Source organism: Rhizohabitans arisaemae (assembly GCF_025996515.1).
Classification (GTDB): domain Bacteria; phylum Actinomycetota; class Actinomycetes; order Streptosporangiales; family Streptosporangiaceae; genus Rhizohabitans; species Rhizohabitans arisaemae.
Window position 1 is genome coordinate 617,404 of sequence record NZ_BLRH01000034.1, and the last position, 229,356, is coordinate 846,759.

The following is a 229,356-nucleotide window of genomic DNA, read 5'->3' on the forward strand; positions in this document are numbered from 1 at the left end:
AGCACCGGGCGCTCCAGCTTGCCGTTGAACACCCCGGCCGGACGGTATCGCGTCGGCTCCTTTCGACACGTCACGGCCGCGCCGATCACATCCCGGGCCCCGGTCAGGTCCAGTCCATTGTTGGAACGTGCCAAATTGAGCTCGTCGTCACCCGGGTACGGCTGCAGCGGCTCGGCCCGTACCAGCACACCGGCCGGACCGATCTCCGCGGTGAGGCGGTACCACCGGCGCTCCCCCAGCGGGCGAGGCGCGACGGCGAGGACGGTTCCGTCCGGTCCGGTCACCGCGGGCCGGCCCCGGTCGTCGAGGACGAGGGCGGCGACCCGCGAACCGGCGGCGTCGACCAGGCTGAGGACGCCCTGCTCGCGGCCGATCGCCGGGGTGGTAGGCCAGGCCAGCGTCTCGACGGAGACCTCGGCGACGCCGCCGGGGACGACGTTCTCGGCGCGCAGGCAGGAACCGGTGGGGGTCTGCTGGGCGTCCACGACGACCCGCTGCTCGGCGACCGCGGCGATCGGTTCGGTCAGCAGGCCCGGTGCCGGCGGGTTGGTGTCGCCGTGCACCAGACGCACGAGGTCGACCACGACTTCACCGCCGTCGCCCGAGGCCATCACCGGGAGTTCATCCCCGGGACGCGCCGACAACCGGTCCAGGTAACCGAACAGCTTCATGCAGCTTCCTTCACGCTGACCACATTTGCCCGAACCACCACAGACACCGCAGAGAGGACTTGCAGCTAGGTTCGCGCGTCCAGGTTACATATGACCATACTTCCACACAAGACCTCAGATTCTGTGAGGAAGTTTCCACATCCACCTGTAACCGGACATAGGTAGCGGAAGGCCCATGGCGCCTGGTAGAAGCGCAGCGGCGCGCCCAGGTAAAGCAATCGGGCGCCCCTCCGTCGCCGAGCCATGCCGCACATCGCACCGAGCCGAGTCGACCGACGCAGGGGCCCGGTCACCGCTTTCCCGCTCGTCATCGTTCAGGCGACTCTTTCGTTCGCCGCCGGTTCGACGCCGATCGCCCAGGTGCTGTACGCGGCGACGGACGCGCCCAGGCTTGCGACCGCGGTTCATCGTGGGCGCGGCGGTCGGCCCCGCCCTGGGCGGTCTCACCATCGCCGCCGGACTCGGCTACCCCTTACCGCTGTGGGTCGGCACCCTGCTGGTGGCGGCCCTCGCCACCGCGGGCCTTACCCGGGCCGCAGCCCGTTCGAGCGCCTTGTCGCGTGCGGAACCACGGGTTTCCCGCTGACGCACGCCACCCTGCGGCGGAAGCCGGGCCATCCGGCTTCCGCCGGTCAAAGGCGCCTACCTGATGCCTCGTTCCTTCTTTTCCATGCCCATGAGGACGGCGCCGAGGCCGAGCAGCAGGGCGACGATGCCGGTCGCCACGTTGTTCCAGATCATCGCCCCCGGGGCGACGTGGGGGTGGATGACCCAGGGCGCGACGATCGTCCACAGGCCGATCACCGGCGCGATCCAGGCGATGCCGTGCGTACGGCCGAAGGCCGAGGCGAACCCGAGGGCCAGCAGCGCGAGGGCGATGCCGACGATCAGGTTGTTCACGGTCATGGTCGTGAAGCCGTTGAACCCGACGACCCACGGAGAGATCGCGAGGTAGAGCCCGGTCAGGAAGGTGAGACCGGCGACCGCCTTGGCTTTCGGTGACTCGGCGGCGAGCTCGTACTTCGCTCGCAACTCCGCTATGTCGGGGTGTGTGCTCATGGTTGGACTTGCCATGTCTTCCGCCACCTTCCCAGCGCGCGGCTTGTGCGCGTGATGTCACACGGCGAGGCGGTCGGCGGCAGGGAACCTTATCGTTCCCCTACATGTCTCGCCGATATATCATAATGTGATATTATCACATCAGAGAGTGATGTGGTTCCCATGGTGTCGCCGCCCAAGCGTCTGAGCGACCACGAGTACGCCGAACTGCTCAAGTTCCGTGCCGGGTTACGCCGATTCCTGCGCTGGAGCGAGGAGCGGGCGGCCGAGGTGGGGCTCACAGCCGCCCAGCACCAATTGCTGCTGGCGATCCGGGGACACTCCGATTCGCGGGGGCCGACCATCGGGGAACTCGCCGCGTACCTGTGCACCCGGCACCACAGCACCGTGCAGCTGATCGATCGGGTGGAGCACCTGGGCCTGGTCATCCGCAACCGCGGTGAGGGCAGGGATCGCCGGATCGTCCGCCTCCTGCTCACGGAGAAGGGCAAGGGAAAGCTCGCACTGCTGAGCGCACCCCATCTCGAGGAGCTCCGGCGACTGGCCCCCCTGGTCACCACGCTGGCCGGGCCCGCCACCCCCGCGGCCGAGCCATCCTGAAGAGCGTCGGCCCGTATGTGACCTCCGCGTCCAGCGGGTAATCGATCATCAGTCTCGAAGTGCTGCTGCTGACTCAACCAGCCCGGCTCTTTCGAGCGCATCGAGGATCGCACCGAAGGTCTTCGGCGGTCTACTCCGACTGTTCGCGATCTGGTGCACGCAGTTGCGCACGATGCCCTCGTCGAGGTCGAACTGGTCCAGCACGAAATCATCGGGGTTCTTCGCCTCGATGCCGTGGACCGCGAGCATGTCGACGGGAAAGTCCCTCAAGTTCGAGGTGACGATGACCTCCGCGCCGCTCTTGATCGCGGCAGCGAGGACATGGCGGTCATCAGGATCCGGGAGCTTGAGTCCCTCGATCAGCTCTTGGTAGCCCTCCACCAGCACCCCGGGAACCGCGGCATTCATGCGCTCCCTGAGAATCGGCAACTTCTCCGGGGGAATATCCGGCCTGTTCACAGCGAGATTTCGAAGCACCTCACCGAGGATCTCGTTCGTCCAGCGCGCCTGTACCAGCCCGGATTGGGCGATTCGAATGAGCAGGTCGCGGACCTCGTTGCCGTACAACACATTTGCGTCATAGACCACAACGAATGCCATCAGTACAGGTCCAGTTCCTCACTGAGAGCCACAAGGTCGTCGGCGGCCTTGCGGCTGTCGACGTCACTCTGCCGCTTGTAGGCCATCAGGTCCTCGAACCGGATGCGCCTGTGTCGCCCGACGAGCCTGTGCGGGATCTTCTCCGCGTCGATCAGTCCGATCAGGTAGGGCCTGGAGACATTGAGGATGTCCGCCGCCTGCCGCGTGGTCAGCTCGGCGTGGTTGGGCATCGCCGTGACACCCCGCCCTTCGGCGAGCTGCGCGAGCACATACGCGAGCATGGTGACGACGTCGCGAGGTAGGACGAGGGCCTCGTCTCCCGCCAGTTCCCCCGTCACGCGGACTTCCTCCGCGCCCGGGTGAGTCGCCAGGTAGTCCTTGATCCGCCGCATGGCACGGGCCGCGTCCCGCGCATCGACACGGCCGGGCTCCAACGACTTAGGTGTTCGCACACTCACGATCAGCTACCTCCCTATATGCAGTATGTGCCATAAGTGCAGCAAACGCAACCACCTCTCCCCCGGCGACGCTTCGCGGACTACCGGGCGGCGTCGGCGGCTACGTCACCCCACACCACCCGTGGGCCCAGACGTTGCCTCGTTCGACGGATTCGTCTTTGTCGAGCGGGGTGCCGACCGTATGCGAGGCGGGCGCCCGCCGACCACGCACGCCCACCGTCGTCTCCTGACCTCAGCGGTCCATGGGGCGGTCTGCCCTCGAGGCGGCTAGCCCAGGTCCAAGGCGGTGAACGGCATCCCGTCCCAGAGCCTGCGCTCGCTTCCCCGCGGGTCGTCGACCACCTTGGGTGTGACGTCCCAGATCATCGTGGCCCGCCGGGGAGCACGATAGGCGGGCCACTTCGGGTCACCGGTGCGGGCGAAGGACGTCCAGGAGTCGATCATCCGGTTGGACAGGGCGGTGAGCCGCCGGCGGTCGGCCCGGTAGGCCTCGGCTCCGCCCGCGATCCCGGTGAAACCGAACGAGCCGAATACGAACGGCAGCTCGATCGTGTGGACGGCGCCGAAACCCTTGGGCGGCTGCCAGTCGAACTGGTACAGGTAGGTCGGCCGCCACCGGCTCTGTGCCTCGGCCATGCGGATCGCCGGCACCCGCATCCCCTGGTCGGTGAACATCGCCAGCGAGGCCTGCTGCGCCGTCCGCCCCTTGCGGTAGGCGGCGACCACGCGCGCTCGTCTGTCGTGGAGCTCTTTGGGGAAGAACACCGCCTCGTACTGTGCGGCGAGACCCTCCGGCGTGCCGAGCTGCGCGAAGAAGTTCATCTCGTCGCGCGTGGTGCCGAGCATGAGGTCGATCCCTCGGGCGTTCCCCTTGGCGAGCTGCTCGACGACCGGCCCGCGGACGAGGTTCCCGTCGATGTAAGGCCCGAAGTAGACCGCACCGAGGATGCCCGGTGCCTGCTCCGCGAGAACCTTCTCCTGAAGCTTGAGGATCTCGGCGACCGGCAGCTTCCGCAGGTCCGTGTCCGGGAAGCGGGTGTCAAGCCGGCGCTGGTAGGCGGCCGAGTGCACGAGCGCGCCGCTGCCGCTCTGCAGGATCACCCGGCGGAACAAGCGCTCGGGGTGCTCGGTGGCGAGCATCGCGCTGAGGTGGAAGGCCCCCTCCGACTGGCCGACCGCGGTGACCTTGCCCGGGTCTCCGCCGAACCGGCCGATGTGGTCGCGCACCCAGGTCAGCGCCGCGATCTGGTCACGCAGCCCGTTGTTGTCCCGGCCGAGGATCCCCAGCCGGTAGTTGATCGTCACCACCACCGCGTCACCCCGGCCGGCGAGCCTGTCGCCCGCGTAGCGGGGTTCGTTGGCCGTACCGAATCGGGCGGCGCCGCCGTGGATGAAGACGATCACCGGACGCTTGCGCCCGTCCGGCTTGGGCGCCCACACGTTGAGCGTGAGGCAGTTCTCGTCCAGATAGATCTCCTGCTTGTCCGGATACTCCACGGTCAGGTTGTCGCGGACCTGCGGGCACACCTTCCGGTCGCCGGTCGCCTCGGTGGAACCCGTCGGGCTCGGCCATCCGAAGCGCTTGGCCTTGGCGTAGTAGATGCCGCGATAAGCACATAAATCATTCTCGACCACGCAGGTCGGGTCACTCTTCGTCCCCGCGTCCGCGGGGCCGGGGGTCAAGGCGATCAGAGGTACGGCGAGCGCCGCCAGCATTCGTCGGGACATGCCGAGATGGTGTCCGCCGGATCACGGCGCACGGATCACCGGCAGGAGTGAACCCTCACTCACTCCCGGGGACCACCAGGCCGGACTCGTAGGCGAAGACCACGGCTTGGGCGCGATCGCGCAGGCCGAGCTTGGCCAGCACGTTGCTGACGTGCGTCTTCACCGTGTGCTCGGTGACGACCAGCGCCTCGGCGATCTCCGCGTTGGACCGGCCGCGCGCCACCTCGCGCAGCGCGTCGAGCTCGCGGTCGGTGAGCTCGCCGAGTTTGCGGCGCAGGTGCGGCCGTGACGTCCCTCTCCTGACCACGTCGGCGATCAGCCGCCGGGTGACGGAGGGCGCCAGAAGGGACTCGCCCCGGTGCACCAGCCGTACGGCACGCAGCAGGTCCTCGCGGTGGGCGTCCTTGAGCAGGAAGCCGCTCGCACCGGCGCGGAGGGCGTCGTAGACGTACTCGTCCACGTCGTACATGGTCAGGACCAGCACCCGGGCCGAGGTCCTGCGGCAGATCTCGGCGGTGGCCTCGACCCCGTCCATCACGGGCATGCGCACGTCCATGAGCACCACGTCCGGTTCCAGCTCCACCGCCTTGCGGACGGCTTCGGCCCCGTCGGCGGCCTCCCCGACCACGCCGATGTCGTCCTGGGCGTCGAGGATCATTCCGAAGCCGCCGCGGAAGAGGTCCTGGTCGTCGGCGATGAGCACGCGCAGCATGGGCTATCCGATCGGAAACGTGGCGGTGACGGTGAAGCCGCGGGGGTCGATCGCGAGCGTGCCGCCGCAGGCCGCCACGCGCTCCCGCATCCCCAGGATGCCGTGTCCTTCCCGGTAGGAGCCCGTGCGCCCGCCCGGACCGGCGATCTGGACGGTCAGCGTGGTGCCGGCCCAGTCCAGCCGGACCCGTACGGCGCCGGACGCGTGGCGCAGCGCGTTGGTGAGCGACTCCTGCACGATCCGGTAGGCGGCCACCGCCGTCGACGGCGGCAGGTCGCGGCGGACGCCGTACTCCTCCAGGGTCGCCGCGACGCCGGAGTGCCGCACCAGATCGCCGATGGCGGCCATACCGGGCTGCGCGGTGTCCCGCTGCCTCGGCAGGGGCTCGCGCAGGGCACCGAGGATGAGCCTCAGCTGGCCGACCGCGACACGGCCCGTGGCCGCGACGGTGTCGAACACCTCGGCCGCCCTGCCCGGGTCGCGATGCACGATCGTCGAACCGGCCTCGGCCTGGACGATGATCAGGCCGACCGAGTGGGTGACGATGTCGTGCATGTCGCGGGCGATCCTGGTGCGTTCCGCGGTGATCGCCGCGTTGCGTTCCTCCTCCAGACGCCGCGCCTTCTCCTGCTCGGCGGCCCGCTGCGCCCGCCGGGCCCGGGTGCTGAGTCCTAGGGCGTAGGAGGCGACGAAGGCCGTCACCACGTAACGGAAGGTATCCAGGGTCTCCCCCGGCACCGCGAGCGACACCACCACGAACACCGCCTGCACGGCGATCCCGAAAGTCCGCAGGACGCGTCCGACCGTTGCGGCGGCGAAGGTGTACGTCCAGACCAGCGCGCCGTACGGCAGGAAAAGCAGCACCATGTCCTGCTGCAGCGACCGGTAGCTCAGCGCCAGCAGCGTGGTCGCGGTGCCCACGACGCACCCCACCGGGATCAGTGCCGCCCGCCGCCACAGGATGGGGGCGGACGCGAGCAGGGTCAGCGCCACCACCCACCAGGGCTGCACGTTCGGCACCAGCGCCGCGCCGACCATCGCCACGGTCACCACGGCCGCGATCGCCCCGTCCACCCATGAAACCCGCGCCACGGACCGCGACCCTACCGGCCCCGCCCGCCCCGCACCTCACTCCCAAGACCGACCTCCTTCTCACTCTCCCGTGTGAGCAGAGAGGGGTACGGCCGGGACGGGTCAGGAGCGCGGGCCAGTGGCCTTGATTCGGGCCAGCAGGTCGGCGGTGACGCGGTGGAGGCGGTCGGCCGAGGCGGGGTTGAAGTCGTCGCCGGTGAGCGGGAGCGGCTTGCCGCTCTTAACAGCGCTGATCATGGATTTGGGCGGATCGTCGAGCAGATCGATCATCGGAACGATCGCCTTGCTCACCGGGGTGGCGAAGAAACGGGCGAGGACCTTGGTCAGGGTGCGCATCGGCTGGGGCAGCGGATCGGCCATGCCGGTCCGTACGAAGCCCGGGTTGATCAGGACGTAGCGGGTGCGCGCCTGCGGATATCGGGCGGGGAAGCCGGCGCCGAGGAGGTCGTTGCTGCGGGAGGCCTGCATCGACGCACGCATCCCGGTGTACTTGGAACGGAGCTGGAGGTCGTCCCAGGCGATCCGCCCGGGGACTCCACCGGGTCCGGCGATGTTCAGGATGACCGGGGCCTGCGCCTGTTCCAGCCGCTCCATCAGTCCGTGCCCGATGACGAAACGGCTGAGATAGGCGAGCGCGAAGGTGAACTCCAGCCCGTCCTCGGTCTCCTCACGGGTGGGGCGGAACCGTTGTGTCGCCAGGATCAGCCCGTCGACCGCCTGTGTCGTCGCCGTCACCTGGTCCACGACGTGCTCCATGCCCGCCAGCGTGCTCAGGTCGGCGCGCAGGAAGACCGCGCGGTCGGCGGCCCCGAGCCCGGCCGCCTCCGCCAGGAACGCCCGGCCTCCGGGTCCGCCGCTGGCCACCGAGATCACCCGGTCCCCTCGCCCAGAAGGTGCAGGCCGAGCCCTTTCCCCATCCCGCTGGTGCCGCCGGTGATCACATAGGTACGCATGCCGGAGCTCCTTAGTCATCGGTTGATGACTAAGGAGCATAAAGCCGTACCGCACAATAAGTCAACGAGTGGTGACTTAGGATGACTTCATGACACAGCCCAGACGCCGCGACAAGGCGGCCACCCGTTCCGCCCTGCTGGACGCCGCGCGCCGCAGGTTCGCCCAGCACGGCTACGACGGAACCGGGGTGCGCGACATCGCGGGTGACGTCGGAGTGGACTCCGCGCTGGTCTTCCGGTACTTCGGCTCCAAGGAGCAGCTGTACGCCCAGGCCGTCCACGCCGAGATCCCGGCAGTCGCCGGAGAGGCACCCCGCCCGCTCACCGAGCTCACCGGCGCGCTCCTGCACGACGTCGTCTTCGCCGACTGGGAGCAGTTCGGCGGTGAGCACCCGCTGCTGGTGATGCTCCGCTCCTCGGGCCGCGCAGCCGTACGGGATCACCTGCGGGAGCAGATCTGCGAAGGCTACCTTCGCTCCTTCGCCGACCGTTTCGACGGAGACGACGCCGAGCTCCGCGCCGAACTGGTGGGGGCGTTGCTGCTCGGCATCGGGGTGATGCGCTCGCTCGTCGGCTCCCCCGCCCTCGGCGCGGCCGGTTTCGAGGCGACACGGGAACAGGTCGCCCGCATGGTCACCGCGCTCTCCTGACCATGCGGCGGAAATCGTCGCCGACGGATGCCACCATGGCTGCATGATCGCCGGCGACTACATCTGGATCCAGCAGGAGGAGCACTTCAGCATCGGGGAGGGATACTGCCTGGCGCTTGTGCGCGGGCTCACCCCCACCGAATGCCTGGATCGGATCGGCGCAACGCCCGAGGGTGTCGCGCCGAACACGTGGAACCTGGCCCAACTCTGCAACGACGCCTGGGACCGGTACGGCGGTGACCGGATGGTGATCGGGGCCACCGCGGTGCCCGGGGGCTGGACCCTCACGTTGGAGGCCAACGGCTATCTCACGGTGACCGAGAAGATTCTGATACCGCTGTCGGCGGGCACCCGGGTGGTCTCCCACTTTCGCAACTGCAACGCGGTGGACCGGTTCCACTGGGCGGAGGACGGCGACATCCGGGTCTCCTTCGAGCCGCTGTTTCCCACCGCGCGAGCCGGCAGCACACCCGACGCCCTCGTCGAGCAGATGCGGGAAGCCGGTTTCGACCTACGCGAGAACGGCGGCTACGAGCTGCACACCGAGGCGGCCTTCGCGCTCGCCGAGCGGCTCACCGGGGTCCGTCTGACCCCCGAGTTGTTCGGCTCACGGAGCTTCACGTGGGGGACGGCGGCCGTACCGTAGGTGATCCGGGCCTCCATACACAGCGGATGGCCTCGGGGACCTGGTCCAGCGGAATCGTTGTGCCGACGATCGGCGTGACCTTCCCGCCCTCGGCGGATTCGCGGACGTCTTGAAGGTCCTGCGGACGGGGTGCCGAGGTCAGCCCGCGCAGGTCACCCTGCTGCACTCAACTTCGGCGACTGCCCGAGCTACGCCGTTAGCCGGGTCTCAGGCCGCCCCCTCCTCCGCAAGGGCGACGATTTCCCTGCGACAGATCTCGACTTGGTCCTGACGTAGTCCCGAGCTCCGGTGAACGCCACGCCAGGTCAGCGGAAGAGCTTGCCGAGGAAGGCGGTCAGGTTGGCGGTCGTGCGGTCGATCTGCTCCTCCAGGGATAGCGACTCGCGGAGGCGCCCGCCTGTTGCGGGGACCTTCTTCCCGCGCACGTACAGGGAGCACGCCAGGTCACTGCAGACGTACAGACCGACCGAGTTGCTGTCCCGCCCGGCTTGGCCTGCCTTCCGGGCGGCCATCAAGGAGACCCCGGTTCCCGGATGCGTGGTCAGGCACAGGGAGCAGAGGCCGCTGTGCAGCAGGCCGCGCCGATGGGAGGAGAGCCGGAGCGTCACCCCGACGAGTTGATCACCGTGTTCGGCGACGAGGTAACCGCGCTCGGGCGCCGCGGGGTCGCGCCAGCCGAGGAAATCCAGGTCCGCCCAGGGGCTCTCCTTCAGGGACCGCGGCATCGGCAGGCGCTTCGCCTCCCCCTTGGAACAGTTGACGAACGATGTACGGATCTCGTGCTCGCTTACCGACTTCATGGTGTGCACGCTAATGTGCCTACAGGGGATTAGGCAAACCATTTAGGCAATTACCTAGAGACTCTAGGTTTTAGAGGAGGGCGACACATGGCCCGTGCCGGTCTGACGGCCGATCGTGTGACGGAGGCCGCGGCCGAGCTCGCGGACGACGTCGGATTCGAGCAGGTCACGGTGTCCGCGCTGGCCCGGAGCCTGGGCGTGCGGGACGCGAGCCTGTACTCCCACGTCAAAAGCCTCCAGGATCTGCGGATCCGGGTGGCACTCCTCGCCGCGCGTGAGCTGGCCGATCGTGTCACCACGGCCGTGGCGGGCCGGGCCGGGAAGGACGCACTGGCCGCGTTCGCCCACGCCTACCGGGAGTACGCCCTGACACACCCCGGCCGCTACGCGGCGATGCTGGTCCGGCTCGACCCCGCCGTGGCCGAATCCTCCGGTCACGCCCGAGGCGTGGAGACCACCTATGCGGTGCTGCGTGCCTACGGGCTCGCCGAGCCGGACGCCACCGACGCCGCGCGGCTTCTGCGCAGCGCGTTCCACGGATTCATCAGCGTGGAGGCCGGCGGCGGGTTCAACCACCCCCGGGACCTGCAAGCTTCGTGGGAGCAGGCGATCGAAGCCCTCCACATCGCGCTGGAGCGCTGGCCGCGCCTTTCCGCCTGACTCTCTTGCGCGACCACGTCGTGCAGATCGGGGGCCATGCGCAGTCGTCACTCGGTCACCTTGGCGGCACTTCTGGGATGTGTCCTACGCTCGGCGACGGTACATCCCATGGTCCGGACCCCACCTCCGGTCACGGATTGGCGGACGAGACCGAATCGGCCCGGACGGCCGTCGCGGCGGGGGTCGACGTGCTCGGCCACCTGTTCGTCGACCGGCCGGCGCCGGAGTTCGCCTACGAGCTGGCGGCCCGGGGCACCGTCGTCGTCCCCACCCTGTCGGTGCTGGGCGAGCTGTTCGGCCGTCCCCAGGGATCGAGTCTGGCCGCAGACCCCCGCGTCGCGCCGTACCTGACCGACGGGGCCCGGCGCCTGCTCACCATGGAACCCTTCCCCCTCCCGGAGACCGCGCGGCACGACTTCGACGTGGCGGTCCGCACCCTGGCCGAGCTACGGGACGCGGGCGTCACGATCCTGGCCGGATCGGACGCCTCCAATCCGGGCACCGCCCACGGGGCCACCCTGCACGCGGAGCTGCGCCGGCTCGTCGGCGCCGGGTTCACCCCTCGCGAGGCGCTGGTCGCCGCCACCTCGGCCCCCGCCGGTCGTTTCGGTCTCACCGACCGGGGCGCGATCGCCCCCGGTCTCCGCGCGGACCTGGTCCTGGTCGACGGCGACCCGACCGCCGACATCGGCCGCACCCTCGACATCCTCGGTGTCTGGCGGGGCGGGCGGCGGATATCCCGGGAGCGCCGGGACGAAACCGAATCCGCCGAAGCGTGAACACCCGTGGTGGCACGCGAGCCTTCTTCGGGATCCCGATCCGGCGTGTCCCGATAGCGGGGGGAAGGTCCGCCTTCCAGCCGGAGGCATTGGGGAAAGCCCCGCCCACAAGGCCATTGTGACTCGCTGTTATTGTTGCTAACTTTGAGTAGTCAAGGTCTTGCGACGTAAAGAGCAGGCCTTCCGTAGGAAAGGAAGCCCCATGTCCCTGAAACGCATGACGGCTCTGGCCCTCACCGCTGCCACCGCCACCCTGGTCCTCGCCAGCCCGGCGGCGGCCGCCGCGCCCCCGCACGAGCCGCCCACGGCCCACAGCTCCGTGTCGACGCGCGGCATCAACGTTCCGGTTCACGTCCCGGTCCAGGCCTGCGGCACCGGCCTGGGCGCCCTCCTCGGTCTCGGCTCCGGCGCGGGACACTGCGTCTCCCGCTGAACACACCCACCCTCGCATCCGGCAGGGAGAGAATGAGCGGACGCGAACGGGCACGGCGGGCTTCATCCGAAGCGGCCGACCCGTGTCACGCGGTGGCGGTTTCCACGTGATCGGGCCGACCGTCGCTCCCTCGTCCACGACGGAAGACGCCCAGCCCTGTCTGCGCGTTTAGCCCCGCCGACCCTTCCGGCGCACAAAAGGAGCGAGTCCGCGGTCACGGCTCCCGACGCGGACTCACCCCAGTGGTCCCCCGACAGAACGATGGCGGCAGCGGGAGACCACGCCCCTGTCTCGGCGATGTAATCGCACCGCCGAGACAGGACAACGAACCGCGGTGTCACGTCCTGGGCCCGCCGCCCTGCCAGGTGTGGCTTATGGAGAAATCGGGAATTGCCCGGCCGGGGCACTCCCTGAAGCCGGTCAATCGCTCTGGCCCGCCGACTCCGCCATCGACCTGACGTCAGCGGGCGACGGTGACCAAGCCGTTCTCGTAGGCGGCGATGACGAGCTGGGCGCGGTCGCGGGCGTTGAGCTTGGTGAGCAGACGACCGATGTGGGTCTTGACCGTGGCGTGGCTCAGGTGCAGGTGGACGGCGATCTCGGGGTTCGACAGACCTCGGGCGATCAGCGTGAGCACCTCCGTCTCACGCTCGGTCACACCGTCCAGACCGCGGACGACCGGATGGGCGGGGATGCGGGCGAACTCCGCGATCAGCTTGCGCGTCACGGCCGGTGCCAGCAGCGCCTGGCCGGCGGCCACCACCCTGACCGCGGTGAGCAGGTCGGCCGGAGGGACGTCCTTCAGCAGGAAGCCGCTCGCCCCGGCCCGCAGGGCGGCGTACACGTAGGCGTCGAGATCGAACATGGTCAGGATCAGCACCCTGGCCTGCCCGCCGATGCGCCGGGTGGCCTCGATCCCATCCATTCCGGGCATGCGCACATCCATCAGGACCACGTCGGCGCCTTCGCGTTCGACGAGTTCGACCGCCTCGGCACCGTCCCCGGCCTCCCCGAGCACCGTGATGTCGGGTTCGGACTCCAGCAGCACCCGGAAACTGCCTCGGAGCAGGGCTTGGTCGTCCGCGACCACGACCCGGATCATGACACTCCCTCGTAGGGCAGGCACGCGAACACTCGGAATCCGCCGCCAGGTCGCGGTCCTGTTTCCAGCACGCCACCGTACATCGTGACCCTCTCCCGCATTCCGACCAGCCCGTGGCCTCCGGCGTTCGCAGGTGGCCTCCCGGACCCCGGGCCGTCGTCGGTCACCTCGACGCGCACCCGACCGGCATCGGCTTCAACCTCCACGCGGCAGCTCGTGGCAGACGCATGCTTGATCACATTCGTGATCGCCTCCTGCGCGATCCGGTACACCGCCAGGCTCACCCCCTGCGGCAGTCGCTCCGCGCCGCGCACGTCGAGGTCGACGCGCACACCCGCCAGGCTCGCCCGCTCGGCCAGCAGCGGCAGCCCGCGGACTCCGGGGAGCGGCGCGAGCTCGGCCGGGTCGGTGCGCAGCACCCCCAGCAGTCGGCGCATCTCCATGAGCGCGCCGCGGCTCTCCGCCTCGATCACCCGCAGGGCGTCGCCCGCCTCCTCCGGCCGGGTTCGCATGACGTGGTTGGCCACACCCGCCTTGACCGCGATCAGGCCCATGCTGTGCGCGACCACGTCGTGCATCTCGCGGGCGATGCGCAGCCGCTCCTCGGTCACCGACTCGCGGGCCAGCTGCTCGGCGGTCCGCCTGACGTACGCCCTGCGCTCGGCGACGGCCCGTCCCACCGTCCAGACCCCGCCCATGGCCGCCACGCCGAACACCGTCTCCCCCAGTCCGCCCGCCCATGACACCGGTATCACCAGGAGTCCGGCCAGCACGAACGCCGTCAGGGCCGCGACCCCCGGGGTCGGCAGCCAGCGGATCTCCCGGCCGGTCAGGGCCACCGTGTACAGCGCGAAGGCCGGCGCCAGGTACGGCATGCGCACCAGGGGGAAAGTCGTCGCGATCAGTGCGACCGCCAGGACGACGCAGTACACCGTCCTCGGCCACAGCCGCCGGACGGCCAGCGGCAGCCCCAGCCCGAACGCCACGGCCAGCCGCACGCCCGGGTCCGCCTCCACGTCGCCGGGCGAGGCGAGGAAGGTCAGCGCGACCCCCGAGGCCATCAGGCAGTCGAACACGACCAGCTGACCGCGGCTCAGCCTCTGAACCAACACCGAGCTCGTCGTCTTCATGCCTCCGACGCTATCCAGCCCCGAGGCCCCCGGCATCAGACCGCAGAAGGTCGGACGCAGGGCCGATGCGTGACGCGCAAAGCCTGCGCGAGGCTCCACTACATGATCGAAGTGAGAAAGGCGCCGCGATGACCGGCGTCCTGTCGTCGGAGTGGCTGAAGCTCCGGTCCCTCCGCTCCACCTACTACGCGATCGGCGCCGCGGCCCTGATGACGGTCCTCGGCGCCGGCTGGGTCCACTACGTCGGCACGATCTGGGATGGCCGCGCCCCGGAGACGCGGGCGGCCTTCCAGGCCGCCGCCCCGACGGAGGGCTTCCTCCCTCTCGTGCAGCTCAGCCTCGCCGTGCTCGGCGTGCTGGCGATCACCTCCGAGTACGCGACGAGCATGATCCGCGCCAGCCTCGCCGCCGTACCGGGACGCGAGCGGTTCCTGCTGGCCAAGGTGGCCGTCGTCACGGCCGTGACGCTTGTCGCCGCGTACGCGATCCTGCTGGCGACGTACGCCGCCGGCCGGATCATCGCGGGCGATCGCCCGATGGGCTTCAACACCGGCTCCCTGGCCGATGATCTGCCCATGTTGCTCGCGTCCGGGCTGTCGGCGACAGTCCTGGCGCTGATCGGGCTGGGTCTCGGCACGGCGACCCGCTCCACCGCCGGGGGAATCGGCTCCGTCGTCGCGGTGCTGTTCGTCCTGCCCGGTATCGCCAACTACCTGCCTTCCCCGTGGAACACCCGCGTCTCCTCGCTGCTCCCGTCCTCCCTCGTGTCGGAGATCGCCGACCGGCGTCTGTCCTCCCGGCTCGGCGACGGAGTACTCCCACCCACCGCCGCGCTGGCCGTGCTGCTCGGCTACGCGGTCGTCGCGGTGACCGTCGCCGTGATCGCGATCAGGCGCAGGGACGCATGAGGACAATCGGCGGTCTTCCTCCCTTACACCTGATCAAGCGGACTCGGAAAGCGGGTGACGACGGTGTCGAAGCGACGGCGTAGGAGAGGAATATGGCTGCTCTCCGCACTCGTGGCCCTCCCACTGGCCCTCGCCGCCGTCGTGACGGCGGCGTTTCCCTCGGTCGCGGCCACGACCTGCCCCGGATGCTACGGAATGGAGGAGCTGGCCCCGGACGTCTACGCGGAACCTGGCCTGGCGCCGTCCGGAAGGCGACAGGTGATCTCCGCGGTGCAGGAGGGAAGCCGGCGCGTGCGCGATTTCTACGGCGGCAAGAGGTCCGCCCCCCGGATCCTCGCCTGCCTCACCGACGGCTGCTACCGGCGGATCGGCGGAGGTGGGGAGCGGGGTATCGCGGTGCTGAACCGCGCCGTGATGCTCTCGCCCGCAGGCGTCGACCCGGTCATCGCCGCACACGAGATTTCGCACGTCGAACTGGACTCCCGGCTGAACTCGGGGCGTGGCGAGCTGCCTCAATGGTTCGACGAGGGCCTGGCCGTCCTGGTGTCCGGTGATCCGCGCTACCTCGCCCCGGAGACCGCAGGCGACCGCTGCCTGGCGAGTACGGACGCGGCTCTCCCGGTGACCCTGGACGCCTGGTTGCGGGCAGCCGGCGCGGACAAGACGACGTACGCCAAGGCTGCGTGCCGGGTGACCAGGTGGGTGACGGCGAACGGCGGGCCACGCGCCGTACTCGACCTCATCCGGCGCATGAACGCGGGTGAGAGGTTCGAGGCGGTCACGAAAACGTGACCGCCCTAGGGTCGGCCCGCTGGGCGACGGTGCGTCCCACCGTTCAGGCGGCGCCCATGTCGCGACACCGAGTATCAGACGGTACGGCTACCCGCCGCTTTCAAGAATCCGGAGTGCCTTTGGCGAGCTTGCGTCCATAGGTAGGAAATTTCCGACGTATAGTGGTGGCATGCAGATCACGCACGCCACCTTCGTCACGCTGCCCGTCGCCGATCAGGACCGGGCCAAGGATTTCTACGTCGGCACGCTCGGCTTCGAGGTGCTCGCCGATCAGCAGGCCGGGCCGGTCCGCTGGCTGCAGGTGGGCCCCAAGGGCGCGCAGACCGGTTTCACGCTGGCCACCGCCGATCAGATCGGACTCGCCCCCGGCGGCGTCCGAGGCATCCTGCTGGCCACGGCCGATCTGGACGCCGACTGTGCCGAGCTCGTCCGGGCGGGTGCCGCGGTCGAAGGGCCCGTCGACCTGCCGTGGGGCCGCCAGGCCGCACTGACCGATCCGGACGGCAACGGCTTCCTGCTCACCGAGGCGGGGCCGCGCACCCATGAAGGCTGAGACCCCGACCGACTCGGCGGCCGAGGACCGGATCTTCGCCGCGCTGGCCAGCCCGGTCCGCCGCCAGGTGCTGCAGCTGCTGCGCGAGCGGCAGCCGCAGCCGGTGACCGAACTGGCGGCCCACTTCGCCATCGCCAGGCCCAGCTTCTCCGAGCACCTGCGCGTGCTCCGGGAAGCGGGACTGGTAGGCGAGCACCGCGTCGGCCGCCAAAGGCTTTACCGGCTGCAGGCCGAGTCACTGGCCGAGGTGCAGCAGTGGCTGCATCCGTTCGAACGGTTCTGGCGCGATCGCCTGACCCGGCTGGGTGAGGTGCTGGAACGTCTGGACGACGAGTCATGACCGAGGACGATCCGACCACGATCTGCGTCGACCAGTTCCTCCCGCACCCACCCGCCAGGGTGTGGCGGGCGCTGACCGAACCGGACCTGCTGGCCCAATGGCTGATGCCGGGTGACTTCCGGTTGACGGTCGGCCACCGCTACACCATGCGCACCAAGCCCATCCCCGCCACCGGATTCTCCGGCGACGTGGAAGCCGAGGTGATGGCCTTCACGCCCGAGAAGATGCTCCGGGTCGCCTGGCGTGATCCGGCTCCCACCGGGGGCGGCAAGGCCGACTGGACCATCACCTGGACCCTGGAACCCGAAGGCCGCGGCACCCGGCTGTTCCTGCGGCACGAGGGCTTCGACCCCGACAATCCCCTGCACCAGCGCTCCCGCGTCATCATGGGCGGCGGCTGGCGCTCCCACGTCATGGGCGCCCTGCACCGGGTGCTCGCCCACCTCAACGAGGAAACAGGATCACCATGAGCGAGACCACGTCCGTGTCGGAGCCGGCCCGGCGCTTCCGCCGCGCCGCCGACGGCTTCCACGCCCGCCTGGCCGCCGTACGCCCCGGGCGGTGGGCCGCGCCCAGCCCGTGCCCCGGCTGGACGGCCCGGGACGTCGCCGCCCACGTCATCCACGAGGCCCGCCGCAACGTGGCCACCGTCCGCGGCGTCGACGCCGAACCGCTGTTCGGTGTCGGCCTGGCCGAGATGGGCGACCTGCCCCCGCTCAGCCCGGACGCCGACCTGGTCGCCGCCTGGCAGAGGGTCGGCGCGGAACTGACCGCGGCCATCGACGACCCCGTCTGCCGTACCGTCCCGATCCCGACCCCGGTCGGCAACATCCCGTTCGGCCAGATCGTCGAGGCGCTGCCCGAGGACGTGCTCATCCACACCTGGGACCTGGCCCGCGCTGTCGGGGGCGATGAGCGTCTCGACCCCGATCTGGTCGCCCACGTCTACGAACACCTCAAGCCGATGGACCAGGCGTTGCGCCTGCCCTGGGCGTTCGGCCCGAAGACTCCGGTGCCGCCCGGTGCGGACCTGCAGACGGAGTTCCTGTGCTTCGTCGGACGGGAGCCCTGACGACCGCCTGAGTCAGCGGGAGACGGTCACCAGACCGGTCTCGTAGGCGACGATGACCAGCTGGGCGCGGTCCCGGGCCCCCAGCTTGGCCAGCAGATGCCCCACATGGGTTTTGACGGTGGCGTCGCTGAGGTGCAGATGGGCGGCGATCTCGCCGTTGGACAGCCCGCGGGCGATGAGGGTCAGCACCTCCCGCTCCCGGGCCGTCACCCCGTCCAGGGACTTGGCCACCGTTCGGGAGGGCCTGGGCAGCGCGGCGAACTCGGCGATGAGCCGCCGGGTCACCGTCGGGGAGAGCAGCCCCTCCCCCGCGGCGATGACGGTGATCGCGCCGAGCAGGTCCGCGGGCGGGGTGTTCTTGAGCATGAAGCCACTCGCCCCGGCCTTCAACGCGGCGAAGACGTACTCGTCCAGGTCGAACGTGGTGAGGATCAGCACCCGTACCCCGGAGTTCCCCGGAGCCGCGCAGATCCTGCGGGTGGCCTCGATCCCGTCCATCTCCGGCATGCGCACATCCATGAGCACCACGTCCGGGCGCAGATCCCGGACGAGCCGGACCGCCTCGGTCCCGGTGCCCGCCTCGCCGATCGCCGCCATGCCGGGCGTGTTGTCGACCAGCAGGCGCAGACTGCCCCGCAGCAGGTCCTGGTCGTCGGCGAGCAGGACCCGGATCGGTTCGCTCACCCCGCCTCCACGAGGCGTTCGCGCGGCAGCCGGGCCGTGACCTCGAACCCACCGGCCGGCCGGGGCCCGGCGACCAGCGTTCCGCCGTACCTCGCCACCCGCTCCCGCATGCCGGCCAGACCGTGTCCCGGCTGGTCACGGCTTCCCGGTGTCCCGGGTCCCCGGCCGTCGTCCACCACCTCGACCAGGACCTCCTCGGCGTCCCCCTCGATCCGGACCCGGCACCGGGCCGGGGCCGCGTGCTTCACCACGTTGGTCACCCCCTCGCGGACGATCCGGCAGACCGACAGTTCAAGCCCTTCGGGGAGCCCCTCCACCCCGTGGATGCGCAAGTCCACCAGCACCCCCGCCACCCTCGCCCGGTCGGCCAGCTCCGGCAGGCCCGTGAACCCCGAGGGCGGCGCCAGATCCTCCGCCGGATCCCCGGCCCGCAGCACCCCGAGCATGTGCCGCATCTCGGTGAGCGCGTCCCTGCTGGTGGCCTCGATGACCGCGAGCGCGTTGCGCATCTCCTGCGGGTGGGTGTCGCCGAGGTGGTTGGCGACGGCGGCCTTGATGCCGATCATGCTGAGGGTGTGGGAGACGACGTCGTGCAGCTCCCTGGCGATGCGCAGCCGCTCCTCGGTCACCGCGCGTCCGGCGGCGTGCCGGGCCGACCGGACCGCGTAGGCGCGGCGCGCCCGTACGGCACGGCCCACCGTCCAGGCGCTGCCCAGCAGCGCGCCACCCATCACGAACCCGCCGAGAACGCTCCCCGCCGGTTCCGCGGGTCCGCCGTCGCGGACGCCCACGAGGGCGACGGTGACCCCGATCAGGCTCAGCACGCCGACCGCGACGGTCGGCTCCCAGCGGCGCCGGGGGACCGTCAGCGCCACCGGGTACAGGGCGTAGGCTGCGGCGACGAACGGGTCGACGCCGAAGTCCCACGCCAGGGCGGCACAGGACGCGACGAAGACGACCGTGAACACCGGGAGCGGCCAGATCCGCCGGAGGACCATGGGCGCGCCGATCACCACGACCGGCAGCAGCCGCCACCAGACCTCTTCCTTCCCCGCGGCGAGCGGGGTCGGCAGCATGACGACGATGTACGCGGCCGCGACCAGGCCGTCGAGCGCGATCAGCTCCCAGGTCCGGAGCCGCCGCGCGAACAACGGCCGCGAGCCCGGATCGTCCACCCGCACGACGCTACCGCAAGCCCAGGTCAGCCGCCTCCCCCGCAGGTCTCTCATCCCGTGGGCGGAGTTTGGCGGAAAGCAAGGGCTCCGGCAGATCCACGGCCGTGACTCCGGGCACCTCGCCGATCCCATCGCCGGAGTCCGTTGTGCGCGGCGGACAACATGGCGCGACGACATGGTGGACCGCATACGATGACCCGCAGGTCACAGGTGGCGCAGCATCGCTGAAACCCCTCTGTCCAGTTTCGAGGAGGTGGCATGTCGCCGCCAAGTAACCAGAGCAACTTGAAGAAGTCGCTCACGCTGCCGCAGACCTTCGGCATCGCTCTCCAGCAGATCATCGGTGGAGGCGTTATCGCCCTGACGGGTGTGGCCATCGGAAAGACCGGTGGCGGCGCCCCCGTGGCCTTCCTTCTCGCGGCCGGACTGGTGTTGCTGAGCGGCATCTCCTTCGCGGTCCTCGGTGCCGCCGCCCCGGTCGTCGGCGGCACGTACACGTATGTGACGCGCCTGGTTCACCCCATCGCCGGCTTCGCCAACATGTGGCTCTTCTCACTATCGGTTATCTCGCTCAGTGTCTACGCACTGACCGCCGGTGACTATCTGCACGCGTTGAACAATGCGATTCCCGCACATCTTGTCTCCATCGGCATCATCACCTTCTTCTTCATCTGCAACCTGTTCGGCGCTTCGCTGTCGGCCAGGATCGGTGTGGTCCTGTCCGTGGTCATGGTGGCGGCGTTCCTGAGCTACGCCGTGATCAGCATGCCCGAAGTGGACTGGGCCACCTTCCGGGAGCTGACCCCCAACGGGTTCAACAACCTGATGTCGGCGTCGGCCATCATGGTCTTCGCCATCGGTGGCGGCCACGTCATCGCCGAACTGGGCGGCGAGATGAAGAACCCCGGCCGCGCCATCCCCATCGCCTTCTTCGGCGCCACTTTCACCGCCACCCTGCTCTACGTGGTGATGGCCATCCCCTCAACCGGCGTCCTGCCCATCGACGAGGTGGCCTTCAAGCCGCTGTCCGTGGTCGCCGAGTACACCATGTCCAAGGGCATGTTCGTCTTCTTCATTCTCGGCGGTGCGGTCGCCGCCGTCATCGGAACGGTCAACGCCCAGTTGATCTGGGGAAGCAAGAGCCTCCTCGCCGCCATCGACGACGGCTGGTTCCCCAAGGCCCTCGGCAAGGTCAACCGCCGTTTCGGCACCCCGCACTGGCTGCTGACCATCCTGTTCGTGATCGGCATCACCCCCGCCGTCACCGGCCTGTCGGTGTCGGAGATCGCGCATGTCGCCTCATCGGTGTTCGGCCTCACCACCATGCTGGTGATCGTGGCCTCCTACCGGATGCGGAGCCTGTATCCCGAGTTGCTGGCCCGCTCCCCGTTCAAGTTGAGCAGGCAGCTCCACTTGGTCATCACGGTTGCCGCGATGCTGCTCAACGCGTATCAGAACGTCCTTCTGCTTGTTGAGATCACACAGAAGCCGGTCATGGGCGTCTCCTACGCCATCTGGGTGACCATCGGCATCGTGATCATCTTGCTCCGATGGGGCAAGGTCCGCGAGCTGATCGCCAGCGGCGCGGTCCCCAGCGGCCAGCCAATGGTCCGCAAGGACGGGCGGGACCTGATCGAGCAGCCTGCCGAATCGGCCTCCTGACCTGACGCCACGTCCCGGTGGTGGCCCGCGCGCGACGCCCCTGCGCGCAGCCACCACCGGGCCCTACGACTTCTTCCGAGTGAAATGTGAGGCAATCCGTGAGCATCACCCGTGCCGACGCCGAGCGGCTGGACCGGGAGGATCCCCTGGCCGGCCTACGCGACCGGTTCGCCGTTCCCGAGGGGATCATCTATCTGGACGGAAACTCCCTGGGCCCACCACCGATCGCCGTCGCCGAGGCGTTGTCGGGCTTTGCCGCGGACTGGCGGGCGGACATGATCCAAGGATGGGCGACCGGGGGCTGGGGCGCGCTGGTTTCCCGCATCGGCGGGCGCATCGCGCCGCTCATCGGTGCGGCCCCCGACGAGGTGATCGTCACGGATACCACATCCACGAACCTGTTCAAATTGATGGTGGCCGCCTGCCGGATGCGACCCGGGCGATCCACCGTGCTGATCGAGGCGGCCAACTTTCCCAGCGACCTCTACATCGCACAGGGTGTGTGTGAATTGCTCGGCCTCACCCTCGGATACCTGGACGAGGGGGCGGTCATCGGCGAGGACACCGCACTCGTCGTGCACAGTCATGTCGACTTCCGCAGCGGGCACATCGCCGACATGACGGGGCTGACCCGGCGGGCGCACGAGGCCGGCGCCCTGATGCTGTGGGATCTTTGCCATTCGGCCGGCGCCATACCGGTCGATCTGTCGGCCGCGGGAGCCGACTTCGCCGTCGGCTGCTCCTACAAGTATCTGAACGGCGGGCCAGGCGCCCCTGCCTACGCTTTCGTGGCTCGGGGCCTGCAGGAACAGGTACGTTCTCCGATCACCGGCTGGGGCGGCCAGGCGAACCGGTTCGCGATGTCCCGCGACTTCGACCCCGCCCCGGGCATGACCCGGCTTCAGGTGAGCCAGGCCCCGGTGATCGGCATGGTGTCGCTGGAGGCGGCGCTCACCGCGTTCGACGGGATCGACCTGGTGGAGCTGCGGCGCAAGGCCGTGGCGCTCGGCGTACTGTTCGCCAAGCTGACCGCGGAGCGTCTGCCCGAACTCACCTTGGTGTCTCCGGCCGATCCGCGGGCCAGGGGGAACCAACTCGGCTACGCCCACCCGAAGGCGGAACGAATCCTCGCCGACGTGGCCGGCCTTGGCGTCATCGGGGACTTCCGGCCGCCTGAGATGATGCGGTTCGGCTTCGCCCCGCTGTACATCCGCCACGTCGACGTCTATGACGCGGTGGAGCGGCTCGCCACGGTCATGGCCGACTAAGCACGAGCAGTACCCTGAAGACCATGCAGGTCATCACGGTGTCGGGCCTGGCTGAGGCATTGGGCCCGGCGCTGCTGCGCCTCCCCCGCCCCGGCGCTGACCGAGGGGTGCGCGACGTCGCGATCGCCGAACCCGGTCCGGCCGAGGCCGAGGGTGTGATGCTGCTGGCGGTGGGAGTCGAGGGAGAAGCGCGCCAGGAGCTGCTGGACCGTTCCGCGGCCGCCTCGTGCGTGGTGTTCCGCTCCCCCCTGGCACCCGATCTGGTCGCCCCCGACGGGGTGGCGGTGGCGGAGACGCCGACCGATGTGACGTGGACTCGGCTGCTGAGCCTGCTGTGGGATGTGGTGGGCCGTCTGAGGGAAGTCGGCGGCGGGACTCTGTTCTCCCTGGCCGACGACATCGCCGAGATTCTGCAGGGCGCGGTCACGGTTGAGGATGTCTCCGGCCAGGTGGTCGCCTACTCGGCGCGGCAGGAGCCGAGCGACGCCGGCCGGATCTCCAGCATCGTGGGGCGCAGGATCCCCGGAGATGCGCAGGCCCGGCTCCGATCCGCAGGTGTGTACCGGCGGCTGGCCCGGGAGACCGACCCGGTCTATGTGCCCAGCGGGCCGCACGGCAGGCTGCCGCGGCTCGTCATCCCGGTGCGCCACGGCGGCGAACTGATCGGCACGGTGTGGACCATCGTGGCCGGGCCGGTGGCGCCGTCCCGCCTCACCGCCGTGCGTCCGGCGGTCGCGGCGGTGACCGATCTGCTGCTGCGGCTGCGCTCCCACCACGAGGCGGCACGGCGCCTGCTGGCCGATCGGCTGCGCACCCTGATCATGGGTGGCGCGGCGGATCCGCCGCCGCCGTCGCCGGGTCGGGTGGCGGCGGTGCGCCCGGTGCGGGGGCTGGCGACGGTGCTGGAGCGGGCCGGATGGCGCACACCCTTGGCGACGTGGATCGACGACGTGGGATACGCGCTGGTCACCGAGCAGGGTGACGCGCAGACGCCGGGGTCGTGGGCGTGGCTGCGCCGCGTCGCGGGCGAGGCGGAACTGACGGTGGCCGGTGGTGGGGCCGCAGTCGAGCCGCCGGTCTCGCGGGACCAGGCGGCGGAGCTGCTTGGCCTGCTGGAGGCCGGCCAGGTGGAGGCCTATGAGAACGCCTGGCAGCGGCTGGTGTTGAAGCGGGTCTCCGCGGCACGGATGGATTTGCTGGTGGGAGGCCCGCTGCCGACTCTGGTGGCGCATGACGCCGCCCATGGCACGGATTATGTCGCGACGCTCCGGGCCTGGCTGTGGGAGCAGGGGAACCCATCGGCGGCGAGCGCCCGTCTGCATGTGCACCCCAACACATTCCGCTACCGCATGCGGCGACTACTGGAGGCGGCCCCCTGTGACCTGTCGTCAGCCGAGGTACGTCTGGCGCTCACGTTGCAGCTTGTCACGCTTTGACCGAAGTCCCAGGTGGCGGGGATTCGTTCCGCTCATATCCACACAACCAGGCGACCGGAGTCATCACCGTCGCCACCAACGTCATCCCTGCCATGGCCGCCGCCCAGCCGCCGGTCAGATCGTAGAGCGCACCGACCGCCAACGGCCCCGCCGCCGCCAGCAGATAGCCGATGCTCTGCACGAAACCGGATAACCGGTCGGCCTGCGCCGGACCGTCGGCTCGCATCGCCACCATCGCCAAGGAGAGCGGGAAGGCGGGCACGCCGCAGGCGAACAACACGATCCACAGGTGCGGCGGCAGGTCCGGAGCCAAGAGCATTCCGGCGAACCCCAGCGCGCTCGCGGCCGAGGCGGCGGCCGCCCAGCGGCCCTGTGCCTTCGGTGTGCGGGCCATCGCCGTCACCACAAAGCCCAGTGGCAGGCCGACGATCTGCACCGCGGCCAGCATCAGCCCTGCCTCGCCCGGGCTGGAACCCCGGCCGACCAGCACCTCCGGCAGCCAGGCCAGTTCCACATAGAACACCATGGAGTTCAGGCCGAAGAAGGCCGCGAGCGCGGCGGTGACCGGCCACCCCGGCGAGGTGGCCAGCGAGGTGGGCGGCTCGGCGGGGGCGCCGGGTGCGGCGCCGACACCCCGCGCCAACGGGATGAGGATCGCGGCCGCGACCAGCGCCGGTAGCGCCCAAAACGCCAAGGAGCCGCGCCAGCCGCCGAAGACCGCCATAAGCGGCTGGGCCGCGCCGGCGGCCACGGCCGCACCCGCGCCGATGACCCCCGCGTACACCGCGGTCAGCAACCCCACATTGTGCGGAAAGCGGCGCTTGACCATGCCGGGGAGCAGCACGTTCGCAACGGCGATGGCCACGCCGACGAGCACCGCGCCCACGACCAGCGCCGCCGTGCCACCGGCCGTACGGGCCAGCAGACCGCCGGCCAGCAAGATCAGTGTGCCGACCAGTACGCGTTCGGGGCCGAAGCGGGCCGCCAGCGGCGCCGCGGCGGGCCCGAACACCGCGAAACAGACGAGCGGCAGGGTGGTGACAAGGGCCAGCACCCCCGCGCCCAGGTCGAGCGAACCGCCCACGTCCCCCGTCAGCGGGGAAAAGCCCGCCAGCGCGGGGCGAAGGTTGAAGGCCACACCGATGACCGCGGCCCCCGCCAGGCAGGCCCCCGCCCCCGCCGCCACAGTCGCGCCGGTCGGCCGGGCACCACCTGCCCGCGCGGGGTCGCCGGCCGGATGACCTATCGTCGCGGTGGGCGCGCCGCCTTCTCCGGTGCCGCTCACCGTGGCGGGGTGGTGGTGCGGTAGAGCTCGGCCACCTCATCCTCGAGTACTCCGGTCACCCAGGGGAGCGGGGGAAACGGCGAACGGGCCATGAGCTCGTCCTCGGGGATGACCAGACCCGGCCAGCCCAGCTCAGCAAGGCGTACGGCGCCGCAGCCGACGACGACCCCCTGGACCCGCGACCAGATCACGGCCCCGGCGCACATGACACACGGTGCGGCGGTGGTCACCAGAATCGTCCGATCCAGCGCCACACCCAGCGGGCCCGCCGCCCGGATGACATTGATCTCGGCGTGCGCGGTCGGATCCCCCGAGGAGGCTGTGTTACGGGCGCGGGCCACCACATCCCCCCGCTCGGCGTCGACTAGCACCGCGCCGAAGGGACGGTCGGCCTGGCGGGCCTCTCCGATCGCCACCGCCATGGCGTCCGGCAGAGCCGCCTCTACGTGGGGATTGAAGTGCATTCGTGCTCCGAAGGTGATGCGCGGGCCGGGCATTTCAGCCGGTCTTGATTCTCATGTCGAGGCGTGGCGGCCGGTGAAAGGGAGCCCCCAGATAGCTGTCAAGCAGCCAATCATGGGCATCGGTGGGCAGATAGGTCTCCACTGCGGTCAGCCCGGGAAGCGGTTCGACCTCCGTCAGCACGTCGGCCAGGGTCCTCCCTTCGGGAACGACCTCCTCACCGCGGTTGTTCCGGATGGGGCCCCGCCAGAGGTCGAGCCGCCCCGCGCGGATGGCCTCGGCCGCCCGCCGGGCCTGCAGGGCGAGAGCCTCGGGCACGAAGTCGGCGGGCTCGGTGTTGAAGACCACCCCGTCACCGGCGTGATAGTAGCGCCAGGACGGCCGCCACGTGCCCGCGGCCACCGCTTCGACCGTGGCGACATAGTGCGGGGTCCAGTCCACCAGATTCCCGACGAGCACATGGTCGGGGGCGAGGTGGCGGCGGTCACTGTTGCGTACCGTGGTGTAGCAGCTTCGGGCCGCCGCGGTGAGCACCACGGTGTCGTTCTCCGTAAGGGCGCCACCGATCACATCACAGCCCAGATCGGCCAGCTCGTGCACGGCCGCCGCCTCGCGTTCGGGCGCCATCCAGCTTCCGACGGTGCGGGTGTGGATGCGGGCCTCGGGATTGGCGGCACGAATGCCGAGCGCGAAGGCGTTGAGATAGACGACCTCGTGGCCGGTGGCGACGGGCACGCCGATGAGGCCGCTGCGGGTCATGCCGCCGGCGAGAATGCCGGAGACGTAGGCGATCTCCTCCACCGCTTCCCGGAAGCTGCTGACGTTGGGGGCCAGGCGCATGCCTTGGCAGATGTCGAACCTCGTGTCGGGGAAGTCCGCCGCGATCTCCAGCACGAACGGCTGATACCCCTTGCTACCGAGAAACACGATGTCCGCCCCGTCGTCGGCGAGGCGGGCGAGCAGGTCCCGACCTGCCTCATCCTCTCCGACCCGTTCATGGGCGGTGGTCCGCACGACGTCGCCCAGCCGCTCCTGCAGGCGGATGCGACCCTCCTCAAACGTCTGCGCCCAGCAATGCGGATCGTCGATGTCGGTTCGGTAGACGAACGCGGCGCGCACGGTCATACGGTGACCTCCAAGTCGATGACGGCCTTGACCGCCTTGACGAGCTCATATCCGGCGTGGGTGCCCAGGCCGGGGATGATGAGCTGGTCAAGGTGGAGTTCGGCGGCGAGCGCGGCGATCTTCGGCGCGCATTCGACGGGACTCCCGACGAAGGAGAACCGGGTGACGAGATCTTCGCCGATCAGCTCCGCCGCCTGCTCCTTGCCGCTGCGGGCGACCGTGTCACGCAACTCGGCGATGAAGCCGGGGGCCACCCCGAGCCGCCGCAGCATGTCAGGCGGGGAATCCGGCAGTGCGTAGGTGAGTTCCACCTGCTGGCGCCGGTAGGAGGCCGGGTCCATGGCGAGCTGGGGGCGCAGGCAGAGTTTGATCCCCGGATTGATCTCACGCAGGCGGGCCACGACTCCGGCGAGTTCTCCCAGGGGGAACCCGGCGATCATCACTCCGTCGGATTCGCGCGCGGCGAGTTCCAGCATTCGGGGCCCTTTGGCCGCCATCCAGATCTCCGACCCCGGGCAGTGGCCGCGGGTGAGCGTGATCGCCTCGGCGAGCCTGGCCAGCGGCCGCTCGGCCCGCAACCCCAAGGGGCCCAAGGCCAGTCCGCCGCCCGCCACCAGGCACAGGCGGGTCCGCCCGGCGGTGTTCTCATCGGCGGTCCTCAACGCATGCGCGGTCACCAGCGGGTGGCGCGAGTAAGGGTTGGTGGGGCCGACGCCGAGGCCGATACGGTCCGTGCGGGCCGCGATGGCACCGAAGAGGAGCCAGGGATCGGGCGCGTTGAGCCCTTCGTCGGGGATCCACACGTGGTCGAGGCCGATCGCTTCAGCACGGACGGCGATCTCCACGACCTGGGCGAAGGTCGCCCCCGGGGTGAACAGCGAGGTGGCGAGTTCCACGTCGTACCTCCATCCATAGTTGCTTAATATTCAGCAACTATGGGGTCGGGCGTCAACCCGCGTTCCGCAGGAGGGAACCGGCACCGCCTTTTTGTGGCGCGGACCCGGTGCTCGTCTCACACCGCGCAGTCGGGAAGGTCCCGCAAATGCTCAACCGCCCTGTCGAGCCCCGGCCCCAGGACGGACACCCCCTCAGTGGGCAGATGAGCCAGGAAATCCACTCGAAGTGTGCCGACGACCACGGACCGCCCGACGGCGACCGCCCGCTCCCCCTTCTCCGTCAGCACGGCGTAGGTCGTCTTGCCACGCACCGGATCCTCCTCACGCACGACCAGCCCCAACCGGACCAGTCTGTCGATCAGATGGGCGAGCCTGCTACGGGAGAACCACACCTGGTGCGCCAACTCCGCCATTCTCAGCCGGCCCGCCGCGGCGATCTCCACCAGTACGCCGTAGTCGGCGTGGGTGATGCCCGCCTCCTGCTTCAGTCGGCGATCCAGCAGCACGGAGATCAACCTCCCGCCCTCCAGGAAGTTCCGCCAGGCTCGCAGTTCATCCGGGTCAAGCCTTGACACGTCATCGGACATGCGCCGAACCCTAAGTCCTGTTTCCTGGATCTCCCAACACGTTCATGAGGTGCGGCCCACCCGGTGTTCATGGTTGGTGTAGGAGACCTGACGCATGCCGAGCAGACCTTGGCCCTGCCGCACCGATTCCGCCGCCTCAACCCACGGAGAGATTCGCGCCGACACCCGCAGCGAGGCTTGATCCCCACGTGGTCAAGGACCGGTGAGACGGACACCGCCCCGAGAGCAGGACCGGGGAGGATCAGCGAGCGGAGCTCATCGGGATCGACGATGAACCGGAGAACCAGTGGGGTTCGGGGCCCGCCACCTCTCCATGCCACTCTGGAGCGCCTCCCGCTCCACCAAGATCCGGGTGGGGGCGCCGTCGCCCAGGCCAGGAGTCCGGCCGGGGGTCTCCCGTGGCATCTCCAGTGGCATCTCCAGTGCACCGTACGAAAACCGGGGTGTCCATGAATGGTACGATACAGTACCGTACTATTCATGGAGATCTTGATTGTCGGCGCGGGCCCGAGCGGGCTGACCCTCGCCAACGTCCTGGCCGCGCACGACGTCCCGTTCCGGATCGTGGACGGCAAACCCGGTCCGGTACGGGAGTCTCGGGCGGCCATCGTCCACGTGCGCACCCTGGAACTCCTCGACCGGCTCGGCCTGAAGGAGCAGGCGGTGTCACGCGGGGTGCCGGTCACGCGCGTCGAGGTGTACGAGCGTGGCCGCAAGGCGACCGGGTTCCCGCTCACCGCCGGTTCCGGCGCCTCACCTCTCGCCCTCCCTCAGGATCAGACCGAGCGGCTGCTCGTCGAAGGGCTCGCGGCGCGGGGCTGCGAGGTCGAGTGGAACACCCGCCTGCTGGATCTGAACGGCGGAACCGCCGTCATCCGCAGGCCCGGCGGCGGCGAAGAGGACGTCGAGGCCCGCTGGGTCGTGGGCGCGGACGGGGCGGGCAGCCGGGTACGGCATGCGCTGGCCCTCGGCTTCGCCGGCAAAACCTACGACCAGACCGGGCTGCTCGCGGATGTGACGACGGACGCCCGGCCGGCACCGGGAACGCTGCGGCTCAACCTGACCGGGGGCGGCTTCGTGGGCATGCTGGATCTCGGCGACGGCTCCCATCGGCTGTTCGGCGCGGTCCCGCCCGGCATCGCCGCCGCCTGCACCGGGGACGAGGTCTCCCACGACGCCTACGCGCAGGTGAGCCTGGAGGACATCCAGCGGTGGTTCGACGACCTGTTCGCCGTCGACGCCACGCTGACCTCCGCGGCGTGGACCGCGCTCTTCCGCATCCACAGCCGGATGACCGAGCGGTTCAGGGTCGGCGGCACCTTCCTGATCGGCGACGCCGCGCACATCCACAGCCCGGCGGGCGGACAGGGCATGAACCTGGGCATCGGGGACGCGGTCAACCTCGGCTGGAAGCTGGCCCTGGTCGCCTCGGGCCGGGCGGACGAGCGGCTGCTCGACTCCTACGAGACCGAACGCCTCCCCGTCGCCAGGAGCGTGCTGCGCGGCACGGATCGCGGGTTCGCCCTCGAAGCCGCCGAATCCCCGATCGCCACCTGGGCCAGAGCCCATCTGGCCCCCCGGCTCGTGGGCCCGGTCATGCGCCTCGGCCCCGTACGCGAGCGGGTCTCGCAGCTGTTCGCGCAGACCTGGATCCACTATCGCGACAGCCCCGTGGTCTCCGGCCCGGGAGCGGGCGAGCGGGCCGACCCGGGGATGACACCGGCCGATCTCCTCCATCACCTCGTCGTGCCCGGCGAAGACGCCCGGGTTCGCGCCGAGGCGATGTTCGCCAACCCTCCGTTCGGCATGGGGATCCACCTGGTTCCGGCCGCGGATCCGCTGGTCCGGCTGATCCGGCCCGACGGCCACGTCGGCTTCGCCGGCCCGCTGGAAGCCCTGCCCGCCTACCTCGCCAGGGTGTACGGCGGCGCCCGGTGATCCCCGTACGCTGGGGGTCATGTCCGTCGTGCCCCTGCGGGGAGGCCCTGCCAGAGAGACCGAGCTGCTTCAGGCGACGCTCGACGTGCTGCGCGAGACCGGCTACGACCGGCTCACCGTCGACGCGGTCGTGGCCAGGGCCCGTGCCAGCAAGCAGACCGTCTACCGCCGGTGGCCGTCCAAGGCCGATCTGGTGGTCGCCGCCTTCACCGACGCGGTGTCGGCCGTTCCCGAGCCTCCCGACACCGGCTCCCTCCGCGACGATCTCATCGCCCTGCTCGACGACCTGCTCCGGGAGCTGGCCCACCTCGGCGACGTCATCTCCGGTCTGGTGGGGGAGCTACGCCGTAACCCGGACCTCGCCGCCGCGATGGGCGAGGGCTACATCTCCACACGGAGAACCATGCTCACCACCGTGTTCGAGCGTGCGCTGGCCAGGGGTGAGCTGGCCGCCGACGCCGACGTGGACCTCCTGTGGCAGCTGGGCCCCGCCACGATCTTCTTCCGCGCGTTGATCAGCGGCGAACCGGTGGACCGTGAGGTGACCCGCCGGCTGGTCGACCACGTCATCGTGCCGCTCGCCCGCAAGCCCGGTTAGTCGGCGTCCGCCGGTGCGGCACCGGTGAGAAGGGACTGCACGATCGGGCCCAGCCAGGCCACCAGCACCTCGTGGTCGGCCTGGGCGACGGGCTGGAGCCGCACCGCGTACCGGGCTGTGGCCAGGCCGAACAGCTGCGCGCTGACCAGGGCCGCCCTCAGCTCCGCGTCGGGTCCGCCGAGCCGGTGCGCGATCTGGCCGGCGAACTCCTTGTCGATGAACTCGCGAAGCATGCCCGCCGACTCCTCGCGCGACACCGAGGACCTGGTCAAGGCCATCAGCGGTTCGAGATCGTCCGTGCCGTCCCACACCTGGAGGAATCTGCGCACGATGTGCGCACCAAGGCCGTCGAGCCCGTCGGCGAGCATGGTGGCGATGGGTTCGCGGGGACTGCCCGGCGCGTTGAGCACCGCGGCGAACAGCCGATCCTTGCTGCCGAAGAAGTAGTGGATCATCGACGGGTCGACCCCGGCGTCCGCGGCGATGGCGCGTACCGTGGTCTGCTCGTAGCCGTCGGCGGAGAAACGCGCCCGCGCCGCGTCGAGGATCTTCTGCTTACTCTCCAGGCCGGAGCGCCATCTGCCCCGCCGGCCAGGTTCGGTGGATTCTTCCGCGCCCATCGCACGCATCGTATCCCGCCTTTTTCTCCAACGGTGTTGAAGTAATGCATGAGCCTCGCTACATTTCTTCAACGTTGACCAAGAAATAGGGGGGAGCCGTGAACACGCTGACCGCCGGCTACCCACGACGACACCCTCGACCTCGGCAAACAGGCGTTCCCGGTCCGCCGGGACGGCGTCGTCGCCTGACGCTCACCCCTGTCACCCAGCCCGGAGGGGTGTCCCCTCCCCCACCATGAAAGGACCGTCCATGACTGATCTGTCCACCGTGCTCATCGCAGGCGCCGGGCTCGGCGGCCTCTGCCTCGCCCAAGGGCTTCGCAAGGCCGGGATCGACGCCGTCGTCCTCGAACGCGACACCTCGCCGAACACTCGAGGACAGGGGCACCGGGTGCACATCGACTCCCGCGGAGAGGCCGCCCTGCGCAGTTGCCTGCCCCCCGCCCTCTACGACCTGTACGAGGGGACCTGTGGCCAGCCCAGTGAACGTTTCATGCTGATCTCCGCAGAAGGTCCTCGCCTGGAGGAGGTCCCCGTCCCGCCCGTGCCCGGCGGCTCGACCACGATCAGAGCGGGGAGGGCGGTGAGCAGGCAGACCCTGCGCGAGATCCTGCTCGCCGACCTGGACGACACGGTTCTCTTCGGCAAGCGGCTGGTCGGCTACCGGCATGAGGAAGGCGGGGTCCGGGCCCGCTTCGCGGACGGCACCTCATACCTCGGCGACCTTCTCGTCGGCGCCGACGGCATCGGTTCCGCCGTACGCCGGCAACTCCTGCCGCACGCCGAGCTGGCCGATGTCGGCATCCGATGGATCGGCGGCAAGAGCCCCATCAGCAAGGAGATCACCTCCGCGCTCCCGGAGGGACTGTCCCGTGCGTTCGCCGCCGTGACGGGGATGCGGCCCGCCATGCTGGTCGGCTACATGCGCTTCGCGACCCACCCCAATGAGGCGGGGACCCGGTCCGGCGTCCGGCTCACCGAGAGCGACGACTACGTGATGTGGGCGATCACCATACAGACCGGCGACCTGCCCCATGCCGACGCGGAACTGGCGGCCATGTCCGGCCAGGACCTGTTCGGTGTGGCGCGACGGCTGGCGGGCACCGTTCATCCGGTGATGCGCGACATCGTGGGACACGGCCGGCCCGAGCAGACCTTCTTCCTCCAGCTGGGCTCGTCCGTCCCCGTCGAGGCGTGGCCGGCGAGCAATGTGACACTGCTGGGCGATGCCATCCACGCAATGCCGCCGTCTCTGGGATCGGGGGCCAACACCGCCCTCGCCGACGCGGCCTCGCTCACGGCCGGCTTGGCCGCGGTTCGCCAGGGGCACCTGTCCCTGCTGACCGCCGTGGCGGAGTACGAGACCGACATGCTCACCCGGGGTTTCACCGCGGTGAACGCCTCCGTGAACGCCATCGACACCGTCGCCCGCCGCATCGTGAGCTGAACCCGCCCGGTCGGGAACCTGTGAGGCGGCAACCACCGTGAGTAGTCCCCACATGCACTTGCCGGTAAGAACTCCCAGCCCGGAAGGCCATGAAACCATCGCATGGAGCAGGCGGGTCAGACTCGTGCCGGGGCAGGGAGCGTAGGACGGTATCCGAGAAACAGGCCGTCTTTCGGCACCTGCTGAACTCACCCGGTGTCGAGAAGATTTACTTTCGTTCCATTGAGTACACGCTTGGCGAGCTCAGAGACACCTTCACCGAGCTCACCCCCGACGATGTATTCGAGTCGTTCAGGGTCAAGACCCGCTCGGCAGCCGAAGCCGATCACCTGATCTCCCTAGCGACTCGGCTGCCCGGCGTCAGCGACGCTCACCGACTGTGAGCATTCACGACATCAGTGCACGGCCTACATCGCCGGCCCTTGGGAGCCGCTCCGGAATCGATCGGGACACGGGCCTCAGGTTCGGGTGGATTCGGCGGGGCCCAGCCATCGGTCGGCGGCGGCCCGGAGGGCGTCCAGCTCCGCTGAAGCAGGCTGGGGTGACGCCGTCGCCCAGGCCACGTAGGAGTCCGGACGAAGGAGAAGGGCGGTCGCTCCGGACACGGGGGTGAGCGGCCGACCGGTGACGATCTTCACCCGATCGCTCCAGGGGGATGCCGCAGCGGCGACGGAAGCGTCCTCGGTCAGGTCGAGGAGGAGCGGGCGGGCGTCGTGGGTCAGCTCGGCGAGCCGTACCGTCCCGATCTCGGTCCGCACCTCGATCTCCGGGGCGAACCCGCCGATCAAGTGATGTGCGTCCCCCACGCCCATGTCGTAGCGGACATCCGCGCCCGCGGTGAGGTCGGCGAGGTGCCGGACGGTCTCCCGGTGGCGGAGCAGCTCGGTGAAGATCTCGCGCAAAGCGGTGACGTCGTCGCCCGGGGCGATCAGCGCGGCCTGCGTCTGGGCGTAGACGATCATGCGCTGGGCCGCCCGGCGACGCTCGGTCTCGTAGGTGTCCAAGAGCCCGGGCGGGGCGGTGCCGTGAATCTCGGCGGCGAGCTTCCAGCCGAGGTTGACCGCGTCCTGCAGGCCCACGTTGAGGCCGGGCCCGCCCCCCGAGGCGTACACATGGGCGGCGTCACCCACCAGGAAGACCCTGCGGTCGGCGAATCCGTCGGCCATCCGGGTGTTGCCGCCGGACTGCCGCCGCAGGACGTGGGGGCCTTCGCCGGAAGGCGGGCCGAGCGGCACCTCGGCACCGAGGACCCGGTGGACGCTCGCCTGCATCTCCGCGAGGCTCATCGGATCCGCGGGTTCGGGTCGATCCCACTCGGTGGTGCTGACCAAAGCAGGCAGGCCGGGGAACGGCGCGTAGGTGAAACCCCCTCCCCCGGTGCGGATCGGCAGGAACGGCACAACGGTGCCGTGGCCGGGTACGTTCAGCGCCCCGGTCACCGGGTCGACCCACTCCGCCGGAACGGTCGCGTGCGCCGTACGGGTGGTGGTCCGGTCGTAGGTGACGCCGGGAAACCCGATCCCCGACAGTTTGCGGGTGACGCTGTGCGCGCCGTCCGCGCCGACGAGGTACCGGGCCCGCAGCCGGTACGGCGTGTCCGCCTCAACCTCGGCGGTGACCGCGTCCTCGTCCTGGGACACGCCGACGACCCGGTGGCCTTCCCGGATCTCCACCCCGAGTTCGAGGGCGCGCTCCCGCAGGACCCGCACGAGGTGGGGCTGGGGCGCGGCGAGGGCGTGGATCGGGCTGTCGTCGAGCAGGCTCAGGTCCATGGCCATCGCGGCGAACATGAAGTACGCCGAATTCGGCTGCGGCGGTCCCGGTTTCCCGGCGAGGCGCTCGTACAGGCCCCGGTGGTCGATCATTCTCACGACCTGTCCGAGCAGGCCGTTCGCCTTGGGTTCGGTACTCGGCTCGGGGAGTCGTTCCAGCACGATCGGCCGGACTCCGGCCAGGCTCAGCTCGCAGGCGAGCATCAACCCGTTCGGACCGCCTCCGACGATCACGACGTCGGTGAGCATCGGTGTTCTCCTTCTTCTGGGTGAGAGGGGGTGACAGCCGGGTCGTCACGGGGCGGGCAGGCCCGCGGCGATCCGCTCGAACACCTCGCGCAGGGCCACCTCGATCGAGCCGGCCGAGCCCGTGCGCAGCCACCGGGTGATGGCGACGGCGCTGCCCGCGCCGACCACGGCGGCGACCAGCTCCGGGTACACGTCGTGCACCGGGTCGGTGCCGGTGCGCTCGGCGATCGCTTGGACCAGCTCGTCCTGTGCGGCCGCGTTCGCCTTGGCGAGCTCGCCCTGGAGTGCGGGTTCGGCCAGCATGAGCCTGAGCCCGTCCCTCCAGCGATCGGCGCCGGGAGCCTCGTCGTCCGCCTCGGCTCCCAGCCCGAACTGCGCCCGCGCCGCGATGGCGATCGACTCCCAGAGGGGTTCGCCGGACGGCCGGGCACGGAGTTCGTCGGCGATCGCCCGCATCCGGTCCAGGTGCCGGGCGGCGACCGCCTCGGCCTTGTTCGAGAAGTAGTTGCGGAAGGTGCGCACGGACACGTTCGCCGCGGCGGCGATGTCCTCCACGGTCACGTTGTCCCACCCCCGCTCGACGCAGAGGCGGATCGTGGCGGAACTCAGCGCGAGCCGAGTCTCCCGCTTCTTGCGCTCGCGCAACCCGTCTGTCATGGCGATACCGTAGCAAATCTTGCCGAAAAGGCAAATATGCCTATCCGGCAATTTCTAGTCGAGCATGCCGATGAGCGCCGTCGACCCCGTCACCTGGGGCATCGTGTCGAAGGGCCTGGATGCGGTACGGGCCGTGCCTGGCACACCTTGGGCGATCAACGGGTACGGGCCGGACGGTCACCTCGGCCATAGGGGGATGCCGAAGGCCGTACCCGCTCCGGGTCTTCTATCCGGCGAATGCGATCAGGGACCGGTGAGACGGCGGTCGCCCCGGGTGGTCGCCACGTACACCTGCCAGTTGTAGTAGGCGTAGTAGTTCCGAATGTCCCGCTTGATCTGGCGCGCGTACAGCTGCACCGCGTTCACGTATCGGTAGGAGTGGTTGTAGGCCCAGAGCGCCCGTCGGTAGTCGCGTGGAGCGCCGGAGGCGCGCAGGTAGTTGGCCGCGCCGAAGAGGGCGTCCTGGGTGTCGTGGACGTTCCCGCCCATGCCGTACGCGGCCCAGGTGCCGGGCATGAACTGCATCGGCCCCTTGGCGCCGGTGTGGCTGGGCGAGCGCACCCGACCGAACTTGGTCTCCACGAACATGACCGCCGCCAGCACCTCCCAGTCGACCCCGAAGCGGCGTTCGGCCCGACGGAAGTAGCCGAGCAGGGCGTCGGCCGGTTCGGGCTCCTGAACCCGGAACTTGACCGCCCCGCTGATCGGGTGGACGAGGGTGAGCAGGTCCCGGCCGGCCGTCACGTTGTCCTTCGCCGGTCCGGCCAGGGCCTTGGGCAGCTTGGCGTAGGTGAGGGATGCCACCTGGGGGTTGCGTGCCAGGTATCGGTAGATGCGCTGCTGGTGGAGGGCCAGCAGCACCACGGGTTCCGGAGCCTTCCCTTTGAGCCCCCAGCTGTCGATGGCGCGCCGAAGCTCCGCGGTCGTGGTGGTCAGGGCCCGGGCCAGCTGCGCCGGGTCCTTGGGGATCGCCACGTCCGGGGCGGGCAAAGCTGGTGCCCGGCGGGTGGGAGCCGGCTTCGACACGGGCGCGGCCGACTGCTCGGGGACCGGCCGGGTCGCCGTCGGGCTGGGCGGGGCCGACGAGGCGATGCTCTGCGCGCTGCATCCGGAGAGCAGCAAGGCCAGGCAGACGAGTGGTACGGCCACCGGCCTGCCACCCGGAACCTTCCCCTGTGACGTCATTCTCCGCCCCCTTGTCCGGCCGTGTGCCCCGTGAGCCCTGAGAACCTCGGCATGGCGCACCCGGAGAACACTACTGAAGCGGCCGACCCGACACGCGGAGAAGCGGACCGGGCTCGGCGAACACTCATCCCATGGGGTGAGAAGAGGGGCCGGAACAGGGCCGCCTCCGCCTCAGCGGGGAGCCGGCGAATCCGGTCCGGCTCCGATGCGGGCTCCGGGCCCGACCCGGGAGTGTAGGCGGATGACCGATCTGCTCGCGGCGGAGTGGCTGAAGCTGCGCACCCTCCGCTCCACGTTCGTCGTCCTGGCGGTTGTCGCCGCGATCCTGGCCGCCGGGCTGCTGCTCGCCTGGTACATGACCGGCGTCTGGGACGGGCTCACCGCCGAGCAGCGGGCCCGCTCCGGGATGTCGCCACCCGCTTACCTGGTTTCGTGGGTCGGCTCCCTTGCGCTCGGTGTGCTCGGCGTGCTGACCATCACCTCCGAGTACGCCTCCGGCATGATCCGGGCCAGTGTGGCGGCCGTGCCTGCCCGTGGCCGGCTCATCGCCGCCAAGGCCGCGGTCGCAGCGGCGGTCGCGCTCGCCGCAGGGCTTGTCGCGCTTTTCGCGGCCCATCACCTCAGTGAGGTGATCGTCGGCGGACGGCCGATACCCGGGCTGGTCACGCAGGGAAGCCAGGTCCTCCCCCTGCTGGCGACCGGGCTGTCCATGGCGGTGTTCGCGTTGCTCGGCCTCGGCCTGGGGGTGCTCACCCGGTCGGCGGCCGGTTCGATCGCGATCGTCGTCGCCCTCTGGCATCCGCTGCCGATCATCGTCGCCAATCTGCCGGAACCATGGTCGGAATGGCTGGGTTCGCTGATGATCGCCGCTCTCCCCGGCCAGATCGCGGGCACCGGCAACGAAAACTCGATCTTCGGCGACCGGCTTCCGCCACCGATCGCGCTCGTCGCCCTCCTGGCCTACGCGGCCGTTCCCCTGGCGCTCGCCGCCTTCACGATCACCCGCAGAGACGCCTGACCACCCTGGATGCCGTACGGCGTGCGCCTGCTCACTCTCTAGGCCAGGCGGACGCCGTATGCGGGTGGCGGCACAGCCCACCCGCCCATCCGTGAGCCCCGGCGCAGGCCGGAGAACGCCTGCACAAGACCTGCACCGGTCCCCCGGACCTGCACCGATCACCAGGAGGTGTCCGGCTCCGTCTTCGCGGCCGAACGGCATGCGCACGGGCGTCGAGGCCCCCGGCGCAGCCCGTACCGAACTCCCCGCTGCCCTGGTACGACCGATTCAGGCTGGTCGACCGGGTGATGCGAAGTCGCCGGCGTGGTCGATCACCCATTGGCGGTAGGTCCGCGCGGGACGCCCGGTGACCTGCTCGACGAGGCCGGTGACCGGCTCGGGCTGGGACGTCGCCTCCGCCATCGCCTTGAGGGTGTCGTCGACCGTGTCGGGGGGCAGCCAGGCGAGGAAGTACTCCCGTGCCTGCTCCGGGGTGAGCTCCTCGAAGCGCAGGGGGCGTCCGATCACCTCACCGAGCGTCTGTACGCGCTGCGCCTGGGTCAACGCCTCCGGCCCGGTCAGGTGGTAGGCGACCCCGGCGTGCCCCTCCTCGATCAACGCCCGCACCCCCACCGCCGCCAGGTCGGCCTCGTGGACCAGTGACCGCGCCCACCCGCCGAAGGGCTCCCGGACCACGCCACCCTGCCGGATCTCCGGAGCCCAGCCGAGGTCGTTGGCGGCGAAACCGCCGGCGCGCAGGAAGGTCCAGGCCGCACCCGATTCCCGGATCAGCCGTTCGATCTCGGTGTGGGAGAGGTTGATCGGGTCGGTGGGCCGCCGGTCTCCGTCGGCGGCCCCGGCCGAGGAGAGATAGACGACCTGCGGCACGCGCCGCGTGATCTCCCCGATCACCGCGGTCGCCGCGTGGTCGGCCTGCAACGTGGGCCAGACCAGGAACACCGCGCCGACCCCGGTCAACGCGGCGTCCAGGGAGCCGGCGTCGGCCAGGTCCCCGCGAGCCACCTCGACGCCGGACGGGAACCGGGCCGCCTGCGGGTCGCGGCTCAACACCCGGACGTCGGCGCCGAGCTCCACCAGCTGGGCCACCGCCTGCCCTCCCACCTTGCCGGTGGCTCCGGTCACCAGGATCATCGGTTTCTCCCCACTATTCGAGTACAACGTACCCCAAACATAGAAGTTCAGGAACGCTGTACGCAAATCCGCCCGGCCCCCGAGCACCCCGTCGGCCGGCGCCTTCCGGAAAGACCGGGTACACGGATCCCCCGGCTGATCGTCGGTCCTGATCGCGTACGGCGGGCCTGGCGGACCCGGGATCTCCACGACCGCGCAGCTGGCGAAGGAGTGGGGAAACTGGTGGCGGCCGATCATGTTCGCAATTGGTAATACACTTCCTCAATCATGGGGATTAGCGGCATAACCAGCGCAAATATCCCATCGACCCCAGTCCGTACCGCAGTTCCGGCGTCAGACGCCGCCTCCCGGACCGTGTGCCAGAGAACTTTTCCCCTTTTGTCGATGTCGTAGGGGGCACCGAACAATGTCCGAACACAGGTGGCAGATGACATCGAGCATGCTGGAGGCGACCGATCCGCAGCGGATCGCCGGATACTGGCTGGCGGGACGGCTGGGCGCGGGCGGTCAAGGCGTCGTCTACGAGGCCTACGACGAGTACGGCCGCCGGGTGGCGCTCAAGCTGTTCAACGGGGCGACCGACCGGCTGGTCAAGGAGGTCGAGGCCGCCCGCCGCGTCGCCTCGTTCTGCACCGCGAGACTGCTCGCCGCCGACCCGACGGCCGAGCGGCCCTACATCGTCAGCGAGTTCGTCGAAGGGCCGAGCCTGCGCCGCGCGGTGTCCGAGACCGGCCCGTTCGCCCCCGACGCGCTGTACCGGCTGGCCACGGCGCTCTCCACCGCGCTCACCGCGATCCACGCGGCGGGAGTGATCCATCGGGACCTCAAACCCGACAACGTGCTGCTCGGCCCCGACGGCCCCCGGGTGATCGACTTCGGCATCGCCCGCGCCCAGGGCATGTCCCTGACCTCGACCGCGTCCGTACTCGGCACCCCCACGTACCTGGCGCCCGAGGTGCTCCGCGGGGAACGTGCCGGGGAGGCCTGCGACGTGTTCGCCTGGGGTGCGGTGATGCTGTACGCGGCCACCGGGGAGGACCCCTTCATGGCCGAGCACATCGGGGCCATCCTCCACCGCATCCTCTCCACCGAACCCGACACCTCCGCCCTCCCCCCGCGGATGCGCCCGCTGGTGACGGCCGCACTCGCCAAAGACCCCGCCGAGCGGCCGAGCGCGCGACGGCTTCTCCTGTCCCTGCTCGAAACCGAGGCCGCCGCGGGGGACCCGCTGGTGGCGGGCGACCAGGTCGCCGCCGCGATGCGTTCTCCGCTGGAGGAGAACCATCCGATGCTCGGTGCCCGGGCCGAACGCGCCTTCCTGCAGCTGGCACCCGAGGTCCGCGAGCGCGCGCCGAGTGTGCTGCTGCGGCTGATCGGCGTGGCGGAGGACACCGGCGAGGTGCTCCGCCGCGCCGACCGCACCGAGCTGATGGAGGACGAGCAGGCGAACGCCGTGGTCGCCGGATTCACCGCCGCCGGTCTCATCCTGGAACAGGACGGGATGATACGGCTGGCGCACCCGGCCCTGCCCAGAGCCTGGGCCCGCTTCCGCGGCTGGCTCGACGAGGAGCGGGACGGGCTCCCCGTCCATCGGGAGCTGACGCACGCGGCCCGGCGCTGGGAGGGCGCCGGGCGGCGGGCCGGCGACCTCTACCACGGCAGCACGCTGGAGCGTGCCATGCAGTGGGCGGCCACGGGTCGCCGGCATCTCACCCTGTCCTCGGAGGAGCGGGGGTTCCTCAACGCGAGCACCCTGGCCACCCGCCGCAGACTCCGCCGGCGCAGGTTCCTCAGCGGCGTGCTCGTGGTGCTGACGGTCCTCTCGGTCTCGGCGGTGGTCTTCGCCGACCGGCAGCGCCGTGCCGTGGCGGCCCAGCTCGACCTGGCCGTCTCCCGCTCCGTGGCGACCCGGACGGCCGTACTCCGCGACACCGACCCGCGGCTGGCGATGCTGTTGAGCGTGGCCTCCTGGCGGATCGCCCGGACCGCGGAGGCACGCGGCGCGCTGCACCGCTCGCTGTCCCAGCCGCTCACCGCCGTCTACACCGACCCGTACGTGACCGACGACACCGTGTACGGCATGGGGCACCACGGGAAGACCGTGGTCGCCGCCGGTCAGGGCCGGGCCCGGATCCACGACGTGGCGACGGGGAAGACGGTCCGCACCGTCGACGGCATCGGCGCCAAGGTGTACGCGGTGGCGCTCTCCCCCGACGGCCGGACCCTGGCCGTTCAGGGCGACAAGCACGTGCGGTTGTGGGACACGGCCTCGGGCAAGCCGGTCGGACAGCCGTTCGGGCCCCCGGGGAACGGCATCCTGTGGGGAGGCATGCGTTTCACCGACTCCGGCAGGCACCTTTACGTCTCCGGCGGACACGACGTCGGCCGGACCGGGTGGTATGACGTCGCCACCCGGCGGCTGCTCCACGCACCGGACGGCGGAAAGGCCACGGCGGTCAGTCCGGACGGCCGGTTCGTCGTCTCCTCGACCGGCGACGGCGCCCAGGTGTGGGACACCACGTCGGCCCGGCAGGTGGCCCCGCCCCCGGGGACGGGCTGGCGGGGCGACCACCTGTTCTACTTCTCGCCTGACTCCAAGACGCTCATGGCGGCCGGTGATCCCACGGAGCAGTCGGCCAAGACGACGTTCCATCAGCTCCCCACGGGCAGGCTGCTCGGCACGCTGGACCGGGGCCTGCGGCATCCGGTGTTCAGCGACGACGGGAAGCTGCTGGCGGGGGCCGACGGCACCGGCGGCCTGGTGGTGAAGGTCCCCGAGGCCGGGATCGTGCTCACCGGGGACTTCCTGGCCGAACGGTTCGGTCCCGGCAACACCGCGCTGTACGGCTTCACCTCGAACTCCACCTGGGTGGACGTCCTGGCGGAACCCGAGTTGCGGGGCCGTCGCGGCGGCGGGGTCTGGACGCGGGACATCTCCGCCGAGGCCGCCCGGGCACGGCCGGGAGGGGTCGGCGGCTCCAACCCGTATGCGGCGCTGAGCCAGGACGGCGCCCGCGCCGCCGTCGGGGTGAACGGCAGGGCCGTGCAGATCTGGGACACCCGGAGCCTTCGGAGGATCGGCGGGCCGATCATCGTCGGCTCGGCGACGGAGTCGATCAGCGGGCCGTTCGCCCTCAGCGCGGACGGGGCGTTGCTCGCCGTGCCGACCTTCGACGAGATCGGCGTGTGGGAGACCGCCACCGGACGGCGTCTCGGCGGCTTCCCCTCCCCGGAATCCCGCAACGTCAGTGTCGTCGGCATGGCCTTCAGCCAGGACGGGGCCCTTGTCGCCCTGAACGGGAACCTGCAAGGGGACAGCTCGCAGGACGGCCAGCCACCGGCCGAACTGTGGGATTGGCGCCGCGGCGAGAAGAAGGAGCTCAAAGGCACGTCCACATTCGCAGCAGATCTGGCGTTCCACCCCGACGGCCGCCTCCTGGGCCTCTCCGAGCACGGTGAAGTCCAGCTGGCGGACATCACCGCGGGCTCGAAGATCGACAGAGAGCCGGTGGGCGGGGTGCTGCCCTCCGGGGTCCTGGCGTTCCACCCCGACGGGCGGCGGGCCGCCCTCGGGGACGTCCAGGGCACGATCCGGATGTGGGACAGCAGATTGACCGCCACCAGCGGCCCCCCGTTCCTGACGATCACCACGCGGAGGCCCGTCCGGGAGCTGGTGTTCGCGCCCGACGGGCGGACCCTGGCGAGCCTGGCCGACGACGGGAGCGTCCGGCTTTGGGACGTGGCTTCCGGATCGGAGCTCGGACAGGTCCTGAACCGCTACCACTACGGCGAATTCGACCAGACCCTGTCCGGCCAGAGGTCACTGGCTTTCAGCGGTGACGGCACACGGCTGTACGGCATCACCTCCGACGGTGCTCTGCGGTCGGCCCTCGTCGATCCCGCAGGCGTCGTCGACGCGGTGTGCGAACGAGCGGGCCGGAACCTGACCGAAGCGGAGTGGAAGCAGCACATAGCCGAGCTGCCGTACCGATCCGTCTGCCCCTGACGGACGGAAGTCGCCACCGGGCGGTGAAGACCCGCCGGCCCTTTCCCGCCCGGTTCGGGCCGCTCCCCATCGCCACATGATTACCAATCGTTGACTTATGATTTACGCTGAGTGACAGCGAAGGGGACGTCGACCGGTTCTCGTTGCGGGGATGGGAATCATGAAGTGGCGCTTACTGATGTCGGTCTCAGTCGCAGGACCCGGCCGGTCACCCGGAGGTGCGCGGTGAGCGCCACACCCGACGAAGACGTCACGCCGGGGCGGGAGCCGGCCGGATACACCGTCGACGCCCGTGAGGCCAGTGGGGTCCAGATCGGGGAACGCAACACGCAGATCGTCTACACCTATCCCCCGCACACCGGTCGGCCGGCCGGGAGCGACCTGGCCCCGCCCCCGCTCGCCGCGGTGTCGGGCTGTTTCGACTCCCCCTATCGAGGGCTGAACGCGTTCGGAGAAGGCGACGCGGCCTTCTTCTTCGGGCGGGAGACCACGGCCGGCGACATCCTGCGCCGCCTGTCCCGGCGGCCGGCAAGCCCCGGGATCACCGTCGTGTCGGGGGTGTCGGGGGCGGGTAAGTCCTCGCTGGTCCGGGCCGGGGTGCTGCCGCGGATCCGCGGGGCGGGACTGCCCGGCGCGCCGGAGGCGGCGACGTGGCCATGTCTGCTGCTCACCCCCACCCGCGCCCCGCTGGACGAGCTGGCCCTCGGGACGGCGGCGCTGGCCGGGCTGGACGCCGCCACGGTCCGGCGGGCCCTCGCCGACGACCCGGCCGGGTTCGCCCTCACCGCGCGCCAAGCCGCGCTGGCCGCACCCGGCGCCGGGCCGGACGGGAACGGGCGGCGGCTGCTGATCGTGGTCGACCAGTTCGAGCAGCTGTTCACGCTCTGCCGCCGGGACCGGGAACGGCGGGGCTTCATCGCGGCCCTGCACGCCGCCGCCGTCCCCGAGGCCGACCCCGCCCCGGGCCCCGGACCCGCGGCCGTGGTGCTGCTGGTGGTGCGCGCCGACTTCGAGGCCCGCTGTGCCGACCACCCCGACCTGATCACCGCCGTCCAGGACCGCTACCTGGTCACCGCGATGACCGAACGCCAGCTGCGGATGGCCGTGACCGGACCGGCCCGCCGGGCCGGCGCGGTCGTCCAGGACGAACTGACCGAGACCCTGCTCCGCGAGATCTCCACCCGCAGGCCCGGGTGCTCCTCCCCCGCGCCCGAGGCCCTGTACGGCGCGGGGGTGCTGCCGCTGCTCTCCCACGCGCTGGACCAGGCCTGGCGTCACCGTCTCGACCCCGCCGCGGTCACCTTGGCCGACTACGAACGGACCGGCGGGATCGAGGGTGCCGTGGCCGCCAGCGCCCAGCACGCCTACGAACGGCTCACCCCGGCCCAGCAGAGGACCGCCCGGCAGGTGTTCACCCGGCTCGCCGCGGCGGGCGACGGCGGGGTCGACACCGCCGACCGGGTGGCCCGCGCCGACCTGACCCAGGGTGATGCGGCCGACGGGTCGGACGTCGCCGTGGTGCTGGAATCCTTCGCCGCCGAGCGGCTGCTGACCTTGGCCGCCGGCACCGTGGAGATCACCCACGAGGTGCTGCTGAGCGCCTGGCCACTGCTCCGGGACGTCTGGCTGGCCGAATCCCGGGCCGACCGGACGATCCGGACCCGGCTGCGTGACGCCGCGGCCGAGTGGGACCGCAACTCCCGCGATTCCTCCTACCTGTACGGCGGCAGCCTGCTGGAGACCACCGCCGAGGCGGCGGCGAGGATCGGCGCCGACCCGGACCGGCACACCCCCCTGGGGCGGACCGAGCGGGCCTTCCTGCGCGCGGGTGACCGCGCCCGGCGGCGAAGGGTACGCCGCCGCCGCGCCGTCACCGGCTTCCTGCTGGCCCTGACGGTCGCGTTGACCGCCGCGGCGGGGGTCGCCCTGCGGACGAGCCGGGACGCGGTCCGCCAGCGCGACGTCGCGGTCGCGGGGCAGCTGGTCAACCACAGCCAGACCGTGGCGGACACCGACCCCGCCCTGGCCGCATTGGAGAGCGTCGCGGCTTGGCGGCTCGATCCGTCCGCGGAGACCCGCTACGCGATGCGTTCCACGGCGGCACGGCCGGGTATCGCCGCCCTCGCCGGTCACGGCCGCTCGGTCACCTCCGTGGCGTTCAGCCCGGACGGGAAGACCCTGGCCACGGGGAGCCATGACGAGACGGTGGTCCTGTGGGACGTGGCCACCCGACGACAGACCGCCTCCCTCGCCGGTCACAGCGGATCGGTCACCTCGGTGGCGTTCAGCCCCGACGGAAGGACACTGGCCGTCGGCGGCTATCCCAGGACCGTGCGGCTGTGGAACGTCGCCACGCGGCGGCAGATCGGCGTCGATCTCCCCGGCCACACGGGCTCGGTCGCCTCGGTGGTGTTCAGCCCCGACGGAAGGACACTGGCCACGAGTGGCGCCGACAAGTCCGTGCGGCTGTGGGACGTCGCGACGCGCCGACTGATCGCCGCTCCTCTCCGAGGCCATTCCGAACGCGTCGTCTCCACCGCGTTCAGCCCCGACGGGAAGACCTTGGCCGTCGGGGGCGACAACACGGTGTGGCTGTGGGACGTACGCACCCGGCGGCGGATCGCCACCTTCGACGGCTACACCAGCGGGGGCGGCCCGCTGGCCTTCAGCCTGGACGGACGGCGACTGGTCACCGGTGCGGCGCAACTCTGGGACGCGGTCACCCGTCGCCGGATCGGCGGTCCCCTCGACGGCCACACCGGGCGCGTCAACTCGGTGGCGTTCAGTCCCGACGGCGTCACCCTCGCCACCGGCGGCGACGACGGGACGGTCCGGCTGTGGGACGTGGTCACCCGAAAGCAGATCGGCGCCTCCTACACCGGGCATACCAGGCCGGTCACCTCGGTGGCCTTCAACCACGACGGGAGCATCCTGGCCGGCGGCGGCCACGACCATTCCGTCCGCCTGTGGGAGGTGATCAGACATCGTCAGATCGGTTCCCCCCTCGTCGGCCACACCGACGGGATCATCTCCATGGCGTTCAGCCCGGACGGCGCCACGCTCGCCTCCGGCGGCTTCGACACAAGGGTGTGGCTGTGGGATGTGGCCGGTCGCCGCCGGATCGCCCCCCTCGCCGGCCACACCACCCCGGTGACCTCGGTGGCGTTCAGCCCCGACGGGAAGACCCTGGCCTCCTGCGGCGGCGACGGGACGGTCCGGCTGTGGGAGACGGCTTCCCGGCGGCAGATCGGCGCGCCGCTCACCGGGCACCCCATCGGGCTGACCTTGGCGGCGTTCAGCCCGGACGGCAGGACCCTGGCCACCGCCGGCGATCGCGCGTTGTATCTGTGGAATGCGGGCACCCACCGGCGAATCGCCCGCCTCGACGGTCACGCCAGTCTGATCACCTCGGTCGTGTTCAGCCCGGACCGGAGGGTCCTGGCCACCGGCGGCACCGACGGAACGGTGGTCCTCTGGGAGGTGGCGAGGCACCGCCGAATCGGCGTCCTCCGGACCGGTCACACCGACGGCATCACCTCGATGGCGTTCGGCCCCGACGGGAGCATGCTGGCCGTCGGCGGCGACCGGACGCTGTCGCTCTGGCTCGTGCCCGAACGCCGCCAGGTCGGTTCCCCCATCACCGGCCACACGGACAACGTCGTCTCGGTGTCGTTCGGTCCCGACGGCACCACCCTGGCCTCCGGCGGCCTGGACCGGACGGTGCGGCTGTGGGACGTGGCCACCCGCCGTCAGGTCGGCGCTCCCCTCACCGGCCACACCGGCCCGGTCACCTCGGTGGCCTTCAGCCCCGACCGGAGAACCCTCGCCTCGGGTGGCGGCGATCAGACGGTACGGCTCCGCGACGTGACCGCCGTCTCCGACGTCCCCCACCGGCTCTGCGCCCGCGCCGGGCGCCCCTTCACTCCCGCCGACTGGGCCCGCCACATCCCTCCCGGCCCCGAATACCGGCCGCTGTGCCCGTAGACCTAGATGACGCCGAGAGGGGTTACGGTCGACTCAAGAACTCAAGTCCATGATTCGAGTCAGCCTTCCTTTCCATTGTTCCGGAGCAACGATGGCTATCCAAGCTCCTTCGGGCCCCTGGTGTGCGGGCGCCGTACGGCGTCGGTCAGGTGAGGACGACGTCCCAGGAAGCAGGGTCGTCGGCGATGAAGGTGAGCAGATCGTGTGCTTCGGCGAGGACCGCGGTCCGGTCCTGCGCGCGCACGGGGCGGAACAGGCCGACGCGCAGGGTGTGATTCCGCACCGACCAGACGCCGGAGACGAATCCGTCGACCAGGACGGCGGGGTGTACCACCGAGTGTCCCGGCATCACCCGGGGCCGGTCGGAGTCGGCGATGATCCGGTTCCGGTTGGCGTGCCCGAGGACGACGTTGTCGAAGGCGGGCAGGAACCGCACCGGGGCCGGCAGGTCCGGGTCTGCCAGTGGCGCGTCCGGCAGGTCGAACAGCTCCTTCCCCCGCTCGTCGCGGTAGACCCGGAGCCGGGGCCGCATCAGGTCGAAGACCTGGCGCAGCCGGGTGAGGCCGGACCAGGTCTGGACGTCCTTGACGCTCGCCGGGCCGAAAGCCGCCAGGTACCGCGTGATCAGCGTCTCGGCGCACGGCTCCGCCATGGGCCGGCCGAGCCAGGTGTCGGCGAGGGTGAGGGTGACCTTCCGGTTGTTCCAGCCGCCCCAGGCGCCCGTGGCGGGCAGGTGGGTCAGGGGCAGCAGGTATTCGGCCGCCGCGGCGAGGGCCCGCCCGTCGCGGCCGGGGTGACGTTCGGCGAGCCGCTCGCCGAACTCCCGCCGGGTGAGGCTCCGGCCGGACAGGAACTCGCGGCCGAGTTCGTCGAACGCGGCCGGGTCGAGCCCGCCGGTCTCCGCGGAGCGGCCGCCCATCCCGGCGAGGCGGCTGAGGACGGGCTGAATCGTCGGGCGCAGCCAGGTGTAGTCGGCACCGCCGGCCAGGTGCTGGGTTCCGCGCAGCATCGTGGAGCGCACCACGCTCCGGTCCTGCAGCAGCCCGGCCAGGTCCTCGCGCCGGAACCCGGCCTTTCGCACCCACAGTCCGATGTACGGCCAGTTGGCCTCCTGCCCCTGCAGGGCGACGAGGTGCTCGACGACCTCGATCGCCGGGCGGGTGGTCCGGTCCAGCAGGTACTGCCGCTGGAGCAGGGTCCGGTTGAGGGTTCGCAGGGAGAGCACCGGCGCATCGGTCATGGGTACGACAGCTCCTTAACTTCACCGAGGTACGCTCAGGCTACGAGCCATAGCGGCCAGTTTCTGACCGCAATTCACCCCGGAGGTCGTACAATCCTCTGTGCCGTACGCCTGCGGCGAGGACCGCTCGCGCGAGGGATCCGGCCGGGCTGAGCCGGGGCTCCCGGACCGTCGTCCAGGCCGGGTAGGTGGGGGCGCACCCACGCCTGGACACCCTCCGCGGGGACGCCGGTCAGTGGATCTCGGGGCGGGGACGGGCGTTGCGCAGCCGGATGCCGCTCCAGCCGAGGGAGCTCGTGATCACGGCGTCCCAGAAGCCCCACAGGTTGTCGAGCACCCGCAGCTGGATGCCGGCGTCCTCGTGCAGGCGGAGCAGGTCGCCGACCGGCTCGGGCGGGCCGAGCGGCTCCACCGGCTCGGTGGCGACGAACGCGTTCGGCACCGGCTCCCCGTACGGCCGGAAGTGTTCCGCCGAGAACCGGTAGGCGAACAGCCGGACGTCGCGGAGCCGGTCCACCCAGCCGTACTCGATCGCGTGCACCCGGTCGGCGCCCCCGGGACCCAGGATGTGGTCCCGGTCGGCGTCCGTGGTCGTGGGGACGGTCCACGCCATGGCCCGGGGACACTGGCGGGGGAACCAGTAGTCCGGGGCGCGGGCGGCGTCGACCGCCCAGACGTAGGCTTCGGGCTGCCGCGCGGTGGCCGCGACATGCGGAACGAAGCTGCTGATCGTCGGGTCTTCGGAGAAGTGCAGCACTTCACCTGGCTGGGGACGCATGTCAGGTTTCCAGCGCATTCTCCGCCGCCCGGGCGTGGAACAGCGTGCGTTCCCGATCATTGCGGGTGAGCTCCGCCGCACGGGTGAACTCGACCCCGGCCTCGGCGTGCCGGCCGAGCCGGGAGAGCAGGTCGCCCCGGGCCGCGGGAAACTGCGGGTAGCCGGCGAGGGCGTCGGCGAGCGGGTCCAGCAGGGCGAGTCCCGCGGCGGGTCCGTCGGCCATCCCCACCGCCACCGCGCGGTTGAGCTCCACCACCGGGGACGGGGTGTGGCGGGCCAGCAGCGCGTAGAAGCCCGCGATGCGCGGCCAGTCGGTGTCGGCGGGGTCGTGCGCCTGGGCGTGACAGGCGGCGACGGCGGCCTGCAGGGTGTACGGGCCGGGCGGGCCCGCCGCGACGGAGCGCTCCAGCGCGGCGAGACCTCGGCGGATCAGGAGCCGGTCCCAGCGCCGCCGATCCTGGTCGAGCAGGAGAATGGGCGTGCCGTCCGGGCCGGTCCTGGCGGGTGCGCGGGAGGAGTGCAGCTCCATCAGCGCGGCCAGCCCGTGCACCTCGGGCTCGCCGGGCATCAGTTCGGCCAGGAGCCGGCCCAGGCGCAATGCCTCCCGACAGAGGTCGGGGCGGATCCAATCGTCGCCGGCGGTCGCCGAGTAGCCCTCATTGAAGATCAGATAGATGACGCCGAGGACGGAGCGGAGCCGGACCGGCAGGTCGGCGGCGGACGGCACCTCGTAGGGGATGTTCTTGTCGGCCAAGGTGCGCTTGGCCCGGACGATCCGCTGAGCGGCGGTCGGCTCGCCGATGAGGAAGGCCCGCCCGATCTCCTCGGTGGTGAGACCGCCGAGCAGCTTGAGGGTGAGCGCGGCCCGCCCTTCCGGCTTGAGAACCGGATGGCAGGAGATGAAGATGAGACGGAGCAGGTCGTCTCCGACCGGGTCGTCGAGGCCGGCGTCGAGGTCGGGTTCGGGCTGCCGCTCCAGGTCCCGGCCGACCTCGGCGAGCTTCCTCCGGTAGACGGTCTCGCGGCGGAACAGGTCGATCGCGCGGTTCTTGGCGGTGAGGGCGAGCCAGCCGCCGGGGTTCTCCGGGACGCCGTCCACCGGCCACCGCCGGAGCGCGGCGAGCAGGGCGTCCTGGGCGAGCTCCTCGGCGAGCCCGACGTCGTGGACGATCCGGGTGAGGCCCGCGATGATCCGTGCCGATTCCATCCGCCACACCGTCTCCACGACTCGGACGGGATCGGTGGTCGTCATGGCCACCGATCCTGCCATCTCTCACATACCGCCGAAAACCTGCAGGACGTCGCCTTCGCCTTCCCAGCCCGGCCACAGGTCGCGGTGGAGCTTGAGGAACCGGCTCGTCCACTCGACGGCCTCGGCCCTGTCGCGGACGTCGTAGATCGCGTAGCTGATCATTTCCTTGGTCTCGGCAAACGGGCCGTCGGTGACCGAGATCTCCCCGCCGGAGACGGTGATCCGGGCGCCGCCCACCGCGCTGGGGGCCAGCCCCGCGGTGTCGAGCAGGACCCCCGCCTTGACGGCCTCCGCACCCAGCTCCATGATCGCCTCCATCAGTCCCGGGGGCGGGGGCGTGGGGGGCTGAGAACTCCGCAACGTGGCCAGGTATCGCATCGAACTCTCCTTTTATCGGGTGTTCTCTTGAAACGGGGTTCAGCGGCGGTACTCGTGAACGGCGAAGGCCGTCAGCCAGCCCCAGACGACGATGATCGAAGCGGTGAACGCCAGGTTCGCCCAGACCGCACCTCCGCCCGCGGCGACGCAACCCCATCCGATGAGAAAGACGACGGCCACGATACGGGTGAGCGCGGGCGCGAATCGACGGGCGAGCAGGAAGGCCGCGACGATCAGGCAGAGGAAGCCGACTCCGCCCACGGCGAAGTGCAGCACGCCGTCCACGCTGATCGCGCCGGGCCCATCCGGGGTTCCGGCGGGGAATCCGAAGCCCGGGTCGGCCGGGAACACCCCGCCGCCCACCATGCCGACTCCGAACGCGCCGACCGGCCAGGACACCCGACCGGCTCCGGCTCGGCGCAGACCGGCCGCGAACGCCACGACCATCAGTCCGGTCAGGATCAGATTGGCGGTCTGGATCCAGCCGTAGGGCCCGTTCGCCATCATGCTCCAGGCGTGCCGCCCGAAGTCGAACCCGTCCTTGGTGAGGCCCTGAACCATCGACACCGCCACATAGAACGGCCCGGCGACGATCCCGTACCCGAGCAGCGAGCGGGTGACCCGGGCCTGCGGGGTGCAGCGGACAGCGGTGGCGGCGGCGTTCATGGGCTTCTCCCGTTGTTCGCGGGCCGGTCACTCCGGCCCGTTCACCAGTGCTACGAACACACCTCGACGGATTCGACGGTTCCGGCCGAAAATCTTCAGAAATCTTCGACGCACCTGAAACCCCAGCTCATCGGCTATATGTCTACGCCTCCCGCCGCAGCGCGAGCAAGAGCCGGGCCGAGAACCCTGCTTCCAGGCCGTCCCCCGAGGCCGGCCAAGCGCAGCCCGTACACGGCTGATCGTCGCGCTGTCCGCACCCCACAGGGTGCCCACACCGCAACGATCACCCCGACGGCGTACGAGCTCCGCCGGGCCAAGTCCGGCACAGCCCGTACACGAGCCCGGCGCAGCCCGTACACAAATGACCATCACGCTGTATGCACCCCGCAGGGTGCGCATACCGCAACGATCACACGGACTCCACGCGGGCCACCCCCGCACAGGGCCGGGAACACCAGCAAGATCGGGCCGGCTCACCCGTACCCCTGCCGAGAATGATCATTGCGCACTCCGCACCCCGCAGGGTGCACACACCGCAATGATCACCCCGACGGCGTACGAGCTCCGCCCAGGCCGATCCGCCACAACCCGTACACGAGCCCGGCACAGCCCGTACACAAATGATCATTGCGCTGTATGCACCTCAACGGGCGCGCACACCGCAATGATCATCCCGATGGCGTACGGGCTGCGCCGCCGGAAACGGGGCACAGCGGTCGGGGTCGACCCGGTACGGCCTGCCTGGTGTCTGTGCCCCGCGCGGTCGCGAGCCGGATGCGGTACGGACCTGGTCCCGGCGCCCGATCGCCTGCCGGGCGGGCCCGCGCGACCTTCCTCAGTAGCCGTGTCCGGCGGCACCGTTCTTCAGCAGCGCGTAGGCGGTGTCGGCGGCGTGGACGGCCTCCGGGTGGACCTCGTCGGCGCTCCGGCCCGCGGCGAGCTCGGACCAGGTGTCCCGGGCGAGCTCCTGCTGTACGGCGATCACCTGCGCGGCCGTCAGGCGGGCGGCGAGGCCGGTCCGTACGGCCTCGGCCAGGGCCTCGGCAAGTGCCTCGGTCTCGGCGGCGCCGTACTCGATCACGCGGGACGCGATGCTCGGCGTGGTGAAGACGAGCCGGTGGTAGGCGAGGACCTGGGGGTGGTCGCACAGGCCGCTGACCGGATCCCGGCGGTCGAGTTTCTCCACCAGGGAGCGGTGCAGGGCGTCCAGCGGGGTCTCGCCGGGACGGCGGTCCCGTACGGTCCGGGCCGCCTCGCCCCGGTGATCGGCGATCCGGTGCAGCAGCAGATCCTCTTTGCTGGCGAAGTAGCGGAACAGGGTGGGTTTGGAGACCTCGGCCGCGGCGGCGATGTCGCTCACCGACACCGCGTCAAACCCGTCGGCGAGGAACATCGCGATCGCGGTGTCGGAGAGGGTCTGCCGCGTGCGTGCTTTCTTCCGGGCCCGCAGGCCGCCGTCTTCGCTCATAGGCCAACCCTAGCGCCATCAGGTCATATATTTAACCCGGTAATATTTATGACCGGGTAAATATAGGGAGGGTTGAGTGACCGAGCTCGCCGAGGAAAGAAAGCACGCCGAACGCTGCGCCGCGGCGCTCAGGGGCATGCTCGACGGTGCCCATCGGAACGTCGTCATCGGGGAGGAGGTGGCCGGAGACCGCTACAGTGCCGAGCGGCTCGGACGCCACCTCAAGAGCCTCGCCAAACACCTGGAGGAGGACTCCGGCGGTCCCCCGTTCTTCGGCCGCCTGGACTTCGCGTCCGGAGACCATCAAGGCCGGCGCTACCACATCGGCCGGCGGCACATCTCCGGCGGCCTCGGCGGGCAGCCCCTCGTGCTCGACTGGCGGGCGCCGGTCTCCGAGGTCTTCTACCGGGCGAGCGCGACCGACCCGCGCGGAGTCGCCGTACGCCGCCGGTTCGGATGGAACGTCGGCTCGCTCACCGGCTTCGAGGACGAGCGGCTCACGGACGGCGCCGACACGGCCGGAGAGTCCCTCCTCCGGGCGGAGATCGAACGCCCCCGGGTCGGTCCGATGCGGGACATCGTCGCCACCATCCAGCCCGAGCAGGACGAGCTGGTCCGCGCCGCGCTGGAGGAGTCGATCTGCGTGCAGGGGGCGCCCGGCACCGGCAAGACCGCGGTGGGCCTGCACCGCGCCGCCTACCTGCTGTACGCGCATCGGCGCCGGCTGGAGCGCCGCGGCGTCCTGGTGCTCGGGCCGAGTCCGGCCTTTCTCGGCTACATCGCAACGGTCCTCCCCACTCTGGGGGAGTTCGACGTCGAGCAGACCACCGTGGAGCGGCTGGTTGCCCGCGGCCCCGTCCGCGGCCTGGACGACCCGGTGTGCGCGCGAATCAAGCACGACCCCCGGATGGCGGAGGTGCTCCGCCGGGCGTTGTACGGGCGAATCCGCGACCCGGCCGAGCCGATCGCGGTCCGCGAAGGCTCCGCCGTGCGCCGGGTGCCGCGGGAGCGGTTCGGCCGGATCGTGGATGAGACCCTGGGCGAGGCCGTCCCGTACGGAATCGGGCGGGAACGGATCCTCGCCCGGGTCCTCGGCCTACTGCGGCGCCAGGCCGAGGCCGCCGGGGAGAGCTGCGGCGCGGCCTGGGCCCGCGGGATGGGCCGGACCGTCGCCCCGGCCGTGGACGCGGTGTGGCCCGCGGTCCGGCCGGAGGAGGTGCTGGCGGAGCTGCTCGGCGACCCCGAGTCGCGGGCGAAGGCGGCGGACGGCATCCTGACCCGGGCGGAGCAGGAGGAGATCGGCTGGGGGAAACCGCCGCGCACCGTCAAGGCCGCCCGGTGGTCGACGGCCGACATGGTGCTGCTGGACGAGCTCGCCGGGCTGACGGAGCGGCCCCGCGGGTACGGCCATGTGATCGTCGACGAGGCGCAGGACCTCTCGCCGATGGAGTGCCGGGCGATCGCTCGCAGAAGCGAGTACGGCTCGCTCACCGTCCTGGGTGACCTGGCGCAGGGCACCACGCCGTGGGCCGCCCGCCACTGGCCGGAGCGGCTGGCGCACCTGGGCCGGCCCGACGCGAAGGTGATCGCGCTGACCACGGGTTTCCGGGTTCCGGCGGTCGTGGTCGAGCTCGCCAACTCCCTGCTGGGGGCGCTGGAGGTGGACGTTCCCGCCACCCGGTCGTTCCGGGCCGACGGCCGGCTGCGGGTCGAGCGGGTCACCGACCTGCGGCAGGCCGTGGTCACCGCGGTGCGGGCGGCGCTGGACCACGAGGGATCCATAGGCGTGATCGCGGAGGACGCCGCCGTGGCGGGTCTGACCGCGGCGTTACGGAAGGCGGGACTCGTCGACGACACGGCGGACCCGTTCGCCCGGGTCGGTGTGGTGCCGGTGAGCGTGGCCAAGGGGCTGGAGTTCGACCACGTGGTGCTGATCGAGCCCGCCGCGGTGGCCGAGACCGGGGAGCGGGGGCTCAACCGGCTCTACGTCGCCCTCACCCGGGCGGTCTCCCGGCTCGACGTGCTGCATTCCCGTCCGCTACCGGAGTTCCTCACGCCGTCTGCCCGATAAGCCGTCTGCCCGGCCAACGGGGGTGCCCCCGGCACCGGGCCGGGGGCACCCTGGTCTATCCGGCTTTCGATCAGCCGGGCGGGGCCACGCCGTTCTTGGCGACGGGTACGGCGAGCTGCTGGGCTTCGAGGAGGACGGTCGACTCGGCGGGCAGGTGGGAGAGCACCGGGTTGAGGTGGCTCAGGGTCAGCGGGACCGGGTTGATCGCCGGCGCGAGGATGTCGTACTTGAGCAGGTCGATCCACTGGACGATGTCCAGCACCCGCTGCGGAATCACGTCACCCCGCTTGTGTACGGGGAGGCACAGCTGCGGCGACCGGTTGATCTGCACCTGGGCGCGCGGAATCCGGTTGACCAGGACGGGGTTGAGCTGGTGCAGGACCACCGGACGGGCCAGGGAGTCCGGCGGGCTGACCGCGTAGCACTCCAGGTCGATGTGGGAGACCAGTTCCTTGATCTCGGGGGTGGGCGGGAAGGCGTGGTCCTTGGCGACCGGGACGCACAGCTGTTCCGGGGCCCCGATCACCGTCTGGAAGCGCGGGTGCCCGGCGAACACCGGGTTGAGCTGGCTGAGCACGATCCGGCGGTTCAGCGGGGTGCCCGTGACGCGGTAGCAGGAGAGGTCGACGTACCTGATGAAGTCGATCACCTCGGGGGGCGGGCTCCAGCCGTCCTTGATGACCGGGACGCACAGCTGCTCACGGTTGCCGAGGGTGACCTGGTGTGCGGGGAGCGAGACGAGCTGGGGGTTGATGTGGCTCAGCGTCAGCGTGGTGGTCGGCGGCTGGTACGGGTTGGTCTTGAAGCACTCCAGGTCGAGGTACGACACGAACGGGAACGGCCTGGGCAGGGCGGGGGCGGGGGCGGGGGTGACCGGGGATTCCGCGGAGACCGGCACCACGGAGAGGAACACCACGGCGATCAGCCCGGTGACGATCGCCAGCAGGCGTCGTCCCGGCATGTTCGTGAGGATGGGGCGCCGTCGCGCCCCGCGTCTGCCCGGCGTCTCGTCGTGAACGGTGGGGGAATTCGCCATCGCTCCTCCATGGGGGGTTGCTGGGCAGCCACGACGAGGGTCGCACTCCGTTGGGCGGACCCGGCCATGCCTGTGTAACCAGGACTTTCCTCTCAGTTGCCGCCGTTGACAAGGCTCATGACTGGCCACATCCGGACGTTCCGGGCTTGCGGCAAATTCACCGTATTTTCGTGATCTATATGTTGACTCGTTTGTTGACAGCAGGGTTCCACCGGTCTCACGAGTCACCATTTTTCACATCATGGTGATGTACGGCTGCCGCAGGCCGCTCCCCTACGCCGCCGCAGGGCGTACCCCGCGTTCAACGGTTTGGGCGGCGAGTCCGTCTGGGCGGTGACGGACCGACGAGAGGCGAAGGAATTGACTGACGATCCCCGCTTCGTGGAGTTCGTCGCCGCACGGGCCGATGCGCTGCTGCGCTACGGCTACGTGCTCAGCGGCAACCCCCACGACGCGGCCGACCTCACCCAGGAAGCGCTGATCCGGCTGCACCGCGCCTGGTCGCGGGTGCAGTCCAAGCAGAATCCGGAGAGCTACACCCGGATGATCATGGCGCGCCTGCACATCAGCTGGTGGCGGCTGCGCAGGCGAGAACGGCTCGCCTGGGACCTGCCCGACGAGACGCATCGGGACTTCCTGCCGTCCGAAGCCGAGCACGGGCTCTGGCAGGCGCTGACCGGACTCCCCCGGAAGCAGCGGGCCGTCCTGGTCCTGCGCTACTACGAGGACCTGGACGACGCCGAGATCGCCGAGGTGCTCGGCGTCTCCCGCGGGACCGTTCGCAGCCACGCGTCGCTCGGGCTGGGCAAGCTCCGCTCCTCCGTACCCCACCTCAAGACCGCCGACGGGAGCACGCGATGAACGACGACGTGGAAGACATCCTCCGCCGAGCCCTCAACCAGGCCGCAGGTCAGGCGCCGCGGGCGCCGGGAACCCTGGCCGCACACGTGGCGGGGCGCTCGCGCACGCGCAGGACCCGGGCGCGGATTCTGGTCGCCGCGGTCGCCGTCGTGGTGGTGGCCGGCGGCGGCACCGTCGCCCTGAACGCCTCCGGAGTCACGGCTCTCCCCGGCTTCGGCCCGGCCGGGGGGCAGCAGGCCGTGCCGGTGGACCCCTCAGCCGGTCCGGACCCTTCGACCTCGCCGGATACTGCGGTCTTCCCTCCGGTGTACACCGACCCGCCCACGGACCCGGTCGAACGGGAGAACACGGCGGTGGGCAATCCCGTACCGGCCGTAGCCGGCCGGCAACCCATCGAGAAGGTCTGGCCTCAGGCGGTCAGAAAGATCGGCGACAAACTACCCGACGGGCGCGAGTTCTTCCCCGTGGGCTTTCTGGACGACGGCACACTCATGGTGCGGACCGAGAAAAGCTATGCGAACACAAATGAGCTTCTCGCCTACGACCTGGATACCGACACTGTACGCAAGATAGCCGACGTGCCGGCCCCCGACGGGCCCCGTGGCTACGCGGTCGGCTTCAGTATCGGCGGGGGACATGTCGCCTGGTGGATGAATCCGGACCGGGGTACCGTCGACCTCTGGGTGGCCCCGCTCTCCGGTGGCCAGGCGAGGAAGGTCGCCTCGTACCAGGAGCAGCCTGCCGAGGATGGCTTGTACCATCGCCTCGAACATTTTTCGATCGCCGGTGACCGAATCGTCTTCTCCGTTGGAGGTGACGGTGCTTTCACGGTTCCTCTCGGGGGCGGAACGGTGGAGCCCGTGGCCGATACCAAGGGCCTGCATATTCTGCGCTGGCCATGGGTTGGTCGCTCGCCCTACCTATCCTTGCAGGTCGGACGCCCGGAACATCCGGTCTTCGTCGATATCCGCAACGTGGAAACCGGGGAGACGAGAACGGCCAAGGTCGGCCCGGGCGAAATGTTAAGCGAGTGCGGATTGTTGATATGCCAAGGCGGGAAGACCGTCGGATACAAACCTTTCCAGCGTTTCCGAGACGGATCTCAGCAAAAGACACTGCCCTTGTACGCACCGGAGTCGCTTTATCTCGTTCATGAGCGCCTCTACCTGTGGCCTTTCAAGAAAGGCAAGACGAAAGGCCTCACTCTGCACGACGCGGAGACAGGCCGGTTCGCCGACACCGGAATGCGATCCCCCAGCAACACGTCCCTCCCCCTTCATGCCTACAACAACCTGCTGTATCTCAAGAGGAACCAGGAGTTCCTTGTGATCAACTTGGACAAGATCAGCTGATTCCCCGCCCCGCTCACCAGGTGACGGGAAGCGCCTTGGGGCCGATGTCGAACGCGTCGTGGGTCCACTCGATCGCGTCGACCGGCACCTGGAGCCGGAGCCCCGGCAGATGACGGGCCAAGGCCCGGAGGGCGGCGACGACCTCCATCCGGGCCAGGTTCGCGCCGAGGCAGTAGTGCAGCCCGTGGCCGAAGACCAGGGACGGCCCGGGCCGCCCGGGTGCGAACCGGTCGGGGTCGGTGAAGCGCGCCGGATCGCGATGGGCGGCCTCCAGCCGGACCAGCACCAGGTCTCCCTTGGCGATGCTCACCCCGGCCACCTCCACCTCCTCGTGGGCGTAGCGCGGGAACGGCTCCCCGGTCATCCCCGCCTGCATGCGCAGGACCTCGGCCACGATCGCGTCGGCCTGCTCGGAGTCGGCTCCGGCCAGGTCGGCCGGCTTCCCTTCGGACAGCAGCCGGAGCACGCCGACCGCGACGGCGTTGCAGGCCGAGAGGTAGCCCCCGTTGACGATGGTCCCGACCAGGGCGATCAGCTCGGTGTCGGTGAGCCGCCCGTCCTCGGCGTCCCGCACCTCGATCAGGGTGCCGAGCAGGTCGTCGGCAGGCGCTTGCCGCTTGGCGGCGATCAGCTCGGCGGCGTACTCGCCGAGCCCCTGCCACGCCTGCGCGGCCACGGCGACGTCCTCCTCCGCGCCGAAGAAGAAGTCCACCGATCCCGCTGCTTCGGCCAGACGGCGGAACCGCGGGCGATCCTCGATCGACACGCCGAGAAGCTCGCCGATCACCATGATCGACAGAGGTGCCGCGAATCCGTCGACCAGGTCGGCGGGCGGACCCGTCTCGGTGAGCACCGTGATCTGCTCGTCGGCCAGCCGCTCGATCCGCGGACCCATCTCGGCGATCTTCCTGGCGCTGAACGCCTTCGACACCAGGCGGCGGAGCCGGGCGTGGGCCTCGCCGTCCTGAAACAACGAGTCGTTGCCCGGCACGCTCTCCCCCGGCGGCATGATCCCGAATCTCCGGTCGCCGAGCACCGCCGAGACGGCGTCGAAGGAGGTGACCAGCCAGGCCCGCCGCCCGTCCCGGGCGAACACCTCGGCGACGGGCGTCGCGTCCCGGAGCCGGGCGTAGGCCGGCGGCGGCGCCATCGAGTCGGGTCGCTCGAACGGCAGGGTCGGTGTGGTCGTGGTCATGGTGGGGCACCTCACTGTGGTGATCCATCCGGGTTGTCGGCCCGGAAGCGGTTGGGAGCCCCAACTCAACCGGCTGACGTCGCGTCACAGTCAAGGCGCGCGCCGCCCCCCGCCTTCTGCCGATCTTGTGCGGAAGTCCTCGGAGGAACGCCCCCGAGGACTTCCGCCGGCACCCCGCACGACGTCCCGGAAACCGCGATCGAATAGAGGCTCGACCAGCCCGCCGGTCCAGGTCTGCACCGACGCCGCAGACCTCCGCCGTTCGACGAGGTCCCGTACCGGACTTATCCGGCGAGGAGCGTGTCGAGCTTGGTGAAGGAGCTGAGCCAGCCCTGGCGGGCCATGTCCACCATGTCGCCGGAGTACGGGCTCTGCCGGAGCACCAGGCGGGTCTTGCCGCCCTCGTCGTGGAACTCGATGCGCATCCTGGTGTGGGAGACGCCCTCAAAGCCGGGGATCCCCTCGACCTTCTCGGTGCCCACGAGCAACTCGTTCTCGACGACCTCGGTGAAGGTGGCGTCGATAGGCGAACTCATCGTGGGGTCGAACTCGCTCACCATCGTGAACCGCTGGTGCCCCCCGGTCCTGGCGTCGATGTCGACGGTCTCCCGGGGCACCGAGAAGCCGACCGGGCCGAACCACCGGGCGAGCTGGTCGGGGTCGGTGAAGGCTCGGTAGACCATTTCGCGCGGGGCGTCGAAGATCCGGGTGATCACGAGTTCGTGGGTGGCTGTGGCTTCCGCCATGGGTCTTTCCCCTTACTGAGTCTTCTCCGGCGATTGCTCCGTCGCCGACTGCGCTTGCTGTATGGCCCGCAGATGAGCGTCCAACCTCGCGAAGTTGACGTCCCAGAACCGCCGATACCGCTCCATCCAGGCGGTGGCCTCCCGGAGCGGCTCGGGGTTGAGGCTGCTTGAGCGCCATTGCGCCGTACGGCTCCGGGAGATCAACCCGGCGTTCTCCAGCACCTTCAGGTGCCGGGAGATCGCCGGAAGGCTGATGGAGAACGGCTCCGCCAGCTCCGAGACGGTCGCGTCCCCCTCCGCCAGCCGGGCCAGGATCGCCCGGCGGGTCGGATCCGCCAACGCCGCGAAGATGGTGCTGAGCCGATCAGTCGTCACTTGATTAACCGCCTCGTTAATTAACCAATAGGTTATTTATAGCGAGAAGGACCGGGAGTCGTCAACCCGTACACGACCTCGTGTTCGAAACCTCCGCATCCGCCCCGCGACCGCGCTTGATCTCATCATGGGCGGTCACGCCGTCGCACCGCGCACTCCGCAGATGAGCTCCTCGTTAGCCCGGGGAGCGCGTTGCCTCCCACAGGGCGAGAACGTCCGGAGGCGCGTTCACGGTGATCACGACCGCCTTCGGCTGTGCCTTCGTCCGGCCGGAACCGGCACCGGTCCGTTTCTCCCGCCCCACCCGACCGCGCGCCGCGCACGGCACTCCGGTTCTCAGCCCATGCCGCGGCCGGCGGTCTCCTCGAAGACCAGGCTGGTGCGGGTGCCGCGGACCCCCGGAATCTCGTGGAAGCGCTCCAGCACGACGTGGCGCAGCGCCGCGTTGTCGGGTGTGCGGACCAGGACGAGCACGTCGAAGTCTCCGCCGACCAGGGCGATGTGGTCGACATAGGGGATCTTGCGCAGGTGCTGGGCGACGGTGCGCCAGGTGTTCTGCTCGATGGAGAGCATGACGTACGCGCTGGCGGTGAGTCCCACGCGCTGCGGGTCCAGCCGGGCGGTGAATCCGGTGATCGTGCCGTCGGACGTCATCCGGTTGATCCGCGCGTAGGCGTTGGCGCGGGACACGTGGACCCGCTCGGCGATGGCGCGGACCGACAGGCGACCGTCCCGGAGCAGCTCAGCGATGATCGCCTTATCCGTTTCGTCCAGGTGCGCGACCGATTGTCCAGCCGGGCCCCGCAGGGGGAGATCATCGGTTGACATGTTGCCCCGTTCCTCGGTCCCATCCGGCCATCTGTCGCCAATCGGCGACTGACATTGAACAAATAGTTCGCCATACCGAACAATTCTTGTCAAGCGTCTAAGCAAAGGTGGATTTGTCGTATGTCCGTGAAAACGCACCGGCAGGCCGTGCAGGGACTCCTGCCGGCGCTCACGCCGGTCCGGTTCGTCACCGAAGACGGCAGCCCGGTCAAGGAGTCGGCCGACTACGCCGAACCGTCGGCCGAACTGCTGCGCGAGGCGTACCGGCGGATGGTTCTAGGACGCCGCTTCGACACCCAGGCGACGATGTTGACCAAGCAGGGACGGCTGGCCGTCTACCCCTCCAGCCGAGGTCAGGAGGCGTGCCAGATCGCGGGCGTCCTCGCGCTGCGCGAGGACGACTGGCTCTTCCCGACCTACCGGGACTCCACCGCCCTGGTGACCCGGGGCGTGGACCCCGTCGAGGTGCTCACACTGCTCCGCGGCGACTGGCACTGCGGCTACGACCCGGCGGCCACCCGGACGGCACCGCAGTGCACCCCGCTCGCCACCCAGCTGCCGCACGCGTCCGGCCTGGCCCACGCCCTGCGCAGCCGCGGCGGCGACGCCGTGGTCATGGCGTTCGTCGGCGACGGCGGCACCAGCGAGGGTGACTTCCACGAAGCGCTGAACTTCGCCGCCGTGTTCAAGGCGCCGGTGGTGTTCTTCGTGCAGAACAACAAGTACGCGATCTCCGTCCCGCTGGCCCGCCAGACCGCCGCTCCGGCGCTGGCCTACAAGGGCGTCGGGTACGGCGTGCGGTCCGAGCAGGTCGACGGCAACGACCTGGTCGCCGTCCTCTCGGTGCTGACGGCCGCCGTCGAGCACGCCCGTACGGGCCACGGGCCGTTCCTGGTCGAGGCGCACACCTACCGGATGGACCCGCACACCAACGCCGACGACGCGGGGCGCTACCGGGACGACGCCGAGGTCGAACGGTGGCAGGGGGCCGATCCGCTGGCACGGCTGGAGACGTACCTGCGCGGCCGGGACCTGCTGACCGACGAGGACGTCGCGTCGGCCCGCGAGGCGGCGGAGGCGTTCGCCGCGGACCTGCGAACCCGGATGAACCTCGACCCGGAACTCGATCCGCTGGAGCTGTTCGACCACGTCTACGCCGAGCCGACCCCGCAACTCCGGGAGCAGCGCCAGATGCTCGCGGCGGAACTGCAAGCAGAGAAGGGCTGAACCGCCATGAGCACGGTCACGATGGCACAGGCGCTCAACACCGCGCTGCGCGACGCCCTGCGCGACGACGAGCGGGTCCTGGTCTTCGGGGAGGACGTCGGCCCCCTGGGCGGCGTGTTCCGGATCACCGACGGGCTGACCCGCGACTTCGGTGAGGAGCGGTGCTTCGACACGCCCCTCGCCGAATCGGGCATCGTCGGCTTCGCGGTCGGCATGGCGATGGGCGGCTACCGTCCGGTGATCGAGATGCAGTTCGACGCGTTCGCCTACCCCGCCTTCGAGCAGATCGTCTCGCATGTCGCCAAGTTCCGTAACCGCACCCGCGGCAAGCTCGGCCTCCCCATGGTCATCAGGGTCCCCTACGCGGGCGGCATCGGCGGCGTCGAGCACCACTGCGACTCCAGCGAGGCCTACTACGTCCACACCCCCGGCCTGAAGGTCGTCACCCCGGCGACCCCCGCCGACGCCTACTGGCTGCTGCGGGACGCGGTGGCCGATCCCGATCCGGTGGTCTTCCTGGAGCCCAAGAAGCTGTACTGGTCCAAAGAGGACACCGACCTGACGCGCCGGCAGGCCGAGCCGTTCGGCCGGGCCGTCGTCCGCCGCGCCGGGCGGGACGCCACCCTCGTCGCCTACGGCCCGTCGGTACCCGTCGCCCTCGAAGCCGCCAAGGTGGCGGCCGACGAGGGCATCGAGCTCGAGGTCGTCGACCTGCGCACGCTGGTGCCCTTCGACGACGAGACGGTCGTGGCGTCGGTACGCCGTACCGGGCGATGCGTCGTGGTGCAGGAGGCGCAGAGCTTCGCCGGGGTGGGGGCCGAGATCGTCGCCCGGATCCAGGAGCGGTGCTTCCACTCCCTGGCCGCCCCGGTTCTGCGCGTCGCCGGTTTCGACATCCCCTACCCGCCGCCGAAACTGGAGCACTCCCACCTCCCCGGCGTCGACCGCGTCCTGGACGCCGTCGACCGGCTGCAGTTCGACGACCGGCCCGACGTCCTCCACCTGGCCAGGGGTGCCGCATGAGCGTGGACACGCTGACCGACCGGACCTTCCGGCTGCCCGACCTCGGGGAAGGGCTGGTCGAGGCGGAGATCCTCGAATGGAAGGTCGCGGTCGGCGACACGGTCGAGATCGACCAGCTCGTGGTGGAGGTCGAGACCGCCAAGGCGGCGGTGGAGGTGCCCGTGCCGTTCGCGGGTGTCGTCACCGGCCTGCACGCGGGCGCCGGCGACGTCATCGGGGTGGGCTCGCCCCTGATCTCCGTCGGTTCGGCGGAGCCGGTGCCCGTCGCCGCCGAGCGGTACCGGGAGGAGGAGCGAGCCGGCTCGGGGAACGTCCTCATCGGGTACGGCACCGGTCACGCCCCCGCCGGACGCCGCAGGAAGGCCCGCGCCGAGCGGCGGACCACCGTCGTCGAGCTCCCCCCGCCGGACGCCCCGGCGACCCCGGCCCCCGCGGCGGAGACCGCCGACCCGCCCCGGCGGACGCCACTGGTGATCTCCCCGCTCGTCCGCAAACTGGCCCGGGAGAAGAACGTCGACCTGCTCCGGACGACGCCCAGCGGTCCGGGCGGGGTGATCCTGCGGCGCGACGTCGAGCAGGCCGCCGCCCTCGCCGGGCAGGCCGTCGCGGCCCCGGACTCCCCCGCGCCGGACGAGGACGCCGTCGAACGCATCCCGCTGCGCGGGCTGCGCCGGGCGGTCGCCGAGAAGCTCACCCGGAGCCGCACCGAGATACCGGACGCCACCACCTGGGTCGACGTGGACGCCACCGGGCTGCTGGCGGCCAAGGACATCCTGCGGGCCGCGGCACCGGACCGGCGGATCGGCCTGCTGGCGCTGCTCGCCCGGATCTGCGTCGCCGGGCTGCGGCGGTTCCCCGAGCTGAACTCCTCCGTGGACACCGCCCGGGGCGAGATCGTCCGCTACTCCGCGATCCACCTGGGTTTCGCCGCCCAGACCGACCGGGGGCTTGTGGTGCCCGTGGTGCACAATGCCCATCGGATGACCACAGCCCAGCTCGCCGCGGAGTTCGCCCGGCTCACCGAGCTCGCCCGGGCCGGAAGCCTGCCGCCCTCGGCGCTGACCGGGGGGACGTTCACCCTCAACAACTACGGGGTCTTCGGCGTCGACGGCTCCACCCCCATCATCAACCACCCCGAGGCCGCCCTGCTCGGCGTGGGCCGCATCGTGGACCGGCCGTGGGCCGTGGACGGGAAACTCGAGGTCCGCAAGGTCACCCAGCTCTCCTTCAGCTTCGACCACCGGGTCTGCGACGGCGGGGTCGCGGGCGGGTTCCTGCGCTACGTGGCCGACTGTGTGGAGCACCCCGAGACCCTGCTGCTCGACCTCTGAGGTCCCGCCGGGTTCCCCGCCGCCAAAGTCACGTCCACCCGGCGGCGGGGACGGTGCCACCGGTCACCCGTACGCCGTCGAGCCGGTGACCGGACATGCACCGCCGGCCTGCCGACGACCGGAAACGGCGGTCGGCACGACCACCGCCCGAACGGCCGACGAACCCTTACTGATCGTGTCAGGAGGATGGCAGGGCTTAGAAAGTCCCCGTGACTAACGTCGGTTCCGTCAACGCGAACCCATGGATCCCGGTGACGTCGAGTCGCCGGGACATTCGTTGGTCAAGGGGAGTCCACCATGAGCGAAGTGCAGGTGACCGCCGGGAAACCCACCCTCCGGAGCCGGGTCGCCAGGCCACTGGCCGTCCTCGGCGCCGCCGCGGTCCTCGCCGTCGGCGTCGTGTCGCCGGCGGCCGCGGACAGCGGGCGGAACGGATCCCTGTGGATCCGTGCGCACGGCGGCGTCGTCGACTCGCAGCACTACCCCGGCCCGCCGGTCGGGACCTACCACATCCACTACTGGCGGGCGGGAGGCGGCTGGGACCGGAACGGCGCCAACTACCACTTCCCCGGACGGACGGTGTACGGGAGGATCGCGGCTCCCGTCCCGGTGGGGGCCACGGTGTGCGCCGAACTCTGGTACCACAAGCCCGGTGGCGGCTACGGCTCGTACGGCCTTCCCTGCGTGCGCATGAGCTGACGCCGGGATGTGAGCGAAACGGGGCCCGGCCACGCAGGCGCGGTCAGGCCCCGCCCCTTCGCGGGAAAGGAACCTCATGCGTATGTGGAAGCCGATGCTCACCTGTACGGTCGCGGCGCTCGCGGTGACGGCCCTGCACGCGACGCCGGCCGCCGCCGCACGCGGGTCGCTGACCCTGGTCACGCCGACCGGGGCCGCGGTCGTCCTGCGCGATCCCGCCCCCGGATGCCACACGTCCGCCCAGCCGTTCACGGGTGTGGCCAACCGTACCGACACCTTTGTCACGGCGTACGCGGACACCGGCTGCTCGGGACCGTCGCAGGTCGTCGTCCCGCAGCCGGGAACGGTCGCCGTGGGCGTGCGGCGAAGCGTGGCGATCCCCCGCTGAGTCACCCCGGCTCCGGCGTCCGCGCCGACCACTCCCGCAGGCGCCGGACGGCCGCCGAGCGCTCCTGCCGGGTCTCCTCCTCGTCCAGGCGTTCGGCCGCGTACAGCCGGACCAGCTCCTGCATCGCATGCGCCGTAAGCCCGTGCCGGACGAGTTGATGTGCCCGGACGAGTTCGTCGAGCGACCGCCGCGCGTCCGGGATCGGGACGCCGAGCAGCGCCGCCACCGCCTCCTCCTCGACGGCGGCACCGCCCGGGTGCAGGCTCAGCAGCCGGAAGAGGTGCGCCGCCGGCGGGGTCAGGGCCCGGTAGGACCAGGAGAGCACGGATCGCAGGTCGCCCTGGGGATCGTCCCCCGTGGACAGGACGTTCAGCCGATCCCGCTGCGCTCGCAGGCGCCGGACCAGGTCGGCCGGCCCGTCGGCGGGTTGCCGTCCGGCCAGTTCGGCGGCGATGCACAAGGCGAGAGGCAGCCGGCCGCACAGCTCGGCCAGCTCGTACCCGAGTGCCGCCGGGGGCGCCGCCGGGCCCAGGATCTCGCCGAGCAGCGCCAGCGATTCCGGCGGCCGGAGCGGGTGCACGGTGACGCGGTGGGCACCCGCGAGGGCGCCCAGACCTCGGAGCTGGTTCCTGCTGGTCACGAGCACGAACACCTGCGACCCCGGCAAAAGCGGGCGCACCTGGGCACTGTCGCGGGCGTTGTCCAGGACGATGAGCATCCGCCGCCCGGTGAGGACGCTGCGCAGCAGCGCCGCACGCATGTCGACGCCGACCGGGAGCCGCGCCGCAGGCACGTCCAGCGCCTGGAGGAGCAGGCCCAGCGCCGCCGACGGCTCCACGGGTTCCGCGGTGCCGTAGCCGCGCAGGTCGAGGTAGAGCTGCCCGTCCGGAAAGCGGTCGCGTACGGCGTGTGCCCAGCGGACCGCCAGCGCGGTCTTGCCGACCCCCGCCGGACCGGACACCACCGCGATCTCGATCGGCCGTGAGGCGGGCTCCGTGCCCGGCCCGTGCTGCGCGCCGGAGCGGTGCAGGACGGCGTCGAGCTCGGCCAGCGTGTCCTCCCGCCCGGTGAAGCGGGAGACGTCCGACGGCAACTGCCGCAAGGGGACGGATGCCGACGCCGTCGGCACGGCCGGGCGTCGCCCGGGTGCGGTGAGGCCCTCGCGTGTGTCGTCCGGGGTCCCCTGGAGGAGCGCGCCGTGCAGCCGGCGCAGCCGCCGGCCGGGCTCCAGGCCCAGCTCCTCACGCAGCACCGAGCGGGCCTGCCGGTACACCTGGAGGGCGTCGGCGCGGCGCCCGGCTCCCTGGAGCGCCAGCATCAGCCGCTCCCAGACGGGTTCGCGGAGCGGATAGGCCGCGGCCAGATTCCACAGCTCGGGAAGCACCCCGTCGTGGTACCCGGCGGCCATCTCCAGGTCGAACCGCCGGGTCAGCGCCGCGAACCACTCCTCCTCGACCTGCGGCGCCAGCTCCCGCTCCAGCCAGGACGAGTCCACGCCGCCGAACGGCTCCCCCCTGCGCAACGCCAGGGCCTCGCGCAGGAGCCGCATCTCCTCCTCGGCGGTTCCGGCCGCCGCCGCCCGCCGTGCCCGGGCGGCCAGTTCACGGAAGCGCAGCAGGTCCACGTCCTGCCGGCGGATCCGGAGCGCGTAGCCGTGCGCCACGGTCTCGACGGTCTGCGGCCCGAGCAGGCGGCGCAGCCGCGTGATGTTGGTCTGGAGCGCGCCGCGTGGCCGCCCGGGAAGACGGTCCGCCCACATCCGCTCGGTGAGCGTGTCGGTCGAGACCATGCCGCCGCCCTCCAGCGCGAGGCAGACCAGCAGTGTCCGCAGCCGGCCGCCGGGCACCGCGACGGGTCTGCGGTCGGTGCTGACCGCAAGCGGCCCCCACAGACTCACCTGTATGTCCCCGTGCATCGAACCCCCGTATGTCCACACGATCACGTGACTGACCGTGGTCCTCGTCCCCGTCCGATCGGGTGCCCGTTTCGAATAGTCGGGCGATGTGCCGTTCGCCAGGCCGGTAAATGCGGCGGCGCAGGGACTGTTTCGATGCTAGGTGCGGTGTCCGATTGTCCGAAAGAGGTGCCGACCAGCGCCGGACAATCCTCTGACCTGGGCTTTTGTGCTCAGTAATTATCGGGTTCACGCTATTTCATGACATAGGGCACATGCACGGCGGCTGGGAACCCGTGTTCGGAAGTGGCGGTGCCGAGCCGGAGCGTAGGATGGATTCTCCGACGGCGGAGACTCGGCATGTTGACCAGGGGCCTTCACAACGATGGGTGCGGAACGGAGGGCGGGGCGGCCGGAGGGGTCGATCGATCCCGACGCCGGGCCCGCGGAACGCTTCGCCTGGGAGCTGCGGCTGCTCCGGGAGGAGGCCGGCGCTCCCGGCTATCGGGCCCTCGCCCGGAGGGCGCACTATTCGGCGAGCACCCTGGCCGAGGCCGCGCGGGGCAGGCGGCTGCCCACCCTGGAGGTGACCCTCGCCTACGCCGAGGCCTGCGGCGGAGACCGCCAGGAGTGGACGGCACGCTGGCAGGCGGCCGCAAGCCTGGTGAACGCCACCACGGCGCCCCATGCCGACGAGGGGTGCCCGTATCCGGGGCTGGCCGCCTTTCGGGCGCGCGACGCCGACTGGTTCTTCGGACGGTCGGACCTCGTCACCCGGCTCTCCCGGCGGCTGCGGGCCGACGGGCCCCAGGGCCTCACCGCGCTGTTCGGCGCCTCGGGCAGCGGAAAATCGTCGCTGATTCAGGCCGGCCTGCTCCCGGCCCTGCCGCGGGAGTGGTGTCCCGTGGTGTTCACCCCGGGCGCCCATCCCCTCGCCGAACTCGCCGACGCGCTCGCCGTACGGACCGGGGACGACCCCGGCGCGCTTGCCGCGAGAGTGGCCGAGGACCCCTCATCGGTCGGGCCGCTGATCGGCACCTGGCTGGCCGACCGGCCGGAGCGCACACACCTGCTGCTCGTCGTCGACCAGTTCGAGGAGACCTTCACGCTCTGCTCGGACACCGGCGAACGCGACGTCTTCCTGCGCGCCGTCCGCGAGGCCGCGCGTGCCCCCCTCGATCGTCTCCGGGTGGTCCTGGCGGTACGGGCGGACTTCTACGCGCACTGCTCCGGCGACCCCCACCTCGTCGCCGCGCTGACCGAGGGGACCCAGGTGCCGATCGGCCCGCTCAGCCAGGACGGGCTGCGCGAGATCATCACCGCGCCGGCGGCCAAGGCCGGCCTCGACGTCGAGGCCGATCTCGTCACCGTGCTCTGCGCGGAGGCCGGCGGCGAGCCCGGCGCGCTGCCCCTGCTTTCCCACGCGCTGCGCGAGACGTGGCGCCGCAGAACGGGGCCGGTCCTGCGGCTGGGGGACTACCGGGCGGGCGGCGGCCTGCGCGGCAGCATCGCCCAGACCGCCGAGACGATCTACCTGGCCGGCGACGCGGTACGGCGCCGGGCGATCCGCACCGTCTTCCTCCGGCTCACCGCCCTCGGCGAGGGCACCAAGGACACCCGGCGGCGCGTCGGCCACGCCGAGCTGACCGGCGTGACCGGGGCCGGGGATCTGCTGGAGACGCTGGCCCGCGCCCGCCTGGTCGTGCTCGACCGGGACACGGTCGAGGTCGCCCACGAGGCGCTCATCTCGGCGTGGCCGCGGCTGCGCCACTGGCTGGCCGACAGCCGGGACGATCTGCGCACCCACCGACGGCTGACCCAGGCCGCGCTCACCTGGGCGGAGCTCGGCCGCGACCGGGGGACTCTCCTGCGCGGCGGTTATCTCGCCGCCCTGCGCGACTGGGCCGCCCGGCGGCGGGAAGACCTCAACACCCTCGAAGAGGAGTTCCTCGCCGCCTGCTCCGGAGCGGAACGGCGCCGCAGCCGCCTGGCCCGGTATCTGGTCGCCGCGATGGCGGTGCTGCTGGCCCTCGCCGTCGCCGCGGCCGTCACCGCGGTGAACGCGCAGGATGTGGCGCACGACCAGCGGGACACGGCCCTCGCGGAGAAGGCCGCCGGGGAGGCCGCCGCGCTGCGCGAGGCCGATCCGGCGCTCGCCGCGCAGCTCGGCCTCGCGGCCTACGGCCTGGCCCCCACGGTCGCTACCAGGAGCAGTCTGCTGAGCGCGTTCGCCGCCCCGTTCGCCACGAAGATCGCCCATCACATCAACACCGTCGCGTTCGCGCCCGACGGGCGGGTCATGGCGGCCGGGGGCGACGACCGGACGATCCGGCTCTGGGACATGTCCGCGCCGCACCGCCCCGTGCTCCTCGCCGATCTTCCCGGGCAGCCGGACGCCGTCGAGTCGATCGGCCTCATCGACGGGGGGCGGACCATGATCAGTGCCGCCTACGACGGTTCGGTGCGGTTCTGGGACCTGTCCGAGCCGCGCCGCCCCGTGCTTCGCTCCGGGTTCGCCGCGCACGACGCCGCCGTCTACCACGCGCTGCCGGGGCCCGACGGCCGTACCCTGTTCACGGCGGGCGGGGACGGCACCGTGCGCGTCTGGGACCTGTCCCGCCCCTCGCGTCCGACCAGGATCGCCGAGCTGACCGGGCATAAGACGATGATCGGCGCGGCCGCCCTCAGCCGGGACGGCGACACGCTCGTCACCGGCGGCCCCGACGGGAGCACCAGGATCTGGGACGTCCGCACCCCGCGCCGCCCCCGCCTGCTCACCCGGCTCCCCGACCGCAAGGACCAGGTCACCTCCGTCGCCCTCGCTCCGGACGGGCGAACCCTGGCGGTCGCCGGGTACGACCACCGGACGACGCTGTGGGACCTCACCTCACCCGGTGAGCCGGTTGCCCTCGCGACGCCGGCCGGGCACACGGCGCCCGTCCAGAAGGTCGCGTTCAGCCCGGACGGGCGGCTGATGGCGACCGGCGGATGGGACTTCACCGTGCGCGTGTGGGACGTCTCCCGGCCGCGGCGGCCGACCGCGCACACCACGCTGTCCGGGCATACCAACACAATCTGGGGGTTGGCCTTCAGCCGCGACGGATCGCACCTGATCTCAGCCGCCGCGGACGGCACCGCCCTCGTCACCGACCTGCCGGGACCGGTCCTGGCTGGACACGGCGGCGCCCTGTCCACCCTGGACGTCCGGGCCGACGGCAGACTCGCCGTCGTCGGCGGCGAGGACTCCACCGCCCGGCTGTGGGACGTCGCCGACCCGCACCGGCCCGTCCCCCTGCCGGTCCTGACCGGGCACACGGCACAGGTCAAGGCCGTGGCCTTCAGCGGCTCGGGGCGGCTGGCCGCCAGCGGCGGCATCGACACGCGGGTGCACCTCTGGGACGTGTCCGATCCGCGGCGCCCGGTGCGGCGGGACACCCTGGAGACGGGCGCCGACGTCCGGACCGTCGTCTTCCTGCCCGGCGACGGGCTCCTGGCGAGCGCGGGGGGCAGCGTGGCGGAGGTCAAGCTCTGGGCGGTGTCCGGCCGCAGGCAGCGGCGGCCCATCGGAGTGATCAAGCAGAACATGGGCTCGCTGTCGCTCGCCGCCGACCCCCGCGGCGGGCTGCTCGCCGTCGTCCAGGACCGTGAGGTGCACCTGTGGGACGTCCGCGACCCGCGTCGCCCCAGCAGGACGGCCGTGTTCACCGCGCACCCGAACACCGTCCAGAAGATCGTCTTCGACCGCGGCGGGCACCGGCTGGCCACCGCCGGGCTCGACGGCACCGCCCGGGTGTGGGACGTCGCCGACCCGGCGCGGCCGCGGGCGCTGGCCACCCTCGCCAGCCACGTCGGCGGCGTGCAATCCGTCGCCTTCGCACCGGACGGCCGCATCCTGGCCACCGCCGGACTGGACGGCACCGCCCGGCTGTGGCGCCTGCGCGCCGACGCCCCGCCGGAGCCGTACGCCGTGCTCACCGGGCACGGTGACCGCGTGCACGCGCTCGTGTTCGGGCCGGGGTCGCACACCCTGCTCACCGCCGGTGAGGATCGCACCGCGCGGCTGTGGGACGTCGACCCCCACCGGGTGGCGGCGCGGATCTGCGCCCTCGCCCATCCGCGGATCGGGCCGCGGGAGTGGACCGGGCACTTCCCCGGCCTCCCCTACCGGCCACCGTGCGGGCCGCCGCCGTAGGCTCGGGCCGCCTTCAGGCCGTACCGGAACGGGGTGGAAAACACCCGCCGGATCGGGTACGGACACGTCCGGGCGTCCCGGTCAGGCGATGGACCGGAGGATCTCCTCGACGTCCTGCCGGGTCACCGGCTTGGGGTTGTTGCGCAGCATCGGGTCCCCCATCGCGGCACGGGCCACGTCCACCGGATCGAAGGGGCCGGCGTCGGTGTCCCGCAGCGACATCGGGAGTCCCAGGTGCCGGGCCATGGCACGGACCGCGTCCCCCAGCGAGCCGGACCGGTCGACCCGCACCGGAGTCCCCTCGGGGATCGCGCGCATGAGTTCCCGCTGCCGCTCCCGGGAGTGGCTCTCGTTGAAGTCGAGGACGTGGGGCAGCACGAGGGAGGCCGTGTATCCGTGCGGGATGCCGGTGCTCGGCCCCAGATGATGGCCGATCGCGTGCGACAGGCCGCCGATGACGTTCAGTGCGCCGTACGCTGCCATCCACGCCGCCTCCTGGCACCGCAGCCGCGACAGCGACGTCGGGGTGTCCTCGCAGGCCGGAGGCAGGTTCTCCCACAGAAGACGCCACGCGCCCAGGCACAGGGCGTCGGTGAAGGAGGAACGGCCGGTGGAGAGGTACCACTCCACGCAGTGGTCGAGGGTTTTCATGCCGCCCGCCGCCCACAGCCACGTGGGGGTCCGCGCCGCGAGAACGGGATCCAGAACGGCCTCCACCGGGGCGAGCCGCTCATCCCAGAACATGGCCTTGGTCCGCGTACGCGGATCCGTCACGGTGAACGAGTACGTGAACTCGGAGCTGCCGAGCGTGGTCGGCACCGCCACGTGCGGGAGCGGCGCCCGCTCCAGTGGAGCGGGCCGGGCACCGCCGTCGATGCGGTGGGCCGCGAACGCGTCCCAGTCGGTGAGCCCGTTCGGGACGCCCATGGCGACGGCTTTGGCGGTGTCGACGACGCTGCCGCCGCCGATGCTCACCACCCCGTCGGCCTCGATCGACGCACCGGTGCGAACCGCCTCGATCGCCGAGGCGGCCGGCACGTGCGGCCGGACCCCGGAGAACAGCCGCACCCCCTCGGGGACACCGCCCTCCGCGAGCAGGGCCTGAACGGACGGGCTGGTCACGAGCAGGACCCGGTGCAGGCCGAGCCGCTTCAGGTGTCCCGCCAGGTCGTCCAGGGTCCGCTCGCCGTAGTGCACCACGGCCAGCGGCGGCAGCGTGAACGATCGGGCGTCCGGGCCTCCGTATGCCACAGAAGATCTCCTAGTGTGCGAAGGGAATCGGCTTCCGGTCACGGGCGATGCCCGCCCGGCGTCCTACGCGGGTGTCAGCCGCCGCACGTCCGGCAGGCGGTCGCAGTCCAGCAGCGTGTCCCACAGCCGCTCCGCGTCACCCGTGGGCAGCGCCGCTCCGGCCAGCTGGAGGAACTTCCGGCGGATGTGGTGATCGCTTGCCGGGTTCTTGTCGTTGCCGTAGGGGTTGTCACACCACCCCGTCACGATCCTCCCGTCGCGGAACCGCACCTCGGCCCCGGCCCGGTGGATGTCGGGGAACAGCTCGTCGAGCGCGGGATCCGCGACGATCGCGACCCGGGACGCCAGCGCGCGGATCCGCGGATCCGCCAGCGCGTCCGGTTCGAACGCGTCCACGCCCGCGTGCCCGTGGGCGAGCAAGGCGGCCGTCGCGTAGCGGATCGAGAACCTCGCCGAGAGCGCGGAACCCGGCGGGGGCAGGTGGCCGAGTTCCGCGGCGCGGGCGCTCACGGTCACCGTCACCGCCTCGATGCTCTCCGGATCCGGCGCCGACGCCATCCGCCAGGGCGTGCCGTCGTTCCCGAACGCCTCGACCAGGGCGTCGAGCACCGGATGGACGTGCCCGCACGTGGAGTGGAACTTGACGTACCCCGCGTCGACCGCCCACTTCTCACCCAGGTCCCGCGTCAGCTCGTCGTCGTCGACCGACGAACCCAGTAACCGGCCGAAAACCTCCGGCACGGCTTCACCGTTGGACGTGAAGCCGGCGTCCGCGAGCCGCAGGGCGAGGAATCCGGCCGAGCCGCTCAACGTGGGCGTCGCGCTGTGCATGTCGGCACCTGAGTACGGGGAGCCGTACGACGTCGCCGAGGCGACCCCGGCGGCGCCGTTCATCGCGGTCAGCACTATGGGCGCCGGGCGGCCCAGCAGCCGGGCCAGTCCCGCCGCGACCGCCGCGTGGCCGAGGTTGCCGTGGCAGTGCACGCGGTCCCTGAGCCGTACAGCTCGCTGGAGGCGACCCTGGACCTCGTACCCCAGGATGAACGCCGTGAGGAAGTCGTAGCCGCTCATTCCCTCGGCCTGGGCCAGGGCCAGGAGCGGCGGGAGGACGTGCATGGCGGGGTGGCCGGTCGGCCGGGCGCCCTCGTCGAGTTCGGTGGAGCAGATGAAGATCGCATTGAGAAGCGCGGCCTCCTGGTAGGAGGCGGTGGGAAAGCCCGGTGCGAGCAGCCGGGCCGCACCCTCGGTGCCGTGCGCGGCGATCAGGCGACGGGCGGGGAGGGTCCGCGAGCCGCGGATCCCGACCCCGAACGTGTCGGCCACGACACGGGCGGCCCGGCGGCGGGTGGACGCCGGGATGTCCTCGCCCCGCACGCCGGCGACGAACTCGGCGAGCGACGCCATCGCCTCCGCAGTCCTGGACGGCTTCTCCTGCATCCGGTGACACCACCTTTGGTACGCCCGACGGAGGGGCTTGGACACTGACGATCGTTTGCTGAAAGGTCCGGCCGACCGGAAGACGGGCACTCAGACGAGCCTCGGCGCCCGGGCGGCGAGGTCGGGGAGGAACGTGCCGGTCGAGGCCGGTTACTTATCCGAGTAGCACCCGGCTGTGGTGGGTGGGGTCGAGCAGCCGAGGAAGACGGCGGATTGCCGGGTCGGGTTGGCGTAGGCGTGGGGCACGGAGGAGTCGAAGGAGATGGAGTCGCCGGTCCCCACCCGGTAGCCGTGTCCGTCCAGGTAAACGATCAGCTCTCCTTCGATGACGAGGAAGACCTCCTCACCGATGTGCGCCATGGGCGTTTCCTCGGTCGAGAACTGCGGCGGCACCGTCGTCCAGACGAGGCCCAGCTTCCGGTTCGTCACCGGCGTGAGCAACTCCTGCTGCAGACCGTGTCCGTCGTCGTCCCCGTTCGCGGCCATCACGAGGTTCCTGCGCTCGTGCCGCCGTACGATGATCCGCTCGGACTCATACTCGTTGGCGCCTTGGAAGAAGGCCACAATGGGAAGGCCGAGCGCCCGGGACAATCTCATCAATGTATTGAAGGACGGGTTGCCGATTCCCCGCTCCAGCTGACTGATGAGGCCCGCGCTCACCCCCGCCACATCGGCGAGCTCCTCAACGGTCATGCGGCCTTCCCGGCTGCTGCGGAGTATCCGGCCCAGATGAGCGACCCGCGCTTCGCTGTCGGGTAGAGCTCCCCGTGTTCCCATACGCTGACCGCTCCTTCGCGTCTATCCTTCTTCATTATATACATGCTACGTTCTCTCTTGTGAAGAACGGTGGTGCTGGAAGGGGCTTGTGTGAAGGCTGAATCGGGGAGCCGGGACCTGCGGGCGGGGATTCTCACGGCGGACCTATCGCCCGTCCTTATCCGCCTGCTGGCGCAATCCCGCGTCGACTTCGTCGTCCTGGACGCGGAACAGACCGGTATTCTCCCACGTGACTGCGCGGACGTGGTCCAGCGCCTCCTGTATTCGTCCGTCCACGTGGCCGTACGCGTCCCAGACCTCGACGAACGCACCCTCGTGGAGTTCGCCAACACGGGGGCGCACGAGCTGGTGCTCCCGCGCGTACGCAGCCCGCACGAGGTGGAGGACGCGCACCGGGCGACCCGGTACCCACCGTCCGGCAGACGATCGAAGCAGGTCTCATACGCCTCCTCCCTCGGGACGGACTACAGCCTGGTGCCCCGGCTGAGCGTGCTCTTCGAGACGGTTGAGGCTATCGACAACGTGGCGGAGTTCGCAGCGTCGAAATTCGTCGAGGGGATGTGGGTCGGCCCCAACGACCTCGCGATGGACCTGGAGGCCCACGGCCGGGGCGGCCGGGAGAACCTCGAGGCGGCCATCGACCGCACCGTCGCGGTGATGGCCGAGGCGGGGCACTCGATCGGTTTGCCGGCCTCGTCCGTCGACGGCCTCCAGGACGCCTTCGCCCGAGGCGCCGACCGCTGCGCCGTCTACTGGGAGCGCCAGCTCGGCGCGCTGGTCGGACAGGTGGGCGGAGCGGCCGCGTACTTTCAGAGTTCGAGAGAGGAAATCGCATCGTGAAGCAGGACATCGACCAGGGGACGGCCGCGCGGTCCGCGCTGCGCCTGGGAGCGGTGGGAGACATCCTCGTCGACCGGGACGAACCCCACACCGCCTTCGCCCGCAGCACCGCGGTGCTGGACGACGTCGACGTCCTCTTCGGCAACTGTGAAGCCGTCTACGCCGACGGCGTGCACCCCGCGCCCAGTGCGAGCATCCCGGTCCTCGGGAAGCCCGAACACGGCCGCGACCTCGGGAAAGCCGGCTTCGACGTCATGTCGCTGGCCAACAACCACACCGTGGACGGCGGGTACGAGGGCCTGCGCCAGACGCTGCGGCTCCTGCACGACCAGGACATCGTGACCTGCGGCGGCGGCGAGAACCGGGCCCAGGCCGTCGCCCCGGCCGTGATCGAGCGCAACGGGTGGCGCATCGCCTTCCTCGCCTACACCTGCGTCTACCCCGCCGGTTACGAGGCGGGCACGGACACGCCCGGCCTGGCCGTTCTGCGCACCCACGACATCTACGTCCGGTCCGAGATGGACGCCTTCCAGTCCGGCGGGGCGCCGGAGCGGCTCACCGTGCTGGACCCGCGGGACCTGCGTACCCTCCGATCCCACATCGCCGACGCCCGCCGGACGGCCGACGTCGTCGTGGTGAGCGTGCACGCGGGTGACGGCAGCCGGCCCGCGGTGGTCCTCGACTACGAGCGCGACATCGCGCGCGCCGCGATCGACGCGGGCGCCGACGCGTACCTGGGCCACCATCACCACATGCTCCGGGGCGCCGAGTACTACCGGGGCAAGCCGGTGTTCTACGGGCTGGGCCACTTCGTGTTCGACGTGCCGGACTTCGAGAGCCAGGTGCCCCCGAGCATCCTGGCCCGGATGGCCGAGCACGCCGGCGAGTACGGCTACGGGTATCGCGACGACGGCTATCCGCTGCTGCCCATGCACCCGGAGGCGAGGATGACCGTGTTCGCCGTGTGCGACTTCGATCCGGACGGGACCGTGCACGCCGGCGTGGTCGCGACGAGGCTCAACCCCGAGGGTCAGCCCGTGCCGCTCGACCCGGCCGGGGAGGACGGCGCGGTGGTCCTCGGCTATCTCCGCGACATCACCGGGCGTGCCGAGCTGTCCGCGGACTGGCGCGTGGGAGACCGCACAGTGGGCGGCTACCGCGTCATCGACCTCGTCGAATCCGTCTCATGAGCGGCAACGGCCCGGCCGGCGGCAGCGCCCTGGCCGACTCGGGCAGCCGGGCGTTCGACCTGCCCCAGCTCTCGCGAGTGCTGTACGGCCCCAAGGCGCTGTCACAGGTCTCCTTGGAAGTGGAACGTTCCAGCTGCCGTCGGGTGCTGCTGGTGACGAATCCCGCCACGTACCGGCGCACCGACGTGCCGGAGCGCCTGCGGGACATCCTCGGGAGCGCGCTCGTCGGCGTGTTCCCCGAGGCGGGCGCGCACGTGCCGCTCGCCACCGTGGAGGCGGCGACGGCGATGGCCAAGGAGCGGGGCGCCGACCTCGTCGTGAGCGTCGGCGGCGGCAGCGCCGTGGACTGCGCGAAGGCGGTCGCCCTGTGCGCGCCGCAGGAGACCTCGGCCTCGGCCGCCCTCGCCCGCCACGAGGTACACGGGGGAGACGCCGCCGGTCACCGGCCGCTGCCGCACATCGCCGTCCCCACCACGCTCTCCGCCGCCGAGTACACGCCCACGTTCACGGTGACCATGCCGGACGGCGCCAAGGTGATGTACCACCACCCGGACATCACCTCCCGGACGGTCGTCCTGGACTCGTCGGTGGCCCGGAACACCCCGGCCTGGCTCTGGAGCGCCACCGGGGCACGGGCCGTCGACCACTGCGTCGAGTGGTTCCTGTCCCGGGCGCACATGCCGTTCACCGACGCCCTGGTCGTCCGGGCGCTGGAGATGCTGTGGCGGAGCCTGCCCGCGGTGGCGGAGAACCCCGACGACCTCGACGCCCGGCAGGAAGGCCAGCTCGCGGCCTGGATGAGCGTGTTCGGCTCCACCAACGTCCTCGGCGGCCTCTCCCACGCGATCGGCCACCAGCTCGGCAGCCACACGGGGATGCTGCACGGTCATACGACCTGCGTGATCCTCCCCCACGTGCTCGAGTTCAACGCGCCCGCGGCGCAAGACCGGCTGGCGCGGCTCGCCGAGGTGGTCGGGGTGCGGGACGGCGACGGCGCGCACACCGCGCAGGCCTTCGTCGAAGGACTCCGGGGCCTGTTCCGGCGCCTCGGCCTGCCCTCGACCATCTCCGAGGCCACGGACTCGGCCGTCGACGTCGCCTCCATCGGCGACGCGGTGATGACCGAGATCGCGATCGCCAACAATCCGCGTGAGGTGACCCGTGACGACGTCCAAGCCATCCTCGAAAAGGCCCTCGGGGCCTGAGCGCCCGCCCGCCCCGCTGGTCCTCGCCGATGTGGGGGCCGCGTGGGTGGGGCCCGCCGGCGCCCGCGGTCTCGTCCACGGCGTCGACGTCGTCGTGGAGGACGGTCGCGTACGGGCCGTCGGGCCGGCGGCCCCGCGCCCCGGCGGGGCCCGTGTCCTGGACGCCTCACGGTGGATCGTCCTGCCGGGCATGGTGAACGCGCACCATCACCTCAACCAGCAGCTGACCAGGACACTCGTGCCCGCAGGGAGCATCGACGACTGGCTCGCCGCGGCCTACCCCCGGTGGTCGCTGGTGGACGCGAGGACGGCGTGGGCGGGTGCCCGCGCCGGTCTGGCCGAGCTGGTGCTCACCGGTGTGACGACGGTCGGAGACCTCAGTTACTACTTCCCCCGCGGGCACGCCGACGTGTTCGACGCCCAGGTGGAGGCGGCGGCCGAGATCGGGTGCCGCATGGTCGCGGCCCGGGGCGGGCTCCGGGACGCCGGACCGGCGGTACGGCGCCGGGTGGGCGACCTGGTGGACGCCACGATCGAGTCCCCCGACTTCCTCCTCGCCGAGCTGGATCGGGTTTTCCGGGGGTACCACGACCCCGCCGACGACGCCATGGTCAAGGTGGCCGTGGGTCTCACCGAGCCGCTCTGGGACGAACCGGATCTCATGCGCGAGCTCTCCGCCTTCGCGCGGTCCCGGGATCTCCGGATGCACACGCACCTGCACCCCCGGCCCTCGGACCACGAGGCCACCGGGGGTGACGTGGTGGCACGCCTGTCCGAACTCGGATGGTGGGGGCCCGACGTCTGGGTCGCGCACGGCACCCGGCTGGACGCCCGGGAGCGGGCGGCGATGGCGGCCGACGGCGTCGCCCTCGCGACGTGCCCCTCCTCGAACGCGCGTCTCGCCACGCCGATCGCGCCCGCCTGGGCGTTGCACCGTGAAGGGGGCGTCGTCGCACTGGGCGTCGACGGCGCGGCGTCCAACGACGGCGGCGACTTCCTGCTCGAATGCCGCCTCGCCTGGCAGGTGCAGCGCATCGCGGGCGGCCCGGCGGCTAGCGGCCTGCTGCCCGAGGTCGTTCTCGACTGGGCGACCGCCGGTGGTGCGCGGGCACTGGGCTGGCCGGGCCTGGGAGAGCTTCGCCCCGGGGGCCTGGCCGACCTCGCGTGCTTCGACGTGTCGGGCCTGGACTTCGCCGGTGTCACGGATCTGCTCGCCGGCCTCGTGCTGTGCGGAATCAGCCATCGCGCCGAGACCGTGATCGTGGGAGGCCGGGTCGTCGTCGAGGACCGGCACCTGGTGTCCGCCGACGAGGACGAGATCGCGCGCACCGCGCACCGCCACGCCAAGGCGCTGCGGGACGGTGCGCGCGAAGCCGGTCTGTGACCGCCGCCGCTACTCGCGGGGAAGGAGCTGCTTGATCTCGCGGAACGTGTCGCTCACCAGATCGCCGTTGACCGCGATGTCGATGAGGGTGGGGCCTTCCCCGGACAGGAACTCGGGAATCCGGGCCAGTCCGGCGACATCGACGACGTGCAGGGCGCGTACGCCCATGGCCCGTGCCATCTCGGCGAACGCCGGCGAGGGGTAGTTGGACTCGTCGACCGGGAGGCCCTCGGCCGCCAGGGTGTGCCGCTCGATGCCGAAGCCCGCGTCGTTCAGCACCACCACGGAGAGCGGCGCACGGGTCCGTACGGCGGTCTCCAGTTCGTGGATGCTCATCGCGGCCGCCCCGTCGCCCATCACCGCCACGACCCTGCGGCCGTTCAGCCCGACGGCGGCGCCGAGCGCCAGGGGCAGGCTCTGCGCGATCGAGCCGAAGGAGAACCCGTGGGTGAACGACCGGGGCACCCGCGGGCCGATCAGCTGCGCGGCCCAGATGCAGACGTGACCGCCGTCGACGACGACCGCGGCGTCGGCCGGGAGCGCCTCGTCGACCGCCGCGCAGGCCCGCCGGGGGTCCACCGTGCCCACGCCGTCGTCGAAGACGACGACGGGGGAGTCCGCCGACGGCTCGCCCGGCCAGTACTTCCTCGGCTCGGCGGGCGCACAGGCCGCTCTGAGCTGCCGGGCGGTCACCGCACCGTCGCCCAGTACGGCCAGCCGCGGCCGTACGAACCGTCCGAGGGCCTCCACGCGGGTGTCCACGTGGATCAGCACCGCGTCGTCGCGGAAGTCGGCCTTGGTCGTGGTCCAGTCGTTGAGCTGTGCACCGAACGCGACGACGCAGTCGGCGGCGGCCAGCGCGGCGGTCGCCCGCGTGTCGCCGAGGCCGCCCGTCACGCCCAGGTACCTGGGGTGGCCCGCGAAGTTCCCCTTGCCCAGCAGCGAGGTGACGATCGGCGCGTCCAGGTGCTCCGCGAGTGCGACGATCTCGGCGATCGCCTCGTCGCCCGAGGCCCCGCGACCGGCCAGCAGGACAGGCTGCGAGGCTTCGGCGAGGAACCCGGCCACGGTCTCGACGGCGGCCGGGTCGGCGGCCATCGGCCGCGGGTCCGGCCGTCCCGGCGTCCGGGCCCCGGCGCAGTCACCCAGTTGCACGTCGGTCGGGGCGTGCAGCACGACCGTCCGCTCGGTGGCGCAGAGGCGCAGCGCCTCCGCGACGTCCAGGCCGGCGCGCTCGCTGGTGGTGAGGGCGACGACCCGGGCCCCCAGCACCTGGCAGAAGGCCACCTGGTCGAGCCGTTGCAGGTTGTGGACGTCGCCTGCCGCCAGCCCGCCCGCGATGAGCAGGACCTTGGAACCGTGGGCGGCGGCCGTGGCGAGCGAGGTGGCGGTGTTCGTCAGCCCCGGGCCGTGCGTCACGGTGGCCACGCCGAGGCGCCCGGTGAGCCGGGAGTAGCCGTCGGCCATCGCGACCGCGCCCTGCTCATGGCGCGCGTGGACGATGCGGATCGCGTGCTTGCTCGACAGCTCGGCCAGGAGGTGCAGGTTGCCGTCTCCCATGACGGCGAACACGGTGTCCACCCCCTCCTCCGCGAGCGCGGCGGCGAGGAGTTCGAAGCCGCGCATCACCGGACCACCACCCGCGAGGTCGGCCTCGTCGCGGAGATCCCCGCGTCCGGCCGTACACCGTCCGGCGGCGTCACGCCGCTCCCGTGGGTCGGGGGCAGGTCAAGCATGCTTATCCCTTTCTGTGTTGACCGGGCCACGGCGGGCTCCGCCGCACCACGCCGGGTGCGGCCTTCACCGCGGTGTGTCCGGGGGTGGCCGGGAACGACGGGTCCGTCATGCGAGATCACCCGGCCTCGTCACTCCTCTTAGCGGAAACGCCCCCGAACGGTCGACCGATACCTCTTCATCAGAATGAACGCAACCCCACTATATGGATGTCTTCACTGTCAAGACCCCTCGCCAAGTTTCCCAATGTGGCCAACATCTGGACATATCATCCTAAAGACTACAAAATGGGATTATTTGGACATGTGCTGTCGGGCTCACAGGGGTGCCGCGACCCCGGCACAGAGAAGAGGACAGGCCGGCGAAGGCCCCGGGAGACGGACGCCGGCTCCGAAGTCTCACGGCCGGGCGAAGAGGGACGCCAACCGGCCGACTTCCCGGAGGACCGGGGAGCTGTGACGGCTTCGGCGGGAGACCGCCGGAGAATCCACCCGAAGGAGGTGCCGAAGGAGCCATGACCTCCGGCACGAGGAAATGAAGAGGACGAGCCGAGCCCCGGCCATCACTTCACCCTCTTACCCGGGGGCGATCCAGTGGTGCCGACCCCCGGCCGCCCATGACCCCCGATCCGTCCGGTGATACCGGCCACGGGGATCACGGCGTCGCCACCCCGTCACCGAAGGACCTGGTGATGTATGCCCAGATGGCACTTCCTGCCCGATGATCTCATTCTGGGGCTTTCGTGGCTAAGTGTTCATGTGTCCGCCGCATTGGGGGAACTTGGTGGAGGGTCTTGACAGTGACTGCATTCATATAGTGGGGTGGCGTTCATTCTGATGAAGAGGCAGCGGCCGACCGTGCGGGGTCGTCGTTTCCGCAGGGAGGAGTGACGATGCTGGGTGATCTTGCATGACAAACCCGTCGTTCCCAGCGACCTCCAGACACGCCGCCGTGAAGCTCGCACCCGGTGTGGTGCGGCGGAGCGCGGAGTTTCTGGGGAAGGCCGCGGGCACGGTCATCGGCTGCGCCATATTGGCGGGGCTGATTCTGGCGGGGTTGTTCGCCCCATTGCCGTTCGACCCGGTGGCACCCGACCCGATGTCCATCCTCCAGGCGCCCAGTGCCACGCACATCATGGGCACGGACGGCTCGGGGTTCGACGTCTTCTCCCGGGTGATCGATTCGGCGCAGCGGGACATCCCGCTGGCTTTGGGCGGGGTCCTGGTGTCGATCCTCATCGGTGTACCGCTCGGACTGCTGGCGGGAGGCCGGGCCCGATGGACCGAGGGCCTCATGCGGGCGGTCGAGGTGTTTCAGGCGTTTCCGCTCATCGTCCTGGCGATCGTCATCGTCAAGGTGAGCGGCAACCGGCCGGAGAACGTGATCCTCGCCCTGGCCATCGTTAACGTTCCCCGCTTCATCCGCCTGGTCCGCGGCGAGGTCCTGAGCATCCGGGAGAGCCGGTTCGTCGAGGCGGCCGCCGCAACCGGCTGTTCACCCGCGCGTGTCACCTTCCGGCACATTCTGCCGAACGTACCGGGGATCATCCTGGTGCAGAGCTCGCTGGCTGCGGCGAACGGCATGATCGTCGTGGCGACCCTGAACTTCATCGGGCTGGGCGCCGACCCGCCGACGGCCGCCTGGGGGGCGATGATCCAGGACGGAAGCCAGTACATCCCGCAGGGTGCGTGGTGGGTGGCCGTGTTCCCCGGTCTGGCGATCTTCGTCACCGTGATCGCCTTCAACCTCATCGCGGACAACATTGAGAAGATCTTGAGAGTGGGTCGCCGGTGAAGGCCTCGGGCGAACTCAAAGTGGAAGACCTCCGTGTGTCGTTCCAGACGGCACAGGGCACGGTGCGCGCCGTCAACGGCGTCGGCTTCGTCGTCAAGCCGGGGGACGTCCTCGGCGTCGTCGGGGAGTCGGGGTGCGGCAAGTCGGCGACCCTGCGCGCGATCGCGGGGCTGACGCAGCCGCCCGGGCACATCGACGGCGGCCGGGTGGAGTTCGACGGCCGGGAGCTCACCGGGCTCGGGCGCGGCGGGCTGCGGCGCATCCTCGGCAACGAGATCGGCTTCATCAGTCAGAGCCCCTTCGGCGCCCTCAACCCCATCCTGTCCATCGAGCGGCAGTTCCGGAACGTCATCAAAGCGCATCGGCGCGCGTCCGCACGCGAGTGCCGCGAGATCGCCCTGAAGGCGCTGCGCGACGTCGGGATCGCCGGACCCGAGCGGGTCCTCGACGGCTACGCCCACCAGCTGAGCGGCGGGATGGCCCAGCGTGTCGTGATCGCCATGGCCACGGTCCACAATCCGCAGCTGATCCTCGCGGACGAGCCCACCACGGCGCTGGACGTCACCGTTCAGCGGCAGATCCTCGATCTGATCACCGGGCTGATCGCCGAAAGCAACCGGTCGATGCTCATCGTCACCCACGACCTCGGCGTCGTGGCCCAGTACTGCACCCGCGTGCTGGTGATGTACGCCGGCCAGGCCGTCGAGGAGGGCACGGTCGACCAGGTGTTCCGCACGCCGCAGCACCCTTACACCCAGGCCCTGCTCGCCGCCGTGCCCAAGGTGGGCGGCGAGATCCGGGGATTGCAGGGAGGGTTGCCGGACCTGATCAACTACCCCAGCGGCTGCCCGTACGCCGACCGGTGTCCCAAGGCCACCGAGGTCTGCGTGGAGACCCGGCCCCCGATGGTCCGGGCCGGACAGGGAAGAAGAACCGCGTGTCATCACGCTGCCGGGGAGGTGGCCGGCTATGCCGCTGCTCGAAGTTGAAAACGTGGTGAAGACGTTCCGCCGCGGCGGCGGTCCGGCGGTCCGCGCCGTGGACGACGTCAGCTTCTCCATCGAAGCCGGCCAGACCATGACGCTGATCGGCGAGAGCGGATCGGGCAAGTCCACCGTGGCGCGCATCGTCCTGGGCCTGGAGCGGCCCGACTCCGGCCGCGTCGTCTTCGACGGCCAGGATCTCACCGCGATGTCGCCGCGGGATCTGCGTGCCAAGCGCTCCACCCTCACCGCGGTGTTCCAGGAGCCCTACGAGTCCCTCAACCCCCGGATGAAGGTCGAGTCGATCGTCGGCGAGCCGTTGAAGCTCTTCGACCGCACCCTGTCCAAGGCCGCCCGGCGCGACCGGGTGGTCGCGTCCCTGGAGGAGGTCGGCCTCGGGGCCGGGATCCTGCGCCGCTACCCCGGTGACCTCAGCGGCGGCCAGCAGCAGCGGCTCGGCATCGCGCGCGCGCTGATCCTCAGCCCGCGGCTGATCGTCCTGGACGAGCCGACGTCCTCGCTCGACCTGACGGTCCGGGCGACGATCCTGACCCTGCTCAAGGAGCTGCAGCTCCGCCACTCCCTCACCTACCTGTTCATCTCCCACGACATCGCCACGGTGCGCTACTTCAGCACCAACACGGGCGTGATGTATCTGGGCCGCTTCGTGGAGCGCGGGCCGACCGAGGAGATCATCGACGATCCCCGTCACCCCTACAGCGTCGCCCTGCTGTCCTCGACCCTGTCGACCGATCCCGGCGAGATGAAACCCGCCCGGCCGCTGACGGGCGACGCGCCCAGCCCCACCACGCGCTTCCCGGGCTGCCCGCTCGTCGGCCGCTGCCCGGTGCAGGTCGACGAGTGCGCCACCCGTCCGGTGCCGATGACATCCATCACGCCCACCCGCTCGGCCGCCTGCATCCGGGTCCGGCCGGGCACCGCCGGGCCCGAACGGAACGAGGCCCCCTCGTGAGGTCCACGCTCACCTACGCGCTCAAACGGCTCCTGCTGGTGCCGTTCATGCTGTTCCTGATCGCGACGCTGTCGTTCCTGCTGCTCGCGTTGATCCCCGGCGACCCCGCCGTACTGATCGTCGGCGAGTTCGCCGACCAGGAGACGCTGGCCCGGGTACGCGCCGACCTCGGGCTGGACCGGCCGTTCTGGGAGCAGTACCTCACCTACCTGGCCGCGGTCGCCCAAGCCGACCTCGGCCAGTCCTACCTCACCGGGACCCCGGTGATGGAGGAGATCGGGCAACGCCTCCCCAACAGCCTGGTGATCATCATCCCGTCGCTGCTGATGGCCGTCGTGGTCGGGACGGTCGTGGGGACCGCAGGCGGCTACTTCCGGCGCGGCCCGGTGGGCAAGGTCACCTCGGTCCTGATCTCGGCGGCCCAGGGTGTGCCGCCGTTCTTCCTGGCGATCGTGCTCATCTACCTGCTGGTTTTCACCATCCGGATGTTCCCCGTCCCCACCGGGATGCTGTACTCCTCGATGCGGCCTCCGCCCGAGGTGACCGGGGTGGTGCCGCTGGACGCGCTCCTGGCCGGGCAGTGGTCGGTGCTGGGGGCGATCACGGCGCACGCCATTCTCCCGGTGATCGCCACGGGGCTGTTCCTGGCGTCCTACTTCGCCAAGACGGTCCGCACGAGTGTGACCCAGGCGATGGCCACCCCGCAGGTCGAGTTCGCCCGCGCCTGCGGGCTTCCCGAGCGGCAGGTCGTCCGGTACGCCCTGCTCACCGCGCGGACCTCGGTCCTCACCTACACCGCGGTCCTGTTCGGGGTGATGCTGAGCGCCACCGCGGTCGTGGAGGTGGTGTTCTCCTGGCCGGGAATCGGCGCGTGGGCGCTGGACGGGGTCCTCAAGGGTGACCTGCCCATCATCCAGGGCTTCATCGTCGTCACCGGCGGCCTTGTCATCATCGCCTACGTGGTGCTGGACGTGTTGGTGGCCGCGCTGGACCCGCGGATCCGTCACTGACGGGCCCGCTCCGGGCACCTGTGGCCCGTTGACTGGCAACAATTTCATTATATAGTTTTAGTAATCATTAAGTTGAAGGGAGCCGGTCTATGGATGTCCGTGCTCGGTCCGGGCGTGCGCGTCGCGCGGGAGTTGCGGCGGTGGCGCTCGGGGTTCTCCTCGGCGGCTGCAGCCTGCAGGAACCTGCCGGCGACGGCTCCCCTCAGGGAGACGCCGAGAAAGTCTTCGTCTACGCGGCGCCCGGTGTGCCGGCCCACCTGGACCAGTTCCCCTGGGGTGGGCAGCCGAGCAAGCTCGTGTACGGGGTGATCGACTCGACCCTGGTCCGCTACGAGGGCAAGTGCGATGTCCTGGGGCAGAACGACGACCTCACGCCGTCGCTCGCCGCGTCCTGGGAGCGCGCGGAGGACGGCAAGAGCGTGGTCTTCAAGCTCGCCGACGCCGTCAGCCCGGCCGGCAACAAGCTCACCGCCGAAGACGTGAAGTGGAGCGTCGAGCGCCAGCTCGAACGCGAGCCCTTCATCGCCACCGCCCTCGGGTTCATCGGCCGGTTCGACGTCAAGAAGCTCGTCGAGGTCGTGGACGAGAAGACGGTGAAGATCAACGCCCTCGAGGCGTCCTCGTTCGACGTGATGCAGTTCGCCAGCACCCTCCTGACGATCCACGACAGCAAGACCGCCAAGACGCACGCCACCCCGGACGACCCGTGGGCGACCAAGTGGCTGGCGAAGAACACCGCCAACTTCGGCCCGTGGCAGGCCGAGCGCTTCGAGCCCTCCAGCGAGGTCGTCTTCACGGCGAACCCCAACTACAAGGGCAAGCGCGGCAACATCGACCGGGTCATCGTCCGGGCGGTTCCGGATTCGGCGACCCGCATGCAGCTCGTCCGCTCGGGCGACGCGAGCTGGGCCGACTCCCTGACCTTCGCCGAGTACGCGCAGCTGCAGAGCGCCCCGGGCGTCAAGGTCGAGGACTGCGTCGCCGCCGACCGCGACGACATCCTGCTCCAGCAGAAGAACAAGATCTTCTCGGACCCGCAGGTCAGGCAGGCACTGGCCATGGCCATCGACCGCGACCGCATCGTCAAGTCGATCTACCGCGGGTTCGGCGAGCCGGCGAAGTCCGGCGTCCCGCAGTACTACAAGTTCCCCGAGCCCCGCAAGGTGTACGAGTACGACCCCGAGGGCGCCCGCGCACTGCTCGCCAAGGCCGGTCACCCCAACGGTTTCTCCTTCACCGCGCTCTACAGCGAGTCCCGGCCCGGCCCGCACGTCAAGGACGTCGCGGTCCAGGTCCAGGCGGACCTCAAGCAGGTCGGCATCGACATGAAGCTCCAGCGCGTGCCGGGCGCGGCCGAGTTCTTCCAGCTCGTCCGGGAGCACCGCTACGACGCCGTGTTCTACAGCGACTCGACCTTCGTCGGCGACGCCTCGTACGGGGCCGCCGCCTTCACCCTCTCCACGTCCAACATCAACACCTTCGGGTACAAGAACCCCAAGTACGACGAGCTGGTGTTCGCGGCCAGGGCCGCGGAGGGTGAGAAGCGCGACAACTACATCCGGGACATCGCCGAGCTGGGGGTCACCGACACACCCATCGCCTACCTCGTCGACAGCGCCAACGTGCAGGCGCACCGGGACAACATCACCGGCTTCACCAACAGCCCCATGCGCACGGTGAACCCCTCGCAGATGACCATGGGGTGAGGGTGAGCCAGGCACAGGCTCCTCAGACGGAGCGAATCGATCCGAGGTCGTCCGCCCTCATCGTGGTGGACATGCAGAACGGGTTCTGTCATCCCGACGGAACGGTGGCCCAGGCCGGTCCGGTGGACGCGCATCGCGCGGTGATCGCGCCCGTGGCGCGGCTGGCGCAGGCCTGCCACGAGGCCGGGATCCCGGTCTTCTGGTCCCTGCAGGAGCACTTCGAGGGTGACGTCTCGATCGACAGGTCACGTCTGGACAACCCGCAGGCGCGGCTGCCTCAGCCGCCGTGCCTGCGGGGCACCTGGGACGCCGAGCTCGTCGACGAGCTACGTGACCTGGCACACGGCGACGTACACATCGTCAAACACCGGGCCAGCGCCTTCTACGGCACCGGGCTGGAGGTCGAGCTCCGGATGCGCGGTGTCCGCACCGTGGTGGTGACCGGAGTCAGCACCAGCTACTGCGTGGACGCGACGATCAGGGACGCGTACGCACGGGACCTCGGCGTGATCGTGGTGGAGGACGCGTGCGCCTCCCCGTGGCCCGACCTGCACGCAGCAACCATGAAGAACGCGGCGATCTTCCACGGGACGGTGACGAACACCGCCCACGTCCTGGGGATGATCGCTGCCGGGAAAGGACCGCAATGAACGTCAGCGTCGACGACGTGCCGGCGCAGCCGGCCGGAAAGCCCAACCAGCCGCGCTACCTGCTCCGGGACGGTGAGCTGGTGGAGTACGCGGACGCCAGGCTCCACGTGCTCAGCACGACCCTGAAGTACGGCGTCGGCGTCTTCGAGGGCTTCCGGGCGTACTGGAGCGAGGAGGAGGGCCAGCTGTACGGCTTCCGCCTCGACGCGCACATGAGGCGGCTCGTCGAATCCATGCGGGTGGTCGAGATCGACGGCCCCACCGACGTCCAGGTCCTGCACGACCAGATGGTCGAGCTGATCCGCGCCAACGAGCTGCGGCAGAACCTGCACATGCGCGCGCAGGTGTTCGTCGACTCCCCCGACGGCAAGCCGGAGGACCGGGGGCCGTCGACGACCTTCATGGCGGCGATCCCCATGGGCAACTACTTCGGCGCCAAGGGGCTCGACGTCCAGATCAGCTCCTGGACCCGGCTCAGCGACCGGTCGATGCCGCCCCGGGTGAAGTCGATCGCGAACTACCAGAACGCACGCCTGGCCCTGCTTGAGGCGAGGCGGAACGGCTACGACGCGGCACTGCTGATGACCACCGAGGGCCGGGTGTCCGAGGGTCCCGGCTACAACCTGTTCATCGTCCGCAACGGCAGGCTGACCACGCCGCCGGTCACCGAAAGCATCCTGGAGGGCGTCACCCGCGACAGCATCCTCCAGCTCGCCAAGGACGCGGGACTGGACGTGGACGTCCGCCCCATCGACCGTACGGAGCTGTACTCGGCGGAGGAGGCGTTCGTGTGCGGGAGCGCCGCGGAGGTCAACCACCTGCGCTCGGTGGACCGCATCCCGTTCGGCGACACCAACCCCGGCCCGATCACCCGGCAGCTGCAGGAGATGTTCCGGGACGCCGTCCTGGGCCGTACGAAGCACGCCTGGACGACCGAGATCTATTGATGGCCGGACCAGGCGTCGTCCAGGCCGATCCACCGGTGATCGGCCTGGACCACACACACGGGCATTTCTCCGCCGAGATCGAGCCCGGACTCGCCGTCACGCCGGGGCAGCGGTTCGTCGTACGGGCCGCGAGTCTGCTGACCAACCCGCTCTTCGGCAAGTCCGACGAGTACGAACGGATGGCCATTCCCATCACCGGGCCCATCCACGTGACGGGTGCCGTGGCCGGTGCCACCCTTCGGGTGGACATCCACCGCATCGGCCTCGCCGACCGCGGCGCCATGGTGACCATCCCCGGGAGGGGCGCCTTCGGCGGTGCCCCGCTTGGCCGGTACGGGCGCACGATGGAGATTTCCGGGGGCTTCGTCCACTTTGACGAGGACACCCGCATCCCCGTGGACCCGATGGTCGGCAAGATCGGTGTGGCCGTTCCCGGTCCCCCGCCCGTGTCGAGCACGGTGGGGACCTTCGGCGGGAACCTCGACTGCCGCGAGATCCGCGCCGGGTGTTCCGTCTTCCTCCCCGTCCAAGTCGACGGCGCGTACCTCTACGTCGGCGACCTCCATGCCGCGCAGGGCGACGGGGAGTGCTCCATGACCGCCGTCGAGGTCGAGGGAGAGGTCGAGCTCAGCTGCTCTCTGGTGCCGGAGGTGACGCTCGAACGGCCGATGCTGGTCACCCCCACGTCCCTCTTCACCATCGGCGACGGCGACGATCTCGACGCGGCCGCCCGTACCGCCCTCGACGACATGCTGGCCTTGGTGACCGGGGACCGCGGCTGGTCCCGGGAGAAGGCGGCCATGTTCCTGAGCGCCGCGGCGGACGTGGCCGTCTGCCAGATCGTGAATCCGCGTGCTTCGGCGCGCGCCGGGGTCCTCCTCGACTACCTGCGTTCCCGGCGACTCCGTGAGACCTTCCGGCCGCTGGTTCCGGTCGTGAATGAAAGGGAAGAAGATGCTTGACCTGCTGCTGACCAACGGAATCGTCGCGACGCCTTCCGGCGGCGCGCGGCTGGACGTGGGGATCAAGGACGGGACGATCGTGTCGCTGCGCGCGTCCGGTCACGGCGTCCCCGACGAGGCCACGCGCGTCATCGACTGCGCGGGCAAGCTGATCGTGCCCGGAGGCATCGACCCGCACGTCCACACCAACTCGGTGCTCCCCACGGCCGCCGAGAGCGGCATCAAGTGCTTCGGCCCGGACCGGGTGAGCGAAGGCGCCGTCTACGGCGGGACCACCACGCTCGTCGACTTCGCACACTGGAAGCCCGGCGACGAGCTGGAGCAGAGCTTCAAGCGCAAGGCCGCCGAGTGGGACGGATACTCCTACACCGACTACGCGCTGCACGGCACCTTCAACCAGCCGGAGATCCCCTTCGAGGTCCTGGACCAGATCCCGGACGCCGTCGCGAACGGGCACGGCAGCTACAAGGTGTGGATGACGGACACCACGCCCACCAGGCCGAAGCAGAAGACCGACATCGGGCACATCTGGGCCATCATGGAGCGCACGGCGGCCGCCGGCGCGATGCTCTGCGTGCACGGCGAGGACGACGACATCGTCATGTACTCGTACAAGAAGCTGCAGCGCGAGGGCAAAATCGGCCTGGAGTACATGTCCCACGCCCACAACAGCCTCTCCGAGAAGCTCTCGTTCCAGCGGGTGATCACCCTCGCCGAGCACGTCGGGGCGCCCATCTACCTCATGCACGTCAGCGCCCGCGAGGGCATCGAGGCCATCCGTGAGGCACGTGGCCGCGGGCAGGCGGTGTACGGGGAGATCCTCCCGCACTACGCGCACTTCACCGAGGAGGACTACCGGCACGAGCACGGGGCCATCTACCACACGTACCCCTCGCTGAAGTCCGCCGACGACCGTGACGCGATGTGGGAGGCGCTGGTCGCGGGCACGGTGAGCACCCTCGCCACGGACGGGGTGTGCACCGACTTCGAGGTGAAGACGCGCGGCAAGACCATCATCGACGCGACCGGCGGACACGCGGGGGTGGAGCTGCGGATGGCGGTGGCCTACACCGAGGGCGTCCACCGCCGGGGCCTGGACCTGTCCCGGTTCGTGGACCTCACGTCCACCAACGCCGCCAAGATCCTCGGGCTGTACCCGCGCAAGGGTGTCATCGCCGTGGGCAGCGACGCCGACCTGGCCGTACTCGACACGAACGTACGGCACAAAGTCACGGCCGCCGACCTGCACGAGGCCGACTACACCGCATGGGAGGGCTACGAGATCGCCGCACGGAACACGATGACCGTACTGCGCGGCAAGGTGATCGTGGAGGGCGGCCGGCTGACGACGGAGCCGGAAGGCCGCCTCCAGGAGCAGCGGCTGTCGAGCGACGTGGCGAGCCGCCCGGCTTGCTGACGGGGCTGAAGGCTCAGAAAGGCGAGCCGTCGGTAACCAGGGCGAGCACGAAGCCGTCGTAACCTTTGCCGCCCACGGTCTGCAGCGCGGTTGCGCTCAGGCGGGGGTGGGCGGCAACCAGCTCGGTGAAGCGCCGAACCCCCTGGACCCGGGGGTCGGCGCTGCCGGCGTCGACGACCTCCCCGTCGCGGACCACGTTGTCGGCGACGATGAGGGCGCCCGGCCGGGTGAGCTTCAGCGCCCAGTCGAGATAGCCGGGGTTGCCCGGCTTGTCCGCATCGATGAACACCAGGTCGAAGCTGTGCCCTTCCTCGGCCAGCCGCGGAAGCGACTCCAGGGCGAAGCCCGTACGGATCTCCGTCACTCCGTGGAGACCGGCACGCCGGATGTTGGCCCGCGCGACCTCGGCGTGGCCCGGGTCCGCCTCAAGCGAGATCAACCGCCCTTCGGGCGGGAGCGCACGAGCGAGCCAGATCGTGCTGTACCCGCCCAAAGTGCCGATCTCCAGGATCGTTCTCGCCCCCTGGATCCGCGCCAGCAGGTGCAGGAGCTTGCCCTGGTTGGGGGCGACTTGGTGGGGCGGCAGCCCGGCGGCCTCACTGTCGGCGACCGCCGCGTCCAACGCCGGGTCCGAGCCCACCAGCAGGCCGTTGAAATAGTCGTCGACCTCGGCCCACCGGCGTGACTCCACAGTGATTTCCTTTCGTCCCTCCACGGGAGGCCACCCCGCCGGGAGCACCCGTACGCGACCTTGACCCCGGGCGGAACCGAGTCTCAGCCGCTGCGGCGTCCTACTGTTTCAGGCGAACCTGCGTACGGCCTCCAGATAGGCCAGCAGGGCGTCGCGGTTGCGTGCCAGGCAGTCGATGCGTGCGGTGATGCGATCGGCCTCGGCCTGGAGCAGGCGTGCCAGCTCCGGCGTCAGGCACTGCGGATGCAGGTGGATGTGGTGAGGCTTGTCCAGGAACGGCAGGATCCGCCGGATGATCTCGGTGGTGAGCCCGGCGTCGAGCAGCCCGCGGATCTGCCGCACCCGCATCACATCCGTCGCCGCGTACACGCGGTAGCCGTTCGCGGCCCGCGCCACCTCCAGCAGCCCCTGCTCCTCGTAGTAGCGCAGCATGCGGGTCGGCACGCCGGTGCGCCGGGACAGCTCGCCGATCCGCATGGTCCCCCGATGATTTGCCTTCACACTGATGTGAAGGTTTCACGATATCGGCATGTCCTCCCCCCGGATGCCGGTCATGGCGCTGGCCTCCCTGTCGTGTGCCGCCTTCACCGCCGTCGTGACCGAGCTGCTGCCCGCCGGCCTCCTGCCCGAACTCAGCCGTGACCTGGGTGTTCCCGCCGGACGGGCCGGGTTCCTGGTCACGGGGTACGCGCTGGCCTCCTTCCTGTCCGCGATCCCGGTCACCGTCGCGGTGCGGGGACTGCCGCGGCGGCCGATCCTGCTGACGGTGCTGGTGTGCTTCGCGGCGCTGAACGCGGGGACGGCGCTGTCGGGATCCTACGCGCTGACGTTCGCCCTGCGGCTGCTGGCCGGGGTCGCGGGCGGCACTCTGTGGGCGATGCTGGTGGGGTACGCGGCCCGGCTGGTGCCCGACGAGCGGCGGGGCCGGGCGATCGCGATCGTCTCGGCCGGCGTCACCGTGGCGTTGTGCGCGGGGATTCCGGCCGGGAGCGCGCTCGCGGGCGTCGCCGGATGGCGGGCCGCCTTCGCCGTACTGGCCGCCGCGTCGGCGCTGCTCGCGGTGTGGGTGTGGCGGTCGGTTCCGCCCGTGGCCGGAGAGCGGGCCGGGCGGCGGCTGCCGCTCCGCGCGGTGCTGGGCCTGACCGGGGTGCGCGTCTCGCTGGCCGTCACGCTCGTGGTGCTGGTGGGGCATCAGATCGTCTACACCTTCCTGGCGCCGCTGGCAGCCCGTGCCGGGCTTGGTGAGGCGGGGGTTGCGCTGCTGGTGTTCGGGCTGGCCACGGTGGCGGGGGTGTGGCTGACGGGCGCGCTCATCGACGGGCGGGTACGGGCGCTGCTGCCGACCGCCCTGGCGGGGACGGTGGCCGCGATGACCGTCTTGGCCGTCTTCGGACAGCACGCGGGGCCGCTCCTGGGGGCGACGGCGGTATGGGGGCTGGGCTTCGGCGGGCTGCCGACCCTGCTGCAGAGCACGCTGATCGAGCGCACGGGAGCCCGTAACGCCGATGTCGCCACCTCGCTGCAGACGACCGTGTACAACGCGGGGATCGCCGCCGGGTCGTTCGCGGGTGGGCTGCTCCTGGACGGGCTCGGCGCCGTCGTTCTGCCGTGGGCGAGCCTCGCGCTGCTGTCGCTGGCCCTGGCCGCTGTGGCACTGCTGCCTTGAGTGTCTTTCCGAACTGCCCTGGTGCGGAGCCGGAGGTGCCCGTACACCCCGGCTCGTTCGCCGACGGACTACCGCCAGTTTTCGCGCTCTCGCCGCAGTCCGTCGAGGATCAGGTCGAGTCCGACGCGGAACTCCTCGGTGTAGACGTAACCAGGTTTCAGAGCGCGGTCGACGATCATCTCGGTGAGGTGCGGGAACTCGTCGCGGGGCAGCTGCTCCAGGATCGAGCCCGCCACGTCCTCCAGACCTGCTGACGATGTGAAGGGCAGGCTGAGCCCTTGGAGCGTGAACCCGTAGATGTAGCTGTCCAGTACCGAGACCGCGTGTGTCGCGCCGGCGATCGAGAAGCCGCCCGAACGCAGGCACCCGATGACCGCGTCGTGGTGGCGCAGCGTCGCGTGGCCGGGGTTCTTCCGTGAGTCCATCAGGCTGATCGCCCACGGGTGGCGGATGAGTGCGCCGCGCATCGAGTCCGCCCGCCGTCGCATCGCGGCCTGCCAGCCGATGTCGTCCGGCGGGAGTTCGATCTCGCCGAAGACGAGGTCGAGCATGCCGTCGAGGATCAGGTCCTTGTTGCGGAAGTGGTGGTACAGCGACATGGCCTCGATACCGAGCCGTTCGGCGAGCTTGCGCATGCTCGGCGCGCCGGTGCCGGTCTCGTCCGCCATCGCGACCGCCGTGCGGAGCACCTTCTCCTTGGTGAGCGAGTTGCGGCGGGGCGCGGGCGTGCCCGCTGTCTCCATGGCCACGAGGTCCTCCTGCCTGGTCTGCTTGGACGGCTTGACAACCTTACACCGCAAGGTTGTACCTTACAGCGTATGGGTAGCCGACAAGCAGAGGAGAGGGCCGTGGAACCAGACGGAGCCGGGAAGCCGGGCGCGGCTCGGAGGTATCCGATGACCACACCGAAGACGCTCGCGAGGATCGCGGGGGTTCTGTATCTGCTCGTCGCCGCGTTCAACATCTTCGCCGGGCTGGTGAACACGCGCATCGTCGAGTCAGGGGACGCGGCGGCCACGGCCGACAACATCGGCGCCTCGGCCACCCTGTTTCGCCTCGGCTTCGTTGGCGAGCTGGTGGGGGCCACGGTCTTTCTGCTGCTGGGCTTGGCCCTGTACCTACTGCTCAATCATGTGAACCGGTTTGCCGCCGCCGCGATGGCCGTCTTCGTCGCGGTGGGCGCCGCGATCCAAGGCTTGAACGCGCTCAACCGGAAGGCGGCGCTGACGATCGCCACCGGCCAGGACCACGCCGGCGCCTTCGGTCCGGCGGGTTCCGACCAGCTCACCATGCTGTTCGCCGACCTGCACCACGACGGGTACCTCATCGCCCAGATGTACTTCGGCCTGTGGCTGCTGCCGCTGGGCTACCTGATCGTCAAGTCGGGCTACTTCCCCAAGGCGCTGGGCGTCCTGATGGTGATCGGATGCTCCGGCCATCTCGTGGACATGTTCGCGCGCTTCCTCGCCCCCGGCATCGCCGCGAACATCTCACCGTTCGCCATGACCCCTCCGGCGGTCGCGGAGATTTCGCTCATCGTGTGGCTGCTGGTCAAGGCCGTGCGAGTGCCCGTACCCGACGTGCGGGCAGCCTCCGTCGCCCACTCCGGCTCCGGTTGAGCACCCGGCCGCCCGCCTAAATGGCCAGGCCGACCACCCGCCCGTCCCCGACGCCGTACACCTCCCCGCCCATCCGCCGGCGACAGGGAGGTGTACGGCCTCAGGCGTGACGCCCGGCCGGGTTCGCACGGCGGAGCCCGCGGAAGAACGCCCGGACGTCCGCGGTGAACAGCTCGGGCTCCTCCATCGCGGCGAAGTGGCCACCCCTGTCCGACTCCGACCAGTACACGAGGTTAAGCGTTTCGTTCCATTCGGCGATCCGCCGTACGGGACGGGCGTTGTCGCCGGCGAAGGCGGCCACACCCGTGGGTACCGGCGAGCGGGAGACGCTCGCGGGCCAGGGCGGGTGAAACGCCTCCGAATGGAGCCGGGCCGACGACAGTCCACCGCCTCTGCGGACGGGGCGAGCACCGGGATGGCGATCGGCCGAAAAAGGGGGGCGCCCTTGCCGCCAGGTACTGAACGCTGCGGCCACTTCATTGGGGCTGTGCTTGCCAATATTGTGTGGCACACACTATTGTATGAGGCATGCTAGATGATGAGCTGCTCTCGGTACACCTGCAGGAGATCCGGCGGGGAACCGTGGTGCTCGCCTGCCTGCTCATCCTGAAACAGCCGAACTACGGATACGCACTGCTGGACCAGCTCGGCCGGAGCGGGTTCGCCGTCGACGCCAACACCCTCTACCCGCTGCTGCGCCGGCTGGAGAAGCAAGGACTGCTGACCAGCGACTGGAACACCGAGGAGTCCAGGCCGCGCAAGTTCTACCGCACGAGCGATGAGGGCGTCACGCTCGCCGACACCCTGACCGGCGCCTGGGATGAGTTGCACACCGCATTCCGCACTCTGAAAGGCGAGTCATGACGAGCCCGAAAACCCTCACCGACCGCTATGTGGACGCGGTGCTGCATCGAGTCCCCACGCATCAGCGCCCCGACATAGAACGAGAGCTCCGCGCCTCGATCGGGGACGCCGTGGACGACAGGATCTCCGCCGGGGACGACCCCGCCGACGCGGAGGCGGCCGTCCTCACCGAACTCGGCGACCCGGTACGGCTTGCCGCGGGGTACGCGGATCGCCCGCTCCAGTTGATCGGCCCCGCGTTCTACCTCGACTACACGAGGCTGCTGATCGCCCTGCTCACCGTGATCGTGCCCGCCGTCGCCGCGGCCGTGGGGCTCACCCGGGGCCTGTCCGGCGACGACGCCCTCACCGTGGCCGGGGAGACCCTGGGGGCCGTGGTGACCACCGTCGTCCACATCGCCTTCTGGACCACCCTCGTCTTCGCGGTCATCGAGCGGATCCCGGCGCTGCGCCGGGCTCGGAGAAGGCCCTGGACCCCGGACTCCCTGCCCGAGCCGCCCAGCCGCCGCGCCCGATACGGCGAACTGATCACCTTGAGCGTGGTGCTGGTGCTGTGCACCACCTTCATCGTGCTCTCCCCCGTGGTCAGCCCGGAGACCGACGCGAACGGCAAGCCCATTCCGATCATCACTCCCTGGTGGTGGGAGAGCGGCGTCGTCTACCTCTTCATCGTCCTCGTCGTCGCCGGTCTCGGCTTCGTCTTCGCCAAGTACTACGTCCGCTGGAGCGTTCCCCTCGCCGTCGCCGGGTCGCTCGTCGACATGGCCGCCCCGATCCTGATGCTCTGGCTCGCCGCGAACGACCGGGTGCTCAACCCGGCCTTCGTCCAGGCGATCGGATGGTCACCCGAGGCCGCCGGGCGAGTCAATACGGTGCTCATCGTGCTCGCCGTCGTCTCGATCATCAACACCGTCCTTCAAGGGCTTATCCGAGCCCGCCGCGGCTGAGCGAGCACCGGGTGGCGTCGACACAGTGATGCCGCCCCGGTGCGACGACCGCCGCCCGACAACCGTCCCGAACCACGCCCCCAGGAGGAGCAGCCATGCACGCGATCGTCTACCGGAAGTACGGCGGGCCCGAGGTCCTGCGGTACACCGAGGTCGACAAGCCGTCCGTCGGCGACGACGGAGTACTCGTCCGGGTCCACGCGACCTCCATCAACTTCGGCGACCTGGCCGCCATCCACGGCGTACCGCGCATCGGGCGACTCGGATTCGGGATCGGGCGCCCCAAGAAGAACATCCCCGGACGTGCCATCGCGGGGACGGTTGAGGCGGTCGGGAGCACGGTGACCCGATTCCGCGTCGGCGACGAGGTCCTCGGTGAGATGAACCAGCGGGGCTTCGCCGAGTACGTGGTGGCGCCCGAGTCGCACCTGGTGACCAAACCCGCCGGGGTGACGTTCGAGCAGGCGGCCACCCTGCCGGTGGCGGCGACCACCGCACTGCTGCTGCTCCGGGGCGAGGCCGGGCCGGGCCGGACGGTGCTCGTCAACGGGGCCTCCGGCGGGGTCGGCACCTTCGCCGTACAGGTGGCGAAGGTCCTCGGCGCGGAGGTGACCGGCGTCTGCAGCACGCGGAACGTGGAACTGGTGCGCTCGATCGGCGCCGACCATGTGATCGACTACACCCGGGAGGACGTCACCCGGGGAACCGCCCGCTTCGACGTCGTCGTCGACCTGGTGGGCAATCACCGGCTCGCCGACATCCGCCGAATCCTCGTCCCCAAGGGGATCTTCCTCCCCTGCAGCGGTACCGGCGGCCCGGTCCTCGGACCGATGCCGCGCCTGCTCGCCGCCATCCTCACCTCGCCGTTCGTCTCGCAACGGCTCAGCGTGCGCGTGCAGACACAGAACGCCGAGGACCTGGCCTACCTCGCCGGGCTGGTGGAGTCGGGGCAGATCACCCCGGTCATCCAGGCGAGGTATCCCCTCAGTGAAACCGCGGAGGCCATCCGCTTTCTGGAAGCGGACCATGCCCGCGGCAAGGTCGTGCTCACGGTGTGACCCCGGAGGAGTGCGAATCCCGGTGGCCTCACCGCCGGGCCTCCGGGGATGGGTACGAGTACACCGACAGCAGTTGAGGCACCCGCCCGGCGAATCCGCTGATCACGCCCAGGGTGCGGTCAAGCCGATCGGCAGTTGACCTCTATCAAAGTAGAGGTTTCAGAATGGCCGGCATGACAAATCCACCCGCCGGAAAGAGGGAGTGGATCGCACTCGCGGTCCTCGCGCTTCCCGCCCTGCTGGCCTCTCTGGAACTGACCGTCACCCATCTGGCGTTGCCCGCCATCGGCGCGGACCTGGCCGCGAGCAGCACCCAGCTGCTCTGGATCGTGGACGTGTACGCCTTCCTGCTCGCCGGCTCGCTGATCACCATGGGGGTTGTGGGCGACCGGATCGGGCGGCGCCGGCTCCTGCTGATCGGCGCCGCCGGGTACGGTGCCGCCTCGCTGCTCGCCACGTACGCGCCCGACGCCGAGACGCTGATCGTCGCCCGGGCGCTGATGGGCGTGGCCGGATCGACGCTGATGCCGTCCGTCCTGGCCATCACCACGACGATGTTCACCGAGCCGCGGCAGCGGACGACCGCGATCGGCATCGTCGTCGCGAGCGTCTCGGCCGGCACCGCGATCGGGCCGCTCGTCGGCGGCTGGCTGCTGGAGCGGTTCTGGTGGGGGTCGGCGTTCCTGATCGGCGTACCGGTGATGGGCCTGCTGCTGGTGCTCGGGCCGATGCTCCTCCCCGAAAACCGCAAACCCGACGCGGGTCACCTCGACGTCCGCAGCGCGCTGCTGTCCATGGCCGCCGTGCTTCCCACGGTGTACGGCCTCAAGCAGCTCGCCGCGGACGGGGTACGGACGACATCGGCCCTGGCGGTTCTCGTCGGCGTCGTCATGGCGGCCGTGTTCGTGCATCGTCAGCGCAGGCTCGCCGATCCCTTCGTCGACCTCCGGCTCTTCGCGAACCGGGTGTTCGGCGTCTCGACGGCCACGCTGGCCCTCGGCATCTTCGTCCTCTGGGGGTCGAACTACACGATCGCCCAATACCTGCAGCTGGTGCACGGCCTGAATCCGCTGGAGGCCGGCCTGTGGACGGCTCCCCCGGCGCTCGGCGTCATCGCCGGGTCCATGCTCGCGCCCAGGCTCGCCCGCCGGTTCCGCTCCTCGTCGGTCGTCGCCGCGGGCCTGGTGCTCTCGGCCGCCGGGTACGCCGTGCTCGCCCAGGCCGGATCCGGTGACCTCGCGACGCTGGTGACCGGTGCCGTCGTCGTCTCGACCGGGCTCGGTCCGATGATGGCGCTCGCCACCGACATGGTGGTGGGATCGGCTCCGCCGGAGCGTGCCGGAGCGGCGGCCGCGATCTCCTCGACCGCTCCCCAGCTCGGCGGCGCGCTCGGCATCGCGCTGCTGGGCAGCGTCATCACCGCCGTCTACCGGGACCGGCTGGCCGGGGCCGTCCCCGCAGGCGTGGACGCGGGTGCCGTCTCCGCAGCGCAGGACGGCCTCGGCGCGGCCGTCACCGTGGCCGGCACACTCCCCGACGGGTCCGCCACGGCACTGCTCGCCACGGCCCGGGAGGCGTTCGTGCACGGATTCCGGCTGACGGCGTTGATCAGTGCGGTCCTGGTCGCGGGTATCGCCGTCCTTATCGTGGCCCTGCTTCGCCGTACCCACCCTGCTCCCGTCTCCGGTCAGGCCCGGGCGGTCCACCCCGGGTGACTCCCGGCGTCCCTTCGCCCGGGGGCACCCGCCAACCGTCTTGCCCGATCGCGGGCGATCGGGCACGGTCGCCACCGGAGAACCGCGAAACGGAGGGGCACGGCATGCGTCCGGCTCCCGGCCCAATCGGGCGGACCCGGGGTGACGGGAGTCTCGCGACGCCGACGAGGAGGCCGGAGCCGCGCCGGCCCCGCTCGACCGTGACCTCGCTTCGGCCGGGAAACCGAGGAGCCGGGACGAGGCCGCGGTCACCTTCGGCGGGGACGGCGCCCTTGGCGAGGCCTTGCGGAAGCACGGCCGACCGGGAGGTCCGAGGCTCCCCAATGTGCGGGCCGGGCCAGGAAGGCCGGAACCCTGGTGGCGGAGTCGCCTCTCGCCGCGTTGAGCTGGGTCTGGGTGAGAAAGAGGGCTCCGGTGAGATCGGTGCCGGACAGGTCGGCGCCTCGCAGGTCGGCTCCGGTGAGATCGGCGAGCCTCAGGTCGGCTCGCCGGAGGTCGGCCCCGATCAGGTGACTCCCCCGCAGATTGGCCCCACGCAGATCGGCGCCGCGCAACCGGGCTCCGATCAGGTCGGCGCCCCGGTGGTCCCGCCGCCCCGGCACGCCGGCCCGGGCGAGTTCGCTGGCGCGGACCAGCAGCTCGTTGACCTCCGCCCGGTACGCGGGGACGTCCAGCTCCAAGAGGGGATCGAGGTCGCCGTGCACCAGGTGCTCCGTCCGTGCCAGGGCGAGACGGATCTCGTCGTGGAGCGGAGCGGCTGCGAGCAGGGTGAGGGCCCGGGTGAGATACCAGAGAAGCTCGTGGAGCTGCCGGACGACCGGAAACACCTGAAACATCCGCCGCGCGGTCTCCCGCGACCCCCGCCAATCCCGGCCGCCGAAGACGACCTGGGAGACCTGCTGCCCCGCGCCGAAGCAGTCGTAGACCGTGCAGCCGGGAAATCCCCGTTCCCGCAACCGCGCGTGAATGCCGCAGCGGAAGTCCTCCCGCAGATTGACGCAGGGCTCCCCCGCCGCCTTGTCGAGGGCGAAATCCGCCGACGCGGCGAAAGGCAGCGCGACACAGCACAGCCCGAAGCAGTTCCCGCAGTCGGCCCGCAGATCGACGGGGCTTCGCTCATCGGACAAGGTCGCTGACTCCTCGGGCATCGGAAACACGGCCGGCCGGACCGCCGACCTCCAGGGTAGGTCGGGCCGGCCGGGGCTCGTACCACACCCGGGCGGCGCCGGGTCTACCGCGGGGCGCCGGACGGCATCGCCGCGCCGTGACCGGCGGTGACCGCGCCGTAGAACGGAATGGCGTAGCGTCCGAGTATCTCGGCGGTCCCGGGCCCACCGGGGGTCCTCCAGTCGTGCAGGAGTTCGGAGAGCACTCCCGCGGTGCTGTTGACGACGATGCCCGCGTCCTGCATCCGGATCAGCGAGGTCTCGCGTGCCAGCACATTGGTGGTGCCGGAGGCGTCGAGGACGGCGTGCACGCCGAACCCCTTGGCCTTGGCGGACAGGGCCGCGAAGGTGAGACAGACATCGGTGATCACACCTGCGATGACCAGGTTCGAGCGTCCGGTCTTGCGGACCGCCTTTTCGAAGGCGGGGTCGTCGAACGCGTCGACCTCACCGTCACGGTGAACGATCGGGGTCCCCGGGGGAAGCTCGGCGATCAATTCGGGAAGGAGCGGGCCATTCGGGCCGGTCGCCGCCGAGGTCGAGGCCACCACCGGCAGCTCGAACACCTTGCCGGCCCGGGCCAGCGCCATGGCGTTCCGCCGTACCTCGTTCTGGTCGTGGTCCTGAACACCGACGATGAGTCCGGTCTGATGGTCGACGAGCAGAATCGCGGTGTTCTCCGGGGAGAGCCGGTGAGCCGGATACTCATACGCCTTGGCCATGTCGGCTCCTCAAGCTGTGGCGGCGATTTCCCGCCGTCAAACGTTGTTCGCTTTCCGCCCATACCCATCCCGAACTCGATGAACTCACCGAAAGTAATCACTTGACTACGAATGGATCCCATAGCCTCCCAGGCCAAAGCCGTCCCGAGAACCGGCGACACCCGTCACCCGGTTTCGTGGCGGTGTTCCGGACGGCCGAAGTGGCAGGCGACGGCATGGAGACGTCCTTCGGCGCCGTGGGAGGGGTCGGTGGTCGCGCAGACGTCGCGGTCGGCCCGCACCAGAGGTCCGACCGGGCAGCGCGGGTGATAGCCGCAGCCGGGCGGCGGGCGGTGCGGATCGGCGGGCTCGGTGTCCGCGACCTCCGTCGTACCGCCGGACGTAAGCCGGCTGTGCCGGGTCGGCGCGGCGTCGAGGAGGTCGCGGGTGTAGGGGTGCTGCGGATCGGCGAGGACCTGCTCGACCGGGCCGACCTCGACGATCCGTCCCAGATACATGACGGCGACGATGTCGCTGACATAGCGAACCACGGCCAGGTTGTGCGAGATGAACAGCATGGACAGGTTCAGCCGCCGCTGCAGATCGCGGACGAGGTTGAGCACGGCACCCTGCACGGACACGTCGAGCGCCGAGGTGATCTCGTCGGCGATCACCACCTGCGGCCGTCCGGCCAGCGCCCGGGCGAGGGCGACCCGCTGACGCTGCCCGCCCGACAGCCGCCCGGGCAGCACATCGGCACAGTCGGGGCCCAGATTGACCAGTTCCAGCAGCCGGACGACCTCGGCGCGTCTGGCGGCCGCTCCGGCGCGGCCGTCGAGGTGCATGACTTCGGCGATCGAGCCGCCGATGCTCATCCGCGGATTCAGCGAGGAGTACGGATCCTGGAACACCATCTGCAGGGGGCGCGGGCGCCGGGGCAGCCGCCGGACGTCGGTGCCGTTCAGCAGCACCCGTCCCGCGCTGACCGGCGACAGGCCGACCGCCGCACGGGCCAGCGTGGATTTGCCGGAGCCGGACTCGCCGACCAGGCCGACCGTCTTCCCGGCCGGCACGGTCAGGCTGACCCGGTCGACCGCGGTGAGCCCTTTGCGCCGGTTGCCGTACCGCACGCTCACCCCGTCGAAGACCAACTCGCTCATGCTCCACCTCCAGCGGGATTGACGGTGGCCGCCCGGTCGTGTTCCGCCGACACCAGGGCGGTCACCCGGGGCGGCTCCGCGTCGGCCGGGTGCCAGCAGGCGACCCGGTGTGCGTTCGCGATACGGCCCAGCACCGGATCCTCTTCCCGGCAGCGGTCGTCGGCGACCGGGCAACGCGGGGCGAACGCGCAGCCGACCGGCATCCGATCCGGCTCGGGCGGGCGGCCGGGGATGACGGCCAGCTCCCGATCCCGGTCGGTCTCCATATCCGGCACCGCCGCGAGCAGGGCACGCGTGTAGGGATGGCGCGGCGCGGTGAACAGGTCCCCGGTGGGCAGGTCCTCCACGATCCGCCCCGCGTACATGACCAGGATCCGGTCACACGTCTGGGCGACGACCGTGATGTCATGGCTGATCAGCAGGATCGCGGCGCGCTTCGCGGCCCGCACCTCCGCCAGGAGCCGTAGCACCTGCCGCTGCACGGTGACGTCCAGCGCCGTGGTGGGCTCGTCGGCGATCACCAGCCGCGGATCGCCCATCAGCCCCATGCCGATCATCGCGCGCTGCCGCATACCCCCGGAGAACTCATGCGGATACTGCCGGGCCCGCCGCTCCGCGCCCGGCACCCGTACCGCACGCAGCCGGTCCACCGCACGGGCGAACGCGGCACGCCGCGGCAGTCCCTGGTGATGGCGGGATACCTCGGCCAACTGCCGTCCGACGCGCATGGTCGGGTTGAACGAGGTCATCGGGTCCTGAAACACCATCGCCATCGACGTTCCCAGCAAGGTGCGCAGCTCCCGCTCCGAGGTGGTCAGCAGTGGGGTCCCGGCGAACTCCAATCGGTCCGCGCTCACCACGCCGGGGGTCTCGATCAACCGGGACAGGGCCAGCGCGGTCAGACTCTTCCCCGATCCGGATTCACCGACCACGCCCACCGACTCGCCGGGATGCACGGTGAAGCCCACCCCGCGTACCGGTGTCGTCCACCCCGACCGGCCGGGGAACGCGACCCGCAGGTTCTCCACCGCCAGGATCGGCTCGCCGGGCCCGCTGTCCACGGCTGCGGCGTCACGGGTGACCGGTGCCGGGCGCGGACCGGTCTTCCTTGACGGGGTGCGTACCCCGACGACCGCGGCCACGGTCTCACCGAACAGGTTGAACGCCAGCCCGGCGATCACCACCGCGATGCCGGGGGCGAGTGCCGCGCCCGGGTTGATGTAGATGCGGTCGAGGCCCTCGCTGAGCAGCCGGCCCCAGTCGTAGTCCGGTGCCTGAACACCGATACCGAGAAACGAGAGGCCGGCGAAGGCCAGCAGCGCGTTGCCGGCGCCGATGGTCCCGCTCACCACCAGCGGCTCACCGATGTTGGGCAGGATGTGCCGCGTCAGCAGCCGCACCCTCCCCACCCCGGCCACCCGCGCCGCGGACACGAAGTCCCGGCCCGCCACCGACGCGGCCAGCGTCTGCGTCAAACGGGCGAACGACGGAGCCCCGGCGAGCGCGATGGCCAGCACCGCGCCGGACGTCCCCACTCCGAAGATCACCGCGAAGAACAGCGCCAGCAGCAATCCCGGGATGGCCACGGCGATGTTCACCGCCGCGGTCACCGTCCGTCCCAGCCGGCGCGGGAGGACCGTCGGGGCCGTGCCGAGGATCGTGCCGATCACCAGCCCGATCGCCGTGGAGAGCAGCGCCAGCTCAAGAGACAACCGGGTCGCGACCAGCACCCGGTGGAAGATGTCCCGGCCCAGCTGGTCCGTGCCGAGCAGGTGCTCGGCCGAAGGCCCCTGCTGAATGGCGCCTGTGTCGAACTCGGACGCCGCCTCGCCCCACAGGATCGGTCCGAAGACCGCCAATGCGAACATGAGGGCCAGCAGTACCGCGGAAGAGGCCCCGACCGGGGTGCGGAACACCGCCAGCCATTTCACCCGACGTCTGGACATTCAGCTCTCCCGGATAGTCGAACGCGGATCGAGCAATGCCAGCAGCACGTCGATCGTCAGGTTCACGAGAAGTACCGCGATGCCGTACACCAGCACGATGCCCTGCACCATCGGGTAGTCCTTCTGCAGGATCGACTGCACGATCGTCGACCCCAGCCCCGGCCAGGCGAACACGTTCTCCACCAGAACGGTCCCCGCGATCAGGCCCGTCAGCATCATTCCGCCCAGCGTCAACGTCGTCGTCAGCGCGTTCGGCAGCGCGTGCCGCGCGTACACCAGCCATGGCGGCAGCCGCCTGGCCCGCGCCGTACGGATGTAGTCGTCGCCGAGGACCGACAACATCTCCACCCGCACGATCCGCGCGAGCACCGCGGCCGGGCCGACCGCCAGTGCCAGCACCGGCAGTACATAGGACGAGGCGTCGACGCGCCGGGCGACCGGGAACCAGCCGAGTTTCACCGCGAACACGTACACCAGCCCGACCGCGAACAGGAACTCCGGGATCGCCGCCAGCAGCACGCTCGTCGACGTGAACGCCAGCTCGCCGCTCCGCCGGCGTCCGCCCCGGGTGAGCGCCGCCATCAGGACACCCACCGGGATCGCCACCACGACGATCGGGACGAACGCCAGCAGCGCAAGCTTAAGCGTCTCCGGCAGCCGGTCCCCGATCACCTGGGTCACCGGGGCGTCGTTCACGATCGAGCTTCCGAGGTCGCCGGTGAACAGCCCTTTCAGGTGGTTCCCGTACTGCTCCCAGAGCGGGTCGTTCAGCCCCAGCGCCTCCCGGCGCTCGTTCACCAGCTCCACCGGGGCCGTCATGCCCAGTGCTCCCCGCACCGGATCGCCCGGAACCAGGTGGATCATCAGGAACGACGCGGTGACGAGCAGCCCCAGCGACACGACGAACCGCCAGGATCTGCGCAGGGCGAACGACACCCATGGGGCGCCCCGAAGCCGGTTCAGCAACCCCGGGGGCACCGGCCTGTCCACACCATCGATCACCGGGGAGTCCCTCCGTCGAGCCGTATGTGAACCTCCGGGCACCGCGCCCCCGGTGACCCCGAGGTTCTCGGCACGGTGGTCACGCCGGGTCGCAGGCGGGCAGGCATGCGACGTCGCCGATCATTTGTGCCGGGCGCCCGGAACCCTGGCACGATGCTCGGCCCCGGCCGGCACAGTGTGAGCCGGGCGCACACCGCGCCGACCGTGGAACTGAACGTGAAGGGTTCACCCATCGCGTCAGGAGGACCGCAGGCGGATGCTGGTCGGAATGGGCATCTGCAGCCATCCGTCGGTCTGGGCCTCGGCCCCGCTCAGGAAGAACGGCACCTCCAGGTCGGCGAACGGCACCAGATCCACGTTGCCGAACAGTGCCTGCTCGGCCTCGTTCCACAGCGCGCAGCCCGCGTCACCGGAGGTGCGGACTGCCTCGGTGGACAGCCGCTGGTAGTCGGCGTTGTCGACGCCGGTGAAGTTCTGCCCCTTCGGAGGCACCTGTCCGCTGACGAACGGGACCACCTGGTAGGGCATGGTGAACCGCAAACCGACCAGGAAGGCGTCGAAGTCACCGGTCTCGAACATGGCGCGGCTGAGGGCCTTGGAATCGTCGGCGGTGAGCTTGACCTCCACGCCCACCGCTTTCCACTGCTTGGCGACGAGTTCCGCCGTGGCCGGACCCCCCTCACCGCCGGCAGAGTAGTGCAGGTCCATCCGGAGCGGCTTGCCGTTCTTGCCGCGTACGCCGTCCGCCCCGACGGTCCAGCCGGCTTCGTCGAGCAACGAGGCCGCCTTGGCCGGGTCATGCGCGGGAAGCCGGCCGGTGAGCGTGTCCGCGCCGCACGGCTTCGGGTCGCTTCCCACGATCGCGGTCGGCCTTTTCCCCTTACCCGAGGTGGAGACCCTCGCCAGCTCGTCGAGATTCAAAGCCGCCGTGAGTGCCTTTCTTACCGGTGCTTCGGAGCCGGGGCGCTTGTCGCGCTGGTTGAACCACAGTTCGCCGCTCCTGCTGGTGATGGCCATGTACTTCAGGTTCTGCGCGGTCATCCGATCCTGGTCCGCGCCGCTGATCCTGGCCAGGTTGACGTCGCCGGAAAGCAGCAGGTTGGCCGCGGTCGTCTCATTGGCGACCACCTGGATCACCACCTTGGACGGAGTGCCCGGCGCATCGGTACTCGCCCCGTTCGGACCCCAGGTGTATCCCTTGCGTACGGTGAACGTGTAGTGGTCACCGGGTACCACCTCACTCAGCGTGAAGGGCCCGGTGCCCGATGAGGCGTTCTTGAGCATCGCGGGATCGGCCATCCCCTTGGCGCACACGATCGGCACCCTGCCGATGGTCTCCAGTACGAATCCGAACGGTTTCTCCATGGTCACCGTCACCGTGCGCGCGGAGTCGTCCGCTTTTACGGTGAACGGAATGGTCGGCACCAGCAATCCGTAGAGCGTCGAACCGTTCTTCGGATCCTTGACGAATTCGAGCGCGGCGGCGACCTGGCTCGCGGTCAGCGAGGTACCGTCGGAGCAGGTGATCCCGGCCTTGAGGGTGAACGTCGTGCTGTCCGCCTCGGTCTGCCACGTCTCGGCGAGCCCGGAGACGACCTTGCGGTCCGGAGTCACATTGACCAGGCCGTCGTAGGCCAAGGCCGACACCTCGAGGCTGATCACGTTTCGGTACGGGTCCACGACACCGGGGTCGCCGGGCTGGGCCATGGTGAACGTGCCGCCGGTTGTGGTGGCGTTGTCGTTCGCCTCGCCGCCGCCACCGCAGGCCGTGACCAGCCCGGTGGTTGCGGTTATGGCGATGAGCGCGCGGAAAAGTCTGCGCATGATGCTCCAATCGAAGCTTGCCCGGCTGGGAGTGGCCGAGCGACGGAGACACCGTGTGCGGGTGGCCGGCCCCCGAGGCTGAAGACCCACGTCCCACACATAACACCCACATCGGTGCATTCACTACAAACAGCCTGCTACAGGGTTCTGTTGGACTCCAACGACATACGTCGCAAACATCCCTGTGATCACACAGCACCTTGTTGAACGATTGCGCCGCCACCGGGAACCGGCCCGGTGACGGCGCCGTCCCGCGCCGGATCATCCGGCCTCACCCCCGCCGGACCGGTGCCGCGTGGCCCGCACCGCCGAGACCGTCGACGCGGCGGAGCGGAGCCGGACCCGGGCCGGCGACGGCCTCGGCGGTCAGCCCAACGCCGCGAGGACGTTCGGGTTGAGGGGGACGTCGGCGATCCGATAGCCCGCAGGCGGCTCGACGCCCAGCAGATGCCGGACCAGGAAATCCCAGCGGCGCCTGATGACGTAGGCCTCGTAGCCGAAGAAGAGGTGCTCGGCGCCGGGGACGATGAGCAGGTCGAAGTCCTTGTTGGCCGCGATCAGCCGATCGACGAGTCGCAGGGTCTGGTGGGGATGCACGTTGTCGTCCATCTCCCCGTGGATCAGCAGCAGCTTGCCCTGGAGCCGATCGGCGATCTCCACGTTCGAGGAGCGGATGTAGGTCTCCTCGTCAAGCGGCCCGTCGTAGGTCTCACCCCACGCCAGGTGGTAGATCCGCTGGTCGTGGTTGCCGCACCCGGAGACGCCCACCTTGTAGAAATCGGGAAACGCGCACATCGCCCGCATGGTGGCGTACCCGCCGCCGGAATCACCGTAGACGCCGACCCGGTCGAGGTCCAGCCAGGGGCGGGTGGCGGCGAGCTGCCGGAGCGCCGCGAGATGGTCCTCCAGGAACCCCGCGGTGTCGTACCGGCCGTAGGCGTGGTCGTGGAACGCCTTGCTCCGCCCCGGCAGGCCCCGGCCGTCGACCTGGAAGACGACGAAACCGAGTGCGGCGAGCGCGTCGGCCTCGCAGTCCCGGCGCGGCTCACCGTCGAACGAGGGCTCCAACCGACCCTTCTGCGGGCCGGGATAGGGGCTGTCCAAGACCGGGTACCGTCGCTCCGGGTCGAAGTCGTGGGGCAGGTGCAGCACACCGTGGATGTCGGTCACGCCGTCGGCCGCTTTGACGGTGAACTGTTCACGGGGCGTCCACCCGGTCGCCAGCAGGGCCGTGACGTCGGCCCGCTCCAGCTCGACGAGTACCGCTCCGTCCCACCCGCGGACGCTCGTCACCGGGGGCGTGCCGACCGTCGACGCGGAGTCGAGGTAGTACTCCTCGTTCGCCGGTACGGTCACGGCGTGGTCGAGGTCGTCGTCGATCAGGCGGGCGAAGCCCGTACCGTCCAGGCCGACGCGGCAGACCTGGCGGCGGTACGGATCCTCGGCCACCAGTCCGGTGGCGGTGAAGTAGACCACCCGCTCGTCCTCGTCGACGCGCAGGATCTGCTGGACCGCCCATTCCCCCGCGGTGACCTGCCCGATCAGCTCACCGGACCGCAGGTCGTACAGGTAGAGGTGCCCCCAGCCGTCACGCTGGGAGTACCAGAGCACCTCGCGCCCGCTCGGCAGCACGCGCAGGATCGTCTGGCCCATGACCTGCCCCGGCTCGACGCGGGGTTCACCGCTCTCCTGCATCAGCGTGCGCACCTCTCCGGTGACCGCGTCGAGGCGATCGAGCCGCAGCGTCTTCAGGTCGCGCGGCTGGTCGAGGTAGTGGACGGCTGAGCCGTCCTGCGCCCACCACACCCGCTTGAACAGGATGGGCGAGATCATGGACATCAGCAGCGGCTCGCCCTGGGACGGCACGACGTCGCCGGTCTCGACGTCGAAGACGACGAACCGGCCCTGAGGCACCACCTCGTCCCCGGGCATGGCGTAGTGGTACGCGTGCACCACCGGCCTGCCGCCGTCCGGTGGGACGGACTCCACCAGATGGGACTGCCGCACCCCTCGCTGGTCGAGACGGTGGGTGATCACCCGGCGTGAGTCCGGCGACCACACCACGAGCGGAGGCAGGGTCGGCGCCCCGAGCTTCCGCAGCAGCTGCCCGTAGGTCAGGCTGTCGGGCTGGGTGCCGTAGGCGTGGTCGGCGGTGCCGTCGGAGGTGAGCGGCTTCGCCTCACCGGTGTCGAGGGAGCGAATCCACAGGTCGTACCCCTGCCGGAAGACGGCCCATCTCCCGTCCGGAGACGGAACCTCCAGCATGTTCGGCGGCTGGTGCCCCTCCACCTTCTCGCACGCGTAGGTGTCGAGCGAACACCGCCAGTGGGTGTCGAAGGCGTCGAATTCCACGGCTTCGGCGGTCACCTCGATCCCGCCGAACGGCAGCGCCTCGGCGTGGGCGGGGGAACCGGAGGCCTCTTCCAGCGCCTTCGCCAGCCGCTCGTGATCGAAGGCGGGCTCACGGGTGCCGACGGCCGGATCGACGTGGACGAACCGGTGACCCGCGGGACCCTCGACGCGATACCAGAAGCGGGAACCCTCGCCGATCCATCGAGGGGCGACCTTCCCCCCGGCCACCAGCGTGGACCGGTTGTGCACAAGGAGCCGTTCCGCACGTTGGTAGGTCGCCGCATCCATCTGCTGCGCCAATGACACCATTCCTCCTATTTACATGATTCTGTGAAGAAAGTCCGATGCTGCTCCCCCGAACCGACCGCGCAACAGGTGTGTCGCCCACCGCCGTCGGCCCCATCACTCCGGCCACCGGAGCTTTCAGCCGTTGACCTGCTCGAAGACACGGAGAAAGTTCTCGCCGAGAACGCCGTGGATCTGCTTGTCGCTGTAGTTGCGGGCGACGAGACCCCGGGTGACGTTGATCATGTCCCGGTAGTCGCGAAACCCGTCGAGGTTAAGGCTCACGTCGATGTTGTGCTCGGGGCGGAAGCCGAAATCGCCCTGCTTGTTGCCGAAGGACCGCTGCATGATGTGCGTGGGCAGCGCCAGCGGCCAGTCGGTGCCGACCGCCACATGCTCCCAGCCGACCAGGTCGGCGATGTAGTCGACGTGATCGAAGAACAGCTCGATCGTGGGGTTGACCGTATCGGGGGTGGCCAGGAAGAAGGGGACGACGTACACCCCGATGACACCGCCGGTGCCGGCGATCGCCCGGAGCTCGTCGTCGCTCTTGGCCCGGTCATGGTGGAAAACCGCGTCGGCGGAGGTATGGGTGGCGATGACCGGTTGCGACGAGGTGGCGCAGACGTCCAGGGTGGTCTGCCGGCCGGTGTGCGCGGTGTCCACGATGACGCCCACGTCGTTGCACCGGCGGACGAACTGCAGGCCGAAGTGGCTCAGGCCCGGGTCGTAGCGCTCGGTACAGCCCGCTCCCACGAAGTTCATGATGTTGTAGGCGCAGTCGAGGGTGTTCAGCACCCCGAGATCATGCGCGATGTCGATCAGATCGAGATCGCCGGGCCGCAGCTGGTTGCTCTGGACCAGGCCCCAGACCGCCGTCTCGCCGACCTCATGCGCGGCGCGGATGTCCCCGGCCGTACGGGCGCGGCGCATCCAGGGGAACGCGTCCAGCAACCGGGCGAACCGGTGAGCGGCGGTAAGGATCGAATCCTTGTCCTGGAGGATGTAGCCCCCGGTGATCCCGGTCGTCACGCCCGAAGCCTCGAACAGCTCCCGGTACTGGGGGAACTCCCCCGCGATGGCCTTCTCCCGCAGGAAGAACGCCACCGTGAAGAGGTCGTCCGAGCCGAGCGCCTCCAACTCCGCGACCAGCTCGTCGGTCCAGACATCCGGTGAACACGGCCCCTGAAACAGCAGGTCGATGACGATGCTGTCCTTGTGCAGGCGCGCCGCCCGGGCCTCCTGCCCCTCGGTCAGCCCGAAGTCGAACGTCCCGTAGCTATGCATGACATGCCTTTCGACAGTGCCGGATTCCCGTTGTTCCGCGATGGTAGGCAGCGGCGTCGCCGCCGTTCTCCGACACGATGTGGAGATTGAGCCGCCCGATCGCTGCATCCGATGAACGGGCCGTCCGGCGGCATCCGGCCTCAGACCCCACGACGATCGCTGCCCCAGGAGAGCACGTGCTCCGGCACGGCCGTGTCCGCCGGGAGGGCCGGATCGGGTATGGGGGTTCCGGGCACGATTCGCAGGGGCACCTCGCCTGCCCACACCGGCCAGTCGTAGTCGGACGCGTGGTCGGTGGGCGGCCCGGTGCGCACCTTGGCGGAGTACTCGCTCAGCTCGACGGCGATGACGCGTACGCCTCGGAGCTCCTTCTCGGTCATCGGGCGCAGCCGGTCGAGGCGGCCCGGGACGACCCGGTCGATGAGCTCCAGCATGACCTCCCGCTTGAGCACCGGGTCGAGCACCTCACTCCCGCTGCCGAACGCGACCACCGAGCGGTAGTTCACCGAGTTCTGGGCCACGGCGCGGCTGAGCGTCAGCGAGTCGAGGATGGTCGCCTCCACGCAGACGGGGACGCCTTCGCTCACCCGTTTGATCATCCGGTTGGCGGGCGAGCCGTGGATGTAGAGCACGTCGTCCCGGCGCACGTGCAGCGTGGGCAGCACCACGGGCCCGCCGTCGTCCACGAAGGCGACATGGCACATGAACGCCTCGTCGAGAATCGCATGGACCAGTTCGGGGTCGTACGATCCACGCATCGCGCGTCGCCGGACCTTGACCCGGTCGCTCGCCGGTCCCGGCTTTCCATCGTTGATCGCGTCAGCGGACACCACGATGTCTCCCTCTCGTTCGTTCTTCGGGTACGCGTTGATGTCAGTAGCCGGCGGCCCGGCCGAGGCGGCGGGGGTCGGCGACCCCGTGCAGGGTCCCGTCGGGACGGATGTGCACGGCCTGGCAGCTGCCCAGCTCCGGCTCCCACGGCGACACCCGGGTGATTCCGATGCCGCGGCGCTCCACCTCGGCGAGCACGTGCTCGCCCATGGTCGACTCCACCATCGGCCGCCGGCTGGGATAGCCGGAGGCCCCGAACATCGGCTGCCACACCGACTCGGCCGGATCCATGCCCCGCTCCAGGACGTTCACCGAGTTCTGCAGCACGTTCTGCAGCGCCGAGATGCTGGGCGAGGCCGCCGCGAACACCGGACGGCCGTCCCGTACCGCCAGCATCGACGTGGCCCATCCGACGGGCACAGGGATCACCGGGTCGGCGCAGAGGAACATCGGGCGTGGCACGATCACGCCGTCGACCATCAGCCCGACCCCGAAGGGTGTGGACGTCGCCGAGTGAGCGCCATGGGCGATCATGCCGGACTCGTCGACCGCCACAATCGCGTTGGTACCCAGGTTCATCGGGTCGAACGGCCTCGGCGGCCCCGACTCGACCTGCCGCCACATCTTCTCCGCGACCTCGGGCGTGACCGCCTCGACCATCTCCTCCCTGTGCGGCAGCCGGAAGGCGCCGTTGTTGAAGGTGAGGCCGTGGTGCCAGGCTTCCTCGACGATGCGCATCAGCAAGTACAGGCTCTCGGGATCCTCATCGGGCCGACCCCGCCGCCCCAGACCGCCGATTCCGGCCATGCTCAGCATCAACGCGTACAACGACCCGGTGGTGTGCAGCTCGTAACCCCCGGCCACCGGCAGCACCGGCAGCGCGGTGTCGTGGGCCGACCCCGCGGCCATGTCGTCCAGGGTGATCCGGCCCCCGGCCGCCCGGGCTGTCTCCACATAGCGGCGGGCGAACTCCCCCTCATAGAAATAGGACGGACCCTGCTCGGCCAGCTGCTCGATCGTGCGGGCCAGCGCAGGCTGGCGCAGCACCTCCCCCACCCTGAACATGTGCCCGTCCGGGAACCACACCTGCCGACCGGCCGCATACCGGCCCGCCACCGTCCGGCACTCAAAGGCCCAGCCCCACAGCAGCTGATCGACCGTGAAACCCTCCCGGGCCGCCGTCAGCGCATCGGTGAACAGCTCCGCCCAGCCCAGCCGCCCCCACTTCGACCAGGCCGTGTGCGCCGCCAGCACCCAGCCCGGGGTGACGACGGTACGGCCCGACCAGCGGCCCGCCTCGTCCAGATCGCCGTCCTCGGCGGCCGGCACGTGTCCCAGGTGGTGGATGAACCGGCTCTCACCGGTGGCCGGGTCGTACACCGTCATCGACATCGTGCCGGCCAGGGTCGTCATGGTGGGCTCGACCACGGTCTGCACCGCGGCCGCCGCCAGATAGGCGTCCACCGCACTGCCACCCGCACGCAACGCGGCCACCCCCGCCGCCGACGCCGCCGGATGCGACGTCGAGATCATCGCACCACGGCCCACCGCCGACACCTGCGCCGGATCCGGCCGCGACGGCCGCGCCGGGACCTCACTCATCCGATCTCCTCACCCTCGCCCAAAGACGAGACTGCATACGCCCAGAAACGGGCGAACGCGACTCAGTGGCACAATTCAGCCTGCTATATGGGATGGCGCGAGACCAACGACAACCGTCGCAATCCCCACCTGCGCGGCACAGCACTTTGTCGGATCGACCGCCGTCACAGGTACGCGACCGGGGTCATACGAGAGCGGGCGCCGAGCGCACGACGTCAGCACCGTTGATGACGTCGTGCGCTCGGCGCCCGCTCGGCAAAAGGACCGGGGGTTACCCGTGTGCCGGGTCAGTAGCCGGCGGCCCGGCCGAGGCGGCGGGGGTCGGCGACCCCGTGCAGGGTCCCGTCGGGACGGATGTGCACCGCCTGGAAGCTGCCCATTTCCGGTTCCCACGGCGACACCCGGGTGATTCCCAAACCGCGGCGTTCCACCTCGGTGATGGCCTGCTCGCCCATGGTCGACTCCACCATCGGCCGCCGGCTGGGATAGCGCGCAGCCCCGAACATCGGCTGCCGGACCGACTCCGCCGGATCCATGCCCCGCTCCAGGATGTTCACCGAGTTCTGCAGCACGTTCTGCAAGGCGGAGACACTGGGCGAGCCGGCGGCCAGCACCGGACGGCCGTCCCGTACCGCCAGCAGCGAGGTCCCCCAGCCCATCGGTATGGGCGCCCACCGCTCGGTGAACAGCGTGATGGGGCGGGTCACGACAACGCCGTCCACCATCAGGCCGACCCCGAACGGCGTGGACGTCGCCGAGTGCGTCCCGTACGCGATCATGCCGGACCCGTCGACCACCACGATCGCGTTGGTGCCCATGTTCATCGCGTCGAACGGCCTCGGCGGCCCCGACTCGACCTGCCGCCACAACCTCTCCGCGACCTCGGGCGAGACCGCGTCGGCCATCGCGTCAAGGGGGGATTTCCCGCTGAAGGGATCTCCGGAGATCGACAATCCGTAATGCCAGGCTTCCTCGACGATACGCATCAGCAGATACAGGCTCTCGGGATCCTCATCGGGCCGGCCCCGCCGCCCCAGACCGCCGATTCCGGCCATGCTCAGCATCAACGCGTACAACGACCCGGTGGTGTGCAGCTCGTAACCCCCGGCCACCGGCAATACCGGCAACGCCACGTCGGCCGCCGCCCCCGCGGCCATGTCGTCCAAGGTGATCCGGCCCCCGGCCGCCCGCGCGGTCTCCACATAACGACGGGCGAACTCCCCCTCATAGAAATAGGACGGACCCTGCTCGGCCAGCTTCCCGATGGTCTCGGCCAGCTCCGGCTGCCGCAACACCTCCCCCACGCCGAACATGTGCCCGTCCGGGAACCACACCCGGCGACCGGCCGCATACCGGCCCGCCACCGTCCGGCACTCAAAGGCCCAGCCCCACAGCAGCTGATCGACCGTGAAACCCTCCCGGGCCGCCGTCAGCGCACCGGAGAACAGCTCCGCCCAGCCCAGCCGCCCCCACTTCGACCACGCCGCATGCGCCCCCAGCACCCAGCCCGGGGTGACCACGGTACGGCCCGACCAGCGGCCCGCCTCGTCCAGATCGCCGTCCTCGGCGGCGGGAAGCCCGCCGGCAGCGGCCACCATGCGGCCGGCACCCGTGGCCGGGTCGTACACCGCGACCATCAGGCCGCCACCCAGGGTGGTCATGGTGGGTTCGACCACGGTCTGCACCGCGGCCGCCGCCAGATAGGCGTCCACCGCACTGCCACCCGCACGCAACGCGGCCACCCCCGCCGCCGACGCCGCCGGATGCGACGTTGAGATCATCGCACCACGGCCCACCGCCGACATCTGCGCCGGATCCGGCCGCGACGGCCGCGCCGGGACCTCACTCATCCGCACTCATCCGTTCTCATCCGTTCTCCTGATCCTCGCCCGGAAACGGGCGAACGCACCTTCACTCTTCGAGGGGATTCAGACTGTCACTCGACGACCCGCCCGCGACCCACCGAGAGGGAGCCGACGCGGCGGTACAGGCGGCCGATGAAATCGACACCCACCACGGCGCCCGTCTCATCACGACGGAAGCAGCCTCGGGTGCCGGTGAAGGCCCCGCTCATGAGGATGTACCGATCTCCCCTTCCGGGCAGCAGGCCGAGCGTGAACGGCGGGTAGTCGAACACCACCTCGCTCAACGCGACATTCGCCTCCGGCTTCACCCCGAACTCCAGGGTGAGTTCCCGGCCGGACGACGTGACCGTCACCCATGCGGCACTCGACTCGTAGGTTCCTTCGACCGCCGAGGCGCGTCCTTCGTCGAAGGCGAGCGGCTCAGGGTCGCGGGCCGCGAGCCCGAGTTCCGCGTCGAGGACCCACCGGACGACGTCCTTGGTGAACCGGTTGCCGTCCGGGGCGCCGTTGGCGGCGGCGACCACCGCGAAGTCACGCTCGGGGACCATGAGCAGCTGGGCGAACTGACTGTTCATCGATCCGCCGTGGCCGACGGTGCGCACACCGTCCACGTCGCGCAGGAACCAGCCGATCCCGACGGCGTCGCCCAGCGCGCTGCCGAACAGCTCGGCCGACGGTTGCCGCATCAGCGCCGCCAGTTCGCGGGGCAGAATCCGCTTCCCCGCCGAGTCGCATCCGTCCGCGAGGTGGAAGAGCGCCCACGTCAGCTGGTCGGCGACCGTGGAGGTGACACCCCCCATGGGATTGCCGTTCCGGGTGCCACGCCAGGGCCGGGTCACACTCACCGAACCGTCGGGGTTGCCGTGGTGCCCGACCGCGGCCCTCCGGGTGATGGCCTCGTTCGCCGAGAAGAAGGTCCGTGTCAGGCCGAGCGGTCCGAGCAGCAGCGACCCGACGGCCTTCTCATAGGTCTTCCCGGTCACCTTCTCAATGACCCGGCCGGCGAGGGTGAAGGCCGCATTGTTGTACGAGGCACTCGATCCCACGGGGAAGAGCTGCCCCAGGCCGGCCATTCTCGCCACGTACCCCGCGAGGGCGTCGTCCCCCTCGCCGGTGTCGACGATCAGGCCGTCCCAGCCCGAGGTGTGGTTGACCAGCTGCAGGACCGTCACCGTGTCGGCCACCCGCTCGTCCTTGACCCGGAACTCGGGGAGGTAGCGGCGGACGGGGGCGCCGAGATCGACATCGCAGGAGGCGACGAGGCACATCAGCGCGGTGGCGGTGAAGGTCTTGGTGATCGAGCCGAAATGAAACAGCGTGTTGTGATCGACCGCCAGCGGGTTCTCGACACTGGTCACGCCGTGCGAGGTGAAGGTCTTCCTGCCGTCCGTCGCAACGCCGACGGCGACGCCCGGCATGCCAAGCTCTTCAGCTCTGACCCTAACAAAGTCTGATAAGTCAGCTTGTGACACTAATCAGCTCCCTGTCTCATTAGCTGAGGCGGATGTAAGTGAAATGTGGAGATCGCCACCGAAGGTCACCGCCCGGGAACCCCCATGACCTGACGGAGAACGCGCATCACGTTCTCACCGAGCACCTTCTTGATGTCGGCCTCGCTGAAGCCACGCCGCGCCATCACCTCGGTGATCTTGGGAAGGTCGGCCGGGCGCTCGATCTCGGCGGGGGTGAACCCGCTTTCGTGCCCCGGTATCAGCTGCCATCCGCCGAAGTGATTCTGGAAGTAGTCCTCGATGAAGTCCGGTCCGATGCCGACGTGGTCGACGCCCGCGGTCACCACCATGTGCTCGATGTGGTCCACGACCCGTTCCGCCGACGGATTCACCGGGTCGATGAAGTGCGGAATCGCGGCGGCGACGCTGATCACGCCACCGAGTTCGGCGATGCGTTTCATCTGCTCGTCGCCGAGGTTGCGATGACTGTCGTGGATGGCCAGACAGGCCGAATGGGTCGCCAGGAACGGACGTGTCGCGAGCTGGAGCACGTCCTCGACCCCGCCGAGGCCGAGATGGCTGATGTCGAAGACGATCCCCAGCCGCTCCATCTCCTTGAGCACCTCGATGCCCTGCGGCGTCAACCGGCTGCGGGAGGAGTCGTCGAACCCGCTGCCGTCGGCCAGGAACGTACGGCCGTAGTGCGCCATCGAGACCACACGGACACCGACGCGTTCCATGGACCGGATCAAGGCCGGATCCTGCCCGATCGCATGGGCGCCCTCAAGCGCGATGACCAACGCGATCTTGTTTGCCGCGAGCGCGGCGTCGATGTCCGCCGCGGTCAGGCAGACGGCGACCTCGCCGGAGTTCTCCGCGGCGAGCTCGTGGATCCGCTCGACCTGCAGCAGGGTACGGCGCAGCGCGCCCTCCGACTGGAACTGCTCCTCGATCCAGATCGGCAGTACCTGGACGTCGACCCCTCCGGCACGCAGCTGGGGAAGCCAGTACTCGGCGAAGTGCCGCCGCTGATACCGCTGGTCGAAGTGGTCGACCAGCAGGATCAGGTCGTTGTGCGTGTCCACGACGACGGCGTCCCGATGCAACGTGTGTGCGTCCATCCGCGTTCTCCTCGTGAGAGCCGGTGTTCGAGCGTTCGGGGAGGCCTCACACCCCTGGATGGGTCGAACCTAGAATCGACGCACCGTCCATCACCATGTGCACCTGTCGTGGATTGCCGTCCGGATTTGCGACCGTGAGAGTACGGCGGCTGTGCTCCCGGCCGCAGACGCCTTCCGGAAAGGCGTCTAGCGGGACCGGCCGTAGCCCCTGTCGCGGAGGGAGACGTGGCCGGCACTCAGGTCCGCCATGCGGGCGACCCCGAGAAGCTGCAAGGTCCGGACGGCCTCCTGCTCCAGAATGCCCAGTGCCCGGCACACCCCGCGCTCGCCACCGGCCATCAGCCCGAAGAGATAGGCACGGCCCACCATCCCCGCCGAGGCGCCGAGCGCGCGGGCGGCCACGAGGTCGGCACCCGAGCGGATGCCGGTGTCGACGAGGACCTCGGCCTTCGCGCCCACGGCGTCGACGACACGCGGCAGAAGCTCCAGCGGGGTCGGGGCCCGGTCCAGCTGCCGGCCACCGTGGTTGGAGACGACGACCGCGTCGGCCCCGCGCTCGACCACCGCAACCGCGTCCTCGACGCTCTGGACGCCCTTGACGACGAGTTTTCCGGGCCATCGGCCGCGCAGCCAGGAAAGATCGCGCAGATCGGCCCGGGGATCGAACATCTGATTGACGAGCTCGGCGACCGTTCCGTGCCACGACGTCAGCGAGGCGAACTCCAGCGGCCGGGTGGTGAGCAGGTTGAACCACCACGACGGATGGCGCGCCATCGCGGCCAGCGTGCGCGGGGTCAGCGTGGGGGGAATCGTCAGACCGTTGCGCACGTCCCGCAGCCGCGCGCCGGCCACCGGTGTGTCCACGGTCAGGACCAGCGCCTCGTACTTGGCCGCGGCCGCCCGCTCGATGAGCCGCGCGCCGGCGTCACGGTCCCGCCATAGATACAGCTGGAACCAGTGACGCGCGCCGGGAACCGCGTGGACGAGGTCCTCGATCGAGGTCGTCCCCATGGCCGACAGTGTGTACGGGACACCGGCTCGTGCCGCGGCGCGAGCCACGGCGATCTCACCTTCGTGGTGCATCATCCGGGTGAAGCCGGTCGGTGCCAGGACGAGCGGCAGTGGGCTCGGTCCCCCGAGGATGTCCACGGACGTGTCGACGACGCTGACGTCCCGGAGCACACGGGGGTGGAATTCGAGGTCGCGATAGGCCGCGTACGCCCGCTCGATGCCGATCTCGTTCTCGGCCGCGCCGTCGACGTAGTCGAAGACCGGTCGCGGTGTGCGCCGGCGGGCGAGCGACCGGAGATCCGCGATGGTGTGCGCCCGGCTCAGCCGCCGGTCGACACCGTCGACGACGAGGGGGCGCCACCGGAGCAGCGGCCGAAGCTCCGACCATCGTGCCAGCCGTCGCGGGGTCTTCCGTTTCCCGGGCGGTGCGGCCATCCGGATGCTCCTCTCTTCGTGCGACGACCACCGGCTGACCGGTCCGCGCCGTCATGAGGTTAGGTGCGGGGCGGCGGTACGGCATCCGCCCGCCGTCGCAAGCCCGCCGCGGATTCTCCATCGCCTGTCGGTCGAAGTCGTCTGCGGCGTGAAGTGACGATGAACACCGTGATTCGTGATACCCATCTCTCCTTGGTGGCCGTCGGCTCGGCATCCGGTCAACCTGTGGCGTGTGTCGACGCCTCGTCCGTCGTGCACGGCGCGACGTCGATGGACGGCGTCCGCGAGGCTCTGGCCGAGACGTTGGAGCGCATCCGGACCGAGTTCTTCGACGAACGGAACGGCGACCCCGACTCGATCGTCGCGGTCGTGACCCGCCCGCCGGCGCCGGGGGCCGACCACGGGCTGCTCTTCGTCGCCGCGGACGGGCCCCTCGGGGGGTGCGGCGAAGCGACCATGCTCGCCGGCCGTATGCTCGCGTCCGGCCCGGGTTCCACCGTCGTCCTCGATACCACCGCCGGTCCGATTCTCGCCGCAGACCTCGGGAACGGCTCCATGGCCTTGCGGATGCAGACCCCGGCCGAACACTCCGCCGATCACGTCGTCGGCGTCGAGGGCCGCCGGCTGAGGGTGAGGACCCTGACCGTGGCCGGCAACACGTTCGCCGTCGTCGCCGCCGACGACGTCGGGCTCGACATCGGCGGAACGCTGCCGGTGCTGCTGGCCTCCCGGGGCGACGCCCTGCTGCGGGCGATTTCCACGGCCGTCGTCGGGCGGACCGCCGAGACGGCCCCCACCATGCTGCTCCTCACCGAGCCCGTCGTCGGCGGTTCGACGACGAGTGCGGTCGTATGGGGTAACGCCATCCTGAACCGTGGCCCCTGCGGCACGGGCACCTGCGCCCGGCTGGTCGTCGCCCTCGAAGACGGCGAGATAGGCGCCGGGAACACGTTGCAGCATATGAGCCCGTTCGGCTACGCGTTCACGGCTCGGCTGGACGGCGCTTCCCTCGGCGCCGGCGCCGGTGAAGGTCCCCACATCGTGCTCCAGGGCCAGGTCGGCACCCAGGCCGGTTGAACGCTTGCTTCCGGGCGTCCGCAAAAACCCCGGGGTCCGGCCGCGGAATCGGTGCTCCCGGTGGCTCGTCACATACCCAAGGAGGCAACCCATTCTGTAGTGAATGGCGACTCTATAGCCATAAACAGGGTGATTGCGTACTTTATGGCGCTATACGGGTTCCGTGTAACTCAGTCTGGATACGTACCCCCGTGTTAACGTAACGCACCCGCTAAGACGCCGGCGATCCCGTCGAACCGGGTAAGCCTGGTGGGAGGCTCGCTGTGACAGCTACAGAGCTGAAACGTCTCGTCGACGGCTTGGGCCAGCGCCTGCGACGCAATGTCACGGTCGACGACCCACGCCTGCGGCAACTGGCCTTCTCCTCACATGAGTACGGCGCGATCGATCGGCTCAGGGAGCAATCGATCTTCAAACGCGAGGTACCCCGGGAGGTCGCAGACTGGATCCGTTCCGCCGGGGGGAAGACCGCGACGGGGCCCTTTCGCCCGCCCGTCAACCCCGAGATCGGCGCGACGACCCAGCGGCTCGGCCTCCCGATCCGGCAGCGGGGTGTGCTGCTTGGCTTCGTGTGGATTCTCGAGGGTGACGACCCGCTCACCGAAGCCGAGATTCAGACCGTCCTCGACACGATCGACACGATCGCCGTCGTGATCCAGCGCGACCAGCTCGCCCACCAGCTGCATCGCAGCCGTGCTAGGGAGCTCCTCCGCGACCTGGTGGCCCACGACGATCAAGCCACCCGGGAGCAGGCCGCGGCCGACCTGGTGGACGCCGATCTGTTCGCCGCCGGTGAGCCGGTCGTCGCCTTGGTCGTCACCCTTCATCCAGACGATCGGGCACTGCTGGACGGCGAACGCGACACCCTCGCCGACTGCCTCGAGCGCGTGAGCGGCCGGCTGTCGGACCGGCGCCACGCCAGCCTGGTCCGCCGCAACCACGGCCTGCTCCTTCTCTCCACCAGAGATCCCCTGGTCAGTGGGGACGCCAAGCTGGGTCTGGCCGAGGAGTTGCTCGACGCTCTCGCGCGCGGATTCCCCGGCGCGCGGCCCATGGCCGGATTCGGTGACGTGGCGGAGACCCTTACCGGCTTCCACCGGTCCTACGGCCAGGCCGAACGCGCCGCGCGGGTCGCGCGGACGGTGGAGGGCCTTGGGCCTGTGGCCCGGTTCGACCGCCTCGGCGTGTACGGGCTTCTCGCCCGTATCCCGCGGGAGGAGCTCACCCTCGACGCGCTTCCCCCGGGGCTGCTCCGCCTGCTGGACGTCGGCGCCAAAGGCGAGCAGCTGGCCTCCACCTTGGAGGCGTATCTCGACCATGCCGGTGACGTCCAGGCCACGGCGGAGAAGCTCTTCGTCCACCGGACGACGCTCTACTACCGGCTCCAGCGGATCGAGGGGATAACCGGGGCGCAGCTGACGAACGGTGAAGACCGTCTGACCTTCCACATAGGACTGAAGATCGCGCGCTTGGTGGGGCTTCGACACGACTAGCCCTCGGCCGTACCGAAACTCCTCAGGCGGCTCCGCGGCGACCTGCCGGGTGGCGCCCCCGGCCGCTGAGGGGTGAGGGTGCCGGGGGCGCCTTGTCAGGGCGTCGGGCTACCCCGTCGACGCCCGCGGATGGTTCTCAGGCCGCTCCCCGGCCCGCCAGGCGGTGGGCCGGTTCGAGGCCGTACGTCCGCCCGATGGCGGTGCCCACGAGGATGAGGCGGAGCGCCCGTTCGGTGGCGTCGGTGATGAGGTGCGCCGCCTGGGCGATGGCCCCGTCCAGGTCGATGGGGCCGGCCAGGATGCCGGCGAAGGCGTCGATGCCGGTGTCGTAGGTGTCCCGGGCGCCGTGCCCGATCGTCCCGGCCAGGGCGATGACCGGCTTGCCGTACCGCTTGGCCCTCCGGGCGACCTCGGCCGGCACCTTGCCGTACCGGGTCTGGAAGTCGATCGCCCCCTCCGCGGTGATCACCAGGTCGGCCGTCGCCAGCCGCGCGTCGAGGTCCACGTGGTCCAGCACGACCTCGAACCGGGGGAGCAACCGGGCGCCGAGGACCGCCGCCAAGCCGGCCCCGAGCCCGCCCGAGGCGCCCCCGCCCGCGACCTCGCGCAGGTCGAGGCCGCTGTGGGCGGCCATGAGCTTGGCCCAGTGGTCCATCGCGGCCGACAGCGTCTCCACCTGCTCGGGTGTGGCGCCTTTCTGCGGGCCGAACACCCGGGCCACGCCGCGTTCACCGGTCAGCAGGTTGTGCGGGTTGCAGGCGACGAGGATCTCGGTCGTGGCGATCCTGGGGTCCAGGCCGGAGGCGTCGAGCGTGGTCACCGCCGACAGCACGGCGCCGCCGGGGCCCACCGGCTCGCCGTCGGCGTCCAGAAGCTTCACCCCGAGCGCCCGCAGTGCCCCGGCGCCGCCGTCGCAGGTGCCCGAATCGCCGCAGCCGACCAGGATCCGTTCGCAGCCGTGGTCGAGCGCGGCCCGGATGAGCAGGCCCACGCCGTACGTGCAGGTCCGACCGGGATCCCGGAGCCCCGCGGGAACCAGGCGCAGTCCGGCAGCCGCCGCCATCTCGACGACCGCGGTGCGCGGTCCCGCACCGCCGAGCACCGCGAAATGCGCGGCGACGGGTTCACCGACCGGACCGGTGACCGTCACGTCCACGATCCGCCCGCCGGTGGCCGCGGCGAGGGTCCTGGCCGACCCTTCACCGCCGTCCACCAGGGGGATCATGTCGACGAGGGCGCCGGGCACGACCCGGCGTACCCCCGCGGCGATGGCGTCGGCGACCGCCTCCGCGGTCAGGGACTCCTTGAAACCGCTCGGCGCGACGACGAAACGCAGGGGAACTATCGCGGTCATGTCTTCTCCAGGATCAATGAAGGGGAAGGCCGAGCAGCGGCCAGATGAAAAGCGCGAAGACCAGGACGAGTCCGGCGGTGAGCGGCGCCAGGAACAGCGACAGCCGGAGCAGGTCTGACTTGCGGTAGGTGGCCACGTCCAGGACCGCCGCGAACATCGCGACCGGCTTGGCGGAGGAGGGCAGGGTGTGGCAGAAGCCGGCGGCGGCGGTCGAGGCGAACGCGACCGCGGCGGGGTTGAGGGCGAACGCGGCCGAGATCGGGATCAGCAGCGGCACCAGCACCGAGGATCGGGCGGAGCGCGACTGGAGCACCAGGTGCGCCGCCGTGCTCACCGCCACCACGATGATCAGAAAGCGTTCACCGCTGATCGCCTCCGTGCCCCGGAACATCACCCCCGCCAGCCAGCCCGCCGCCCCCGAGTTGGCCAGTGTGCCGCCCAGGACGGTCGTCGTCGCCATGAACAGGAGCAGCGACCAGGGCACGGTGGACATCGCGCGGCTCATCTTGACCGTGCCGAGCCGGGGCGTGGTGATCGCCACCGCGCCGAGCAGGGCGACCATCGCCGGGCCGATGCCGTGGAGCGACTCGGTGCACCACAGCGCGACCACGACGAGGAGCAGCAGCCCGGATCGCCGCTGGGCGCCGGTGAGCGGCCCTTCGACCTGGGCGCCGGCCTGCTCGGCGAGGGCCGCCCGGTCGACGGACAGCCGGGTGCGACGGTCCTTGTGCCGGGTCATCAGGAACAGCACGAGCTCGGTGGCCAGGTGTGAGCTGAGCACCGCGAACGGCAGGCCCAGGATCAGCCACCGGCCGAACCCGATGCCGGTTCCCGTCGTCGCCGCGAGCACCTCACTGGTGATCAGGTGTGCTCCGGCCCCGATCAGCGTCGCGACCGCGGACAGCAGGATGACGGTCGGGAAGAGCAGCGCCAGCATCCGCACCACCCGGACCCGGGCCGCCAGGGCGGTGGCCAGCGAGGTGAACACCGGCACCGCGAGCGCCGCCCGCCCCGACGTGGAGGGTACGGCCAGCGCCGTGACGAGCAGCGAGGCGGTCACCAGGTGGGCGAGCTGCCGTACCGAGGTCGCCTTGGACACCAGGGCGACGGCGAGCCGGGCGGGGAGCCCCGAGGAGTTGAGCCCGGCGGCCAGCACGAACGCCGAGATGAGCAGCCAGATCGTCTCGCCGCCCATGGACCGGAACAGGTCGGCCGAGCTGAGCACGCCGACCACGACCAGTGTGGCCGCCGCGGCCAACCCCACGAAGGTGTCGTCCAGCCGTCCCGACATCCAGGCGAGTACGGCACAGGCGAACACCACCAGCGTGATCCGCCCTTCCTCCGACAGCCCCGCCTCCGCTCCCGGGACGACGTGGAGCATGACCGTGGGGAAGGCGGCCAGCACGGCGAGGACGACCCACAGCGGGAGCCGGCGTTTTCGGCGTGGTTCTTTCGAGCGTTCAGGGTTTTCATCCGGTTCGCTCGACACGACGACCGGCAACGGCAGGGTGTCCCCGCGCCGTGGTGTCGTCGCATAGGTGGTAACCGTCATGATGACCAGGATCGGCGGGCTGTCTGAGGCGAAGATGAGCCTTCGATGACAACGCTCTCATCCGGGCCGGGCCGTCACGGCAGCAGCCGGTAACCGACCCCGCGCACCGTTTCGATGCGGTCGTGCCCGATCTTTCGCCGCAGGTAGCGCACATAGACGTCCACGACGTTGGACCCCGGGTCGAAGTCGAACCCCCACACATGGCTCAGCAGCTGCTCACGGGTGAGAACCTGATCCGGATGCCGGCAGAACACCTCGCAGAGGGCGAACTCCCTCGTGGACAGCTCGACGGCCCGATCCCCCACATGGGCCCGCCTGGCCCGCAGATCCAGCGAGAGGTCGCCGACGCGCAGCACCGTCACCTCCGGCACCCGGTCGCCGCGCAGGCGCAGCCGTACCCGGGCCAGCAACTCCTCGAACGCGAACGGCTTGGCGATGTAGTCGTCCGCGCCGCCGGACAGCGCGGCGACCGTGTCCGCGACGCTGTCCCGGGCCGTCAGGACGATGACCGAGATCGGGGTCCTCGCCTCCCGGAGCCTGCGCAGCACCGTGAAACCGTCGCAGCGCGGCAGTCCGATGTCGAGGATCAACAGGTCGAACTCGCCGCTGGTCGCATAGTCGTACGCGGCGACGCCGTCTCCCACCACGGTGGTGGTGAAGCCGTTGCCGCGCAACCCCTTCTCCAGGAACGACGTGATGCGCACCTCGTCCTCCGCGATCAAAATGCGGTTCACCCATCCTCCTCTTCCAGGTTCACGAGGGGTCCGTCGTGCGGGATGCGGACGACGAACAGCGCCCCTCCCCCGTGGTTCTCCTCGACTCGTACGTCCCCGCCGTGGGCGTGGGCGATCGAGGACACGATGGCCAGCCCCAGCCCGGCGCCCTCACCGGTGCGGCTCCCGGCCCGGACGAACCTGCCGAAGATCCGCTCCCGGTCCTCAGCGGGCACCCCCGGCCCGCAGTCGCGCACCCACAGCTCGACGGCGCCGTCACGTACGGCGGAACCCACGGCGATCGGGTCGCCCGGAACCGTGTGCCGTACGGCGTTCGCCACCAGCTGGATCAGCGCCTGGGTCAGGCGGTGCCGGTCGGCCGGCATCTTGGTGTCGGCCACCTCCTCGACCCGCCAGGTACGCGGCCCGAGCGCCCGGACCTTCGCCAGGACGCTCACCGTCAGGTCGGCGATCTCGACCTCCTCGATCGTCAGGAAGCCCGGCTGCTGCGACTTGGCCAGGGTGAGCAGGTCGTCGACGATCCGGTTCATCCGATCGAGCTCGTCGAGGACCAGTGCGATCGTCTCCGCGTTGTCCGCCGGATCGTCGCCCATGAGCTCCAGATGACCGCGGACGACCGTGATGGGGGTACGCAGCTCGTGGCCGGCGTCGTCCACGAAATCACGCTGGACGGCGAAGGCGCGCTCCAGCCGGTCGAGCATGTGGTTGAACGTCGCGGACAGCGCGGCCACGTCGTCGTGGCCCCGGACCTCGAGTCGCCGACTCAGATCGGAGGAGTCGCCGATCCGGGCGGCCGTCTGTCGCACCAGGCGGATCGGCGCCAGCACCTGGCCCGCGACCAGCCACCCCGCCAGGCACGCCAAGGCCAGCGCCACCAGCGCCGTGATGCTGAGCGCGCTCACGGCGTCGACGACCTCCCCCCTCAGCCGGTCGTAGAACACCGCGACGACCAGCGCGCCGGACTGGGTGTCGCTCCGCACCGGGATGACCGCGTAGTGCACCCGGCCGGCGGCGCTCGCGGCCCAGCCGTGTATGGGCTTGGCGGCCGTTGCGGCTGCCGTGACCAGCGCCTTGTCGGTGTGCAGGTCCGCCGGCGGCCGGGCGAACGTTCGCCGATGGAGCCGGCCGTCGAGGACCGTGAAGAAGGTCTCGTACCCGTCGGGGACGTTGACCGTCAGATATCCGCTGAGAAGCAGGTCGATGTCGCGTTCGGTACTGGCCGTGACGTAGCTGCGGAGCTTGCTGGCCTCGTTGGTCAGTTCGGCGTTCACCCGATGGTCGAGACGGGAGAGCAGGATCTGCCAGGTCGCGAAGACCGCCACCCCGAAGGCCAGGGCCACCACCAGCGCCATCCAGCCCATGATGCGGGCTCGCGCGCTCACAGGATCAATCCGTCCCCGCCGCGTCAGTCGTCGTCATCGTCGTCGTCGCTCACCCGGGGCGGCGGTGGGGGGTTCACCGGCTGGCCTTGATCGCGCCGTGATACCCGGGGGGAAGACGGTTTGGCGCTCGGCTTCGCCTTGGGTTTCGGCTTGGGGGTGGCCTTGGGCGTGGGAGCCGGAGCGACCGAGGCCGCGGGGTTGGACACCACCAGGGCCGAACCCAGGTCGGGCGGATCGCTGCTGCCCGCCCAGACCAGCACCACCGTCGTGGCCGAGGCGAGCAGGGTCCCGGCCATGAGCGTGAAGAAGGATACGCGACGGTCCATGGCCCCTACGTTACGGGCGGTTGACCGAGACCAGGGTGAGAGCGAGATGAGAGGACTCTCATCATGCCGCTCCCCGCACCGGGCCGTATGGCGGCGCGCACGCCCCGAACATGATCGCCGGCCCTTGACGGCACACGTCTCCCGCAAGATCGTGAGGCCGGGGGTCGTCGGTGTCATCCAGTGAGGAAATCGTGACCGGTCTCGTTCGCAGGGACCTGCTTGCCTGGCCGGCCCGAGGCGCCTTCGGCGCGGTGGCGGCATCGGCGACCGGGAGCGAATCCTCGCCGAGGTCGAGGTGGCCGCGGGCGAGCGGATGACGGCGGCCAGGCCGGCGACACCGGCGTGCGCCTGCCACGGCCGTGGTCTCCCGCAGACCTGATCCGGGTAGGTCCGACCCAGGGCGCAAGCCGGGGCCGGACCCATCGGCCGACAGGGCCTCCGGCTTAGCCTGCCCACAGAATGTCGACGACCATTACCCGGTGTTCCGCCTCCGCCACTCTGACAGTGGCCATGCCGACCTCACCGAAGAACAAATGCCGGTACTCGGCGCGTGGTGAGGGGCATAGGCGGCGTCCCACGGACGTTCAGGAAAGTCCACGATCCGTTCGACCAACTGCGCCTGCACCGCAGCGGGCAACTCGTGAAACTACACCATCGCCCGCTTGCCAAGTGTGATGTTCATGGAGCGTGCCCGCTCTTACCGGCTTCGGCCGACGGATCGCCGGCCGGGCACCGGCTCATCCGGCGACGTGCCCTCTGTCTCGGCATCGGTCGCGGCGGCCTTGACGACCTCCCGGTAGCCGTCGCGCAGATAGGCCTGCGATCGGAGATCCCACTGATGAAGAACCTGCTCAAGCAGGTGAAAGCGCCAAGGGTCGACGGCCGGCTGCAGAGCCGAGCGATACTCGCTGAGGAAGCTCTCCCGTTGGGCGGGATCATGCAGCCTGCTCAGGATCAGCTGTGGCAGCGACTCCCGTTCATCGGACGGCGTGGCCGCCGCGCTGTGCATCACCAAAATCACCTCCATGTCCTCCTACCCGTGTCCGAGACTGCCGCTGAGGGCGATTTCACGGGCGGCTATCGTGCCACCTGTCTCCTCACTCCGCCGGCCGGTGGTGCCTGCGGCCGGATGGCCGCGGTCAGCCGGTTACGGCGCGGAGGGCGCCCGGGCGGCGGAGGTTGAGGCGGTCCAGGGCCTCGGAGGTGGTCGCGTCGGCGGGAAGGTAGACGATCAGGCTCTGGCCTTCGGTGTCGAGGGTCTCGTAGGCCAGGCGCAACTCCCCGGCCTCCGGATGGATCAGACGCTCGACGCCGGTGCGGCGCGGCGCGACCGGGGCCGCCCCGAGCCGTTCCTTGAACGGTGAACCGGCCGTGACGGTCAGTTCGTCCACGAGGTGCGAGAGATGCGGGTCGTCCAGATGGGACTCCGCCTTGAGGGCGGCGATCCGGTCGTCGGCGACGTGCTCCCAATCGGGATAGGCGGCTCGGGCCCGGTCGTCGGCGAACAGGAACCGGATGCGGTTCGGCGGCTCGCCGTCCAGCAGACCGACCGGCCGGGCGAGGCGGTCGTAGGCGCGGGTGTGGGCGACCGTCTCGCCGATCCGGTTGAGCAGCACCGCCGGGGTCGGCTCCAGCCGGTCCAGCAGCGCCCGCATCGAGGGACGCACCTCGTTCTCCGGCGGCAGCCCAGGGCACAGGGCGTCGGCGCCGGAGGCCGACTTGGCCAGATTGCGGAGCTGGATCCGTTCGTTCAACGTCAGGTGCAGCGCGTCGGCGAGCGCGGCGAGGACCTGGGGCGACGGGTTTCGATCCCTGCCCTGCTCCAGCCGGGTCAGATAGTCGACGCTGATCCCGGAGATGGTGGCCAGCTCGGCGCGCCGCAGACCGGGCGTCCGCCGGCGCGGCCCCGTGGGCAGCCCGACCACGCCCGGTGTGACGGCGTCCCTGCGGCCGCGGAGGAACTTCCCCAACTCGGTGTCGCTCACAGCCCGAGTTTACGGTCGGCGGCGCGTTCGGACGGTGGCCCTGTCAGGGCTAGCCTCATCCCGGTCTTCCTGCCGCCACACCCGGTCGACCAGGCTGTCTCCATGACGTTCACCCCCAACGAGATCACCTACCTGACCAGCCAGCCACTCGGGCGTCTGGCCACGGTCGGGCCCAACGGCCGCCCCCACGTCGTGCCCGTCGGCGTCTTCTACGACCCGGAGGCCCGCGACATCGTGATCGGCGGGGTCGAGGGCAGCGGCATGGCCACGAGCAAGAAGTTCCGCGACGCCCAACGCCATCCGGAGGTCGCGCTCATCGTGGACGACCTGGCTTCCGTCGACCCCTGGCTGCCGAGGTACATCGAGGTCCGGGGGTGGGCGAAGACCCACACCTCCGGGGGTGGAGACCTAGGCGAGCGCATCGGTGCCCACATGCCGTTCGACCCGGCGTACATCCGCATCCATCCGCGGCGCATCGTGACCATGGGGATCGACACCGACTTCTTCGAGGTGTCCGCGCGGGATGTGGCGTGATGCGCTACCGGCTGCTCGGCAGGACCGGCCTGCGGGTCTCGGAGCTGTTCCTCGGCGCGATGACCTTCCAGGGGCCGGAGGAGGCGGCCGAGATGATCGACCTGTACGCGGACGCGGGCGGCAACGTCATCGACACCGCATCGGCCTACGGGGACAGCGAGGAGGTGCTCGGCGGCCTGCTGCGGCACCGTCGCGACCGGTTCGTGCTCGCCACGAAGTTCACGCTGAGCAGGGACGCCGACGACCCGAACGCGGGCGGCGGCCACCGGAAGAACCTCACCCTCTCGCTGGAGGAGAGCCTGCGGCGGCTGCGTACCGACTACATCGACCTGTTCTGGGTGCACGCGTGGGACCGGCACACGCCCGTCGAGGAGACCATGCGGGCGCTGGACGACGCGGTCCGCGCAGGGAAGATCCTCTATACCGGGGCCTCCAACCTGCCGGCCTGGCTCGTCTCCCGGGCCAACGCACTGGCCGAATGGCGTGACTGGTCGTCGTTCGCGGGGATCCAGGTGCCCTACAGCCTGCTCACCCGGGACATCGAGCGGGAGCTGCTGCCCATGGCCGAGGCCCACGGGATGAGTGTGGCCGTCTACGGGGCGCTGCAGGCCGGGATCCTCTCGGGCAAGTTCACCGACACCCGGGCCGCCCCCACCGGGACCAGAGTGGACCCGGCCTCCCTCACGCCGCGCGACCGGCGGGCCGCAAACGCCGTCCAGGAGGTCGCCGCGGAGCTCGGAGTGACTCCTTCCCAGGTCGCCATCGCCTGGACCCGGGCCCGTTCGGCGGCGGTGCACCCGATCGTCGGCGCACGTGACGCCCGGCAACTCCGCGACAACCTGGGGGCCCTCGACGTGGATCTGCCGGCCGACACCGTGGACCGTCTGAACGCGGTGGCCCAGTTCGACCCGGGCTACCCGGCCGATCTCTTCACCCACCCGCTGTCCGAGATCGAGACCAGGCTCGACGGCCGCTGACCCGCTCACTGCCGCACCGCCCACGATGGCCACCCGCAGCAGGTCCGCCAAACCACGGTCGGCGATCGACCGGATGCTCCGGGTCCGCGCGTCGTACAACTCCTGGCGTCTGCCTATGGTGAACCGGGACGGCGGCCGCGGACCTGAGCCGTTGACGAGGATCCCGCTGCGGTTCAGCCGGTATCGACAGCATGCCGAACACAGCACGACCTTCGGAGGTTTCGATGTCGACACCGTGATCGATCACGTGCAGATCGATCTTCCCCTCTCGCAGGTCCGGGGTGAGGCGGGCGACATCGTGGGGCGGCGGAGGCCGGGGCAAGCCTGCCGATCAGCTGGACCGTCGCAGGGAGCCGACGTACCGATGGGCGTCGCGCGCCACCTTTCGCCACAGTATGAGGGTCGCCGTATCGTTTCCTTGGGCTGGAAACGCGACCCGTTCCCGCATTGTCCGCGTTCCCATGGTCACGTGTTCGGCGGTTCCCGCGTCGACGAGCCGACGAGCTCGATCCTGCGGGAGTTTCACGATGAGTTCACCGTTGTGACCGAGGAAGGCGAAGATCTTGCCGCCGGTGCGAAGCCCTGGGCTGCGAAACATCGTCCCCATGGCGACGTCCGGTGCGTTACCGAAGTCTTCGGCGATCCTATCGAGGAGACTCACGTTTGGCGTGTCTCGACCGTCAATCATGATTTTGTTCTCCTTTCGGGAGAATGCGGTCGAATGCCGCCGCTGAGCCGTCGACGACCAGCCCCTTGGTCCGGGCCGTCCGCAGGGGCATCAGTCCGGTGAAGAGCGCGACGAGCACCTGCGGTGGCGCCGTGACCGTGGCGTCGGGCTGACGCTCGGTCGAGCACGGACGCACATCGACCCGACCATGGTCGGCGATGACGTCGCAGCCGTCGTACAGGTCGCCGAGGCGCACGACCACGGCCGGCTCGTCCGGTGAGCCGTCCCGGCACAGGTGGCGCAGGGGCAGCGAGAACCAATGCACCCTGAACTCGTCATCGGCCGACGGGGCGGTCATCAGGGGTGCTCCCCAGCGAGTCAGCTCCCGCACCACGCTGCCAAGGTCCTGGCCGCGGCCGGTGAGACCGATCAGCGTCGCGGCGACCGGTGGCGGCTCCTCACGCCGAATGATCAGCCCGGCCGACTCCATCTCGCGGAGGCGCTCGGCCAGCAGGTTGCTGGCGATGCCGGGTAATCCGCGTCGCAGGTCGGAGAACCGGCAGGGTCCTTGGGTGAGCAGTTCGCGGACGATGAGCAGCGTCCAGCGGTCGCCAACCAGGTCAAGGGCACGGGCCATCGAACAGTACTGGTTGTACGAGCGCATGGCCTCAGCCTATCAGGCTGGTTGTGATTCTCAACTTCATAGTTTAGTTTCTCTACCAATCATCGGCGACCGAGGGAGATCGCATGACTGTCGTCAGCGACAGCGCACCTTCCGTACTCAGGGCCTACTACCAGGTCCTCACCGGCGGAATCGAGAACTACGGAGACGGCCGGGAGCTCGCGCCCCTGCTGGCCGACGACCTTGCATTCGAAGGCCCCCTCGCCGGGCACGTCACCGGGGCGGCCCCCTTCACCCAGGGCGTCAAAGGGTTCATCGCCAACGTGGGCAAGATCGAATTGATCCAGGAGGTCAACGGGCCCGGCGGCAGCGCCGTACTCTACGACGCCCACCTGCCCCGGGGTGTCGTCAGGCTCGCCGAGTTCTTCACCGTGGCCGACGGCAAGATCCAAGCGCTTCGCATCCAGTACGACCCCGCCGACTACATCGCCAAGGGAGGGGGCTGACCGGGATCGGCCCCGGCTGGGGCACCGGTCTTGGAGCTCGTACGGCGCCCGGTCCCGGCCGGGTGCCCGGTCGGGGGTGCGGCCAAGGTCTCGGCGCTTGCCCCACCCCGGTACGGCCTACGGCCGGGCACCCGTTGGGCCGGTGGATCCACTCCCGGGAGTGACGCCGACCACCCCTGGGAACAGCGTGCTTGCCGCTTCCAGCAGGATCAGGATTCCCGCGATGAAGACGATCCAGCTCAGGGCGGTGCGGGATCCGGTGGAGAGCTTGTCCCGCCACCGTTCAAACCGTTCACGCATCCGTTCCCCCAAGGCGGCCCATACCGCCAGGAGCAGGATGCCGGGAATCACCATGATGGTCACGTAAACACCGAGAAGCGGCATCCATTGAACGGCCGTCAGACCGGCCGCGGTCATGATGGCGATCGCGCCGAAGTACGGCACGGCGGTGGCGAACTCGAACAGCCAGGTTCCCAGCCCCAGCAGGAGCATCGCCGGCACGGTGAAGGCCCGAGCCCGGAGGGATCCGCGTTCGGGGTCCTTGGCGGGGATGAGGTAGCTCCCCACGATGAGCACCACACCGAAGACGCCTTGTCCCCAAGCCCACACGGTGTCGTCGACAAGGGGCACGACCGCGCTCAAGCCGAGCATGAGCAGGACACCCAGGGCGAAGTACGCGATCGCCACCGATCCGAGATACACCCCGAGCAGCGCACTCATGCGGCGCGGCCTGGCCAGCAGCAGATAGAGGGTCACCCCGATCACGGTGGGGCTCAGCGTATCGAGCAGGGCCAGTCCGAGCACCGCGCCAATGGTCTCGATCGACAAACCGGTCCCCCTCCAAGAACAGTTAATAACACGCCCGTGCTATTTAAAATAGCACATGCGTGTTAGCATGAGGAAGTGCCGCGACTTGTTGATCATGACCAGCGACGGGCCGAGCTCGGCGAGGCCGCCATCCGGGTGATCCTGCGCGAAGGCCTGGCCGGCGTGACCGTCCGCGGAGTCGCCGCCGAAGCCGGCTGGTCCACCGGGTCCCTGCGGCATTACTTCAAGAATCAGCACGAATTGCAGGCCTACGTCGTCCAGGCCACCACCGACACCCTTCGGCGGCGGGTCCTCCCCCGCGTCCAGCGGCCCCGCACCGCAGGTTCGGTGGTCGAAGGGATCGCCGCGATCGTGCAGGAGATGCTGCCGCTCGACGCCGAGCGGCGCGAGGAGTACGCGCTGTGGTCGGCAGTGGTGGAATGGGAACGTCAGCATCCTCCGGAAGGAGGCTCCACGGCGTGGAACGACCAGCGGGCGCTGTACCGTCAATGCATCACCTTCATGCGCGGATACGAGCCGGTCCGCGACCCGGACCAGGCCACGCTCCCGCACCCTGACGACCAGGTCGAGCTCTGGGCGGCGATCCTGCACACGTTCGTCGACGGACTCGCCTCCCAGCTCATGAACACACCCGGCGAAATGTCCGCCGACACCGTCGCACCACTGCTGCGTTCACTGCTGGAAGCCGTACCTCCCGCAGGGTTGGATCGGCGCGCGCACCAGCCGTGACCGGAAACCGCCACGGGCCGCACGGGTTCCAGGGGCCGATGGGTTGCACGCACTCGACCGGGCGGACACCGTGGCTACGACCTAGAACCGCACTCCCAGCAACTCACGGAACGCCTCGCCCCCCACCGGGGTCACCTTCACCGCGCGCCCCGAGCCGACCCGCCGCACCCACTGTCTCGCCAGCGCTGTCGCACACAGGGCTGCTCCCAGTGCTCCGGCCAGATGAGGTCGGCGCTCCGTCCAGTCCAGGCAACTCCGCACCAAGGGCCTTCGGGTGCCGGCGGGATGCCGGTAGCCCAGGGCGTCGGCCAGCCAGGTACGGCCCGCCGGGGTGACGGCCAGCCCGGAGTCGTCGGCGACCAGGCCTCGAGCGATCATTGCGTCGGCCAGAGCCACGCCCAGCTGCCCCGCCAGGTGGTCGTAGCAGGTGCGGGCCTTGGCCTCGGCGCTGAGCCGCACCGACTGGCGTAGGCTCCGCGGGCTGGAGGAGTAGGAGGCGTACGAGGCCAGGGCTTCGATCAGGGCGGCCGCCTCCGGCCCGGCCAGCCGGACATAGCGGTGCCGGCCCTGGCGTTCCTCGGTCAGCAGCCCGCCCTCGATGAGGCGGGTGAGCTGCTCGCTGGCCGTGGAAGGGCGGACCCCGGCGTGCCGGGCGAGCTCGCCCGCGGTCCAGGCTCGCCCGTCGAGCAGGGCTTGGCAGAAGGCGGCCCGGGTACGGTCGGCGAGCAGGCCGGCGGTCTCGGCGAGTGGGGGCATGTAGCCATCATGCCGCAGGGATGGTTCGGGCCGCGCCGAACTTTTCCGGCCCTAGCGTCAGGGTCATGACGCACAAAATTCATGAGTTCGACCGCTATGCGGACGTGCGGGCTGCGCTTGCCGACCCGGCGCTTGTCCCAGAGCCGGCGGCTGGGGACGGCGGCCCGGCCGGGGCGAGTGTCGCCTGGCTGCGTGCCACGGTGGCCCGGTTCAGCTCCGGGGAGCCGCACCGGCGCAGGCGGGCTCTGGTCGAGGCCGAACTCGCTCGGCTGGAGCCTGCCTCGCTACGGCAGGCGGCAGCCGCGGGGCCAGGAGGAAAGACCCGTTCGCGAGTGGTGCAGATCCTCGCCGAAGCCCTGGGAATACCGGAACCCGGGGCGGTGGCGGAGGCGGTGATCGTCGTGGCCGGAGCCTACTTCGGGGGTGGTGACGCGGCGGCGGACGAGGCGGTGGCCCGGCTGGTGGAGAGACTGGTGCCAGACCTGGCGGATGAAGCCGCTCTGGAGGCTGCCGCCAACCGTATCGGGCTGCTGGTCCAGGCATGTGAGGCGACGGCCGCGCTCGTCGAGGCCGCAGCCGACGGCGGCGACGTGCCGCTGGCCCGGGTGCTCCGGGAATCTCCCCCGGTACGGGTCATGCGTCGCATCGCCGCCAGGACCACTCGAGTCGCAGGCCGGGAGATCGCCGAGGGCGACGTGGTGCTGCTCAACCTTGCGACCGCCAATCACGCGCATCCGGTACCCCTCACCTTCGGCGCCCCGCCCCGCATCTGCCCCGGCCGCCCCCACGCCCTCGCTCTGGCCGACGGCCTCTCCCGACGCCCGCTCACTCCCTTCGCCCGTCTGCACCACCAGGCCACCCCCCTACTGCTGCCCAACGCCTGGGACTACGCCTCCGCCGCCGCTCTGGCAGCGCAGGGCTTCGCCGCCGTCGGCACCACCAGCCTGGGCGTCGCCGCTGCCGCGGGCCTGCCGGACGGAGCCGCCGCCACCGTCGACGCGACCGTTGCCCTGGCCCGCCGGCTCGGACGGGGATCCTTCCTGTTCACCGTCGATGCCGAAGGTGGCTTCAGCGATGACGTCCAGGACGTGGCCGAGCTGGCCGGAAAGCTGTACGAGGCGGGCGCGGCGGGGATCAACCTCGAAGACGGCCGTGCCGACGGCACGCTCGCCCCCGTGGGGTTGCACGCTGCGAAGATCGCCGCCGTCAAGACGGCCGTACCCGCGCTGTTCGTGAACGCACGCACCGACACTCACTGGCTGGGCCTTCAGGAGGAAGAGACCTCGACGCGCCTCGCGATGTACGAACAGGCCGGTGCGGACGGGGTGTTCGTGCCGGGGCTGTCGGACCCGGACGGGATCGCCGCGCTGACGTCAGCCCTCGTGGTACCGCTGAACATCCTGTATACGCCGACCGGTCCCCCCCTTTCCGAGCTGGCCGCGTTGGGCGTGCGCAGGGTCAGCCTCGGCTCGCTGCTCTACCGCAGGGCCCTGGCGGCAGCCGTGGCCACCGCGACGGCCATCCGGGACGGGGAGCCGACGGACCTGAGGGCCCCGACTTACGCCGAGGTACAGCGGCTGGGGGTGCCTGCCGGGCCGCCTCGGAGATCCATGTGACGTCACAGCCTCCAGGAACCAGCCGTCGGTGGCGATCACTCCTTGCCGTCGACGGGCTTCTCGTCGGCATCCGGGCCCGGGGTATCTCGGCCGGGAGCGCCAGGGCGCCCAGGTCGTCGTGGTGAACGACCTGCCGGCGCACATTTCCGGACCGCGGCCGGATCGTGGAGGAAGGCGATCACGAGGAGCCGCTGCGCCGTGGCGGCCGATATGCCGATTTCTGGAGCGTCTCCCCGGCACCGGCCGCAAGCGAATGACCGTCCCGGTCTGAGCCGCAACCGGGCGCCGCCGGTCGGGTCCCGCGGCGCCGCATGCGTCAGAAGCGCCAGCGGGTGCCGGTCAAGTGCTTGTCGATGCCGAATCCGTATGCCGTCTCGGGCTCCAGGGCGTAGACCTCGTAGGGCGGCGGACCGGCGGTCGGGGCGCCTTCGACGTCGTGGAAAGCGCCGTCGCGCACGGTGACGTGCCAGGCGTACCGGGTCGCGTAGGCATCGGCGACGCGCCGCAGCACGGCCTCGTCCCGGACGATCGTCGCGTGTCCCCGGAACACCAGATGCTCGAACCCGGTGGTCTGGCCTCCGAGGGCGCAGCGTGGATCGCGGGCCAGGTTGCGGGCCTTGCGGGTGCCGGGGCCGGCCACGAAGCAGATGGTGTCGTCCACGAAGACCGCGAGGACGGGCACCAGGTGGGGACTCGCGTCGGCGTCCGTCGTCGTCAGCCAGTAGCCGTCGCATTCGGCCAGCAGTGTGACGGCGTCCTCCCATGCGGTGGGCGCGCTGTCGGTCAACGGCTCGGTGGAGACCGGGACTGTCATAGCCGCTCCTTGATGCGGTCGGGGATCACTGCGCCGGGCCCGTCCTCGACGTCGATCCCGTCGGCGTGCAGAACGTCGCCGCAGCGGGCGCAGCGCAATTCGGCGTGGGTGAGTTCACCGCAGCCGCGGTGCCGGAGGAGTGCCGGTGGTCCGGCTTCGCCGGCCGCCCAACGGTCACCCCAGGCGACGGAGGCCAGCAGTACGGAGACGAGGTCGGACCCCTTCTCGGTCAGCGTGTACTCGTGCCGCGGCGGCCGGCTGCTGTAACCGCGCCGCGCAAGCACCCCCAGGTCGACCAGCCGGGCGAGTCGCTCGGCGAGAACCTTGCGGGAGACGCCGAGGTCCCGCTGGAGCTCGTCGAACCGTCTGATGCCGATGAACACGTCGCGCAGCACCAGGGCGGTCCACGGCTCACCCAGGATGTCGAAGGTCCTCGCGATCGAGCAGGCCATCTCGCCGAAGTCGGTACGTTGCATCAATCCTCCAGAGTTCCTTAAGGGAACGCACTCATGTTAGCGTACGTTCCCTTAAGGAACCAACTCGGGAGACGGGATCCACCGACGATGGAACACGCGCCGGCAGCGTTCGGCGTCCGACGCCGTGGTCGACCTGAGTCTGTTCGGTGACCGGCGATTCACCGTCGCGCTCGGCATCCTGACGGTGAGCACCTTGACGCTGTTCGGCATGACCTACTTCACCGCCCAGTATCTCCAGCTCGTCGCCGGATACTCACCCTTGGAAGCCGGTCTGTGGATGCTCGTCCCGCTGCTCACCGGGATCATGACGACACTGTTCGCCTCCGGTCTGGCGCAACGCGTCCCCACCGCCGCGCCGATGATCGGCGGACTCGCCGTGGCCACCGCGGGATTCTCGGCGTTGACGCAGGTCGACGTCGTGTCAGGGGTTCCGACGTTGATCGTCGGTCTCATGTTCGCCTTCGCCGGCCTGCTCCCCGTCTCCACCCTCGCCACCGACCTGGTCGTCGGCGCCGCCCCACCCGAACGAGCCGGGGCGGCCTCCGCGGTGTCGGAGACCGCCACCGAACTGGGCGGCGCCCTCGGCGTCGCCGTCCTCGGCAGCGTCGGCACCGCCGTCTACCGCCACCGACTCGCCGAATCCGGCCTCCTCCCCGCCGAGACCCCGGGCACCCTCGGCGACGCGGCCACCCACATCACCGCCGCGTACGAGGCCTTCGTCGCCGGGTTGCGCGCCGGTGCCGTCGGCGCCACCGCCCTCGTCGTCGTCGCCATGCTCGCCGTGGCGGTCCTCCTCCGCGGCACCCGCTGACCGGGTACCGACGCCATCCCCCGCAGGCGGCGCCGGGTCCGCGTCACCCCCGGACCGGCGCAGCCCGTACCCGGCCTGAGGAAGCGTGATCACCTGCTCCGATGGCCGACAGCGGGCTGCGAGTGGGGGTCACCGCTCCTGCCCGAGGGGCCGTACGTGGCGCATCGTCGTCATCACCATGACGGCGACGCCGAGCAGGACGGCGGCGCTGAGCGCGGTCACCATGTTCATCCCCGCCATGAAGGCGTCCCCTGCGGCTGAGAGCAGCGCCGCACCGGTCTCCTCGGGCAGCTCCTGCGCGGTCGCGAAGGCTCCGGCGAAGCTGTCGCGCGCGGTCTCCGCCGCGGCGGGCGGCAGGCCGGGGAGTTCCTCGCCGGCGAGCCGGCCGCTGTAGACGGCCGTTCCGAGGGTGCCGAACGTGGCGATGCCGAGTGAGGAGCCGAGTTCACCGCCGGTCTCCGACATGGCGGCGGCCGAGCCGGTGCGCTCGGGCGGTGCCGAGCCGACGACCAGGTCGGTGCTGAGCACCAGCAGCGGGTTGATGCCGACGCCTATGATCACACCGCCCGCGATCAGGAGGCCGACACCCGACCCGGCGTCCAGCGCGGTCAGCACGCCGAATCCGGCCGCCGCGATCACCAGTCCGACGGCGATCACCTTCGCGGGCGGGAACCTCCTGGCCAGGAGCGGTGCGATCATGGCGGCCGCGATCGTGGTGACCGCCAGGGGGATGAACCACAACCCCGCGCGGAACGGCGGCAACCCCTCGATCAGCTGGAGGTACTGGGTGAAAAAGAACGTGAACGAGTACAACGTGATCATCCCGAGCAGCATCCCGGCCAGCGAGCCGGTGAAGGAACGGTTGGCGAACAATCGCATGTCCAGGAGCGGTGCGGCGAGCGAGCGCTGGCGTCGGACGAAGACCGCGCCCACCGCGAGGCCGCCGGCCAGGGCGAGTACGGGCAGGGCGGCCACACCGTACCTGGCGATCTCCTTGACGCCGTAGACGATCGGCAGCATCGCGCCCAGCGAAAGCACCACGCTGAACAGGTCGAGCCGGCCCGCCTTCGGGTCCCGGTACTCCGGCAGGAAAAACGGCCCCACGCAGAGCAGCAGCACCATCACCGGAACACCCATCAGGAACACCGAGCCCCACCAGAAGTACTCCAGCAGCGCGCCGCCGACGGCCGGTCCGATCGCGCCTCCGACGGAGAACGAGGTCAGCCAGACGCCGATCGCCAGCGAGCGCTGCCGGGGATCGCGGAACATGTTCCCGATCAACGACAGCGTCGACGGGGTCAGCGTCGCGCCGGCGAGTCCCAGCAGGGCCCTGGTCGCGATCAGCATGGCCGGCGTGGTGGAGTAGGCGGCCAGGATCGAGGCGCCGATGAACGCCGCCGCGCCGATCAGCAGGAGCCGGCGCCGGCCGACCCGATCGCCGAGGGTCCCCATGGTGATGAGCACACCGGCGATCATGAACCCGTAGATGTCGGTGATCCACAACAGCTGGTTGTTGGACGCGCCCAGATCCGCGCCCAAGTGGGGCAGCGCCATATAGAGGACGGTCAAGTCGAGGGCGAGCAGGATCGTGGGCAGCGCCAGCACGGCCAGCCCGATCCACTCGCGGGCACCCGCCTTGACGGGGATGGTGTCGGTCATGTGCCCACCCTCCGACGCGGGGGTTGTGATCGAATTCCGGTCCGGTTTCGGACTACCGTGGGAACATGCGTTTTGGGGTGCTCGGCCCGCTGGAGGTGCGAACGGACGACGGCGTTCCGGTCAGGATCCCGGAGACGAAGGTCAGGCTCCTGCTGGCCGATCTGCTGAGCCACGACGGGCGCCCGGTTCCCGTGGACCGGCTCGCCGAGGACCTGTGGGGCGGACGTCCGCCGCGTGATCCCGGCGCGGTGCTCCGTACGAAGATCTCCCACCTGCGCCGGGCGTTCGACCTGGCCGAGCCGGGCGGGCGCGAACTGGTGACCTGGCAGCCCGCGGGATACGCGCTGGACGTCACCGACGATTCGGTGGACGCCCGCCGCTTCGACCGCCTGCTCGCGCGGGCCCGGATCGGCGGGGACACGACCGCCAGAGCCGCCCTGCTGGCCGAGGCCCTGCGGCTCTGGCGCGGCCAGGCGTTCGCCGGCCTCGGTGACCGGACGTTTCTGCAGGCCGCGATCGCGGGGCTGGAGGAGCGCCGGCTCGCCGCGCTGGAGGAGTACGCCGAAGCCGAGCTGGAGCTGGGCCGCCACCGGGGCCTCCTCGACGTCCTCACCGACCTCGTGCGCGAACATCCGCTGCGGGAACGGCTGCAAGCGGCGCACATGCGTGCGTTGTACCTGGCGGGACGGCAGAGCGAGGCCATCGACGCCTACCTCGGCCTGCGGGAGCGCCTGGCCGACGAGCTCGGCGTCGACCCGTCGCCGGAGCTGGCCGCCGTGCACCGGGCCGTCGTCGGGCAGGATCCCGCGCTGGGCGCACCCGGCGGGAGGCGACGGGGCAACCTCCCCGCCCCGCTCACCGAGCCGATCGGCCGGGACGAGGCGGTCACCCACCTGGCCGGGCTCCTGCGCGCACACAGGCTGGTCACGCTCACCGGGCCCGGCGGAGTGGGCAAGACCAGGCTGGCCCTGGCCGCCGCCGAGCGCCTCGGCGACGACTTCCCCGACGGCGTGTGGTTCGCGGAACTCGCCGTACTCAACCATCCGGCCCGAACCGGCTCGTCTCCGGGCCCGGCGGCGGTGGCCACGCGGGTCGCCGCCGCCCTGGGACTCGGCGAGAGCACCGTGCCCGGCCCCCAGGGCAGACCGGTCCCGCTCTCCGACCGGGTCGCCGCGGCCGTACGCGGGCGCCGGATGCTTCTGATCCTGGACAACTGCGAACACGTCGTGGACGCGGCGGCCGAGGTGGCCGTCCGGCTGCTGACCGGCGCGGCCGGGTTGCGCGTCCTGGCGACCAGCCGTGAGCCGCTCAGCGTCTCGGGCGAACGCCTGCACGTCGTCGGGCCGCTCGGTGTGCCCGAGACAGGCGCCGACGCCGAGACGGTCGCGCGGGCGGACGCGGTGCGCCTGTTCACCGCCCGCGCGGCCGCGGCGGGCGGCGGGTTCGCGCTCGACGCGGACAACGCCGAGACGGTCGCGACGATCTGCCGGCGTCTCGACGGGTTGCCGCTCGCCCTGGAACTGGCCGCGGCGCGGGTGCGGTCCCTCGGCGCGGGCGAGGTCGCCCGGCGGCTCGACGCCAGGTTCCGGCTCCTGACCGCCGGCCCGCGAGACGCGCCCGCCAGGCAGCGCACCCTCCGCGCAGTGATCGACTGGAGCTGGGAGCTGCTGTCCGAGCAGGAGCGGGCCGTCCTGTGCGCGCTGGCGCTGCACCCGGGCGGCTGTGCCCTCGACACCGCGGAAGCCCTGTCGCCCGCGGCCGACGTCGTCGACGTGCTGGACGCGCTGGTGGCCAAGTCCCTCGTGGCCAGGGCCGGCGACCGCTACCGCCTGGCCGAGTCCGTCGCGGCCTACTGCGTCGAGCGGCTTGCCGAGTCGGGACGGCTCGAGGACGCCAGGCGACTCCGGGACGAGCACTACGCCGCACTCGCCCGGCGCGCCGACGTCGGGCTGCGCGGCGCCGACCAGCCCCGCTGGCTCAGGGTCCTCGACGTCGAGAGCGCCAACCTCGACGCCGTCATCCGATCGGCGGACGCGGCGCCCGCCCGACGGCTGGCCCTGTCGCTCGCCTGGTACTGGCTCCTGCGCGGACGGACCCAGCAGGCGGTCCAGGCGTTCACCCACCTCGCGGACTCCGCCGACCCCGAGGTTTCGACCTGGCGCACCGCCTTCGCCTGGATGCTCGGTCAGAGGGGTGAGAGCGCCGACCGCACCGGCGAGATCCCCGGGCCGCTGGAGCGGGCGCGGGCCCGCTGGGTGCTCGGCGCCGGCCTGTTCGGGGTCGGCGAACCGGCCCGCTCGGAGCGTCTGGTCGAGCAGGCGCTGGCCGGATTCCAGGCCCACGGCGACCGCTGGGGCGCCGCGGCCGCGCTGAACACGCTGGCCTGGCACGCGCTGGACCGGGGCGACCACCACACCGGCGGCGCGCTGGCGGAGCGCAGTCACACCGCCTTCACGGAGCTCGGGGATCCCTGGGGCGTGATGGTGGCGACGGAGAGCCTCGCCTCGGCCGCCGAGGCGACCGGGGGGTACCGGCGCGCCGCCGCTCTCTACCGGCGCAGTCTGGAGGCCGCCGAGGAACTCGGCCTCAGCGCCGAGATCCCGTTCAAGTTGTGCGGGCTGGCGGGTGTTCACCTGGCCACCGGCGAAATCGCCGAGGCCGAATCCCACTACGCGCGGGCGGCGCGGATCGCCTCCGAGCAGTCGATCTGGCTCGCGGAGACGTACGCGTCACTCGGCCTGGCGCGCGTCGCACGCCTGTCCGGTCGCCTCGACCTGGCGCGGGAACGGCTCCGGCCGCTGATCGACTGGCATCACCGCCACGGATACGAGGATCGCGTGGCCGCGGACATCCTGGCCGAGTCCGGGTAGCGCGCGGAGCCCGTCGGAGCCGCCTCCCGGCGGGCCCGGCGCACTCTGCGGATCTTGCGGCCGAAGGTCACGGGGCGATGCCGGCGACCAGGGCGTTGACCACCCGGCGCATCCGTTCACGCAGGTCGGGCGCATGTGGGCCACCCGTGAGCAGCAGCTGGTGAGCCGACCCGGCCAAGGCCACGGCGAGAGACCCCGTGTCGGTGTCCGGTCTGATCCGGCCGAGGTCGCGTTCGGCGTCGAGGTAGGCCGTTAAGACGGCCTCGTTGAGGTCGAGCCTGAGAACGCCCTCCCCCACGGACTCGTGGAGGCGCGCGGTGAGCGAGGGGCGGACCAGGGCCAGGCCGGCGAGGGCGAGCAGGTTGGTGCCGAACAGGGCGTCGATCGCGTTCGCCAGGTTGTCCGCCACGGTGGCGGTGCCCGCCTTCCGGATCAACTCCCCCAGCTCGGCCGAGGCCTGCAGCGCGCGGTCGAGGAAGAGCTCGGTCAGGAAACGGTCCAGGTCGCCGAAGTGGTTGTAGAGCAATCCGGTCGCGCAGCCGGCTTCCCGGGTGATCGCCCGGCCGCTGAGCCCGGCGGGTCCTTCCCGCGCGAGGACGCGTTCGGCGGCGTCGAAGAGCTGCCGACGGACTTCGGGGATGGCGACGCCACGTGGTGACATGACGCCCCAATCTACCCGACGCCCAGGGAGGGGTTGCGCGGAATGAGCAGTCGCTCATACCGTATGAGCGACTGCTCATTCTTCAGGGGAGGGACATGACGACGACCCGGGAGGCTCCGGCCTTCACGTGGGACCGAGGGCACACGCTCGCGCTCATCGTGCTGTGCCTGGCGCAGGTGCTCGACAGCGTCGACGCCACGGTGGTCAACGTGGCGCTTCCGGCGATCCGGCACGACCTCGGGTTCGACCCCGCCGACCTGTCCTGGGTGGTCAACGCCTACATGGTGCCCTTCGGCGGGTTCCTCCTCCTCGGTGGCAGGCTTGGGGACCTCCTCGGGCACCGCCGGATCCTGTTCGCCGGCATCGCCCTGTTCACCGTGGCTTCGTCGGTCGCCGGATTCGCCCAGAACGCGGGCACCCTGATCGGGGGGCGCGCCCTGCAGGGCGTGGGCGCCGCGCTGATCGCGCCGATGACCCTGGCGTTGATCGCCCTGATCTTCCCGGAGGGCAAGCCCAGGAATCGGGCGCTCGCCGCCTGGGGAGCCTCCACCGGTGTGAGCACCACCGTCGGCCTGTTCGCGGGCGGGTTGCTCGCCGACGGACCGGGGTGGCGATGGATCTTCTTCGTCAACCTGCCGGTCGGACTCCTCCTGCTGGTGGCGCTCCGCCGGCTGCCTGTGCCCGAGACCGCACGGACACCGGGCGTCCGCCGGGACTTCGACGTCGTCGGTGCGATCACCTCAACGGCCGGGGTCGGCCTCCTCGCCTACGCGATCCTGCAGACCGAATCCGGCTCGTGGGGATCCGCCCGCACCCCGATCCTGCTGGCTGTGTCCCTCGCGCTGATCGCGTACTTCATCGTGCACGAGACGCGGATCGCCAGGGAGCCGCTGATCGCCTTCTCCCTGTTCCGGAACCGGTCGGTCTCGGGGGCCAACGCGATCCAGGCGGTCCGCGGCGGGGCTATGTTCGCCGTTTTCTACATGCTCACCCTCTATCTGCAGGAGGTGCTCGGCCACACCGCCCTGGAAACCGGCCTGGCGTATGTGCCGATGACCCTGGCGCTGATCGGCGCCGCGGCGCTCGCCCCCGTCCTGCTCCGCCGGGTGGGCCTGCGCCCGGTGGTCGCCGCCGGGGCGCTCGTCTCGGCGGGCGGGCTGCTGCTGTTCACACGGATCTCCCCCACCGGAACCTTCATCGGGGACGTCCTGCTTCCGCTGCTCGTCACCGGCGTGAGCTTCGGCATCGTCATCGTGCCGCTCACCACCGCGGCCCTGGACGGGGTCTCCCCCGAGTACAGCGGTGTCGCCTCCGCGCTGCTGAACGTCAGCGCCCAACTGGGCGGCGCACTCGGTTTGGCGATCCTTTCCGCGGTCGCGGTGAACCGGACCGGCGACCGGCTCCGGACAGGGGCACCGGCCGAGGCCGCGCTCACCGAAGGGTTCAGCCTGGCCTTCGGTGTCTCGGCGGCCATGATGGTGGTGATCGCCGGACTCGCCCTGGTGATGTTCCGCCCGGCGAAGCCTTCCCCCGAGGAAGCCAAAGCCTGAGCGACCACAACGTCGGACGCGCACCGGACGAGATCCCGGCCGAACGCGAGCGAGGCGGAGGCGTCCCGATGGGGAACGCGATACTCAGGCCTGCTCTGGCCCAGGCGTGATCAGAGGCGCGTGCCACGCTTCACGGCCGGGAGCCGGGGTGACCTCCGTCGGCGAGGGTCTGTTCGATGCCGGTCAGGGCGTCGAGCTGCCCTGCCGACAGCGCGCCGGTGAAGTGGCGGTCGATTGAGGTGAGGTGCGCGGGGGTGGCCTCCCGGTAGGCCCGCCGCCCGGCCTCGGTGAGCAGGACGTCGTCGCCGCGGCCGTCCAGGTCGCATGACTCCCGGGCGATCAGCCCGCGTCGTTCCATCCGGCCGAGCTGGCGGGACAGGCGACTGTGGTCCCAGTTCATCCGGGTGGCCAGGCCTCTCACCCGCACGCACGTCTCCGGGCCCGACAGCTGCGTCACCGCGGCCAGCACCTCGTAGTCGGGCATCGACAGCCCCGAGTCCCGTTCCAGGTCGCGGGCGATCTTGGCATCCACGAGCAGGTGCAGTCTGCGATAGGCGGCCCAGGCGTCGAGCGCGGCCCGGCCGGGCGTTGGCTGGTGGGTCATGAAAGAAGTGTACGGAATTCTTGTGACATGTAACGGGGTTTCCTGCTACCTTCTTCGTTACACGTAACAGAAACTTCCTCGGGGGTGCGAAATGACCGCGGTCAACGAGCGGAACCTCAAGGTCAACCCGTCCGTCCCGCCCGGCCACAGCCACGCCCTGGCCGCCGAGGTCCCCGGCGCCCGCCTCATCGCCATGGAGCGGACCGGCCACGAGGTCTTTCCGCGGACCCGGTGGGACATCGTCATCCGGGCGATCCTCGAACACACCACCCGGCACCGAATCAGTGGGGAACGTCAATGACTGCCATCGTGCTCGCCCTCGGCGCAAGCCTCGGCTGGGGGATCTCCGACTTCCTCGGCGGACTCAAGAGCCGAGCGGTCTCGGTGCTGTCGGTTTTGCTGATCTCTCAGGTCACCGCACTCATCCTGCTCGCGATCATGGCGGTCGTCCGGGGAGCGGGCCCGCCGGACGCCTCCTCCCTCGGCTTCGCCGCCCTCGCGGGACTCGGTGAAACCGTCGGCATCGCCGCCCTCTACCGCGGCCTCGCGGTCGGCACGATGAGCATCGTCGCGCCGATCGCGGCAACCGCGCCGATCGTCCCGCTGCTGGCCGGGCTGGCGACCGGCCAGGTTCCGAGTCCGCTCCAGTTCACCGGCCTGGCATTGGCGCTGATCGGCCTGGTGTTCACCGCCTACCGATCGGGCGGCGGCAAGTCCGGCGGCTCCCCTGTGACGCCGAGCGTCGTCTACGGCCTGCTGGCGGCGCTCGGCTTGGGCACCTTCTTCTTCACCATGCACAACGCCGGAACGGGCGACGTCGGATGGGCCCTGCTCACGGCCCGCCTCACCGCGGTGATCGCCATCGCGTCCGTCGTCGTAGTCAAACGCCACCGCGTGACCGTCCCGAGGAACTCCCTGCCCACGATCGCCCTGATCGGGGTGCTCATCATCGCGGCGGACTTCCTGTACACCACCGCCTCCACACTCGGGCTGGTGAGTATCGCCGCCGTGCTCGGCTCGCTGCACAGCATCGTCACCATCGTCCTCGCCCGGATCGTGCTGAACGAGCGGCTCGAACGTGCGCAGCAGGTCGGTATCGCCGCCTCCGTCATCGGGGTGCTGGCCATCTCCGCGGCTTGACGGACATCCCTCTCCCTTACTGCCGCGCCCGGACGACGGTCCCGATGGTCCCTTCTCAAGCGTTTCAGGGTTCGGTACGGCGGACACGGCGCAAGCACGTATCGAAAGGCGGTTCTACCGGTTCGCGGGGACGGCTCCGGCCGAACTCGCCGGAGTCCGTCGAGATGGCACCGTCCCGGCGGGCCTGCACATGGACGAGTCGCCGGAGGCCCCAAACCGAGACGGTGAGCGCCCACGGCCTTCGCCGGCGATGTGAATGCCGACGGCCGGAGACTTCACCGGGCCCACGTCACCTTCTTGAGGCTCGTCGCCTCCCCGAGCCCCGCGTGAACCCGGGCGGAGCACCGGCGGGTGAGGTACGGCCGGAGGCACGGCGCCGGTCCCCGGCCGTACCGTCATTCGGTGCGGAGCCCGTCCGGCCGGGACAGTCGCCACTGAACGGGCAGGCTGAGCGCGGTCATCGCGACCACCGTGGCAACCCCGGCGCCCACCGGGACGAGGATGCCCACGAGACCGAACCTGATCGGGAGGTTCAGCATGGCGAGCAACACCGCGCCCATCGCCGTGCCGGCGAGGACGGCGAGCGCCAAGCCGAGCGTGACCGGTAAGGCGGCGAACCACAGCGTCGACCAGGCCAGAGCGCCCCGCCGGGCGCCGAACGCGCCAAGCGCGGCCAGCAGCGGACGCCGCTCCCTGAGCTGGTCGAGCACGGTCGCCAGCATGCTCAATCCGATCAGCGACAGCACGACCACCATGCCCACGCCGATCCCGCGCAGGATTCCGGCGAACCTGTTGGTCAGCCGGGACTCCACGACGGCGTCCACGATCATGAACGGATCGATCTCGGCCGCGACGTTGCGGATCAGCTCGGCGGTGTCGGGCCGCGCCGGGTCGACGGCGATCGTCATCCGGAGGTGGAGCGCCTGCGCTATCGAGGCCGGGACCGCACCGGGTGTGGCGAGCACCGCCCGATCCGGGTACCACAGCCGACCGGAGGCCTGGCCCATGACCACCACGGCGTCAGACGGAATCGTCCACATCGCCCGCCCGTCGTACACCTGCTCCCCGGGACGCGGCGGTGAATCGCCGCTCTCCTCGGTGGCGTGGAGGAACACGCTGCGATCACCGCATTCCTCCAGCCGGGCGAACTCCCGCAGGACGGCGCACGGAGCGATCACCAGCGGGAGCGAGCTGCCCGGTTCCGTCGGCAAGACGTCGAGATAGCCGGTGCTCAGAACCGAGCGCACCCCGGGAACGGCACGTATCCGTTCGGCGATCTCCAGCGTGCGCGGATAGGCCATCGGCCGCTCAAGCCGCGTCATGACCTGGGCCTGCCTGGGATCCATGCCGGTGTCCTCGGTGTAGACCGAGGCGAGCCCGGTCACCAGCGTCTGCAGGGCGATCGCCCCCGCGACCGCCACCGAGACACCACCCACCAGGCGGCCCGAAGACCCCCCGTCCAGCTGGATGCGGCGTACCGCGAGCTGCCAGGACACCGGACCGGCACCGAGCGGGCGGGCCACCGTCTCCACGATCCAGGGCAAGAGCACGGCGACGCTCCCCAGCAGCAGCGCGGTACCCACCCCGGCGAGCGTCCTGGTGACGAGATCGTCGGAGCCCCCGCTGCCGACGATCAACGGTATGAGCAGGCCGAGGCCCACCGCGGGAAACACGAGCCGCCACCACAGCCTGCGGCGGCGACCTCCCTGGCGCCGGACCACCCCGAGTGGCTCGACGGCCGCGCCGCGCATCGCACCAAGCGTCACCGACACGGTCAGCGCCGGAACCAGCAGGATGGCGAGCACGGCCAGCGGCACGGCAGGCCGCACGTCGGCGGGGAAGACGCTGATGTCCAGCAAGGTGACCTGGCCGGCCAGCTGCCGTCCGGCGAGAAAGAATCCCGCGCCGAGCACGAGGCCGAGCGCGGCTCCGGCGAGAGCCTCCCCGGCCGCGTAGCGCCTGACCATAGACAGATCCGCTCCGACCAGCCGTAATGCAGCGAGCTGGCGGTCCCGGGAAGCGCCGCCGAACCGAATCGCCGCCGCCATGAACACCGCCACGGGCAGCAGCAGGACGACGAAAGCGACGATCACCAGGAGCATCAGGCGCGGATCCAGTCCTTCGCGGATTCCCTCCACTCCGAACCGGTTCACCCGCCAGACCTGCGGGTTCCCGGTGAGCCGGTCACCGCCCGCGTAGTAGACCAGCTCGCCGGGGCCGGCCAGTCCTTGATCGCCGATTGTGCCGACGATCCGGTACTTCAGCCTGGGCCGTAGCAGCGTGCCGTCCGGTGCGGAGAGCAGGTCGGCCAGGGCCGGGGAGACCACCATCTCGCCCGGCCCGGGGAAACGGGTGACGCCGGGTGGGCGCGGCGCGTCCGGCCCCTCAGGCTGCATCAGCCTGCCCCGGATCGGCGTGCCGTGGAAAGAGGTGTCGGTCATCGCGAGGAGTACGGTGTCGGGTCCGCGGTGCGGCACCTCCGTTCCGCTTTGATCCGCTCTGGCGTCGACCCGGGTCTGGCGGCCGTGCAGCAGGTCGGGTACGGCCGCCGCCAGCAGCAGGGACGCCACCCCCACGCCGACCGCCGTGGCGGTGAGAAGCAGCCGGGTCCAGCCGGTGAGCCCGCCGCCGACGGCCAGTCTCGCGCCGAAGGCGAGCTGGCGGATCCATCGCGCGATCATCGTGAAACCCCGGTGCCGGTACGGATTCTCCCGTCGCGCACCACAACCTCCCGGTGGGAGTAGGCGGCCACGGCGGGTTCGTGGGTGACGAGGACGACCGCCATCCCGGCCTCTGCGGCGCACCGGGTGAGCAGACGCATCACGAGCTCGCCGTTGAGGGAGTCGAGCGCACCGGTGGGTTCGTCGGCGAAGACGATACGCGGCTCGGTGACCAGGGCCCGGGCGATCGCGACGCGCTGGCCTTGCCCGCCGGAAATCTGGCCGGGGCGTTTGCCCGCGCAGTCGGCGACGTCGAGGCGTTCCAGCCAGCCGGCCGCCCGCCGTTCGGCCTCCCTGCGCCTGACGCCCTCCATCCGCAGCGGCAGCGCGACGTTCTCCAGGCAGAGCAGCTCGGGGACGAGACGTCCGAACTGGAAGACGAACCCGAACTCCCTGCGGCGCAGGGCACTGAGCCGGGCGTCGGATGCGGTGGTCAGCTCGGTCTCTCCATAGCGGACCTGGCCGGAGTCGGCGCGTACCACCCCCGCCAGGCAGTGCATCAACGTCGACTTGCCCGATCCCGACGGACCCATCACGGCGAGGATCTCTCCGGCCTGGATGTCCAGGTCGACGGAGTCGAGGGCGACGGTGGCTCCGTAGGTCTTGATCAGACCGCGGGCCGACATGAGCGGGGTCACGAGCGGATCTCCTGGCCGAGCCGGCCGAGCCGGGCCGTGGTCATTTCAAGCCAGCGCAGATCGGCCTCCAGGTGGAAGATCGCGTAGTCGCAGATGAGCGCGTCGGCCAGGTCACCGGCGGTTTTGCGGCGGGTGAGCTCCCGCATCGCCTCCAGGTGGGCGGCGCGCTGGACGTCGAGCACCCCGGCGGCGTCCCGGCCGGTCAGCAGTGCCACGACCACCTTGGTGAACAGCGTGCTCTGCAGATAGGACTCGGGTCGCTCCGGCTGCGCCAGCCATTTCTCCACGTCGGTCACGCCCGCCGTGGTGATCGCGTATCGCTTGCGCTCGGGCCCGGCCCCGGGTTCCACCAGGTCGACCTCGACGAGGCCGTGCTTCAGCAACCGGGCGAGGGTGGAGTAGACCTGGCCGTAGTGCAGGGGCCGGTCGTGCCCGAATCTGGCGTCGAACGCCTGTTTGAGGTCGTATCCGTGGCACGGACCGTGTTCCAGGAGCGCCAGCAGAGTGTGGGAGATAGACACAACTGCGACTATACATCATGTGTATACACACAGTGCATGCCTCGCGAACTGGATCAATGGCCAAACGGCGACTACCCGCCTTCCGGGGACGACCGGTGTTCGCGACGCAGCGGGAGCGTGGCACAGCGGAATCCGCCGGGGAACTTCGTCACCTCGGAGAAGTCCAGCGGCACCGGCTCGACGCCGTTCCCCCGGAGCGCGTCGGCAAGCCGGCGCGCCCGAGCATCGACGATCACACGGTCCGGGGCGAGTGCGACGGTGTTGACCATCAGCGCCCGCGACTCCTCGTCGGTGGCCTCGATCAGTTCGAAGCGATCCGCCAGCAGCCGACGCGAGTACGGCGTCAACGACGCCGAGTGCACATACCCGAGCCCGGGCCCGACCATCGTGAACTTCGTGTCGAGGTGGACGACTCCCCGGCCGGAGAACTCGATCGGGACGACCTCCCGCTCGACGCCGGCCCGGGCGAACGCCGTACGCAGCGCCGAGACCCCGGCCAGATCGCTCGCCTCGCTCAGCCCGACGAGGACGTCGCCGCCGGTGACGATGACGTCGCCGCCTTCGATCAGCCCGGCGTCCAGCCGCTCGACGCGTGCGATCTTGTCCAGTAGGGGGAAGAGAGCACGCTGCTCCTTCCGGCGAATCGGGTCTCGCGAACGCGCGAGGAACAGTGTGTCGTCGACGGCGAAAGCAAGATCGCGAGGGTAGAGCTGGATGGCCACGTCCGGAAGGTTTTCGAGGGTGTGGACACGCGCGCCGGACTCCTTGAGCACCTGCACGAAGTCCGCATGCTGCCGCCCGGCACGCTCGTGCTCCGGGACACGCACGTTGTTGTTCGAGGCGTATCTCAGGCTGGCCGGATCCGGATAGCGCAACGACCCCCAGATGAGGTCCCACCACGTGAATCTCTTCGATGGCCCGACCACGACCTCGGTGAGCGTCGCAACGTCGGAAGGGTTGGAGACGTCGATCATCGTGGCTCCTCGGTGGGTGTCATGGGCGGGTTCGTGGCGACCGTAAACGCGACAGACGGGCGCGGAGCTCACGCCAGCGGGGGTCGGGTGGGAATCGGTCGAGTTCGTCGAGGCGTTCGACGATCACGGCGGCCCAGAAGTCGGGCTCCCTGTTCGCCGAGCCGAAGACCTCCTGCGCGCGTGCGAGGGATTCGAGCGTGTCGCGCGGATCCCCGGGAGCGCCCAGCACGACGCCGAGCGCGTCGCGCAGCCGGCGGTCGGCGCGATCCATGGCGATCAGCCGCCGGAGTTCGGCCGTCGGCGTGGGGTGGTCGTCGACCCGGAAGTCGATGCGCGGACGGGTGCCCGGCCGCGGTCCGACGATCAGTACGGCGGCCGCCTGCTGCCCGCGAAGGTCCCCGCCGTGACGGAGCCCGGCCTCCAGCGCGCCGATCAGCCGCTCCTCGAAGGACCCGGTCGCCGTCCGATAGGCCTCGGCCATCGCGTCCCAGGCCCCGTCGGAGGTCAGGAGGTTCCCCTGGCAGGAGTGATCGCCGGCGACCGCGTGGCTGGCGAAGGGAACGCAGAACGACCCGGTGTGGGCGGCCGGGGCGGCGCGAGACCCGATGAGCGCGGTCTGCCGAATCCTGCGTGCGGAGTCGTCCGCGACCAGCGCGTGCAGCGCCTGCGCCGCCGTGGCCCCGGCTTCCAGTGCGTCCAGCAGCCGTTCCGCGTGACCCGGGTCCGGCGTTCCCTGCGTGGCGACGGCGCCGACACCCGCGCGGGCGAACGCGACGTCGCGCCCGACGGCGAAGGCGTGCGAGGCGACGGCGACGCCGATCTCCCCGGTCACACCGTCTCTCGCGACGATCGAGTACGTCATCCCGTCGCCTTCTTCCCCTCGTCTCGGCATCCCTCGCCGAAGCCGATCGCGGCGTCCACGGCGGCACCGACGGCGAGACACCTTTCGTCGATTCGCGGATTCGGTGAGTGGACGTCACCCGAGCCGCCGCCGTCACGCCCGGCCCCGACGAACAGCGGAGTGGACGGTACGGCGCGCGCGATGAGCCCGACGTCCTCGAACGCGGCCACCGGGGCGGCCAACGTCCGCACACTGTCCGCGCCCACGACGGCGGCCGCGTACGCGCGGGTGAACGCCGCCGGGTCGTTCACGGTCACGGGCGCGCCTGCCCGGAGACGAAGGTCAACGTCGAGGCCGGAGAGCGCGCACGACGAGGTCCTGAATGAGGGGGAGCTTGAGCCCGATCTCGGGCCTGCGGTGAACGACCCGATCAGACAATCGCCCATCCATTCCGCCTGCTCCAACAAGGTCATGAACTTTCGATCCGCGCGATGGTCTCGACCGCGAGGGCGGCGAGCGCTCTGATGCCGTCCTGGAGGCGCTCAGGGGGCGTGTACTCCACGGGCGCGTGGCTGATGCCGGCGCTGCTGGGAACGAAGAGCATCGCGGTCGGGATGCCGGCTCCGGCCATCTCGCACGCGTCGTGCAGCGGTCCGCTCACCAGTCGAGGCGCGTGGCCGGTCGCGAGCTCGACGACCCGCGCGGCCGTGTCGATGAGTTCCGGGTCGAACGGAACCGGCGGGGTCGTCCACAACCGGTCCACCTGGGAGTGGACCCCCTCCTGCCCGCAGCTCTCGTCGAGGGCACGCAGGACCTGGTTCCAGAGGGAGGCGAGTACGGCGCCGTCCTCGTGTCGCACATCCAGGGTCAGGGACACGGACTCGGCCACGGCCGTGGGCGTGCCCGGCGACGCCTCGACGACACCGCAGGTGAGAAGCCCTCCCGCCGCTCGCGCGGCTTCTCTGGCGCGCACGAGGAACGACGCCGCCGCGGCCACCGGGTCGGCGCGCAGCTCCATCGGGGTGCCGCCCGCGTGGCAGGGGGCGCCGTGCAGGACGACCCGGTGCCGCTCGACCCCGAGGGATCCGGTCACCGCCGCGAGCGGCAGGCCTTGATGCTCCAGGCGCGGCCCCTGCTCGATGTGGAGTTCCAGGTAGGCGTGGACGTCCCGCAGCCAGGCGCGCGCGTGATCGAGCTCCCGCAGGTGGACGCCGTGTTCGGCGAGGACGTCCGCGGGTCTGCGGCCCTCCCGGTCGGTCAGGAGCGAGAACGCCTCAAGGTCGAGGGACCCGGCCACGACGCTGGAGCCGAAGAGGCTGCGTCCGAATCGCGCGCCCTCCTCGTCGGCCCAGTCGGTCAGCCGGATCGTGACCGCCGGCGGCACCGGTCGGCTCGCGAACGCGCGCAGCACCTCCAAGCCGGCGAGGACGCCGTACGCGCCGTCCAGGTTTCCCCCATCGGGCACCGAGTCGAAATGGCTGCCGATCACGAGGGTGTTTGGGGACCGCCCGGGCAGGGTGGCGTGCAGGTTGCCCGCGGCGTCCTGCTCGACCTGGACGCCGGGCACCTCGGCGAGCAGTTCCTTGAGCCGGCGCCGCGCCGACGCCCAGACCGGGGTCCAGCACAGGCGCTGCACCCCGGCGCCGTCCCGGGTAAGCCCGTCGAGCTCATCGAGATCACGAACGGTACGGCGCGGTTCCACCGGCGCCGCCCAGTAGGCCTCGAGCAGTCCGGCCAGTCGCTCGGGCTGCTCGATGTGGGGCAGATGACCGAACCCGGGCACGATGTGGGCGGCGCTCGCGCAGGCGTCGGCGAGTTCGGTGACGTGCTTCGGCGTGCACGTCCGGTCTTCCTCTCCCCCGAGGATCATTCTCGGTACGGTCACCCGCCGCGCGTAGGGGCTCAGTTCCGTACAGAAGGCCGCCTCCAGGATGGCCAGCGCGGTGTCGGCGTCCTGCGCCGAGGCGCGGGACACGGCCTGTTCGATGACGTGCGGCGGGGTTTCCGGCGGGTAGGAGTACCGCGGGATCGTCTCGGCGTAGAAGGCCGGTGCGCCGTGCGCGCGAATGCGCGCGGAGATCGCGGCGAACAGTTCGTGCTCGCCCCCCGGGCCCGTGCCGAGGGTGGTCAGCGTCGACACGAGGTCGGGATGCTCGGCGGCCAGGGCGATCACGACACCCCCGCCGAACGAGGAGCCGACGAGATGGGCGTGTTCCACCCCGCGTTCCCTGAGCAGCCGTTCGACCAGGCCCACGCAGGCCGCCAGGTCGAACGGCGCGTCGACGCGGGACTCGCCGTGACCGGGAAGATCCACCGCGATGATCCGGTGGCGGCCGCCGACGACCCGCGCGAAGACGTCCCACTCGTCGGCGTACCCGTTCACCCCGTGTACGAGGACGACCGCCTGGTCCGTCGCGTGGACCGCCGGGTACTCCCAGCCGGTGAGCACTCCCTGCTCGACCGCGTGCTCAAACCGTACGCGCCGCATCTCACGACCCTCCGAGCAGGCCCGGCGTGTGCGGGGAGCCGTGGTAGTGGATCATCAGCCAGCCGTCGTCCGTCCTGCGGTAGACCTCCGTGCACCGGAACACCTGGTCGAGCGCGCCGCCGGCCTCGGCCCCGGCCCCCGCTCCGAAGTCGAAGCGGAGCCGACTCAGACAGTGGACGACGGCCAAGTCCCCGTCGATGACGTACTTCTCGTCCCACGCCTCCGACAGCGCCCGGCCGCCGCCGGATCCCGCGGAGGATGCGATCTCGCGCAGCCGTGTCCACAGGTCGACGACGGCGTCCCGCCCGAAGAAGTTCGAGCCGACGGTGTTCCACATCACGAAGTCGGGATGGACGTTCTCCCGTAGCCATTTCCGGTCGGCGTTGGTGTTCGCGCGAACCCAGCCTTCATGGACGCGGGTGAGGGTTTCGAGGTCGGAGTTCATGGTCTTCCTTCCACTGAGTTCATCGGGTCCCGGCACGAATCGGGTATCGCGTGCTTCCGCGCGGCGCTTCCGGCCTGGTGACGGTGCCGCCCCCCAGGCGGCCTCGTACGGGTCAGGCGTCGCGTGCCGCGGCGAAGGCCGCGAGCGCGTCGTCGATTTCGTCGGGATTCTGGGCTAGGTCGATCGCGATCTCGTCGACGCCGGCCCTGCGGTAGGCGTCGAGCCGTTCGGCGAGGTCGCCCGCACCACAGGCGATGGCCATCTGCGCGGCGTCCGTCTCCGGGTCCAGGCCCGGCGCCAGCAGCGCCAGGACCTGCGGGGAGAAGATCCTGAACGTCGGGGTGATCCTGGCGACCGCCTCCGCGGTGGACTCCGCGATGCAGCCGAACGCCTGCGCCGTGATCCGGAAGGAGTCACGGGGACGGCCGTGCTTCTCCAGGGCGCGTTCAACTCGCTCCACCGTCTCGGCCAGGTACGCGGCCGAGGCCCCCGTCGACAGTGACACCCCGTCGGCGATCTCCGCCGCCAGTTCCAGCATGCGCGGACGGATCGCCATGACGTCGAGAGCCGGCGGGGCGGGCGCCGGCGCCCTCCGGAAGGAGTCGAACACATGGTTCGCCCACTGCCCGTCGAGCGGTTCGCCCGCCAGGCAGCGACGTGTGGCCTCGACGTACTCGCGCACGACCTGCAGTGAGTTCGCGACGCCGCCGATACGGCCCACCAGCCGGGCGTCGCCGAGGCCGAGCTGCGCGCGAACGCGTCCCGGTCCGAGCTCGGCGAGGGAGCCGAGCTCCATCGCCAGGAGCGCGGGATGGCGGCTCACCGGGGCGGTGCCGACGATGCCGACGTCGAGTCCCGGGAAGCGGTCGAGCATCAGCGCCGCGGGCACGACCGCGTCGTGGAACCCGATGTGCTCGCAGTACCACGCGCCGTCCAATCCCGCGTGCTCCGCGCGTTCCGCAACATGCAGCGAGGCGCTGATCGGGGCGAATCCACTGAAACTCACACTGAGGCGCATGACACCACCCATCTTTATTGGCCGTCTGGCCAAAATAAACGCCCGCGCACCTCGCCGTCAACTTCTGTCACCGACCCCGTGCATGCGACGAAACCCGTCGGCTAGGCTCGCGCCCATGCCGAAGATCGTCGACCATGCCGTACGGAGACAGGAGCTCGTCGACGCCTGCCTCCGCGTCGTCTCCCGGCTAGGGCTGGCCGGTACGACCACGCGCGAGATCTCGCGTGAGGCCGGTGTCTCCCACGGGATCATCGCCCACTACTTCAGCGGCAAGGACGACGTCCTGCGCGCCGCGCTGCAGCGCTCCTACGAACTGCTCGCCGAGCGGATCCGCGTCCGGATCGAAGGCCTGACCGGGGCGCACGCACTCCGGCAGGCGCTCCTGGAGTCACTCCCCGTCGACGAGGCGTCCGTGACCGGAGAACAGATCGAGCTGGCGTTCTGGAGCTACTCCCTGGGAAACCCGGCCCTCGCCGACGAGAGGTGGCGGTCGTACTCGCAGTGGCGGCTCCTGCTGGAGGTCCTGGTCCGCGACGCCCAGACCCGCGGGGAGCTGACCAGCCGCCAGGACCCCACCCTCGTGGCGGAGGCGTTCATCGCGCTCATCGACGGCCTCGGCGCCCAGGCCGCGCTCTACCCGGACAGACTCCCACCCGAACGACAGCGGGCAATCGTCGACTCAACCCTCCAGGCCTACGGCATGACACTCGATCCGGACATCGGATAGCCCCCTCCCTCCGGCGTTGACATCGGGCTCGGCATCCTGTTTATTTTGGCCACACGGCCAAAATAAGGGGGCCTTCATGAACGATGCGATAGTCGCCCGCGCGCCGTCGCCCGCTGCGTCCGCCCTCCCCCGCACCTACTACCTCGCCCTCACCGCCGCGAGCACCACCCTGTGGGCGATGATCCTCGGTCCCGTCCTCACCACGATCCCGTCCCAGCTCTCCGCCATCGCCCCCGGCGACCACGTCACCGCGCTGGCGGTGGTCACCGGCGTCGGCGGGGTCGTGGGGATCCTCAGCAACCCCCTCGTCGGCCGCATCAGCGACATCACCCGCGGCCGGCTCGGACGTCGCCGGCCCTGGCTGATCGCCGGGCTCATCGTGATCGTTCCCGCGGCACTCGGCACCGGCGGCGCGACGAGCGTCGTGGAACTGACCCTGTGGTGGAGCTTCCTGCAACTCGGCGCGAACATGCTCATGGCACCGTTGACCGCCACGATTCCCGATCTGGTGCCCCCGGCTCGACGCGGACTCGCCTCGGCGTGCCTGGGCATCTCGTGGGCGTTCGCACCGGTGCTCGGCACCGCCGTACACTCCCTCACCGGGGACGCCGACGCCACCTATCCGGTGTTGACGGTGTTGATCACCGCCGCGTACCTGCTCTTCATCCTCACGCTCCGAGGCGACAGGACCCAGCCCGCGGGCATCCGGCCCGCCGCCCGGGAGCGTCGCCGCCGGGGCGATCGCGACCTCACCCTCGCATGGCTGCACCGCTTCCTGTTCGCCCTCGGCCAGAACGTCGCGATCTCCTACCTGTTCTTCTACCTTCAGGACGTCATCCGCTACGAGACGCTGCACCCCGGCCGCTCCACGGACGACGGCGTCCTCATCCTCACCGCGATCTACGCTCCCTGCGTGGTCGTCGCCGCGCTCGTCGCCGGAGTCCTGTCGGATCGAGCGCACCGGCACAAGGTGTACATCGTCGGCGCGACCGTGGTCTTCGCGGGCGGAACCCTCTTCGGCGCGTTCACCGCGAACTGGGAAGGCGTCCTGCTCCTCTCCGCGCTCACCGGAATCGGGTTCGGCGCCTATGAGGCGGTGAGCATGGCGATGGTCATCCACCTCCTCCCCGACGAAGAGCGCCGCGCGCGCGACCTCAGCCTCGTCAACGTCGCCACTCTGATCGCGATCGCCGTCGGCCCCACCGTCGCGGCGTCGCTCATCCACCAAGCGGGCTACCTCCTCATGTTCGTCGGCGCCGGAGGCGCGGTCCTCGCAAGCGGGCTCGTCGTCACGCTGATTCGCGGAGCCAGGTGAACGCACCCGTCAACGAAAGGAACACGCCATGACCGCACTTCTCGGTGTCTGGGACGCGACCCTCCAGAGCCCCCTCGGGCCGATCGAGATCGTCCTCGAGTTCACCGACCAGGACGGCTCCCTGCGAGGGACGAGTACGGCAAGCGGTGAAACGGTGGGACTGTCCGCCCTGACCGTGCACCGCGGCGACGACGGCTCCGCGCGCGCCACGTGGAGCGCCGACGTCACCAAGCCCGTCGCCGTCCACCTCGACTTCGACCTCACCATCGCGTCCGGCACGATGTCGGGCACCGCCAGAGCCGGGATGCTCATGCCCGAGGGCCCCGTCTCCGGAGTGAAACGCGCCTGACCAGGACCGTCCTCGTCTCCGGCTTGCGACTGCGACCTCGGGCCCGTCCCGGAAACGATCAGGGTTGACCAACCGTTCAGGGTAAGACGCGGTGAGCCGACCGTCGGGGCCTGGCCGCAGACCGAGCCGCCGTACGGCGCCGCCCCCGGCGTGGTCATGCCAGGCCGTCGAGCGGATCCGCCGGGGGCTCCGGCTCGACATGCCTGGCCGGTACGGGCCCTGCCCGGCAGACCTGTCACGAGCGGTTCAACCACCGGGAACAGGACGGCACCCCGGCCCGCCTGCCGGAAGTGGTCCGGGTCAAGGACGGCCCGGTCGGCAACGTGGAGTACGCAAGGTCCGACCGCTTGCGCCCGTGCCGGCCGTACGTGATCGTAGAATCCGATCATGTCCCATGTGCGCTTGGCGGGGTCCGGTGACATCGCAGAGCTCGTCCGGCTCCGCGAACTGCTGTTCCGCGACCTCGCAGCCGGGTGGGGACCGCCGCCGTCCGAAGTGTCCTGGAAGGACCGCTGCGCCGACGCGCTGGCCGGGCTGCTCACCTCCGACGAGATGCGGATCGTCGTGATCGACGGGACGACGGGCCTCGCCGCGTGCGGCATGGGTGCCGTCGACCGGCGGCTGCCGACGCCGTACAACCCCAGCGGGCTGGTCGGCCACGTCTTCGGGATCGTCACCGACCCGGCCTACCGCAAGCGCGGCCACGCCCGGGCGATCGTCGAGGACCTTCTCGCGTGGTTCGACGGGCGAGGCCTGAAGCGGGTGGACCTCAACGCCAGCCCCGAAGGCCACGGCCTGTACCGAAGCCTCGGCTTCGACGACCACCCGGATCCCGTCCTCAGCCGCAAGAGCTGACCCGCGCCGGCGTCATCGATCCCCTTCGCCGTCGGCACCGGTGAGCGCGCCCCGCACGATTGCGCGGGCGACGCTGTGCACGGCATCCCTGCTGATGTGCTCAATCGGAGTGGCCACCAGGGTGAAAAGCGCGCCGGCGTAAAGGGTGATCAGGGTGGGGACCTTCTCGGCCGGGATGGGCAGGCCGAGTTGTGCGTGGTAGCCGACGGTGAGTCGCGTCGAGGTGTCCAGTAAGCCCGCGAGGGCCGAAGCCAGCGCCGGCCGCCTCAACGCTTCCAGCTGGAGTTCGAAAATCGCGAGATAGCGGGTACGGAGAACCGTCGCGGCATCAAACAGGGATTCGGTCAGCAGGTCGGCGATGTATCCGGTGATGTCGGCCGCGCCGGCCTCAAGGCGGTGCGGGACCCGGTCCATGTCGGCGTGGTGGAGTTCGGCGATGCGCTCCGCCGCGGCCACCAGCAGCGCCTCACGGCTGCGGAAGTAGTTCGAGGCCGTCCCCTGCGGAAGCCCGGCGGCTTTCTCAACCGCGCGGTGGGTCAACCCGTGGGCTCCGGAAGCCGCCAGCAGATCTATGGCGGCGTCGGCCAGGGCCCGGCGGCGGGCTTGGTTAAGGGGCGGCACACAACCATGATATGACAGTATCCGTACTAGGACGATCGTAGTGGCAAGCCTCGTCGGGCCTGCCGGACAAGATGGGTGAAGGTCATGCGCATCGTGGTGGTAGGAGCCGGCTTGGGCGGGGTGTCGGCCGCGGTGGGGCTGCATCGGCGAGGTCACGAAGTGACGCTGTACGAGCGCGGCGCCGAGCTCCGGGAGGCGGGTACCGCCGTCGTGGTCATGCCGAACGGAGCCCGGGCGCTGAACACGCTGGGGCTTGGCGACTACCTGCATGCCAGGCCCATGTCCGCCGACCACGGCGGATTGCGGGACAGGCACGGGCGGCCGCTGCTGGTCACCGACATAGCCAGGGCGATGCGGACGGTCGGGCCGGTGTCGGCCGTGAGCCGAGCCGAACTGCACCGGGCGCTGCGTGCCCCGTTCCCCGCCGAGCTGGTCCACACCGCGGCACCGGTACGGCGGCTGGAGCAGGACGAGACGGGGGTGTCGGTGATCGCCGACGATCGGCCCGTGGCCAGGGCCGACGCGGTGATCGTGGCCGACGGCATCGGCAGCAAGCTGCGCGGCCTGCTCTTTCCCCGGCACCCGGGATTGCGGCGGATCGGCCGGATGGACCTCCGCGGCATGCTGCCCAGACCGGCGGGCCTCGACGTGACCGAGTTGCTGGCCGGCCAACTCGTTGACCGGCGCACCGGCGCGATGTTCGGCCTGTGGCCGGTCGGCGACAGCGACCTCTACTGGTTCACCGACTCCGCCCTGTGCGGAACACCCCCCGGGGCCGAGGAGGCCCGCCGGCAGATGCTGACGCTGACGGCCGACTGGCATCCGGTGGTTCCGGCGGTGATCGAGGCCACCCCGCCGGCCGACGTCTACGTCGATCCCATCGCGTGCCTGGCCGAGCCGCTGCCGTCGTTCGCGATCGGGCGGATCGCGCTGCTCGGCGACGCCGCCCACGCCATGAGCCCCGATCTCGGTCAAGGCGCCAGCCAGGCGTTCGAGGACGCGGCCGCGGTGACCCGGCATCTGACCGACGCCGGACCGGCGGACGTCGCGCAACGGCTGCGCCGCTACGACGCCGAACGCCGTCCCCCTACCAGCCGCCTGATGCTGGCGGCGGCCCGGCAGTCGCGGCTGACGTCGCTGACCGGCGGCGGCGCGTGGCTGCGCGACGCCGCGCTGCGTGCGATACCGAGCCGGCTCGCCACCCGCGCGCTCGTCGCCCTCTGGCAGGCGGACTGACCGGCCTGGTCAGCCGGAGTGCGGGTTTCCCAGGTAGGGGCAGTGGGGCAGCAGGTCGGCGTGCGGGTCGATCCCGTCACCGGTGATCTTGCCGTTGCTGATCATGCGCACCCGTACACTCGTGCGGGCCGGGGTCCCGTGCCGACCCCGCCCCGCCGAGCCGAGCCGGGGTCGGCGGCCAGGACCTCCGGGGTATCACTTGAGCGGTCGCCGCGTCGCGCGAGTTGCTCTCCGGGCCCGTCGACCCCGAGCTCTTATCGATCGCGGCGTTTGAGGTGGAGCCGCGTGATATGCGGTTCATAACTGGCGGGGCCGGCGACGATTTGTTCTCTGATCAACGTGGTACCGCGCTTGCCGGAAAGGCTCACGACTTCGAACGTCGTGATCATCTTCTTGTTCCGGTAACTCAGGATCAGGTGCTTTTCGTCGTACCAGCCGTAAAACTCGGTGAATAGCCCGAGGTTCATGCGCAGGACGACGGCTCCCGTTTCGGCCCGGACGACGCGGAGGCTGTCCTCGAGACCGAAAGGTTTCTGGGTTCTGGTGACGAACATGGCACCGGAGGGCGAGAACGGGGCGGGTGCGGTCGCGGGCAGTTCGCCGACGTCCGGGTAAACCCGCTGACGGATTCCCTTCAGGTCGTACAGAGCCAGGGAGTACACGATGGGGTCGTCGCCTCGTCCCGGGTCCAGGTTCGCCAGAACTCCGCTTCCGTCGGCGTTCCAGCCGAAGGCCCCGTAGAGGTCGATCTGTGACACAGGCTGGACCGGGTTGACCTTGACCAGGCGCGACCGACGATTGGCCACGTCATAGAGGACGAAGCCGATCCGTGTGTGGGTCACCACGTCGTCGTCCTCGCGTACCGGCCGATACGCCGTGAACAGTAAGAACTTACCGTTGGGCGACCATTTCGGAGCTCCCGAGTCCACCGGGAGGCGTACGGTCAGCCGGCGGCCGGACGTTCGATCGACCAGAACGACCTTGCGAAGCGGTGTCTCCTCCGCCGCCGACCAGGTCACCCGCCATCGTCCATCGGGCGACAGGTTCTCCGGATCCTGGGACGTCTTGACGAACCGGTCGCCCTGCCGCTGGTAGATCGCCTTCTTCTCGTGGCCCGTCACGAGGTAGCCGTCCACGCGGACCGGACCGTCCAGGTCCCGAAGTTCGGCCCGGGCCCCCGGAAGTTTGCGCCACGGTTCCTCATCGGCAGCCGCCGTCGATACAGGCAGCACGACAATTGCGACCGCCAATGCGAGCAGAAATCTCCGCACCATTCCCGTTCCCCCTTCTCACGACTGATTAGACGGAGAATATGGGGAAATGTTGTGGTTCGACTTGAATAGTTTTGGCCAGTGGCGAGCTCATATCCGCCTCGGGAACGGGTGTCGAGCGATCAGGTCAAATCGGGAGCTCGCCAGAGACAGCTGGTCAGCCGGAGTGCGGGTTTCCCAGGTAGGGGAAGTGGGGCAGCAGGTCGGTGTGCGGGTCGATCCCGTCACCGGTGATCTTGCCGTTGCTGATCATGCGCAGCCGAACACTCGTGATGTCGTCCTTCAAGGTCCGGCCGTTCGGGTACGCCGCGGGGCGGGAACGGTCGAAGCGCAGGATGTCCGGCAGGACGGTCCGCAGCGCCTCCTCAGCCGCCTGCGGGGTGTAGCCGCCGGTGTGCTCCAGCACCTTGACCCAGGCGGCCAGGTAGTTCGCCCGGTCGTCGGCCGGTTCGCGGCGGTTGTACTCGTCCTTCCCGTCCTCGGGGTTGAAGTAGGCGGTCAGCGACGGATGGGCGCCGCGGTCGACCGTCGTCAATTCGCCGTCCCGGACGACGCTCACCTGGCCCCACACCCCGATCGGACCGCCGTCGCCGAGCATCCGGGCCGGTACCTCCAGCACGATCCCGATCACGTCCTTGTCCGCGAGCGCGTCCCGGCCCGTCCAGTGGAAGTCGTTTCCGATCCCCTCCAGGTCAGCGAAGAAGGGGTCGCTGCGCAGACCTGCGGAGAAGGCGAGCCAGTCCTGCTGGACGATGATCGGATCGGGGCCGAAGCTCACCGGCGCGTCCACGATGACCGGTGAGCCGGTGACCTCATGCCTGCGCGCGTCCTCGCCCACCGCGTGGTAGACGGTGACGGACTGCTCCCCGTTTCTAGGCGGGGAGAACACGAAGCTGAAGGCGACGTCGGCGCGGTCGTCCCCGTCGGTGTCCACGTTCAGCCGGTAGACCGCCTCGGGGTGGAGCTGCGGGCCGCGGGCCGGATCGAAACCGAAGGAGTTCACATCCATGATCAGCACGGTGTTGGCCGGGTCCATCAGCGACTGAAACGCGAACACGTCGGTCAGGTCCAGCCGGGCGTCCTGCGCCGGCGGTCGCAGATTGGGCCCGCTGAGATGGTGCGACATGGCTTCCCCCGATGCTCTCCCCCGATCCCCCGTTAACTGCCCGAGCCCCGGTCAAGGTCACCGCCGAAGGTGACCAAGACCGGGGAAACACGGGCCGGTGATGAATGGCTACATCGTCGGATTCTCCCGGGTGCCGTCGTCGGCGATTCGCGGGAGGAGGTTGCCGATGTCCTCCGTCTCCACGATGTCGCGCACGACGTCGATCATGGCGGTGACTCCCCTGTTCCTGACGACGACCAGGTCGGTGGCACAGAAGTAGCTCCCGTTCAGCGACTCTCCCGTCACCAGGTGGCGATCCATGATGCGGGACAGCTCCTCCCGGGTCATCAGGTATGCGCTGTACCGTCGCCCGTCCGGCAAGGTGACGGTGGAATCGCCGACCTCCGTCACCTCGGGATCCGTTCTCCCGTCCAACAGGATTTCCACGGAGAACGAATCCTCTTGCCATGAGTAATAGGGTTCATCAGCCATAGATCTCCCTGAGTCTGTCAATCACCTTCTGCTGGTTCTTCTTATTCGATTTCGCAACGACCACGATCGTGTTGCCGACTTTTCTGAAGTACAGGCGGGCCCCGTCCTTGGTACGCGCATACATTACATCGGTTCCCTTAAGGAATTCCGTACCGCTACCGGGGTTCATGTTGCCTTTGGAGAGCTGATCGAAGAGATGGTCCAAGCCCTTCTGGTTGCTCTTCCCGGCTTGCTGGGCGGCCTTGACCAGATACGGGTCGTCGTGGATCGCCGAGGCCATCTTGTAGCACGGGCCGTCGTTGTGGACAAGGACGTCGGTGTCGCCGGCCGCCACGTAGTAGGTGTGCAGGTCACCCACGGTGAAGTTGTGGACGCGCTGGACGGCGCCCCATTCGGCGACCGCCGCCACCCGCACCTGGGTTCCGGACCCGGTCCGGAGCACGTGGCCCGGCTCCAGCTCGGCCGCGGGCCGCCAGCCGCCCAGGGCGGGTACCCAGAACGGGTGCTCGTCGGTCGCGATGACCACACCGGTCTCGTCACCCCGGTCGCCGTCGACGTCGACGGTGATCTGAACCAGGTTCTTGTGCTCCTTGCTCGTCATCACCGCGACGACGGGCTTGGCCACGGTCTCGCCGGTCTCGGGGTCGGTGGCCCGGACCTCGTCGCCCACCTGGACCTGCTCGATGGGCTTTCGCGACCCGTCGGCCATGACGACGTGCGTACCGACCACGAAGCTGCTCTTACAGCTTCTCGCCGCGGCCCTCAGCTCGTCTTCCAGACGCTTGAGCTCGTCGGCGGCATTTCGCCAGCTCTTGAAGGAGTTGACGGCGTCCTTGCCCAGACCGAAGAGTTTCTCACCCAGCTTGGCGAGCTCTCTCCATTTCCACGGCAGGCCGTATTTCGACACCAGTTTGCCGAGGAGCCCTCCGGCCAGCGAGGAGAGAACATTGAGAGCCGTCTCCCCGCAGGCGCCCAGGTCTCCCTTGGAAAAGCAGTCGACGGCGGCGGTGATACCGAGTTCGTCGGCGGCTATCTTGGCGATCCCCTTGAGAGCCTCGAACAGGCGCTGGAGCTCGGCGTTGACCCGCTGGCGCATCTCTTCAACCATCTTCTGGTTGCACGCCTGCTTGCCGAAGTGCTTGACGCACATCCGGTGGTCTTCGGCCTTCTTGCACTCGCGGTAGGTGGGACTGTCCCGGTTGCAGTTGTCGGGTGCCAGGCCACTCGGGTCGGAGGAGCGGATCGGGTTGTTCTCGGCGTAGCTGTAGGGATTGGTCAGCTGCGGTGTCCGCAGGTCGAGCAGAGGGTCGGGGCTGATGAACCTGGCCAGAGCCGGATCGTAGAAACGGGCGCCGAGCAGGCTGAGTTCCGTTCCGTTGTCCTCGGTCTTACCGAGGAAGCCCAGGTCGGTGACCGCGATGTCGTCCCGTCCACCGCGACGGTCGCCGAACGGCAGGTAGCGCTGTCGGCTGACGGCCTGGGTGGCGTCGTCGACCGCGAACTGCGTGCTGCCCTGGCCGTCGCTGAGCAGCCAGGTCAACGACGACGGAGTCCGTACCGCGATCATGGATCCGGCGGCCGTGGTGTAGTACCGCTTGGCGCGTACCGCGCCGCCGGTCAGCTCCAGCTCCATCGACCCGAGATAGAGCGTGGTGGTGCCGCCTTCGCGGCGGATCAGCCGTTCGCCCTCGGTGTCGTACACGTTGTCGGTGCGCTGCCCGTTGACCACGGCGCCGGTGACCTTGCCGAGTGCGTCCCAGGTAAAGGTGGCGTTCTTCCCGTCCACGGTCCGGGACGCGAGCTGCCCCGCCGCGTCATAGGTGTAGGTGTCCAGTCGGCTGCCCGGATGCTGCACCGAGGTGACGGCGTTGGGCCGGACCGTCGCGGCGCCCCCCGGCGGATAGTTGTAGGTCATCAGCCCGTCGGCCCAGGTCTGCTTGGTGGTGATGTTGCCGACGGCGTCGTAGGTGTAGCCCTCCCAGTACGGATCGGGACCGCCTGAGTCCGCGCCGTGGTACCAACCGGCCGAGCAGTCGGCCTGGGTGTTGGTGTAGGCGTAGATCAGCCGGTTGCGGTTGTCGTAGTCGTAGCACTGGTTCTGCGGGGTGGCCAGCGCCCGGTCGGCGATCCGGCGGATGTTGTCGCCCACGTCGTAGAAGTAGGCGTCGTTCTGCACGGTGACCGGAGCGGTGGTGTTCATCCTTGTCTGGGTGGTCAGGTTGGTCACCCGGTTCCAGCCTTCGTCCCAGGTCAGCGTCCGCTTGATCTGACCCGCCGAACCGTAGCTGCGGGACAGCAGCCGTCCCGTCGGCGAGTAGTCGGTGCCCTTCACATAGGTGGCGGAACCACCGAAGTTCGAGGTCAGGGTGGAGGCGTACCCCTGCGCGGTGAAACCGTATGCCAGCGTCTCGGCGGCCAGGCCGCCCGCGGCCGGCATCGTCTGGCTCGTGATCCGCCCGGTCTTGTCGTAGGCGGTGCCGAACTCATACTCACCGGCGAGCGGCCCTTCCGACGCCGGGATGACCACCTTGCTGCCGGTCGGACGGTAGCTCGGGTCGTACCCGGTGACGATGTCGGTGTACGGCTGTCCGCCGCTGAAACGGGTGGCGGAGGTGAGTTGCCCCTTCGCGACCGTGTCGTAGGTCCACTCGGCCAGCTTGGTCCCGGTGCCCGGCTCCCCGGCCCATTGGGCGACGGGCCGGTTCAGGTCGTCGTACTGGAAGGACACCTTCTGTCCGTTGGCGTCACGGGTCCAGGCGACCCGGCCTCCTCCGTCGTAGGCGACGGCCGACTCGCCGCTGTCCGGATCGGTGGAGCCAACCCGCCGTCCCAGCCAGTCGTAGGTGAAGGTCTTGACGTTGCCCTTCGCGTCGGTGACCTTGGTCAGGTTGCCCCGAGGGTCGTAGGCATAGGTGTAGGCGGTTTCGTAGGAGTGCCCGAAATATGCCCACTCCGTCACCTTCAGCGGCCGGTCCTCCTGATCCAGTACGTACTCGGTGGAGAGCCCGGTCGGCGGGAAAGCCGCGTAACGGTCGGCGCCGCTGTAGGTGCTGGTGGTCCGGCGCAGCTCGGTCGCCCCGGCGTAGTCGATCCGGGCGTTCGGCCGTTCCGCGTGATCGAAAACGGTCTTGGTCCAGGTGGGGAGGGAGGTCAGCACCGGATTCAGCAGCCCTGAGCCGGGCGCCGCCCCGTTGTGGGCACGGGCTGCCTGGGCGACCGTGAGGCCCCGGCCGTCGTAGGCGGTGACCGAGACGACCCGTCCACCCGAGGGGGAAGCCGTCTGTGATTCGCGGACCCGGCCCATGCCGTCCTTGTAAGTGTGGAAGGTCAGGTAGCTGGCCGACGAGCCGCTCCCCGACTGCAGCTGCGACACCGTCGTCTTGACCGGTCCGGTGGGCTGCCCCAGGTTCCCGTCGAAGGGGTAGTGGTAGGCGAAGGTCGCGGTCGGCGTGCCGCCCGATCGGGGTTCGCCCGGACCCCACAACGTGGTGGTACGGCCGAGGGCGTCCTGATCGATGTTGGTTTCCTTGCCATTGGCGTCCCGGAAGCCGGTGGTCTGGCCGTGCAGCCGGGAAGTCCAGGTGATCTCGGCATCGCCGCGCGGGTTGGTGACCTTGACGCCGTCGGAAGGCCAGTTGACCGCCGGGCTGTAGGCAATGGTGGTGATCTTCCCCAATGCGTCGGTGGAGGAGACCGGCCTGCCGTAGGCGTCGAACCCCGCCTTGGTGACCAGCGTCTGAGTGGCGTTGGCCCACACCCGCCGCTCGGTGACGTCGCCGACCGTCGGGACGTTGGCCGCGGGGTTGGTCCCTCCGTCGTAGAGCGTCACCTTGCGGGCGGTCACCGCGCCGGTGGCGCAGTCGTCGCCGGCGTGTTCCTCGATCATGGCAGGGAAGTCGATCAGCCAGGTGGCGGTGTTCCGGGCGTAGGTGGTGACGGTGCAGGTGTTGTCGTCGGCGGTCGACGCCAGGCCGTACCCGTTGACCCGGACGGGAAGCCCGTAGGAGTCGTAGGCGGTCCGGGTCTCCCGCTGCCGGAACGTCCCGTCGGCGATCACCTCGCGGCCGCGTTCGCGGGACGGCTTCACCAGGATCGGGTCGAGCCGCCCGGGACCTTCTCCCGTGGTCTGCGTCCAGTACTCGTGCCGGGTGGAGCCGAGTTCGGTGTAACCGTCCTGCACGTCGGCGGCGGAGGTGACGGCTGCCTTGGGTCCGGCCTTCGGCACGGTGAGCACGCCGGCCCGGCCGCCCGGGCCCTCGGCGACGATCGTGCCGTCGGGGTTGGCGTAATGCCGGGTCTTGCCGGAGCGCTCCCCGGTGATCTCCACCCGGGTGCCCTGACCCCGGGCGGCCATCACCGCCGAGACCCGGTCGGGACGCTGCGTCACCTTCGCCATCAGGGCGTTCCCGGGCCGGGCCCGATCGGTCTGCGCCGAACCGAGTGCCGCGACGGCCTGGTGGACGGTGGGTCCGGCCAGGGCCTGGGCGTCCTTCGACACGAGTGCGGCGGGCGGGGTCTTGCGCCAGGTGCGTTCCTCCAGAACCTGCCCGGCGAGCCACGGACGGTCGGTCCACGCTCCGCCTTCGAAGTCGGTCACCTGCGCCCCGTCCACCCCGCGGAACCAGGTCGAGGAGGACACCGTGTACCCCTCCGGGTCCGGTCCGGAGCCGCGGATGGTGTAGACCCGCTGGTAGCCCCGCCACTGGCTGGCGTCCTCGACCCGGTATCCGCCGAGAAGGGGCGGGTTCTCGGTTCCGGCGACGTAGGTGATCGGGTAGGTCCAGGCCGGGGCGTTCATGTACCGGTACTCGGTGACCTTGTCAGGCGAGGCGGTGACCAGATCTTTCTCGGTGACCCGGCTTACCGTCCACTTCTGATAGACATTGCCGGACGGGGAGAGCCCGAGGCTGGAGTCGTAGTAGCCGTCGGTCCAGCAGTCCCGCGCCGACGGCTTGGAGTGCCCGGTCCAGTTGTAACGTCGATCGACCCGCATACACGGGTTGGGCTGGGTGTAGGAGACTTCGATCCGCCCGCCGAAACCGTTGGCGATCGCCCCGATCCGCGGGAAGTCATCCCAGCCTTCGCAGTTGCCCCAGACGGCGCACTCGTTGCCGGCCTCGTTCCACCAGTAGGAGCTGTTGAGGTTGACCGCGTCGAAGTCCACCGGCGGCGTGGTGATCTGCCCGCCCGCGAGCCCGACGTATTGGACGGTGTCCAGCCACATCTGGGAGCCGAGGGTCACGTAGCGGAGCTGGAGCCTGGCCAGGTCGCTCCAGGTGCCGGCCACCGCGTCGAACGAGGAGGTCACCGCCGAGTCCAGCCGCCGGGAGGCGAAGAACGAGACCGAGTGGTTGGCGCACTGGGCGAAGGTGCCCTGCGGCCGGGGGCACTGCAGGTCGGAGGGGACCAGGGCCGGATCCATGTCCGCCGCGTTGAACATGATGCGGGAGGTGTGCCGGCTGCCGGTCACCCGCAGGTTCTGGCCCCACTGCACGCTCGCCAGGTGTCCGCCCCGGTCGTACTCCTTCACGGTGGAGGCGAAGAAGCAGGTGTCCCGGTTGTAGGAGGAGCAGTAGTAGTTCTGCTGCTTGGTGTAGGCGAACTCGGTGAGGTTCTGCCGGGTGTCGACCATCCGGTCGACGTTCCACCGCCAGACCCCGGTGCACAGCGTGGGCGTGGTGCCGCTCCCACTCCAGTTGTTGTGGCAGGGTTCGCCCGGTTCGTTGCCCGCGTACGGCAGGCGCCACTGCGCATCCCGGGTGTAGCCGAGCCGCCAGACGGTGCCGTCCTGTGTGGTGACCTGCCAATACGACAGGCCGTCCGCGCCCCCGGTCAGCTCCTGGATCTTCCATCCCTGGTCGGGCAGGGTCCTGTAGGTGCCGCTGCTCCGGTCCTTCACGATCTGCATCGATCGGCCCGCCAGCGACAACGTCAGCTCGCTGGTGGTCCGGTCGTTGCTGCCGGCCTCCCCGTCGTGGGTGTCGGGCGACTCCCAGCACATGTCGGCCCAGCCGCTCTGGTAGGAGTTGGCCGGGGAGCTGCCGTGGTCCGCCGCGCAGCGCTTGTAGGTCCGCTCGATGAAGCCGCTGGACAGATCCCAGCCGAGGCCGACCCACCCGCTCTGGTTGTTGGTGTTCTTGGTCATCCCGTCCACGGCGCCCGAGTCGTAGGTGAGCGCCAGGTCCGGGCCCTCCCCCACCATCGAGGCGGCCTGGGGAATCGGGTAGGAGTAGCTGAAGCTTCCGCCGGAGCCGCCCGCCTGCCACTGGCCTGCGGGTTTGAGGTCGGTCGCCCCGAAGGTGCCGCCCATCGGCGAGCCTTCCGGCGCCGCGACCGCGGACGCCACCAGGTAGGCGTTGGCCTCCGAGGCCTCGACCGTGGCCACCAGAAGTCCCGCCTCGACGTTGTTGGCGGCGGGTACCCAGTGCGCGGACCGGTCGCAGCCGGTGGGTGGTTCCGGCGCCGTGGCGCAGGAGTTCACCCGGACCACGCCGAGCCGCCGCGGGTAGTTGCCGCCGTGGGCGTCGCGGAACCCCGCGTAGGACATGGTCACGGTGACCTGGCCGGCCGCGCTCTTCCCGGCTTGCGTCCCATCGGCCCGTGTCAGCCGTACCCCGAGTCCGGCACCGCCCAGCCGCCGAACGGTCTCCTGGTCGAGCGTCTCCACCCGTACCCGCGACGGTGAGTCGGCCCCGGTCTTGGCGACCTCGACCGGAAGGTCTCCCGCCTTGTGCTTGGTACCCTTCGCGCCCTCGGACAGGTCCACCTCGGCCGTTCCGGCCTTGGGCCATACGGGCTCGGTACGTTTCTCCGGCTTCACCTGTCGTTCCAGGGCCGGGTACGGTTTCACGGCGGGAACCTCGCGTCCCGCCACCGATTTCTCGACCGGACCCGGTGGAGCGGCCGCCGAGGCCACCGGTATCAGGTCGGGGACGACCAGCTCCGCTGTCATGACGGTGACCGCTGTGGCCACCGCGGACAGGAGAACCAGGCCGCGACGTGTCTTCGCCATCCCAACTCCCGCGCATCAATCACGTATAAATTGCACATAAAACGGTGGTGGCGACTTATCACGCTAATGGCGGCAATAGTCGATATCAGGGAATCTTCTGGCCAACATCGCATGGGTAGCTGAAGATCGTCAAGGTTGGCGTAGAACCTGCTGATAAGCAAGCTATGGGGAGGCGGGTGCTAAAACGATCCAGTCAGACTTCCTTTGAGAAAGAACTCCATACAACCACTCAACACCTAAACCAGACATCTTCTCCCTTATATCAGCAGACTCTGACATGTATTTTCTGTATATTTCGGTGCAGCTCGCCCAGCACCCACAGCGGCGGTTAATTCCCCGACGGCAGCCCGCTTCACCGGCCGTACGTGGCGTATGCTCGCCTCATTTCTCAGCACCCGGTTCGGCGCCGCCGCCACTCGAATGGCGACGATGGACGTCCTGCCGGTAGCGGTGATTTCTTCCCGGATTCGGAGTCGCGGCCGAGGCCAACCGAGAAGATGGTCTACACGCCTAGGGAGAATCCTGGATAAAGGTGTGCTCGGCGGAGCCGAGCCGGACACCTGCTCGCCGTACGGTATCCGGGCCGTGCCCGCTCCCCTTCGACGCCGATCGCGCGACCGGGCAGGTCGACGCCGACGTACAGCAGGCGACCCGCCCGGCGTGGACGTCGAAGCGACACGGACCCTCCGCTCAGGGTCGACTTCCACGTTCCGTCGGCGAGAGCCAGAGGTTCCCCGGTCCGCTTCGAACGTCAGCGACGCACCTGCCTCGATGGCCGGTTCACGAGCAGCACGCCGCCGATGACCAGCAGGCCGCCCGCCATGGTGTTCCAGCCGAGCGGCTCGGCGAGGAACAGCGCGCCGATGAGCGTGGACCACAGAGGGACGACGTAGGTGACGCTGGCCGCCACGGTCGGGCCGACGGCCTGGATCACCTGAAGGTTCAGGATGTAGGCCACTCCGGTCCCGACCGAGCCGAGCACGAGCAGTCCCGCCGCCGCGTGCACGCCCGGCCACGTGGGCGGTCCGGCGATGAAGGGCGTGACCAGCGCCAGTTCGGCCGTCGCGCATCCGATCTGCACGGCGGACAGCGCCGTCGCCGAGCCCGCGCGTCCGGAGAAGAACCTGCGGGTGTAGGCGAAACCCGCGCCGTAGCAGGCGGTGGAGAGGAGACAGAAGAGGCTGCCGGTCACCGATCCCCCGCTGAGCCCCTCCCAGACTCCGAGCACCACCAGCACACCGGCGAAGCCGATCGCCAGGCCGAGGAACCGGCGGGCGGAAGGCTTTTCCTCGGGCACCAGGGCCATCGCGAAGATCAGGGTGGCCAGCGGCGTGGTGGCGTTCAGCACTCCCGCGGTCAGCGAGCTCACCAGGGTCTCGCCGTGGGCGAGCAGCGCGAACGGGACCGCGTTCAGCAGCGCGGCCACCACCAGAGCGTGTCCCCAGGTCACCCGGTCTCGGGGAAAGGGGAGACGGCACGCCAGGCAGATGGCGCAGAGCGCCAGCATGCCGAACAGGCACCGCCACAGAGCCACCCAGAGCGGTGCGACGCCGGCGTCCACCGCGATCTTGATCAGCGCGAAGCTGGACCCCCAGATTGCCGACAAGACCACAAATCCCGGCAACCACCTCGATGTCCTCATGTCGACGTATGCTGCGTGCCAGGATGCTCATGAGTCCAATGAGTGGTGACCACATTCCCATGAAGGATGTTCATGACGGTCAACCTCGCCCAGCTGCGGGCGTTTCTCGCCGTCCTCGACGAGCGCGGGTTCGGCGCGGCAGCCGACGTGCTCGGCATCAGCCAGTCGGCCGTGTCCCACTCGGTCGCCGCGCTGGAGCGCAACCTCGGCACGGCCGTGCTCACCCGGCATGGGCGGCCCCTGCCGACGGAGTTCGGCGAGCGCATCCTGCCTCACGCCCGAGCGGCGGTGGCCGCGGCCGCCGCGATCACGGACCTCGCCGCCGAGCGGGACGGCCGGCCGGGAGGCACGCTCAGGCTCGCCGCGCCGCCCTCCGTGTGCCAGGGCCTGCTGCCCGCGCTGATGGCCCGCTGGAAGGCCGACTTCCCCAGGGTGGAGCCGGTGCTGTTCGAAGGTGAGGACGACGAGGTGGCGGGCTGGCTTGCCGGGGGGACGGTGGACCTCGCCGTTCTCGTGGACCCGCTGACCGGTCCGGGAGCGGTCGTGGGCAAGGACGCCTTCCACGCCGTCGTGCGCCGGGACCACCCGCTGGCAGGCGAGAAGTCGATCGATGTGGCCGACTTGAGGGACGATCCGTTTCTGCTGTCCCGCGGCGGCTGCGAGCGGCACCTGCGCGAGGTCTTCCGGCGCTCGCGCGAGCCGTTTGTGCCCACCCACCGCATCCGCGAGATGGGAACCTTGCTGGCGATGGTGCTCTCGGGCGTCGGCGTCTCCGTCGTGCCGGGGCTCACCGAGGCCATGCTCGACCCCGGGCTCGTCCTGGTGCCGCTGACCGGTGGGGTGACCCGCACCCTCGTCCTCACCGGCCCTGCCGACCGCCCGTGGCACCCGGCCGCCACCGCCCTGGTCGCCGCAGCCGCGGACTATCCGCCGCTGCCCGTATCCGGGAACGTGTTGCACCGATCCGAAGGGGTCGTCGCTCCGGCCGACGACCGGGCGCCGGCAGCAGGCTCATTCGCCGGAGGTCGCGCGTTCGTACGCCTGTAGAGGGAACATGACCCTTCTGACTCCCGGTAGGTCCGTGTGACCGGGTCGTGTCCCCCGGTTCACGGAATCCCTCCTGGCAGAAAGCGAGAAAGCACAGCGCGGCCCCTTCGGTGCTGTGCGCGAGAATCCCCAGATGCCGCGGGGAGGCCGTGTCAGGTATCAACGTCATGACGAGCACCCACCCAGCCCCCTCCGACACCGGACGCCGAGCGGCGGCTGCGTGCTCCGTCACACTCAGCCGTGTCCGACCTCCGACCTGTTCCAACCCTCGGACGAAGAGCGGCACCGATGAGTATGATCCCGGGTATGAGCAATAGGAAGGTAAGGGTCACCATCACCGTCGACCCTGAGGTCCTTGAATACGCCGAGCACCTCGTTTCCGGCGGGAAGGCAACGAGTGTCGCCGCCGTCTTCAATGAGGCCATCGCGGAGAAGCGCATCACCGACCAGCGGGCCCTCGCCCTCCTGCAGGAACGCGCGGCCCAGGCAAACCCTGAGCGGGTGGCTCGCATGATGGCCCACGTCCGGCGGCAACTGGTCGACAAGGGCTTCCCGGTGACCACCGGTGAGTGATTTCTCCCCCACCCCCCACATCCTCGACTCCACGATCCTCGTCAACGTCGCCCGCGGCGATGCCGACCTGATCGGGTTTCTGCAGGACTTCGATCGTTCAGGGCAGACACTGGTCATTCCATCCTTGGCCGTCGCAGGAGCGCTGCTGGACAGCCGCGGTTTGCCCGAGGCCCAGCCGCTCCTGGCGGGGCTGGCCGCGTTCGAGCGGGCCACGGTCGCGCCGCTGGACGGCGTTCCCCAGGCCGCCCATCTCGCGCACATGATCTCCATCACCGGACTGACCCCTTACGACGCGCACGTGGCAGCCATCGCCGACGTCGCCGTCTGCCCCATCCTGACGCTCGACGCCAAACATTGGCACGATTCCTCTCACGCACTCGCCCACCCCCTAACGATCATTGAGATCGCCGAGGCCGAGCAGTAGCGACCCGAAGACGTCCCAGTCCCGGTCCTCGCACCTCGGGTGAGACCCACATGCTCTCCGCGTACTCAAGGGGTGGGGCCCCAAGGGGGCGACACACGAATGCGCGCCTACCCCGGACCGCGGAGGTCGCGATTGCCGGGTACGGTCGCAGGATGGCGCTTCGACTACCTGATCGCGTTGTCCGACTACGCCGCCGCGTGCGACGGCTCCGGCAACCGAAGCCGATCGGTGTCCTGGTGCTCCTCACCGCGCTCGTGGCGGTCGTGTTGTTCGTCCCGCATCCGGACCCCGAGCAGATCCGCGGCTGGGCGCGGGCCGCCGGTCCCTGGCTGCCGCTCGTGTTCTTCGCCGTGCACGCGCTGGTGACCGTCGTCTTCCCGCGGACCCCGTTCACGCTCAGCGCCGGACTCCTGTTCGGGCCGATCACCGGCATCGCCGTCGCGATCTCCGCCAGTACGGTGAGTGCGGCGCTGGCCTTTCTGCTCGCGCGCGCGATCGGGCGCGACGCGATCGCCACGCGGTTGACCCACCCGGCGGTCGCCGCTGTGGACCGCCGGCTCGCCCGTCGTGGCTGGCTTGCCGTCGGGTCGCTGCGGCTGATCGCGCCGGCCCCGTTCCCGCTGGTCAACTTCTGCGCCGGCGTGTCGTCGATCCGGCTCGTGCCCTTCCTGGCCGCCACGGCGGTCGGGGCGCTGCCCGGCACGATCGCCGTCGTCGTTCTCGGCGACGCGCTCACCGGGCGCGTCGACCCGGCGCTGATCGTCGTCTCCGCGATCTGCCTGGCGATCGGATTGGCCGGCCTGGTGGTCGACGCCCGCCTCGGCGTCGAAGAACCACGCGAGGAAGACCCGGTCAGGTCAGGCTCCCACGTTTGACCCGCCTTCCTGAGACACGGTCCCGGCGCCGGGTGCTCACCACCGACCCGACGGACGGAGGTGGCACCGGCCGGGTCAGCCGGTTTCGGCGCCGAGCCGCTTCTCAAACCAGTGGTGGCCGTACGGATCACCGCGGAGCCTGGCGGCGAGGATCGGAGACCCCGCCACAACGATCCGGCGCCCGATCAAAGCGAACCCCGTGCCGAGCCGCCCGGTGGCGGCTCACCCTGCCCACGGTGCGGCCCGCGGCCGGTCAGCGCCGGGCGGGCGCACCGGTCTCCGTGGGCAGCCCCGCGGACACCCAGTCCTCCTTGCCCGCGTCGTAGTCGTAGACGCGCGCATATCCCAACTCGGCCAGCCGTCTCGCCGCGATGCGGGAGTTCGGGCAGGGTGAGTTGGCGCAGTAGACGATGATCTCGGCCTGCTTGTCCGGCAGCAGTGCCGGGGCGAGCCGGTCCACCTCGTCGTGCGGCAGGTTGAGCGCCCCCGGCAGGTGCTCCTGCTCGTAGTGCATGGCGGGAAGCGCCTCCACCAGAGTGACCGCGCCACTTTCGATCTTCTTCTTGACCTCGTCACGGGTGATGATCGTCGACATCTCCGAACAATCCCTTCGTTTTTTGTGCGTGCACACACACCATAATAGATGTGTGCGCACGCACACAAGCCCCCGCTATGCTTCCCCCATGAGTCGAGGCCAGGATGCGGGACTTCAGGCGTGGCGGGCGCTGCTGCTCGCCCACAACGCGGCGGTCCGCGCCATTGAGAGCGACGTGCAACGCGATGGCAAGGTCCCGCTGACCTGGTACGACGTTCTCCTCGAACTCAACGCGGCACCCGAGGAAGGCCTGCGGATGCACGACCTCGCCGGCCGCGTCGTTCTCAGCCGCACCCGGGTGAGCCGCCTGGTCGACGAGATGGCCCGCGCCGATCTGGTGCTCAAGAGACCCGACACCACGGACAAGCGCATGGTGTGGGCCGCCATCACGACCGACGGCCGCTCGGCCCTGCGCGCCACCGCTCCGGCCTATCTTCAGAGCATCCGGCGCCACTTCTCCGCCCACCTCACCGCGGAGGAGGCCGAGGTGATCGCCCGCGCTCTGCTCAAGGTCGCCGAGCGCGAGGGCGACCACGTCCAGGGCCCCTGACCAAGCCTCGGCCCGTTCGGTACGGCGAGAGCGCGGCGATTCGCCGTACCGGCCCCCGTAGGTCGAAAAACACCCCGCGCCCACCTACCACGTCACTCGAGGCCCCAGCTGTGGATGCGGGTGGGGTGGATACGGATCAGCGGATCCGGTCCGTCCACGGCTTCGGCGTTCCCCCGGACCTCGACGCCGCGCGGCCGCCACGGCGGCAGCACCTCGTCGATCACGATGGCGGCCACCCCGGTTCGCCGGACGTCCCGGAACTTCTTGGTGGCCGCGAAGTTCCGGCCACGGATCTCGACGGTGTTCCCGGAGACACTCCATCCGACCGGAGCGATGTGCGGCATGCCGTCGGCGCCGACCGTGGCCAGCCGGCCCAGGAGCTTGGCGTCGGCGAGAAAGTCGAGTTCGACCTGGCTGAAGGTGGTCATCAGGCCCTCCGCAGACCCGGGATGAGCACTGCGGCGACCGCGACGTGCATGGCGGCCAAGGCGACGATCGTGCCGGTGGCGGCCTCGACGGTCAGGAGGGGGGCGAAGGACAGCAGGAGCGCGACGAGCGCCAGAGCCGTCCAGGCGGTGCGGCCGCGCGCGGAGAAGCGGGTGAGCAGCGCGTGTGAGCCCAGCCCGGCCAGCGCGCCCGCCAAGGCCGTGGTCAGCACCATGTGCACGCCGATCGACATGGGCGGCTGGCCTGCCATGGTCACCTTCAGGTCGGCGCCGGCGAGGCCGGCGCCCAGCCAGACGGGAACCGGTGCGAACACCGCCCCGGCCGCCACCCAGAGGCGCGTGGACAGATTCGAAGACCGACGGGTGGGTGTGGTCGTGGACATGGAAGACCTCCAACAAACTTCACATGCTGTGTAGTTTCCAAGCTAGCCCAGAACTGCACAGCATGTAAAGTTATCTCCGTGGAACCTCAGAACGCGCGGAGCAGACGGACCGGCGCCGCACTGCTGCAGGCCGCCCGGGAGCTCATCGAGGCCGACGGCTTTGAGGGCCTGACCATGCAGGCGGTGGCCGAGCGCGCCGGCGTCTCACGCCGAGGGGTTTACCTGCACTTCTCCAGTCGTACGGACCTGGTCACGGCCCTCTACCGCGATCTCGGCCGCACCGAGGAAGTGGCCGCCTCGCTCCAGGCCGTGTGGGACTCGCCCGACGGCCGCGCCGCCCTGACGGAGTGGGCGGCCCACATCGCCCGCTCACATCCCCGAATCCTGGCGATCATGGCTGCGGTCGACCACGCTCGGCGGAGCGACGCCGACGCGGCCGAGCTCTGGGAGACGGCCCAGTCCAGGTGGCTGATGGGCTGCACCAGGCTCATGCGATGGCTTGCCGACGAGGATTCCCTCGCCGAGTGCTGGACGGTCGAGACCGCCGCCGACATGATGTGGGCGCTGATGTCACCCGACCTGCTCACCCGGCTGCTGTCGGGCCGCGGCTGGTCCCGGCAGGAGGTGGCCGACCACCTCGGGACGCTCTTCCGGGCCACCTTCCTGCGGCAGGAGCAGACCCCGTGAGGCGTGGCGACCCCACGGCGGCGCGGTGTGTTTCCGGCGTACTCCGGCCGCCACCCCAAAGGACAGCGGCTTCTCGGAGCGACGGTGTCTCACCAGCCGTCGGTGTCAAAGGTGCTCTCGTCGCGACTGCCGTCCGTTATCCACCACAGTGACCGCACGCTGCCTTCCCAGGCAGGCAGATCGGGCGCGAACCAGGCCAGTGCCAGCTCGTCCCGTCCGTCGCCGTCGTAGTCGGCCGCCGCCCAAGGGCCTGCCGGGCGCGTCTTGTTGAGAATGTCGAGCAATTCCTCGGGGTCGTCGAACGGCGTTTGCGTGCGCTGCTCGGGCGTCAGATCCCTGTACGGTCCGAGCCGACGGATCACCTTCCCGTCGCGTCGCAGCCCGGTCGCTTCGCCGTGGAACAGTTCGACGCCGTCGGAGCCGCGGTCGATCGCGAGATCGTCCTGCCCGTCGCCGTCGTAGTCTCCCGCGACCATACTCTGGGCGAATCTGATGTTTTTGAACACCTGTGGCGCCCGCCCCGCCCCGCCGAAGTAGACAGTCATCACGCCTTCGACCTGCGGCGGCTCGGTCTCGTACCCCGGCTCGCCGTTGCGGTTGCCGTCATCGGCGACCACGACGTCGTCGGCGCCGTCACCGTCGAAATCCCCGAACGCCGAGGAATTGCCCGCGTTCAGCTCGCGGGCGTCGCGAGACAACCCGTCGGGACCGCCCTCGAACAGCCATGACGGCATCTGGCCACCGTCGGTGCCGCTGTGCACGAGCAGGCTGGTGGCATGGCGCCCGTCGATCCTTCCTGCGACCAGGTGTGAGAACGGCCAGTCCCCCGGTCCGGGCTGGGTGGTGTGGCGGCGTGGGGCGCCTTCCCGGGTGAACGGTCCGTACAGCACGGCCAGGTCCTCCTCGGACGTCCCCTTCCTCGGCACACCCATCGCCAGGTCGCCGTTGCCGTCGCCGTCGAAGTCCCCCGGCACGCCCGCATAGGAGGAGTTGGGCTCGAGGAAGGGCGGCTGGATGACGGTCGGTCTTGCATCGGGGTCCACCCCCTTCGGTCCGCCCCACAACAGGTGAAGGACCCCGCGGTACGCTCCCACCGGGAAGCCGTAGATCAACACGTCGGCGAAGCCGTCACTGTCCATGTCGGCTGTGCCCGCATTGCTGACGTGGTCAAAGCCGAAGTCCGCGGTGGTCACCACCGTCCGGGTCTGGGGGTTGAGACCGTCTTTCGAGCCGTACACGATCGTGAGATCGGGCGGTGTTTCCTGGTTGCGGTTGGAGAAGACCAGGTCCGCGAAGCCGTCGCCGTTGATGTCGTCGGGATTGTCGCCGCCCTTTCCCGCCGCGGGTGCCGACGCCGGGGTGGACGACGAGGACGTCGGCGCGTCCCGCCCGGGTTCGGTGCCGCATCCACCCAGCAGCAGCACGATCGCGACCATGACGGCCGTTCCATTCCCGATCTTCATCGCGCACCGAGAACGAGCGGCCCGGCCTGCGCATCCCGTTCCAGTGCCTCGGTGAAACTCGGGGACCCGTACATCACCGGAGCCACCCTGCCCACATCGCTCCGAGGCACAACGGGCGCCACCGCCCCCCTGTCCCCGGCCTTGTCTCCAGCCCCGTACTCAACACGGTCCATCCCGGCCTCTCAGCTCAGCGGATCATCGGCGATGATCGTCATGACGGTGTAGACGCCGCTCCGGCTCACCGGGTTCACGCCGCCATACCGCGTTCGGCAATGCCGAGGGCGCCCGCGATGGCGGGCGCCCTGAATCGGCCAGGCGGTGCGTCGCCGTACGATCAGACGGCCGCGGCGAGGAGGATGGCGCCGAGACCGAGGAAGTACAGCGATTCGATGAGCTGGAAACTCCGTCGCCGACTGGCCGACCCTGACACACGGGCTCCTCCCGCGATCCCGCGCCGCGGAGCCCGTACCGGCCCTGTTTGTGCCGGTCACATGGTGATTACCGACAAGTAGCAAGCGGCCGTCCGGCGCGCTTGCGCATGTGTGCTTTTGGTCGTTTTCCACAACTGCGGGGCTGTGGGATGCTCCCTCTACACCATTCCCCTACTCGCCGGTAAAGGTAAGGCTGTACTGGCGCAAGGGGGGCGCCCTGCAGGCGCGCATAGTCAACAGGAGGGCTCGGTCGGTGTTCAGTCGTGTCGCCATCGTCAACCGTGGTGAGGCCGCGATGCGGCTCATCCACGCCGTACGGGACATCGCCGCGGAGACCGGGACACGGATCGAGACCGTCGCCCTGCACACCGACGTCGACCGCACCGCCACATTCGTGCGCGAGGCCGATATCGCCTACGACCTCGGTCCCGCGTCCGCACGCCCGTACCTGGACCTGAAGGTCCTGGAGCGCGCGCTCACGGAGACCGGGGCCGACGCCGCGTGGGTCGGCTGGGGCTTCGTCGCCGAGGACCCGGCGTTCGCGGAGCTGTGCGAGAAGATCGGGGTCGTCTTCGTCGGGCCGAGCCCGGAGGCCATGCGCAAGCTCGGCGACAAAATCGGCGCGAAGCTGATCGCCGAGGAGGTCGGCGTGCCGGTCGCGCCGTGGAGCCGCGGCGCGGTCGAGACCCTGGACGCGGCCCTGGCGGCGGCCACGGAGATCGGCTATCCGCTGATGCTGAAGGCGACCGCGGGCGGCGGCGGGCGCGGGATCCGCGTGGTCACGAACGAGACCGACCTCGCCGACGCCTACGAGCGCACCAGCCAGGAGGCCGCACGGGCGTTCGGCAGCGGCGTCGTCTTCCTGGAGCGCCTGGTCACCGGTGCCCGGCACGTCGAGGTCCAGGTGATCGCCGACGGCGAGGGCACGGCGTGGGCGCTCGGCGTCCGCGACTGCTCGGTGCAGCGGCGCAACCAGAAGGTCATCGAGGAGTCGGCGTCGCCGGTGCTCAGCCCGGCGCAGACGGCCGAACTCAAGGCGTCGGCCGAGCGGCTGGCCGTGGCGGTCGGATACCGCGGCGCGGCGACCGTCGAGTTCCTCTACCACCCCGGCGACAAGCTGTTCGCGTTCCTGGAGGTCAACACCCGTCTGCAGGTCGAGCACCCGATCACCGAGGCCGTCACCGGGTTCGACCTGGTCAAGGCGCAGCTGTGGGTGGCGTCCGGCGGCAGGCTGGAAGGCGTGCCGCCGGTGGAGCGCGGGCACGCCGTCGAGGCCCGGTTGAACGCCGAGGACCCCGACCGCGACTTCGCGCCCTCCCCGGGCCGCATCGCGCGGCTGGACCTGCCCGCGGGGCCCGGCATCCGCGTGGACACCGGCGTCAGCGAGGGCGACGTCATCCCCGCCGACTTCGACTCGATGATCGCGAAGATCATCGCCTACGGCCGTGACCGCGACGAGGCTCTGGGCCGGCTGCGCCGGGCGATGGCCCAGACCAAGGTGATCATCGAGGGCGGCGCCACGAACAAGAGCTTCGTGCTCGACCTGCTCGACCAGCCCGAGGTGATCGACGCCACCGCGGACACCGGCTGGATCGACCGCGTCCGCGGCGAGGGCCTGGGCGGGGCCCGGAGACTCGTCTCGCACCGGCATTCCGCGGTCGCGCTGGCGGTCGCCGCCATCGAGGCGTACGAGGCGGAGGAACGCGTCGAGCGGCGGCGGCTGCTGTCCACGTCGTCCGGCGGACGCCCCCAGGTGCAGCACGAGAGCGGCCGGCCGCTCGACCTCAAGCTGCGCGGCATCGGATACCGCGTGCGCGTGGCGCGGGTCTGCGCGCACCGGTTCCGCGTCGGGGTGGAAACGCGGGACGAGATCCGCACCGCCGACGTCGAACTCGACCGCTTCGACCGGCACACCGGGCAGATCGTGGTCAACGGCGTCCGGTACCGCCTGCTCACCGGAACGCACGGGCCGATCCACCTGGTCGAGGTGGACGGCGTGACGCACCGGGTCAGCCGCGACGAGGGCGGCGTCGTCCGCTCGCCCGCACCCGCGCTGGTCGTCGCCACACCGCTGGCGGTCGGCGCCGAGGTCGAGGCGGGCGCGCCGGTGCTGGTGCTGGAGAGCATGAAGATGGAGACGGTGCTGCGGGCCCCGTTCAAGGCGCGGTTGAAGGAATGCACCGTGTCGGTGGGCAGCCAGGTGGAGACCGGGGCACCGCTGCTGCGGCTGGAGCCGCTCGCCGACGAAGCCGACGAAGCCGAGGACGCCCCGGCCGTGGAATCCGTCGAGCTGGAGCTGCCCGCCGCACCCGGGGCGATCCCGGCCCGGGCGCGCGCCAGGCGCGGCCAGGAGGACCTGCGCGGCCTGCTGCTCGGTTTCGACGTCGACCCGCACGACGAACGCCGGGTGCTCGACGACTACCTCGCCGCACGCCGGGCGGCCGACGAGGACGGCCACCGGCCCCTCGCCGAGGAGCTCGAACTCGTCGACGCGTTCGCCGACCTCGCCGAGCTGAGCCGCAACCGGCCGGCGCGTGAAGACGGCGGCGGTGACGGCCACGTGCACAGCACCCGCGAGTACTTCCACACCTACCTGCAGAGCCTCGACGTCGAACGGGCCGGACTGCCGAAGGCGTTCCAGACCAAGCTCGCCAAGGCGCTCGGGCACTACGGCGTCACCGAGCTGGAGCGCTCCCCCGAGCTCGAAGCCGGGGTGTTCCGGATCTTCCTCGCCCAGCAGCGCGCGTCCGCGAACGCCGCGGTCGTCTCGACGTTGCTCCGCGCGTGGCTGCAGGAGCCGCCGCCGGACGAGACGCTGCGCGAGCCCGCCGGTCTCGCCCTGGAGCGGCTGGTAGCCGCGACCCAGGTCCGCTTCCCGGTGGTCTCCGACCTCGCGCGCGGCGTGGTGTTCGCCTGGTTCGGCCGGCCGCTGCTGCGCCGCAACCGCGCCCGGGTCTACGCCGACGTCCGCAAGCACCTGCGCCACCTGGACACCCACCCGGACGCGCCGGACCGCGCCGAGCGCATCGGCGAGATGGTGCGCAGCACCGAGCCGCTGGTGCGGTTGCTCGGCCAGCGGCTGATCCGCGACAACCTGGACAACGGGGTCATGCTGGAGGTGCTGACCCGGCGGTACTACGGCAACAAGGGTCTCACCGGCGTCCGTACCACAAAGGTCGCGGGCTGCACGTTCGTGGTCGCCGAGCGCGCGGGCTCGCGCCTGGTATCCGCCGCGGTGAGCTTCGAGGCGCTGGGCGGCGCGCTGCGCGGGCTCGCGGAACTGGCGGGCGGCGAGTACGCCATCGACGCCGACATCTATCTCGCCGGGGAGCGGCAGCCGGCGGACTCCGACGCGACGGCGGCCGCGCTGCACGAGGTCATCGGCGCGCACCCGCTGCCGAACCGGGTCCGCAGGGTCACCGCCACCGTCGCGGGCAGCCGCGGCGCGGTGATGCACCACCACTTCACGTTCCGCCGGTCCGCCACCGGGATGACCGAGGAGCGGCTGATCCGCGGCCTGCACCCGTACATCGCGGAGCGGATGCAGCTGGAGCGGCTGAGCAAGTTCGACCTCACCCGGCTGCCGTCGTCGGACGAGGAGGTCTACCTGTTCCGATGCGTGGCCCGGGAGAACCCCTCCGACGAGCGTCTCGTCGCGTTCGCCCAGGTCCGCGACCTGACCGAGCTGCGCGAGCAGGACGGCAGGCTGGTCGCGCTGCCGACGGCCGAGGACACCGTCGCCACCTGCCTCGACTCGATCCGCCGCGCGCAGTCGCGGCGGCCGTCCCAGGGACGCTTCACCACCAACCGGATCGTGGTCTACGTCTGGCCGCCGAGCGACCTCACCCGCGCGGAGCTGGAGATGATCGCCGGGCGCGTGCTGCCGACGACCGCGGGCGCCGGGCTGGAGGAGATCCTCTTCATCGCGCGGCAGCGCAACCGGACGACCGGCGAACTGACCAAGATCGCCGTGCGCATCTCCTTCGACGCCACCGGCGCCGCCGAGCTGACCGTCGGCGAGCCGTCGGACGACCCGATCGAGCCGGTCGACGGCTACCGGCAGAAGGTGCTGCGCGCGAGCGCCCGCAACACGGTGTACCCGTACGAGCTGACCGGGCTGCTCGGCGACTTCGCCGAGCACGACCTCGACGACGGCCACGCGCTGGTGCCGGTCGACCGGCCGAAGGGGCGCAACACCGCGGCGATCGTCGCGGGCGTCGTCACCACGCCGACCCGGCGGCACCCGCAGGGCGTCACCAGGGTGGTGCTGCTCGGCGACCCGACCAAGTCGCTCGGCGCGCTGTCGGAGCCGGAATGCCGCCGCGTGATCGCCGCGCTGGACCTGGCCGAGCGGATGCGGGTGCCGCTGGAGTGGTACGCGCTGTCCGCCGGCGCCCGGATCTCCATGGAGTCGGGCACCGAGAACATGGACTGGGTGGCCGCTGCGCTCAAGCGGATCGTCGAGTTCACCCAGGACGGCGGCGAGATCAACATCGTGGTCGCGGGCATCACCGTCGGCGCGCAGCCGTACTGGAACGCCGAGGCGACGATGCTCATGCACACCAAGGGCATTCTGGTGATGACCCCGGATTCGGCGATGGTGCTCACCGGCAAGCAGTCGCTCGACTTCTCCGGCGGCGTGTCGGCCGAGGACAACTTCGGTATCGGCGGGTACGACCGGGTGATGGGGCCCAACGGGCAGGCGCAGTACTGGGCGCCGAACCTGGCGGCCGCGCGGGATCTGCTGATGTCGTACTACGACCACACCTACGTCGCCCCCGGCGAACGGTCGCCGCGGCGGACGACGACGACCGACCCCGCGGACCGCGACATCACCGACTTCCCGCACGTCGTGGAGGGAAGCGACTTCACCACCGTCGGCGAGATCTTCTCCGCCGAGGCCAACCCGGACCGCAAGAAGCCGTTCGACATCCGGACCGTGATGCGGGCGCTCTCCGACCAGGACCACCCGGTGCTGGAGCGCTGGGCGGGCATGGCCGACGCGGAGACCGCGGTGGTGCAGGACGTGCATCTCAGCGGCATGCCGGTGTGCCTGCTCGGCATCGAGTCCCGGTCGGTGCCGCGGCGCGGCTTCCCGCCCACCGACGGCCCGGACACCTACACCGCGGGCACGCTGTTCCCCCGGTCGTCGAAGAAGGCCGCGCGGGCGATCAACGCGGCCAGCGGCAACCGGCCGCTGGTGGTGCTGGCGAACCTGTCGGGGTTCGACGGCTCGCCCGAGTCGATGCGCAAGCTGCAGCTGGAGTACGGCGCCGAGATCGGCAGGGCGATCGTGAACTTCCGCGGGCCGATCGTGTTCTGTGTGATCTCGCGGTACCACGGCGGTGCGTTCGTGGTGTTCTCCAAGGCGCTCAACCCGAACATGACCGTGCTCGCGCTCGAAGGCTCCTTCGCCTCGGTGCTCGGCGGCGCCCCCGCGGCCGCGGTGGTGTTCTCCGCCGACGTCAACGCCCGCACCGCGGCCGACCCGCGCGTGCGGGACCTGGAGGCCCGGGTCGCCGCCGCCTCGGGCACCGACCGCGCCGCGCTGACCGCGGAGCTCGACGAGCTGCGCTCGTCGGTCCGCGCGGAGAAGCTCGGCGAGGTGGCCGCGGAGTTCGACCGGGTGCACGACATCCGGCGCGCGGTGCGGGTCGGCTCCGTCGACGCCGTCATCCGCGCCGCCGAACTCCGCCCACGCGTCATCGAGGCCATCGAGTCCCGGCTGCGTTAGCCCAACCGGGCGTTGTACCCTGGCCTCGGGCCAGGGCACCGCTGCGCGAAACCGTGACGCACCGGCCGACGTGCGGAAGTCCCCACGGCGGCCGCGGCGCACGCCGTACCGGATCCTCCGGACGCCGCCGTCGTGGCGGCATGGGGGCCGCCGGGGCGGCCGTTTGGCTCACCCCGCGAACGTGACTATCGGACGCCGAGGGACCGGTGCCGGCCGAGGGCCTGGCGTTGGGTCGCGGTGAGCCGGTCGGGTCTGGCGACAACGGTGTAGGCGCCGGCGCCGGTCTGCCCGAGAGTGACCGGATCGGTGACGCTGGGGTGCAGTTCGGCCTCACGGAGAGCTTCGGCGACGCGGTCCGGGGACCACCCGAGCGCGGCGGACAGCCGGTCCGGGGTCAGCGGCGTGCCCGCGTGCACCAGCGCCGCGAGCACGGTCAGCGCGTCGTCGGTCGCGATCGTGGCGGCGCCGCCGTCGGTCATGTCGTTGCTGAGCCGCCGGAAGAACAGGCCCATCTGGGCGAGCCGGGCCCCGGCGGGTGTGCCGGCGCCGAGGATCTCGGCTCCCCCTTGGGCGGCGTCGGCCCAGATCTCGTTCGTCCGGGCGCTCGTCAGCCAGGCGCGGAACCAGAAGTCCTCGTCGATGCCGTAGCGTTCGCGCCGCCCATGGGCGCCGCGATCTCGCCGTACCACCCCCGCCGTCTCCAGATAGGTGATGGCCTTGGAGATCGACGCGGGGCTGACCTGGAGGCGGCCGACCAGCTCGGCGGCGGTGAGGCTGCCGGAGTCGACGGTGAGCAGGCAGGTGAGCACCCGGGCCGCCATCCGCGGCAGCCCCGACTGACCCAGCAGGTCCGCGAACCGCTCGACGAATCCGCCCAGCGCCGCCGCGTCATGCCCGTCGGCGCCGTCGGCGGCGGGAACCCCCGGCGTGGTGAGTTTCGGGCGCCGGGCACGCCGGCCGGTCGCGTGGTGGGCGTGGTCGGCCCGGTAGCCGTCGGGGCCGCCGTTGCGGGCCACCTCCCGGGTGACCGTCGACGTCGGCCTGTCGAGCCGCCGGGCTATCTCGGCGTATCCGAGGCCTTCGGCCAGCCCCGTTCCGATGTGCCGTCGCTCCTCGTGGGTCAGTCTGCCGCCCGGCATCCGTCCTCATCTCCTGTCGTCCGATGGTCCAGTATGCGTTCATCCTCAGAACATTGCAACGATTGATCATCTCTGGTTGCATTAACCATCATCACCATTGCAACAATCACCCAATATTGCCTGGTCCCAAGCGGACAAATCCCCACTTCGATGTTGACGCTCTTGGAAATGCAACGTAGCTTTCTGAATTGTTCAACAGAATTCCGGCGTTGACCGGCCTTCCGCCGGGACGGCGTCGCCAGGCGACGCACCTCTTCCGCATTTGTGATCAAGACGCCCCGTCGCGGGGCGTGAACGTTTGTGAAGGTGAGATGAGACCGACCAGAGACGACGTCGTCCTCGACGTCGACGGCTTGCGGATGCGGTACGGCGCCCGCGACGTCCTGCACGACGTGACGTTCCAAGCGCGGCACGGGGAGGTACTGGCCCTCCTCGGGCCCAACGGCGCCGGTAAGACGACCACGATCGAGATCCTCGAGGGGTTCCGGCTGCGGTCGGCCGGGCGGATCCGGGTGCTCGGCGCCGACCCGGCCCAGGCGGGCGAACCATGGCGGGCCCGGGTGGGGGTCGTGCTGCAGTCCTGGCGCGACCACGGCAAGTGGCGGGTGCGCGAACTGCTCGCCCATTTCGGGAGCTTCTACGCCGCCTACTCCACCGACCTGGTCCGGCGCCCCTGGGACACCGACGAGCTCATCGCCGCGGTCGGGCTGACCGAGCACGCCGGGAAGAAGGTCAGAACGCTCTCCGGCGGCCAGCGACGCCGGCTGGACGTCGCGATCGGCATCGTGGGCCGCCCCGAACTGCTCTTCCTCGACGAGCCCACCGCCGCGCTCGACCCGCAGGCCCGGCACGACTTCCACGACCTGGTCCGGGGCCTGGCCGACCACGACGAGACCACCATCCTGCTCACCACCCACGACCTGGCCGAGGCCGAGAAGCTCGCCCACCGCATCGTCATCCTGAACGGCGGGCGGATCGTCGCCGACGGCACGGCGAGCGAGCTGGCCCGGCGGATCGTCGGCCAGGACGAGGTGCGCTGGGTCCGGGACGGGCAACGCCACACCCGGTCGACCCCGGACTCGACCGCCTTCGTCTACGAACTGTTCCAGCGGCACGGCACCGCGATCCGGGAGCTGGAGGTCCACCGGGCCTCCCTGGAACAGACCTACCTGACCTTGGTGCGTCAGGCCGAGTCCACGCCGTACGGGGCCTCGGCCCGCGAACCTGAGGAGGCCCTCCGATGAACTCCGGGGCGATACGGGCGGGCTGGACCCGCGGGTTCGTCGAACTGCGGCAGTCGTTCACCAACGGCGCCGACCTGTTCTCCCACTTCCTCTGGCCGGGACTGATGCTGGCCGGGCTGTTCTACTTCCGCGAGGACGCGTTCGGGTCCAGCGGGTTCGCGCTCAGCACCCTGGCACTGCCGAGCATTCTGGGCATGAACGTCGCCCTCGGCATGGTCAGCATGAGCCAGCAGCTCACCGGCGAACGGGAGGACGGGACCCTGCTGCGTGCCAAGGCACTCCCCGACGGCATGCGGGCCTATCTGATCGGCAAGATCATCTCGGTCTCCGGGACACTCCTCGCCGATCTGGCCGTCTTCCTCATCCCCGCCATGCTCATCGTCGACGGCCTGGCGGTCGGCAGCCTCGGATCCTGGCTCACCCTGGGCTGGGTCCTGGTCCTGGGCATGGTGGCCGCCCTCCCCATCGGAGCCGTCCTGGGCTCGGTGTTCGCCACCGCCCGCGCCCAAGGGCTGCTCATCCTGCCGATCCTCGGCCTGATCGCGATCTCCGGGATCTTCTACCCGCTCACCTCCCTGCCCGAATGGCTCCAGTGGACCGCCCAGATCTTCCCGATCTACTGGCTCGGCCTCGGCATGCGTTCGGCGCTGCTTCCCGACTCCGCCGTGGCCGTCGAGATAGGCGAGTCCTGGCGTCATCTGGAGACCGTCGGAGTCCTGGGCGTCTGGGCCGTACTCGGCCTGATCCTGGCCCCGATCGTGCTCCGCCGAATGGCCCGCCGGGAGTCCGGATCCCGCGTGGCCGAGCGCCGTGAGAAGGCCCTGCAGCGCATGGGCTGAACCGCTCTCCGTTTCCACTCCGCCGGACGACCGCGGCGTGCCCCACCCGGCCGTATTGCGGGCGCCGGGTGGCAGCCCTGCGCTTGCCCGCGATCCGAATCCGGCCGATTCCGGCATCCCTGCCCGGCCGGGCCTCCCAAGCCCGGCCGGTGACCCCTGCGGCGTACTCGGTGCCAAACGCACCTGAACCTCCGTTCTTCGTTCATTCCAAGGAGACAGAATGTCCATGCTCCGCGCCCGCGCGGGCCGGCTCGTCGTCACCATGACCGTGACCTGGGCCGCCATGACGACCCCTGCGGCTTTCGCCGCCGAGCGCGACCGAGGTCCCGCCGGGCTCCAGCGCGTGCTCGACGACGCCGTGGCCGACGGCGGCGGCCCCGGCATCGTCGCCGAACTCAGAGTCGGTCGTGCACGGCCGTGGTTCGGCACGGCGGGGGTCGCCGACACCGCGACCGGGCAGAAGCGCCGACCGGGTGAGCACTTCCGCATCGGAAGCCTTACCAAGGCGTTCGTCGGCACCGTGGTCCTGCAGCTGGCGGCCGAGGGCAAGCTGGCCCTGAACGACACGGTCGCGAAGTGGCTGCCGGGTGTGGTGGAGGAGCACCTCCGCGCCGACGGCACCAAGATCTCCGTAAGACGGCTGCTCAACCACACGAGTGGACTCCCCGATGCGATCCTCGGCCAGGAGACCCCGCTTCCCGAAGAGCCCGGGAAGCGCTTCATCTACTCAAAGATCAACTACAACCTCGCCGGGATGATCGTGGAGCGCGCGACGGGCGCGACCCTTTCGGCCGAGATCGAACGCCGCGTCGCCCGGCCGCTGGGGCTGAAGGGAACCTACCTGCCGACCGCCGAGCGGACGATCCGCGACCCGCACCCCCGCCACTACTCCAAACTCGGGAAGACCGGCCCCGACGCGCAGATCCACGACGTGACCGAGATGGACGTGAGCTGGGCCTGGGCCGCGGGCGGCATGATCTCGACGACCGCGGACCTCCAGCGTTTCCTCCGCGCGCTGCTGGGTGGCCGCCTCCTCCCGCCCGCCCAGCGGAAGGAGATGTTCACCACGGTCGCGACGGAGGGCTCGGGCTGGGTCCCGAACACCAGGTACGGGCTCGGCGTCTACGCCCAGAAGCTCCCGTGCGGAGTCACGGTCTGGGGCGGCGGCGGCTACATCCAGGGTTCGATGTCGTATGCGATGGGCGACCGCAAGGGCACCCACACCCTGGTGGGCAACCTGAACGGTGACTGGAACGACTTCGTGCAGACCTTCACCGCGCTCTTCGGCACGCGTTTCTGCCCGGCGACCTCCTGAAACCCGGCCCGGAAGCCACGTCCCCCGGCCGCCGCCCGGTCGGGGGACGTGGCTTCCGACGTGCCCGTACCGCGCGTTTCGACGGCCGGTGTCACATGTGGGGCGCGGGTGGTGCTCTACAGATGTGAACGTTGCAGGGCATGGCGCGAGCGCGCCGTCCACCGTCCTGTCCGGTGCGGAACACGGCGTGGTAAGCGGGCGAGCCGAGCGGAAGGATGGCGTGGTGGGGTTGAGTCCTCCGCGGCGAGAGGTCGTCCGAGCCGACCTGGAGCAGGTTTTCCGTACGGCGTATCCGCGGGTCGTCGCGGTCGCCGCCCGGGTGCTCGGCTCCCGGGACGAGGCCGAGGACGTGGCTCAGGAGGTGTTCCTGGCGTTCGGGCGCTCAACGGTGCCGGCCGGGGAGGCACCGGCGTGGCTGTCGGTCGCCGCGGCGCACACCGCGTTGAACCACATCCGCTCCGGCCGCCGCCGCGCCTCCCGCGAGGGGAACGCCGACGGCGGCGACGCCGTCTGCCCGGACGTCGCCGACGCCGTCGTCACCCGCGACGAGCGCCGCCTGGTCCGGGCGGCGCTGGCGCGGCTCCCCCGTAGGCAGGCCGTCGCCCTCGTTCTGCGGCACAGCGGCCTCAGTTACACCGAGGTCGCCGCCGCCCTGGATATCTCCCCCGGCAGCGTGGGCACCACCGTGCGACGCGCCGAGTCCGCTCTGCGCAAGGAGTTGAACCGTCATGCGTCATCCGAATGACGGCACGCTGCGCCGGCTCCTGGACGAGCCGGCCGGTGTCGCCGACGCCGACCGCAAGCACGTCGCGGGCTGCCCGGTGTGCCTGTCCGAGCTGGCGGCCGCCCAGGAGGACGCGGCCGTCGCCGGCGCCGCGCTGGGCACCGACTTCGCCGTGGATGTGGACGTGGACGCGGGGTGGCGCCGCCTGTCGAGCGCGGTCGACGACGCGGACCGGCGGGAGGCCACGGCCGTTCCCGTCCGCCGCAGGCGCCTGGGCCTGCGCAGCCCGGTGGTCGCCGCGATCGGCGCCGTCGCCCTGCTGACCGGGGCGGGAGCCGCGGCCGCCGCGGACTGGCTGCAGATCTTCCGGGCCGAGCGGATCGCCCCGGTCACCGCCCCCCGGGCCGAGCTGGCGAAGATCCCCGACCTGTCCGCCTTCGGCAGCCTTGAGGTGAGCGAGCGGCCCGACCTCCGAAAGGTCGCCGACGCGGGCGCCGCCGAGCAGGCCACCGGCCTGTCCGTCCCCCGGGTGGGCAGGCTCCCCCGAGGTGTGACGGGAGAACCCGCCTACCACGTGGTCGGCCAGGTGAGCGCGACGTTCACCCTCTCGGCCGAGAAGGTGGCGCGGACCGCGGCGGCTGCGGGCGAGACGGTGCCACCGCCGCCGAAGGGCCTGGACGGCAGCCGGTTCCGGTTCGTCGCCGGTCCGGGCATCGCCGCGGTCTGGTCGCAGGGACGCCCGCTGCCCGCCCTGATCGTGGCACGGGCGACCGCACCCGCCGTGTACGCCTCGGGCGTCCCGTTCGAAACGGCCCGCGACTACCTGCTGTCCCTGCGGGTGGTGCCGGCGGACGTCGCGTCGCAGCTTCGCGGTTTCTCCGGCGCCGGGCTGACCCTTCCCCTGTTCACGTCGGCGCAGGGATCGGCGAGATCCGCCGACCTCGGCGGGGTGCCGGCCACGGTGCTCGCCTCCCGGGACGGGACGATGGCGGGCGTTGTGTGGGTGAAGGACGGCGTCGTCACCGCGGTGGCGGGCTCGCTGAGCGCCGACGAGGTGCTGGCCGTGGCCCGGGGACTGCGGGGCGACCGGTGATCGGGGACCCCGCCGCGCGGCAGGGCGGCTCCTCGCTCGACGCCGCCGAGCGGCTGCTCGCCGAGCTGCCTCCGGCGCCGGCGGCGTGGTGCTCGGGCCTGCACAAGCGGTATCGGCGGCGGACCGCGGTCGACGACGTGTCCTTCACGGTCGACCGCGGTGAAGTGGTGGGCCTGCTCGGACCGAACGGAGCCGGCAAGACGACCGTCATCAAGATCCTGCTCGGTCTGGTCCGGGCCGACGCGGGGGACGTCCTGCTGCTCGGGCGGCCGGCGGGGGATCCGCGTGCCCGGAGCCGCGTCGGCTACCTGCCGGAGCTCTTCCGGTATCAGCCGTGGCTCACGGCCGCGGAGGTGGTGGCGTTGCACGTCCGGCTCGCGGGCGCCCAGGTCTCATCCCGGGAGCGGCGCGAATGCCTGGGCCTGGTCGGTCTCGCCGACCGTGCCGGGGACCGGGTCGGCGGCTTCTCCAAAGGCATGCAGCAGCGCCTGGGACTGGCCGTCGCCCTGGTGGCCCGTCCGGAGTTCGTCGTCCTGGACGAGCCGACCAGCGCCCTGGACCCGGTCGGCCGGGCCGACGTCCGGGATCTGCTGACGTCCCTCAAGGCCCGCCGGGTCGCGGTCCTGCTCAACTCACACCTCATCGGCGAGGTGGAGCGGGTCTGCGACCGGGTCGTCGTCCTCGACAAGGGCCGGGTCGCCGCCTCCGGCACCCTGGCGGAACTCCTCGGCCAAAGCGAGCTGCGGCTCCGGCTCGACGGGGTGGGCGCGGAGGCCGAGGCGCGGCTGGCCGCCGCCGGCGGCCTCACCCGAGACGGGGACGCGTACACCGTGACGCTATCCGCCGACCAGGACACCGCAGCCGTGCCGGAGCTCGTGGCCGACCTGGTCGGCCTCGGGGTCCGCGTGCACGCGGTCGAGCCCGGGCGGATCAGCCTCGAAGAGCGGCTGCTGGACATCCTGCGCGCCACCCCCGGAGATGAGGACCGTTGACCGCCCGAACCGTGTTCACCCTCGCCGCCCTCACCCTCCGGGAGGCGGCCCGCCGGCGGGTGCTGCGCGCGCTCGCCCTGCTGATGGTCGTGCTGCTGGCGCTCAGCGGCTGGGGGTTCTCCCGCCTGGCCGGGACGGAGCTCGACGGCACCGAGCTCACCAGCGGGGAGACCCGGCTGGTCGCCGCCCAGGTGCTCAACCTGGTGATGTTCGGCTTGAGCCTGATCGCCGCGCTCGGCACGGCCTTCCTCTCCGGTCCCACCCTGGCCGGCGAGATCGAGTCGGGAACCGCGCTGGCGGTCCTGGCCCGGCCGGTCCGCCGCTCGACGGTGCTGCTGGGCAAGTGGCTGGGGCTCGTGGCCTTCGGGAGCGGCGTCGTGGTCGTGGCCGGACTCGCCCAGTTCCTCATCGTCTGGGGCACCCTGGGCTACTGGCCGCCGCAGCCGGTGACCGGTCTGGCGCTGCTCGCGGCGCAGACGACGGTGCTGCTCACCTTGGGCCTGCTGCTGTCGACCGTCGTCTCGCCGATGGCGTCGGGCGTCATGGCGGTCGGGCTGTTCGGCGCGACCTGGATCGCGGGAATGGTCGGCGTGGTCGGTCAGGCCCTCGGCAACGAGGGCGTGGCCGCCGCCGGCACCGTCTCCCGCGTACTGCTGCCGACGGACGGCCTGTGGCGCGGGGCCATGAACGCGTTCCAGGACCCGATCGTGCTGGAGCGGCTCGGCGGCCCCGCGCTCAAGGGCGGCTTCGCGTTCCTGAGCAGCGCCCCGCTCACCGCCGTGTACCTGGTCTGGGTCGGCGTCTGGATCGTCCTCGTCCTCGGGCTCGCGGCACTGGCCTTCCACCGCCGCGATCTGTGAGCCACCCCTCGATCCGGGCGGACGGGGTACGGGGCGGACGCCCGTACCCCGTCCGCCCCGCGGTGACGTGACCGGTGGACGAAGCGGATCAGGCGGTCCAGGCGTAGACGGAACCGATCGAACGGCCGACCAGTGAGCCGGGCACCAGGGGGAGGGCCGCGTCGCGCAGGGTGGCCAGCGCAGTGGATCTCCAGTGCGCGGGGGCGCCGACCTGGCGGGAGAGCCGGACGACCTGCTGGGTGCGCGGCCTGCGGGCCCGGTCGTACGCCGCCAGCCCCGCGGGGACGCCCAGCCTGTCCACCGCGTCCGCGAGTGTGACCGCGTCCTCGAGCGCCTGGCAGGCACCCTGGCCGAGGTTGGGGGCCATGGCGTGCGCCGCGTCGCCGAGGATCGCGACCCGCCCGGAGACATAGCCGCGCAGGTTCGGCAGCTCGTAGGAGTCGTGCTGCAGGACCGCGTCGTGATGTGCGGAGCTCAGCAAGGTGGGGATGGGTTCGTGCCAGCGGGCGAAGCGCATCCGTAGATCGTCCAGTCCGCCGCGGGACCCGGCGGGGGCACTGGCGAACATGTAGCAGTAGACGCGGCCGTCGGCCATCGGCAGATACCCGAACCGTTCGCCGCTCCCCCAGGTTTCCACGATTCCGTCGACCGGCTGGACCGGGGCGATCAGCCGCCAGGTGGTGTATCCGACATAGCGAGGCTCGGGGGCCTGGGGCCAGACGGATCGCCGTGTCACGCTCCGGAGGCCGTCGGCGCCCACCACGAGATCCGCGGTGGAGGTGCCGTCGCTGTGGCGAACGGTGCCCTCGGGCCGGACCTCGCGCACGTCGACGCCGGGCCGCAGCGCCTCCGCGGGTACGGCCGCCCGCAACAGCTCGATCACATCGGCGCGGTGCACGGTCACCCACAGGCCGAAGCGGCGCCTGAGGTCGTCGACGTCGTTGCGGATCAGCCATCTCCCGCTCCTGCTCCGGATGCCCGGGGGTGGGTCGGCCGGCCCGGCGGCGCGCAGGACGTCGCCCAAGCCGAGCACGTCCAGCGCGCGCAACCCGTTGGGCTGGATCGACAGGGCCGCACCCACCTCGGTGAACTCGGGGGCGCGTTCCAGCACCTCCACCTGCCAGCCGCGCCGGTGGAAGGCGACCGCCGCGGCCAGTCCCCCGATGCCGCCGCCCACAATGATCACTTTCACTGCCAGGTCTCCTTCATGAGATTGCTCTATTGAAGATACATAAGCAATCCGATAGATCATAGATTTACTTAGAGGTATTAAGTAAGCATAGATGACCTAAGGCACAAGTGCGGGGTGGAATCGAGCAGAGGAGCGACAATGTCCGCACGCGCCACCGGCCGACGGGAGTCCCATACCGAACGTGTCGGCATGCTTACCAAGGACGAGTTCGGGGAAGCCTTCACGTTGGTGCCGATGCTGTACTTCCTCACCGCGACCGGCGTACCCGAGCCCCGGCCGGACGCGACGGTGAAACGCTGGAATGAGGAGATGACCACCTGCGACGCCCCCGTGAGCGCAGGCGCCGCCGACCGGCGGATACGCCTCGTGGTCGTGAGCACCCGGCATTCGAGGCGGTCCGCGAGGGCATCCGCCGGCCCGGGACAAGGCCGAGACCCGCGCCCGGACCGTCACCGACGAGAACGTTCCGGTGATCCACGCGGGCGACATGCCCTCTGCGGTCCGGGCGGGCGTACACCCCATCGGCTTCCCGGCCGGCCCCGTGCCGGCCGGGGCAGGCGCGGGAGCCTGGCGACCCCGCGCCCCTCCCCCCATGAGACGCCCCGCACGGGGCAGGCAATCCAGAAAGGAGGCACGTGCAGCCCAACCTGGACCTATTCGAGCTCGTCCTGCGGCTGGCCACCGCGGCGGGTGCCGGAATCGCCATCGGATTCGAACGCGAGGTCGGCGACCACGTCGCCGGCATCCGCACCCACACCCTGGTGGCCGTCGGCGCCGCCGTCTTCGCCATCGGCGGAGCCTACGGGTTCACCGACATCCCCCGCGCCCCCGTGGCCGACCCGGCCCGCGTCGCCGCCCAGATAGCCTCCGGCATCGGTTTCATCGGCGCCGGCGCCATCGTCAAGGACGGCGTCGTCGTCCGGGGCCTGACCACCGCGGCGACCCTGTGGCTCAGCGCCGCCCTCGGCATGGCGGGCGGAACCGGCGCCTACGCCGCGCTTGCGGCCGGGCTCGTCATCGTGATGCTCGTCCTGATCGCGCTGCGCATGGTCAAACCGGCGGCCCGCAGGGTCGCGAGCCGCTCCCCGTCGCTCCGGGTCACCCACCTGCCGATCGAGGGAACGCTGGACGCCATCGCGCGCACGGTCGAAGCCTCGGGAGCCAAAGTCGAACGGATGTCGATCCGTGAGGACGGCAAAAGCAAGCCGACGCCCACCCGCATCGTCGTCTTGGAGTTGCGGAACGCCCGCAACGGCCGCCTCGTCCCCGTGATCGAAGAGCTCACCCTCCGCGACGACGTGCTTCAGGTCGGTTACCGCCCCGGCAACGACGCCCTCACGGTCCGGCTCGGAGCCAGGCTCCGCCGCCTGATCGACCAGGGCAACCGGCTCGTCCGGCCGAGCTGACCACCGTCACCCGCGCCCAGACCGTCGGCCCGGGGACTCGGTTCGTCCGGCCCCGGGCCGCGGTAGCCGTACCGGCACCTCCTGTCGGGACCGCGTTGAACGGCTTCTGCCTCGTTCACGGGCGTGTCCGCGAACGTGGTGTCGCCGGTGGGTTCGCCGCCGTCACGCGTGCCGGGTACCGGCAAGCTGAACGCCCTGGTGACACGCGACCGACTCGGCGGCGGAGGCCGGGACTTCCTGCGCTTCCCGCGTACCTATCCGACCTCCGTCCCCGAGGTCGAGCCGGAGGCGTTCACCGCCTGCCTGGTGCCGATGGTCCACCCGACCGTCGAACCGCGTCCGGCGGTCCGGCACCCGACCTTGCGCACGGCCAGGCCGGATCGGCTCGCTCCGGCGGTTCAGGGCCGGTGGCCTGCTCAGCGCTGGCGGCGCAGAGTCCAGAAAAGCCAGTTGCCGGTGGCGGTGTTCGTGGCCACGTCCCAGCCTTGGCTGCCGAGATCGGACAGCACCTGGACGACCTCGTTGTAGCTACCGGAGAACATCTGCTCGGTTCCACCGGGGAGATTGAGGCGAATGGTTCGCTGGTCCCAAATCCACTCCACAGTGGCGAATTCGTAGATGAAGATTGCTGCCTCCGCTCCGTTGATCGTCACAGAGGCTAACAGGACTTGAGGGAGCCTTCAGATTTTCTGCTGAGGTACGGCGGATAGGTTCCCCAACCAGGACGGCACCTGCTCGGCATGCCGTTCCGGTGGGAAGGCGGGATGGAAGGCGTGCTCGATCAGGCCGTACCGGACGACGCGGGTGAGGCGTGCGGACCTCACCACGGCGCTCCGCACTCTCAGCCGCGTCCACCTGCTCGTCCCGGCACCCGCGGCCGCTCCGGCCTCACACCAGGGGAAGGTCAACCCACCGCCGACGCAGGTCCAGGCCGTCCGTAGGCCGCGAGGAACACCTCGGCCGCCCGGTCGGCGATGCGGTCGAGTTCGTCGGCGGCGGGCCGGGCCGCGGTACCGGCGAACATCACCTGGTTCATCGGCTTGTACATGACGAGTCCGGCGAACTGGTAGGCCGCCAGGGTCGGGTCGGGCAGCTCACGCAGCGCCCCGCGGTCGGCCAGCCGCGTCATCGATTCGCCCAGCAGCACCAGCGACCGGTGGAAGGCGCCTTCAAACCAGGCTGTGGCGATGTCGGGAAATCGATCGGCCTCGGCCAGGACCAGGCGTCGCAGCTGGAGGACGTCCGGTCGCGTGAGATCCACGAGAAGGCGGCGGCCGAGGTCACGGAGGGCCTGCCCCACATCGGGGGTCTCCTCCAAGATGCTCGCGTAGGCCTGTCCGAGTCCCGCCACCACCTGGACGGTGGTCCCCAGAATGATCTCGGAGAAGAGGTGTTTCTTGTCCTGGAACTGCTTGTAGACGGTCTGTTTGGAGACCGCGGCCCGGGCGGCCACCTCGTCCATACTCGCGCCGAGATACCCGTGTTGCAGGAACACCTCGGTGGCGGCCTTCAGGATCGCCCGCCGTTTCCGCGCGGTGCGACCCTCCTCCATGGCGGCGCCTGACGCGCCGGATCCCTGCTGGACGGTGCCCGGTAGTCGATCCACGACCCCTCCTCATCTTCCCCAACAGATCATACTGGACAGTCCAGTACTAGAATGAGTACTGTACCGTCCAGTTCCACTGGAGATGAGGAGAACGAGGATGGGCACTGTCCGGTCCGAAGACGGCACCACGCTCGCATTCGACGTATGGGGCGGCGCCCACGGCCAGCCGCTGATCATGGTCGACGGTGCCACCGCCCACCGCGGCGTCAACCCGACCAACGCCGAGGTGGGCCGGTTACTGGGCGACGAGTTCCGGGTGTACACCTACGACCGCCGCGGCCGCGGGGAGAGCACGGACACCGCTCCGTACGCGGTGGAGCGCGAGATCGAGGATCTCGCCGCGCTGATCGCCGACGCCGGCGCACCGGCCATGCTGTTCGGCTGGTCCTCCGGCGCGGTCCTGGCCCTCGAGGCTGCGGCCGCCGGTCTGCCGATCACCCGGCTGGCCCTGTTCGAACCGCCGTTCGTGGTCGACGACAGTCGCCCCGCCCTCCCGGCCGACTACGTTCAGCGGCTCGACGCCTTCATCGCCGACGGCCGCCCGGGGGACGCGGCCGAACTCTTCATGACCGCGGCGGTCGGCGGGTCCGCCCAGGACGTGGCCGGATTCCGGCAGAGCCCGTTCTGGTCCGTCGTGGAAGCGGTCGCGCACACCATCGCCTACGACGGCAGGATCATGGGCGACACCATGTCGGGCAACCCCCTGCCCCGCGATCGCTGGGCCGCGGTCACCCTACCCGTCCTGGTCATGCACGGCACCGGCACCATGCCGTGGATGATCACCGGGGCCCAGGCCCTGGCCGATCTCCTGCCGACAGCGACCCTGCTGCCCGTGCAGGGCGAGCAGCACAGCGCCCCCGCCCACGTACTCGCCCCCGCACTGCGGCGGTTCGGCCAAGGCCACTAGACACCTGAGCGATGGGTACGCCGCATGCGGATCCGGTATCCGCCGACGGCGGCACCGAGACCGGATCATCGGTCGAACGCGGTTCCCGAAGCACCGGTCCCATCGGCAAACGAGACGACGAGGAAGTTGAGAATGGGAAAGATCGTGGTCACCGAGTTCATCTCGCTCGACGGCGTGGTCGAAGCCCCCGGTGGCGAGAACTTCAAGTACCCGAACTGGAGCTTCGCGTTCGACAGCGGTGAGGACGGCGAGAAGTTCAAGACAGACGAGGCGCTGGCGGCCAAGGCATTGCTGATCGGCCGCAAGACCTACGAGTCCTTCGCCCACGCCTGGCCCGGGCGCGACGGTGTCCTGGCCGACAAGTACAACAGCATGCCCAAGTACGTGGTGTCGAGCACCCTCGTCGACCCCGAATGGAACAACACGCACGTGATCAGGGGTAACGTGGTCGAGGCGGTGACCACGCTGAAGAGGGAGCTGGACGGCGAGATCTCGGTTCCCGGCAGCATCCGGCTCGTGCAGGAGCTGATCGAGAACAACCTCGTCGACGAGATCCGTCTGATGACCTACCCGGTCCTCCTCGGCACCGGTAGGCGCCTGTTCGGGGAGACCACCGACAAGTCGACGTGGGAGCTGAACGAGTTCACGATCGTCGGTGAAGGCATTCCGATCACAATGTTCGAGCGGGTCGGCTGACGGGTGGGGACAGGCCACCGCACCCTTGGCCGTACCACGGCACTTCCGGTCATCGGTACGGCGACCGGGCATAGGTGCCGGCCGCAAGCGGCACCCCCAGCGCGGCCAAGGCGACCTGGATGCCCGGTTCGATCCAGTCGATACCACGGGTGTCGGCCACTCCGAACCCTGCGGCGACGGCCGTACCGATCAGTGCGGAAACCACACCGATCACGATGGTCAGCCAGACAGGTATGCTCCGGCGGCCCGGCACGACCAGCCGCCCCAGGACGCCGACGACGATCCCGATGATGATTCCGGAGATGGATTCCGGCGACTTCCACGGTCGCTCCTGCCGTAGGGGGATTCCGGCGTTCCGAGTGCCGCCCTGAACGCCGCAACAGGAATCGGTGTACCCACACATCGCCGAAGTCGTCGAAATTCCGAGATCCGGAATGCCGATTCACACACCAACGGCCATCGCTCGCCTGCGGTCAGGACAACGCCGATCACACGGGGGTGACGGCGCGGCCTGACGGAGACACGGGTACGACCGCCACGCAACGCGGGCCGTGGCGGCCGTACCCCTCCACGATCCGATCAGGCGGGGTCGTAGGCGAGGTTGGGGCGGAGCCAGCGCTCCACCTCGGCGACGTCGGTGCCGCGCCGCCGGGCGTAGTCCTCGATCTGGTCCTTGCCGATCCGCCCCACGGTGAAGTACCGGGAGGAGGGGTGGGCGAAGAGCAGGCCGCTGACGCTGGCCGCCGGGGTCATCGCGAACGACTCGGTGAGACCCATCCCGACCCGCTCGGCGTCGAGCAGCTCGAACAGGGTCTCCTTCTCGCTGTGGTCGGGGCTGGCCGGGTAGCCGAGCGCGGGGCGGATGCCGCGGAAGCGTTCGGCGTGCAGGTCCTCGATCGCCGGGTCGGCGTCCGGCTCGTACCATTCGCGGCGGGCCTGAAGGTGGAGGTACTCGGCGAACGCCTCGGCCAGCCGGTCGGCGAGGGCCTTCACCATGATCGCCCGGTAGTCGTCGTGCCGGGCCTCGTACTCGGCCGCGAGCTCTTCGGCGCCGTGGACGGCGACCGCGAACCCGCCGATGTGGTCTCCGGCGGGGGCCACGTAGTCGGACAGGCAGCGGTTGGGCCTGCCCTCCGGCTTGGCGGTCTGCTGGCGCAGCATCGGCAGGCGCACGACCCGGTCCCCGGTGTCGACGACGAGGTCGTCGCCGTCGGAGTGGGCGGGCCAGAACCCGTAGGCCCCGTGCGCCCGCAGGCTCCCCGCCTCGATGATCTGGTCGAGCAGGGTGTTCGCCTCGTCGAAGAGTTCGCGGGCCTCCGGCCGTTCCAGGATCGCCGGGTACTTGCCCTTCAGCTCCCAGGCGAGGAAGAGGAACTGCCAGTCGATCATCTCCCGGAGGGCGGTCAGCTCCGGCCTGACGGTGCGGACGCCGGTGAAGGCGGGCACCGGCAGGTCGTCGAAGGAGACCCGCTCGCGGTTGGCGCGGGCCTTGTCGACGGTGAGCAGGGGCCGCCGCTGCCGCGTCTCGTGCTGTTCGCGGAGCTGCTGCTGGTCGGCGCGGTTCCGCGCGTCGAGCTCGTCGGCCCGGCCCGGGTCGAGCAGGTCGGAGACGACGCCGACCACGCGGGAGGCGTCGAGCACGTGGACGGTGGTTCTGTCGTAGGCGGGGGCGATCCGGACCGCGGTGTGCTGGCGCGAAGTGGTGGCACCGCCGATGAGCAGCGGCAGCTTCAGCCCGCGCCGCTGCATCTCGGCGGCGACGGCGACCATCTCGTCCAACGAGGGGGTGATCAGACCCGACAGGCCGACGGCGTCGGCGCCTTCGGCGACGGCGGTGTCGAGGATCTTGGCGGCGGGCACCATCACGCCGAGGTCCACGACGTCGTAGTTGTTGCAGCCGAGCACCACGCCCACGATGTTCTTGCCGATGTCGTGCACGTCGCCCTTGACGGTGGCGAGGACCACCTTGCCGCTCCCCCGGCTGGTCTCCGCGCGTCCCTCCAGCTTGGCCTGCTCCTTCTCGGCCTCCATGAAGGGCTCCAGGTAGGCGACCGAGCGCTTCATCACCCGGGCGCTCTTGACGACCTGCGGCAGGAACATCTTCCCGGACCCGAACAGGTCGCCCACGACCTTCATGCCGTCCATCAGCGGCCCTTCGATCACCTGAAGGGGGCGCGCCGCGCGCTGTCTCGCCTCCTCGGTGTCGTCCTCGATGAAGTCCACGATGCCGTGGACCAGGGCGTGGGCGAGACGCTCCTCGACCGGGGCCTCGCGCCAGGACAGATCGACGGTACGGCGGGTGCCGCTCCCGCTGACGGTCTCGGCGAAGGAGACGAGCCGGTCGGTGGCGTCGGGACGCCGGTCGAACAGCACGTCCTCCACGAGCTCCAGCAGGTCCGCGGGGATGTCCTGGTAGACGGCGAGCTGTCCGGCGTTGACGATGCCCATGTCCAGTCCGGCGCGCACGGCGTGGAGCAGGAACGCCGAGTGCATCGCCTCGCGGACCACGTCGTTGCCGCGGAAGGAGAAGGACAGGTTGGAGATGCCGCCGCTGGTGAGCGCCCCGGGGCAGCGCTCCTTGATGCGCGGCAGCGCGTCGATGAACGCCTTGGCGTACCCGTTGTGCTCGGCGATGCCGGTGGCGACGGCGAGCACGTTGGGGTCGAAGACGATGTCCTCGGCGGGGAAGCCGGCCTCTTGGGTGAGCAGGTCGTAGGCGCGGGCGCAGATCTCCACCTTGCGGTCCGCGGTGTCGGCCTGACCTTGCTCGTCGAAGGCCATGACGACCACGCCGGCGCCGTAGTCCCGGATGCGCCGGGCCTGCTCCAGGAAGGGCTCCTCGCCTTCCTTGAGGCTGATCGAGTTGACGACGCCCTTGCCCTGCACGCACTTGAGCCCGGCCTCCAGCACGCTCCACCGCGAGCTGTCCACCATGATCGGGATCCGGGCCACCTCGGGCTCGGTGGCGATCAGGTTGAGGAACGTGGTCATGGCCTGCTCGCTGTCGAGCAGGTCGGCGTCCATGTTCACGTCGAGCAGGTTGGCGCCCCCGCGGACCTGGTCGAGCGCGACGTCGACGGCGCCCTGGTGGTCGTCAGCCTCGATCAGGCGGCGGAACTTGGCCGAGCCGGTGACGTTGGTACGCTCCCCGATCATGATGAAGCCGGTGTCGGGGCCGACCTCGAAGGGCTCCAGACCGCTGAACCGGGTCCGCGCCGACGGCGCCGGGACCGGACGCGGCGCCAGCCCGGCCACCGCGGCCTTGATCTGCTCGATGTGTCCCGGAGTCGTCCCGCAGCAGCCGCCGACGATGTTCACCATCCCCGAGGCGGCGAACTCGCCGAGGAGCGCGCCGGTCTCGCCCGGGGTCTGGTCGTAACCGCCGAACGCGTTGGGCAGACCCGCGTTGGGGTGGGAGGCCGTGTAGGTGCCGGCGAGCCGGGACAGCTCGGCGACGTGCGGACGCATCTCCTCGGCGCCGAGGGAGCAGTTCACGCCGACCACCAGCGGCTTGGCGTGCTCGACCGAGTTCCAGAACGCCTCGACGGTCTGCCCGGACAGGGTGCGGCCGCTCAGGTCGACGATGGTGACCGAGATCCACAGCGGCAGATGCGGGGCGACCTCGCGGGCCGCGGCGATCGCGGCCTTCACATTGAGCGTGTCAAAGATCGTCTCCATCAGCAGCAGATCGACCCCGCCCTCGTCCAGGGCCCGGATCTGCTCCGCATAGGTGGCCTTGACCTGGTCGAACGGCACCGCGCGATAGGCGGGGTCATCCACCCGCGGGGAGAGCGACAAGGTGACGTTGAGCGGCCCGACCGAGCCCGCCACGAAGCGTCCGCCCAGCTCGTCGGCGGCCTGGCGGGCCAGCTGGGCTCCGCGCAGGTTCATTTCGTAGACCAGCGATTCGAGCCCGTAGTCGGCCTGCGCGATACCGGTCGCGGTGAAGGTGTTGGTGGTGGTGATGTCGGCGCCGGCCGCCAGATACCGCCGGTGGATGTCGAGGATCACATCGGGCCGGGTCAGGTTGAGCAGATCCGGGTCGCCGGTCACGTCCTTGGGGTGATCCTTGATTAGATCGCCGCGGTAGTCGGCGTCGGTGAGGCCGGCGCCTTGGAGCATGGTGCCCCACGCCCCGTCAAGCACGGCGATACGCTCGCTGAGGAGTTCCTTCAGGGCCTGAATCCGCTCGGCCTGGCTTGACGACCCGCGCACCTGCTCACCTCCACATTGGGAGGCGCCCTTGGTGTCAGTCCGGGTCGAGCGTGGCGGACCGGAGCCCGTCGCAGCGCCTCTCGACCTTCTTGACATTGAGAATACCAAGCGGGTGCGGCGCTCCGAAACGCTTTCCCCACCCTCCCGACCTGAAACTCCCCCGCCCCGGTTACGCGCGGGGCGCAGCCACCCGGTACGGCCGAGTGGCCGGGTCAAGCCCAGGACTTGCGGAACCACGGTCCGGCTCCGCCCGTACCCGATCCGCACCGGCCAGGCTGGCAGCCTGACCATCCGGTACGGCCTGAGGCGGCCCAGGCTGCGGGTTCGATGGTCTCACGCAGGCGGCGGAGGAGGTGGCGGCGCTCGAGGTCGGTGGCGGCCCAAGCTCGGAACCCGGCTCCAGGGCCGACGATCAACAACCGAACCTCACACATTGGTGTCAGATATCGCCGTTCTCCCTGGTCTTACGCCGAGAGTCCTCCTAGTCTCGCAGATCGCAGGCGACACGACGGGGGAGAGAAAATGACGGCGGTGGTCGAGGAGCTGATCTCGTATCCGATCAAGGGCTGTGCCGGTGAGTCCCTGCGCGAGACGACGCTGACCTACGCGGGTCTGGCCCACGACCGCGGTTTCATGGTGGTCGACAAGGACGGGACCTTCCGCAGCCAGCGCCGAGACCCCCGACTGGCGTTGATCCGGCCGAGCGTCGGCGCCTGCGGCGAACGGCTCACTCTGCGCGCACCCGGATTCGAGGACATGCGCATCTCGGTCGATCTGGACTCTCCCCGCCGGGAGGTGGCCCTGTTCGGCAACAGGTACCGGGGGATCGATCAGGGCGACGCGCCCGCCGAGTGGCTGTCGTCGGTGCTCGGCTCGGCGAGCAGGCTGGTGCGGGTGCCGCCGGAACACGACAGGGTGACCGACGGCCGGACGCCCGGAACCTCCGGCTACGCCGACGGCAGCGCCGTGCACGCCGTCTCCAGGGCTTCGCTGGACGAACTGAACCGACGCCTGGACGGGCCCGCGATACCGATGTCCAGGTTCCGCCCGAACATCGTGATCGACGGATGGGAGGAGCCTCATCGGGAGGACCGCGTCCACCGCATGGTCGTCGGCGATGCGGAACTCGGATACGCCAAACTCGCGATCCGCTGCGCCGTCACGTTGGTCGACCAGCGGTCCGGCGCCAAGTCCGGTCCCGAGCCGCTCCGCACCCTCGCCCGGTACCGCCGGGCCGCCGCGGGTGGCGTGGCGTTCGGCGTCAAACTCTCGGTCCTGCGTCCCGGCAGACTCGCCGTCGCCGACGCGGTGACCGTCCCCATCTGGGCCGACTCCCAGCTCAAGGAGGCGGTGCCCCGCTGACGGCCCCGTCACCACCGAAAGAAAGACAGAGCCATCTTCCAGCGCGGCCGATCCCCGGCCGACGCGCAGTTCGCGCCGGTCCGGGATGCCGTCAGCCCGTCTTCCGGGCCTCGATAAGGAGGCGCTGCGAATAGGCCACAAAGGGGCCGTGGCGTTCCATGAAGTCATGGAGTTCGGCCAGCCGGTCCCGGTAGGCGTCCACGGTGAAACCCGGAACGGTCCAGAGCACCTTACGGAGGAAGTGGACGACCGCCGCGATGTCGTGGAACTCCATCCGGAGCCCTTCCTGGCGCAGGTCGACCACCTCCAGGCCGGCCGCCTCCGCCTCGGCCACGGCCGTCATCGGGCTCCGGGATGGGTTGACCGGCTGCGGTCCCATCATGAAATCGGTCAGTTCGCGAACCGAACCGGCGCCCACGGCCTGGGAGAGATAGGTGCCGCCCGGGCGCAGGACCCGATGGATCTCGTCCCAGCGAGTCGCCACCGGATGCCGGCTGACCACCAGGTCGAAGCGGTCGGCAGCGAACGGCAGGTCGTCGGTGTCGCCGACTTCGACGACGGTGGCGTTGAACTTGGCGAGGTTGCGGCGGGCGATCTTCAGGTTCGGCGGCCAGGACTCCGTCGCCGCCAGGAACGGCGGGGCGACCGGGATCGAGGCCAGCACTTCGCCTCCGCCGGTCTGGATGTCGAGGCCGGCCTCGGCCTTCGACATCCGCTCGGCCAGCAGTTTCGCGTAGCCCCAGGATGGGCGCCGCTCGCTTGCGCGCCCGGCGAACCACGAGAAGTCCCAGCCTTCGGTCGGAACGGCCGAGCCCTCGGCGAGGAGCTTTTCGAACGTTGACATAGGGTGACCATGGCAGATGGTCGTGATATCCGCACCTGGATTAGGTTGTGGGCTCCGGCAGGGCGGCGGATATCGGTACTCCGGCGACTCCTGGCCAGGCGACAGCGCTTCGACCAGGCAACACCCTCAGCCGAGGACGCCGAGGCACCCCGCGTCGTGACGGGGAAAGGGCCGTCTGCGGAACGCCCTGCTCTCCGGAGAAGGCCCACCCGGACGGCAGAGCGGACCATTCCAGAGCTGTGAGATCAGGGACTCGACCCCCACCGGCTCCGCCGTTCCGCTGCCACCCACCTCGGCGGGCAGATGAACGTCTCACGGACCGGGCCTCCGATGAGTGCCGGTCAGGTGGCGGGGTCGGTGGTTTCCCGCAGGCGGCGGAGGAGGTAGCGGCGCTCGGGGTCGGTGGCGACCTCCTCCAGCGCCCGCCGGTAGGCCTGCGCCGCCTCCGCGCGGCGTCCCAGGCGACGCAGCAGGTCGGCGCGGGTCGCCGGGAGCAGGTAGTAGCCGGTCAGCGCCCCCGACTCCTCAAGCGCCGTGACCAGTTCCAGGCCTGCGGCCGGGCCTGCCGCCATCCCGACGGCCACCCCCCGGTTGAGCTCGACCACCGGGGAGGGCACCAGCTCGGCGAGGCGCCCGTACAGTGCGGCGATCTGCCACCAGTCCGTGTCGGCGGCGGTACGGGCCTCGGCGTGGCAGGCGGCGACGGCCGCCTGCAACTGGTACGGGCCCGGCCGACCGCGGCGCAGCGCCCGGTCCAGCACGGAAAGCCCCTCGTCGATCTTCGACCGGTCCCAGCCGGTGCGATCCTGGTGCTCCAGGGTCACCAGGTCGCCGACGGCGTCGACCCGGGTTTCGCGCCTGGCGTCGTGCAGCAGGATCAGCGCGAGCAGCCCCTCGGCCTCCGGCTCGTCCGGCATCAGGCGAACCAGGACACGTGCCAGGTGAAGGGCCTCACCGCACAGGTTCCGCCGGACCAGATCGGCCCCGGCCGAGGCCGAGTACCCCTCGTTGAACAGCAGATACAGCACGCCCAGCACGGCCCGTACCCGTGCGGGCAGCAGATGCGCCGGCGGAACGCGGTACGGGATCCCGGCCTGGCGGATCTTCTGCTTGGCCCGAACCAGACGCCGGGACATCGTCGCCTCAGGAACCAGGAAAGCCCGGGCGATCTCGGCGGTGCTCAGTCCCGCCAGGGTGCGCAGCGTGAGCGCCACCTTCGCCTCCATCGACAGCGCCGGATGGCAGCAGGTGAACATCAGGCGCAGCCGGTCGTCGGGGATGCCGCCGACGGCGGTTTCATCGTTCCCGGGGTCGTCCGGGCGTAACGTCATGGCGAGCTCCCGCAGCTTGGCGGCGCCGACGGCTTGGCGCCGCAACCGGTCGACGGCGCGGTTGCGCGCCGTGGTGGTCAGCCACGCGCCGGGCCGGTTCGGCACGCCGTCGGCGGGCCAGCGTTCCAGCGCCAGCGCGAAGGCGTCCTGCGTGCACTCCTCGGCGAGGTCCCAGTCGCCGGTCACCCGGATCAGGGTGGCCACGACCCGCCCCCACTCCTCCCGGAACGCCTGGGTGAGTACGGCCTGGACGTTGCCGACGGTCACTCCCAGATCGGCCGGATCTCGACCGACCACCGCCCGGCGGCCGGATGGGATGAGGCCACCTCGATCGCCTCGTCGAGGTCGGCGCACTCGATCAGGGCGAATCCGCCGATCTGATCCTTGGTCTCCGCGAACGGCCCGTCTACGATCAACACCTCGTCGTCGCGGACCCGCACGGTGGTGGCGGTGCCGCTGGGCTGCAGACCGGCTCCCCCGAGGAGAACCCCGCGCCGGGCCATCTCCGCGGCCCATCCGTCGCACCCGGGCAGATCGGCGGAACCCTCCGATCCGGATGTCTCGGGCTCCTCACCACAGATCAGCAGCATGTATCGCATGGCTCTCCTCAGGGAACGGACGGCCGCGCCGGGATCCTCTCACACCCCGGAAGCCTGACAGGGGGCGTCCGAGATCAGTGGGGTGCGGTGTGCCGGAGGAGGACGTCGACGACGAAATCGTGGATCTGCGGGGGAAACCCATGTCCCAGACCTTCCAGCGGCACCAGCTCGGCGCCGGGGATCTCCTTGGCGAGGGCGACCCCGTTTCCGTACGGGAAGAACGGGTCGTCGGTGCCGTGGATCACCAGAGTCCGCACCGAGATCTCACCCAGCCGCTCCCGCCAGCGCTCCCCCGCGTCGGCGAAGGCGAGGTTGTTCAAGTGGGACTTGATGTCGGCGGTGCGGTCGTAGTCCTGGACGGCGAGCCGGCGTGCGCGTGCCTCGTCGAACTCGAACCGGCGTCCGGTGAGCAGCCGCTCGATCTCGGTCATGTGGTCGACGATCGAGTCCCGGTCGGACCAGTCGGGCTCGCCGGCCGTGAAGAAGGCCATCAGCGACCTGTCGTGCTCGGGCAGGTCCGGGTCGGCCGGCCCGGGCGCGGTCGGACGGGTGGAGATCAGGGTGAGTGAGTCGAGCCGCCGGGGATGATCGAGCGCCAGAAGTTGAGCGGTCCAGCCGCCGGAGGAGGCGCCCACGACGTGCGCCGTGGTGACACCGAAGGCGTCGAGCACCCCCACGGCGTCGGCGGCCAGGTCGCGCAGGCTGTACCCGGGAACGCCCGGCGGGTAGCCGGTGGACCGTCCGGCGTCGCGCGGGTCGTAGCGGACGACGAAGCGCCCGCCGTCGGCCAGGCGTTCGCAGAACCCGTCTTCCCAGCTCGTCATCGACCTGCCTGCCAGCAGGATCGCCTGATCGGCGGGGTCGCCGAAGCTCTGGGCGCCCAGCCGTACCCCGTTGGGGAGGAAGATGTCGCGGGTCATGGGATTCTCCTTCGGGTCGGATGAAGGTCCTTCGCAGTGACGACGAACGGGCCGCCGCCAGACCGACAGCTCCGCACAGATTCCTCTCCTATCCCTCACCCGCGTCGCGAACCAGGAGGGCGATCTGCACGCGGTTGGCCAGCCCGAGTTTGGTCAGCGAACGGCTGACGTGGCTCTTGACCGTGGTCTCGCTCATCGCCAGCTCACGGGCGATCTCGCCGTTGGACAACCCGCGGGCCACCGCCCGGACGACATGCCGCTCCCGGTCGGTGAGGACGGCCAGACGTTCCCGCGCGACGCGGATGTCCGATGCCTGCTGGCCGGCGAAGGCGTCGAGCATTCGCTTGGTCACAGCAGGCGAGAGCATGGCGCTGCCCTCGGCCACCGTACGGACCGCGGCGATCAGGTCGCGGGGCGCCGTGTCCTTGAGCAGGAACCCCACCGCCTTGGCGCGCAGGGCGCCGTAGACGTACTCGTCCCGGTCGAAGGTGGTGAGCATGACCACTTTCGGCGGGTTCGGCAATCGGTTGATCTCCCGGAGCGCGGTCACGCCGTCCATGCGGGGCATGCGCACGTCCATCAGCACCACCTGCGGCCAGTGGCGTGCGACCGCCGCCACCGCCTCCACGCCGGTCTCCGCCTCGGCGACCACCTCGATGTCGTCGGCCACCTCCAGGATCATGCGCAGCCCCGACCGCACCAGGGCCTCGTCGTCCACGATGAGAACCCGGATCACGTCGGCAGCCTCGCCGACACGAGGAACCCGCCGTCCGGCTCCGGCCGGGCCTCGAACGCACCGCCGAGCAGCTCGACGCGCTCGCGCAGCCCGACCAGGCCGAGACCGCTGCCGGGAACGGCCTGAGCCGGGTTCTGCGGTGCGGCGTTCCGCACGGTCACCTCCAGTGCGGCGGGGAGGTGGCGCAGCGTCACCCGCGTCACGGCCAGGCCAGCGTGCTTGTGGATGTTGGTGAGGGCCTCCTGGACGACCCGGTAGGCGGTGTGCTGCATCATGACGGGCAACGCGTCGGCTTCGCCCTCCTCGCACAGTTTCACCGGCACACCCACCGAGCGGGACTGCTCAAGCAGCCAGTCGAGGTCGGCGAGGGTCGGCTGCGGGCGGAAGTCCCCCGTGTCCCCTTTGTCGAGGACGCCGAGCACCGCTCTGAGCTGGGCTAGAGCCTCCTGTCCCGTCGTACGGATAAGCTCGGCCTCCGCCACGGTCCGCTCATCGGCGGCGTTGACCTCCAAGGCCCCCGCCCGCAGAACCATCAGTGAGACCCGGTGGGCCACCACGTCGTGCATGTCCCGCGCGATGCGGGCCCGCTCCTCCGCACGGGCCTGCTCGGTGCGGGCCGCCTGCTCCCGCTCCAGCCGTTCGGCGCGCTCGCGCAACCCCGCCACGACCTGCCGGCGCGCCCCCATCCACAGCCCGAGCAGCAGCGGAAGCCAGACGAACACCGGTATCCCACCCAGGGTGGAGGCGATGTCGACGCCGGGGCGCGGCACCACGACGACCAGGCTCACCAGCGCGGTGTAGGCCAGGAGCACGGGTGGCCGGCGAAGCGCGGTCGCCGCGACGTAGGAGGCCGTGAACAGCAGCATCCCCGGCCACCGCAGCAGCGAGTCCACCACCGCCAGGAGCAGCAGCGGCCACGGACGGGCCGACGCCGTCCGGGCCATGGCCGCGGCCGACACCGCGACCAGGCCGACGAAGAACCGCTCCGGGACCGAGGCGAGCCACGGCAGCGGCAGCCCGTACGGACCCGCGCCGAGCGGCTCCGCCGGGAAGAACGCTCCGAGGCATGCGAAGGCAGGAAGCAGCCACGGCACCAGCCGATCACCAAGCGTCCGCGTCCACGCCACGACGTTCTCCACCCACCCCAGCGTAAACATCCGTACGTGCTACCAGCTTAGCGGCTTCAGCGGCCTGCGGTCGGTGTCCGGGAGCCTCGCCGGACGGGACTCGGGCACGGCGTCGCGGAGCAGCTTGACACCGAGCGGCACCAGTACCAGGCACAGGAGGCCGGATGAGACGACCCCGTCGAGAGTGCTCTCCTTGAGCACACCGGTCCACAGCGTTCCCGACCACAGGAACAGCACCAGACGCCCGGTGCCGAACACGCCTGCGCGGAAGGCCGCGACACCCAGGGCCAGCGCTCCGATGTACAGGCCGAAGGCGACCGAGATCGGCACCCGCCACGGGCCGTAGGAGATCTCCACGTACAGATCCATCACGACTCCGGTCGCCTGTGCCAGGCCCAGCCGGTCGACCAGTTGGAAAGCGGTGTGGTCCACGCCCGCCCAATACAGGCGGGAGAACAGGCCCGCAACGATCAGCGCTCCGCCCACGAGGGCAAGCCGTGGTGATCGGGCGGCGACGACGCGGGTCAGCGTGACCACCGCGAGGCACATGAGGACGGCGCCGGCGGCGAAACACGCGTAGCCCGCCGTGACCAGGCCGGGATTCTGTGCGTACGCGGCCAGCTGACCCGGGGCCGCGAAAGGCTGCCGGTCGAACCACTCCGTCTGGGCAGGGGTGAAGCCCGCCGTCTCAAGCGCCAGGTACCGCAGAAGCAGTCCCGCGAACCAGACGACCGGCGCCAGGACCAGGGCCGCTCCCCCGATGAACCGGCCGGGGAACCAGGCGTTGCGGTGAACCCACTCGGGCGTCTTCCATCGGCCGCCTCTTCCGGCGGCCGTATTCATTCGCGACATGACCCACACCCTGGATCACGCTCACCGCGCCCACATCCTTCGATTGTCGCGGCGGACGTCTCTTTAGTAGGAGTGCGCGCCGCCGATGTCGCGCGGCAATCCGACCGGGGCCCCGGATCGGGAGGTCCGGAATCGGCTTTTCGGAGTTAGGTTCGATCTTGTGCGGTTGATCTCGGACTGATCATCCTCATCGGACGGACGACGACAGGCTGCGGAGGAGTACGGACATGAGCGCACATTACGGTTCCGGGCCCGGTGAGATCACGCCGGACGGCTGCGCCGTCGAGTTCTACGACCTGCTGCCGGTGATGGGTGAGCCGGAAATCGTGCACGGCGCCGTGCCCGCGGGCGCGTCGATCCTGGAGCTCGGCTGCGGCACCGGGCGGATTCTGCGGCCCCTCGCCGAGTACGGGCATCCCGTCCTGGGCGTCGACGAGTCGCCCGCCATGCTCGCGCGCCTCTCAGACCTGCCGACCGTGTGCGCTCAGATCGAGTCGCTGGAGCTGGACCGCGTCTTCGATGTCGTCCTCCTCGCCAGCACCTTGATCAATGCCGACCCTGAGCAGCGGCGCGCTTTCCTCGGCACCTGCCGTCGGCATGTCGCACCCGGCGGGGTCGTCGTCGTCCAGCAGACCGACCCGAACTGGTTCGGCACCGTCGAGCCGGGCGAACACCTCCACGACGGCATCCGGCGAGTGATCAGGCAGGTCCGCCGGGCGGGACGGCGCGTCGACGTCGTGGTCGACTACCACGTCGGCGACCGCACCTGGACCCACGCCTTCGACCGCCACCCCATCGACCAGGACGAACTCATGGCGGACCTGGCCTCCGCCGGCCTGCGCTTCGACCGCCTGCTCACCGACGACCACACCTGGTTCACCACCCGCCGCGCGTAGCCCCAATCGGAGTGCCACCCCGGAGAGTTCACCTTTCCCCGTCACATGGAGGCGTCGAGCGCAGGCTTTGAGCTCCAGCCGCCCTGAACACCTGGTCATGTCCCAGTACGACCGAAGCGGCGACTTCAGGACGGTCCGCCACGGCGTGCGCCGCGTCCGCCGCACCCTCATCGGAACACGACACCGGCCCAGGAGCCGAACCCCCGCAAGGGGCACCCGTGCCCGGCCGGTTGTCCGGGTGATCGTTGCGGTGTGCGCGTCCTGAGTGGCGCGGACAGCTCAATGATCACCCTGGCCTCTTACGGCCGTGTCCGGCCTTCGTCCGAGGTGGTGGCCAGTCCATGGCGGTAGGCGTAGCTGATCGCGCCGCTCCTGCTCTGAACTCCGATCTTGGCGAAAGCATGGTTGATGTGTGTTTTGACCGTCGACTCGCCGATGAACAGCGACGTGGCGATCTGCGCGTTGTTCAGGCCGTGCGCGAGCAGCTGCAGGATCTCGATCTCACGCGGGGTGAGTCTGTCCGGATTGCTCCAGCGGTCCGCCGGGGTGGGCGGCGAGTCCGGCCGTCGCATGGCCGCCACCGGCCACCGGGAGACGGCCGCGTCGAAACCGAACGACGAAAGGAACCCGATGGCGGAGCTGTCGGTCTTGGGATGGTCCGTTCGTCGGTAGGGCGACCACACCACTTGTGCGAACAACCCGGAAGGGATCGCCCCATGGACACGCGTACGCAAGGATCGGCCGCGCCCCGCGCCGGGCGCAGAGAATGGCTCGGGCTGGCCGTGCTCGCCTTGCCCACCATGCTGCTGTCGGTCGACCTGAGTGTGCTGTATCTCGCGCTGCCGAGCCTCGCCGCCGATCTGGGGGCGGGAAGCACCCAGCAGCTGTGGATCATCGATGTCTACGGCTTCCTGGTCGCCGGGTTCCTGATCACGATGGGCACCCTCGGCGATCGGATCGGGCGGAGAAAGCTGCTCTTGATCGGCGCGGTCGCCTTCGGAGCCGCGTCCGTGCTCGCCGCCTACTCCACCGACGCCGAGACGCTGATCGCGGCCAGGGCGGTACTCGGCCTCGCCGGGGCCACCGTGGCGCCGTCGACCCTGTCGCTGATCCGCACGATGTTCGCCGACCCCGGGCAGCGGGCGGTCGCCGTCTCGGTATGGAGCAGCTGCTTCATGGGTGGCGCGATCTTCGGCCCGATCGTCGGCGGTGTGATGCTGGCGCGATTCTGGTGGGGATCGGTGTTCCTCCTGGCGGTCCCGATCATGCTTCTGCTGCTGGTCACCGCGCCTGTTCTGCTGCCCGAGCACCGCAATCCCGAGGCCGGGCGGCTCGACCTGATCAGTGTCGGCATGTCCCTCGCGGGGATCCTGCCGGTGATCTACGGCATCACCGAACTGGCCAGGGCCGGCTGGCGGCCGTTCCCCGCCGCGGCCCTCGCGGTCGGCTCGATCTTCATTGCCGGCTTCGTGATCCGGCAGCGCAAGCTGGCCGACCCGTTGCTTGATCTACGCCTGTTCGAGATCCGCACCTACCGCAGCGCCTTCGCGCTGAGCCTGCTCGGCGGGGCCGTCCAAGGGGGAAGCCTCCTGCTGATCAATCTGTATCTGCAGACGGTCCTCGGGATGTCCACCCAGGAGGCCGGGCTCTGGCTGGTGCCGACAGCCCTCGCCATGGTCTGTACCATCATGCTCGGTTCCGGCCTGGCGCAAAGGATCCGACCCGGGTTCCTCATCGCGGTCGGCATGCTGCTCGCCGCCTGCGGCTACGCCCTGCTCACACAGGTCCCGGTGACCGACGGCCTCACCCTACTGCTGACCGGCTTCGGTATCGCGATGGCGGGTATGGGGCCGGGGGTGGCCCTCGGCTACGACATGATCATCGGTTCGGCACCGCCGGAGAAGGCCGGTTCGGCTGCGGCGATGGTCGAGACCGGCGGACAGTTCGGTGTCGCGCTCGGCGTCGCCGTCCTCGGCAGCCTCGGCGGCTGGGTCTACCGCAGTCAGGTGAAGGTCCCCGCCGCCGTCCCCGCCGAGGCCGCGCACACCGCCCAGGAGAGCGTCGTCGGCGCGGCGAGTGTCGCGCCGGGGCTACCGGGACCGGTGGGAACCGAGCTCTTGGCCTCCGCACGAGACGCCTTCACCGCGGGACTGAACACCACCGCGATCTCCGGGGCGATCCTGTTCCTCGCTCTTGCCGCCCTGGCCGCCCACTCCCTGCGGCATGTACCTCCCACCGGAGCACCGGCTCAACGCTGACCCGTCCGGGCTCCCCAGAAGGTCGGACGGCAGGGCGAGGGCCTCGGTGCGCGCCGGACCGGGACACCGGCGGCCGCCCGCTACCGGGAGGTCCGGGCGGGCAGGCCGGCGGCGATGCCGTCGAGGACGCGGTCGAGGCCGTACCGGAAGCGCTTCTCGGGAGTCATGTGCGGGAGCCGCGCCTCCCGGACGGTGCGGCTGAACATCGGATACGCGTCCGACTCCACCACCTGCTTCACGTAGGGCCCGACATACTCCCGCATCCAGCGGGAGACGTCCCGCCCGGTCCGGCGGGCCTCGTCCAGCCAGCCGATCTCCCGGTGCACGGCGCTGTGCGCGTAGTCGAACAGCATCTCGGCGGCGACGGTGATCCGGTCGATGTCCAGGCCGAACCCGTCGAGCGCGGCGAGGGCGAACTCCTGCACGCGCAGCTGGCCGGGTCCGAGGGTGGGCCGGCGACCGGCGAGCGCGACATACCAGGGGTGGGCGAGTCCCGCGGCGCGCACCCGGTGGGCGACGAGGGAAAGGTCGGCCCGCCAGTCCCCGGTCGGCCGATCGGGCAGGTCCGTCTCCGCGGCCACCGCGTCGATCATCAGGTCGATGAGGTCGTCCCGGTTCGGTACGTACCGGTACAGCGACATGGCGCCGGTGCCGAGCTCGGCCGCGATCCGCCGCATGGTCGCCGCCTCCAGGCCTTCGGCGTCGGCGATCCGGACGGCCGTCCGGGTGATCTGTTCCCGGCTGTAGCCGGGCCGCCGCCCGGGTCCGGTGCGTTCGGTCCGTTCCGGGCGCATCCAGATGGTGATCTGCTCATCCGCGGTCATGAAGTGCCCTTTCCGACTTGCGTACATCGTACCCGAAACCGTGCCGCACCCCGCGTACGTTGCCCCCGGCCGGGAGAAGCGAACCGAATGTCCGATTCACCCCGGCGCCGGATCCCTCATCGGAGCGTCCGGGGGATCAAGGTGCCGATCACGACGGTGGCGTCCAGATCGTCGCAGCGGGCCGTCCGGGGGACCAGGCCGTTCCGGGCGAAGACGTCGGAGGTCCCGGGCGCCTGACGCCGGCTCGTCTCGACGAGCAGAGCGCCGCCGGGCCTGAGCCAGCGGGACGCCTCGGCGGCGAGCCGCCGCTGCACGGCGAGCCCGTCGGCACCGCCGTCCAGCGCGGTCAGCGGTTCGTGGTCCCGGGCTTCGGCGGGGAGCAGCCGGATCGCCTCGGTGGGCACGTACGGGGCGTTGGCCGTCACCAGGTCGACCCGGCCGCGCAGGTGGTCCGGGAGCGGCCGGTAAAGATCGCCCTCGTACACCCGCCCGGCGGAGGCGAGGTTGCGGCGGGCGCACCGTACGGCGGCGGGGTCGATGTCGACGGCGTGCAGCTCGATCGGTCCCACGACCGCGCTCAAGGCGATCCCGACCGCACCGGTGCCGCAGCACAGGTCGGCCACGACGGCTCCGGGCCGGGCGAGCCGGGCGGCGTGGGTGACGAGGAGCTCGGTACGGGGCCGGGGCACGAACACCCCGGGTTCCACCCCGATCCGCAGGCCGTAGAACTCGGCCCAGCCGAGGACGTGTTCGAGGGGAAGACCGGTCGTCCGCCGATCCACCATGGCCGCGAGCTCGGCCGCGGTCCGGGCGGCGGAGACCAGCAGACGGGCCTCGTCTTCGGCGAAGACGCAACCGGCGGCCCGAAGCCGGGAGACGACAAGGGCATGCGAGAGCTCTATGGGGGAGACCGACATGAGGAACCTTCCGGGATCGCCGCGGGGCTCCTCGTTCTCCTACGCCGGCTAGACCACGTGGGAGGGGAGCACCCGACCTGACAGAGCGTTGATCGGTCTCACCTCCTCGGTAGATCCACTTCTGGCCAGGACAACATTACCGGACGGCGGAACTCCCCGAGCCGAGTCCGGCGATCTCCGTGGTGCTCCGTCCTTCCCGGATCAGGGGCCCGGCCCGGCTTACCTCAGCGCACCGATCCGTGACCCTCGGCCTGGAGAAACCTCCCCTCACCGGCCGGGGAGAACAGGGACACACCTGCAGATCCCGTACGGGCGCGCGCCGGCCCGCCCGACGGCCGGTACCGCCGCCGGATACGGCGAGCGCCGCTTGCGGCCGTACCCCTGAGATCCGGGAACCCCGCTCCGCCAGGACGTATCAGAACGATCACACCCGGCGGAAACCGCCGAGCGACCGCGACAATTGAGTCAAGCACCTCTTTCCCGAGAAACCAGCCGATCCAGAGTGACCGGCGCATGCCACGGAGGCCTGATGGAGCTTCGGATCAGCATCGAGGACGGTGACGACGACGCGCTCGCGGGGTTGTACCGGCGGCTGGCCCGCGATCCCGACCTGACGTACCGAACCCGGATATCCCTGATCTCGGCTCCCCCCTCCCCCGGCGAGCAAGGCGGCGCGTTCGAGGCCGTCACCGCCGTGCTGGACAACGTGATCGCGCTGAGCGGCCTGGTCGTCGCCGTCCTCGCCTACCGCCAGGCCAGGCGGCGCGGCGACCGGCCCGGGACCGTGCGATTCGAGCTGAACGGCGCCGTCGTGACGATCGAACCCGGAGCCGAGACGTCGGCCGACCAGGTCGTCGACGCGCTGACCGAGGACGGCCCCCGGCCCGGCGAGGACGCCGGACGGCCATGACCGCGCCCCTGCGGTCGCTGTCGGACGGGGACGGCTCCCGCGTGGTCCTGGTCGGCATCTCCCGCTACACCGACCTGCCCGATCTGCCCGCCGTCGAGAACAACCTGACGGCGCTGCGGGACGCGTTCACCCGGGGACCCTGGCGGCTGCCCGCCGAGCACTGCGTCACGATCCTCGACGAGCACGACCCCGCCGCCGTCCTGGACGCCCTCACCGACGCGGGCTCCGCCACCGACACGCTGATCTTCTACTACGCCGGGCACGGGTTCACCGACCCCCTGGGCGAGGACGACCAGCTCCTGCTGGCCCTGCACCGATCGTCGCCGGACGGCCGCCGTCACCGCAGCCTGTCCTACGCCGCCGTCCGGCGGGTCCTGCTGGATCCGTCCGTCCGGGCCGGAAAGAAGGTGGTGATTCTGGACTGCTGCTACGCCGGGCTCGCCCAAGGACTCGGCGGCGCCGACACCCTCGGGAACTCCGCCGGGATCATCGGCAGCTACGTGCTGACCGCCACATCCCCGAACGCGAAAGCGCTCTCCCCGCCGGGCGAGCCCTACACCGGGTTCACCGGCGCCCTTCTCAAAGCACACCGGGACGGCATCCCCGGGGCGGGCCCGATCCTGGACATGAGTACGATCTATGACTGGCTCGTCCCGGAGCTCCGGAACCGGAACCTACCCCGCCCCCACCAGATCAACAGAGACCTGGGCGGCAAGATCGCGTTCATCGTCAACCGTGCCTACACCCCCGGCGCCGACGCCGGGCCGTACCCCCACGACCCCGTGCCGCGGACCACGCGGACACGGCCCGCGCTCACCCGGCGACGCATGCTGGTCGGCGGCGCGGGGGTCGCCGCAGCCGGCACCGCCGCCTACCTCCTGGCCAGACTGAACGCCGGGAGACGGCCCGAACAACCCGGGGTTCAGATCTGGCGGCGTCACTTCACCGCGGTCGGGACCCCGCACCTCGGCGAGCGAAACGTCCTGGTGACGCTGGAGGACGGCAGAATCGTCGGGTTGGCCCCGGCCGACGGCGCGGTGCGGTGGCAGCGGGCCTTGACCGGCGAACAGTTCACCCGGGCCTCGGTCGTCAAGGGGACGCTCCTGGTGTCCGCGGCCACGGAGCAGGGCAAGGGCCGCCTCACCGCCCTCGACGAGGACGGGGAGACCCGCTGGTCCCTGGACACCGACGGCTGGCCCTGGCACCAGGAACCCGGTCCGAACGACAAGGTGTACCTGGCGACCAGCACCGGGTGGATCTACCAGGTGAACCGTCCGGACGGCAAGACCGACTACGCGCAGAAGATCTCCGGCCAGCTGAACGAGGTGAAGGTCTCCGGCAACTTCCTCTACATCTCCACCCACAGGGACGGGTTGATCGTCATCGGGAAGGACGGCGGCGCGCCGGAATGGTCCCGCACCGCCCGCGGCTTCGTGCCCGGCGCGGCGGTCGACGAGGTCCTGGTCTACCGCACCGTCGGCTACACCACCTCGTCCGGGTCCTACCGCGGCTCACTGCAGGCCCTTGACGTGAACACCGGGAAGACCCGGTGGGAGAAGGAGTTCGACACCCTGATCCAGGCGGGCCCGACACTTGCCGCCGGGCAGGTGATCGTCCCCGACAGCCGGGGGACGCTGCACTCCTTCGACCCGATGTCCGGGACCAAGACCTGGCAGGAGGACGTCGGGGCCGACGTGAACAGCCGCCTCACCTATGACGGTGAAACCGTCTACGTGGGGACCTCCCGAGGGGTGGCGGCGCTCAGCCCGTACAGCGGGGAGGTCCGGTGGAAGAAGGAGGTCGTCGTGACACCCCCGGCCTCCTTCTACAGCGCCACCCAGCCCGTCATCGACGACCACACCGTCTACTTCGGGTACGGCAACCGGACGACAAGCGGCACCGACTGCGACATCTACGCTTTCAGCCGCTGACACCCAAGCTTTCCGCCGCCGGGCATCCTCCATGTCCCGCCTGGTCACCCCATACGAGACGATGTCGTACGGCTCGCGGCCGATCCCGGACCGTTCCCCGGTCACCACCCGGCGGCCCCGCTCTCGCGCGCGCCCCAGCCGCACGGTGATCGGATCACCACACGCTCCGCGGTCGCCTCAATCGGGGCGCCGTGGCGGTTCCGCCGGTTCCCGATAGGACGGACTCACCGGTGTCGACGGGCCGGAAGCGGCAACGGGTGGGCTCCAGCGGGCCGAGGGCAGCCGGGATCCGGCCGACATCACGGGCCGGTGTCCCGACCGTCTCCAGGGCGACGTGGTCTCGTCAGCCGGAGTGGCCGACACCACGGGTTTGGGGGTCAGGGCTTCCCGGCACCGGGTGCGGGGGCCGGGAACGCCACAACCTGGCCCGTGGGTTCGGACGATTCGGGCCCGCCCCAGTTCTGGCCGATGACGAACAGCCGGGGATCCGCATCCCGGCTGAGCGTGCAGGAGAAGGCTCCCCGGTCCAGAGCGACGGTGGCCAGTACCTCTCCCCCCTCGCGGACCCGCACGCAGTGCCGGTTGCCGACGTCCGCGTACCAGACGCAACCGTCGGCGTCCACGCAGATCCCGTCCGGGTGGTCGCCGGGCGTCGGCGCCCAGACGCGCCGGTCGACGAGGGAACCGTCGGCGCCGACGGCGTAGGCGGTGAGCCGGCCCGCGTACGACTCGGCGACGATCAGGGTGCCGCCGTCCGGGGTGATCGCCATCCCGTTCGGGAACGCGAGATCGTCGGCGACCGTACGGACGGCACCGTCCGGGGTGACGAGCACGACGAGGCCGGGCGCGAACTCGCCGCCGGGAAAGTCGAAGCCGATCGTGTTGACGTAGGCGTTGCCCCCGTCGTCGACCACGATCTCGTTCCACGGTTTCACGGAGATCCCCGAGAGGTCGGCGTGCGTGACCGCCGAGCCGTCGGCCTCGCGGCGGAGCAGCCGCCGCCGTGCCGAGTCCACGACCAGCAACCGCCCGTCGGGGAGGAAGTCGATGCACATGGGAAACGACGGAACGGTCACCACCACCTCGGGACCGCCCTCACCCAATGCGATCACCTGGTTCGCGCCCCAGTCGGAGAACCAGAGCCGTCCGTCGTGCCAGCGCAGCGACTCGCCGAACACGATGCCTTCCATCAAGACCTCTGCCGCGTCCACCCATGTCTCCTTCACACCGTCGAGCGTGTGCTTCCCATAGTCGACCGGGTAGACCGGAACGAGTCGCAGAACTCATCGGCACTGACGATCCTCGGTTGAAAAGTCACGCTGCGCAGCTCTGTTTGGTGCGTTTGGCATGACTTGTCGTTTGATGTACGGCACCCTGCGCTTTCGCGCTCGCGGGGTCCCGGATCCGCCGCGTACGGGACCGCTCACGGCGACGACCCCACCGGACCCGACGGGGCAGGCGATTCACCGGCACCGGACGGACCGGCTCCGTCGGCCGATCCCGGCGACCTCCCCAGCCCAGGCGGCGGCAGCCACCTCTGAAGCTGACCGCCGGGACGCCGAGGACTGCAGGTTCCGGCCGAATCCCCGGCCGTGGGCTGTCCCTGACGAGCCTCAGGCCCCGAGGGGTACACCTCTATCGGCGCTGGGTGCTAGCCTGAGGACCGTTGACGTGGAATTCGGGATAAGAGGGAGGTGAGGTTTAATGACCGCGGTGAAGACCGCTGCCCTGTGCAGCGCCCGGGCAATCCTCACGTCCCGGGCCCCGGTCTGACCACTTCCGCTCTCCTGCCACGAGCCGTCTGCTCACAGGACGGGTGACGACTGCGTCCTGCCGGGGTCCCTTCCCGCAAGGTGTCTTACGTTGAACCTGTTTTCCCCGGATTCCGCCGCTGTCCCGCTGTCCCGCTACGGCTGGACGCCGCAACTCGAGGCCGACTTCACCGGCCACCGCGCGGCAGGCCTGGTGCCCGCCCGAATCGTCCGCGTCCATCGCGGCTCCTGCGACGCGATCACCGAGCACGGCCCGGTTCGAGCCGTGGGCCCGGTACCTCACCGGACCGAGCCGCAGGCCGCGCCGTGCACCGGTGACTGGGCGGCGCTGCGTCCCGGCCGGGACGCCCGGCTGGTGGCCCTGCTCCCCCGGCGCAGCGCGATCGTGCGCTCGTCGGCGTCCCGCACCTCCCACGGGCAGGTGCTGGCCGCCAACGTCGACACCGTCGTCGTGGTGGTCTCCCTGGCCATGCCCCTGAACGCCGCGCGGCTGGAGCGATTCCTCGCCCTGGCCTGGGGCAGTGGCGCGCAGCCGTCGATCGTCCTGAACAAGGCCGATCTGGCGGCCGACCCCGACGCCGCGCAGGCCGAGGTCGGCGCGCTCGCGCCCGGTGTCGGCATCGTGGTCGTCAGCGCGACCACCGGCCACAACATCGACGTGCTGACCGCGCTGCTGAGCCACGGCACCACCGTTCTGCTCGGGCCCTCGGGGGCGGGCAAGTCCACGATCGGCAACGCCCTGCTGGGTGAAGAGCTGCTGGCCACCGGCACGGTCCGGCCCCAGGACGGCAAGGGCAGGCACACCACCGTCCACCGTGAACTGGTCCCCCTGCCCGCCGGCGGTGTGCTCATCGACACCCCGGGCCTGCGCGCGATCAGCCTCCACGACGCCGCCGACGGCCTGGAGCAGGTTTTCGCCGAGATCGAACAGCTCGCCGAGGACTGCCGCTTCGGCGACTGCACCCACACGACCGAGCCCGGCTGCGCGGTGCAGGCCGCCATCCAGGCGGGTGAACTCGCCGAGCGCCGCCTGGCCGGCTATCGCAAGCTCCGGCGCGAGGCCGACTGGGAGGCCTCACGCACCGACGAGCGGCTGCGCGACGAGCGCGTCAAGCGGCAGAAATCCATCACGGGGCACCTCCGTGCCACCTACAGATTCCGGGGCCGGCAGCAGTGACCTGACCCGCGGCCGTACGGCGGGCGCCCGACGTCACCCGGACGCCAGGCGCCCGCCCACCGGCCCGTCTGTCAGCCTTCACACCCTTTGACCGGGTACGGGCCCGCGGCCCGGCCAGCTCTCGCGCCACGGGGCTCGGGTGCCGGCCTGCCGACCCGGAGATCCGCCACTCGGCGTTCCCTGCCTGCCGCCGACGGGTGATCGCCGACACCGGGATCCGCGCTGCGCTCCGGCACCGTGACCGACACGCGCCGGGTCATCGTCATCACGCCGAGCGGACCTCTCACGCTGCGGCAGAGGTCCCCCGCACCGCCGGCCCGGGGTCCGGGCTCAGCGGCGCAGGGAGGTCTCCTGCTCCATGTGCGACAGCTTCTCGGGATTGCGCACGGCGTAGAGCCCGGTGATGAGGCCGTCGTCGATGCGCACCGCCATGACGGTGTCGACCTCGCCGTCGCGCCGGAGAAGCAGTGCCGGATAGCCGTTGACCTGCGCCGGTTGCAGCACCGCGAGGTCGAGCCTGCCCAGCACCTGGAGCACCCGGTCGGCCCCCACGACGGGCTTCAGCGCGGCCGGTACGACTCCGCCGCCGTCGCTCAGGAGCACGACGTCCGGCGCGAGGATGTCAAGCAGGCTCTGCAGATCACCCGTCTCGATCGCCCGCCGGAACGCCTCGAGCGCGCCACGGGTGTCGGCCGGGGAGACGACCTCGCGCGGCCGGCGTGCGGCGACGTGCGCCCGGGCCCGGTGGGCGATCTGGCGGACCGCCGCCGGGCTCTTCTCGACGGCTTCGGCGATCTCGTCGTACTCCAGATCGAACACCTCACGCAGGACGAACACCGCCCGCTCGGTCGGCGTGAGGGTCTCCAGCACCAGCAGCATCGCCATCGAGACGCTCTCGGCCAGCTCGACGTCCTCGGCCACGTCGGGCGCGGTCAGCAGCGGCTCGGGCAGCCAGGGGCCGACGTAGGACTCCCTGCGCCGGCCGAGCGTGCGCAGCCGGATGAGCGCCTGGCGGGTGGTGATCCGGACCAGGTACGCACGCCGGTCCCGCACGGTGCCGAGGTCGACGCCCACCCACCGCAGCCAGGTCTCCTGCAGGACGTCCTCGGCGTCGGCGGCCGAGCCGAGCATCTCGTAGGCGACGGTGAACAGCAGGTTGCGGTGCGCGACGAACGCCTCGGTGGCGGGGTCGGGGCCGCCGTCCCCGCCACGATCTCCGGGCGCGGTCTGCGACGTGCCGGCCATGGGTGACTCCTCTTCGCTCTCGACTGTGTCACCCACCAGACACCGGAGCCCGCCGTTTTGTGACACCGCTGGCACGGTACGCGACGCCGAGGCGGCGTCGTTGGCAGCGGTGCGCCGGACGTCACCGGAAGAGCCGGCTGGGTGTGGCGCACATCACGTACCCGGCGCTGTCACAGGAACCGGGTCGCCGGCATCTCGTGTTCGTCCGATACTCACCATCACGAGGGAGTACCACCTCATGGAAGCACGCCTGAACCTCTACGGCAGCCCGATCGCAACCGCGGCCTGGAAGCACTTCGCCGGGCTGAGCAAGGTCATCAAGGAGTCGGCGCTACCGGCCGCGACCCAGCACCTGGTCATGATCCGCGCCAGTCAGATCAACGGCTGCGGTTTCTGCACCGACATGCACACCAAGGACCTCGCGCACGCCGGGGAGACCTCGGTGCGCATCAACCTGGTCGCGGCATGGCGGGAGGCCACGGTGTTCACCGACGCCGAGCGCGCCGCCCTGGAGCTGACGGAGCAGGGCACCCGCATCGCCGATGCCGCCGGTGGGGTCACGGACGAGGCCTGGGCGAACGCCGCCAAGCACCACGACGAAGACCAGCTCGCCGCCCTGGTGTCGCTCATCGCCGTCATGAACGCCGCAAACCGCCTGAACGTCATCATCCGCCAGCCCGCCGGTGACTACCGGCCCGGTCAGTTCAACTAGCGAGGCACACCGCCGCCCTGGCCGGGGCACGGGTGGACCCTGCCAGGGCTGCGGCCGTCCTACGGGACGCGCGGAATCGCGGAGCCCGGATCGACACCGGAGAAGGCCAGCCCGATGACGAAACCCGCGACCTCTTCGAGCTGGCGGGCCCGGGCCAGCGGGCCCAGTACGGCCGGTACGCCGCCGAAGTCGCGGACCAGCGCGCCGACCACCTCCAGCGCAGCCGGATCGTCGCCGCACAGCGGAACCGTCACCGGCTGCCCGTCCTTGCCCCCGGGTCCCCCGGTCCATTGATCGGAAGGAAAGAGATGGAAGGCCTTCACCACGTGGGCCCCCGGGGCCAGCGCGGCGATCCGCTCCGCGTTGGAGGTGCCCGGCTCGGTCAGCAGCACGCCGACACCGTGCTCGACGGCGTTGGTGGGGTCGATCAGCGGGGTCCCGTTCAGCCGCCCGCCGGAGACACCGGCGTGGCGGAGAATGTCCTGCACGCCGTCCCAGGTGACCGCGAGCAGCAGCGCGTCCCGTCCCTCGGCCACCTCCGGCGGCGCGGCGGCACGCACGCCGTGTCCCAGTCGATCGGCCAGCTCGCGTGCCTTGGACTCCGATCGTCCGCCGACCACCACCTCGTGCCCGGCACGTGCCCAGCCAGCGCCGAGCGCCTGGGCCAGCGTTCCCGTCCCCAAGATTCCAATGCGCATCGTTACTCCCTCTCGTCGGCATTGACGGCAGGGTGTTTACGTTAGGGAAGTCAGCACGCACCGATCGGTGCGTCTCGGGCGCCGACCATGGAAGGTGAGATGAACGCCTACCGAGCCGAGAGCCGGGAGCTGGTCGCCGACTGCCGCCTGCGCGCGGCCACCGACCTCTTCGCCCACACCTGGGACCCGGTCGTCCTGGCGGCTCTTCGCCCGGGCCCGCGACGCCGCCGTGAACTGCGCGACGCGATCGGCGGCCTGAGCGACAAGGTGCTCACCGACACGCTGCACCGCCTGCTCGCCAACGGGCTGATCGACCGGCACACCTACGCAGAGGCCCCGCCCCGCGTCGACTACAGCCTGACCGGCCTCGGGCAGAGCCTGGTCGACGGCCCGATGGCCGCGCTCGGACGCTGGATTCTGGACCACGGCGACGACCTCCTCGACGCCCAGGACAGGGCGGCACGGACGCCACCGGCCGGCACGTGACCGGCCAGCCGGCTCCACGACGGTCCACCGGGAAGGCCGGCACGGGTCACCGGCCTTCCCGGCCGCACGGCGATGAGGGAGAGGGTTACGGCTCCACCGCGTCGAGGAGGTCCCGGTACTCGGGCTGCAGTCCGGCGCCGTCCATGATCGCGGCGGCCCGGGGGTCGGCCCGGCAGACCTCCTCGGCCGTCTCACGCGGCAGCAGCGTGTTGCCGGACAGGGTGACGTCCACGACGGGGCCCATGTACCAGACGGGCTCACCGATCCAGAAGTTGCCGATGAACCGGATCCCGACGGTCTGCCGGCCGAAGTCCACCGCCGAGCAGCCCCCCGTGGAGTTGTCGATGGTCCCGTAGATGACGTTGTCCTCGACGATCTGCCAGGTGGATCCCCAGTCGCTGTAGATGCCGAAGTTCACCTTGTTCTCGTTGTGCACGTGGTTGCCGTGGATCCGGGACACGTTGTCGGGCGTCCCCTGCCCGAAGGTCGTGTAGATCCCTCCCCCGTCCTGCAGCTCGCGCATGTAGTCGAACACGTGGTTGCCGATGATTTGCGCGCCGGTGTTCCGGGGCGCCTCCGGGTCCTGGGGGCCGTCGGCCCGTACCAGCTGCTCATGCCCCTGCCCCACGAAGATGCCGGAGTAGGGCACGTTGTTGATCTGGTTGTGGGAGACCGTCAGGTCGGCGGTGCGGGTGGCGTAGACGCCGGTTCCGCCGCGGTACTCCGCCCCGATGCCGTGGATCCAGTTGTTGGTGACGACGTTTCCGCGGCTCACCGCGCCGGCCGTCTCCCGCCTGTCGTCGCCGACGAGGATGCCGCCGCCGGAGACATCGGTGATCACATTGCCGCGGACGACGTTCTCCGAACCGACGATCTCCAGCGCCTGGGCACCGAGGTGGATGAAGCGGTTCCGCTCCAGCACGATGCGGTCCGCGTACCGGAAGGCGACGTTCCCCGGCATGCTCTCGGCGTGCTCGCTGAGCGTGACGGCGATGGCGGCGCCGTCACCGTTCTCGTGGAGCCCGCCGATGTAGTGCACGAACCCGTCGGCGGTGCCGGGCCGCAGCCAGGTCGCGTGGGAGAAGGTCAGCCCGCGGAACGTCACGTCGTGCAGCGGGTCGTCCTCGGTGCCCGTTCCGGCGACCAGGGTCTCCAGCACCGGTGCGACGACGGACGACGTGTCCATGTCCTCATCCGGTCGCGGGAGGTAGTAAAGCACGTGCCGTCCCGTCTCGGTGCGGTCGAGGTGGAACATCCCGGGTTCGGTGAGGAAGGACCTGCTTCCCTCGATCGAGGTCGGGACGATGCCGGTGCCCAGCCCTTTGAACAGGTCACCGCCGAAGAGGGCGACGATCCGGCTGAAGCACGGCTGGTCCATGACGATGCGGGTGCCCTGCGGCGTCGCTTCGATGAAGGCGACGCCGCACCGCGGCTCCGACCAGGGGACGGCGCCGGTGTAGACGAACTCGATGCCGACGGGATCGGGCCACGACAGCGGTGCCGTGCTCTCCGTCGTGTACCCGTCGTCGGTCAGGGTGAACTCCGGCA

The 229,356-nt window shown here is 70.4% G+C and carries 206 protein-coding genes and 1 riboswitch (2 of these 207 cut by a window edge); of the genes, 92 read left to right on the forward strand and 114 right to left on the reverse strand.

What is annotated here, in order from left to right; genetic code table 11:
* A protein-coding gene (locus tag RUR_RS18380) for a N,N-dimethylformamidase beta subunit family domain-containing protein (RefSeq protein WP_283136303.1) crosses the window boundary here: on the reverse strand, positions 1–671 show its 5' portion. The gene continues 1,501 nt to the left of window position 1, outside the view; the window shows 671 of its 2,172 coding nt (coding positions 1–671); its start codon is at positions 669–671; its stop codon lies beyond the left edge, outside the window.
* Between the two features lie 391 nt (positions 672–1,062).
* Here RUR_RS18380 and RUR_RS18385 point away from each other — a divergent pair, with 391 nt between their 5' ends.
* Entirely contained in the window at positions 1,063–1,257 is a 195-nt protein-coding gene (locus tag RUR_RS18385) for a hypothetical protein (RefSeq protein WP_283136304.1), read from the forward strand.
* A gap of 56 nt (positions 1,258–1,313) precedes the next feature.
* Here RUR_RS18385 and RUR_RS18390 read toward each other — a convergent pair whose 3' ends face one another.
* Positions 1,314–1,745 (reverse strand): SPW repeat protein, encoded by a 432-nt coding sequence (locus tag RUR_RS18390; RefSeq protein ID WP_283136305.1) that lies wholly within the window; start codon positions 1,743–1,745, stop codon positions 1,314–1,316.
* 147 nt (positions 1,746–1,892) lie between these two features.
* Here RUR_RS18390 and RUR_RS18395 point away from each other — a divergent pair, with 147 nt between their 5' ends.
* Positions 1,893–2,330 (forward strand): MarR family winged helix-turn-helix transcriptional regulator, encoded by a 438-nt coding sequence (locus RUR_RS18395; RefSeq protein WP_283136306.1) that lies wholly within the window; start codon positions 1,893–1,895, stop codon positions 2,328–2,330.
* A 48-nt stretch (positions 2,331–2,378) separates the two neighbouring features.
* Here RUR_RS18395 and RUR_RS18400 read toward each other — a convergent pair whose 3' ends face one another.
* The 6 genes from RUR_RS18400 to RUR_RS18425 all read right to left on the reverse strand — a co-directional run bounded on the left by RUR_RS18400 (position 2,379) and on the right by RUR_RS18425 (position 7,793).
* On the reverse strand, positions 2,379–2,930 hold the full coding sequence (locus RUR_RS18400) for a PIN domain-containing protein (RefSeq protein ID WP_283136307.1): 552 nt from the start codon (positions 2,928–2,930) through the stop codon (positions 2,379–2,381).
* The gene (locus RUR_RS18405; protein ID WP_283136308.1) at positions 2,930–3,388 is read right to left on the reverse strand and encodes a helix-turn-helix domain-containing protein; all 459 of its coding nucleotides are present in this window, start codon (positions 3,386–3,388) and stop codon (positions 2,930–2,932) included. Before RUR_RS18405 ends, RUR_RS18400 begins: the two co-directional genes overlap by 1 nt.
* A gap of 267 nt (positions 3,389–3,655) precedes the next feature.
* Positions 3,656–5,116, reverse strand: a complete 1,461-nt coding sequence (locus tag RUR_RS18410) for a carboxylesterase/lipase family protein (protein ID WP_283136309.1) — start codon at positions 5,114–5,116, stop codon at positions 3,656–3,658.
* A 55-nt stretch (positions 5,117–5,171) separates the two neighbouring features.
* The gene (locus RUR_RS18415; protein WP_283136310.1) at positions 5,172–5,828 is read right to left on the reverse strand and encodes a response regulator; all 657 of its coding nucleotides are present in this window, start codon (positions 5,826–5,828) and stop codon (positions 5,172–5,174) included.
* 3 nt (positions 5,829–5,831) lie between these two features.
* Complete coding sequence (locus RUR_RS18420) at positions 5,832–6,920, reverse strand: sensor histidine kinase (RefSeq protein WP_283136311.1); 1,089 nt, start codon at positions 6,918–6,920, stop codon at positions 5,832–5,834.
* 102 nt (positions 6,921–7,022) lie between these two features.
* On the reverse strand, positions 7,023–7,793 hold the full coding sequence (locus RUR_RS18425; protein WP_283136312.1) for a Rossmann-fold NAD(P)-binding domain-containing protein: 771 nt from the start codon (positions 7,791–7,793) through the stop codon (positions 7,023–7,025).
* A gap of 169 nt (positions 7,794–7,962) precedes the next feature.
* Between RUR_RS18425 and RUR_RS18430 the strand changes: the two genes are divergently transcribed.
* Together RUR_RS18430 and RUR_RS18435 are read left to right on the forward strand one after the other, a co-directional pair.
* Positions 7,963–8,523: a TetR/AcrR family transcriptional regulator gene (locus tag RUR_RS18430; RefSeq protein ID WP_283136313.1), complete on the forward strand. Its 561-nt coding sequence runs from the start codon at positions 7,963–7,965 to the stop codon at positions 8,521–8,523.
* 43 nt (positions 8,524–8,566) lie between these two features.
* Positions 8,567–9,169 (forward strand): DUF6461 domain-containing protein, encoded by a 603-nt coding sequence (locus RUR_RS18435; protein ID WP_283136314.1) that lies wholly within the window; start codon positions 8,567–8,569, stop codon positions 9,167–9,169.
* A 305-nt stretch (positions 9,170–9,474) separates the two neighbouring features.
* Here RUR_RS18435 and RUR_RS18440 read toward each other — a convergent pair whose 3' ends face one another.
* Complete coding sequence (locus tag RUR_RS18440; RefSeq protein WP_283136315.1) at positions 9,475–9,969, reverse strand: FBP domain-containing protein; 495 nt, start codon at positions 9,967–9,969, stop codon at positions 9,475–9,477.
* A gap of 87 nt (positions 9,970–10,056) precedes the next feature.
* Here RUR_RS18440 and RUR_RS18445 point away from each other — a divergent pair, with 87 nt between their 5' ends.
* The 3 genes from RUR_RS18445 to RUR_RS18455 all read left to right on the forward strand — a co-directional run bounded on the left by RUR_RS18445 (position 10,057) and on the right by RUR_RS18455 (position 11,841).
* Complete coding sequence (locus tag RUR_RS18445) at positions 10,057–10,629, forward strand: TetR/AcrR family transcriptional regulator (protein WP_283136316.1); 573 nt, start codon at positions 10,057–10,059, stop codon at positions 10,627–10,629.
* A gap of 137 nt (positions 10,630–10,766) precedes the next feature.
* Positions 10,767–11,408: an amidohydrolase family protein gene (locus tag RUR_RS18450; RefSeq protein ID WP_283136317.1), complete on the forward strand. Its 642-nt coding sequence runs from the start codon at positions 10,767–10,769 to the stop codon at positions 11,406–11,408.
* A gap of 202 nt (positions 11,409–11,610) precedes the next feature.
* A complete protein-coding gene (locus RUR_RS18455; RefSeq protein ID WP_283136318.1) occupies positions 11,611–11,841 on the forward strand; it encodes a chaplin in 231 nt (76 codons plus the stop codon).
* Positions 11,842–12,301: 460 nt separating this feature from the next.
* Here RUR_RS18455 and RUR_RS18460 read toward each other — a convergent pair whose 3' ends face one another.
* Together RUR_RS18460 and RUR_RS18465 are read right to left on the reverse strand one after the other, a co-directional pair.
* Complete coding sequence (locus RUR_RS18460) at positions 12,302–12,943, reverse strand: response regulator (RefSeq protein ID WP_283136319.1); 642 nt, start codon at positions 12,941–12,943, stop codon at positions 12,302–12,304.
* Entirely contained in the window at positions 12,940–14,073 is a 1,134-nt protein-coding gene (locus RUR_RS18465) for a sensor histidine kinase (protein WP_283136320.1), read from the reverse strand. The genes RUR_RS18460 and RUR_RS18465 overlap by 4 nt, the downstream gene beginning before the upstream one ends.
* A gap of 128 nt (positions 14,074–14,201) precedes the next feature.
* On the opposite strand from RUR_RS18465, the gene RUR_RS18470 reads away from it, so the two are divergent.
* The 6 genes from RUR_RS18470 to RUR_RS18495 all read left to right on the forward strand — a co-directional run bounded on the left by RUR_RS18470 (position 14,202) and on the right by RUR_RS18495 (position 17,738).
* The gene (locus RUR_RS18470) at positions 14,202–14,981 is read left to right on the forward strand and encodes an ABC transporter permease (RefSeq protein WP_283136321.1); all 780 of its coding nucleotides are present in this window, start codon (positions 14,202–14,204) and stop codon (positions 14,979–14,981) included.
* A 111-nt stretch (positions 14,982–15,092) separates the two neighbouring features.
* Positions 15,093–15,773: a hypothetical protein gene (locus RUR_RS18475; protein WP_283136322.1), complete on the forward strand. Its 681-nt coding sequence runs from the start codon at positions 15,093–15,095 to the stop codon at positions 15,771–15,773.
* A 169-nt stretch (positions 15,774–15,942) separates the two neighbouring features.
* The gene (locus RUR_RS18480; protein ID WP_283136323.1) at positions 15,943–16,326 is read left to right on the forward strand and encodes a VOC family protein; all 384 of its coding nucleotides are present in this window, start codon (positions 15,943–15,945) and stop codon (positions 16,324–16,326) included.
* On the forward strand, positions 16,316–16,666 hold the full coding sequence (locus RUR_RS18485; RefSeq protein WP_283136324.1) for an ArsR/SmtB family transcription factor: 351 nt from the start codon (positions 16,316–16,318) through the stop codon (positions 16,664–16,666). Before RUR_RS18480 ends, RUR_RS18485 begins: the two co-directional genes overlap by 11 nt.
* Entirely contained in the window at positions 16,663–17,136 is a 474-nt protein-coding gene (locus RUR_RS18490; protein WP_283136325.1) for an SRPBCC family protein, read from the forward strand. Before RUR_RS18485 ends, RUR_RS18490 begins: the two co-directional genes overlap by 4 nt.
* On the forward strand, positions 17,133–17,738 hold the full coding sequence (locus RUR_RS18495) for a TIGR03086 family metal-binding protein (protein WP_283136326.1): 606 nt from the start codon (positions 17,133–17,135) through the stop codon (positions 17,736–17,738). The genes RUR_RS18490 and RUR_RS18495 overlap by 4 nt, the downstream gene beginning before the upstream one ends.
* A gap of 12 nt (positions 17,739–17,750) precedes the next feature.
* Here RUR_RS18495 and RUR_RS18500 read toward each other — a convergent pair whose 3' ends face one another.
* On the reverse strand, positions 17,751–18,422 hold the full coding sequence (locus RUR_RS18500) for a response regulator (protein WP_283136327.1): 672 nt from the start codon (positions 18,420–18,422) through the stop codon (positions 17,751–17,753).
* Entirely contained in the window at positions 18,419–19,597 is a 1,179-nt protein-coding gene (locus RUR_RS18505) for a sensor histidine kinase (RefSeq protein ID WP_283136328.1), read from the reverse strand. The genes RUR_RS18500 and RUR_RS18505 overlap by 4 nt, the downstream gene beginning before the upstream one ends.
* Before the next feature lie 258 nt (positions 19,598–19,855).
* Between RUR_RS18505 and RUR_RS18510 the strand changes: the two genes are divergently transcribed.
* From RUR_RS18510 to RUR_RS18520, 3 genes are all read left to right on the forward strand, one after another.
* Positions 19,856–21,259 (forward strand): APC family permease, encoded by a 1,404-nt coding sequence (locus RUR_RS18510; RefSeq protein ID WP_283136329.1) that lies wholly within the window; start codon positions 19,856–19,858, stop codon positions 21,257–21,259.
* A 98-nt stretch (positions 21,260–21,357) separates the two neighbouring features.
* Complete coding sequence (gene kynU, locus RUR_RS18515) at positions 21,358–22,527, forward strand: kynureninase (protein WP_283136330.1); 1,170 nt, start codon at positions 21,358–21,360, stop codon at positions 22,525–22,527.
* Positions 22,528–22,550: 23 nt separating this feature from the next.
* Positions 22,551–23,963, forward strand: coding sequence for a PucR family transcriptional regulator (locus RUR_RS18520; RefSeq protein ID WP_283136331.1), 1,413 nt, complete (start codon positions 22,551–22,553; stop codon positions 23,961–23,963).
* On the opposite strand, the gene RUR_RS18525 is transcribed toward RUR_RS18520, so the two are convergent.
* From RUR_RS18525 to RUR_RS18545, 5 genes are all read right to left on the reverse strand, one after another.
* Positions 23,953–25,248 carry an MFS transporter gene (locus tag RUR_RS18525; RefSeq protein WP_283136332.1) on the reverse strand — a complete coding sequence of 432 codons (1,296 nt, stop codon included), beginning with the start codon at positions 25,246–25,248 and terminating at the stop codon, positions 23,953–23,955. The genes RUR_RS18520 and RUR_RS18525 overlap by 11 nt on opposite strands.
* Positions 25,245–25,712 carry a nucleoside deaminase gene (locus RUR_RS18530; protein ID WP_283136333.1) on the reverse strand — a complete coding sequence of 156 codons (468 nt, stop codon included), beginning with the start codon at positions 25,710–25,712 and terminating at the stop codon, positions 25,245–25,247. Before RUR_RS18530 ends, RUR_RS18525 begins: the two co-directional genes overlap by 4 nt.
* A 34-nt stretch (positions 25,713–25,746) precedes the next feature.
* Complete coding sequence (locus RUR_RS18535; protein ID WP_283136334.1) at positions 25,747–26,835, reverse strand: BMP family ABC transporter substrate-binding protein; 1,089 nt, start codon at positions 26,833–26,835, stop codon at positions 25,747–25,749.
* Positions 26,832–27,731, reverse strand: coding sequence for an LLM class flavin-dependent oxidoreductase (locus tag RUR_RS18540; RefSeq protein WP_283136335.1), 900 nt, complete (start codon positions 27,729–27,731; stop codon positions 26,832–26,834). The genes RUR_RS18535 and RUR_RS18540 overlap by 4 nt, the downstream gene beginning before the upstream one ends.
* 116 nt (positions 27,732–27,847) lie before the next feature.
* Positions 27,848–28,318, reverse strand: coding sequence for a MarR family winged helix-turn-helix transcriptional regulator (locus RUR_RS18545; RefSeq protein WP_283136336.1), 471 nt, complete (start codon positions 28,316–28,318; stop codon positions 27,848–27,850).
* 480 nt (positions 28,319–28,798) lie between these two features.
* On the opposite strand from RUR_RS18545, the gene RUR_RS18550 reads away from it, so the two are divergent.
* Positions 28,799–30,256, forward strand: a complete 1,458-nt coding sequence (locus tag RUR_RS18550) for an FAD-dependent monooxygenase (protein WP_283136337.1) — start codon at positions 28,799–28,801, stop codon at positions 30,254–30,256.
* A gap of 19 nt (positions 30,257–30,275) precedes the next feature.
* A complete protein-coding gene (locus tag RUR_RS18555) occupies positions 30,276–30,854 on the forward strand; it encodes a TetR/AcrR family transcriptional regulator (RefSeq protein WP_283136338.1) in 579 nt (192 codons plus the stop codon).
* On the opposite strand, the gene RUR_RS18560 is transcribed toward RUR_RS18555, so the two are convergent.
* Entirely contained in the window at positions 30,851–31,474 is a 624-nt protein-coding gene (locus RUR_RS18560; RefSeq protein WP_283136339.1) for a TetR/AcrR family transcriptional regulator, read from the reverse strand. The genes RUR_RS18555 and RUR_RS18560 overlap by 4 nt on opposite strands.
* 250 nt (positions 31,475–31,724) lie before the next feature.
* Between RUR_RS18560 and RUR_RS18565 the strand changes: the two genes are divergently transcribed.
* The gene (locus RUR_RS18565) at positions 31,725–32,921 is read left to right on the forward strand and encodes an FAD-dependent oxidoreductase (protein WP_283136340.1); all 1,197 of its coding nucleotides are present in this window, start codon (positions 31,725–31,727) and stop codon (positions 32,919–32,921) included.
* A gap of 458 nt (positions 32,922–33,379) precedes the next feature.
* On the opposite strand, the gene RUR_RS18570 is transcribed toward RUR_RS18565, so the two are convergent.
* The 3 genes from RUR_RS18570 to RUR_RS18580 all read right to left on the reverse strand — a co-directional run bounded on the left by RUR_RS18570 (position 33,380) and on the right by RUR_RS18580 (position 36,784).
* Entirely contained in the window at positions 33,380–34,942 is a 1,563-nt protein-coding gene (locus tag RUR_RS18570) for an FAD-dependent monooxygenase (protein ID WP_283136341.1), read from the reverse strand.
* 45 nt (positions 34,943–34,987) lie between these two features.
* A complete protein-coding gene (locus RUR_RS18575) occupies positions 34,988–35,599 on the reverse strand; it encodes an acyl-CoA-like ligand-binding transcription factor (RefSeq protein ID WP_283136342.1) in 612 nt (203 codons plus the stop codon).
* A gap of 243 nt (positions 35,600–35,842) precedes the next feature.
* Positions 35,843–36,784: a transglycosylase SLT domain-containing protein gene (locus tag RUR_RS18580; RefSeq protein ID WP_283136343.1), complete on the reverse strand. Its 942-nt coding sequence runs from the start codon at positions 36,782–36,784 to the stop codon at positions 35,843–35,845.
* Positions 36,785–37,025: 241 nt separating this feature from the next.
* On the opposite strand from RUR_RS18580, the gene RUR_RS18585 reads away from it, so the two are divergent.
* Positions 37,026–37,802, forward strand: coding sequence for an ABC transporter permease (locus RUR_RS18585; RefSeq protein ID WP_283136344.1), 777 nt, complete (start codon positions 37,026–37,028; stop codon positions 37,800–37,802).
* Between the two features lie 267 nt (positions 37,803–38,069).
* On the opposite strand, the gene RUR_RS18590 is transcribed toward RUR_RS18585, so the two are convergent.
* Complete coding sequence (locus RUR_RS18590; RefSeq protein WP_283136345.1) at positions 38,070–38,933, reverse strand: NAD(P)H-binding protein; 864 nt, start codon at positions 38,931–38,933, stop codon at positions 38,070–38,072.
* A gap of 427 nt (positions 38,934–39,360) precedes the next feature.
* Here RUR_RS18590 and RUR_RS18595 point away from each other — a divergent pair, with 427 nt between their 5' ends.
* Both RUR_RS18595 and RUR_RS18600 read left to right on the forward strand, forming a co-directional pair.
* Positions 39,361–42,939, forward strand: coding sequence for a serine/threonine-protein kinase (locus tag RUR_RS18595; protein ID WP_283136346.1), 3,579 nt, complete (start codon positions 39,361–39,363; stop codon positions 42,937–42,939).
* A gap of 225 nt (positions 42,940–43,164) precedes the next feature.
* Positions 43,165–46,923, forward strand: a complete 3,759-nt coding sequence (locus RUR_RS18600) for an nSTAND1 domain-containing NTPase (protein ID WP_283136347.1) — start codon at positions 43,165–43,167, stop codon at positions 46,921–46,923.
* A gap of 145 nt (positions 46,924–47,068) precedes the next feature.
* Here the strand turns inward: RUR_RS18600 and RUR_RS18605 are convergent, their stop codons facing one another.
* The 6 genes from RUR_RS18605 to RUR_RS18630 form a co-directional block, all read right to left on the reverse strand.
* Positions 47,069–48,163, reverse strand: coding sequence for a winged helix DNA-binding domain-containing protein (locus RUR_RS18605; RefSeq protein WP_283136348.1), 1,095 nt, complete (start codon positions 48,161–48,163; stop codon positions 47,069–47,071).
* Positions 48,164–48,395: 232 nt separating this feature from the next.
* Positions 48,396–48,941 (reverse strand): DUF6886 family protein, encoded by a 546-nt coding sequence (locus RUR_RS18610; RefSeq protein ID WP_283136349.1) that lies wholly within the window; start codon positions 48,939–48,941, stop codon positions 48,396–48,398.
* 1 nt (position 48,942) lies between these two features.
* Positions 48,943–50,193: an RNA polymerase sigma factor gene (locus RUR_RS18615; protein ID WP_283136350.1), complete on the reverse strand. Its 1,251-nt coding sequence runs from the start codon at positions 50,191–50,193 to the stop codon at positions 48,943–48,945.
* 21 nt (positions 50,194–50,214) lie between these two features.
* Complete coding sequence (locus tag RUR_RS18620; RefSeq protein WP_283136351.1) at positions 50,215–50,571, reverse strand: YciI family protein; 357 nt, start codon at positions 50,569–50,571, stop codon at positions 50,215–50,217.
* Positions 50,572–50,610: 39 nt separating this feature from the next.
* On the reverse strand, positions 50,611–51,237 hold the full coding sequence (locus RUR_RS18625; protein ID WP_283136352.1) for a DUF998 domain-containing protein: 627 nt from the start codon (positions 51,235–51,237) through the stop codon (positions 50,611–50,613).
* Positions 51,238–52,072: 835 nt separating this feature from the next.
* Entirely contained in the window at positions 52,073–52,705 is a 633-nt protein-coding gene (locus RUR_RS18630) for a TetR/AcrR family transcriptional regulator (protein WP_283136353.1), read from the reverse strand.
* A gap of 76 nt (positions 52,706–52,781) precedes the next feature.
* On the opposite strand from RUR_RS18630, the gene RUR_RS18635 reads away from it, so the two are divergent.
* The gene (locus tag RUR_RS18635) at positions 52,782–54,776 is read left to right on the forward strand and encodes a HelD family protein (protein ID WP_283136354.1); all 1,995 of its coding nucleotides are present in this window, start codon (positions 52,782–52,784) and stop codon (positions 54,774–54,776) included.
* A gap of 70 nt (positions 54,777–54,846) precedes the next feature.
* Here RUR_RS18635 and RUR_RS18640 read toward each other — a convergent pair whose 3' ends face one another.
* On the reverse strand, positions 54,847–55,812 hold the full coding sequence (locus RUR_RS18640; protein ID WP_283136355.1) for a hypothetical protein: 966 nt from the start codon (positions 55,810–55,812) through the stop codon (positions 54,847–54,849).
* 360 nt (positions 55,813–56,172) lie between these two features.
* Here RUR_RS18640 and RUR_RS18645 point away from each other — a divergent pair, with 360 nt between their 5' ends.
* Together RUR_RS18645 and RUR_RS18650 are read left to right on the forward strand one after the other, a co-directional pair.
* Positions 56,173–56,673: a SigE family RNA polymerase sigma factor gene (locus RUR_RS18645; RefSeq protein WP_283136356.1), complete on the forward strand. Its 501-nt coding sequence runs from the start codon at positions 56,173–56,175 to the stop codon at positions 56,671–56,673.
* Positions 56,670–58,025: a TolB family protein gene (locus RUR_RS18650; protein WP_283136357.1), complete on the forward strand. Its 1,356-nt coding sequence runs from the start codon at positions 56,670–56,672 to the stop codon at positions 58,023–58,025. The genes RUR_RS18645 and RUR_RS18650 overlap by 4 nt, the downstream gene beginning before the upstream one ends.
* A 13-nt stretch (positions 58,026–58,038) precedes the next feature.
* Here the strand turns inward: RUR_RS18650 and RUR_RS18655 are convergent, their stop codons facing one another.
* The 4 genes from RUR_RS18655 to RUR_RS18670 all read right to left on the reverse strand — a co-directional run bounded on the left by RUR_RS18655 (position 58,039) and on the right by RUR_RS18670 (position 61,169).
* Positions 58,039–59,220 carry a cytochrome P450 gene (locus tag RUR_RS18655; protein ID WP_283136358.1) on the reverse strand — a complete coding sequence of 394 codons (1,182 nt, stop codon included), beginning with the start codon at positions 59,218–59,220 and terminating at the stop codon, positions 58,039–58,041.
* Between the two features lie 284 nt (positions 59,221–59,504).
* The gene (locus RUR_RS18660; protein ID WP_283136359.1) at positions 59,505–59,966 is read right to left on the reverse strand and encodes an SRPBCC family protein; all 462 of its coding nucleotides are present in this window, start codon (positions 59,964–59,966) and stop codon (positions 59,505–59,507) included.
* 12 nt (positions 59,967–59,978) lie between these two features.
* A complete protein-coding gene (locus RUR_RS18665; protein WP_283136360.1) occupies positions 59,979–60,341 on the reverse strand; it encodes an ArsR/SmtB family transcription factor in 363 nt (120 codons plus the stop codon).
* Between the two features lie 336 nt (positions 60,342–60,677).
* Complete coding sequence (locus RUR_RS18670; protein WP_283136361.1) at positions 60,678–61,169, reverse strand: Lrp/AsnC family transcriptional regulator; 492 nt, start codon at positions 61,167–61,169, stop codon at positions 60,678–60,680.
* Positions 61,170–61,289: 120 nt separating this feature from the next.
* Between RUR_RS18670 and pdhA the strand changes: the two genes are divergently transcribed.
* The 5 genes from pdhA (at position 61,290) to RUR_RS18695 (ending at position 65,837) form a co-directional block, all read left to right on the forward strand.
* Positions 61,290–62,396 (forward strand): pyruvate dehydrogenase (acetyl-transferring) E1 component subunit alpha, encoded by a 1,107-nt coding sequence (gene pdhA / locus RUR_RS18675; RefSeq protein WP_283136362.1) that lies wholly within the window; start codon positions 61,290–61,292, stop codon positions 62,394–62,396.
* A 6-nt stretch (positions 62,397–62,402) separates the two neighbouring features.
* Positions 62,403–63,419 (forward strand): alpha-ketoacid dehydrogenase subunit beta, encoded by a 1,017-nt coding sequence (locus RUR_RS18680; protein ID WP_283136363.1) that lies wholly within the window; start codon positions 62,403–62,405, stop codon positions 63,417–63,419.
* Positions 63,416–64,750 (forward strand): dihydrolipoamide acetyltransferase family protein, encoded by a 1,335-nt coding sequence (locus RUR_RS18685; RefSeq protein WP_283136364.1) that lies wholly within the window; start codon positions 63,416–63,418, stop codon positions 64,748–64,750. The genes RUR_RS18680 and RUR_RS18685 overlap by 4 nt, the downstream gene beginning before the upstream one ends.
* A gap of 297 nt (positions 64,751–65,047) precedes the next feature.
* Positions 65,048–65,449, forward strand: a complete 402-nt coding sequence (locus tag RUR_RS18690) for a hypothetical protein (protein ID WP_283136365.1) — start codon at positions 65,048–65,050, stop codon at positions 65,447–65,449.
* Between the two features lie 76 nt (positions 65,450–65,525).
* Positions 65,526–65,837 (forward strand): hypothetical protein, encoded by a 312-nt coding sequence (locus RUR_RS18695; RefSeq protein ID WP_283136366.1) that lies wholly within the window; start codon positions 65,526–65,528, stop codon positions 65,835–65,837.
* 1 nt (position 65,838) lies between these two features.
* Here the strand turns inward: RUR_RS18695 and RUR_RS18700 are convergent, their stop codons facing one another.
* Positions 65,839–67,752, reverse strand: coding sequence for an AfsR/SARP family transcriptional regulator (locus RUR_RS18700; protein ID WP_283136367.1), 1,914 nt, complete (start codon positions 67,750–67,752; stop codon positions 65,839–65,841).
* A 364-nt stretch (positions 67,753–68,116) separates the two neighbouring features.
* Here RUR_RS18700 and RUR_RS18705 point away from each other — a divergent pair, with 364 nt between their 5' ends.
* The gene (locus RUR_RS18705; protein ID WP_283136368.1) at positions 68,117–71,923 is read left to right on the forward strand and encodes an nSTAND1 domain-containing NTPase; all 3,807 of its coding nucleotides are present in this window, start codon (positions 68,117–68,119) and stop codon (positions 71,921–71,923) included.
* Between the two features lie 81 nt (positions 71,924–72,004).
* On the opposite strand, the gene RUR_RS18710 is transcribed toward RUR_RS18705, so the two are convergent.
* The 4 genes from RUR_RS18710 to RUR_RS18725 form a co-directional block, all read right to left on the reverse strand.
* Positions 72,005–73,174 (reverse strand): iron-containing alcohol dehydrogenase family protein, encoded by a 1,170-nt coding sequence (locus RUR_RS18710; RefSeq protein WP_283136369.1) that lies wholly within the window; start codon positions 73,172–73,174, stop codon positions 72,005–72,007.
* Between the two features lie 63 nt (positions 73,175–73,237).
* Positions 73,238–74,611 (reverse strand): MmgE/PrpD family protein, encoded by a 1,374-nt coding sequence (locus tag RUR_RS18715; protein ID WP_283136370.1) that lies wholly within the window; start codon positions 74,609–74,611, stop codon positions 73,238–73,240.
* Between the two features lie 150 nt (positions 74,612–74,761).
* Complete coding sequence (locus tag RUR_RS18720) at positions 74,762–75,304, reverse strand: cupin domain-containing protein (RefSeq protein ID WP_283136371.1); 543 nt, start codon at positions 75,302–75,304, stop codon at positions 74,762–74,764.
* A complete protein-coding gene (locus tag RUR_RS18725) occupies positions 75,301–75,423 on the reverse strand; it encodes a hypothetical protein (protein WP_283136372.1) in 123 nt (40 codons plus the stop codon). Before RUR_RS18725 ends, RUR_RS18720 begins: the two co-directional genes overlap by 4 nt.
* A 55-nt stretch (positions 75,424–75,478) precedes the next feature.
* Here RUR_RS18725 and RUR_RS18730 point away from each other — a divergent pair, with 55 nt between their 5' ends.
* Genes RUR_RS18730 through RUR_RS18745 form a run of 4 tightly spaced genes read left to right on the forward strand, consistent with a single transcriptional unit; the run spans position 75,479 to position 80,007 of the window.
* Complete coding sequence (locus RUR_RS18730) at positions 75,479–76,228, forward strand: aldolase/citrate lyase family protein (RefSeq protein ID WP_283136373.1); 750 nt, start codon at positions 75,479–75,481, stop codon at positions 76,226–76,228.
* Positions 76,225–77,418: a CapA family protein gene (locus RUR_RS18735; protein ID WP_283136374.1), complete on the forward strand. Its 1,194-nt coding sequence runs from the start codon at positions 76,225–76,227 to the stop codon at positions 77,416–77,418. Before RUR_RS18730 ends, RUR_RS18735 begins: the two co-directional genes overlap by 4 nt.
* Positions 77,415–78,623, forward strand: a complete 1,209-nt coding sequence (locus tag RUR_RS18740; protein ID WP_283136375.1) for an iron-containing alcohol dehydrogenase — start codon at positions 77,415–77,417, stop codon at positions 78,621–78,623. Before RUR_RS18735 ends, RUR_RS18740 begins: the two co-directional genes overlap by 4 nt.
* Complete coding sequence (locus RUR_RS18745; RefSeq protein WP_283136376.1) at positions 78,580–80,007, forward strand: amidohydrolase family protein; 1,428 nt, start codon at positions 78,580–78,582, stop codon at positions 80,005–80,007. Before RUR_RS18740 ends, RUR_RS18745 begins: the two co-directional genes overlap by 44 nt.
* Before the next feature lie 9 nt (positions 80,008–80,016).
* Here RUR_RS18745 and RUR_RS18750 read toward each other — a convergent pair whose 3' ends face one another.
* Positions 80,017–81,633: a thiamine pyrophosphate-binding protein gene (locus RUR_RS18750; RefSeq protein WP_283136377.1), complete on the reverse strand. Its 1,617-nt coding sequence runs from the start codon at positions 81,631–81,633 to the stop codon at positions 80,017–80,019.
* A gap of 1,059 nt (positions 81,634–82,692) precedes the next feature.
* Here RUR_RS18750 and RUR_RS18755 point away from each other — a divergent pair.
* The 9 genes from RUR_RS18755 (at position 82,693) to RUR_RS18795 (ending at position 92,183) form a co-directional block, all read left to right on the forward strand.
* The gene (locus RUR_RS18755) at positions 82,693–83,535 is read left to right on the forward strand and encodes an ABC transporter permease (RefSeq protein WP_283136378.1); all 843 of its coding nucleotides are present in this window, start codon (positions 82,693–82,695) and stop codon (positions 83,533–83,535) included.
* A gap of 35 nt (positions 83,536–83,570) precedes the next feature.
* Positions 83,571–84,524, forward strand: a complete 954-nt coding sequence (locus RUR_RS18760) for an ABC transporter ATP-binding protein (RefSeq protein WP_283136379.1) — start codon at positions 83,571–83,573, stop codon at positions 84,522–84,524.
* Positions 84,505–85,491 (forward strand): oligopeptide/dipeptide ABC transporter ATP-binding protein, encoded by a 987-nt coding sequence (locus RUR_RS18765; RefSeq protein ID WP_283136380.1) that lies wholly within the window; start codon positions 84,505–84,507, stop codon positions 85,489–85,491. The genes RUR_RS18760 and RUR_RS18765 overlap by 20 nt, the downstream gene beginning before the upstream one ends.
* Positions 85,488–86,501 (forward strand): ABC transporter permease, encoded by a 1,014-nt coding sequence (locus RUR_RS18770; protein ID WP_283136381.1) that lies wholly within the window; start codon positions 85,488–85,490, stop codon positions 86,499–86,501. The genes RUR_RS18765 and RUR_RS18770 overlap by 4 nt, the downstream gene beginning before the upstream one ends.
* An 89-nt stretch (positions 86,502–86,590) precedes the next feature.
* Positions 86,591–88,207, forward strand: a complete 1,617-nt coding sequence (locus tag RUR_RS18775) for an ABC transporter substrate-binding protein (RefSeq protein WP_283136382.1) — start codon at positions 86,591–86,593, stop codon at positions 88,205–88,207.
* A gap of 2 nt (positions 88,208–88,209) precedes the next feature.
* Positions 88,210–88,857: a cysteine hydrolase family protein gene (locus tag RUR_RS18780; protein WP_283136383.1), complete on the forward strand. Its 648-nt coding sequence runs from the start codon at positions 88,210–88,212 to the stop codon at positions 88,855–88,857.
* Positions 88,854–89,804, forward strand: coding sequence for a branched-chain amino acid transaminase (locus RUR_RS18785; protein WP_283136384.1), 951 nt, complete (start codon positions 88,854–88,856; stop codon positions 89,802–89,804). Before RUR_RS18780 ends, RUR_RS18785 begins: the two co-directional genes overlap by 4 nt.
* Positions 89,804–90,766 carry an acetamidase/formamidase family protein gene (locus RUR_RS18790; protein WP_283136385.1) on the forward strand — a complete coding sequence of 321 codons (963 nt, stop codon included), beginning with the start codon at positions 89,804–89,806 and terminating at the stop codon, positions 90,764–90,766. Before RUR_RS18785 ends, RUR_RS18790 begins: the two co-directional genes overlap by 1 nt.
* Positions 90,759–92,183, forward strand: a complete 1,425-nt coding sequence (locus tag RUR_RS18795; RefSeq protein ID WP_283136386.1) for a dihydroorotase — start codon at positions 90,759–90,761, stop codon at positions 92,181–92,183. The genes RUR_RS18790 and RUR_RS18795 overlap by 8 nt, the downstream gene beginning before the upstream one ends.
* A gap of 13 nt (positions 92,184–92,196) precedes the next feature.
* On the opposite strand, the gene RUR_RS18800 is transcribed toward RUR_RS18795, so the two are convergent.
* Positions 92,197–92,874 (reverse strand): O-methyltransferase, encoded by a 678-nt coding sequence (locus RUR_RS18800; protein ID WP_283136387.1) that lies wholly within the window; start codon positions 92,872–92,874, stop codon positions 92,197–92,199.
* A 108-nt stretch (positions 92,875–92,982) separates the two neighbouring features.
* The gene (locus RUR_RS18805) at positions 92,983–93,351 is read right to left on the reverse strand and encodes a MerR family transcriptional regulator (RefSeq protein WP_283136388.1); all 369 of its coding nucleotides are present in this window, start codon (positions 93,349–93,351) and stop codon (positions 92,983–92,985) included.
* A gap of 52 nt (positions 93,352–93,403) precedes the next feature.
* On the opposite strand from RUR_RS18805, the gene RUR_RS18810 reads away from it, so the two are divergent.
* A complete protein-coding gene (locus RUR_RS18810) occupies positions 93,404–94,540 on the forward strand; it encodes an MFS transporter (RefSeq protein WP_283136389.1) in 1,137 nt (378 codons plus the stop codon).
* A gap of 68 nt (positions 94,541–94,608) precedes the next feature.
* On the opposite strand, the gene RUR_RS18815 is transcribed toward RUR_RS18810, so the two are convergent.
* On the reverse strand, positions 94,609–95,340 hold the full coding sequence (locus RUR_RS18815) for a TetR/AcrR family transcriptional regulator (protein ID WP_283136390.1): 732 nt from the start codon (positions 95,338–95,340) through the stop codon (positions 94,609–94,611).
* 96 nt (positions 95,341–95,436) lie between these two features.
* On the opposite strand from RUR_RS18815, the gene RUR_RS18820 reads away from it, so the two are divergent.
* Complete coding sequence (locus tag RUR_RS18820) at positions 95,437–96,159, forward strand: DUF4386 domain-containing protein (RefSeq protein ID WP_283136391.1); 723 nt, start codon at positions 95,437–95,439, stop codon at positions 96,157–96,159.
* Between the two features lie 100 nt (positions 96,160–96,259).
* Here the strand turns inward: RUR_RS18820 and RUR_RS18825 are convergent, their stop codons facing one another.
* Positions 96,260–96,460, reverse strand: coding sequence for a hypothetical protein (locus tag RUR_RS18825; RefSeq protein WP_283136392.1), 201 nt, complete (start codon positions 96,458–96,460; stop codon positions 96,260–96,262).
* Positions 96,461–96,687: 227 nt separating this feature from the next.
* Here RUR_RS18825 and RUR_RS18830 point away from each other — a divergent pair, with 227 nt between their 5' ends.
* The 4 genes from RUR_RS18830 to RUR_RS18845 all read left to right on the forward strand — a co-directional run bounded on the left by RUR_RS18830 (position 96,688) and on the right by RUR_RS18845 (position 100,743).
* Complete coding sequence (locus RUR_RS18830) at positions 96,688–97,023, forward strand: PadR family transcriptional regulator (protein ID WP_283136393.1); 336 nt, start codon at positions 96,688–96,690, stop codon at positions 97,021–97,023.
* Entirely contained in the window at positions 97,020–97,970 is a 951-nt protein-coding gene (locus tag RUR_RS18835; protein ID WP_283136394.1) for a permease prefix domain 1-containing protein, read from the forward strand. Before RUR_RS18830 ends, RUR_RS18835 begins: the two co-directional genes overlap by 4 nt.
* Before the next feature lie 95 nt (positions 97,971–98,065).
* Entirely contained in the window at positions 98,066–99,028 is a 963-nt protein-coding gene (locus tag RUR_RS18840) for an NAD(P)-dependent alcohol dehydrogenase (protein ID WP_283136395.1), read from the forward strand.
* Positions 99,029–99,201: 173 nt separating this feature from the next.
* A complete protein-coding gene (locus RUR_RS18845; protein ID WP_283136396.1) occupies positions 99,202–100,743 on the forward strand; it encodes an MFS transporter in 1,542 nt (513 codons plus the stop codon).
* A gap of 248 nt (positions 100,744–100,991) precedes the next feature.
* Here RUR_RS18845 and RUR_RS18850 read toward each other — a convergent pair whose 3' ends face one another.
* The 14 genes from RUR_RS18850 to RUR_RS18915 all read right to left on the reverse strand — a co-directional run bounded on the left by RUR_RS18850 (position 100,992) and on the right by RUR_RS18915 (position 120,782).
* Positions 100,992–101,891, reverse strand: coding sequence for a pentapeptide repeat-containing protein (locus RUR_RS18850; protein WP_283136397.1), 900 nt, complete (start codon positions 101,889–101,891; stop codon positions 100,992–100,994).
* Between the two features lie 83 nt (positions 101,892–101,974).
* Complete coding sequence (locus RUR_RS18855) at positions 101,975–102,631, reverse strand: isochorismatase family protein (RefSeq protein WP_283136398.1); 657 nt, start codon at positions 102,629–102,631, stop codon at positions 101,975–101,977.
* A 164-nt stretch (positions 102,632–102,795) separates the two neighbouring features.
* Positions 102,796–103,770, reverse strand: coding sequence for an ABC transporter ATP-binding protein (locus RUR_RS18860; RefSeq protein WP_283136399.1), 975 nt, complete (start codon positions 103,768–103,770; stop codon positions 102,796–102,798).
* Positions 103,767–105,716, reverse strand: coding sequence for a dipeptide/oligopeptide/nickel ABC transporter permease/ATP-binding protein (locus tag RUR_RS18865; RefSeq protein ID WP_283136400.1), 1,950 nt, complete (start codon positions 105,714–105,716; stop codon positions 103,767–103,769). The genes RUR_RS18860 and RUR_RS18865 overlap by 4 nt, the downstream gene beginning before the upstream one ends.
* Positions 105,717–106,718: an ABC transporter permease gene (locus RUR_RS18870; RefSeq protein WP_283136401.1), complete on the reverse strand. Its 1,002-nt coding sequence runs from the start codon at positions 106,716–106,718 to the stop codon at positions 105,717–105,719. It abuts the gene before it with no gap.
* Between the two features lie 237 nt (positions 106,719–106,955).
* Positions 106,956–108,542 (reverse strand): ABC transporter substrate-binding protein, encoded by a 1,587-nt coding sequence (locus tag RUR_RS18875; RefSeq protein WP_283136402.1) that lies wholly within the window; start codon positions 108,540–108,542, stop codon positions 106,956–106,958.
* Between the two features lie 366 nt (positions 108,543–108,908).
* A complete protein-coding gene (locus tag RUR_RS18880; RefSeq protein WP_428847006.1) occupies positions 108,909–111,200 on the reverse strand; it encodes a S9 family peptidase in 2,292 nt (763 codons plus the stop codon).
* Between the two features lie 117 nt (positions 111,201–111,317).
* Positions 111,318–112,466: a dipeptidase gene (locus RUR_RS18885; protein WP_283136404.1), complete on the reverse strand. Its 1,149-nt coding sequence runs from the start codon at positions 112,464–112,466 to the stop codon at positions 111,318–111,320.
* A gap of 140 nt (positions 112,467–112,606) precedes the next feature.
* Positions 112,607–113,299, reverse strand: coding sequence for a pyridoxamine 5'-phosphate oxidase family protein (locus RUR_RS18890; RefSeq protein ID WP_283136405.1), 693 nt, complete (start codon positions 113,297–113,299; stop codon positions 112,607–112,609).
* A gap of 40 nt (positions 113,300–113,339) precedes the next feature.
* Positions 113,340–114,899, reverse strand: coding sequence for a gamma-glutamyltransferase (locus tag RUR_RS18895; RefSeq protein ID WP_283136406.1), 1,560 nt, complete (start codon positions 114,897–114,899; stop codon positions 113,340–113,342).
* A gap of 287 nt (positions 114,900–115,186) precedes the next feature.
* The gene (locus RUR_RS18900; RefSeq protein ID WP_283136407.1) at positions 115,187–116,749 is read right to left on the reverse strand and encodes a gamma-glutamyltransferase; all 1,563 of its coding nucleotides are present in this window, start codon (positions 116,747–116,749) and stop codon (positions 115,187–115,189) included.
* 86 nt (positions 116,750–116,835) lie between these two features.
* Positions 116,836–118,236: a serine hydrolase domain-containing protein gene (locus RUR_RS18905; protein ID WP_283136408.1), complete on the reverse strand. Its 1,401-nt coding sequence runs from the start codon at positions 118,234–118,236 to the stop codon at positions 116,836–116,838.
* Positions 118,237–118,301: 65 nt separating this feature from the next.
* Complete coding sequence (locus tag RUR_RS18910) at positions 118,302–119,336, reverse strand: dipeptidase (protein WP_283136409.1); 1,035 nt, start codon at positions 119,334–119,336, stop codon at positions 118,302–118,304.
* A gap of 186 nt (positions 119,337–119,522) precedes the next feature.
* The gene (locus RUR_RS18915) at positions 119,523–120,782 is read right to left on the reverse strand and encodes an alpha-hydroxy acid oxidase (protein WP_283136410.1); all 1,260 of its coding nucleotides are present in this window, start codon (positions 120,780–120,782) and stop codon (positions 119,523–119,525) included.
* A gap of 159 nt (positions 120,783–120,941) precedes the next feature.
* On the opposite strand from RUR_RS18915, the gene RUR_RS18920 reads away from it, so the two are divergent.
* The gene (locus RUR_RS18920) at positions 120,942–121,859 is read left to right on the forward strand and encodes a proline racemase family protein (RefSeq protein ID WP_346349048.1); all 918 of its coding nucleotides are present in this window, start codon (positions 120,942–120,944) and stop codon (positions 121,857–121,859) included.
* Between the two features lie 263 nt (positions 121,860–122,122).
* Positions 122,123–123,352: a PucR family transcriptional regulator gene (locus tag RUR_RS18925; protein WP_283136412.1), complete on the forward strand. Its 1,230-nt coding sequence runs from the start codon at positions 122,123–122,125 to the stop codon at positions 123,350–123,352.
* Between the two features lie 136 nt (positions 123,353–123,488).
* Here the strand turns inward: RUR_RS18925 and RUR_RS18930 are convergent, their stop codons facing one another.
* From RUR_RS18930 to RUR_RS18960, 7 genes are all read right to left on the reverse strand, one after another.
* A complete protein-coding gene (locus RUR_RS18930) occupies positions 123,489–124,706 on the reverse strand; it encodes a glycerate kinase family protein (RefSeq protein ID WP_283136413.1) in 1,218 nt (405 codons plus the stop codon).
* 13 nt (positions 124,707–124,719) lie between these two features.
* Positions 124,720–126,258 carry an SLC13 family permease gene (locus tag RUR_RS18935; RefSeq protein WP_283136414.1) on the reverse strand — a complete coding sequence of 513 codons (1,539 nt, stop codon included), beginning with the start codon at positions 126,256–126,258 and terminating at the stop codon, positions 124,720–124,722.
* Positions 126,259–126,332: 74 nt separating this feature from the next.
* Positions 126,333–126,992 carry a response regulator transcription factor gene (locus tag RUR_RS18940; protein WP_283136415.1) on the reverse strand — a complete coding sequence of 220 codons (660 nt, stop codon included), beginning with the start codon at positions 126,990–126,992 and terminating at the stop codon, positions 126,333–126,335.
* Positions 126,989–128,374: a sensor histidine kinase gene (locus RUR_RS18945; protein ID WP_283136416.1), complete on the reverse strand. Its 1,386-nt coding sequence runs from the start codon at positions 128,372–128,374 to the stop codon at positions 126,989–126,991. The genes RUR_RS18940 and RUR_RS18945 overlap by 4 nt, the downstream gene beginning before the upstream one ends.
* Positions 128,375–128,397: 23 nt before the next feature.
* Positions 128,398–128,700: a hypothetical protein gene (locus RUR_RS18950; protein WP_283136417.1), complete on the reverse strand. Its 303-nt coding sequence runs from the start codon at positions 128,698–128,700 to the stop codon at positions 128,398–128,400.
* 697 nt (positions 128,701–129,397) lie between these two features.
* Positions 129,398–129,727, reverse strand: a complete 330-nt coding sequence (locus tag RUR_RS18955; protein ID WP_283136418.1) for a DUF6247 family protein — start codon at positions 129,725–129,727, stop codon at positions 129,398–129,400.
* A gap of 112 nt (positions 129,728–129,839) precedes the next feature.
* Positions 129,840–130,685 (reverse strand): helix-turn-helix domain-containing protein, encoded by an 846-nt coding sequence (locus RUR_RS18960; protein WP_283136419.1) that lies wholly within the window; start codon positions 130,683–130,685, stop codon positions 129,840–129,842.
* 102 nt (positions 130,686–130,787) lie between these two features.
* Between RUR_RS18960 and RUR_RS18965 the strand changes: the two genes are divergently transcribed.
* A complete protein-coding gene (locus tag RUR_RS18965) occupies positions 130,788–131,219 on the forward strand; it encodes a PPOX class F420-dependent oxidoreductase (protein ID WP_283136420.1) in 432 nt (143 codons plus the stop codon).
* Positions 131,219–132,196, forward strand: coding sequence for an aldo/keto reductase (locus tag RUR_RS18970; RefSeq protein ID WP_283137046.1), 978 nt, complete (start codon positions 131,219–131,221; stop codon positions 132,194–132,196). Before RUR_RS18965 ends, RUR_RS18970 begins: the two co-directional genes overlap by 1 nt.
* Before the next feature lie 331 nt (positions 132,197–132,527).
* Here the strand turns inward: RUR_RS18970 and RUR_RS18975 are convergent, their stop codons facing one another.
* Positions 132,528–132,857 (reverse strand): hypothetical protein, encoded by a 330-nt coding sequence (locus RUR_RS18975; protein WP_283136421.1) that lies wholly within the window; start codon positions 132,855–132,857, stop codon positions 132,528–132,530.
* Positions 132,858–132,876: 19 nt separating this feature from the next.
* Positions 132,877–133,527, reverse strand: coding sequence for a winged helix-turn-helix transcriptional regulator (locus tag RUR_RS18980; protein ID WP_283136422.1), 651 nt, complete (start codon positions 133,525–133,527; stop codon positions 132,877–132,879).
* An 83-nt stretch (positions 133,528–133,610) separates the two neighbouring features.
* On the opposite strand from RUR_RS18980, the gene RUR_RS18985 reads away from it, so the two are divergent.
* A complete protein-coding gene (locus RUR_RS18985; RefSeq protein ID WP_283136423.1) occupies positions 133,611–133,991 on the forward strand; it encodes a nuclear transport factor 2 family protein in 381 nt (126 codons plus the stop codon).
* 117 nt (positions 133,992–134,108) lie between these two features.
* Here the strand turns inward: RUR_RS18985 and RUR_RS18990 are convergent, their stop codons facing one another.
* On the reverse strand, positions 134,109–134,819 hold the full coding sequence (locus RUR_RS18990; protein ID WP_283136424.1) for a GAP family protein: 711 nt from the start codon (positions 134,817–134,819) through the stop codon (positions 134,109–134,111).
* Between the two features lie 75 nt (positions 134,820–134,894).
* On the opposite strand from RUR_RS18990, the gene RUR_RS18995 reads away from it, so the two are divergent.
* Entirely contained in the window at positions 134,895–135,548 is a 654-nt protein-coding gene (locus RUR_RS18995) for a TetR/AcrR family transcriptional regulator (protein WP_283136425.1), read from the forward strand.
* Between the two features lie 81 nt (positions 135,549–135,629).
* Here RUR_RS18995 and RUR_RS19000 read toward each other — a convergent pair whose 3' ends face one another.
* Complete coding sequence (locus RUR_RS19000) at positions 135,630–136,304, reverse strand: ArsR/SmtB family transcription factor (protein ID WP_283136426.1); 675 nt, start codon at positions 136,302–136,304, stop codon at positions 135,630–135,632.
* A 65-nt stretch (positions 136,305–136,369) separates the two neighbouring features.
* Between RUR_RS19000 and RUR_RS19005 the strand changes: the two genes are divergently transcribed.
* The gene (locus tag RUR_RS19005) at positions 136,370–137,920 is read left to right on the forward strand and encodes an isocitrate lyase/PEP mutase family protein (RefSeq protein WP_283136427.1); all 1,551 of its coding nucleotides are present in this window, start codon (positions 136,370–136,372) and stop codon (positions 137,918–137,920) included.
* Positions 137,921–138,236: 316 nt separating this feature from the next.
* Here RUR_RS19005 and RUR_RS19010 read toward each other — a convergent pair whose 3' ends face one another.
* Together RUR_RS19010 and RUR_RS19015 are read right to left on the reverse strand one after the other, a co-directional pair.
* Positions 138,237–138,734 carry a pyridoxamine 5'-phosphate oxidase family protein gene (locus RUR_RS19010; protein WP_283136428.1) on the reverse strand — a complete coding sequence of 166 codons (498 nt, stop codon included), beginning with the start codon at positions 138,732–138,734 and terminating at the stop codon, positions 138,237–138,239.
* Positions 138,731–139,210 carry a winged helix-turn-helix transcriptional regulator gene (locus tag RUR_RS19015; protein ID WP_283136429.1) on the reverse strand — a complete coding sequence of 160 codons (480 nt, stop codon included), beginning with the start codon at positions 139,208–139,210 and terminating at the stop codon, positions 138,731–138,733. Before RUR_RS19015 ends, RUR_RS19010 begins: the two co-directional genes overlap by 4 nt.
* A 124-nt stretch (positions 139,211–139,334) precedes the next feature.
* On the opposite strand from RUR_RS19015, the gene RUR_RS19020 reads away from it, so the two are divergent.
* Complete coding sequence (locus RUR_RS19020; RefSeq protein WP_346349049.1) at positions 139,335–140,021, forward strand: MFS transporter; 687 nt, start codon at positions 139,335–139,337, stop codon at positions 140,019–140,021.
* Between the two features lie 129 nt (positions 140,022–140,150).
* On the opposite strand, the gene RUR_RS19025 is transcribed toward RUR_RS19020, so the two are convergent.
* On the reverse strand, positions 140,151–141,680 hold the full coding sequence (locus RUR_RS19025; protein ID WP_283136430.1) for an MFS transporter: 1,530 nt from the start codon (positions 141,678–141,680) through the stop codon (positions 140,151–140,153).
* Positions 141,681–141,745: 65 nt separating this feature from the next.
* Between RUR_RS19025 and RUR_RS19030 the strand changes: the two genes are divergently transcribed.
* Complete coding sequence (locus RUR_RS19030) at positions 141,746–144,550, forward strand: AfsR/SARP family transcriptional regulator (RefSeq protein WP_283136431.1); 2,805 nt, start codon at positions 141,746–141,748, stop codon at positions 144,548–144,550.
* A gap of 67 nt (positions 144,551–144,617) precedes the next feature.
* On the opposite strand, the gene RUR_RS19035 is transcribed toward RUR_RS19030, so the two are convergent.
* Positions 144,618–145,211, reverse strand: coding sequence for a TetR family transcriptional regulator (locus tag RUR_RS19035; RefSeq protein ID WP_283136432.1), 594 nt, complete (start codon positions 145,209–145,211; stop codon positions 144,618–144,620).
* 95 nt (positions 145,212–145,306) lie between these two features.
* On the opposite strand from RUR_RS19035, the gene RUR_RS19040 reads away from it, so the two are divergent.
* The gene (locus RUR_RS19040; RefSeq protein WP_283136433.1) at positions 145,307–146,761 is read left to right on the forward strand and encodes an MFS transporter; all 1,455 of its coding nucleotides are present in this window, start codon (positions 145,307–145,309) and stop codon (positions 146,759–146,761) included.
* 130 nt (positions 146,762–146,891) lie between these two features.
* Here the strand turns inward: RUR_RS19040 and RUR_RS19045 are convergent, their stop codons facing one another.
* Positions 146,892–147,365 carry a MarR family winged helix-turn-helix transcriptional regulator gene (locus RUR_RS19045; RefSeq protein WP_283136434.1) on the reverse strand — a complete coding sequence of 158 codons (474 nt, stop codon included), beginning with the start codon at positions 147,363–147,365 and terminating at the stop codon, positions 146,892–146,894.
* Between the two features lie 91 nt (positions 147,366–147,456).
* Here RUR_RS19045 and RUR_RS19050 point away from each other — a divergent pair, with 91 nt between their 5' ends.
* Positions 147,457–147,666, forward strand: a complete 210-nt coding sequence (locus RUR_RS19050) for an alpha/beta fold hydrolase (RefSeq protein WP_283136435.1) — start codon at positions 147,457–147,459, stop codon at positions 147,664–147,666.
* Entirely contained in the window at positions 147,663–148,505 is an 843-nt protein-coding gene (locus RUR_RS19055) for a DMT family transporter (protein WP_283136436.1), read from the forward strand. Before RUR_RS19050 ends, RUR_RS19055 begins: the two co-directional genes overlap by 4 nt.
* Positions 148,506–148,900: 395 nt before the next feature.
* On the opposite strand, the gene RUR_RS19060 is transcribed toward RUR_RS19055, so the two are convergent.
* The 9 genes from RUR_RS19060 to RUR_RS19100 all read right to left on the reverse strand — a co-directional run bounded on the left by RUR_RS19060 (position 148,901) and on the right by RUR_RS19100 (position 158,150).
* On the reverse strand, positions 148,901–151,186 hold the full coding sequence (locus RUR_RS19060; protein WP_283136437.1) for an ABC transporter permease: 2,286 nt from the start codon (positions 151,184–151,186) through the stop codon (positions 148,901–148,903).
* The gene (locus RUR_RS19065; protein ID WP_283137048.1) at positions 151,183–151,851 is read right to left on the reverse strand and encodes an ABC transporter ATP-binding protein; all 669 of its coding nucleotides are present in this window, start codon (positions 151,849–151,851) and stop codon (positions 151,183–151,185) included. The genes RUR_RS19060 and RUR_RS19065 overlap by 4 nt, the downstream gene beginning before the upstream one ends.
* An 8-nt stretch (positions 151,852–151,859) precedes the next feature.
* The gene (locus RUR_RS19070; protein WP_283136438.1) at positions 151,860–152,384 is read right to left on the reverse strand and encodes a PadR family transcriptional regulator; all 525 of its coding nucleotides are present in this window, start codon (positions 152,382–152,384) and stop codon (positions 151,860–151,862) included.
* Positions 152,385–152,455: 71 nt separating this feature from the next.
* Positions 152,456–153,358, reverse strand: a complete 903-nt coding sequence (locus RUR_RS19075; RefSeq protein WP_283136439.1) for a dimethylarginine dimethylaminohydrolase family protein — start codon at positions 153,356–153,358, stop codon at positions 152,456–152,458.
* 19 nt (positions 153,359–153,377) lie between these two features.
* Positions 153,378–154,220: a DUF1028 domain-containing protein gene (locus RUR_RS19080; RefSeq protein ID WP_283136440.1), complete on the reverse strand. Its 843-nt coding sequence runs from the start codon at positions 154,218–154,220 to the stop codon at positions 153,378–153,380.
* A complete protein-coding gene (locus RUR_RS19085) occupies positions 154,217–154,672 on the reverse strand; it encodes a M20/M25/M40 family metallo-hydrolase (RefSeq protein ID WP_346349050.1) in 456 nt (151 codons plus the stop codon). The genes RUR_RS19080 and RUR_RS19085 overlap by 4 nt, the downstream gene beginning before the upstream one ends.
* Positions 154,669–156,687, reverse strand: coding sequence for a hydantoinase/carbamoylase family amidase (locus RUR_RS19090; protein WP_283136441.1), 2,019 nt, complete (start codon positions 156,685–156,687; stop codon positions 154,669–154,671). The genes RUR_RS19085 and RUR_RS19090 overlap by 4 nt, the downstream gene beginning before the upstream one ends.
* A gap of 1 nt (position 156,688) precedes the next feature.
* Positions 156,689–157,132: a YybH family protein gene (locus tag RUR_RS19095; protein ID WP_283136442.1), complete on the reverse strand. Its 444-nt coding sequence runs from the start codon at positions 157,130–157,132 to the stop codon at positions 156,689–156,691.
* A gap of 112 nt (positions 157,133–157,244) precedes the next feature.
* Positions 157,245–158,150: an LLM class flavin-dependent oxidoreductase gene (locus tag RUR_RS19100; RefSeq protein WP_283136443.1), complete on the reverse strand. Its 906-nt coding sequence runs from the start codon at positions 158,148–158,150 to the stop codon at positions 157,245–157,247.
* Positions 158,151–158,265: 115 nt separating this feature from the next.
* On the opposite strand from RUR_RS19100, the gene RUR_RS19105 reads away from it, so the two are divergent.
* The 4 genes from RUR_RS19105 (at position 158,266) to RUR_RS19120 (ending at position 161,396) form a co-directional block, all read left to right on the forward strand.
* Positions 158,266–158,877 (forward strand): TetR/AcrR family transcriptional regulator, encoded by a 612-nt coding sequence (locus RUR_RS19105; RefSeq protein WP_283136444.1) that lies wholly within the window; start codon positions 158,266–158,268, stop codon positions 158,875–158,877.
* Between the two features lie 76 nt (positions 158,878–158,953).
* Entirely contained in the window at positions 158,954–160,192 is a 1,239-nt protein-coding gene (locus tag RUR_RS19110) for an MFS transporter (protein ID WP_283136445.1), read from the forward strand.
* 28 nt (positions 160,193–160,220) lie between these two features.
* A complete protein-coding gene (locus RUR_RS19115; RefSeq protein WP_283136446.1) occupies positions 160,221–160,541 on the forward strand; it encodes a hypothetical protein in 321 nt (106 codons plus the stop codon).
* A gap of 387 nt (positions 160,542–160,928) precedes the next feature.
* Positions 160,929–161,396 carry a GNAT family N-acetyltransferase gene (locus RUR_RS19120; protein ID WP_283136447.1) on the forward strand — a complete coding sequence of 156 codons (468 nt, stop codon included), beginning with the start codon at positions 160,929–160,931 and terminating at the stop codon, positions 161,394–161,396.
* Positions 161,397–161,408: 12 nt separating this feature from the next.
* Here the strand turns inward: RUR_RS19120 and RUR_RS19125 are convergent, their stop codons facing one another.
* The gene (locus RUR_RS19125; RefSeq protein WP_283136448.1) at positions 161,409–162,017 is read right to left on the reverse strand and encodes a TetR/AcrR family transcriptional regulator; all 609 of its coding nucleotides are present in this window, start codon (positions 162,015–162,017) and stop codon (positions 161,409–161,411) included.
* A gap of 84 nt (positions 162,018–162,101) precedes the next feature.
* On the opposite strand from RUR_RS19125, the gene RUR_RS19130 reads away from it, so the two are divergent.
* On the forward strand, positions 162,102–163,253 hold the full coding sequence (locus tag RUR_RS19130) for an FAD-dependent monooxygenase (RefSeq protein WP_283136449.1): 1,152 nt from the start codon (positions 162,102–162,104) through the stop codon (positions 163,251–163,253).
* A 254-nt stretch (positions 163,254–163,507) separates the two neighbouring features.
* Here RUR_RS19130 and RUR_RS19135 read toward each other — a convergent pair whose 3' ends face one another.
* The 5 genes from RUR_RS19135 to RUR_RS19155 form a co-directional block, all read right to left on the reverse strand.
* Positions 163,508–164,389, reverse strand: coding sequence for a hypothetical protein (locus tag RUR_RS19135; protein WP_283136450.1), 882 nt, complete (start codon positions 164,387–164,389; stop codon positions 163,508–163,510).
* Between the two features lie 292 nt (positions 164,390–164,681).
* Positions 164,682–165,650 (reverse strand): DUF4331 family protein, encoded by a 969-nt coding sequence (locus RUR_RS19140; RefSeq protein ID WP_283136451.1) that lies wholly within the window; start codon positions 165,648–165,650, stop codon positions 164,682–164,684.
* A gap of 108 nt (positions 165,651–165,758) precedes the next feature.
* Complete coding sequence (locus tag RUR_RS19145) at positions 165,759–166,076, reverse strand: hypothetical protein (protein ID WP_283136452.1); 318 nt, start codon at positions 166,074–166,076, stop codon at positions 165,759–165,761.
* Between the two features lie 37 nt (positions 166,077–166,113).
* Entirely contained in the window at positions 166,114–173,133 is a 7,020-nt protein-coding gene (locus RUR_RS19150) for a polymorphic toxin-type HINT domain-containing protein (RefSeq protein WP_283136453.1), read from the reverse strand.
* A gap of 751 nt (positions 173,134–173,884) precedes the next feature.
* On the reverse strand, positions 173,885–174,745 hold the full coding sequence (locus RUR_RS19155; protein WP_283137050.1) for a DMT family transporter: 861 nt from the start codon (positions 174,743–174,745) through the stop codon (positions 173,885–173,887).
* A gap of 102 nt (positions 174,746–174,847) precedes the next feature.
* Here RUR_RS19155 and RUR_RS19160 point away from each other — a divergent pair, with 102 nt between their 5' ends.
* From RUR_RS19160 to RUR_RS19175, 4 genes are all read left to right on the forward strand, one after another.
* On the forward strand, positions 174,848–175,822 hold the full coding sequence (locus tag RUR_RS19160) for a LysR family transcriptional regulator (protein ID WP_283136454.1): 975 nt from the start codon (positions 174,848–174,850) through the stop codon (positions 175,820–175,822).
* A gap of 288 nt (positions 175,823–176,110) precedes the next feature.
* A complete protein-coding gene (locus RUR_RS19165) occupies positions 176,111–176,395 on the forward strand; it encodes a hypothetical protein (protein ID WP_283136455.1) in 285 nt (94 codons plus the stop codon).
* Complete coding sequence (locus RUR_RS19170; protein WP_283136456.1) at positions 176,388–176,819, forward strand: PIN domain-containing protein; 432 nt, start codon at positions 176,388–176,390, stop codon at positions 176,817–176,819. The genes RUR_RS19165 and RUR_RS19170 overlap by 8 nt, the downstream gene beginning before the upstream one ends.
* 152 nt (positions 176,820–176,971) lie before the next feature.
* A complete protein-coding gene (locus RUR_RS19175) occupies positions 176,972–177,694 on the forward strand; it encodes a TVP38/TMEM64 family protein (RefSeq protein ID WP_283136457.1) in 723 nt (240 codons plus the stop codon).
* A gap of 253 nt (positions 177,695–177,947) precedes the next feature.
* On the opposite strand, the gene RUR_RS19180 is transcribed toward RUR_RS19175, so the two are convergent.
* Entirely contained in the window at positions 177,948–178,289 is a 342-nt protein-coding gene (locus RUR_RS19180) for a rhodanese-like domain-containing protein (protein ID WP_283136458.1), read from the reverse strand.
* A gap of 88 nt (positions 178,290–178,377) precedes the next feature.
* Here RUR_RS19180 and RUR_RS19185 point away from each other — a divergent pair, with 88 nt between their 5' ends.
* Positions 178,378–178,839, forward strand: a complete 462-nt coding sequence (locus tag RUR_RS19185; RefSeq protein WP_283136459.1) for a MarR family winged helix-turn-helix transcriptional regulator — start codon at positions 178,378–178,380, stop codon at positions 178,837–178,839.
* Positions 178,840–178,931: 92 nt separating this feature from the next.
* Here the strand turns inward: RUR_RS19185 and RUR_RS19190 are convergent, their stop codons facing one another.
* Together RUR_RS19190 and RUR_RS19195 are read right to left on the reverse strand one after the other, a co-directional pair.
* Positions 178,932–179,267, reverse strand: a complete 336-nt coding sequence (locus RUR_RS19190; protein WP_283136460.1) for a PPOX class F420-dependent oxidoreductase — start codon at positions 179,265–179,267, stop codon at positions 178,932–178,934.
* A complete protein-coding gene (locus RUR_RS19195; RefSeq protein ID WP_283136461.1) occupies positions 179,267–179,668 on the reverse strand; it encodes a DUF6069 family protein in 402 nt (133 codons plus the stop codon). The genes RUR_RS19190 and RUR_RS19195 overlap by 1 nt, the downstream gene beginning before the upstream one ends.
* A 78-nt stretch (positions 179,669–179,746) precedes the next feature.
* On the opposite strand from RUR_RS19195, the gene RUR_RS19200 reads away from it, so the two are divergent.
* Positions 179,747–180,355, forward strand: coding sequence for a TetR/AcrR family transcriptional regulator (locus RUR_RS19200; protein WP_283136462.1), 609 nt, complete (start codon positions 179,747–179,749; stop codon positions 180,353–180,355).
* 89 nt (positions 180,356–180,444) lie between these two features.
* Here the strand turns inward: RUR_RS19200 and RUR_RS19205 are convergent, their stop codons facing one another.
* Positions 180,445–181,791, reverse strand: a complete 1,347-nt coding sequence (locus RUR_RS19205; protein ID WP_283136463.1) for an FG-GAP repeat domain-containing protein — start codon at positions 181,789–181,791, stop codon at positions 180,445–180,447.
* Positions 181,792–182,502: 711 nt separating this feature from the next.
* Between RUR_RS19205 and RUR_RS19210 the strand changes: the two genes are divergently transcribed.
* Positions 182,503–187,983 (forward strand): ATP-binding protein, encoded by a 5,481-nt coding sequence (locus RUR_RS19210; protein WP_283136464.1) that lies wholly within the window; start codon positions 182,503–182,505, stop codon positions 187,981–187,983.
* A 185-nt stretch (positions 187,984–188,168) separates the two neighbouring features.
* On the opposite strand, the gene RUR_RS19215 is transcribed toward RUR_RS19210, so the two are convergent.
* Complete coding sequence (locus RUR_RS19215) at positions 188,169–189,122, reverse strand: GbsR/MarR family transcriptional regulator (protein WP_283136465.1); 954 nt, start codon at positions 189,120–189,122, stop codon at positions 188,169–188,171.
* Between the two features lie 311 nt (positions 189,123–189,433).
* On the opposite strand from RUR_RS19215, the gene RUR_RS19220 reads away from it, so the two are divergent.
* The 7 genes from RUR_RS19220 to RUR_RS19250 all read left to right on the forward strand — a co-directional run bounded on the left by RUR_RS19220 (position 189,434) and on the right by RUR_RS19250 (position 196,189).
* Positions 189,434–190,366, forward strand: coding sequence for an ABC transporter ATP-binding protein (locus RUR_RS19220; RefSeq protein WP_283136466.1), 933 nt, complete (start codon positions 189,434–189,436; stop codon positions 190,364–190,366).
* On the forward strand, positions 190,363–191,205 hold the full coding sequence (locus tag RUR_RS19225; protein ID WP_283136467.1) for an ABC transporter permease: 843 nt from the start codon (positions 190,363–190,365) through the stop codon (positions 191,203–191,205). The genes RUR_RS19220 and RUR_RS19225 overlap by 4 nt, the downstream gene beginning before the upstream one ends.
* Before the next feature lie 220 nt (positions 191,206–191,425).
* Positions 191,426–192,520, forward strand: coding sequence for a serine hydrolase domain-containing protein (locus RUR_RS19230; protein WP_283136468.1), 1,095 nt, complete (start codon positions 191,426–191,428; stop codon positions 192,518–192,520).
* A gap of 223 nt (positions 192,521–192,743) precedes the next feature.
* Positions 192,744–193,265 (forward strand): sigma-70 family RNA polymerase sigma factor, encoded by a 522-nt coding sequence (locus tag RUR_RS19235; RefSeq protein WP_283136469.1) that lies wholly within the window; start codon positions 192,744–192,746, stop codon positions 193,263–193,265.
* Entirely contained in the window at positions 193,249–194,337 is a 1,089-nt protein-coding gene (locus RUR_RS19240) for a hypothetical protein (protein ID WP_283136470.1), read from the forward strand. Before RUR_RS19235 ends, RUR_RS19240 begins: the two co-directional genes overlap by 17 nt.
* Positions 194,334–195,329, forward strand: a complete 996-nt coding sequence (locus tag RUR_RS19245; RefSeq protein WP_283136471.1) for an ABC transporter ATP-binding protein — start codon at positions 194,334–194,336, stop codon at positions 195,327–195,329. The genes RUR_RS19240 and RUR_RS19245 overlap by 4 nt, the downstream gene beginning before the upstream one ends.
* The gene (locus tag RUR_RS19250) at positions 195,326–196,189 is read left to right on the forward strand and encodes an ABC transporter permease (RefSeq protein ID WP_283136472.1); all 864 of its coding nucleotides are present in this window, start codon (positions 195,326–195,328) and stop codon (positions 196,187–196,189) included. The genes RUR_RS19245 and RUR_RS19250 overlap by 4 nt, the downstream gene beginning before the upstream one ends.
* Before the next feature lie 88 nt (positions 196,190–196,277).
* Here the strand turns inward: RUR_RS19250 and RUR_RS19255 are convergent, their stop codons facing one another.
* Positions 196,278–197,381 carry an FAD-dependent monooxygenase gene (locus RUR_RS19255; protein ID WP_283136473.1) on the reverse strand — a complete coding sequence of 368 codons (1,104 nt, stop codon included), beginning with the start codon at positions 197,379–197,381 and terminating at the stop codon, positions 196,278–196,280.
* Positions 197,382–198,016: 635 nt separating this feature from the next.
* On the opposite strand from RUR_RS19255, the gene RUR_RS19260 reads away from it, so the two are divergent.
* Complete coding sequence (locus RUR_RS19260; RefSeq protein WP_283136474.1) at positions 198,017–198,787, forward strand: MgtC/SapB family protein; 771 nt, start codon at positions 198,017–198,019, stop codon at positions 198,785–198,787.
* Between the two features lie 416 nt (positions 198,788–199,203).
* Here RUR_RS19260 and RUR_RS19265 read toward each other — a convergent pair whose 3' ends face one another.
* The 3 genes from RUR_RS19265 to RUR_RS19275 form a co-directional block, all read right to left on the reverse strand.
* Positions 199,204–199,440 (reverse strand): hypothetical protein, encoded by a 237-nt coding sequence (locus RUR_RS19265; protein ID WP_283136475.1) that lies wholly within the window; start codon positions 199,438–199,440, stop codon positions 199,204–199,206.
* A 27-nt stretch (positions 199,441–199,467) separates the two neighbouring features.
* Positions 199,468–199,611, reverse strand: coding sequence for a hypothetical protein (locus tag RUR_RS19270; RefSeq protein WP_283136476.1), 144 nt, complete (start codon positions 199,609–199,611; stop codon positions 199,468–199,470).
* A gap of 80 nt (positions 199,612–199,691) precedes the next feature.
* Entirely contained in the window at positions 199,692–200,393 is a 702-nt protein-coding gene (locus tag RUR_RS19275; RefSeq protein WP_283136477.1) for a TetR/AcrR family transcriptional regulator, read from the reverse strand.
* A gap of 97 nt (positions 200,394–200,490) precedes the next feature.
* Here RUR_RS19275 and RUR_RS19280 point away from each other — a divergent pair, with 97 nt between their 5' ends.
* Positions 200,491–201,300, forward strand: a complete 810-nt coding sequence (locus RUR_RS19280; RefSeq protein ID WP_283136478.1) for an alpha/beta fold hydrolase — start codon at positions 200,491–200,493, stop codon at positions 201,298–201,300.
* 132 nt (positions 201,301–201,432) lie between these two features.
* Positions 201,433–201,996, forward strand: a complete 564-nt coding sequence (locus RUR_RS19285) for a dihydrofolate reductase family protein (RefSeq protein WP_283136479.1) — start codon at positions 201,433–201,435, stop codon at positions 201,994–201,996.
* A gap of 49 nt (positions 201,997–202,045) precedes the next feature.
* Here the strand turns inward: RUR_RS19285 and RUR_RS19290 are convergent, their stop codons facing one another.
* A complete protein-coding gene (locus tag RUR_RS19290; protein ID WP_346349051.1) occupies positions 202,046–202,399 on the reverse strand; it encodes a GlsB/YeaQ/YmgE family stress response membrane protein in 354 nt (117 codons plus the stop codon).
* A 176-nt stretch (positions 202,400–202,575) separates the two neighbouring features.
* Positions 202,576–206,211 carry a methionine synthase gene (gene metH / locus RUR_RS19295; protein WP_283136480.1) on the reverse strand — a complete coding sequence of 1,212 codons (3,636 nt, stop codon included), beginning with the start codon at positions 206,209–206,211 and terminating at the stop codon, positions 202,576–202,578.
* Between the two features lie 13 nt (positions 206,212–206,224).
* A riboswitch (S-adenosyl-L-homocysteine riboswitch) is annotated at positions 206,225–206,299 on the reverse strand.
* Between the two features lie 434 nt (positions 206,300–206,733).
* Here metH and RUR_RS19300 point away from each other — a divergent pair.
* Complete coding sequence (locus RUR_RS19300) at positions 206,734–207,573, forward strand: MOSC domain-containing protein (RefSeq protein ID WP_283136481.1); 840 nt, start codon at positions 206,734–206,736, stop codon at positions 207,571–207,573.
* A gap of 91 nt (positions 207,574–207,664) precedes the next feature.
* Here RUR_RS19300 and RUR_RS19305 read toward each other — a convergent pair whose 3' ends face one another.
* The 7 genes from RUR_RS19305 to RUR_RS19335 form a co-directional block, all read right to left on the reverse strand.
* Positions 207,665–208,417: a class I SAM-dependent methyltransferase gene (locus RUR_RS19305; protein WP_283136482.1), complete on the reverse strand. Its 753-nt coding sequence runs from the start codon at positions 208,415–208,417 to the stop codon at positions 207,665–207,667.
* Between the two features lie 341 nt (positions 208,418–208,758).
* Entirely contained in the window at positions 208,759–210,015 is a 1,257-nt protein-coding gene (locus RUR_RS19310; protein ID WP_283136483.1) for an RNA polymerase sigma factor, read from the reverse strand.
* Entirely contained in the window at positions 210,012–210,347 is a 336-nt protein-coding gene (locus RUR_RS19315; protein ID WP_283136484.1) for a YciI family protein, read from the reverse strand. Before RUR_RS19315 ends, RUR_RS19310 begins: the two co-directional genes overlap by 4 nt.
* Before the next feature lie 74 nt (positions 210,348–210,421).
* On the reverse strand, positions 210,422–211,267 hold the full coding sequence (locus RUR_RS19320; RefSeq protein ID WP_283136485.1) for an alpha/beta fold hydrolase: 846 nt from the start codon (positions 211,265–211,267) through the stop codon (positions 210,422–210,424).
* Positions 211,268–211,355: 88 nt separating this feature from the next.
* On the reverse strand, positions 211,356–212,003 hold the full coding sequence (locus tag RUR_RS19325; RefSeq protein WP_283136486.1) for a response regulator: 648 nt from the start codon (positions 212,001–212,003) through the stop codon (positions 211,356–211,358).
* A complete protein-coding gene (locus RUR_RS19330) occupies positions 212,000–213,142 on the reverse strand; it encodes a sensor histidine kinase (protein WP_283136487.1) in 1,143 nt (380 codons plus the stop codon). The genes RUR_RS19325 and RUR_RS19330 overlap by 4 nt, the downstream gene beginning before the upstream one ends.
* A 27-nt stretch (positions 213,143–213,169) precedes the next feature.
* The gene (locus tag RUR_RS19335) at positions 213,170–213,982 is read right to left on the reverse strand and encodes a hypothetical protein (RefSeq protein WP_283136488.1); all 813 of its coding nucleotides are present in this window, start codon (positions 213,980–213,982) and stop codon (positions 213,170–213,172) included.
* A gap of 227 nt (positions 213,983–214,209) precedes the next feature.
* Between RUR_RS19335 and RUR_RS19340 the strand changes: the two genes are divergently transcribed.
* Positions 214,210–214,878, forward strand: a complete 669-nt coding sequence (locus RUR_RS19340) for a class I SAM-dependent methyltransferase (protein WP_283136489.1) — start codon at positions 214,210–214,212, stop codon at positions 214,876–214,878.
* A gap of 299 nt (positions 214,879–215,177) precedes the next feature.
* Here RUR_RS19340 and RUR_RS19345 read toward each other — a convergent pair whose 3' ends face one another.
* A complete protein-coding gene (locus RUR_RS19345) occupies positions 215,178–215,450 on the reverse strand; it encodes a response regulator transcription factor (protein ID WP_283136490.1) in 273 nt (90 codons plus the stop codon).
* Positions 215,451–215,594: 144 nt separating this feature from the next.
* On the opposite strand from RUR_RS19345, the gene RUR_RS19350 reads away from it, so the two are divergent.
* Positions 215,595–217,136 (forward strand): MFS transporter, encoded by a 1,542-nt coding sequence (locus RUR_RS19350; protein ID WP_283136491.1) that lies wholly within the window; start codon positions 215,595–215,597, stop codon positions 217,134–217,136.
* A gap of 80 nt (positions 217,137–217,216) precedes the next feature.
* On the opposite strand, the gene RUR_RS19355 is transcribed toward RUR_RS19350, so the two are convergent.
* Positions 217,217–217,960 (reverse strand): TetR/AcrR family transcriptional regulator, encoded by a 744-nt coding sequence (locus RUR_RS19355; protein ID WP_283136492.1) that lies wholly within the window; start codon positions 217,958–217,960, stop codon positions 217,217–217,219.
* A gap of 116 nt (positions 217,961–218,076) precedes the next feature.
* Positions 218,077–218,877 carry a putative protein N(5)-glutamine methyltransferase gene (locus RUR_RS19360; RefSeq protein ID WP_283136493.1) on the reverse strand — a complete coding sequence of 267 codons (801 nt, stop codon included), beginning with the start codon at positions 218,875–218,877 and terminating at the stop codon, positions 218,077–218,079.
* 529 nt (positions 218,878–219,406) lie between these two features.
* On the opposite strand from RUR_RS19360, the gene RUR_RS19365 reads away from it, so the two are divergent.
* Positions 219,407–219,787 carry an effector-associated constant component EACC1 gene (locus RUR_RS19365; RefSeq protein WP_283136494.1) on the forward strand — a complete coding sequence of 127 codons (381 nt, stop codon included), beginning with the start codon at positions 219,407–219,409 and terminating at the stop codon, positions 219,785–219,787.
* Positions 219,784–221,718 carry a caspase, EACC1-associated type gene (locus RUR_RS19370; protein WP_283136495.1) on the forward strand — a complete coding sequence of 645 codons (1,935 nt, stop codon included), beginning with the start codon at positions 219,784–219,786 and terminating at the stop codon, positions 221,716–221,718. Before RUR_RS19365 ends, RUR_RS19370 begins: the two co-directional genes overlap by 4 nt.
* A 377-nt stretch (positions 221,719–222,095) precedes the next feature.
* Here RUR_RS19370 and RUR_RS19375 read toward each other — a convergent pair whose 3' ends face one another.
* A complete protein-coding gene (locus RUR_RS19375; protein WP_283136496.1) occupies positions 222,096–222,929 on the reverse strand; it encodes an SMP-30/gluconolactonase/LRE family protein in 834 nt (277 codons plus the stop codon).
* A gap of 652 nt (positions 222,930–223,581) precedes the next feature.
* On the opposite strand from RUR_RS19375, the gene rsgA reads away from it, so the two are divergent.
* A complete protein-coding gene (gene rsgA / locus RUR_RS19380; protein ID WP_283136497.1) occupies positions 223,582–224,667 on the forward strand; it encodes a ribosome small subunit-dependent GTPase A in 1,086 nt (361 codons plus the stop codon).
* A 330-nt stretch (positions 224,668–224,997) separates the two neighbouring features.
* Here the strand turns inward: rsgA and RUR_RS19385 are convergent, their stop codons facing one another.
* The gene (locus RUR_RS19385; RefSeq protein ID WP_283136498.1) at positions 224,998–225,912 is read right to left on the reverse strand and encodes an RNA polymerase sigma-70 factor; all 915 of its coding nucleotides are present in this window, start codon (positions 225,910–225,912) and stop codon (positions 224,998–225,000) included.
* A gap of 238 nt (positions 225,913–226,150) precedes the next feature.
* Here RUR_RS19385 and RUR_RS19390 point away from each other — a divergent pair, with 238 nt between their 5' ends.
* Positions 226,151–226,624, forward strand: coding sequence for a carboxymuconolactone decarboxylase family protein (locus RUR_RS19390; protein WP_283136499.1), 474 nt, complete (start codon positions 226,151–226,153; stop codon positions 226,622–226,624).
* 59 nt (positions 226,625–226,683) lie between these two features.
* Here the strand turns inward: RUR_RS19390 and RUR_RS19395 are convergent, their stop codons facing one another.
* The gene (locus RUR_RS19395; RefSeq protein WP_283136500.1) at positions 226,684–227,322 is read right to left on the reverse strand and encodes an NADPH-dependent F420 reductase; all 639 of its coding nucleotides are present in this window, start codon (positions 227,320–227,322) and stop codon (positions 226,684–226,686) included.
* A 99-nt stretch (positions 227,323–227,421) separates the two neighbouring features.
* Here RUR_RS19395 and RUR_RS19400 point away from each other — a divergent pair, with 99 nt between their 5' ends.
* Positions 227,422–227,808: a winged helix-turn-helix transcriptional regulator gene (locus RUR_RS19400; protein WP_283136501.1), complete on the forward strand. Its 387-nt coding sequence runs from the start codon at positions 227,422–227,424 to the stop codon at positions 227,806–227,808.
* An 85-nt stretch (positions 227,809–227,893) separates the two neighbouring features.
* On the opposite strand, the gene RUR_RS19405 is transcribed toward RUR_RS19400, so the two are convergent.
* On the reverse strand, positions 227,894–229,356 hold the 3' portion of the coding sequence (locus tag RUR_RS19405) for a right-handed parallel beta-helix repeat-containing protein (protein WP_283136502.1). 427 nt of this gene lie beyond the right edge of the window; 1,463 of the gene's 1,890 nt are visible here — the last part of the coding sequence; its start codon lies off the right edge, out of view; its stop codon occupies positions 227,894–227,896.

Coding starts and splice junctions, on each gene's coding strand:
- RUR_RS18640 (WP_283136355.1), bottom strand. CDS start 55,812: ATGGCGAATTCCCCCACCGTTCACGACGAGACGCCGGGCAGACGCGGG.
- RUR_RS19385 (WP_283136498.1), bottom strand. CDS start 225,912: ATGGCCGGCACGTCGCAGACCGCGCCCGGAGATCGTGGCGGGGACGGC.
- RUR_RS18625 (WP_283136352.1), bottom strand. CDS start 51,237: ATGAACGCCGCCGCCACCGCTGTCCGCTGCACCCCGCAGGCCCGGGTC.
- RUR_RS19050 (WP_283136435.1), top strand. CDS start 147,457: ATGACCGCGGTCAACGAGCGGAACCTCAAGGTCAACCCGTCCGTCCCG.
- RUR_RS18660 (WP_283136359.1), bottom strand. CDS start 59,966: ATGGCGGAAGCCACAGCCACCCACGAACTCGTGATCACCCGGATCTTC.
- RUR_RS19285 (WP_283136479.1), top strand. CDS start 201,433: ATGGGAAAGATCGTGGTCACCGAGTTCATCTCGCTCGACGGCGTGGTC.
- RUR_RS18725 (WP_283136372.1), bottom strand. CDS start 75,423: ATGAAGAAGGATAGACGCGAAGGAGCGGTCAGCGTATGGGAACACGGG.
- RUR_RS19025 (WP_283136430.1), bottom strand. CDS start 141,680: ATGACCGACACCATCCCCGTCAAGGCGGGTGCCCGCGAGTGGATCGGG.
- RUR_RS19085 (WP_346349050.1), bottom strand. CDS start 154,672: ATGACCTTGTTGGAGCAGGCGGAATGGATGGGCGATTGTCTGATCGGG.
- RUR_RS18715 (WP_283136370.1), bottom strand. CDS start 74,611: ATGCAGGAGAAGCCGTCCAGGACTGCGGAGGCGATGGCGTCGCTCGCC.
- RUR_RS18865 (WP_283136400.1), bottom strand. CDS start 105,716: ATGTCCAGACGTCGGGTGAAATGGCTGGCGGTGTTCCGCACCCCGGTC.
- RUR_RS19195 (WP_283136461.1), bottom strand. CDS start 179,668: ATGTCCACGACCACACCCACCCGTCGGTCTTCGAATCTGTCCACGCGC.
- RUR_RS19290 (WP_346349051.1), bottom strand. CDS start 202,399: ATGTGTGGGTACACCGATTCCTGTTGCGGCGTTCAGGGCGGCACTCGG.
- RUR_RS18490 (WP_283136325.1), top strand. CDS start 16,663: ATGACCGAGGACGATCCGACCACGATCTGCGTCGACCAGTTCCTCCCG.
- RUR_RS19030 (WP_283136431.1), top strand. CDS start 141,746: ATGCGTTTTGGGGTGCTCGGCCCGCTGGAGGTGCGAACGGACGACGGC.
- RUR_RS18915 (WP_283136410.1), bottom strand. CDS start 120,782: ATGGCCGCACCGCCCGGGAAACGGAAGACCCCGCGACGGCTGGCACGA.
- RUR_RS18860 (WP_283136399.1), bottom strand. CDS start 103,770: ATGAGCGAGTTGGTCTTCGACGGGGTGAGCGTGCGGTACGGCAACCGG.
- RUR_RS19040 (WP_283136433.1), top strand. CDS start 145,307: ATGACGACGACCCGGGAGGCTCCGGCCTTCACGTGGGACCGAGGGCAC.
- RUR_RS18565 (WP_283136340.1), top strand. CDS start 31,725: ATGACTGATCTGTCCACCGTGCTCATCGCAGGCGCCGGGCTCGGCGGC.
- RUR_RS18855 (WP_283136398.1), bottom strand. CDS start 102,631: ATGGCCAAGGCGTATGAGTATCCGGCTCACCGGCTCTCCCCGGAGAAC.
- RUR_RS18510 (WP_283136329.1), top strand. CDS start 19,856: ATGTCGCCGCCAAGTAACCAGAGCAACTTGAAGAAGTCGCTCACGCTG.
- RUR_RS19000 (WP_283136426.1), bottom strand. CDS start 136,304: ATGCCCCCACTCGCCGAGACCGCCGGCCTGCTCGCCGACCGTACCCGG.
- RUR_RS19225 (WP_283136467.1), top strand. CDS start 190,363: ATGAACTCCGGGGCGATACGGGCGGGCTGGACCCGCGGGTTCGTCGAA.
- RUR_RS19395 (WP_283136500.1), bottom strand. CDS start 227,322: ATGCGCATTGGAATCTTGGGGACGGGAACGCTGGCCCAGGCGCTCGGC.
- RUR_RS18630 (WP_283136353.1), bottom strand. CDS start 52,705: ATGAGCGAAGACGGCGGCCTGCGGGCCCGGAAGAAAGCACGCACGCGG.
- RUR_RS18555 (WP_283136338.1), top strand. CDS start 30,276: ATGTCCGTCGTGCCCCTGCGGGGAGGCCCTGCCAGAGAGACCGAGCTG.
- RUR_RS18605 (WP_283136348.1), bottom strand. CDS start 48,163: ATGACCGATGCGCCGGTGCTCTCCCTGCGAACCCTCAACCGGACCCTG.
- RUR_RS19185 (WP_283136459.1), top strand. CDS start 178,378: ATGAGTCGAGGCCAGGATGCGGGACTTCAGGCGTGGCGGGCGCTGCTG.
- RUR_RS18430 (WP_283136313.1), top strand. CDS start 7,963: ATGACACAGCCCAGACGCCGCGACAAGGCGGCCACCCGTTCCGCCCTG.
- RUR_RS18575 (WP_283136342.1), bottom strand. CDS start 35,599: ATGACAGACGGGTTGCGCGAGCGCAAGAAGCGGGAGACTCGGCTCGCG.
- RUR_RS18875 (WP_283136402.1), bottom strand. CDS start 108,542: ATGCGCAGACTTTTCCGCGCGCTCATCGCCATAACCGCAACCACCGGG.
- RUR_RS19175 (WP_283136457.1), top strand. CDS start 176,972: ATGGCGCTTCGACTACCTGATCGCGTTGTCCGACTACGCCGCCGCGTG.
- RUR_RS19065 (WP_283137048.1), bottom strand. CDS start 151,851: ATGTCGGCCCGCGGTCTGATCAAGACCTACGGAGCCACCGTCGCCCTC.
- RUR_RS18705 (WP_283136368.1), top strand. CDS start 68,117: ATGGGTGCGGAACGGAGGGCGGGGCGGCCGGAGGGGTCGATCGATCCC.
- RUR_RS18550 (WP_283136337.1), top strand. CDS start 28,799: ATGGAGATCTTGATTGTCGGCGCGGGCCCGAGCGGGCTGACCCTCGCC.
- RUR_RS19055 (WP_283136436.1), top strand. CDS start 147,663: ATGACTGCCATCGTGCTCGCCCTCGGCGCAAGCCTCGGCTGGGGGATC.
- RUR_RS18390 (WP_283136305.1), bottom strand. CDS start 1,745: ATGGCAAGTCCAACCATGAGCACACACCCCGACATAGCGGAGTTGCGA.
- RUR_RS19095 (WP_283136442.1), bottom strand. CDS start 157,132: ATGAACTCCGACCTCGAAACCCTCACCCGCGTCCATGAAGGCTGGGTT.
- RUR_RS19005 (WP_283136427.1), top strand. CDS start 136,370: ATGACGCACAAAATTCATGAGTTCGACCGCTATGCGGACGTGCGGGCT.
- RUR_RS18785 (WP_283136384.1), top strand. CDS start 88,854: ATGAACGTCAGCGTCGACGACGTGCCGGCGCAGCCGGCCGGAAAGCCC.
- RUR_RS19205 (WP_283136463.1), bottom strand. CDS start 181,791: ATGGTCGCGATCGTGCTGCTGCTGGGTGGATGCGGCACCGAACCCGGG.
- RUR_RS19115 (WP_283136446.1), top strand. CDS start 160,221: ATGACCGCACTTCTCGGTGTCTGGGACGCGACCCTCCAGAGCCCCCTC.
- RUR_RS18835 (WP_283136394.1), top strand. CDS start 97,020: ATGACGAGCCCGAAAACCCTCACCGACCGCTATGTGGACGCGGTGCTG.
- RUR_RS18980 (WP_283136422.1), bottom strand. CDS start 133,527: ATGCGCTCGTACAACCAGTACTGTTCGATGGCCCGTGCCCTTGACCTG.
- RUR_RS18935 (WP_283136414.1), bottom strand. CDS start 126,258: ATGACGGTTACCACCTATGCGACGACACCACGGCGCGGGGACACCCTG.
- RUR_RS18595 (WP_283136346.1), top strand. CDS start 39,361: ATGACATCGAGCATGCTGGAGGCGACCGATCCGCAGCGGATCGCCGGA.
- RUR_RS19140 (WP_283136451.1), bottom strand. CDS start 165,650: ATGTCGCACCATCTCAGCGGGCCCAATCTGCGACCGCCGGCGCAGGAC.
- RUR_RS19370 (WP_283136495.1), top strand. CDS start 219,784: ATGACCGCGCCCCTGCGGTCGCTGTCGGACGGGGACGGCTCCCGCGTG.
- RUR_RS19075 (WP_283136439.1), bottom strand. CDS start 153,358: ATGATCGACGTCTCCAACCCTTCCGACGTTGCGACGCTCACCGAGGTC.
- pdhA (WP_283136362.1), top strand. CDS start 61,290: ATGTCCGTGAAAACGCACCGGCAGGCCGTGCAGGGACTCCTGCCGGCG.
- RUR_RS19220 (WP_283136466.1), top strand. CDS start 189,434: ATGAGACCGACCAGAGACGACGTCGTCCTCGACGTCGACGGCTTGCGG.
- RUR_RS18590 (WP_283136345.1), bottom strand. CDS start 38,933: ATGATCCTGGTGACCGGAGCCACCGGCAAGGTGGGAGGGCAGGCGGTG.
- RUR_RS18460 (WP_283136319.1), bottom strand. CDS start 12,943: ATGATCCGGGTCGTGGTCGCGGACGACCAAGCCCTGCTCCGAGGCAGT.
- RUR_RS18750 (WP_283136377.1), bottom strand. CDS start 81,633: ATGCGCGGCTTCGAACTCCTCGCCGCCGCGCTCGCGGAGGAGGGGGTG.
- RUR_RS19100 (WP_283136443.1), bottom strand. CDS start 158,150: ATGCGCCTCAGTGTGAGTTTCAGTGGATTCGCCCCGATCAGCGCCTCG.
- RUR_RS18480 (WP_283136323.1), top strand. CDS start 15,943: ATGCAGATCACGCACGCCACCTTCGTCACGCTGCCCGTCGCCGATCAG.
- RUR_RS18985 (WP_283136423.1), top strand. CDS start 133,611: ATGACTGTCGTCAGCGACAGCGCACCTTCCGTACTCAGGGCCTACTAC.
- RUR_RS18900 (WP_283136407.1), bottom strand. CDS start 116,749: ATGAGTGAGGTCCCGGCGCGGCCGTCGCGGCCGGATCCGGCGCAGATG.
- RUR_RS18615 (WP_283136350.1), bottom strand. CDS start 50,193: ATGACGACCACCGATCCCGTCCGAGTCGTGGAGACGGTGTGGCGGATG.
- RUR_RS19180 (WP_283136458.1), bottom strand. CDS start 178,289: ATGTCGACGATCATCACCCGTGACGAGGTCAAGAAGAAGATCGAAAGT.
- RUR_RS19350 (WP_283136491.1), top strand. CDS start 215,595: ATGGACACGCGTACGCAAGGATCGGCCGCGCCCCGCGCCGGGCGCAGA.
- RUR_RS18655 (WP_283136358.1), bottom strand. CDS start 59,220: ATGACCACGACCACACCGACCCTGCCGTTCGAGCGACCCGACTCGATG.
- RUR_RS19335 (WP_283136488.1), bottom strand. CDS start 213,982: ATGTCGCGAATGAATACGGCCGCCGGAAGAGGCGGCCGATGGAAGACG.
- RUR_RS18545 (WP_283136336.1), bottom strand. CDS start 28,318: ATGTCCGATGACGTGTCAAGGCTTGACCCGGATGAACTGCGAGCCTGG.
- RUR_RS18620 (WP_283136351.1), bottom strand. CDS start 50,571: ATGCGATACCTGGCCACGTTGCGGAGTTCTCAGCCCCCCACGCCCCCG.
- RUR_RS19130 (WP_283136449.1), top strand. CDS start 162,102: ATGCGCATCGTGGTGGTAGGAGCCGGCTTGGGCGGGGTGTCGGCCGCG.
- RUR_RS19105 (WP_283136444.1), top strand. CDS start 158,266: ATGCCGAAGATCGTCGACCATGCCGTACGGAGACAGGAGCTCGTCGAC.
- RUR_RS18970 (WP_283137046.1), top strand. CDS start 131,219: ATGCGCTACCGGCTGCTCGGCAGGACCGGCCTGCGGGTCTCGGAGCTG.
- RUR_RS18690 (WP_283136365.1), top strand. CDS start 65,048: ATGAGCGAAGTGCAGGTGACCGCCGGGAAACCCACCCTCCGGAGCCGG.
- RUR_RS18650 (WP_283136357.1), top strand. CDS start 56,670: ATGAACGACGACGTGGAAGACATCCTCCGCCGAGCCCTCAACCAGGCC.
- RUR_RS18820 (WP_283136391.1), top strand. CDS start 95,437: ATGACCACACCGAAGACGCTCGCGAGGATCGCGGGGGTTCTGTATCTG.
- RUR_RS18470 (WP_283136321.1), top strand. CDS start 14,202: ATGACCGGCGTCCTGTCGTCGGAGTGGCTGAAGCTCCGGTCCCTCCGC.
- RUR_RS18720 (WP_283136371.1), bottom strand. CDS start 75,304: ATGACCGTTGAGGAGCTCGCCGATGTGGCGGGGGTGAGCGCGGGCCTC.
- RUR_RS18895 (WP_283136406.1), bottom strand. CDS start 114,899: ATGAGTGAGGTCCCGGCGCGGCCGTCGCGGCCGGATCCGGCGCAGGTG.
- RUR_RS18850 (WP_283136397.1), bottom strand. CDS start 101,891: ATGCCCGAGGAGTCAGCGACCTTGTCCGATGAGCGAAGCCCCGTCGAT.
- RUR_RS18920 (WP_346349048.1), top strand. CDS start 120,942: ATGAACACCGTGATTCGTGATACCCATCTCTCCTTGGTGGCCGTCGGC.
- RUR_RS18570 (WP_283136341.1), bottom strand. CDS start 34,942: ATGCTCACCGACGTCGTGATCGTCGGAGGCGGTCCGAACGGGTTGATG.
- RUR_RS18410 (WP_283136309.1), bottom strand. CDS start 5,116: ATGTCCCGACGAATGCTGGCGGCGCTCGCCGTACCTCTGATCGCCTTG.
- RUR_RS18445 (WP_283136316.1), top strand. CDS start 10,057: ATGGCCCGTGCCGGTCTGACGGCCGATCGTGTGACGGAGGCCGCGGCC.
- RUR_RS18435 (WP_283136314.1), top strand. CDS start 8,567: ATGATCGCCGGCGACTACATCTGGATCCAGCAGGAGGAGCACTTCAGC.
- RUR_RS18560 (WP_283136339.1), bottom strand. CDS start 31,474: ATGGGCGCGGAAGAATCCACCGAACCTGGCCGGCGGGGCAGATGGCGC.
- RUR_RS19315 (WP_283136484.1), bottom strand. CDS start 210,347: ATGCGATACATGCTGCTGATCTGTGGTGAGGAGCCCGAGACATCCGGA.
- RUR_RS18805 (WP_283136388.1), bottom strand. CDS start 93,351: ATGCGGATCGGCGAGCTGTCCCGGCGCACCGGCGTGCCGACCCGCATG.
- RUR_RS18610 (WP_283136349.1), bottom strand. CDS start 48,941: ATGCGTCCCCAGCCAGGTGAAGTGCTGCACTTCTCCGAAGACCCGACG.
- RUR_RS18455 (WP_283136318.1), top strand. CDS start 11,611: ATGTCCCTGAAACGCATGACGGCTCTGGCCCTCACCGCTGCCACCGCC.
- RUR_RS19165 (WP_283136455.1), top strand. CDS start 176,111: ATGAGTATGATCCCGGGTATGAGCAATAGGAAGGTAAGGGTCACCATC.
- RUR_RS18740 (WP_283136375.1), top strand. CDS start 77,415: ATGAGCGGCAACGGCCCGGCCGGCGGCAGCGCCCTGGCCGACTCGGGC.
- RUR_RS19365 (WP_283136494.1), top strand. CDS start 219,407: ATGGAGCTTCGGATCAGCATCGAGGACGGTGACGACGACGCGCTCGCG.
- RUR_RS19160 (WP_283136454.1), top strand. CDS start 174,848: ATGACGGTCAACCTCGCCCAGCTGCGGGCGTTTCTCGCCGTCCTCGAC.
- RUR_RS18535 (WP_283136334.1), bottom strand. CDS start 26,835: ATGACCGTGCGCGCCGCGTTCGTCTACCGAACCGACATCGACGATCCG.
- RUR_RS19390 (WP_283136499.1), top strand. CDS start 226,151: ATGGAAGCACGCCTGAACCTCTACGGCAGCCCGATCGCAACCGCGGCC.
- RUR_RS18795 (WP_283136386.1), top strand. CDS start 90,759: ATGCTTGACCTGCTGCTGACCAACGGAATCGTCGCGACGCCTTCCGGC.
- RUR_RS18395 (WP_283136306.1), top strand. CDS start 1,893: ATGGTGTCGCCGCCCAAGCGTCTGAGCGACCACGAGTACGCCGAACTG.
- RUR_RS18670 (WP_283136361.1), bottom strand. CDS start 61,169: ATGTCAACCGATGATCTCCCCCTGCGGGGCCCGGCTGGACAATCGGTC.
- RUR_RS18830 (WP_283136393.1), top strand. CDS start 96,688: ATGCTAGATGATGAGCTGCTCTCGGTACACCTGCAGGAGATCCGGCGG.
- RUR_RS18955 (WP_283136418.1), bottom strand. CDS start 129,727: ATGGAGGTGATTTTGGTGATGCACAGCGCGGCGGCCACGCCGTCCGAT.
- RUR_RS18765 (WP_283136380.1), top strand. CDS start 84,505: ATGCCGCTGCTCGAAGTTGAAAACGTGGTGAAGACGTTCCGCCGCGGC.
- RUR_RS18685 (WP_283136364.1), top strand. CDS start 63,416: ATGAGCGTGGACACGCTGACCGACCGGACCTTCCGGCTGCCCGACCTC.
- RUR_RS19345 (WP_283136490.1), bottom strand. CDS start 215,450: ATGCGACGGCCGGACTCGCCGCCCACCCCGGCGGACCGCTGGAGCAAT.
- RUR_RS18950 (WP_283136417.1), bottom strand. CDS start 128,700: ATGGACCGTCGCGTATCCTTCTTCACGCTCATGGCCGGGACCCTGCTC.
- RUR_RS19240 (WP_283136470.1), top strand. CDS start 193,249: ATGCGTCATCCGAATGACGGCACGCTGCGCCGGCTCCTGGACGAGCCG.
- RUR_RS19015 (WP_283136429.1), bottom strand. CDS start 139,210: ATGCAACGTACCGACTTCGGCGAGATGGCCTGCTCGATCGCGAGGACC.
- RUR_RS18930 (WP_283136413.1), bottom strand. CDS start 124,706: ATGACCGCGATAGTTCCCCTGCGTTTCGTCGTCGCGCCGAGCGGTTTC.
- RUR_RS19320 (WP_283136485.1), bottom strand. CDS start 211,267: ATGACCCGCGACATCTTCCTCCCCAACGGGGTACGGCTGGGCGCCCAG.
- RUR_RS18680 (WP_283136363.1), top strand. CDS start 62,403: ATGAGCACGGTCACGATGGCACAGGCGCTCAACACCGCGCTGCGCGAC.
- RUR_RS19035 (WP_283136432.1), bottom strand. CDS start 145,211: ATGTCACCACGTGGCGTCGCCATCCCCGAAGTCCGTCGGCAGCTCTTC.
- RUR_RS18585 (WP_283136344.1), top strand. CDS start 37,026: ATGACCGATCTGCTCGCGGCGGAGTGGCTGAAGCTGCGCACCCTCCGC.
- RUR_RS19090 (WP_283136441.1), bottom strand. CDS start 156,687: ATGCGGCGCGTACGGTTTGAGCACGCGGTCGAGCAGGGAGTGCTCACC.
- RUR_RS18700 (WP_283136367.1), bottom strand. CDS start 67,752: ATGCACGGGGACATACAGGTGAGTCTGTGGGGGCCGCTTGCGGTCAGC.
- RUR_RS19045 (WP_283136434.1), bottom strand. CDS start 147,365: ATGACCCACCAGCCAACGCCCGGCCGGGCCGCGCTCGACGCCTGGGCC.
- RUR_RS19010 (WP_283136428.1), bottom strand. CDS start 138,734: ATGACAGTCCCGGTCTCCACCGAGCCGTTGACCGACAGCGCGCCCACC.
- RUR_RS19215 (WP_283136465.1), bottom strand. CDS start 189,122: ATGCCGGGCGGCAGACTGACCCACGAGGAGCGACGGCACATCGGAACG.
- RUR_RS19360 (WP_283136493.1), bottom strand. CDS start 218,877: ATGTCGGTCTCCCCCATAGAGCTCTCGCATGCCCTTGTCGTCTCCCGG.
- RUR_RS18840 (WP_283136395.1), top strand. CDS start 98,066: ATGCACGCGATCGTCTACCGGAAGTACGGCGGGCCCGAGGTCCTGCGG.
- RUR_RS19280 (WP_283136478.1), top strand. CDS start 200,491: ATGGGCACTGTCCGGTCCGAAGACGGCACCACGCTCGCATTCGACGTA.
- RUR_RS18580 (WP_283136343.1), bottom strand. CDS start 36,784: ATGACGTCACAGGGGAAGGTTCCGGGTGGCAGGCCGGTGGCCGTACCA.
- RUR_RS18790 (WP_283136385.1), top strand. CDS start 89,804: ATGGCCGGACCAGGCGTCGTCCAGGCCGATCCACCGGTGATCGGCCTG.
- RUR_RS18845 (WP_283136396.1), top strand. CDS start 99,202: ATGACAAATCCACCCGCCGGAAAGAGGGAGTGGATCGCACTCGCGGTC.
- RUR_RS18810 (WP_283136389.1), top strand. CDS start 93,404: ATGTCCTCCCCCCGGATGCCGGTCATGGCGCTGGCCTCCCTGTCGTGT.
- RUR_RS19120 (WP_283136447.1), top strand. CDS start 160,929: ATGTCCCATGTGCGCTTGGCGGGGTCCGGTGACATCGCAGAGCTCGTC.
- RUR_RS19300 (WP_283136481.1), top strand. CDS start 206,734: ATGACGGCGGTGGTCGAGGAGCTGATCTCGTATCCGATCAAGGGCTGT.
- RUR_RS18465 (WP_283136320.1), bottom strand. CDS start 14,073: ATGAAGACGACGAGCTCGGTGTTGGTTCAGAGGCTGAGCCGCGGTCAG.
- RUR_RS18530 (WP_283136333.1), bottom strand. CDS start 25,712: ATGCACTTCAATCCCCACGTAGAGGCGGCTCTGCCGGACGCCATGGCG.
- RUR_RS19305 (WP_283136482.1), bottom strand. CDS start 208,417: ATGTCAACGTTCGAAAAGCTCCTCGCCGAGGGCTCGGCCGTTCCGACC.
- RUR_RS19355 (WP_283136492.1), bottom strand. CDS start 217,960: ATGACCGCGGATGAGCAGATCACCATCTGGATGCGCCCGGAACGGACC.
- RUR_RS18910 (WP_283136409.1), bottom strand. CDS start 119,336: ATGGACGCACACACGTTGCATCGGGACGCCGTCGTCGTGGACACGCAC.
- RUR_RS19190 (WP_283136460.1), bottom strand. CDS start 179,267: ATGACCACCTTCAGCCAGGTCGAACTCGACTTTCTCGCCGACGCCAAG.
- RUR_RS18485 (WP_283136324.1), top strand. CDS start 16,316: ATGAAGGCTGAGACCCCGACCGACTCGGCGGCCGAGGACCGGATCTTC.
- RUR_RS19400 (WP_283136501.1), top strand. CDS start 227,422: ATGAACGCCTACCGAGCCGAGAGCCGGGAGCTGGTCGCCGACTGCCGC.
- RUR_RS18440 (WP_283136315.1), bottom strand. CDS start 9,969: ATGAAGTCGGTAAGCGAGCACGAGATCCGTACATCGTTCGTCAACTGT.
- RUR_RS19060 (WP_283136437.1), bottom strand. CDS start 151,186: ATGATCGCGCGATGGATCCGCCAGCTCGCCTTCGGCGCGAGACTGGCC.
- RUR_RS19150 (WP_283136453.1), bottom strand. CDS start 173,133: ATGGCGAAGACACGTCGCGGCCTGGTTCTCCTGTCCGCGGTGGCCACA.
- RUR_RS18885 (WP_283136404.1), bottom strand. CDS start 112,466: ATGCATAGCTACGGGACGTTCGACTTCGGGCTGACCGAGGGGCAGGAG.
- RUR_RS19080 (WP_283136440.1), bottom strand. CDS start 154,220: ATGACGTACTCGATCGTCGCGAGAGACGGTGTGACCGGGGAGATCGGC.
- RUR_RS18495 (WP_283136326.1), top strand. CDS start 17,133: ATGAGCGAGACCACGTCCGTGTCGGAGCCGGCCCGGCGCTTCCGCCGC.
- RUR_RS18415 (WP_283136310.1), bottom strand. CDS start 5,828: ATGCTGCGCGTGCTCATCGCCGACGACCAGGACCTCTTCCGCGGCGGC.
- RUR_RS18695 (WP_283136366.1), top strand. CDS start 65,526: ATGCGTATGTGGAAGCCGATGCTCACCTGTACGGTCGCGGCGCTCGCG.
- RUR_RS18775 (WP_283136382.1), top strand. CDS start 86,591: ATGGATGTCCGTGCTCGGTCCGGGCGTGCGCGTCGCGCGGGAGTTGCG.
- RUR_RS19340 (WP_283136489.1), top strand. CDS start 214,210: ATGAGCGCACATTACGGTTCCGGGCCCGGTGAGATCACGCCGGACGGC.
- RUR_RS18965 (WP_283136420.1), top strand. CDS start 130,788: ATGACGTTCACCCCCAACGAGATCACCTACCTGACCAGCCAGCCACTC.
- RUR_RS18520 (WP_283136331.1), top strand. CDS start 22,551: ATGCAGGTCATCACGGTGTCGGGCCTGGCTGAGGCATTGGGCCCGGCG.
- RUR_RS18400 (WP_283136307.1), bottom strand. CDS start 2,930: ATGGCATTCGTTGTGGTCTATGACGCAAATGTGTTGTACGGCAACGAG.
- RUR_RS19110 (WP_283136445.1), top strand. CDS start 158,954: ATGAACGATGCGATAGTCGCCCGCGCGCCGTCGCCCGCTGCGTCCGCC.
- RUR_RS19230 (WP_283136468.1), top strand. CDS start 191,426: ATGTCCATGCTCCGCGCCCGCGCGGGCCGGCTCGTCGTCACCATGACC.